General features: G+C 61.1%; 155 protein-coding genes, 1 other RNA gene and 6 pseudogenes. 76 read left to right on the forward strand and 86 right to left on the reverse strand.

Going from position 1 to position 161,649, the window contains the following annotated elements:
• Window positions 1-27: 27 nt before the first annotated feature.
• Window positions 28-1,197, reverse strand: a complete 1,170-nt coding sequence (locus BM300_RS14650; protein WP_092462707.1) for an IS4 family transposase — start codon at window positions 1,195-1,197, stop codon at window positions 28-30.
• A gap of 274 nt (window positions 1,198-1,471) precedes the next feature.
• Window positions 1,472-1,537: pseudogene (locus BM300_RS30305) on the reverse strand (transporter); the annotation flags it as partial.
• Window positions 1,538-1,949: 412 nt separating this feature from the next.
• Here BM300_RS30305 and BM300_RS14655 point away from each other — a divergent pair.
• The 3 genes from BM300_RS14655 (at window position 1,950) to BM300_RS14665 (ending at window position 3,968) form a co-directional block, all read left to right on the forward strand.
• Window positions 1,950-2,663 carry an MgtC/SapB family protein gene (locus tag BM300_RS14655; RefSeq protein WP_092149111.1) on the forward strand — a complete coding sequence of 238 codons (714 nt, stop codon included), beginning with the start codon at window positions 1,950-1,952 and terminating at the stop codon, window positions 2,661-2,663.
• A gap of 110 nt (window positions 2,664-2,773) precedes the next feature.
• Window positions 2,774-2,956, forward strand: coding sequence for a hypothetical protein (locus tag BM300_RS14660; protein WP_092149114.1), 183 nt, complete (start codon window positions 2,774-2,776; stop codon window positions 2,954-2,956).
• Between the two features lie 40 nt (window positions 2,957-2,996).
• The gene (locus BM300_RS14665) at window positions 2,997-3,968 is read left to right on the forward strand and encodes a CorA family divalent cation transporter (RefSeq protein ID WP_092345183.1); all 972 of its coding nucleotides are present in this window, start codon (window positions 2,997-2,999) and stop codon (window positions 3,966-3,968) included.
• A gap of 210 nt (window positions 3,969-4,178) precedes the next feature.
• Here BM300_RS14665 and BM300_RS14670 read toward each other — a convergent pair whose 3' ends face one another.
• The 9 genes from BM300_RS14670 to BM300_RS14710 all read right to left on the reverse strand — a co-directional run bounded on the left by BM300_RS14670 (window position 4,179) and on the right by BM300_RS14710 (window position 11,982).
• Window positions 4,179-4,394: a TOBE domain-containing protein gene (locus BM300_RS14670; RefSeq protein WP_003177394.1), complete on the reverse strand. Its 216-nt coding sequence runs from the start codon at window positions 4,392-4,394 to the stop codon at window positions 4,179-4,181.
• A gap of 25 nt (window positions 4,395-4,419) precedes the next feature.
• Window positions 4,420-5,226, reverse strand: a complete 807-nt coding sequence (gene ssuB, locus BM300_RS14675; RefSeq protein ID WP_092345181.1) for an aliphatic sulfonates ABC transporter ATP-binding protein — start codon at window positions 5,224-5,226, stop codon at window positions 4,420-4,422.
• Window positions 5,223-6,005 (reverse strand): aliphatic sulfonate ABC transporter permease SsuC, encoded by a 783-nt coding sequence (gene ssuC / locus BM300_RS14680; RefSeq protein WP_092149124.1) that lies wholly within the window; start codon window positions 6,003-6,005, stop codon window positions 5,223-5,225. The genes ssuB and ssuC overlap by 4 nt, the downstream gene beginning before the upstream one ends.
• A 7-nt stretch (window positions 6,006-6,012) precedes the next feature.
• Window positions 6,013-7,161 (reverse strand): FMNH2-dependent alkanesulfonate monooxygenase, encoded by a 1,149-nt coding sequence (ssuD, locus tag BM300_RS14685; protein ID WP_092149127.1) that lies wholly within the window; start codon window positions 7,159-7,161, stop codon window positions 6,013-6,015.
• A gap of 24 nt (window positions 7,162-7,185) precedes the next feature.
• Window positions 7,186-8,151 carry a sulfonate ABC transporter substrate-binding protein gene (locus BM300_RS14690; RefSeq protein ID WP_092149130.1) on the reverse strand — a complete coding sequence of 322 codons (966 nt, stop codon included), beginning with the start codon at window positions 8,149-8,151 and terminating at the stop codon, window positions 7,186-7,188.
• A gap of 90 nt (window positions 8,152-8,241) precedes the next feature.
• Complete coding sequence (ssuE, locus tag BM300_RS14695) at window positions 8,242-8,835, reverse strand: NADPH-dependent FMN reductase (protein ID WP_063323891.1); 594 nt, start codon at window positions 8,833-8,835, stop codon at window positions 8,242-8,244.
• Window positions 8,836-9,164: 329 nt separating this feature from the next.
• Complete coding sequence (locus tag BM300_RS14700; protein WP_024617266.1) at window positions 9,165-9,803, reverse strand: peroxiredoxin; 639 nt, start codon at window positions 9,801-9,803, stop codon at window positions 9,165-9,167.
• A 335-nt stretch (window positions 9,804-10,138) separates the two neighbouring features.
• Window positions 10,139-11,674, reverse strand: coding sequence for an MFS transporter (locus BM300_RS14705; RefSeq protein ID WP_092221336.1), 1,536 nt, complete (start codon window positions 11,672-11,674; stop codon window positions 10,139-10,141).
• Window positions 11,674-11,982, reverse strand: a complete 309-nt coding sequence (locus tag BM300_RS14710) for an FAD-dependent oxidoreductase (protein WP_256571625.1) — start codon at window positions 11,980-11,982, stop codon at window positions 11,674-11,676. The genes BM300_RS14705 and BM300_RS14710 overlap by 1 nt, the downstream gene beginning before the upstream one ends.
• A 697-nt stretch (window positions 11,983-12,679) precedes the next feature.
• Here BM300_RS14710 and BM300_RS14715 point away from each other — a divergent pair.
• Both BM300_RS14715 and BM300_RS14720 read left to right on the forward strand, forming a co-directional pair.
• Window positions 12,680-13,075 (forward strand): type VII toxin-antitoxin system MntA family adenylyltransferase antitoxin, encoded by a 396-nt coding sequence (locus BM300_RS14715; protein ID WP_092221333.1) that lies wholly within the window; start codon window positions 12,680-12,682, stop codon window positions 13,073-13,075.
• Complete coding sequence (locus BM300_RS14720) at window positions 13,065-13,493, forward strand: type VII toxin-antitoxin system HepT family RNase toxin (protein WP_092221331.1); 429 nt, start codon at window positions 13,065-13,067, stop codon at window positions 13,491-13,493. The genes BM300_RS14715 and BM300_RS14720 overlap by 11 nt, the downstream gene beginning before the upstream one ends.
• Before the next feature lie 97 nt (window positions 13,494-13,590).
• Here the strand turns inward: BM300_RS14720 and BM300_RS14725 are convergent, their stop codons facing one another.
• From BM300_RS14725 to argE, 3 genes are all read right to left on the reverse strand, one after another.
• Window positions 13,591-14,919, reverse strand: a complete 1,329-nt coding sequence (locus tag BM300_RS14725) for an OprD family outer membrane porin (protein WP_092221326.1) — start codon at window positions 14,917-14,919, stop codon at window positions 13,591-13,593.
• 473 nt (window positions 14,920-15,392) lie between these two features.
• Entirely contained in the window at window positions 15,393-16,691 is a 1,299-nt protein-coding gene (gene argA / locus BM300_RS14730; protein ID WP_063323887.1) for an amino-acid N-acetyltransferase, read from the reverse strand.
• Window positions 16,692-16,823: 132 nt separating this feature from the next.
• Complete coding sequence (gene argE, locus BM300_RS14735) at window positions 16,824-17,981, reverse strand: acetylornithine deacetylase (RefSeq protein WP_063323886.1); 1,158 nt, start codon at window positions 17,979-17,981, stop codon at window positions 16,824-16,826.
• A 158-nt stretch (window positions 17,982-18,139) separates the two neighbouring features.
• Between argE and BM300_RS14740 the strand changes: the two genes are divergently transcribed.
• Entirely contained in the window at window positions 18,140-19,507 is a 1,368-nt protein-coding gene (locus BM300_RS14740; RefSeq protein ID WP_063325205.1) for a CYTH domain-containing protein, read from the forward strand.
• Window positions 19,508-19,632: 125 nt separating this feature from the next.
• Here the strand turns inward: BM300_RS14740 and BM300_RS14745 are convergent, their stop codons facing one another.
• Window positions 19,633-20,103 (reverse strand): Lrp/AsnC family transcriptional regulator, encoded by a 471-nt coding sequence (locus BM300_RS14745; protein WP_063323885.1) that lies wholly within the window; start codon window positions 20,101-20,103, stop codon window positions 19,633-19,635.
• A gap of 126 nt (window positions 20,104-20,229) precedes the next feature.
• Here BM300_RS14745 and BM300_RS14750 point away from each other — a divergent pair, with 126 nt between their 5' ends.
• The 5 genes from BM300_RS14750 (at window position 20,230) to BM300_RS14770 (ending at window position 24,388) form a co-directional block, all read left to right on the forward strand.
• Window positions 20,230-20,568, forward strand: coding sequence for a hypothetical protein (locus tag BM300_RS14750; protein WP_092149141.1), 339 nt, complete (start codon window positions 20,230-20,232; stop codon window positions 20,566-20,568).
• 144 nt (window positions 20,569-20,712) lie between these two features.
• Complete coding sequence (locus BM300_RS14755) at window positions 20,713-22,497, forward strand: type IV pilus assembly ATPase TfpB (protein WP_092149144.1); 1,785 nt, start codon at window positions 20,713-20,715, stop codon at window positions 22,495-22,497.
• 125 nt (window positions 22,498-22,622) lie between these two features.
• Entirely contained in the window at window positions 22,623-23,543 is a 921-nt protein-coding gene (locus BM300_RS14760) for an SPFH domain-containing protein (protein ID WP_063323882.1), read from the forward strand.
• A gap of 9 nt (window positions 23,544-23,552) precedes the next feature.
• The gene (locus BM300_RS14765) at window positions 23,553-24,002 is read left to right on the forward strand and encodes an NfeD family protein (RefSeq protein ID WP_063323881.1); all 450 of its coding nucleotides are present in this window, start codon (window positions 23,553-23,555) and stop codon (window positions 24,000-24,002) included.
• Between the two features lie 65 nt (window positions 24,003-24,067).
• On the forward strand, window positions 24,068-24,388 hold the full coding sequence (locus BM300_RS14770) for a DUF2388 domain-containing protein (protein WP_170846005.1): 321 nt from the start codon (window positions 24,068-24,070) through the stop codon (window positions 24,386-24,388).
• A gap of 265 nt (window positions 24,389-24,653) precedes the next feature.
• Here the strand turns inward: BM300_RS14770 and gcvH are convergent, their stop codons facing one another.
• The 8 genes from gcvH to BM300_RS14810 all read right to left on the reverse strand — a co-directional run bounded on the left by gcvH (window position 24,654) and on the right by BM300_RS14810 (window position 33,785).
• Window positions 24,654-25,037, reverse strand: coding sequence for a glycine cleavage system protein GcvH (gene gcvH / locus BM300_RS14775; RefSeq protein WP_092345175.1), 384 nt, complete (start codon window positions 25,035-25,037; stop codon window positions 24,654-24,656).
• Between the two features lie 53 nt (window positions 25,038-25,090).
• Window positions 25,091-26,173: a glycine cleavage system aminomethyltransferase GcvT gene (gcvT, locus tag BM300_RS14780; RefSeq protein WP_063323878.1), complete on the reverse strand. Its 1,083-nt coding sequence runs from the start codon at window positions 26,171-26,173 to the stop codon at window positions 25,091-25,093.
• Between the two features lie 155 nt (window positions 26,174-26,328).
• The gene (locus BM300_RS14785) at window positions 26,329-27,945 is read right to left on the reverse strand and encodes an ABC transporter permease (RefSeq protein WP_063323877.1); all 1,617 of its coding nucleotides are present in this window, start codon (window positions 27,943-27,945) and stop codon (window positions 26,329-26,331) included.
• 224 nt (window positions 27,946-28,169) lie between these two features.
• On the reverse strand, window positions 28,170-29,174 hold the full coding sequence (locus BM300_RS14790; protein WP_063323876.1) for an extracellular solute-binding protein: 1,005 nt from the start codon (window positions 29,172-29,174) through the stop codon (window positions 28,170-28,172).
• 227 nt (window positions 29,175-29,401) lie between these two features.
• The gene (locus BM300_RS14795; RefSeq protein WP_170862060.1) at window positions 29,402-30,619 is read right to left on the reverse strand and encodes a 2-octaprenyl-3-methyl-6-methoxy-1,4-benzoquinol hydroxylase; all 1,218 of its coding nucleotides are present in this window, start codon (window positions 30,617-30,619) and stop codon (window positions 29,402-29,404) included.
• A 67-nt stretch (window positions 30,620-30,686) separates the two neighbouring features.
• Window positions 30,687-31,874, reverse strand: coding sequence for a 2-octaprenyl-6-methoxyphenyl hydroxylase (gene ubiH, locus BM300_RS14800; protein ID WP_063323874.1), 1,188 nt, complete (start codon window positions 31,872-31,874; stop codon window positions 30,687-30,689).
• Complete coding sequence (pepP, locus tag BM300_RS14805; protein WP_063323873.1) at window positions 31,871-33,205, reverse strand: Xaa-Pro aminopeptidase; 1,335 nt, start codon at window positions 33,203-33,205, stop codon at window positions 31,871-31,873. Before pepP ends, ubiH begins: the two co-directional genes overlap by 4 nt.
• Window positions 33,206-33,230: 25 nt before the next feature.
• Window positions 33,231-33,785, reverse strand: a complete 555-nt coding sequence (locus tag BM300_RS14810; protein ID WP_072342955.1) for a YecA/YgfB family protein — start codon at window positions 33,783-33,785, stop codon at window positions 33,231-33,233.
• A 129-nt stretch (window positions 33,786-33,914) separates the two neighbouring features.
• Here BM300_RS14810 and BM300_RS14815 point away from each other — a divergent pair, with 129 nt between their 5' ends.
• The 4 genes from BM300_RS14815 to BM300_RS14830 all read left to right on the forward strand — a co-directional run bounded on the left by BM300_RS14815 (window position 33,915) and on the right by BM300_RS14830 (window position 35,368).
• Complete coding sequence (locus BM300_RS14815) at window positions 33,915-34,124, forward strand: TIGR02449 family protein (RefSeq protein WP_003177365.1); 210 nt, start codon at window positions 33,915-33,917, stop codon at window positions 34,122-34,124.
• Window positions 34,121-34,438 carry a cell division protein ZapA gene (locus BM300_RS14820; protein WP_003177364.1) on the forward strand — a complete coding sequence of 106 codons (318 nt, stop codon included), beginning with the start codon at window positions 34,121-34,123 and terminating at the stop codon, window positions 34,436-34,438. Before BM300_RS14815 ends, BM300_RS14820 begins: the two co-directional genes overlap by 4 nt.
• A 30-nt stretch (window positions 34,439-34,468) precedes the next feature.
• Window positions 34,469-34,648: non-coding RNA, 6S RNA (gene ssrS, locus BM300_RS14825), on the forward strand.
• Between the two features lie 114 nt (window positions 34,649-34,762).
• Complete coding sequence (locus BM300_RS14830; RefSeq protein ID WP_063323871.1) at window positions 34,763-35,368, forward strand: 5-formyltetrahydrofolate cyclo-ligase; 606 nt, start codon at window positions 34,763-34,765, stop codon at window positions 35,366-35,368.
• A gap of 35 nt (window positions 35,369-35,403) precedes the next feature.
• Here the strand turns inward: BM300_RS14830 and BM300_RS31060 are convergent, their stop codons facing one another.
• Window positions 35,404-35,550: a hypothetical protein gene (locus BM300_RS31060; RefSeq protein ID WP_092149156.1), complete on the reverse strand. Its 147-nt coding sequence runs from the start codon at window positions 35,548-35,550 to the stop codon at window positions 35,404-35,406.
• A gap of 194 nt (window positions 35,551-35,744) precedes the next feature.
• Here BM300_RS31060 and BM300_RS14840 point away from each other — a divergent pair, with 194 nt between their 5' ends.
• The 4 genes from BM300_RS14840 (at window position 35,745) to BM300_RS14855 (ending at window position 41,079) form a co-directional block, all read left to right on the forward strand.
• Complete coding sequence (locus BM300_RS14840) at window positions 35,745-36,194, forward strand: EVE domain-containing protein (protein WP_092463220.1); 450 nt, start codon at window positions 35,745-35,747, stop codon at window positions 36,192-36,194.
• 81 nt (window positions 36,195-36,275) lie between these two features.
• Window positions 36,276-37,241, forward strand: coding sequence for an HlyD family secretion protein (locus BM300_RS14845; protein WP_092149160.1), 966 nt, complete (start codon window positions 36,276-36,278; stop codon window positions 37,239-37,241).
• Window positions 37,238-39,961 carry a ribosome-associated ATPase/putative transporter RbbA gene (rbbA, locus tag BM300_RS14850; RefSeq protein ID WP_092463222.1) on the forward strand — a complete coding sequence of 908 codons (2,724 nt, stop codon included), beginning with the start codon at window positions 37,238-37,240 and terminating at the stop codon, window positions 39,959-39,961. Before BM300_RS14845 ends, rbbA begins: the two co-directional genes overlap by 4 nt.
• Window positions 39,961-41,079, forward strand: coding sequence for an ABC transporter permease (locus BM300_RS14855; RefSeq protein ID WP_063323867.1), 1,119 nt, complete (start codon window positions 39,961-39,963; stop codon window positions 41,077-41,079). Before rbbA ends, BM300_RS14855 begins: the two co-directional genes overlap by 1 nt.
• 67 nt (window positions 41,080-41,146) lie before the next feature.
• On the opposite strand, the gene BM300_RS14860 is transcribed toward BM300_RS14855, so the two are convergent.
• The gene (locus tag BM300_RS14860) at window positions 41,147-41,563 is read right to left on the reverse strand and encodes a flagellar basal body-associated protein FliL (RefSeq protein WP_063325204.1); all 417 of its coding nucleotides are present in this window, start codon (window positions 41,561-41,563) and stop codon (window positions 41,147-41,149) included.
• Window positions 41,564-41,713: 150 nt separating this feature from the next.
• Between BM300_RS14860 and BM300_RS14865 the strand changes: the two genes are divergently transcribed.
• Window positions 41,714-42,691: an NADPH:quinone oxidoreductase family protein gene (locus BM300_RS14865; RefSeq protein ID WP_092463224.1), complete on the forward strand. Its 978-nt coding sequence runs from the start codon at window positions 41,714-41,716 to the stop codon at window positions 42,689-42,691.
• A gap of 50 nt (window positions 42,692-42,741) precedes the next feature.
• On the opposite strand, the gene BM300_RS14870 is transcribed toward BM300_RS14865, so the two are convergent.
• Window positions 42,742-43,329 (reverse strand): energy transducer TonB, encoded by a 588-nt coding sequence (locus tag BM300_RS14870; protein WP_256571680.1) that lies wholly within the window; start codon window positions 43,327-43,329, stop codon window positions 42,742-42,744.
• 339 nt (window positions 43,330-43,668) lie between these two features.
• Here BM300_RS14870 and glpT point away from each other — a divergent pair, with 339 nt between their 5' ends.
• The gene (gene glpT, locus BM300_RS14875; RefSeq protein WP_092463226.1) at window positions 43,669-45,006 is read left to right on the forward strand and encodes a glycerol-3-phosphate transporter; all 1,338 of its coding nucleotides are present in this window, start codon (window positions 43,669-43,671) and stop codon (window positions 45,004-45,006) included.
• Here the strand turns inward: glpT and BM300_RS14880 are convergent.
• The 7 genes from BM300_RS14880 to BM300_RS14910 form a co-directional block, all read right to left on the reverse strand.
• Window positions 45,003-45,662: a gamma-glutamylcyclotransferase gene (locus BM300_RS14880; protein ID WP_092463228.1), complete on the reverse strand. Its 660-nt coding sequence runs from the start codon at window positions 45,660-45,662 to the stop codon at window positions 45,003-45,005. The genes glpT and BM300_RS14880 overlap by 4 nt on opposite strands.
• A gap of 291 nt (window positions 45,663-45,953) precedes the next feature.
• Window positions 45,954-46,922, reverse strand: a complete 969-nt coding sequence (locus tag BM300_RS14885) for a CDP-6-deoxy-delta-3,4-glucoseen reductase (protein ID WP_092463230.1) — start codon at window positions 46,920-46,922, stop codon at window positions 45,954-45,956.
• Window positions 46,922-48,388 carry a 4-hydroxy-3-polyprenylbenzoate decarboxylase gene (gene ubiD / locus BM300_RS14890; protein ID WP_063325203.1) on the reverse strand — a complete coding sequence of 489 codons (1,467 nt, stop codon included), beginning with the start codon at window positions 48,386-48,388 and terminating at the stop codon, window positions 46,922-46,924. Before ubiD ends, BM300_RS14885 begins: the two co-directional genes overlap by 1 nt.
• A 79-nt stretch (window positions 48,389-48,467) precedes the next feature.
• Window positions 48,468-50,423 (reverse strand): acyltransferase family protein, encoded by a 1,956-nt coding sequence (locus BM300_RS14895; RefSeq protein ID WP_092463232.1) that lies wholly within the window; start codon window positions 50,421-50,423, stop codon window positions 48,468-48,470.
• A 137-nt stretch (window positions 50,424-50,560) separates the two neighbouring features.
• Window positions 50,561-51,820: a transcription termination factor Rho gene (gene rho, locus BM300_RS14900; protein WP_003206716.1), complete on the reverse strand. Its 1,260-nt coding sequence runs from the start codon at window positions 51,818-51,820 to the stop codon at window positions 50,561-50,563.
• Between the two features lie 241 nt (window positions 51,821-52,061).
• The gene (gene trxA / locus BM300_RS14905; protein ID WP_092221303.1) at window positions 52,062-52,391 is read right to left on the reverse strand and encodes a thioredoxin TrxA; all 330 of its coding nucleotides are present in this window, start codon (window positions 52,389-52,391) and stop codon (window positions 52,062-52,064) included.
• A gap of 121 nt (window positions 52,392-52,512) precedes the next feature.
• Window positions 52,513-53,220, reverse strand: coding sequence for a FadR/GntR family transcriptional regulator (locus BM300_RS14910; RefSeq protein ID WP_092149182.1), 708 nt, complete (start codon window positions 53,218-53,220; stop codon window positions 52,513-52,515).
• Between the two features lie 254 nt (window positions 53,221-53,474).
• On the opposite strand from BM300_RS14910, the gene BM300_RS14915 reads away from it, so the two are divergent.
• The 5 genes from BM300_RS14915 (at window position 53,475) to ppx (ending at window position 58,083) form a co-directional block, all read left to right on the forward strand.
• Window positions 53,475-54,260 carry a transporter substrate-binding domain-containing protein gene (locus BM300_RS14915; RefSeq protein WP_014340791.1) on the forward strand — a complete coding sequence of 262 codons (786 nt, stop codon included), beginning with the start codon at window positions 53,475-53,477 and terminating at the stop codon, window positions 54,258-54,260.
• A 21-nt stretch (window positions 54,261-54,281) separates the two neighbouring features.
• Entirely contained in the window at window positions 54,282-54,962 is a 681-nt protein-coding gene (locus BM300_RS14920) for an amino acid ABC transporter permease (RefSeq protein ID WP_003206733.1), read from the forward strand.
• Window positions 54,959-55,609, forward strand: a complete 651-nt coding sequence (locus BM300_RS14925; protein ID WP_003206735.1) for an amino acid ABC transporter permease — start codon at window positions 54,959-54,961, stop codon at window positions 55,607-55,609. Before BM300_RS14920 ends, BM300_RS14925 begins: the two co-directional genes overlap by 4 nt.
• Window positions 55,596-56,330, forward strand: a complete 735-nt coding sequence (locus BM300_RS14930) for an amino acid ABC transporter ATP-binding protein (protein ID WP_092221301.1) — start codon at window positions 55,596-55,598, stop codon at window positions 56,328-56,330. Before BM300_RS14925 ends, BM300_RS14930 begins: the two co-directional genes overlap by 14 nt.
• Before the next feature lie 250 nt (window positions 56,331-56,580).
• Window positions 56,581-58,083, forward strand: a complete 1,503-nt coding sequence (gene ppx, locus BM300_RS14935) for an exopolyphosphatase (RefSeq protein ID WP_092149189.1) — start codon at window positions 56,581-56,583, stop codon at window positions 58,081-58,083.
• Between the two features lie 193 nt (window positions 58,084-58,276).
• Here the strand turns inward: ppx and ppk1 are convergent, their stop codons facing one another.
• Window positions 58,277-60,493, reverse strand: coding sequence for a polyphosphate kinase 1 (ppk1, locus tag BM300_RS14940; RefSeq protein ID WP_063323856.1), 2,217 nt, complete (start codon window positions 60,491-60,493; stop codon window positions 58,277-58,279).
• 17 nt (window positions 60,494-60,510) lie between these two features.
• Window positions 60,511-61,524 carry a porphobilinogen synthase gene (hemB, locus tag BM300_RS14945; RefSeq protein WP_063323855.1) on the reverse strand — a complete coding sequence of 338 codons (1,014 nt, stop codon included), beginning with the start codon at window positions 61,522-61,524 and terminating at the stop codon, window positions 60,511-60,513.
• A gap of 205 nt (window positions 61,525-61,729) precedes the next feature.
• Between hemB and BM300_RS14950 the strand changes: the two genes are divergently transcribed.
• Window positions 61,730-62,353 carry a DedA family protein gene (locus tag BM300_RS14950; protein WP_003206742.1) on the forward strand — a complete coding sequence of 208 codons (624 nt, stop codon included), beginning with the start codon at window positions 61,730-61,732 and terminating at the stop codon, window positions 62,351-62,353.
• Here the strand turns inward: BM300_RS14950 and BM300_RS14955 are convergent.
• The gene (locus BM300_RS14955) at window positions 62,334-63,569 is read right to left on the reverse strand and encodes a sterol desaturase family protein (RefSeq protein WP_092463234.1); all 1,236 of its coding nucleotides are present in this window, start codon (window positions 63,567-63,569) and stop codon (window positions 62,334-62,336) included. The two genes, BM300_RS14950 and BM300_RS14955, sit on opposite strands and share 20 nt — an antisense overlap.
• Window positions 63,570-63,692: 123 nt before the next feature.
• Between BM300_RS14955 and elbB the strand changes: the two genes are divergently transcribed.
• On the forward strand, window positions 63,693-64,361 hold the full coding sequence (gene elbB / locus BM300_RS14960) for an isoprenoid biosynthesis glyoxalase ElbB (RefSeq protein ID WP_092149195.1): 669 nt from the start codon (window positions 63,693-63,695) through the stop codon (window positions 64,359-64,361).
• A 54-nt stretch (window positions 64,362-64,415) separates the two neighbouring features.
• Here elbB and BM300_RS14965 read toward each other — a convergent pair whose 3' ends face one another.
• Window positions 64,416-64,871 (reverse strand): YaiI/YqxD family protein, encoded by a 456-nt coding sequence (locus BM300_RS14965; protein ID WP_060740113.1) that lies wholly within the window; start codon window positions 64,869-64,871, stop codon window positions 64,416-64,418.
• A 109-nt stretch (window positions 64,872-64,980) separates the two neighbouring features.
• Window positions 64,981-66,879 carry a cytochrome c/FTR1 family iron permease gene (locus BM300_RS14970; protein ID WP_092149198.1) on the reverse strand — a complete coding sequence of 633 codons (1,899 nt, stop codon included), beginning with the start codon at window positions 66,877-66,879 and terminating at the stop codon, window positions 64,981-64,983.
• A 315-nt stretch (window positions 66,880-67,194) separates the two neighbouring features.
• On the opposite strand from BM300_RS14970, the gene BM300_RS14975 reads away from it, so the two are divergent.
• The 4 genes from BM300_RS14975 (at window position 67,195) to BM300_RS14990 (ending at window position 70,520) form a co-directional block, all read left to right on the forward strand.
• On the forward strand, window positions 67,195-68,589 hold the full coding sequence (locus tag BM300_RS14975; RefSeq protein ID WP_092149204.1) for a COG3014 family protein: 1,395 nt from the start codon (window positions 67,195-67,197) through the stop codon (window positions 68,587-68,589).
• An 18-nt stretch (window positions 68,590-68,607) separates the two neighbouring features.
• Window positions 68,608-68,979 carry a YcfL family putative periplasmic lipoprotein gene (locus tag BM300_RS14980; RefSeq protein WP_092463236.1) on the forward strand — a complete coding sequence of 124 codons (372 nt, stop codon included), beginning with the start codon at window positions 68,608-68,610 and terminating at the stop codon, window positions 68,977-68,979.
• 206 nt (window positions 68,980-69,185) lie between these two features.
• Entirely contained in the window at window positions 69,186-69,773 is a 588-nt protein-coding gene (lpoB, locus tag BM300_RS14985; RefSeq protein ID WP_072343012.1) for a penicillin-binding protein activator LpoB, read from the forward strand.
• Window positions 69,774-69,776: 3 nt separating this feature from the next.
• Window positions 69,777-70,520, forward strand: coding sequence for a penicillin-binding protein activator LpoB (locus BM300_RS14990; RefSeq protein ID WP_092151245.1), 744 nt, complete (start codon window positions 69,777-69,779; stop codon window positions 70,518-70,520).
• 79 nt (window positions 70,521-70,599) lie between these two features.
• On the opposite strand, the gene rhtB is transcribed toward BM300_RS14990, so the two are convergent.
• From rhtB to BM300_RS15005, 3 genes are all read right to left on the reverse strand, one after another.
• Window positions 70,600-71,232, reverse strand: a complete 633-nt coding sequence (rhtB, locus tag BM300_RS14995) for a homoserine/homoserine lactone efflux protein (RefSeq protein WP_092148211.1) — start codon at window positions 71,230-71,232, stop codon at window positions 70,600-70,602.
• Window positions 71,233-71,334: 102 nt separating this feature from the next.
• Window positions 71,335-71,916, reverse strand: coding sequence for a mechanosensitive ion channel family protein (locus tag BM300_RS15000; RefSeq protein WP_092148214.1), 582 nt, complete (start codon window positions 71,914-71,916; stop codon window positions 71,335-71,337).
• The gene (locus BM300_RS15005) at window positions 71,916-73,826 is read right to left on the reverse strand and encodes an ATP-binding cassette domain-containing protein (RefSeq protein ID WP_092148217.1); all 1,911 of its coding nucleotides are present in this window, start codon (window positions 73,824-73,826) and stop codon (window positions 71,916-71,918) included. Before BM300_RS15005 ends, BM300_RS15000 begins: the two co-directional genes overlap by 1 nt.
• Window positions 73,827-73,876: 50 nt before the next feature.
• On the opposite strand from BM300_RS15005, the gene BM300_RS15010 reads away from it, so the two are divergent.
• Window positions 73,877-74,341: a TIGR02444 family protein gene (locus BM300_RS15010; RefSeq protein ID WP_072343028.1), complete on the forward strand. Its 465-nt coding sequence runs from the start codon at window positions 73,877-73,879 to the stop codon at window positions 74,339-74,341.
• On the opposite strand, the gene BM300_RS15015 is transcribed toward BM300_RS15010, so the two are convergent.
• A complete protein-coding gene (locus BM300_RS15015; protein WP_092221285.1) occupies window positions 74,338-75,513 on the reverse strand; it encodes an AlgP family protein in 1,176 nt (391 codons plus the stop codon). The genes BM300_RS15010 and BM300_RS15015 overlap by 4 nt on opposite strands.
• A gap of 191 nt (window positions 75,514-75,704) precedes the next feature.
• Between BM300_RS15015 and BM300_RS15020 the strand changes: the two genes are divergently transcribed.
• Window positions 75,705-76,370 (forward strand): FKBP-type peptidyl-prolyl cis-trans isomerase, encoded by a 666-nt coding sequence (locus BM300_RS15020; protein WP_092148223.1) that lies wholly within the window; start codon window positions 75,705-75,707, stop codon window positions 76,368-76,370.
• A 59-nt stretch (window positions 76,371-76,429) separates the two neighbouring features.
• Here BM300_RS15020 and BM300_RS15025 read toward each other — a convergent pair whose 3' ends face one another.
• The 8 genes and pseudogenes from BM300_RS15025 to BM300_RS31795 form a co-directional block, all read right to left on the reverse strand.
• Window positions 76,430-76,888, reverse strand: a complete 459-nt coding sequence (locus tag BM300_RS15025) for an Rsd/AlgQ family anti-sigma factor (protein WP_003206770.1) — start codon at window positions 76,886-76,888, stop codon at window positions 76,430-76,432.
• A 174-nt stretch (window positions 76,889-77,062) separates the two neighbouring features.
• A complete protein-coding gene (locus BM300_RS15030) occupies window positions 77,063-77,605 on the reverse strand; it encodes a disulfide bond formation protein B (protein WP_092148226.1) in 543 nt (180 codons plus the stop codon).
• A 396-nt stretch (window positions 77,606-78,001) separates the two neighbouring features.
• The gene (locus BM300_RS15035) at window positions 78,002-79,249 is read right to left on the reverse strand and encodes a heme biosynthesis protein HemY (protein ID WP_072343040.1); all 1,248 of its coding nucleotides are present in this window, start codon (window positions 79,247-79,249) and stop codon (window positions 78,002-78,004) included.
• Window positions 79,246-80,379 (reverse strand): uroporphyrinogen-III C-methyltransferase, encoded by a 1,134-nt coding sequence (locus BM300_RS31410; RefSeq protein WP_256571678.1) that lies wholly within the window; start codon window positions 80,377-80,379, stop codon window positions 79,246-79,248. Before BM300_RS31410 ends, BM300_RS15035 begins: the two co-directional genes overlap by 4 nt.
• Before the next feature lie 36 nt (window positions 80,380-80,415).
• Window positions 80,416-81,162, reverse strand: a pseudogene (locus BM300_RS31415) (uroporphyrinogen-III synthase); the annotation flags it as partial.
• A complete protein-coding gene (gene hemC, locus BM300_RS15045; RefSeq protein ID WP_063323841.1) occupies window positions 81,159-82,100 on the reverse strand; it encodes a hydroxymethylbilane synthase in 942 nt (313 codons plus the stop codon). The pseudogene BM300_RS31415 and the gene hemC, both read right to left, overlap by 4 nt.
• A 137-nt stretch (window positions 82,101-82,237) precedes the next feature.
• On the reverse strand, window positions 82,238-82,984 hold the full coding sequence (locus BM300_RS15050; RefSeq protein ID WP_003206780.1) for a LytR/AlgR family response regulator transcription factor: 747 nt from the start codon (window positions 82,982-82,984) through the stop codon (window positions 82,238-82,240).
• Window positions 82,981-83,130, reverse strand: a pseudogene (locus BM300_RS31795) (sensor histidine kinase); the annotation flags it as partial. The gene BM300_RS15050 and the pseudogene BM300_RS31795, both read right to left, overlap by 4 nt.
• A gap of 316 nt (window positions 83,131-83,446) precedes the next feature.
• Between BM300_RS31795 and argH the strand changes: the two are divergent.
• The gene (gene argH / locus BM300_RS15060; RefSeq protein ID WP_063323839.1) at window positions 83,447-84,841 is read left to right on the forward strand and encodes an argininosuccinate lyase; all 1,395 of its coding nucleotides are present in this window, start codon (window positions 83,447-83,449) and stop codon (window positions 84,839-84,841) included.
• A gap of 132 nt (window positions 84,842-84,973) precedes the next feature.
• Here argH and BM300_RS15065 read toward each other — a convergent pair whose 3' ends face one another.
• Window positions 84,974-85,633, reverse strand: a complete 660-nt coding sequence (locus BM300_RS15065) for a glutathione S-transferase family protein (RefSeq protein ID WP_092148232.1) — start codon at window positions 85,631-85,633, stop codon at window positions 84,974-84,976.
• A gap of 124 nt (window positions 85,634-85,757) precedes the next feature.
• On the opposite strand from BM300_RS15065, the gene BM300_RS15070 reads away from it, so the two are divergent.
• The 3 genes from BM300_RS15070 (at window position 85,758) to BM300_RS15080 (ending at window position 89,525) form a co-directional block, all read left to right on the forward strand.
• Window positions 85,758-86,042 (forward strand): hypothetical protein, encoded by a 285-nt coding sequence (locus BM300_RS15070; RefSeq protein ID WP_092148235.1) that lies wholly within the window; start codon window positions 85,758-85,760, stop codon window positions 86,040-86,042.
• Between the two features lie 226 nt (window positions 86,043-86,268).
• A complete protein-coding gene (locus BM300_RS15075; RefSeq protein ID WP_003206789.1) occupies window positions 86,269-86,514 on the forward strand; it encodes a TIGR02647 family protein in 246 nt (81 codons plus the stop codon).
• 167 nt (window positions 86,515-86,681) lie between these two features.
• Window positions 86,682-89,525 carry a class I adenylate cyclase gene (locus BM300_RS15080; RefSeq protein WP_092221281.1) on the forward strand — a complete coding sequence of 948 codons (2,844 nt, stop codon included), beginning with the start codon at window positions 86,682-86,684 and terminating at the stop codon, window positions 89,523-89,525.
• A 7-nt stretch (window positions 89,526-89,532) separates the two neighbouring features.
• On the opposite strand, the gene rnk is transcribed toward BM300_RS15080, so the two are convergent.
• The 3 genes from rnk to cyaY form a co-directional block, all read right to left on the reverse strand.
• Window positions 89,533-89,943, reverse strand: coding sequence for a nucleoside diphosphate kinase regulator (gene rnk / locus BM300_RS15085; protein ID WP_014340819.1), 411 nt, complete (start codon window positions 89,941-89,943; stop codon window positions 89,533-89,535).
• A 300-nt stretch (window positions 89,944-90,243) separates the two neighbouring features.
• Window positions 90,244-90,462: a DUF1289 domain-containing protein gene (locus BM300_RS15090; RefSeq protein ID WP_092148241.1), complete on the reverse strand. Its 219-nt coding sequence runs from the start codon at window positions 90,460-90,462 to the stop codon at window positions 90,244-90,246.
• Between the two features lie 4 nt (window positions 90,463-90,466).
• Window positions 90,467-90,799, reverse strand: coding sequence for an iron donor protein CyaY (cyaY, locus tag BM300_RS15095; protein WP_092148244.1), 333 nt, complete (start codon window positions 90,797-90,799; stop codon window positions 90,467-90,469).
• Between the two features lie 185 nt (window positions 90,800-90,984).
• Here cyaY and BM300_RS15100 point away from each other — a divergent pair, with 185 nt between their 5' ends.
• The 6 genes from BM300_RS15100 to BM300_RS15125 are packed head-to-tail and all read left to right on the forward strand — an operon-like array spanning window position 90,985 to window position 95,586.
• Window positions 90,985-91,155: an LPS translocon maturation chaperone LptM gene (locus BM300_RS15100; RefSeq protein ID WP_092463238.1), complete on the forward strand. Its 171-nt coding sequence runs from the start codon at window positions 90,985-90,987 to the stop codon at window positions 91,153-91,155.
• Window positions 91,156-91,164: 9 nt separating this feature from the next.
• Complete coding sequence (lysA, locus tag BM300_RS15105) at window positions 91,165-92,412, forward strand: diaminopimelate decarboxylase (protein WP_092148247.1); 1,248 nt, start codon at window positions 91,165-91,167, stop codon at window positions 92,410-92,412.
• 4 nt (window positions 92,413-92,416) lie between these two features.
• Complete coding sequence (gene dapF, locus BM300_RS15110) at window positions 92,417-93,247, forward strand: diaminopimelate epimerase (RefSeq protein WP_003206804.1); 831 nt, start codon at window positions 92,417-92,419, stop codon at window positions 93,245-93,247.
• 13 nt (window positions 93,248-93,260) lie between these two features.
• A complete protein-coding gene (locus BM300_RS15115) occupies window positions 93,261-93,983 on the forward strand; it encodes a DUF484 family protein (RefSeq protein WP_063323833.1) in 723 nt (240 codons plus the stop codon).
• 2 nt (window positions 93,984-93,985) lie between these two features.
• Entirely contained in the window at window positions 93,986-94,885 is a 900-nt protein-coding gene (gene xerC / locus BM300_RS15120; RefSeq protein ID WP_092148250.1) for a tyrosine recombinase XerC, read from the forward strand.
• Entirely contained in the window at window positions 94,882-95,586 is a 705-nt protein-coding gene (locus tag BM300_RS15125; protein WP_063323831.1) for an HAD family hydrolase, read from the forward strand. The genes xerC and BM300_RS15125 overlap by 4 nt, the downstream gene beginning before the upstream one ends.
• Window positions 95,587-95,793: 207 nt before the next feature.
• Here the strand turns inward: BM300_RS15125 and sutA are convergent, their stop codons facing one another.
• From sutA to glnK, 4 genes are all read right to left on the reverse strand, one after another.
• Entirely contained in the window at window positions 95,794-96,117 is a 324-nt protein-coding gene (gene sutA, locus BM300_RS15130) for a transcriptional regulator SutA (RefSeq protein ID WP_003206813.1), read from the reverse strand.
• A gap of 102 nt (window positions 96,118-96,219) precedes the next feature.
• Window positions 96,220-96,645, reverse strand: coding sequence for a secondary thiamine-phosphate synthase enzyme YjbQ (locus tag BM300_RS15135; RefSeq protein ID WP_092148355.1), 426 nt, complete (start codon window positions 96,643-96,645; stop codon window positions 96,220-96,222).
• Window positions 96,646-96,863: 218 nt separating this feature from the next.
• Complete coding sequence (locus BM300_RS15140; protein WP_063323830.1) at window positions 96,864-98,198, reverse strand: ammonium transporter; 1,335 nt, start codon at window positions 98,196-98,198, stop codon at window positions 96,864-96,866.
• 33 nt (window positions 98,199-98,231) lie between these two features.
• Window positions 98,232-98,570: a P-II family nitrogen regulator gene (gene glnK, locus BM300_RS15145; protein WP_002555808.1), complete on the reverse strand. Its 339-nt coding sequence runs from the start codon at window positions 98,568-98,570 to the stop codon at window positions 98,232-98,234.
• Window positions 98,571-98,983: 413 nt separating this feature from the next.
• On the opposite strand from glnK, the gene BM300_RS15150 reads away from it, so the two are divergent.
• A complete protein-coding gene (locus BM300_RS15150; RefSeq protein ID WP_063323829.1) occupies window positions 98,984-99,244 on the forward strand; it encodes an accessory factor UbiK family protein in 261 nt (86 codons plus the stop codon).
• Between the two features lie 18 nt (window positions 99,245-99,262).
• On the opposite strand, the gene BM300_RS15155 is transcribed toward BM300_RS15150, so the two are convergent.
• Window positions 99,263-100,540 (reverse strand): sensor histidine kinase, encoded by a 1,278-nt coding sequence (locus BM300_RS15155; RefSeq protein ID WP_092148252.1) that lies wholly within the window; start codon window positions 100,538-100,540, stop codon window positions 99,263-99,265.
• 265 nt (window positions 100,541-100,805) lie between these two features.
• On the opposite strand from BM300_RS15155, the gene BM300_RS15160 reads away from it, so the two are divergent.
• The gene (locus BM300_RS15160) at window positions 100,806-102,299 is read left to right on the forward strand and encodes a YifB family Mg chelatase-like AAA ATPase (protein WP_092221279.1); all 1,494 of its coding nucleotides are present in this window, start codon (window positions 100,806-100,808) and stop codon (window positions 102,297-102,299) included.
• On the opposite strand, the gene BM300_RS15165 is transcribed toward BM300_RS15160, so the two are convergent.
• The 4 genes and pseudogenes from BM300_RS15165 to BM300_RS15175 form a co-directional block, all read right to left on the reverse strand.
• A complete protein-coding gene (locus BM300_RS15165; protein WP_092221277.1) occupies window positions 102,300-103,514 on the reverse strand; it encodes an aldose 1-epimerase family protein in 1,215 nt (404 codons plus the stop codon).
• A gap of 237 nt (window positions 103,515-103,751) precedes the next feature.
• Window positions 103,752-104,612 (reverse strand): methyl-accepting chemotaxis protein, encoded by an 861-nt coding sequence (locus BM300_RS31800; protein ID WP_371856973.1) that lies wholly within the window; start codon window positions 104,610-104,612, stop codon window positions 103,752-103,754.
• Window positions 104,613-104,654: 42 nt separating this feature from the next.
• Window positions 104,655-105,728 (reverse strand): annotated as a pseudogene (locus BM300_RS31805) (Cache 3/Cache 2 fusion domain-containing protein); the annotation flags it as partial.
• Window positions 105,729-105,915: 187 nt separating this feature from the next.
• Window positions 105,916-106,836 (reverse strand): LysR substrate-binding domain-containing protein, encoded by a 921-nt coding sequence (locus BM300_RS15175; protein ID WP_063323822.1) that lies wholly within the window; start codon window positions 106,834-106,836, stop codon window positions 105,916-105,918.
• Between the two features lie 158 nt (window positions 106,837-106,994).
• On the opposite strand from BM300_RS15175, the gene BM300_RS15180 reads away from it, so the two are divergent.
• Window positions 106,995-108,389 (forward strand): NorM family multidrug efflux MATE transporter, encoded by a 1,395-nt coding sequence (locus tag BM300_RS15180; protein ID WP_063325198.1) that lies wholly within the window; start codon window positions 106,995-106,997, stop codon window positions 108,387-108,389.
• A gap of 50 nt (window positions 108,390-108,439) precedes the next feature.
• On the opposite strand, the gene BM300_RS15185 is transcribed toward BM300_RS15180, so the two are convergent.
• Window positions 108,440-110,110, reverse strand: a complete 1,671-nt coding sequence (locus BM300_RS15185) for a putative bifunctional diguanylate cyclase/phosphodiesterase (RefSeq protein WP_063323821.1) — start codon at window positions 110,108-110,110, stop codon at window positions 108,440-108,442.
• A 273-nt stretch (window positions 110,111-110,383) separates the two neighbouring features.
• Here BM300_RS15185 and rep point away from each other — a divergent pair, with 273 nt between their 5' ends.
• Together rep and BM300_RS15195 are read left to right on the forward strand one after the other, a co-directional pair.
• Complete coding sequence (rep, locus tag BM300_RS15190; protein WP_092148264.1) at window positions 110,384-112,393, forward strand: DNA helicase Rep; 2,010 nt, start codon at window positions 110,384-110,386, stop codon at window positions 112,391-112,393.
• A gap of 57 nt (window positions 112,394-112,450) precedes the next feature.
• A complete protein-coding gene (locus tag BM300_RS15195) occupies window positions 112,451-113,023 on the forward strand; it encodes a xanthine phosphoribosyltransferase (protein ID WP_092148267.1) in 573 nt (190 codons plus the stop codon).
• Between the two features lie 54 nt (window positions 113,024-113,077).
• Here BM300_RS15195 and BM300_RS15200 read toward each other — a convergent pair whose 3' ends face one another.
• From BM300_RS15200 to dadA, 6 genes are all read right to left on the reverse strand, one after another.
• Window positions 113,078-115,000 (reverse strand): acetyl-CoA hydrolase/transferase C-terminal domain-containing protein, encoded by a 1,923-nt coding sequence (locus BM300_RS15200; protein ID WP_092221273.1) that lies wholly within the window; start codon window positions 114,998-115,000, stop codon window positions 113,078-113,080.
• 136 nt (window positions 115,001-115,136) lie between these two features.
• A complete protein-coding gene (locus BM300_RS15205; RefSeq protein WP_092463240.1) occupies window positions 115,137-115,550 on the reverse strand; it encodes a c-type cytochrome in 414 nt (137 codons plus the stop codon).
• A 182-nt stretch (window positions 115,551-115,732) separates the two neighbouring features.
• Entirely contained in the window at window positions 115,733-116,281 is a 549-nt protein-coding gene (locus BM300_RS15210) for a cupin domain-containing protein (protein ID WP_003206841.1), read from the reverse strand.
• A gap of 128 nt (window positions 116,282-116,409) precedes the next feature.
• Window positions 116,410-117,483: an alanine racemase gene (alr, locus tag BM300_RS15215; RefSeq protein WP_092148273.1), complete on the reverse strand. Its 1,074-nt coding sequence runs from the start codon at window positions 117,481-117,483 to the stop codon at window positions 116,410-116,412.
• Between the two features lie 97 nt (window positions 117,484-117,580).
• The gene (locus tag BM300_RS15220) at window positions 117,581-117,934 is read right to left on the reverse strand and encodes a RidA family protein (RefSeq protein WP_003206844.1); all 354 of its coding nucleotides are present in this window, start codon (window positions 117,932-117,934) and stop codon (window positions 117,581-117,583) included.
• Window positions 117,906-119,210: a D-amino acid dehydrogenase gene (gene dadA / locus BM300_RS15225; protein WP_092148276.1), complete on the reverse strand. Its 1,305-nt coding sequence runs from the start codon at window positions 119,208-119,210 to the stop codon at window positions 117,906-117,908. Before dadA ends, BM300_RS15220 begins: the two co-directional genes overlap by 29 nt.
• A 155-nt stretch (window positions 119,211-119,365) precedes the next feature.
• On the opposite strand from dadA, the gene BM300_RS15230 reads away from it, so the two are divergent.
• Entirely contained in the window at window positions 119,366-119,854 is a 489-nt protein-coding gene (locus BM300_RS15230; protein ID WP_003206849.1) for an Lrp/AsnC ligand binding domain-containing protein, read from the forward strand.
• 64 nt (window positions 119,855-119,918) lie between these two features.
• Here BM300_RS15230 and BM300_RS15235 read toward each other — a convergent pair whose 3' ends face one another.
• Entirely contained in the window at window positions 119,919-120,272 is a 354-nt protein-coding gene (locus tag BM300_RS15235) for a YkgJ family cysteine cluster protein (protein WP_063323814.1), read from the reverse strand.
• 145 nt (window positions 120,273-120,417) lie between these two features.
• On the opposite strand from BM300_RS15235, the gene BM300_RS15240 reads away from it, so the two are divergent.
• Window positions 120,418-121,731 (forward strand): NAD(P)/FAD-dependent oxidoreductase, encoded by a 1,314-nt coding sequence (locus BM300_RS15240; RefSeq protein WP_092463242.1) that lies wholly within the window; start codon window positions 120,418-120,420, stop codon window positions 121,729-121,731.
• A gap of 117 nt (window positions 121,732-121,848) precedes the next feature.
• Here the strand turns inward: BM300_RS15240 and BM300_RS15245 are convergent, their stop codons facing one another.
• On the reverse strand, window positions 121,849-122,094 hold the full coding sequence (locus tag BM300_RS15245; protein WP_092221266.1) for a DUF1127 domain-containing protein: 246 nt from the start codon (window positions 122,092-122,094) through the stop codon (window positions 121,849-121,851).
• Between the two features lie 180 nt (window positions 122,095-122,274).
• Here BM300_RS15245 and BM300_RS15250 point away from each other — a divergent pair, with 180 nt between their 5' ends.
• Both BM300_RS15250 and BM300_RS15255 read left to right on the forward strand, forming a co-directional pair.
• Complete coding sequence (locus BM300_RS15250; RefSeq protein ID WP_072343125.1) at window positions 122,275-123,708, forward strand: aminotransferase-like domain-containing protein; 1,434 nt, start codon at window positions 122,275-122,277, stop codon at window positions 123,706-123,708.
• A 61-nt stretch (window positions 123,709-123,769) separates the two neighbouring features.
• Window positions 123,770-125,335, forward strand: a complete 1,566-nt coding sequence (locus BM300_RS15255; RefSeq protein ID WP_092463244.1) for a phospholipase D family protein — start codon at window positions 123,770-123,772, stop codon at window positions 125,333-125,335.
• Window positions 125,336-125,455: 120 nt separating this feature from the next.
• On the opposite strand, the gene BM300_RS15265 is transcribed toward BM300_RS15255, so the two are convergent.
• Window positions 125,456-126,598 carry an MFS transporter gene (locus BM300_RS15265; RefSeq protein WP_092148288.1) on the reverse strand — a complete coding sequence of 381 codons (1,143 nt, stop codon included), beginning with the start codon at window positions 126,596-126,598 and terminating at the stop codon, window positions 125,456-125,458.
• 183 nt (window positions 126,599-126,781) lie between these two features.
• Complete coding sequence (locus tag BM300_RS15270) at window positions 126,782-128,275, reverse strand: aldehyde dehydrogenase (RefSeq protein WP_063323808.1); 1,494 nt, start codon at window positions 128,273-128,275, stop codon at window positions 126,782-126,784.
• Window positions 128,276-128,509: 234 nt separating this feature from the next.
• Here BM300_RS15270 and BM300_RS15275 point away from each other — a divergent pair, with 234 nt between their 5' ends.
• The gene (locus BM300_RS15275; RefSeq protein WP_072343141.1) at window positions 128,510-128,872 is read left to right on the forward strand and encodes a cupin domain-containing protein; all 363 of its coding nucleotides are present in this window, start codon (window positions 128,510-128,512) and stop codon (window positions 128,870-128,872) included.
• 165 nt (window positions 128,873-129,037) lie between these two features.
• A complete protein-coding gene (locus BM300_RS15280; RefSeq protein WP_063323806.1) occupies window positions 129,038-129,256 on the forward strand; it encodes a peptidase inhibitor in 219 nt (72 codons plus the stop codon).
• Between the two features lie 90 nt (window positions 129,257-129,346).
• Here BM300_RS15280 and rpmG read toward each other — a convergent pair whose 3' ends face one another.
• The gene (gene rpmG, locus BM300_RS15285) at window positions 129,347-129,502 is read right to left on the reverse strand and encodes a 50S ribosomal protein L33 (protein ID WP_003177274.1); all 156 of its coding nucleotides are present in this window, start codon (window positions 129,500-129,502) and stop codon (window positions 129,347-129,349) included.
• An 11-nt stretch (window positions 129,503-129,513) separates the two neighbouring features.
• A complete protein-coding gene (rpmB, locus tag BM300_RS15290; protein ID WP_003177273.1) occupies window positions 129,514-129,747 on the reverse strand; it encodes a 50S ribosomal protein L28 in 234 nt (77 codons plus the stop codon).
• Window positions 129,748-130,184: 437 nt separating this feature from the next.
• On the opposite strand from rpmB, the gene BM300_RS15295 reads away from it, so the two are divergent.
• Window positions 130,185-131,774 (forward strand): ABC transporter substrate-binding protein, encoded by a 1,590-nt coding sequence (locus BM300_RS15295; protein ID WP_092463246.1) that lies wholly within the window; start codon window positions 130,185-130,187, stop codon window positions 131,772-131,774.
• An 84-nt stretch (window positions 131,775-131,858) separates the two neighbouring features.
• Here the strand turns inward: BM300_RS15295 and radC are convergent, their stop codons facing one another.
• A complete protein-coding gene (gene radC, locus BM300_RS15300) occupies window positions 131,859-132,533 on the reverse strand; it encodes a RadC family protein (protein ID WP_092148294.1) in 675 nt (224 codons plus the stop codon).
• A gap of 144 nt (window positions 132,534-132,677) precedes the next feature.
• Between radC and coaBC the strand changes: the two genes are divergently transcribed.
• The 6 genes and pseudogenes from coaBC to BM300_RS15330 all read left to right on the forward strand — a co-directional run bounded on the left by coaBC (window position 132,678) and on the right by BM300_RS15330 (window position 139,090).
• Window positions 132,678-133,886 carry a bifunctional phosphopantothenoylcysteine decarboxylase/phosphopantothenate--cysteine ligase CoaBC gene (gene coaBC, locus BM300_RS15305; RefSeq protein ID WP_003206865.1) on the forward strand — a complete coding sequence of 403 codons (1,209 nt, stop codon included), beginning with the start codon at window positions 132,678-132,680 and terminating at the stop codon, window positions 133,884-133,886.
• A gap of 5 nt (window positions 133,887-133,891) precedes the next feature.
• Entirely contained in the window at window positions 133,892-134,347 is a 456-nt protein-coding gene (gene dut / locus BM300_RS15310) for a dUTP diphosphatase (protein ID WP_003206867.1), read from the forward strand.
• A 251-nt stretch (window positions 134,348-134,598) separates the two neighbouring features.
• Window positions 134,599-136,002 (forward strand): annotated as a pseudogene (locus tag BM300_RS15315) (phosphomannomutase/phosphoglucomutase); the annotation flags it as partial.
• Window positions 136,003-136,029: 27 nt separating this feature from the next.
• Window positions 136,030-136,935, forward strand: coding sequence for an acetylglutamate kinase (gene argB, locus BM300_RS15320; protein ID WP_003206871.1), 906 nt, complete (start codon window positions 136,030-136,032; stop codon window positions 136,933-136,935).
• A gap of 53 nt (window positions 136,936-136,988) precedes the next feature.
• Window positions 136,989-138,233 carry a type IV toxin-antitoxin system AbiEi family antitoxin gene (locus BM300_RS15325; RefSeq protein WP_256575835.1) on the forward strand — a complete coding sequence of 415 codons (1,245 nt, stop codon included), beginning with the start codon at window positions 136,989-136,991 and terminating at the stop codon, window positions 138,231-138,233.
• On the forward strand, window positions 138,221-139,090 hold the full coding sequence (locus BM300_RS15330; RefSeq protein ID WP_092221256.1) for a hypothetical protein: 870 nt from the start codon (window positions 138,221-138,223) through the stop codon (window positions 139,088-139,090). The genes BM300_RS15325 and BM300_RS15330 overlap by 13 nt, the downstream gene beginning before the upstream one ends.
• A 44-nt stretch (window positions 139,091-139,134) precedes the next feature.
• Here the strand turns inward: BM300_RS15330 and pyrE are convergent, their stop codons facing one another.
• The gene (gene pyrE, locus BM300_RS15335; protein WP_092148297.1) at window positions 139,135-139,779 is read right to left on the reverse strand and encodes an orotate phosphoribosyltransferase; all 645 of its coding nucleotides are present in this window, start codon (window positions 139,777-139,779) and stop codon (window positions 139,135-139,137) included.
• Between the two features lie 83 nt (window positions 139,780-139,862).
• On the opposite strand from pyrE, the gene BM300_RS15340 reads away from it, so the two are divergent.
• Window positions 139,863-140,642, forward strand: a complete 780-nt coding sequence (locus BM300_RS15340) for an exodeoxyribonuclease III (RefSeq protein ID WP_013694557.1) — start codon at window positions 139,863-139,865, stop codon at window positions 140,640-140,642.
• 93 nt (window positions 140,643-140,735) lie between these two features.
• On the opposite strand, the gene gltS is transcribed toward BM300_RS15340, so the two are convergent.
• The 3 genes from gltS to rph all read right to left on the reverse strand — a co-directional run bounded on the left by gltS (window position 140,736) and on the right by rph (window position 143,429).
• A complete protein-coding gene (gene gltS, locus BM300_RS15345; protein WP_092148300.1) occupies window positions 140,736-141,944 on the reverse strand; it encodes a sodium/glutamate symporter in 1,209 nt (402 codons plus the stop codon).
• Between the two features lie 362 nt (window positions 141,945-142,306).
• Complete coding sequence (locus tag BM300_RS15350) at window positions 142,307-142,675, reverse strand: DUF4870 domain-containing protein (protein ID WP_013694558.1); 369 nt, start codon at window positions 142,673-142,675, stop codon at window positions 142,307-142,309.
• 31 nt (window positions 142,676-142,706) lie between these two features.
• Window positions 142,707-143,429, reverse strand: a complete 723-nt coding sequence (gene rph, locus BM300_RS15355) for a ribonuclease PH (protein WP_003177262.1) — start codon at window positions 143,427-143,429, stop codon at window positions 142,707-142,709.
• 274 nt (window positions 143,430-143,703) lie between these two features.
• On the opposite strand from rph, the gene BM300_RS15360 reads away from it, so the two are divergent.
• From BM300_RS15360 to BM300_RS15385, 6 genes are all read left to right on the forward strand, one after another.
• Window positions 143,704-144,567, forward strand: a complete 864-nt coding sequence (locus BM300_RS15360) for a YicC/YloC family endoribonuclease (RefSeq protein WP_092463249.1) — start codon at window positions 143,704-143,706, stop codon at window positions 144,565-144,567.
• Window positions 144,568-144,577: 10 nt separating this feature from the next.
• A complete protein-coding gene (gene gmk / locus BM300_RS15365) occupies window positions 144,578-145,198 on the forward strand; it encodes a guanylate kinase (RefSeq protein WP_003206877.1) in 621 nt (206 codons plus the stop codon).
• Between the two features lie 167 nt (window positions 145,199-145,365).
• Window positions 145,366-145,629, forward strand: a complete 264-nt coding sequence (rpoZ, locus tag BM300_RS15370; protein ID WP_003177259.1) for a DNA-directed RNA polymerase subunit omega — start codon at window positions 145,366-145,368, stop codon at window positions 145,627-145,629.
• A 60-nt stretch (window positions 145,630-145,689) separates the two neighbouring features.
• The gene (gene spoT / locus BM300_RS15375; RefSeq protein WP_063323797.1) at window positions 145,690-147,795 is read left to right on the forward strand and encodes a bifunctional GTP diphosphokinase/guanosine-3',5'-bis pyrophosphate 3'-pyrophosphohydrolase; all 2,106 of its coding nucleotides are present in this window, start codon (window positions 145,690-145,692) and stop codon (window positions 147,793-147,795) included.
• 24 nt (window positions 147,796-147,819) lie between these two features.
• Entirely contained in the window at window positions 147,820-148,200 is a 381-nt protein-coding gene (locus tag BM300_RS15380) for a RidA family protein (RefSeq protein ID WP_003206880.1), read from the forward strand.
• Window positions 148,201-148,255: 55 nt separating this feature from the next.
• Complete coding sequence (locus BM300_RS15385; RefSeq protein ID WP_092148302.1) at window positions 148,256-148,996, forward strand: hypothetical protein; 741 nt, start codon at window positions 148,256-148,258, stop codon at window positions 148,994-148,996.
• A 51-nt stretch (window positions 148,997-149,047) separates the two neighbouring features.
• Here BM300_RS15385 and BM300_RS15390 read toward each other — a convergent pair whose 3' ends face one another.
• Together BM300_RS15390 and BM300_RS15395 are read right to left on the reverse strand one after the other, a co-directional pair.
• Window positions 149,048-149,947 (reverse strand): DMT family transporter, encoded by a 900-nt coding sequence (locus tag BM300_RS15390; protein ID WP_063323795.1) that lies wholly within the window; start codon window positions 149,945-149,947, stop codon window positions 149,048-149,050.
• Window positions 149,948-150,195: 248 nt separating this feature from the next.
• Window positions 150,196-151,053 (reverse strand): SDR family oxidoreductase, encoded by an 858-nt coding sequence (locus tag BM300_RS15395; RefSeq protein WP_092221252.1) that lies wholly within the window; start codon window positions 151,051-151,053, stop codon window positions 150,196-150,198.
• Window positions 151,054-151,241: 188 nt separating this feature from the next.
• Here BM300_RS15395 and exbB point away from each other — a divergent pair, with 188 nt between their 5' ends.
• The 6 genes from exbB to BM300_RS15425 all read left to right on the forward strand — a co-directional run bounded on the left by exbB (window position 151,242) and on the right by BM300_RS15425 (window position 158,186).
• Window positions 151,242-152,213 carry a tonB-system energizer ExbB gene (gene exbB / locus BM300_RS15400; protein ID WP_092148307.1) on the forward strand — a complete coding sequence of 324 codons (972 nt, stop codon included), beginning with the start codon at window positions 151,242-151,244 and terminating at the stop codon, window positions 152,211-152,213.
• Window positions 152,214-152,219: 6 nt separating this feature from the next.
• Complete coding sequence (gene exbD, locus BM300_RS15405) at window positions 152,220-152,648, forward strand: TonB system transport protein ExbD (RefSeq protein ID WP_063323792.1); 429 nt, start codon at window positions 152,220-152,222, stop codon at window positions 152,646-152,648.
• Window positions 152,645-153,400 (forward strand): energy transducer TonB, encoded by a 756-nt coding sequence (locus tag BM300_RS15410; RefSeq protein ID WP_063323791.1) that lies wholly within the window; start codon window positions 152,645-152,647, stop codon window positions 153,398-153,400. The genes exbD and BM300_RS15410 overlap by 4 nt, the downstream gene beginning before the upstream one ends.
• Before the next feature lie 303 nt (window positions 153,401-153,703).
• Window positions 153,704-154,624, forward strand: coding sequence for a hydrogen peroxide-inducible genes activator (locus BM300_RS15415; RefSeq protein WP_063323790.1), 921 nt, complete (start codon window positions 153,704-153,706; stop codon window positions 154,622-154,624).
• Window positions 154,625-154,633: 9 nt separating this feature from the next.
• Window positions 154,634-156,709, forward strand: coding sequence for an ATP-dependent DNA helicase RecG (gene recG / locus BM300_RS15420; protein ID WP_063323789.1), 2,076 nt, complete (start codon window positions 154,634-154,636; stop codon window positions 156,707-156,709).
• A 79-nt stretch (window positions 156,710-156,788) separates the two neighbouring features.
• Window positions 156,789-158,186: an aminoacyl-tRNA deacylase and HDOD domain-containing protein gene (locus tag BM300_RS15425; RefSeq protein ID WP_092345140.1), complete on the forward strand. Its 1,398-nt coding sequence runs from the start codon at window positions 156,789-156,791 to the stop codon at window positions 158,184-158,186.
• A gap of 241 nt (window positions 158,187-158,427) precedes the next feature.
• On the opposite strand, the gene BM300_RS15430 is transcribed toward BM300_RS15425, so the two are convergent.
• On the reverse strand, window positions 158,428-159,735 hold the full coding sequence (locus BM300_RS15430) for an NHL repeat-containing protein (protein ID WP_092345138.1): 1,308 nt from the start codon (window positions 159,733-159,735) through the stop codon (window positions 158,428-158,430).
• Window positions 159,736-159,877: 142 nt separating this feature from the next.
• Complete coding sequence (locus tag BM300_RS15435) at window positions 159,878-160,261, reverse strand: helicase (protein ID WP_092345136.1); 384 nt, start codon at window positions 160,259-160,261, stop codon at window positions 159,878-159,880.
• A 498-nt stretch (window positions 160,262-160,759) separates the two neighbouring features.
• Here BM300_RS15435 and BM300_RS15440 point away from each other — a divergent pair, with 498 nt between their 5' ends.
• Window positions 160,760-161,140 (forward strand): DUF6124 family protein, encoded by a 381-nt coding sequence (locus tag BM300_RS15440; protein WP_092345134.1) that lies wholly within the window; start codon window positions 160,760-160,762, stop codon window positions 161,138-161,140.
• Between the two features lie 403 nt (window positions 161,141-161,543).
• Here the strand turns inward: BM300_RS15440 and BM300_RS31425 are convergent.
• Window positions 161,544-161,649, reverse strand: a pseudogene (locus BM300_RS31425) (type VI secretion-associated lipoprotein TagQ); the annotation flags it as partial.

Below are 161,649 nucleotides of genomic sequence, written 5' to 3' on the forward strand. Positions count from 1 at the left end.
GCGTCACTAGTGTCCGGTAAAATCTTTTCAGAGCTGAAGGTTACCTTGGGTAGCCTTCAGCTCTGTTTGCTTCTGCCTTCGGTCTTCAAGGCGTTCGATGCTCAATGGGCGTTCGAACAAGCTGTGGGTCAGCCTAATAGCAAAGTCTGAAATAGGCCCCGAACATCCTGAGCGGTGCTGATAAAGGTGCAGCAAAAGGTAGGTAATCAAGGCGCTGTAGATCTGCAGACGAACGGCATTTTCGGAGAAGCCGAAATATCGTTTTAACTTGAGGTTTTGCTTGATCCACTTGAAAAACAACTCGATCTGCCAACGTTGTTTGTACAGATCAGCGACCTCCTCAGCTGAGCGAGAGAAGTCATTGGTAACCAGCACCAGTGGCGTTTCATGGTCGTCTCGACGAACCTGAATCCGGCGCACAGCCTGATCCTGATAGTGATTCGGACGTCGAGTGTTCAGGTATTTCTTACCGAACAGCACCGATTCGTCTGCCTCAATGAATTCCGGTGCATCGTCTTTTCTCAAGCTTTCTACCTGCTTCAGGTTGGCGTTTTTTTTCAGCCGTGTGACGAAGAAAGAGCCCAACTGATCGATCTGGTACCACCAGTTGTAGTCGCAGTAACCCTTATCGAAAACGTATGTCATACCCGCTTCAAGAGGCATGGTCAGGGCATCGCTCAGATCGTTGACGTTGGCGGCGGTGATGTTCACGTAAGTCGGGGCTGTTTGCCGTGGATCGATTGCCACATGCACCTTCAGGCCTTGAGTTATGCGGGTTTTCGTCGCGGTGGTCCATTCGTCAAAACCGGGTCCACGCAGGCTGATTGAGGTCGAATCGATCAAGGTGATCATCGCTTCGAGCGACTTGCGCTGTTTGCGACCAACACCTTGAAGCAGGTGCTCGCAGGCCAGGCGAAACGGTTCAGAGCTGCGCTTACTCAAGGCATCGCAAAGGGTTGAACGCACCATGTTCTTGGCGTTTAGGTGATAACGATGGGGTTCCAGCGACTGTGAAGCTGTCGCCAACGTGCGCAAGCTTTTAGCTTGGACAAGCTGACCGTAAATCAGCGTGATAAGTAGATCCCAGGAAGTGAACTGCTTAGCGTAACGATCAGCACCACAGCGTTTGACGGCTGCCTTGAAGAGCTGATGAGGAAGGGCCTGGAGCATTTGTGCAAATCGCGTGCTGCTGAACATGGGCGAAAATCGAGTCTGAAAAACCTGATTATTGCTTAAGACGCAGGCACAGCAAGGGGGAGCAAGCTCCCCCTTCAGTTTTTACCGGACACTAGTGACGCTCCGCGTGGGAATGCAGCCAGGGACGCTCCGCGTCCCCAAAGAGCCGAACGCGGAGCGTCCGTAGAGCCATTACCACGCAGAGCGTGGGAACGATCAACAATGCAGCCAGGGCCCAAAAAACAAAAAAGCCCCGAAGAGCTCACACCGTCCGGGGCTGCGGGTGAACCATCGCTCACAACTTGGCGATCGACACCTCGGTGGATTTGACGAAGGCAATCACTTCGTTGCCGATGGCCAATTACAGCTACTTGACCGAGCGGGTGGTGATAGCGACCGGGGGACAATGTCTGACGCGAACTGAAACAAATCCCCCCCGGCTGTTTCTTGATTTCTGCATCTAAAGAATTTACTTTCGCCCCCGCTTTTTAGTCCACACAGGAGTCCAGTCTTGGACAGTTACCCCAGTCGATCACGACAGGCTAAAACGGCAAGCTAGTCCAGCAGAACCCCTCTCTGCCACTGTCTTGCCGTCTTACGGCGGATAGTGGTATTTCGGTCCCGGCTCGGGATTCAAAGCCTCCTTCCCCATGAACTCGCCCAGTGCCAGCACGCAAGTGCTTAGCGCATCTGTGGGCCTTCGCTCAGCCTTCGCGATCCATTCCCAAAACTCTGTTCGCTCTGCGAACAAATCGTCGGTATGGAAGTGAATAATGGATTGGACAATCTTTTTTCTGCGCGTGACCGTCGCGCTCACTCTAGGCGCCCTGGTAGGTGCCGAACGTCAACTACGCCAGCGTCTGGCTGGATTGCGTACCAATGCCCTGGTTTCGACCGGCGCGGCCTTGTTCGTCATGGTTTCACTACTTACCGCCACCGGTGACAGCTCGGGAGCCGCGCGGATAGCCGCTCAAGTCGTTTCAGGCATTGGCTTTCTGGGTGCCGGCGTGATTATGCGCGAAGGCCTGAATGTGCGGGGTCTCAATACTGCCGCGACGCTTTGGTGCTCCGCTGCAATAGGCATTTTGTCAGGCATGGGACATATGCTGGAGGCCGCCATCGGAACGCTGGTGGTGCTCTGCGCCAACATCCTCCTACGCGAGGCCGCCCAGCGCATCAATCGCCAGGGCGCAGCCGCCGCCGTTGAAGTTGATCAGCGCTTTACTTTCAACATTGTCTGCCGGGCGGAGGATGAAGTGCATGTGCGCACCCTCGTCCTGCATGGCTTGAGCGGAAGCGCGCTGCGCTTGCAATCACTGCACAGTGAAGACTTGGCCAACCCGGACAAACTCGAAGTACGCGCTGAACTTATCGGCACGCCCGCAAGCCCGGCACAACTGGAACAGTTGGCCAGCCGGGTGAGCCTGGAAAAAGGGGTGAGTTCTGTACGTTGGCAACTGCTCAACAGCAATCTGCAAGACGAGTAAACACCCTGCCGATATACGCCGCACCGTCGGCGTCAGCACACACCGGAGACACCAGCAACTCGTCCTCCGGTTTTATTCCCCCTCCGTAAAGACGAACCCAGGAGCTTGCCATGAAAAAGAAGCCGCCAAACCGCACCAGCCTTGAGAACGAAGTGATCGTTGCGGTGATCGTGTTGTATCTGGTGCTCGCAATAGTCATGACGGCGGTGCACTACATGCAGCCACCGGACCAGGAAACCACGACATCATCAACCTCGCCTTCCCACAGCGAGCTCAATCCAACGTCCAAGTAGGGCATTGCTCATACAATGCCCCATCTACGAGTAATCAGACATGATCCGCAGCATTATCAACAATCACGCAACACTTTCCATCGCTCAGGGGTTACCTCAGCCGGAGCATGATCATGAGGTCGTTTGGCTTGAGGTAAACGCACCAACGGTCGAAGAAAGCGCGAATCTACAACAGCGTTTTGGCATCGAAACCGCCCCGAAAAACAGTAGCGTCATAGAGGATGGTCATTTTCTGTACATGCGCTCGAAACTGCTTGCATTGGATGCAAGCGGGACCCCGCATTTTGGAGGCGTGACCTTTGTCTTGGGTGAGCAGGTGGTAGCGATTCTCTGCGATGACGCGCACTTCCGCCCTTTTGATGTCGCCCTTCAGCGCTTGCGCCGAAAGCCGGCCAATACCCAAAGTCCGAAGGCAATACTTCGAGTGTTACTACAGATGGCCAACGACGGCGCTGACGCTGTCATCGACCGTATTGCCGACGAGTTGGAGAGGAGTACCGAGGATATCTCCGAAATCTCCGATGGCTACAACGCGAATGGTAAGGAGTTGGGCGTACCGGACCTGATCGAAACGATGCGCGCACTCAACGACAAGGAAGAGCTGATCTCTCTCTGTATTGAGGCACAACTCTCGCTTGCACGCACAGTGCGATACCTGAGCAGCGAGGTGGACAACACCACCGAAGCTGATTTGCAGGGCCTTGTGAATGAACTCACAGCCGACGTTGCGGGCGTCAAGGAGCATGCCTACTTCGAACACGAAAAAGTACGGTACCTGCAAAATGCCGTGACGAACATTCTCAACATAAAACAGAACCAAATCGTCAAGGTGTTCACCATCATCACCGCCGTTTTCCTGCCGCCCACCCTGGTTGGCACGTTCTACGGCATGAACTTCGCGGTAATGCCGGAGCTTTCGTGGGAGCACGGTTTCATCTATTCAATGGGGCTGACACTTTCGGCTGCGGTTCTCCCGCTTGTTTATATCAAGCGCAAGGGTTGGCTGCGCTAGTTGAAAGTGCTTACTGGCTCGTCGACGAACTTGATCTTTCTCGACGCGCCAGTTGCCTTGCTACTTACGGTTGGCGAACGAATACGCCTTATCGCGAATGGCACAACATTCCGCGTCTTATCTCGACGAAAAGGCTGGCTGAGCAAGAGTTGACTGCAAGTAAAAGCCCCGAAGAGCTCACGCCGTCCGGGGCTGCGGATGAACCATCGCTCACAACTTGGCGATCGACACCTCGGTGGATTTGACGAAGGCAATCACTTCGCTGCCAATCGCCAGCTCCAGCTCCTTGACCGAGCGGGTGGTGATGACCGATGTGACGATGCCCGACGCGGTCTGCACGTCGATTTCCGACAGCACGTCGCCTTCGACGATTTCCTTGATGGTGCCTTTGAACTGGTTGCGTACGTTGATGGCTTTGATAGTCATGGTGTCGATTCCTGTATGGATGAAGTTATTGCGCCCAACGCAACTGCGTGGGCAAGGGTGAAACAGGTTCGGGTTCCGGCGGTTGGCCAGGCAAGGACAGCACGCGGTTGAGGACTTCGGTTTCCAGGCTCGCCAGGCGATGAGAGCCGCGAACCCGTGGGCGCGGCAGGTCGATAGGCAAGTCGAGGCCGATCTGGCCGGCCTCGATCAGGATCACCCGATCGGCAATCGCTACCGCCTCGCTAACATCGTGGGTCACCAGCAACACCGTGAAGCCGTGCTGCTGCCAGAGATTTTCGATCAGTTGCTGCATCTCGATGCGGGTCAGTGCGTCCAGCGCCCCCAAGGGTTCATCGAGCAGCAACAGGCGTGGCTGATGAATCAGCGCGCGGGCCAGGGCCACTCGTTGTTTCTGCCCGCCGGACAGCGCCGCCGGCCACTCATGGGCACGGTCGGCCAAACCGACGGCTTCCAGTGCTTGCAGCGCCTGCGGGCGCCAGTTGCCTTTTAGTCCAAGGCCGACGTTGTCGATGACTTTTTTCCAAGGCAGCAAACGCGCTTCCTGGAACATCAACCGCGTGTCCTGTTGCGCGGCACTCAACGCTGCCGAGCCCGCCGACAGTTGGCCGTCGGTGGGTTGATCGAGACCGGCCAGCAACCGCAGCAAGGTACTTTTGCCACAGCCACTGCGACCGACCACGGCCACGAACTGTCCGGCCGGGATATGCAGGTCGATGTCACGCAACACCTGGCGTGTACCGAAGGTTTTTTGCAGCTTGCGCACTGCCAGCGGGATGCCACGCCGCAGGCGCGGAGGTTGTTGGGCGGTCATGCGGCACCTCCCTTGTCCACCTGGTAGGCCGGGTGCCAACGCAGCCAGACCCGCTCAAGCCCACGGGCGGCAAGGTCGGCCAATTTGCCCAGCACGGCGTAGAGAAGAATCGCCAACACCACCACATCGGTCTGCAGGAACTCCCGGGCATTCATAGCCAGATAGCCGATGCCGGCGCTGGCCGAGATGGTTTCCGCCACGATCAGCGTCAGCCACATGAAACCCAGGGCAAAGCGCACGCCCACCAGGATCGAAGGCAGGGCGCCAGGCAGGATCACTTGGCGAAACAGGCGCAAGCCAGACAAACCGTAGCTGCGGGACATTTCCACCAGTGCCGGGTCGACGTTGCGAATGCCGTGGTAGGTGTTGAGGTAGATCGGGAACAACGTCCCCAGCGCCACCAGGAAAATCTTCGCCGACTCATCAATGCCAAACCACAGGATCACCAACGGAATCAGCGCCAGGTGCGGGATGTTCCGGAGCATTTGCACGGAACTGTCCAGCAGACGCTCGCCCCATTTCGACAAACCAGTGATGAAGCCCAGGGCCAGGCCGATGCCGCCGCCGATCAGGAATCCGACTGCTGCCCGCCAGCCGCTGATCGCCAGGTGCGTCCAGATCTCGCCGCTGCGCACCAGATTGACCCCGGCCTCGATCACGGCCACGGGTGCCGGCAGGATCCGCGTGGATAACCAACCGGTCGACACCGACAGTTGCCATACCGCCAGCAATAGCAGCGGCACCGCCCAGGGCGCGAGGTTGTGGATGATTTTCTTCATGGCCGCCTCAGCTCTGGGACGCGGCTTTGGGAAGAATATCGTTGGCGACCATTTCACCGAACGGGCTCACATAACCTTGGCTTTTCGGCAGTTCCGGGCGCTCCACGTCCAGGTGGGGGAATAGCAGTTCCGCCACGCGATAGGACTCTTCCAGGTGCGGATAACCGGAGAAGATGAAGGTGTCGATGCCAAGCCCGGCGTATTCCTTGACCCGCGCCGCCACGGTCGGGCCATCGCCCACCAGCGCCGTACCCGCGCCGCCACGCACCAGGCCGACGCCGGCCCAGAGGTTGGGGCTGACTTCCAGCTTGTCGCGACGGCCACCGTGCAGGGCGGCCATGCGTTGCTGGCCCACTGAGTCGAAGCGCGCCAGGGAAGCCTGGGCCCGAGCGATGGTCTCGTCGTCCAGGTGGGAGATCAGCCGGTCGGCCGCTTGCCAGGCCTCGGCATTGGTCTCGCGCACGATCACATGCAAGCGGATGCCGAAGCGTACGGTGCGACCGAGCTTCGCGGCCTTGGCCCGCACCTGTTGGATTTTTTCCGCGACGGCTGCTGGCGGCTCGCCCCAGGTCAGCACCATCTCCACCTGCTCGGCTGCCAAGTCCTGGGCGGCTTCCGACGAGCCGCCGAAATACAGCGGCGGACGCGGTTGCTGGATCGGTGGGTAGAGCAGCTTGGCGCCCTTCACACTGATGTGCTCACCGTCGTAATCCACGGTTTCGCCTTCCAGCACCCGACGCCAGATACGAGTGAATTCCACCGACGCCTGGTAGCGTTGTTCGTGGTCAAGGAACAGGCCGTCGCCGGCCAACTCATCCGGGTCGCCGCCGGTCACCAGGTTGAACAGCGCCCGCCCGCCGGACAACCGGTCGAGGGTCGCAGCCTGACGCGCGGCCACCGTCGGGGAAATGATCCCGGGGCGCAGGGCGACGAGGAATTTCAGGCGCTGGGTCACGGGAATCAACGAAGCGGCCACCAGCCAGGAGTCCTCGCAGGAACGCCCGGTGGGGATCAGCACGCCACCGAAACCCAGTCGATCCGCTGCCTGGGCGATCTGTTGCAAGTAGCCGTGATCGACGGCGCGGGCGCCTTCGGCGGTGCCAAGGTAGTGGCCGTCACCGTGGGTAGGCAGGAACCAGAAAATATTGAGGCTCATGGAGTGGTCTCCTAAGGGATCGAATTACTGCGCTTTCGCAACGGCCGCCGGCGGCGTCCAGATCACGTCCTTGATGCTCAAGGGCTTGGGAATCAATTTGAGCTGATAGAAGCTGTCGGCGATTTTCTGCTGCGCCGCCACCACCTCCGGCGTAAGGAACAACGCCCCGTAGCCTTGGCGTTTCACCGACGTCAGGGTGATGTCGGCAGGCAGGCCCAGCAGCGGCGAGACCTGCTTGGTCACGTCGTCAGGATTGGCCTTGGACCACTCCCCCACTGCGCGCACCTCTTCCACCAGCGTCGTGATGACCTGAGGATTCTTTTGCGCATAGGGTTTGGTGGCGAGGTAGAACTGGTGGTTATCGACGATGCCCTTGCCGTCACGCAGGGTGCGTGCCTGCAATTGCTGTTCGGCGGCAGCCTGGTACGGGTCCCAGATCACCCAGGCGTCGACGCTGCCACGCTCGAAAGCGGCGCGGGCGTCGGCCGGAGGCAGGAACACGGTCTGGATGTCGGAATATTCCAGGCCGGCATCTTCCAGCGCCCGCACCAGCAGGTAGTGGACGTTGGAGCCTTTGTTCAGCGCGACTTTCTTGCCCTTCAGGTCTTGCACCGACTGGATGGCCGACCCCTTGGGCACGAGGATGGCTTCGCTGGTGGGTGCCGGTGGCTCATAAGCGACATAGAGCAGATCGGCGCCCGCGGCCTGGGCAAACACCGGCGGGGTTTCGCCGGTCACGCCAAAGTCGATGGAGCCGACGTTCAAGCCTTCCAGCAACTGCGGACCGCCGGGGAACTCGGTCCATTGCACGTCCACGCCTTGGGCGGCGAGACGTTTCTCCAACGAGCCCTTGGCCTTGAGCAGCACCAGGGTGCCGTATTTCTGGTAACCGATCCGCAAGGTCTCGGCTTGAGCTTGAGTAATGACGCCGAGGGACACAGCCGCAGCAAACAGAGCGACCAGCCCGCGACGCAAAATGACAGTGCGCATGGCGCCTCTCCTTTTTGCTGTGGGGTTTTGGCTGCACCTGCTGGGCCGTTGGCGGCTGAGTAAGGTGAGTTGAATCAGAGTGTCAGGGGTTCAAATGCTCCAGCGAGCACTCAACAAACGTTCGTTCAATACACTGGGGTCCAGCGGCCTGGGCCGGCGGGCCATGGCGCTGAAAAACTGTTCCAGCGCCTCGTCCAGGCGCTGCTGCAGGGCCGGCGCCAATTGCGCCTGGGCGCTGCCTTCGCCGTAAGCGATCTGGCTGTCTTCGGCAAAGATCCCATGGAGCATTTCCTGGGCCTTGAGCGCCGACAACACCGGCTTGAGGGCGTAATCCACCGCCAGCATATGGGCGATGCTGCCGCCGGTTGCCATCGGCAACACCACCTTATGGGCCAGGGCCCGTTCAGGCAGCAAGTCCAGTACGGTCTTCAGCGCACCGGAAAAAGACGCCTTGTACACCGGCGTGGCAATCAACAGGCCGTCGGCATTTTCGATCTGCTGGAGCAGGTCGACGACCTTAGGGCTGTCGAAACGGGCATGGAGCAGATCTTCGGCCGGGAAGTCGCGCACCTGATAGCTCACCACTTCCACACCTTGCTGCTGCAACCAGCGTTGCGACCGCTCCAGCAGCACCCCGGAGCGGGAGCGTTGACTGGGACTGCCACCGAGTGAGACGACCAACATGCCTACCCTTCCTTAACTGTCACGTGCGATTCGCGGTGGGCGATCTCGCTGTATGGGGCAAACCATAACAGGGGATTTATATATCCATAAATCATATTTATTCATTTGGTTATGCAATTTTGAGATATGCAATGTCTTTTCCTTGGCGCAATAAAAAAGGCCGTCGAAACGGCCAAAACCCTTGGTGCACAGGTACTGATCGTTCCCCACGCTCTGCGTGGGAATGCAGCCAGGGACGCTCTGCGTCCCAAAAGCCGAACGCGGAGCGTCCGTTGAGGCGTTCCCACGCAAGCGTGGGAACGATCATCAGATCAGGTTCAGGTGTTGCCTCAGCGATTGGGCTGTGGGGTCAGGCGCAGGTAAGGTTTCACGGCGCGGTAACCCTTGGGGAAGCGCTGCTTGAGTTCCTCTTCATCCTTGAGCGACGGCACGATCACCACTTCATCACCGTCCTGCCAGTTGGCCGGGGTGGCGACTTTGTAGTTGTCGGTCAATTGGAGCGAGTCGATCACCCGCAGGATCTCATTGAAATTGCGCCCGGTGCTGGCCGGGTAGGTAATGGTCAGGCGGATCTTCTTGTTCGGGTCGATCACGAACAAGGAACGCACAGTCAACGTGTCGCTGGCGTTGGGATGGATCAGGTCGTACAGGTCCGACACCTTGCGATCGGCATCGGCCAGGATCGGAAAATTGACCACGGCGTTCTGGGTCTCGTTGATGTCCTCGATCCATTTGTGGTGCGAGTCCACCGGGTCAACCGAGAGGGCAATGGCCTTGACCCCGCGCTGGGCGAATTCATCCTTGAGCTTGGCGGTCAGGCCCAACTCGGTGGTGCACACCGGGGTGAAATCCGCCGGGTGGGAAAACAGCACGCCCCAGCTGTCACCGAGCCATTCGTGGAAACGGATCTTGCCGGCGCTGGAATCCTGTTCGAAGTCGGGGGCGATGTCGCCGAGTCTGAGGCTCATGGTGGGGCTCCTGGATGGTTGTTGTGGGACCAACTGTGCACCGGTTTTCATTGCTTTAAAAAGAATGAATACCCATTTATTTAGATCATTAATGAATATAAAAAACTGTTCACTGGCGCCCTGGCGCATAGCGGCCCAAGATCATTTCCGAGGTTCGAGAAGGCCTCGAGTTGCTGAAAAGAGGAGAAGGTTCGGGGAAGGCTACAGGGGTGGGCCAGACCCGAAACGCAAGAGCCCCGCCCGGCGTGCTGCCGGGCGGGGCTTTTTTTGCCGAGGTATTACCCTAGGAAAGCAAGTTTGCTCGCGATGAGTGGCTTAGGCTCCATCGTCTGATTCTATGGGTGTCGATTTTCAACTGGATCCGGGGAGCTTCGCACTTGCAGATAACGGTATGTAACCAACGCAAACAGCACAATCAGACCAGCCATAAGAGCGCTTGTCATCATGACCCCCTCCCTGAACGCGCCATCGGCCATTTCCAGAATCCGCGTTGCCACAAGGGAAGACTGAGTTTGACTGACGGCGTGCGCCCCTCCCAGGGTTGCTGCTGCAGCCACTACTTCTTCGGCCACTCCCTCGGGTATCGCCAACGACAACCGATACAAAGCCGCTACGCCCCCACCAATCAATGTGGTACCCAACACCACGCCAACCTCATAAGCCGTCTCACTGACGGACGAGGCACTACCGGCGCGGTCGGCCGGAACCGCGCCTAACACAAGGTCATTGGACACTGTAGTGATTGCAGCAATGCTGACATTGAGCAACACGAAAGCCAGCCCTACCGTCAGAGCAGTGGCGGCAAACAGCGCCATCACCGAAAAGGCTGCCGCGGCAATTAGTAAACACCCGGTAATGACCTTGTTCGGTGCGATTTTTTGCGCCACAGGCACGATAGCGAGGCCGGCGATGATCGCCAGTATTTGCCCCGGCACCAGTATCAAGCTAGCCAGCAACGGGGAAAGTCCAAATACCAGTTGCAACAATTGAGTGGCAAAGAAAATGAACCCGATCAACAAGCCCAGGCTTACAAGGTTCGTCACAATGGAGACACTGAAGGCAGAAGAAGCGAATAGCTTAAGATCCAGCAGTGGCTGTTCCAACCGTAACTGGCGACGGACAAAAACCACGCCCAGAAAGACTCCAGAGAGCGCCCAGAATAACACCCGGCCATCGAAGCCAACCGTAGCCAGATGCTTGAGGCCCAGCATCACGCCCGTCATGGCTCCCAAGCTCAATACGATACTTAGGTAATCAGTCGATCTGCCGGACTGCCGTGGCGATTCGGTGATCATCGGCACCAAGAGCAGCACCGGCAGCAGGAACGGTAGAGCAACCAGGAAAACCGATTGCCAATCGAAATACTGCAACAGCACGCCGCCCAGCAACGGCCCCAATGCCGACCCGATGGTCAGGCAGGTTGCCCAGATAGCCACCGCCAAGCGTCGTTCTTCACGATCCTCGAATGCGGTGCGAATCAGCGCAAGGGTCGCTGGCAGAATCATTGCGCCGAAACACCCCAACAGCGCCCGTCCCGCAATCAAGTGCCAAGCTTGCTGTGAAAAAACTATACAAACCGACACTAAAGCGAACCCGGCACAGCCTAGGCAAAGCATGCGCCGATGACCAAAACGATCTCCAGAACTGCCCATGGTGACCAGTAACCCCGCTAGCACCAAAGAGTAGGCATCAATCATCCACAGCTGCTCGGCAGCAGACGGATTCAGTGCAGCAGCGATTTGAGGCAAGGCGAAATTGAGGATCGTGTTATCGATAGTCACCAACAGAACCGGAAGCATGATCACCAGCAAAGCTGCGCCCTTCGAGCGGTCCTTGATAATGAAGGCAAGAGAGGTTGCCGCTCCGTGCATCAGTTGTTTCTCCTTGGAGAGCTCAGTATGTTGAAGAGCCCCGAGGCCTGTGCAAGCCTCTGCGCCCATTGTGGCCACATACCTTTGGCCTGGATATCCATAGCCAGTTTCAAACGTCCGTGTCCACTAGCAAGCAGCCCGCTGGTGACTTCGCCGAAACAACCGTTCATCGCACCCGCTGCTTTGGATGCGGCATTAGTCCTATCCGTCTCACCAACCCTACAAACTTTTAATCCTCGACTCGCTAACTCAAAAGCAATCGAACCGCCTATAGCACCGCTACCGACTACAACAACGTCATAGATCATTTTCAACTCCAAACTTCATACCTAAGAACAGGAACATTCAAATTTACGAAACCGACAGAAGAAAAACCTAGGCTCAAGCGCAATTTCATGGAATAGACACGATGCAATAGGTGCATTTCTTTGCGACACACGCACGCATAGATTTTATAACTCGGATAACCTCACCTTGGTTCCGTTCAGGTTTGCCGGTATATTCGGCATCAGAGGAAATATCTGCCTTATCGGCCCTAACCGTTCACTTCGTCTGTCACAGCACGGGAGCCTTTTCGGCACTTCCTTAGAAAGCCATCCTTCTCAAGTCATTAATTTACCCAGTAGAACCTCATCGTCTACCACCAAAACTCGACTCTTCCAACGATAAAAAAACATCCTACGCTTGCAACATAATAGCCCGCAGGAAATTTCCCACGACCAACCACAGACCCACTGAGTAATATGCCTTGCGCGGCCCCACAACAAAAAAACCAATTAAACTCACAATTAAGTAAAACAGAAGCATCACAATCAACAAGCCTATGGCGTGAAAACTTCTGATCGTAGCTAGAAACTCCTTAAAGAGTCGATCTTTACAAGCTCGACTTCCCATTGAGGCGGCCACCCATACAGATCAGTCTTTATAGGCCGTTCTTTGTCGGGTTACTTGCATCCTAAGCCGTAAATTATTGATCCGATCTCAAGATAAGCCAGGATAGGCAGCATGAACACTCAAGCCTTGTTGATCCATCTGCAAAATCACTTGCCCGATTTACTCGCGGTATACCTGTTCGGTAGCCATGCACAGGGAACCGCCGGAGCTGACAGTGATGTCGATATGGCTGTGCTCTTGTCCGGCGAGGTTGACCCTGTGTCGTTATGGCAGCTTTCAGGGGATTTGGCAGATATCGCTGGCAGTCCGGTGGATCTGATTGACCTACGTGCGACAACCACCGTCATGCAATATCAGATCGTGACCCGAGGCCAGAGACTCTGGGCCCGCGACGTACAGGCGGGGTTGTTCGAGTGTTTTGTTCTCAGCGAAAAGACCGCTCTCGACGAGGCTCGGGCAGGCTTGCTCAAGGATATTCAGGAAGAAGGCAGCGTGTATGGCCGATGACGTACTGATCAACAAGGCAGCGAGTATCGAGCGTTGTATCGCCCGGGTGCGGGAGGAATACGAGAAGGATCCCGCTACATTTGCCACCGATTTCACTCGCCAGGATTCGGCTGTTCTGAATATCCAGCGTGCATGTAAAGCGGCGCTGGATATAGGGCAGCATTTGATTCGACGTGAGCGGTTGGGTGTCCCGCAAAGCTCCCGGGATGTGTTCGAGTTGCTTTTCCAAAGTGGCTGGGTGGAAGAAGGTTTGGTGAAAAACCTGAAGAACATGGTGGGCTTCAGGAACATCGCCGTGCATGACTATCAAGCTCTGCAACTGCCGATCATGGTTGCGATCATTACCCAGCACTTGGGGGATTTCCTGGCGTTCAGCGCGTTCATCCTGCGTAAGGACGCGTCGGAATCCACGCGATAACGGTGGGAGCACGGGGCGAAACCTGCTACGTGCCCCAAAAACGCAAAAGCCCCGCCCGGCGTACTGCCGGGCGGGGCTTTTTTTACTTCGCTACGTCTTACATGAAGTTGTAAGTGTAGTTGAAGATCAGGCGGGTCTGATCCCGGTCAGCGCCGGAACCACTACCGGTGCCGCGGTAAGAACCGTGACGCAGGGTGGTGCCGAAACCTTTCAGAGCACCTTGCTGGACGACGTAATCCAAGCGCATGTCGCGTTCCCACTCGGACGAATCGCTTCCACCGGTCGTGGACTTGATGTTTTCACCATGCAAGTAGGCGACAGCGGCTTTCAGGCCAGGAACGCCCAGACCGGTGAAGTCATAGGAGTATTGACCGAAGGTGGTGTTTTCACCGGCGCGGACGAATCCGTTGATCATGCTATCGGTGAACAGGTAGAAGCTCGAACCACCGGCACCTTCATTGTTGCCGTTGCCGTCAAGCACGCTGCCCTGGTTCAGGTAAACAAAACCACCGTCATCACCGACTTGCTGGTGCCCCAACATGAAGGCACTGCCACCCAGGGAGTAGGTGAACATGGCGCTCCAGGTTTTGTTATCGACCACACCCTGTTCTTTGGCATAGCCACCGTTGTTATCGAAATCATAACCCGCATCGCCGTTGCGGCCATCCGAGCTGCTGTCGAAGTAACGCAGGTCTGTCTTGAACGACTGGCCTTCGCTGATCGGGAAAACATGTACAGCACCCAGGAAGTGCTGCTTGTAGTAATCCTGCAGGTTGGCGTAGTAGTACTGCAGGGTCAGGTCTTTGGTGACCTTCCAATCAGCACCGGCGTAGCGGAATTGATTGCTTTCCTCGGTACCACCAGAGACTGCCAAGCCGGTACGGTTGCTCGATGCACGACCAACAGCATGTTCCAGTTGGCCGGCGTTGAACGTTACGTTGTCCAGGTCCTTGGAGGTGATGGTGCCACCTTCGAAGGTTTGCGGCAGCAGACGACCGTCGCTGGCGACCAGGATTGGCAGGTTAGGCGCCAGGGCACCACCCAGGTGGGCTTCGGTCTTGGAGAACAGCGCCTTGACGTTGCCCGACAGACGGCTCCAGTTGTGCACGGCGGAGCCATCGGTGTCGCTTGGGACGAAGGTATTGCTGTTGGGGTGTTGGCCTTTACCACCATCGAGATGGATCCCCACCAATGCCTGGGCATCAATACCAAAACCCACGACGCCTTGAGTGAAGCCGGACTTGTAGTCGAACTTCAGGCCAGTAGCGGTTTCACGCTGGTCGGCACCGCCTTCGCGGTTATCGTTATCAAAGTACAACGTACGGGAACTGACAGACGCCTTGCTGTCCTCGATAAAACCAGCGGCGCCTGCCTGCTGCGCCAGAACCCCAACGGCCACTGCCAGGGCCAAGGTGGACTTGTTCATGCTTCGCTCCTCTCGTTTTCTAATTCTTGTGTGTCTTTGGCTCCGGATCGAACGCCCGGATTCCGCGGATGCGCGATTAGCGCCAGACCGTGACTGACAAGTCAATCGTAAGCATTTATGACTACGACTATGGTCTAACCCCTCTACACCGGCCCGCAGGATAATGGATTTTTTATAATCCCAAAAAGAATTGTTTCAACAGTTTTCAGCTCGTTTGGAAATATAGCCGCCATCAAAGCTTCGTCAACCGTGACCCGGCGTATCGGCCAGCCTGCTGATTACTGAATGGTTTTCTGTCGGGACCTCCCAGAAAGGAAATCCCCGGCGTAGAGGCCTGCCCTAGATACTCATTGGCTACGCGCCGGGAACTGCGAAGGTTGCGATCTTGATCGCTATGCGTCTGACGATTCATTGTTTGAAATCAAAAAGACGCAACCTGCGACAGTCCCCCGCAGGTAGGAATGACCAGGGGGTTACAAGGCCTTTTCAAAGATTTTCGAATTACGCTGATAGTTGTAGAGCGACGCCCGCGCCGCCGGCAGGCGCTCGACGCTGCTGGGCTCGAAACCACGTTCGCGGAACCAGTGGGCGGTCCGGGTCGTCAGCACGAACAGCGTCTTGAGCCCCTGGGCGCGGGCCCGGGTTTCGATTCGCTCCAGCAGTTCATCGCCCCGGCCACCGTGGCGGTATTCCGGGTTCACCGCCAGGCAGGCCAGTTCCCCGGCATCCGAATCGGCGATCTGGTACAACGCCGCGCAGGCGATGATCATGCCTTCGCGCTCGACCACGCTGAATTGTTCGATCTCGCGTTCCAGCACTTCGCGGGAACGACGCACCAGGATTCCCTGCTCTTCCAGCGGGCTGATCAGGTCCAGCAGGCCGCCGACATCTTCGATGGCCGCTTCGCGCACCACCTCGAATTGCTCCTGGGCCACCAGCGTCCCGCTGCCATCGCGGGTGAACAGCTCGGCCAGCAGCGCACCGTTTTCGACGTAACTGACGATATGGCTACGGGCCACGCCGCCACGGCAGGCCTGGGCCGCCGCATCCAGCAGTTCGGCCTGGTAGTCACTGCCCAGGCGCTGTATATGAGCCGGCACCTGCTGCGGACGCAGCTCGCGCACCAACCTGCCATCTTCGCCGATCAACCCCTGCTCGCTGCCGAACAACAGCAGCTTGTCGGCCGCCAGGTCGATGGCGGCCCGTGTGGCAACGTCTTCACAGGCCAGGTTGAAGATCTCTCCGGTGGGGGAATAACCCAACGGCGACAGCAACACGATGGAGCGCTCGTCCAGCAGCCGATTGATGCCCTTGCGATCGACCCGGCGCACTTCACCGGTGTGGTGATAGTCCACGCCTTCGAGCACACCGATGGGACGCGCAGTGACCAGGTTGCCGCTGGCGACCCGCAGCCGCGAGCCCTGCATGGGCGAGGACGCCATGTCCATGGACAGGCGGGCCTCGATGGCGATGCGCAGCTGGCCGACCGCGTCGATCACGCACTCCAGGGTCGCGGCATCGGTGATGCGCATGCCGTGGTGATAATGCGGCGTGAGGCCCCGCGCAGCGAGGCGGGTTTCGATCTGCGGGCGCGAACCATGGACCAGCACCAGGCGCACGCCGAGGCTGTGCAACAACACCAGGTCATGGACGATGTTGCCGAAATTAGGGTGTTCCACCCCATCGCCGGGCAGCATGACGATGAAGGTGCAATCGCGGTGGGCGTTGATGTAGGGCGAAGCGTGACGAAGCCAATTGACGTATTCGGGCATGAACCTGGGCCTGTAATAAATAACAGCCGAAAAAAGACGAAACGGAACGCACAGCGGGCTGGTGGTTATCGTCGGAACAGGCTTGGCGACACGCGCGTTCTCCTCATGAATACGGGCCCGGATACGGGCAATTTAGCCGGCGGTGACCGGCGTCAGGCAGTAATGTCCGATCAACTGACGCAACAGCTGTACGGTAGGTTGCAAACGTGACATTTCAAGGTACTCACCCGGCTGGTGGGCACAGGCGATATCGCCAGGACCAAGCACCAGGGTTTCGCAGCCAAGGCGCTGAAGATAAGGCGCTTCGGTGCCGAACGCCACTGCTTCGGCACGATGGCCGGTGAGTCGCTCGGCCACCCGTACCAGTTCGCAGTCTTCGGCCTGCTCGAATGGTGGCACTTCGGGGAACAGCGGTGCGTAGTCGATCTTGACTTTATGGCGTTCGGCGATGGGGTCGAGCTTCTGTTGGATCGCCGCCCGCAGCACTTGCGGGTCCATGCCCGGCAGGGGGCGCAGGTCGAATTCCATGGAACATTGGCCGCAGATGCGGTTGGGATTGTCGCCGCCATGGATGCAGCCGAAGTTCAGGGTCGGTTGTGGCACGGTGAACTGCGGGTTACGGAACTCACGTTGCCATCGCAGGCGCAGCCCGCGCAGTTCGCCCATGGCATCGTGCATGGCTTCCAGCGCGCTGTGGCCCAGGCTCGGATCGGAGGAATGGCCGCTGCGCCCGAGAATGTCGATGCGCTCCATCATCACGCCTTTGTGCAAGCGAATCGGCCGCAGGCCGGTCGGCTCACCGATCACCGCCGCACGCCCCAGTGGTCGCCCGGCATCGGCCAGGGCCCGGGCGCCGGCCATGGAGCTTTCTTCGTCGCAGGTCGCGAGGATCAGCAGCGGTTGCTTGAACGGTTGGTCCAGCAGCGGCTTGACCGCTTCGATGACCAAGGCGAAAAAACCCTTCATGTCACAACTGCCCAGGCCCACCCAGCGGCCATCGACCTCGGTGAGCTTCAGCGGATCGGTCTGCCACAACGCGCCGTCGAACGGCACCGTGTCGCTGTGGCCAGCCAGTACCAGGCCGCCGGGGCCGCTGCCGAAACTGGCCAGCAGGTTGAATTTGCCGGGGCTGACCTGCTGGATGTCGCAGGAGAATCCAAGGTCGCCGAGCCAACCCGCCAGCAGCTCGATCACGGCACTGTTGGACTGGTCCAGCCCCGGCTGAGTACAACTGACCGAAGGGGCGGCGATCAGGGCAGCGAATTGATCTTTCATGGACGGCAAAGGCATCGCTGACTCCGGGCTTACAGATTGATGTCCATCATAGAACCATCTGGCGCAAGGAATAAACCGCCGCGGCGCGTAGGATGAGCGAGTCCTGTACACTGCACGACCTTGGCAGCCACACCTTCCCCCGGCTGCACACCCGATCCCTGGATTTTCCGGCCATGCAGAAAGAAACCGAAATCAAACTCCGCGTCAGCCGCGAGACCCTGGCAGCCCTGCGCGAGCACCCGCTGCTGAAAAAACGCAACAAGAGTGGCTGGGAACGCCACGAACTGATGAACCAGTATTTCGACACGCCGGAGCGTGACCTGGCCCGGGCCAAGGTCGCCCTGCGCCTGCGTCGCGATGGCGAAGAAGTGATCCAGACCCTCAAGACCCGCGGCCAAAGCGTCGCCGGCCTGTCCGAGCGCAACGAGTACGATTGGCACCTGCCCAAGGCCAAGCTCGACCTGAAGAAGCTCGACGGCGAATGCTGGCCAGAGGCCTTGGCCGAACTGGACAAGAAAACCCTCAAGGCCATCTTCACCACCGATTTCGTTCGCGAACGCGCTGAAATTGCCTGGGGCCGTGGCAAAAGCAAGGTGGTCATCGAAGCCGCCCTGGACCTGGGCCATGTGGTGGTCGGCAAGCAGAAGGAAGAAATCTGCGAACTGGAGCTGGAACTGCGCGAAGGCGAACCCGCCGCCCTGCTGGAACTGGCCGCCGAGCTGGCCGCGACCCTGCCCCTGATGCCCTGCGACATCAGCAAGGCCGAGCGTGGCTATCGCCTGTACGACGCGGGCAGCTACGCCCTGAGCCTGCCAGCGCCACAACTGACCGCCGAAACGCCGCTGGATGACGCCTTCGCCGCGCTGAGCTGGCATCTGCTCGGCAGCAGCCAGCGCCTGGCCGAACAATACCGTTTCAACGGCCATTGGCGCCTGCTGCAGGACTGGGTGGAAAACCTCGCCGAACTGCGTGCCCTGCTCAGCAGCCTCGGCCAGGCCGCGCCGCGCCAATCGACCCACGATTTGCGCCTGGCCCTGGACGCGTTGCTGGAAGACTGGCGCCCACTGGTCCAGGCCGGCCTGGATGACGAAGACGTGCGCAAAGCGGCACCGGAGCAGTTCCTTGAAGAGCTGCAAGACCCGCGTTGGGGCCTGTTTTCCCTCAACACTTCACGCTGGCTGCTGGCTCGCAGCTGGGCCGCCGAGCGCAACACCCGTGGCAATCGCCAGGGCGCGGCGCAACTGGGCAGCTGGCTGCCGCGCCTGCTCGGCGAAGAGTCGTCGTCCCTGCAACTGCAACGCTACCAGCAGCAGCCGGAAGACCTGGCCGAGCAACTGCCGCGCATCGAACGCATCCAGGCCTGGCTGCACCACGCCCGCCATGTGCTGGAGATCCCGGAAATGGATCGCCTCTATGGTGAACTGAACAAACTGGCGCAATTGGCCAACCAACCGATCACCGACGAAACGCTGGATGCGCGCAAGCAACAGGCGATTGCGGTGTACCAGAATCGGGCTTGGAAGACTTTGCTGCGCCTGTGACGCCGCCATCGCGAGCAAGCTCGCTCCCACAGGGGGTCAGCGTTGTAACCACATCTAGTGGCCGCTGATGATCAACTGTGGTAGCGAGCTTGCTCGCGATGGGGCCAGCACATCCGCCACAGAACTCAGCGCACCACCGGCAAACTCGTCGTCGACTTGATCTCCGACAGCGCCACGATCGAGTTCACTTCCTGGATCCCCGGCACCATCGACAGCTTTTCGAAAAAGAATCGCTCATACGCCTCGATGTCCGCCGTGACGATGCGCAACAGAAAATCCACCGACCCCATCAGCACGTAACACTCCAGTACTTCGGGGAAGCCGCGGATCGCCTCGGTGAACTCGGTGAAGTTCGAACGGCCGTGGGCGTTGAGTTTGATTTCGGCGAAGATTTGCGTGTTAAGGCCGATTTTCTTGCGATCCAGCAGGGTCACCTGGCCACGAATGATGCCCTCGTCCTTCATCCGCTGGATCCGCCGCCAGCATGGCGATTGAGACAAGCCGACCTGTTCGGCGATCTGCGCACTGGACAGCGAGGCATCCTCCTGCAGCAACGCCAGTATCCTGCGGTCGTAGCCATCCAATTCGCTGTGCATAATCAAACCCAAAATGACTGATTTAGAGAATCAAGCGATTCAAAATATCGCCAAAATCACTCATCTTAGATAAGAAATACCCCGACTCGCATGTAAATATTTCTCCCGCCATCAAGGAGACCGAACATGCCCCCACTCGAAGCCGTTGCCATAGCCCCGACCCGCGCCGACGTCTGGCACGCCGCCAATACCCATTGTCGGGTGCAGTACCGGATATTGGCCGAAGCCGAGCCGGATTTACTGTGTCGGGCGTTGAACCTGTTTGCCTTGCAGGGCCTGACGCCGCAGCAGGTTCATGTCGAACGCCCAGGCGATGTGCTATCGCTGGACATCGTCATGGACGGGCTGAGCTGGCACCGTGCCCAGGTCATCGCTGAAAAATTACGTAACCTGATCAGCGTCTGTTCGGTGGACCTGCAAGACGCTGATATTGCGCACGTTGGGCCGGCCCAAGCCGTCTGCTGAACGCCCACGGGCAAGAATTGGTAACGCATTGGTCGGGTAGTGGCCCAACGGTCTACGGGGTCGGGACTATTCTTTTGCAGACCGAGCGAGGACGCCGAAGCGTCTGTATCGCGGCTTTGCTGCAATTGTCCAATAGGAACCCGCATGTCCACCAAACACGCCACTCAGGACCGCTGGCTGGACCTCAACGATCTGCTGCGCCAACTGGTCACCCAGGGCCTCATCAGCCAGGATTCAGCCGAAACCGCGCTGAACGCCCGCCGACGCCACAGCGCCAATAGCCAGTTGCATCCGCTGGAGTTCATCGCCAACCAGCACCTGGACGACCTCAGCCGGCCCGGCAAGCGCCTGGACCTGGAGAACCTGACCTTGTGGTTGTCCCAGCAGGCCGACCAGCCCTACATGCGCATCGACCCGTTGAAAATCAACGTCGCGGCCGTGACCCCCTTGATGTCCTATGCCTTTGCCCAGCGTCACAAGATCCTTGCGGTGGCGGTCGATCGTGACGCCGTCACCGTCGCCAGCGCACAGCCCTACGTCAACAGTTGGGAAGCCGACCTGACCCACGTGCTCAAGCTACCGATCAAGCGGGTGGTCGCCAATCCTGTGGACATCCAGCGCTTGAGCGTGGAGTTCTATCGCCTGGCCAAATCGGTCAGCGGCGCCACCACGGTCGATCAGCAACCGAGCAACCTGAGCAATTTCGAACAGTTGCTCAACCTGGGCGCCAGCGACCAGGAACCGGACGCCAACGACGCTCACATCGTCAATATCGTCGACTGGCTGTTCCAATACGCCTTCCAACAGCGGGCCAGCGATATCCACATCGAACCGCGCCGCGAGCAGGGCACGGTACGGTTTCGCATCGACGGGGTGCTGCACACCGTCTATCAGTTCCCGCCGCAGGTCACGATGGCAATCGTCAGCCGTCTCAAGAGCCTGGGGCGGATGAACGTCGCGGAAAAACGCAAACCCCAGGACGGCCGGGTCAAGACCAAGACCCCGGATGGCGGCGAAGTGGAATTGCGTTTGTCGACCTTGCCCACGGCGTTCGGCGAAAAAATGGTCATGCGGATTTTCGACCCGGAAGTGTTGCTCAAGGATTTCGACCAACTCGGCTTCTCCGCCGACGACCTGCGTCGCTGGCAGGACATGACCCGCCAGCCCAACGGCATCATCCTGGTGACCGGGCCTACCGGTTCCGGCAAGACCACCACCCTCTACACCACGCTCAAGAAACTGGCGACGCCGGAAGTGAACCTCTGCACCATCGAGGACCCGATTGAAATGGTAGAGGCCTCCTTCAACCAGATGCAGGTCCAGCACAACATCGACCTGTCCTTCGCCGCCGGGGTGCGGGCACTGATGCGACAAGACCCGGACATCATCATGATCGGTGAGATCCGCGACCTGGAGACCGCCGAGATGGCGATCCAGGCGGCGCTCACCGGGCACCTTGTGCTGTCGACGCTGCACACCAACGACGCGCCGAGCGCCATCAGTCGCCTGCTGGAGCTGGGTGTGCCCCATTACCTGATCAAGGCCACCGTGCTCGGGGTCATGGCCCAGCGGCTGGTACGCACCCTGTGCCCTCAATGCAAGGCCCCCCTGACCCTGGATGAAGACGACTGGCAAACCCTGACGAGGCCCTGGCAGGCGCCGCTGCCGAGCAATGCCCAACAGGCCGTCGGTTGCCTGGAATGCCGTGACACCGGTTACCGCGGCCGCGCCGGCGTCTACGAAATCATGCAACTGACCGACAGCGTCAAGGCCTTGATCCACCCCGACACCGACCTGCTGGCGGTACGCCGCCAGGCATTCAAGGAAGGCATGCGCAGCCTGCGCCTGTCGGGGGCGCAAAAGGTGGCGGCGGGCTTGACCACGGTCGAGGAAGTGCTGCGGGTGACGCCGCAAAGCGAGCAGAAGTAGGAACTGTCTGGCTCAGGGGCAGAAAGATCCCACAAACAAAGCGGAACGGACCATAGCGAAGATACTGGCCGCGTGCCCTACACTCAGGGCTCGCAGGTCCATCTCAATTCGCACAGGGAACCGTCATGCAGATCGGTAGCGTACTTTTACTTTTCATCGGCCTCGTGGTCGCCATCCTGTTCATGGGGTTCAAGGTCGTGCCCCAAGGCTACCAATGGACCGTCGAGCGGTTCGGGCGCTACACCAACACGCTCAAGCCCGGCCTGAACATCATCATCCCGGTGATGGATCGCATCGGGCGCAAGATCAATGTCATGGAAAGCGTACTGGACATCCCGCCCCAGGAGGTCATTACCGCCGACAACGCCACGGTGCAGATCGACGCCGTGTGCTTCTTCCAAGTGGTCAATACGGCCCAGGCGGCCTACGAGGTGAACAACCTCGAGCACGCCATCCGCAACCTGCTGCAAACCAATATCCGTACCGTGCTGGGGTCCATGGAGCTGGACGCGATGCTGAGCCAGCGCGACGGTATCAATGAAAAACTGCTGCGCACCGTCGATGAAGCCACAGCGCCGTGGGGCATCAAGATCACCCGGATCGAGATCAAGGACATCAGCCCGCCGGCCGACCTGATGGCCGCCATGTCGGGGCAGATGAAAGCCGAACGTATCAAGCGTGCCCAGATCCTCGAAGCCGAGGGCCTGCGAGCGTCGGCGATTCTCACCGCCGAAGGCAAGAAGCAGGCGCAAATCCTCGAGGCCGAGGGCAGCCGTCAAGCCGCGTTCCTGGAGTCCGAAGCCCGCGAGCGCCAGGCGCAAGCCGAAGCGCTGGCCACCCAAGTGGTGTCCCAGGCGATTGCCGACGGCAACGTCCAGGCCGTGAACTACTTCGTCGCGCAGAAATACATCGATGCGCTGGGCAAACTGGCTTCGGCCAACAACAGCAAGGTGATCCTGATGCCACTGGAAGCCAGCCAGGTCATCGGTGCGGTCGGCGGCATTGGCGAGATCGTCAAGGCCACCTTCGATAGCAAGAAAACCTGAGGCACGCCTATGTGGATGTTCCTGCAACACCTGTCGTACTGGGACTGGCTGGCGCTGGGCGTCATCCTGCTGATCCTCGAAGTGTTCGGTGCCGGCGGCTACTTGCTGTGGATCGGCATGGCCGCCGCGGCAGTTGGCGTGCTCACGTTCATCCTGCCGCAGATGCCGTGGGAGCTGCAGTTCCTGTTGTTCGGCCTGTTCGCCATCGCAACGGCACTGTACTGGTGGCAGCGCCAGCGCAGCGCGGTGCGCCAAAGCGATCAACCGCACCTGAACCTGCGCGGGCAAGAGCTGATCGGCAAGGTCTTCCAGGTTCATGAAGCGATTGTCGATGGCCGTGGCAAGATCAAGGTGGCCGACAGCGTCTGGCTGGCCAAGGGGCCCGAGTCGTCCGTGGGCACGCGAGTCAGGGTGGTGGCGCAGGAAGGGGCGGTGCTGCAGGTGGAACGGGCTGACTGAGAAGTCATGGAACTGAATAGAGGCGCGGGTAATCCAACGTCATAGTTAACCCAGTGGAGTCACCTATCATGCGTCTCAAACTTGCTGTCGCTACCCTAGCCTTGCTGTCTCTTCCTGTTGGCTCGGCAATGGCCGACACGTTTTGGCGTAACGTCATCTCATCCGGTGCAACCACCGGTTCCACCTACCTGACTTTCAAGGATCACAAGCTGATCGTCGCCGCCCAGGATGATGCCGGCAGCTTCGTCGCCAGTGACGGCGGTATTCGTGGCCCTTACCTGGAAGCGGCGATGCAGAAAGTGCGTGCTGACAACCCAGGCCTGCAAGCCACCGACATGGAACTGGCCAACGCTATCCTGGCGAAAAACGCCGTCGCCCAGGACTGACTCCCGGCCAATAAAAAATGCCGCTCGATGAGCGGCATTTTTTTGCCCGGTGAAAATCCCAAGGCTGTCCCAACCCCCTGTGGGAGCGAGCTTGCTCGCGAAGGCGTCAGCCCAGACAACCCATGGATTGGCTTGAAGCTGATCGTCCCCACGCTGCCTGGGAATGCATCCCGTGACGCTCTGCGTCACCTTCCAGAAGCGGAACGCGGAACGATCGATCCACCGCTATCGCGAGCAAGCTCGCTCCCACAGGTGCAGTCGTCCCTTATTCGCCGATAACGGACTTGTAGCCTGCCGCATCAAGCAACTTGCCCACCTCGGCCTTGTCGCTTGGCTTGAGCTTGAAGATCCAGGCGCCGTACGGATCGGAGTTCAGCAGCTCAGGCGAGGCGCTCAACTCTTCGTTGATCGCGATCACTTCACCCGCAATCGGGGAATAGATGTCGGAAGCAGCCTTGACCGACTCAACCACACCGGCCTGGTCACCTGCGCCAAAGACCTTACCGACTTCAGTCAGCTCGACAAAGACCACATCGCCCAGGGCTTCCTGCGCATGATCGCTGATGCCCACGGTGACGGTACCGTCAGCTTCCAGGCGTGCCCACTCATGGCTTTCGGCAAAACGCAGTTCGGCAGGGATATCACTCATATTCTGTGTCCTCAATAGAAAGTGTCAGCGGCCAGCGGCCCGCCGCAAAAAGGTTAGATCAGGGTTTTGCCATGGCGGACGAAGGTCGGCTTGACCACCCGTACCGGGTACCACTTACCACGAATTTCTACCTCGGCACGGTCGGCGGTTGCCATCGGAACACGTGCCAGGGCGATCGACTTGCTAAGCGTAGGAGAAAAACTACCACTGGTGATCTCCCCTTCGCCAACATTGGCGATGCGAACCACCTGATGGGCGCGCAAAACACCCCGCTCTTCCAGCACCAGCCCGACCAGTTTGTGCTGTACACCGCTGGCAAGCTCGGCTTCCAGCGCACTGCGCCCGATGAACGGACGGCTCGCCGGTTCCCAGGCGATGCTCCAGGCCATGTTCGAGGCCAGGGGCGAAACGTCTTGATTGATGTCCTGGCCGTAGAGGTTCATGCCGGCCTCCAGGCGCAAGGTGTCGCGGGCGCCGAGGCCAATTGGCGAAATGCCGGCCCCTACCAGGTCGTTGAAGAAACTCGGGGCCTCCTGGGCAGGCAAGACGATTTCCAGGCCATCTTCGCCGGTGTAGCCGGTCCGGGCGATGAACCATTCGCCGTCGGCGCGCCCTTCGAAAGGCTTGAGTTGCTGGATGATTTGCCCACGCGGTTGCGTCACCAGTTCGGCAATCTTCTGCCGGGCCTGGGGGCCTTGGATCGCCAGCATCGCCAGTTCGGGGCGCTCATGCAGCTGCACGTCGTAGCCACCGAGCTGTGCCTGCATCCAGGCCAGATCCTGATCACGAGTCGAGGCGTTGAAGACCAATCGATAACCGTCCTCGACACGGTAGATAATCATGTCGTCGACGATGCCGCCGCGCTCATTGAGCATCGCGCTGTACAGGGCACTGCCTGTGTCCTGCAAGCGATCGACGTCATTGGCCAGCAAACGCTGCAGCCAAACCTTGGCCTGGGGGCCGTCGACATCGATCACGGTCATGTGGGATACATCGAACACTCCGCAGTCGCGACGCACCTGATGGTGTTCTTCGACTTGCGAGCCGTAATGCAAAGGCATATCCCAACCGCCAAAATCGACCATCTTCGCGCCGAGGGCGAGATGAAGGTCATACAGAGGCGTACGCTGTCCCATGGGTTTCTCCTTCCGGGCTTGGCGAAGGTGCGGACGGGCACTGCATAGCGCGAACATCTGAAAAAAGGAGTTTTCTGACGTTCTCAGTTGCCCGGTCCGACAGACGGACCGCACCGAATGCCGCGCATTGTAGCCGCATGAGGTGGGACTGGCACCTAGCTGTTTCGATGGGCCGAACGTCGTATCAATCCGATGACTGGCAACAACCCCACCAGTACCAACGTCAGCGCCGGCAGCGCGGCCCGGGCCCACTCCCCTTCGCTGGTCATCTCGAAGATCCGCACCGCCAGCGTGTCCCAGCCGAACGGACGCATCAGCAGCGTCGCGGGCATTTCCTTGAGCACGTCGACGAACACCAGCAACGCCGCGCTCAAAGTGCCGGGCAACAGCAAGGGCAGATACACTTTGAAAAACAGTCGTGGCCCACTGACCCCAAGGCTGCGTGCAGCCTCGGGCAAAGACGGACGAATGCGCGCCAGGCTGCTCTCCAACGGACCGTAGGCCACCGCCAAAAAGCGCACCAGATACGCCAGCAACAGCGCCGACAGGCTACCCAGCAACAACGGTTTGCCTGCCCCTCCGAGCCAGGTCGACAGCGGGATGACCAGCTCACGGTCCAGGTAGCTGAATGCAAGCATGATCGACACCGCGAGCACCGAACCGGGCAAGGCATAGCCCAGGTTCGCCAGGCCGACGCCGGCACGAATCGGACGGGTTGGCGCCAGCCGTCGGGCGAACGCCAGCAGCAAGGCCACGCAAACGGTGATCAGCGCGGCCAGGCCGCCCAGGTAGAGGGTGTGGACGATCAACCCGGCATAACGTTCGTCCAGGTCGAAACGACCGCGTTGCCAGAACCACACCACCAATTGCAGCACCGGAATGACAAAGGCACAGGCGAACACCAGGAAACACCAACTGCTGGCTGCCGCGGCCTTCAGACCGCGCAACGTATACAAAGCCTTGGCTCGGGGACGTTCGTTACTGGCTCGGTGGGCACCACGAGCCCGGCGTTCGCCGTAGACCACCAGCATCACCGCCAGCAACAGCAGGCTGGCCAGTTGGGCAGCACTGGAGAGGCTGAAGAAGCCATACCAGGTCTTGTAGATCGCGGTGGTAAAGGTGTCGAAGTTGAACACCGACACCGCGCCAAAATCCGCCAGGGTTTCCATCAGCGCCAACGCCACGCCCGCACCGATGGCCGGCCGGGCCATCGGCAGCGCCACGCGCCAGAAAGCCTGCCACGGCGACTGCCCGAGCACCCGCGCCGCTTCCATCAAGCCCTTGCCCTGGGCCAGGAATGCACTGCGCGCCAGCAGATAGACGTAAGGGTAAAAAACCAGCACCAGCACCAGGATCACCCCACCGGTGGAACGGACCCGGGGCAGGCGCAGGCCGCTGCCGAACCATTCGCGCATGAGCGTCTGTACGGGGCCGGCAAAGTCCAGCAGGCCAACGAAGACAAACGCCAACACGTAGGCCGGTATCGCAAACGGCAGCATCAACGCCCAGTCGAGCCAGCGTCGCCCGGGGAACTCACACAGGCTGGTGAGCCAGGCGAGACTGACACCCAGCAACGTCACCCCGACACCCACGCCAAGGATCAACGTGAGGGTGTTGCCCAACAAGCGCGGCATTTGCGTATCCCACAGGTGGGACCAGATCTGTTGGTCGATGCTCTGCCAGGACAACAGCAAGACGCTAAGGGGCAGCAGGACCAGCGCGGCGATGGCGAAGACCAGGGGATACCAGCGGCGTTGGACGGGGTGGGCCAAGGGGAGCTCTCGTTTAAATGATTGTGCCGCGCAATGTGTGCCCAAATATCATCGCTGACAAATTGCCCCTGTGGTGAGGGAGCTTGCTCCCGCTGGGCTACGAAGTAGCCCCAGGCCCTGGATCATGGCCCTTGAGATAGATCCCAGCAGATCTTCTGGGAGGGCTTCGCCCTCCAGCGGGAGCAAGCTCCCTCGCCACATACCATCAGGAGCACAAGCTCGTCTTAGTTCCAGCCAGCGCGATCCATCATGCGGATGGCTTCGGCCTGGCGTTTACCCGCCACTTCCACTGGCAGGGTATCGGCCTTGAACTTGCCCCAGGCCGCTACTTCCTTGGACGGCTCGACTTTCGGGTTGGCCGGGAATTCCTGGTTCACGTCGGCGAAGATGCTTTGCGCTTGCGGCGTGGTCATCCACTCCACCAGCTTCTTCGCGGCGTCCGGATGCGGTGCATGCTTGGTCAAGCCAATCCCCGAGAGGTTGATGTGCACCCCACGGTCGGCCTGGTTCGGCCAGAACAGCTTCACCTTCAGGTCCGGCTTCTGCTGGTGCAGGCGGCCATAGTAATAGGTATTGACGATGCCGACGTCGCATTGCCCGGCGTTGATTGCCTCAAGCAGCGCGGTGTCATCGGAGAATACGTCGGTGGACAGGTTCCGGACCCAGCCCTTGAGGATCTCCTCGGTTTTTTCCGCACCGTGGGTTTCGATCAGCGTGGCGGTCAGCGACTGGTTGTAGACCTTCTTCGAGGTCCGCAGGCACAGGCGGCCTTCCCACTCTTTGCCAGCCAGCGCTTCGTAGGTGGTCAATTCGCTGGGTTTGACCCGCTCGGTGGAGTAGACAATGGTTCGCGCCCGCAGGCTCAAGCCGGTCCAGGCGTGGGAAGAGGCGCGATATTGGGACGGGATGTTGGCGTCGATCACCGGCGACGTGAACGGCTGGAGAATGCCCATTTGCTCGGCCTGCCAGAGGTTGCCGGCATCGACGGTGAGCAGCAGGTCGGCAGTGGCGTTCTCGCCTTCGGCCTTGATCCGCTGCATCAGCGGCGCTTCCTTGTCGGTAATGAACTTCACCGACACGCCAGTTTCCTTGGTGTAGGTATCGAAGACCGGTTTGATCAGTTCGTCGATACGCGAGGAGTAGACCACCACCTCATCGGCGGCCTGTACGGCAGTGGAGCCGATCAGGGTCAAGGCGAGGGCGGACAGCAGGCGCTTGGTTGCCAACATGGTAGCGGTCTCTGGATTGTGAACGAAGCGCAAATGATAAGGACTCACATTTGGCAACTCAATCGAACAGTGGGTGGACACATTTCCAAATGTTGCAACTTTGAGATGCGCAGTGTTTTTGCGTCCGTCATCGCGGGCAAGCCTTGCTCCCACAAAGCTCGTCCCAAGTTGCACACCTGTGGGAGCAAGGCTTGCCCGCGACAGGGCCATGAGCCCCAACCCACATCTCAGGCCTTGGCCAGATCCGGCAAATCCCCAATCAACCCCAGCGCCTCGCGCACGAACAACGCCTTGGCCTCAGGCATGCGGTCTACCAGTTTCAGCCCGGTGTTACGCAACCAGCGCACTGGCAATGGATCGGCCTGGAACAACCGCTCGAAACCTTCCATCGCCGCCATCAACGCCAGGTTATGGGGCATGCGTCGCCGCTCGTAGCGGCTCAGCACCTTCACGTCCGCCAGTCGCTCGCCACGCCCGGCCGCCTGCAACAGCACTTCGGCCAGCACGGCGGCGTCGAGGAAGCCCAGGTTCACGCCCTGCCCGGCCAACGGATGAATGGTATGGGCTGCGTCGCCGATCAACGCCAGCCCTTCGGCCACATAGCGCTTGGCATGTCGTTGGCGCAGCGGCACGCACAGGCGTGGGTCGGCACTCAGTACCGTACCGAGCTGGCCTTCGAAGGCTCGTTCCAGTTCGCTGCAGAATTCAGTTTCATCGAGCGCCATCAAGCGCTGCGCTTCACCGGGGGTGGTGGACCAGACAATCGAGCACCAATCGTGCTGACCGTCACGCTCAAGTGGCAGGAACGCCAGCGGACCGTTGTCGGTGAAACGCTGCCAGGCCGTCATTCGATGCGACCGGGCGCTGCGCACGCTGGTGACGATGGCGTGGTGCAGGTAATCCCATTCGCGCGTGGCAACGCCAGTCAGGCGGCGCACAGCGGAATTCGCGCCGTCAGCCGCGATGACCAGGGGCGCGCGCAACGTGCGGCCATCGGCCAAGGTCAGCAGCCAGTCGTCACCGGAACGACGCATCTGCTCCAGCCGGGCATTGGCCAGCAGGCCCAGGTCGCAGTCATGCAGTCGATCCAGCAAGGCGTCCTGCACAACGCGGTTTTCAACGATGTGCCCAAGCGCCTCGGCGTGCAGGCTGGCGGCCGAGAAATGGATCTGCCCGGTGCCGCTGCCGTCCCAGACGTGCATGTCGGTATAGGGGCTGGCGCGTCGGGCGGTGATGCCGTCCCAGACGCCCAGGCGATCGAGGATCCGCTGGCTGGCCGTCGACAAGGCACTGACTCGGGGCTCGAACGCGGCCTGGGGATCGAAGGGTTTGACGCTCATCGGGCTGCCGTCGAGCAACAGCACTTGCAGGCCACTGTCCTGCAACGCCAGCGCCAGGGCGCTGCCGACCATACCGGCGCCGACAATCAGCAGATCTGCACGCAATTCCATGCTCTAAGCCTGTTTTGCTGGCGACATCGGTCGCCCTTGAAAAGAAATGACAGCCCCGGCCTCAAGCATCGGGACGCGTCCCCAGCCCCATGGCCTGACGGGCGAACCAACGCTTGGCCGGCGGCAGCAAGTCGAGACCCAACAGGCCGAGGTTACGGCCCAGGGACACCAACGGCAGGTTGCTGGCGAACAGCCGCGTGACTTGGTCGGAGAAGCCCACGGTAAGGACCTGATCCATTCGCTGGCGCTCGCGATAGGCTTGCAACACGGCAAAATCCCCTGGCTCGCTTTCACTGTCGAGCAGGGCATCGGCAAGGGCCTGGGCATCGCGCAGGGACAGGTTGAACCCCTGCCCGGCAATCGGGTGCAGGCTGTGGGCGGCGTTGCCCAGGATCGCCAGGTGCGGACGGACCTGTTCTTCGGCCTCCACCAGCGCCAGCGGGTACAGATGTCGCACGCCCACCTGTTTCAGGGTGCCCAGGCGATAGCCGAACACGCCCTGCAATTCGCTGAGGAAACTGCGCTCGTCGAGGGCCGCCAGCCGTTGTGCGTCCATGCCCTGGCGGGTCCAGACCAGCGCGCAACGATTCTCCGGCAGCGGCAACAAGGCCATCGGGCCGTCATCGGTGAAACGTTCGAAGGCCATGCCATTGTGGGCTTCGCTGGGGGTGATGTTGGCGATCAAGGCACTCTGGTCGTAGGGTCGGCTGCGCACGCCGATACCCAACTGTTCACGCAGGCCGGAGCGGCCGCCATCGGCCAGTACGGCAAGGTCGCATTCCAGGGTGGTTTCGTCGTCGAGGGTCAGGCGATAACCGCCGACCAGCGGTTCCATGCCGGTGACCTGCGCCGGGCAGCGCCAACTGACCACCTCAGGGTCCAGGCCTTGCCACAGGCACTGGCCGAGCCAGGCGTTTTCCACCACGTAGCCCAGCGCCGGCACGCCCTCCTCCATAGCCGACAGACGCGCGGTGGAAAACCGCCCGCGGTCGGATACATGGATCTGTTTGATTGGTTCGGCGCGGCGGGAAATCTCCTGCCAGACACCCAAGCGTTGATAAATCTGCCGGGCACCGTAGGACAATGCCGAGGACCGGGCGTCGTAGCTCGGTTGCCAGGCGTTGCCGGGAGCGAAGGGCTCGATCAGCATGATCTTCCAGCCCCGGGCCTTGGCACCGGCCTGCAGGGCCAGCGCCAGGCTCGCGCCGACCAGGCCGCCGCCGACGATCGCCAGATTGACCCGGCTCATGCCGCTTGCGTCCGGGCAGCGGCCATCAGGGCCTCGATGTCGGCGACCGTCTTCGGTACGCCGTGGCTCAGGATTTCACAACCGGTTCTGGTCACTACCACGTCATCCTCGATGCGCACGCCAATGCCGCGCCATTTTTTCGCTACGCTGCGGTTGTTCGGGCTGATGTAGATGCCCGGCTCCACCGTCAGCGTCATGCCGACCTCAAGCACCCGCCACTCGCCACCAACGCGGTATTCACCCACGTCATGCACGTCCATGCCCAGCCAGTGGCCAGCGCGATGCATGTAGAACGCCCGGTAGGCTTCGCTGGCGATCAACGCATCCACCTCACCCTCCAGCAGCCCAAGGCGCACCAGCCCCTCTGTAATCACCCGCACCGTCGCTTCGTGGGCCTGGTTCCAGTGTTTGTCCGGCGCGATCTGGGCAAACGCGGCTTCCTGGGCAGCCAGCACCACTTCGTAGATCGCCTTCTGCTCGGGTGAAAACTTGCCACTGACCGGCCAGGTACGGGTGATATCGCTGGCGTAGCAGTCGATTTCACAGCCGGCGTCGATCAGCACCAGGTCGCCGTCCTTGAGCAGCGCGTCGTTCTGCTGGTAGTGCAGGATGCAGCTGTTGCGCCCCGCCGCGACGATCGAGCCATAGGCCGGCATTTTTGCCCCGCCCTTGCGAAACTCATAGTCCAGCTCGGCTTCCAGGCTGAACTCATGCAGTCCCGGACGCGCCGCCTGCATCGCCCGAATGTGCGCCTGGGCGGAAATCCGCGCCGCTTCGCGCATCACTTTCACTTCTGCCGCCGATTTATACAGGCGCATGTCATGCAGCAAGTGATCCAGGGCAACGAATTCGTTCGGCGGCTGGGCGCCGAGGTGGGCCTTGGAGCGAATCACGTTGATCCACTCCATCAGGTGCCGGTCGAATTCCGGGTTGCTGCCCATGGCCGAATACACCCGGTCGCGCCCTTCGATCAGGCCCGGCAGGATGTCGTCGATATCGGTGATGGGAAACGCGTCGTCGGCACCGTAGTCACGGATCGCCCCTTCCTGGCCGGCGCGCAGGCCATCCCACAACTCACGTTCGGCGTTGCGCTCGCGGCAAAAGAGGATGTATTCGCCATGGGCGCGGCCCGGCATCAGCACCAGCACCGCTTGCGGCTCGGGAAAGCCGCTGAGGTACTGGAAGTCGCTGTCCTGGCGGTAGACGTGCTCGACGTCGCGGTTGCGGATCGCAACAGCGGCGGCGGGCAGGATTGCGATGCTGTTGGGTTCCATCTGCGCCATCAGGGCCTTGCGGCGACGGCTGTATTCCGATTTCGGGATATGAATCATGGGCAGACGGTGTTCCCTCTAAAAATTAATGCAAGGACGGCTTGGCGGCCGCTGCATCGGTTTTCTTGGTCTCGGTGAACAGCAGCAATGGCGCGACCCGCAGGTACTCCATCACTTCCATGTAGTCGCTTTCGCCGTCATCGGATTCTTCCAGGGCATCCTGGACCTGGGAGATCGCGGCCAAGTCCTGCAACACTTCCTTCGCCTCTTCGCTCAAGGCGTATTCGCGGCGGGTCAGGCCGAAGCCGGCGAGGAAGCCCTGGCACCACTGGCCCAGAGCAGCGGCGCGTTCAGCCAAGGGCGCGTCGTCAGTGGGCAGCAGCAGGACGACGGTCATGTCGTCACTGGTCAGCTCGCCCTTGACCATTTCCTGCAGGCCGATAAGCGCGTTGCGGACGTTGTCCGCCGGCTCGCCTTCCAGCAGTTCTGCGGCGTCGGCCAACCAGCCGTCGGCATCGAACCCGGCGCCGGCGCAACTGCGACCGAGCAGCAGGCCATGCAGTTCGGCAGGCGAGACAGGATGACCGCTGGTGCTCAGCAGGGTGGCGAATGCTTGATACGGGGAATTCTGAATGGGCATGGGCAGCTAGGCGCCAGACGGCGCTATGTCTAGAATGGAGGCCTTGTATCCTACATCGACAGACTCGCCAAGACTATCAGAGGCTGTGCGACTCATACCCTCCATCAGACACAATCTTCAGTGGACACAATGGAAGACACCGACCTGCAAGCGCTGATGGCCAGACTCGAACTGCTAATTGACCGGGTCGAGCAACTTAAGAGCCAAAACGGACTCCTATTAGCTCAGGAAAAAACCTGGCGCGAGGAACGCGCGCACCTCATTGAAAAAAACGAAATCGCCCGGCGTAAGGTCGAATCGATGATTTCGCGCCTCAAGGCCCTGGAGCAAGACTCATGAGTTCAAGCAATAGCGTTACCGTGCAGATCCTCGACAAAGAATATTCAATCATCTGCCCCCAGGAAGAGCGTAGCAACCTGGTGAGCGCCGCCCGTTACCTGGATGGCAAGATGCGCGAGATCCGCAGCAGCGGCAAAGTCATCGGCGCCGACCGCATCGCCGTAATGGCCGCCTTGAACATCACCCACGACCTGCTGCATCGCCAGGATACGCCGGACCTGCAGGTCAGCGGCTCGACCCGTGAACAGGTGCGCGACCTGCTCGACCGGGTGGATCTGGTGCTCGCCACCGATCCAGACGTCAGCAAGGGCTGATTCGCGAGGCTGCCTGGGGTATACTCGCCTCACTCCCTGGGGTGCTTGCCAGTTGGTGATGTCCCTGAGCCGATACGCACAACCACGGGGGTTGCACGTTGGGGCCGGTGTGCATGTCCGCTTGACGGAAAGCCTTAACGCCCCCTGCAACTTCCACCTTGAACTTTCGGGTTCAAGGGCTAAGCCGACAGCGGTTCATCCGGGGAGCCTGACTCCAGGCAATGCCAGTCCATATGGACTGGCATTGTCGTTTCTGGCGCAGGCATTTCTGAGCAGCCTGTTTTGCGGTTACGCTGTGGCATCGCCACTGCGTGAAGCATTGATATGACCGAACCTGCGCTGCTGCCCCGCCCGCAACTTCGACGCCTGCTGCGCCAGGCCCGTCGCGCCCTGACGCCCGCCCAGCAACGGCAAGCCGCCCACGGGCTGTTCAAGCAACTGGCCCAGCATCCGCTGTTTCGCCGTGCGCAGCACATCGCCCTCTACCTGCCCAACGACGGCGAGATCGATCCGCGCCTGCTGCTGCGCGAAGCCCAACGCCGGGGCAAGGCCACTTACCTGCCTGTGCTCAGCCCATGGCCGCAGACCAAGATGGTGTTCCAGCGCATCCACCCCGGCGAAAAAATGCAGCCCAACCGGTTTCGTATTCCTGAGCCGCGCAAGAACATCGCCCGGCAACGCAAGGTCTGGACGCTGGACCTGGTGTTGTTGCCATTGGTGGGGTTTGACGATGCGGGGGGTCGACTGGGCATGGGCGGCGGCTTTTATGACCGCAGCCTGGCGTATCTGGCGCGACGCAAGCAGTGGCGCAAGCCAACGCTGCTGGGGCTGGCCCATGAATGCCAGAAAGTCGAACGATTGGCGCAGGCAAGCTGGGACGTACCGCTGCAGGGAACGGTCAGCGACAGGCATTGGTATATCGCGGGGTAGACGCCGCGATCATCAGCGGCGCCAGGAAAGCGGGTTCAGCGTTTGAACGATGCCGCGGGTTGGGTGATTTCCACCGGCGCGTCGGTCTTGTTGGCCCACAGGCTTTGGGCGTAACCCGTGGTCACGACACCCAGACCGAACAGAATGACCAGGATCCACAACAAATCCGGTTTGCGTTTCATCGATTGCCCCCCTCAAGGCATATCACACACGATGACAGCAGCGGTTTTCTTATTGGCCGTGCAGCAGCGTCAAGCTTGGAAGGCCGGCATTTTGCGGCAACCGGCCCCGACACGCAAACTCTGGCGTCAACCGACTGTCGGTTTGTCATAAAATCGCTGAACTATTTTTTCAACACCGCCAAGGAGTAGCAATCATGGCCTATTGGCTGATGAAATCCGAGCCCGACGAATTATCCATCCAAGGTTTGGAAAAGCTCGGCCAGGCACGCTGGGACGGGGTTCGCAACTACCAGGCGCGTAACTTTCTGCGAACCATGGCGGTGGGCGACATGTTCTTTTTCTATCACTCCAGTTGCCCCGAGCCAGGCATTGCCGGGGTCGGCCGGATTGTCCGTGCGGCCTACCCTGACCCAACGGCGCTGGAGCCCGACAGCCATTACTACGACCCCAAGGCCGGCCCGGACAAAAACCCCTGGACCGCGATCGACGTGGCCCACGTCGAAACGTTTCCCCACGTGCTGAAGCTCGACTACCTCAAGCAACAGGCCGCCCTGGCTGAAATGCCACTGGTGCAAAGAGGCTCGCGACTGTCGGTGATGCCCGTCACACCCGAACAATGGGCAGCGGTCATGGCGCTGCGCTGATCGCCAATGAGTTGATGGATATCAAGCGGGGTCGTTCGCTGATCAGGCAGACTTCAATGCTATAGCCGCAGGATGCCGGACATGTCGACAAACCATCGTACTTCTCGCTTTTTTGCCCTCGCCTTGATGACTGTTTTGCTGGCCGCCGGCGGTTTCGGCTATTGGAAATCGCGCCACGATCGCCTGCCGGAAGGCTTGAGCATGGGCAACGGTCGCCTTGAGGCCACCGAGGTCCAGATCGCCAGCAAGACCCCCGGACGCCTGGCCGAAGTTCAGGTCGACGAAGGCGACAACGTCATCAAGGGCCAGGTGCTGGCACGCATGGACACCCGCACCCTGGAGGCCCAGCGCAACCAGGCCGAGGCCGAAGTCGCGCGGGCCCGGCAGAACCTTGCCGCCACCGAAGCCAACGTGCAGTTGCGCCAGAGCGAACAATTGCTCGCTCACCAGGAGCTGAAGCGGACCCAGGAACTGTTCAAGCGCGGTTACGCCAGCGGCCAGGTCATCGACCAGCAGCAAGCCCGCGTCGACACCGCCAACGCCGCGGTCAACGCCGCCCGGGCCCAGGTATCGGCGGCGAATGCGGCCATCGGCGCGACCCTGGCCCAAGTGGCCCAACTCACCAGTGAAATAGATGACAGCACGTTGCGGGCACCGCTCGACGGCGTGATCCAGTTGCGCCTGGCCGAGCCAGGTGAAGTGCTGGGCGCCGGCGGTCGAGTGTTGCTGATGATCGATCCGAACGACCAATACATGAACCTCTACCTGCCGGCGTCGGTGGCGGGGAAACTGGCGGTGGGCGATGAAGCGCGACTGTTGCTCGACGCCCTGCCCGAGCGACCTCTACCCGCCAAGGTCAGTTTCGTCGCGGCCAAATCCCAGTTCACCCCGAAAGAAGTCGAAACCCGTGATGAGCGCCAGAAACTGGTGTTCCGCGTCAAAGTACGCCTGACCCGCCCCGGCGAAGTGCCCCAGGCCAAACCCGGCATGCCAGGCGCCGGCTATGTACGCACCGCCCCCATCGACTGGCCGGCCAACTTGCAATGAGCGCCCCCGCCGGCGAGGCATTGCGCGCCTCGGGCCTGGAACACCGCTACGGCCAGCAGGTGGCGCTGAGCGATATCGCCTTCAGCCTGCCCGCCGGCACTCGCTGCGGCCTGATCGGCCCGGACGGTGCCGGCAAGTCGAGCCTGCTGGGGCTGATTGCCGGGGTGAAGAAACTCCAGCACGGCCAACTGGACGTACTCGGCGCCTCGATCGACGACCGACGCCATCGCAACACCCTCTACCGACGCATTGCCTTCATGCCCCAAGGGTTGGGGGGCAACCTTTACCCGGACCTGTCGATACGCGAGAACATTCGCTTCTTCGGCACGCTGTTCGGGTTATCCCGGACAGATTGCGAACAACGCATGGGCACTTTGCTGCTGGCCACCGATCTGCAGCGTTTTGCCGATCGCCCGGCGGGCAAACTGTCCGGCGGCATGAAACAGAAGCTCGGCCTGTGTTGCGCACTGATCCATGAACCGGACCTGCTGATTCTCGACGAACCCACCACCGGCGTGGACCCGCTGTCCCGGCGTCGCTTCTGGGAACTGATAGAAGACGTGCGTCGGCAACGCCCGCAACTGACCCTCCTGGTCGCCACCGCGTACATGGAAGAGGCCGAACAATTCGAGCATTGCCTGATGCTCGACAACGGTCGCTTGATCGCCAAGGGTTTGAGTGCCGAGCTGGCTACAGTCACGCCAGACGGCAAGCTCGACTCGGCCTTCACCCATTTCCAGGGCGACAGCGGCCGCGATGTCGAGCCGCTGGTGATCCCCCCCAGGAGCGCCAACACCGCCGACATTGCCATCGAAGCCCACGACCTCACCTTGCGCTTCGGTGATTTCACCGCCGTCGACAAGGTCAGTTTCGCGATTGGTCGCGGTGAGATCTTCGGGTTCCTGGGTTCCAACGGCTGCGGCAAGACCACCACCATGAAGGTGCTGACCGGGCTGATCCCCGCCAGCGAAGGCAGTGCCCGGCTCCTGGGCAACCCGGTCAACGCCAAGGATCTCGCCACCCGCAAGCGGGTGGGTTTCATGTCCCAGAGCTTTTCGCTGTACGGCGAACTGAGTGCGCGCCAGAACCTGGAACTGCACGCCAAACTCTTCGACCTGCCCACGACGGACAGTCGCCAGCGCATCGACGAACTGATTCAGCGCTTCAATCTCCAAGCGCTGGCGGACCAGCCTTCCGGCGCCCTGCCACTGGGCCTACGCCAGCGTTTGTCCCTGGCGGTGGCGGTGTTGCATCGCCCGGAAGTGCTGATCCTCGATGAACCGACCTCAGGTGTCGACCCGGCTGCGCGGGATGATTTCTGGCGACTGCTGATCGAGCTGTCTCGCGAACAGGACGTGACGATTTTTCTTTCCACGCACTTCATGAACGAGGCCCAGCGCTGCGATCGTATTTCGCTGATGCACGCCGGCAAGGTCCTGGCTTGTGACACGCCGGCAGCCTTGCAGGCGCAGTTCAACGGCCAGACGCTGGAAGCCGCGTTCGTCACCTGCCTGGAGAAAGCCCAAGGCGAGACGCAGCAAGACGCCGCCCCCGTGCCCCTCGACAGTGCCGACGCCCCCCGGGACCGGCGCGGCCTGAGCCTCGGTCGCCTGTGGGCCGTCGCCAGCCGGGAAGGCAAGGAGCTGCTGCGCGACAAGGTGCGAATGGCATTCGCCTTGCTGGGCGCCTTGTTCATGATGGTGGTCTTCGGCTTCGGTATTTCCCTCGATGTGGAGAAACTGGCCTTCGCCGCGTATGACCAGGATCAGAGCCCGCAAAGCCGTGCCTACCTGGAAGCGTTCCGTAGCTCGCGCTACTTCGAGGAGCAACCGATCATCAGCGACGCGAAGGAGCTGCATCGACGCTTGCAGCGCTCGGAGATCAAGCTGGCCCTGGAAATCCCCCCCGGTTTCGGGCGTGACCTTTACGCCGGCCGCCAACCAACGGTGGGCGCCTGGCTGGACGGCGGCATACCGTTTCGAGCCGAGACCAGTCGCAACTACGTCCAGGCCGTGCACCAGGCCAACCTTGAGCAACTGGCTGAACTCAGCAGCCGCGCGCCCAACCGGCAACCCGGTGCGACGCTGGAAACGCGCTTTCGTTACAACCAGGACGTGGTCAGCGTCAACGCCATCGGTCCTGGGGTCATGGCGCTGATCCTGGCGTTCATTCCGGCCATGTTGACGGCGCTGGGCATCGTGCGGGAGAAGGAGCTGGGCTCGATCACCAACTTCTACGCCACGCCGCTGACCCGACTGGAGTTCCTGCTCGGCAAACAAGTGCCCTACCTGGCGGTCAGCCTGATCAACCTCGCCCTACTGGCAGCGATGAACCGCTGGCTGTTCGGTGTGCCGTTCAAGGGCAGCGGCCTGACGCTAGCGATCGGCGGCCTGCTCTATGTACTGGCGACCACCAGCATGGGGCTGCTGATCTCGGCGTTCACCCGCACCCAGATCGCGGCGATCCTCGGCACCATGATTATCACCAGCCTGCCGACCATCCAGTTTTCGGGGTTGATCGTGCCGCGTTCGTCCCTGGAGGGCGCCGCTGCGGTGATGGGCCAGTTGTTTCCCGCCGGTTACTTCCTGGATATCGCCGTCGGCACCTTCACCAAGGCCCTGGATCTGCGCCAGCTATGGCCGCAATGCCTGGCGCTGGGCGGTTTTTTCCTGGGTTTCACCGGGCTCAGCCTGATCATGCTGAAAAAGCAGGAGGCCTGATGCACACGCTTTCACATATCTGGCGTCTGGGGCTCAAGGAACTGACCAGCCTGCGGTACGACTCCGTTCTGCTGCTGTTTTTGGGCTACGCCTTCACCGTGGCGATCTACATGCCGGCCGCAGGTTCGGTAATCGGCGTCCACAACGCCAGTGTGGCAATAGTGGACGAAGACCAGAGCCATCTTTCGCGCCAATTGGCCCAGCTCCTGCAACCGCCGGAGTTCCAGAACCCAGTGGCCTTGCCCTATGCCGAACTGGACAAGGTCATGGACAGTGGCCGCTACACCTTTGTCATCAACGTGCCCGCCAACTTCCAGGCCGACCTGCTCGCAGGGCGCGAACCGACGCTGCAACTCAACGTCGACGCCACGGCCATGAGCCAGGCGTTCATGGGCGCCGGCTACATCGGACGGATTTTCCAACAGGAACTGACCACCTACGCCGGCCAGGCACAAACGAGCGAAGCAACGCCCGTGAGGCTGACCACGCGTTCGCTGTTCAATACCAATCTGGAAGGTGGCTGGTTCCTGGCGGTGATCCAGATCGTCAACAACATCACGATCCTGGCCATCATCCTGACGGGGACCGCGCTGCTGCGCGAGCGCGAGCACGGCACCCTCGACCACTTGCTGGTGCTGCCGCTGACGGCACTGGAAATCATGCTGGCGAAAATCTGGAGCAACCTGCTGGTGGTGGTGCTGTGCACCTGGGCATCGCTGGAAATCATCGTCAAGTTCGCCTTGGGGGTTCCACTCGCCGGCTCCATGGTGCTCTTCCTGCTGGTGACCGCACTCTACCTGTTCGCCAGCACCTCACTGGGCATCTTCCTCGCCACCCTCGCCCGTTCGACGCCGCAATTCGGCCTGCTGGCGATCCCGGTTATCATTCCGATGCTGCTGTTGTCGGGCGGCAGTACACCGCTGGACAGCATGCCGCAATGGTTGCAATGGGTGATGCAAGGCTCGCCCTCGACGCATTACGTCAGCCTCAGCGCGGCGATCCTGTTCCGAGATGCCGGCCCTGGGGTGATCTGGCCGGACCTGCTGGCACTGGCGGCCATCGGACTTTTGTTCTTTGCAATCGCCCTGGCCCGGTTTCGGAAGAGCCTGGCGTCTTGACGAAAAAAAGCAGCCTTGGGCAGCGCCAGGAGATCCGGGCACTGCCAAAGGCTGCGATCGAGCCGGTTTACTGAATGATCAGGTTGTTGAACAACAGGTCATCGACCATCGGCTTGCCGGTTTCGTCGTTCATCACCTGCTGGGTCTGCTTCAACGCTTCCTGACGCAGCTTTTCCTTGGCCTCAAGGTTGTTCATGGTCTCGGTGGTCTGCTGGGCGAACAGCGCCACCAACTGGTTGCGAATCAACGGCTCATTGGCCTTGACCGCCGCTGCTGCGGCATCTCCTGTCACGCGCAGGGCCACATCGGCCTTGTAGACCCTCAACTTCGCCGAACCGTCGAGCCCATAGTTGCCGACAAAGGGCGGGCTGAGGGTGATGTAGCTGACCTTCGGCGCCTCACCCTCCTTCGCTTCCTTGCCCTCTTCGGCCATCGCTGCCACAGGCAACGACAGGGCCAGCATCAACATGATCCACGCTTTCACAATTGATTCCTCATCCGGTTTGCGGCCCAGCATACCGCCCCGCCGTTCAAGCACAAGCTTATGGCCGGCTATCAGGGCAGGGCATGCTCGTTGACCCGTTGTCTCTCACACCTACACTTATCGGCCATCACTCCCAAAGGAATAGCCCTGATGAAAGCCGTGCTGTGCAAAGAATTCGGCCCCGCCGAATCGCTGGTGCTGGAAGACGTCGCCAGCCCCATCGCCAAGAAGAACGAAGTGCTGCTGGACGTGCATGCCGCCGGGGTGAACTTCCCTGACACGCTGATCATCGAGGGCAAATACCAATTCAAGCCACCCTTCCCGTTCTCCCCCGGCGGCGAAGCGGCGGGCGTCGTCAGCGACGTGGGAGAGAAAGTCAGCCACTTGAAGGTCGGCGACCGGGTGATGGCGCTGACTGGCTGGGGCAGCTTTGCCGAACAGGTGGCGGTACCTGGCTACAACGTGTTGCCGATCCCTGCGTCCATGGACTTCAACACCGCGGCCGCCTTCAGCATGACGTATGGCACCTCAATGCATGCCCTCAAGCAACGGGCCAACCTGCAAGCCGGCGAAACCCTGCTGGTACTCGGCGCATCCGGTGGTGTCGGCCTGGCGGCGGTGGAGATCGGCAAGGCCATGGGCGCCCGGGTAATCGCGGCTGCCAGCAGCGCCGAAAAACTCGCCGTGGCGAAGGCGGCCGGCGCCGACGAATTGATCAACTACAACGAAACCAGCCTGAAGGATGAAATCAAGCGCCTCACCGACGACCAGGGCGCCGATGTGATCTACGATCCGGTGGGTGGCGACCTGTTCGACCAGGCCATCCGCGCCATCGCCTGGAACGGCCGGTTGCTGGTGGTGGGCTTTGCCAGCGGACGCATCCCCGAGTTACCGGTGAACCTGGCCCTGCTCAAGGGCGCCGCCGTGGTGGGCGTGTTCTGGGGCTCCTTCGCCCAGCGCCAGCCCCAGGACAACGCCGCCAACTTCCAGCAATTGTTCGGTTGGTTCGCCGAAGGCAAGCTCAAGCCGCTGGTGTCGCAGGTGTACCCGCTGAGCAATGCGGCGCAGGCGATCAATGACCTGGGGCAGCGCAAGGCGGTGGGGAAGGTGGTTGTGCAGGTGCGTTGAATGCGTCAAAGCGGTCAGGACCTCAAGCGCCGGACCGCTATTGAGCCGCACTAAAGCAACTCGCGAATCTCCTGCGGCAGCATCCGCACATACCGTGCCGCAGGAAAACTCCCGCAACGCTGCACGATCGTAGGCAGGAGCCTGTTGAACCGGGCGATCAAGGCCAAACGCTCCACATCCGGCAGCTGTTTCACAAAAAACACATTGGACAAGTAACTGCGGGTGTAACGGAACGGGAGTAAATCCTCTACCCACGGCTGTCCCCTGGCATGCGAATTGATGACCGAGCATTTCCAGGTCTTGATCCACTTGTTGGCATCCAGTGGCAAGCCATCCAGGCGGAACTCGAAGGGCGCTACGACGTGCGTCTGCGCCGGATGCTCGTGGTCCACCGTCCACGGCCTGAAGCGCCATTGCCTCACGGCCTTCCGTGCGGCCTCGGCGAAATCCGGATGATCGCTGCGCAGGATTGCGACTTCATCGACACGACCATCGGCATGCACCGTGAAGCCGACCCGGACCACACCCATGACGCCCTTCCGGTGCAGGGCCGTCGGGTAGTCCGGCTTGGGATTGTGCTCGGGCACCAACAACACATCCGTCGCCCCGCTCGTAGCGGACAAGCACAACAACAGCATCACGACACACCACCTCATGCCCTACCCCTCACCTGAATGCCAGACCTGGCAAAGACATAGAGGGTAGAGGGCGCGGCCCTGGGGCTAAATAGCGAGACTTCCCATTTGGGTGAAGGACCTTTCCCACTGTCCTGCCCCCTAGCCACCGATGCACCGCATGAAAAAAGCCTGTGGCGACATTTCCTACAACAGCTTTCGCCAATACCTGAGCGACATGTTCGTTTAAGAACATTCGATCAGAAAAATTTCGCTGTTTAAACGATAAGAACCAATGATATTTTCGGTAACGAAACTGTAACATTCGCATCCGCAGTCATAACAAGAACCTGGAGCCCTTGAATGTTTGCTTTCTTTCGCCCTGCCGCTCATCAGGCGTCCCTGCCTGAAGAAAAAATAGACAGCACCTACCGACGCCTGCGCTGGCAGATCTTCGCCGGGATCTTCATTGGCTACGCCGGCTATTACCTGTTGCGCAAGAACTTCTCCCTGGCCGTGCCGTACCTGATCGACGAAGGTTACACCCGTGGTCAGTTGGGCCTGGCCATGTCGGCCATCGCCATCGCCTATGGGCTGTCGAAGTTCCTGATGGGCCTGGTGTCCGACCGGTCCAACCCACGTTACTTCCTGCCCTTCGGCTTGCTGGTCTCGGCGGGGGTGATGTTCGTGTTCGGTTTCGCGCCTTGGGCAACGTCAAGCGTGACCATGATGTTCATCCTGCTGTTCATCAACGGCTGGGCCCAGGGCATGGGCTGGCCACCCAGCGGACGGACCATGGTGCATTGGTGGTCGCAGAAAGAACGCGGCGGCGTGGTGTCGGTGTGGAACGTGGCGCACAACGTCGGCGGCGGCCTGATCGGCCCGTTGTTCCTGCTGGGGATGGGCTGGTTCAATGACTGGCACGCGGCATTCTATGTGCCGGCTGCAGTAGCGCTTGCCGTTGCAGTGTTCGCCTTCGTGACCATGCGCGATACCCCACAATCGGTGGGCCTGCCGCCGATCGAGAAATACAAGAACGACTACCCGGAAGGCTACGACGCCAGTCACGAGAACGAATTCAGCGCCAAGGAAATCTTCGTCAAATACGTGCTGCGCAACAAAATGCTCTGGTACATCGCCATGGCCAACGTGTTTGTCTACCTGCTGCGCTACGGCGTGCTGGACTGGGCGCCGACCTACCTCAAGGAAGCCAAGGGCTTCACTGTGGACAAGAGCTCCTGGGCCTATTTCTTCTACGAGTGGGCGGGCATTCCCGGCACGCTGCTGTGCGGCTGGATGTCGGACAAGATCTTCCGTGGCAACCGTGGCCTGACCGGCATGGTGTTCATGGCCCTGGTGACCGTAGCGACGCTGGTGTACTGGCTGAACCCGGCCGGCAACCCGACCGTCGACATGATCGCCCTGGTTTCCATCGGTTTCCTGATCTACGGCCCGGTGATGCTGATCGGTTTGCAGGCACTGGAACTGGCCCCGAAAAAAGCCGCCGGTACCGCCGCAGGCTTCACCGGCTTGTTTGGTTACCTGGGTGGTTCTGTCGCGGCCAGTGCCGCCATGGGTTACACCGTGGACCATTTTGGCTGGGACGGCGGTTTTGTGTTGTTGATCGGTGCTTGCCTGCTGGCGATGGCCTTCCTCGCGCCAACCCTGTGGCACAAGCAAATCGCCAGTCAGAGCCGCTAAGCGGTCGCCTGATCCAGCGCTGATTTACAGCGCTTGAGCCGCGCCTCCAGGTTCCGGTCTGGCATGGCGTGGCTGCGCAGGGCGTGGATGGTCTGCTCGACATAATCGCGAGTGGTGCCATAACGCCCACAGGCGCTTTCAAATACCTGGCTCAGCACATGGTCCGGCAGGTTGCCGGCATAGCTGGGCAGGTGTCGCTCCAGTACAAACCCCAAGGCTTGCACCCGGCTGCCATCCTCGAGACGGCAACTGAGCCAATGCGGGCGATAGGACGGGACCGGCATCTCGCGTTGCCACAGGGCAAACAGCGAATCCTCGAGATTCTCCTCCGGCAATCGGTAGGCGAAACCGCTGCACGAGCCGCCGCGATCCAGCCCGAACACCAGCCCCGGCAACTCCGGTGTACCGCGATGCTCGTGGGACCACAGGTACAAACCGCGATGGTAACCATGGACCCGGCCGCGCATCCGCTCCACCGCCGTGCATTCGGGCCGCCAGATCAATGAACCGTATGCGAACAGCCAGACCGGACCGCCCTGGTGGAGACTCATGGTCAATTGCATCGAGGCGAGCAATTGCTCACGGGTCAGTTGCGGGCCCAGGTCGAGCCTTGGCGGGTACAAGGCACAGGTAATGGCGGATTCGATAGCGGTCATGGCCGGTAGCGTAGGGCTCCTCGCAATTCATCAAGCTGGATGGTGCGCCGTCATGACACTGACGCTTGGCAGAACCAAGGCAAATTGGATGCCATGAATGCTCGGGGCGCTGGCATATACCATAGCGGCATCTGGCTCATGAGCTAAATATCGAATAGGTATATCGGGCGATATATGACCCGTGGCGAGGGAGCTTGCTCCCGCTGGGCTGCGAAGCAGCCCTAAAAAACTTGCGGTCGCTGCGCAACCGAGCGGGAGCAAGCTCCCTCGCCACGGGATTCGGGTGAGTTTTTAAGTACGCGGCGCATAGGCGAAGACATCCGCGCGCATTTGATGGGCGTCCATTCCAGCTTCGACCAGTGCATCGAGCGTGGCGTAGATCATGGCCGGCGAGCCGCTGGCGTAGACGTGCACGCCGGATAGATCGCTGATGTCCTCGCATACCGCTTCATGGAGCATGCCGCAGCGCCCTTCCCAGCCGCACAAGTCGCTGACGACTTTGTGCAGGAACAGGTTCGGCAGTTTTTTCCATTCGTCCCAGTGCTCGATTTCATAGAAATCTTCCGGCCGCCGCACGCCCCAATACAGGTGCACCGGGTGCTTGAAACCCGCCGCCCGGCAATGCTCGATCAGGCTGTGCATCTGCGCCATGCCGGTTCCGGCGGCGATCAGTACCAACGGGCCATCGGGCAGTTCGGACAAATGCGTGTCGCCAAAAGGCATCTCGATACGCACGCCGGGGTTGCGCCGCAGTTGCTCCAGCAGGGCTTGTGCACTGCTTTCGCGCACCAACACGTGCAATTGCAGCTCGCGCCCCGAATGCGGCGCCGAGGCCAGGGAGAAGGCCGATTTTTCGCCGTTTTCCCGTTCGATCATCAGGTACTGCCCGGCGTGATAGCGCGGCGGCTTGCCGGCCGGCGCACGCAGGCGCACTCGCCAGACATCGCCCCCCACGTCGGCGCACTCGACCACCTGGCACGCCAGGTTGCGTACCGGTAGCTCACCCGGCGACAGCACGCCATCCCACAACACCACGCAGTCCTCCAGCGGCTCGGCGATGCAGGTGAAGATCTCACCGTGATCGCGCACCTCGCCCGCCTGTTCCACACGGCCCTCCACCAACAACGCGCCGCAGACGTGGCAGTTGCCGTTGCGGCAACTTTGCGGGCATTCATAGCCCAGGCGCCGCGCGCCATCGAGAATCCGCTCGGCGGGCCGGATCTCCAGCACCGCCCCGGAAGGCTGCAAGGTTACACGCATCAATCTATTCCTAACTGATTCCAGATGGCATCGATCCGTTGGGTAACGGCTTCATCCTTGACGATAACCCGGCCCCACTCACGAGTGGTTTCACCGGGCCATTTATGCGTGGCATCGAGCCCCATTTTCGACCCCAGGCCGGACACTGGCGAGGCGAAGTCGAGGTAGTCGATCGGCGTATTCTCGATCATCACCGTGTCGCGCTTGGGGTCCATGCGCGTGGTAATGGCCCAGATCACGTCGTTCCAGTCCCGTGCGTTGATATCGTCGTCGGTGACGATAACGAACTTGGTGTACATGAACTGTCGCAAAAACGACCAGACACCGAGCATCACCCGCTTGGCGTGCCCCGGATACGACTTCTTCATGGTCACCACGGCCATGCGATACGAACAGCCTTCCGGGGGCAAATAGAAATCGGTGATTTCCGGAAACTGCTTTTGCAGGATAGGCACGAACACTTCGTTCAGCGCCACGCCGAGAATGGCCGGCTCATCGGGCGGACGGCCGGTATAGGTGCTGTGGTAAATCGGCTTGATCCGATGGGTGATGCGCTCGACGGTAAACACCGGAAAGCTGTCGACTTCGTTGTAGTAACCGGTGTGGTCGCCGTACGGCCCTTCATCGGCCATTTCGCCAGGATGGATCACCCCTTCAAGGATGATCTCGGCGGTGGCCGGCACTTGCAGGTCGTTGCCGCGGCACTTCACCAGTTCGGTGCGGTTGCCGCGCAACAGGCCGGCGAACGCATATTCGGAAAGGCTGTCGGGCACGGGCGTGACCGCGCCGAGGATGGTCGCCGGGTCCGCGCCCAGGGCCACCGACACCGGGAATGGCTGGCCGGGGTGTTTTTCACACCACTCACGGTAGTCCAGTGCTCCGCCCCGATGGCTCAGCCAGCGCATGATGACCTTGTTGCGACCAATTACCTGCTGACGATAGATGCCCAGGTTCTGGCGATCCTTGTTCGGGCCCTTGGTGACGGTCAGGCCCCAGGTGATCAGTGGCCCTACATCGCCCGGCCAGCAGGTCTGCACAGGGAGCATGGCCAGGTCGACATCGTCGCCCTCGATCACCACTTCCTGACAGATAGCGTCCTTGACGACTTTCGGCGCCATGGAAATGATCTTGCGGAAAATCGGCAGCTTGGACCAAGCGTCCTTCAGGCCTTTCGGCGGCTCGGGTTCCTTGAGGAACGCCAGCAGCTTGCCGATTTCGCGCAGTTCGCTGACCGCTTCGGCGCCCATGCCCAGAGCCACGCGCTCCGGCGTGCCGAACAGGTTGCCCAGCACCGGAATGTCGTAGCCCGTGGGGTTTTCGAACAACAACGCCGGGCCTTTGGCCCGAAGCGTGCGGTCGCAGACCTCCGTCATCTCCAGCACTGGAGAGATGGGAATCTGGATGCGTTTCAACTCGCCGCGCTGCTCCAGTTGCTGCACGAAATCCCGAAGATCCTTGAATTTCATTGAGATGCCACCCCGAAAATAGGCGTACATCCTACCTGCTCTAACGCCCAAACAGCAGCCCGTGCGTGCGCAGCAGCGATCAATTGTCGGTTGTACCCACCAGCACCGGCGCAAACAATGGGCTCAGCCGGGCACTGCCGATGTCAGACAGATGATCCTCGTCCTTGTATTGCATATACCCACCAACCACGACGCTGCAGACTTGGCCCGCACACATCAGCGGGGTAGGGTCGATGACATGCACGCCGGGGTCGGCGGCGCTCATCGAGTCGAACAACCCACTCAGGAAACGCTGGCGGGACAAGTGCTCCTGAAGCGGGCGCCCCAAGCCCTCGGTCGAACGCCCGACCCGGGCCAGGCTCACCAACCGGCTGACAACGCCCTTGTGCTGCAACGGTACCTCCTTGAACAACCAGACTTGCGCGCCTGCTGCCCTTATCGCTGCCACTCGCGCCTTGAGCGCCGCGGCCAGACGTGTTTCGGCCTCGGCGGTATTGTCGCGAGGGTTGAGCAACAACTCTTTATCACCGTTCTCACGACCGTAGACGTAAAGACTCCAGTTGGACGCGAGCACCACGTCGCTGATCTGCAGGCGACGAACCTGATCCATGGTCCGTTCGTTAAAGTCCTTGCATCGCTGTCGGGGGGCGTCGCTCAGGATCGGCGGGCAACCGCTCAAGCTGTAGAGCCATACCGGGCGCCCTTCGGGGGCAGCACCGGTTTCAATCGCCGGCAACAATGCGGCGGCATGGCTGTCGCCCCAAAACAGTTGAGTCGCCGGCGCCTCTTTGTTCCTGCCGATCAAGCACGCCTTGTCCAGGTTCTTGTCCGAATTCGCTGACATGCATTTCATTTGCCCGGCCCGCCACTCTCGCGCCTGAGCATATTCCAGGGCCTTGCCCGTAAGGCGCTGGGGAAAACCATCGGCCGAGCGCACCACTGACCCCGTCACCGCCAGGGCAACCATCGCCAGCAAACCGGCGGCCAGCATCGGCTTGCGTGCGACCAGCACACGCTTTTCACGAAACGGAAGCTCGACGAAACGCCAGCTCAACCAGGCCAGGCCCAGCGCCAGCAGAATCCAGCCCGCCGCCTCCCAAGCCTGGATACCGTCGATCGAAATGGCATTGGCATAGACATAGACCGGCCAATGCCACAGATAAAAGGAATAGGACAGCAGGCCAACCCAGACGAGCACCCTGGCACTGAGTGCCTGAGCCACCCAGGTCGAACCCTGGGCACCGGACCAGATCAGCGCAGTGGTGCCAAGCACCGGCAGCAAGGCGGCCCAACCCGGAAATCGAGTGGCCTTGTCAAAAGTGAAAACCGCCACCAGGACAGCAGCCAGCCCGGCCACACCCGCGAGCTGACAGAGCCATGGTCTCACCGGTTGTTTCGATGCAGGCCACACCGCGAGCATTGCGCCGCATAACAATTCCCAGGCCCGAGTCGGCAGCGAAAAGAAGACGAAGTCAGGCTTGCGGTCGATAGAGGCGACATTCAGTCCGAAAGAAACCAGCAGCACGGCAAACAGCATCCAGCGCCAATGGCGAACGTGGCGCATCAACAACACCATCAACAGCGGAAAGAAGATGTAGTACTGCTCTTCAACCGCCAGGGACCAGGTGTGGAGCAAGGGCTTGAGGTCCGACGCGGGCTCGAAGTAACCGTCCTCACGCATGAACAAGATATTGGAAATGAACAGCGCCTGATAACGAACCGCCCTACCCAGCTCCGAAAAATCCTTGGCCGTCAGCAGCAACCAGCCCAGGGCCAGCGTTGCCACCAGCACCACGCTCAAGGCCGGAATGATGCGCCGGGCACGGCGCGCCCAAAAATCGACGAAGCTGAAACGCTGCGCACTGATCTCGCGAAACAGGATGCTGGTTATCAAGAAACCGGAAATGACGAAAAAAACGTCAACACCGACAAAGCCACCACTGAATGTGCTGAAGCCGAAGTGAAACAGCACCACAGGAATAACGGCCAGGGCCCTCAAACCGTCGATGTCACGGCGGCTGCCGAACGTGCGCATAACGATCCTTGTCGTTTTACAAGATGATGCAAGCACGGACACTACCGGCTTGGGAAAGTTGTCTTTTTTGATACAAAGCCACGAAAAAAAAAGGGCGCCCCTGTTCGGGGCGTCCTTTTTTTGAAACATGCTGGGTGTTACTTGCGTTTCATCGACAGGAAGAACTCGTCGTTGGTCTTGGTCGTCTTCAGCTTGTCGACCAGGAACTCGATGGCGGCGACTTCATCCATCGGATGCAGCAGCTTGCGCAGGATCCACATGCGCTGCAATTCGTCATCGGCGGTCAGCAACTCTTCGCGGCGTGTGCCGGAACGGTTGATGTTGATGGCCGGGAAGACACGTTTCTCGGCGATACGACGATCCAGAGGCAGCTCCATGTTGCCGGTGCCCTTGAATTCCTCGTAGATCACTTCGTCCATCTTCGAGCCGGTTTCAACCAGCGCGGTGGCGATGATGGTCAGCGAACCGCCTTCCTCGATGTTTCGCGCGGCGCCGAAGAAACGCTTCGGTTTTTCCAGCGCGTGGGCATCGACACCACCGGTCAGCACCTTGCCAGAGCTCGGGATGACGGTGTTGTAGGCACGGGCCAGACGAGTGATGGAGTCCAGCAGGATCACCACGTCCTTCTTGTGTTCGACCAGGCGCTTGGCCTTCTCGATCACCATTTCGGCAACCTGCACGTGGCGGGTCGGCGGCTCGTCGAACGTCGAGGCGACCACTTCGCCGCGCACGGTGCGCTGCATCTCGGTCACTTCTTCCGGACGCTCGTCGATCAGCAGCACGATCAGATGAACTTCAGGGTTGTTACGGGCGATGTTGGCCGCGATGTTCTGCAGCATGATCGTCTTGCCCGCTTTCGGCGGCGCCACGATCAAGCCACGCTGGCCTTTGCCGATGGGTGCGCACAGGTCGATGACACGACCGGTGAGGTCTTCGGTGGAACCGTTGCCGGCTTCCATCTTCATGCGCACGGTCGGGAATAGCGGGGTCAGGTTCTCGAAGAGAATCTTGTTCTTCGCGTTTTCCGGACGGTCGAAGTTGATCGTGTCGACCTTGAGCAGGGCGAAGTAACGCTCGCCTTCCTTCGGAGGGCGGATCTTGCCAACGATGGTGTCACCGGTGCGCAAGTTGAAGCGACGGATCTGGCTCGGCGAGACGTAGATATCGTCCGGGCCGGCAAGATAGGAAGCGTCTGCGGAGCGAAGGAAGCCGAAGCCGTCCTGGAGAATCTCCAGCACGCCATCACCGGAGATTTCCTCGCCGCTTTTCGCGTGCTTCTTGAGCAGGGAGAAAATCACGTCCTGCTTGCGCGAACGGGCCATATTTTCTATGCCCATCTGTTCGGCCAATTCGAGCAGTTCGGTAATCGGCTTTTGCTTGAGTTCAGTCAGATTCATATAGGAATGACGTAATCATTTATGGAGGGGGGAAATTAAGCTTTTGGCTTAATGAGGCCGCGCCGCGGAGAAGGCGACAGGATCGCGTACTTATTCGAAAGGAGAGCGTCGGCGACGGCTTGCAGGGGGCAATGGAGAAACCAGTGCGGGGCCGAATGTACCACCTGGGTTTGCAAGCGTCTAGCCCCGAATAACGAAAAAGCCCCGCGATTTGCGGGGCTTTTTCAGTGGCATTCGGCGCTTAGATGTTGGCGTCGAGGAAAGCAGCCAGTTGCGACTTCGACAGCGCACCCACTTTGGTGGCTTCGACGTTGCCGTTCTTGAACAGCATCAGGGTCGGGATACCGCGTACGCCGTGCTTGGCCGGAGTCTCCTGGTTTTCGTCGATGTTCAGCTTGGCAACGGTCAGCTTGCCTTCATAAGTGGTAGCGATTTCGTCCAGGACCGGGGCGATCATTTTGCACGGACCGCACCACTCTGCCCAATAGTCGACCAGTACCGGGCCTTCGGCCTTGAGTACTTCTTCGTCGAAGTTATCGTCGGTAACGTGTTTGATCAGATCGCTGCTCATGGAAATCTCCGGGGTTGTCAGCAAAAAAACGTGGCCCATGATAGCGGCCCTTCCGGGGTTCAGGAAGCCGCAGTTGATTGAGTCTCGCTATGACGAAAGACGTATTTGGGTATAGCTCAACTCACGAAGCGACGGGGGCGACGAAGGCAATCCCGGTACGCAACGCCGCGTTACGTACATGTTCCTGCATGGCTTTTTGCGCAGCGCCCGAAGCGCGGCGAGCCAAGGCGCGGAGGATCTTGCGATGCTCCTGCCACGTTTCCATCGCCCGCTCCGCCCTGATGAACGGTAGTTTCTGGCTTTCCAGGAAGATCTCGGCGCTGGCGGTGAGAATGCTCAGCATCGCCTGATTACCGCTGGCCAGCAGGATGCGCCGATGAAATTCGAAATCCAGCCGCGCGGCGGCGTCGAAATCGCCGATCTTCAATTCCCGTCGCATGGCTTCGACATTGTCTTGCAGCATGTCCAGCTCATCGGCGCTGAGCGTCACCGCCGCCAGCCCCGCCGCGAAACCCTCCAGGGCGTAGCGCAACTGGAAGATATCCACTGGCGAGGCCTGGGCCGCGAACGGCCAGCCCGGCGCCGATTCGCTGCGTGGAGCCTCTACCGGTGCCTGCACGAAGACCCCTTTACCCGGCTGCACGCTGATCATCCCCAAGGCGCTCAACGATGACAGCGCCTCGCGCAACGACGCCCGACTCACCCCCAGTTGCAGCGCCAGGTCCCGTTGCGACGGCAGCGCATCGCCCGGGCCGAAGCCTTCATCGACGATCAGTTTGCGAATGGCTTGCAGGGCCACTTCAGGAACGGCGCGAGCGATGGAATTCATGATTTTTTAGACGAACCGGGCCAGTGAGCGGCTAGTTGTAAAGCTATTCGCCGCGCCCGGCAAGTCGTGCCCCAGCAGGGTTCGGCGACAAATACCGACGCCCGATAACGGTGCGAAAAACGCCGCGACTGTTCAGACCAGTAAGACCGCCCTCCGCCAGCAAAACCGCGGCTTGGGCCGCTGAAAAGTCGCCTTGGCATGGCCTGTGCTCTGTCCGAACGCAGAAATCACATCACCGATTGCGGAGATTCGCCATGATTCAGCGTTGCAGCGCCCTGCTCACAGCTCTGTTTGCCAGCCTGATGCTCTGTCAGCTACCCGCCCACGCCGATGGCCTGGAAGACGTGGTCAAGCGTGGCACCCTCAAGGTCGCCGTGCCCCAGGACTTCCCGCCATTCGGTTCGGTAGGCCCGGACATGAAACCCCGCGGCCTGGACATCGACACCGCAAAACTGCTGGCCGACCAGCTCAAGGTCAAGCTTGAACTGACACCGGTCAACAGCACCAACCGTATCCCCTTCCTGACCACCGGCAAGGTCGACCTGGTGATTTCCAGCCTGGGCAAGAATCCGGAGCGGGAAAAGGTCATCGACTTCTCCAGCGCCTACGCGCCGTTCTACCTGGCCGTGTTCGGTCCGCCTGACGCCGCCATCAACAACCTGGACGACCTCAAGGGCAAGACCATCAGCGTCACCCGTGGCGCCATCGAAGACATCGAGCTGACCAAGGTCGCCCCCGAAGGCACCACCATCAAGCGCTTCGAAGACAACAACTCGACCATCGCCGCCTACCTGGCCGGTCAGGTGGACCTGATCGCCAGTGGCAACGTGGTGATGGTCGCCATCAGCGAACGCAACCCCAAGCGTGTTCCGGCCCTGAAGGTGAAACTCAAGGACTCGCCGGTGTACGTGGGCGTGAACAAGAACGAGCCGGCGCTGCTGGACAAGGTCAACCAGATCCTCGCGACCGCCAAGACCGATGGCAGCCTGGAGAAAAATTCCCAGACCTGGCTCAAGCAGCCGCTGCCGGCCGATCTCTGACCGTCGCTTGAGAGGCTGAGCATGGCTTATCAGTTCGATTTTCTGCCGGTGGTGCAAAACACCGAGCTGCTGTTGCGCGGCGCGCTGTTCACCCTGGAACTGACGGCCATCGGTACGTTGCTCGGGGTCAGCCTAGGCATCGTCGGGGCCGTGGTGCGGGCGTGGAACATTCGCCCGTTCGCGGCGATCTTCGGCGTCTACGTGGAGTTGATCCGCAACACGCCGTTCCTGGTGCAGCTGTTTTTCATCTTCTTCGGTTTGCCGTCCCTGGGCCTGCAGATTTCCGAATGGCAGGCGGCGGTGCTGGCGATGGTGATCAACCTCGGCGCCTATTCCACCGAGATCATCCGCGCCGGCATCCAGGCGATCCCGCGGGGGCAACTGGAAGCGGCCGCGGCCCTGGCGATGAGCCGCTTCGAGGCCTTCCGCCACGTTGTGCTGCTGCCGGCATTGGGCAAGGTCTGGCCGGCGTTGAGCAGCCAGATCATCATTGTGATGCTCGGCTCGGCGGTGTGTTCGCAGATCGCCACCGAAGAGTTGAGCTTTGCCGCCAACTTCATCCAGTCACGTAACTTCCGCGCCTTCGAAACCTATGCGCTGACCACGCTCATCTACTTGTGCATGGCGCTGTTGATCCGCCAGTTCCTCAACTGGGTGGGCCGCCGCTGCCTGTACAAGAGCAGCAACGGGAGCGGCCGATGAGCGATTTCACTTTCTGGGACGTGGTGCGCAACCTGCTCACCGGCCTGCAATGGACCCTGGCGTTGTCGCTGGTGGCGTTTATCGGTGGCGGCGTGATCGGTTTGCTGATCATGGTGTTGCGCATCTCCAAGAGCGCCCTGCCCCGCAACATCGCCCGGACCTACATTGAGCTGTTCCAAGGCACACCGCTGTTGATGCAGCTGTTCCTGGTGTTCTTCGGCGTGGCCCTGGCCGGGGTGGAGATTTCGCCGTGGATGGCGGCGGCGATTGCCTTGACGCTGTTTACCAGCGCCTACCTGGCGGAGATCTGGCGCGGTTGTGTCGACTCGATTTCCCACGGCCAGTGGGAAGCCTCGGCGAGCCTGGCCCTCAACCCGCTGGAGCAGTTGCGCTACGTCATCCTGCCCCAGGCCCTGCGCATCGCCGTGGCGCCGACCGTGGGCTTTTCGGTGCAAGTGGTCAAGGGCACGGCCGTGACGTCGATCATCGGCTTTACCGAACTGACCAAGACCGGCGGCATGCTCGCCAATGCCACGTTCGAGCCGTTCATGGTCTACGGCCTGGTCGCCCTCGGTTATTTCCTGCTCTGCTACCCCTTGTCCCTCAGTGCGCGCTACCTGGAAAGGAGACTGCATGCCTCTGCTTAGAATTACCGCCCTGCATAAATACTACGGCGATCACCACGTGCTCAAGGGCATCGACCTGAGTGTCGAGGAAGGCCAGGTGGTGGCGATCATCGGCCGCAGCGGCTCGGGCAAATCCACCTTGCTGCGCACTCTCAATGGCCTGGAATCGATCAATGATGGCGTGATCGAAGTCGACGGCGAATACCTCGATGCGGCCCGCGCCGACCTGCGCAGCCTGCGCCAGAAAGTCGGGATGGTGTTCCAGCAGTTCAACCTGTTCCCGCACCTGACGGTCGGCGAGAACGTCATGCTGGCGCCACAGGTAGTGCAAAAAGTGCCCAAGGCCAAGGCGGCCGTGCTGGCGCGGCAGATGCTGGAACGGGTCGGGCTTGGCGAGAAATTCGATGCCTTCCCCGACCGCTTGTCCGGTGGTCAGCAACAGCGGGTGGCGATCGCCCGGGCGCTGGCGATGTCGCCGAAAGTGCTGCTGTGCGACGAAATCACCTCGGCCCTGGACCCCGAGCTGGTCAATGAAGTGCTCAGCGTGGTGCGGCAGTTGGCCAAGGAAGGCATGACGCTGATCATGGTCACCCATGAAATGCGTTTTGCCCGGGAGGTCGGCGACAAACTGGTGTTCATGCACCAGGGCAAGGTGCATGAGGTGGGGGATCCCAAGATATTGTTTGCCAATCCGCAGACGGCGGAGCTGGCGAACTTTATCGGGACCGTCGAGCCGGCCTGATTTTCTCAGCCAAAAGGCTCTTGTGGCGAGGGAGCTTGCTCCCGCTCGGCTGCGCAGCAGTCGTAAAACCGGCCAGCCGAGTTTTCCTGATGGACCGCGTTGAATGGCTTTGGGGCCGCTTCGCAGCCCAGCGGGAGCAAGCTCCCTCGCCACAGGGAACTGCTCTGGCTCAAGGGTTTGGTTCAGGTGCGTTGGCGTAGGCGGTCGATCGTGGCAGGATGGTAAGGTTATCGACCGAGACTTTTTGACCATGCCGCCATCCCAAGCCAAGAATCTGTCCCTGATCGCCGCCATAGACCTGGGCTCCAACAGTTTCCACATGGTCGTCGCCAAGGCCCAGAACGGGGAAATCCGCATTCTTGAGCGGCTCGGCGAGAAAGTCCAACTGGCCGCCGGTATCGACGAAGAACGCCAGCTGAGCGAAGAATCCATCCAGCGCGGGCTTGACTGCCTCAAGCGGTTTGCCCAACTGATCAATGGTATGCCCTTGGGCGCGGTGCGGATCGTGGGCACCAACGCCCTGCGCGAGGCGCGCAACCGTGGCGAGTTCATCCGCCGTGCTGAAGAAATCCTCGGGCATCCGGTAGAAGTCATTTCCGGCCGTGAAGAGGCTCGCCTGATCTATCTGGGCGTTTCCCATACCTTGGCCGACACCCCAGGCAAGCGCCTGGTGGCGGACATCGGTGGCGGCAGTACCGAATTCATCATCGGCCAGCGCTTCGAACCGCTGCTGCGCGAAAGCCTGCAGATGGGCTGCGTGAGCTACACCCAGCGTTATTTCCGCGACGGCAAGATCACCCCGGCCCGCTATGCCCAGGCCTATACGGCGGCGCGCCTGGAGATCATGAGCATCGAGCACGCCCTGCACCGCCTGACGTGGGATGAAGCCATTGGCTCCTCGGGCACCATTCGCGCCATTGGCCTGGCCCTCAAGGCCGGCGGGCATGGCACCGGCGAGGTCAATGCCGAGGGCTTGGCCTGGCTCAAGCGACGGGTGTTCAAGCTCGGCGATGCCGACAAGATCGACTTCGAAGGCATCAAGCCCGACCGCCGGGCGATTTTCCCCGCGGGCCTGGCGATCCTCGAGGCGATTTTCGACGCCCTCGAACTGCACCGCATGGACCACTGTGAAGGCGCCCTGCGCGAAGGCGTGTTGTATGACCTACTGGGGCGTCATCATCACGAAGACGTGCGCGAGCGCACCCTGGGCTCGCTCATGGAGCGTTATCACGTCGACCTGGAGCAGGCCGCACGGGTCGAACGCAAGGCACTGCATGCCTTCGACCAGGTGGCCGACGATTGGGACCTTAACGACGGAGTCTGGCGCGAATTGCTGGGCTGGGCCGCCAAGGTCCATGAAGTGGGCCTGGACATCGCCCACTATCACTACCACAAGCATGGCGCCTACCTGATCGAGCATTCGGACCTGGCGGGGTTTTCCCGGGAAGACCAGCAAATGCTCGCGCTATTGGTGCGCGGCCACCGACGCAATATTCCCAAGGATAAGTTTGCCGAGTTCGGCGATGACGGCATCAAGCTGATTCGCCTGTGCGTGCTGCTGCGCTTCGCGATCCTGTTCCATCACATCCGTGGCACCCAGGAAATGCCCCAGGTCGCCCTGCATGCCGACGGCGATCAACTGGACGTGATGTTCCCCGACGGATGGCTGGAAGAAAACCAGCTGACCCAGGCCGACTTCGCCCAGGAAGCCGACTGGCTCACCCGGGTCGGGATTGTGCTGAACATTCACTAAGCCCCGCCACAACCCAGATCTATTGTGGTGAGGGGATTTATCCCCGTTGGGCCGCGAAGCGGCCCCAAAGAGTTGGAAGGTAATCAACCTGACACAACTGGCCCGCAGGTTTCAGGGCTGCTTCGCAGCCCAGCGGGGATAAATCCCCTCGCCACAGATATCCTTAAACCATCAGAACTGCATCACCCCAACCTTAACGAACCGCCAACACCGGGCTGCTCAAGCGCTCCAGCAACGTCGCCTGGGCGCTGCGCGGGTTCTGGTTGCCGGTCGGGGTGTTGCGGATGTAGCGACCATCCGACTGCAGGCTCCAGCTGTGGGTGTTGTCGGTGAGGTAGCTTTCCAGCTCCTTCTTGACCCGCAGGATCAGCTTCTTGCCTTCCACCGGGAAGCAGGTCTCGACCCGTTTGTCGAGGTTGCGCTCCATCCAGTCGGCACTGGACAGGAACATCTGCTCCTCACCGCCGTTGAGGAAGTAGAACACCCGCGTATGCTCCAGGAAGCGCCCGATGATCGAGCGTACATGGATGTTGTGGGACACCCCCGCAATGCCCGGCCGCAGGCAGCACATGCCACGCACCACCAGGTCGATGCGCACGCCCGACTGGCTGGCCTTGTACAACGCACGAATGATCTTCGGGTCGGTTAGCGAGTTGAACTTGGCAATGATGTGGGCCGGTTTGCCGTCCAAGGCGAACTGCGTTTCCCGGGCGATCATGTCGAGCATGCCCTTTTTCAGGGTGAACGGCGCATGCAGCAGTTTCTTCATGCGCAGGGTCTTGCCCATGCCGATCAACTGGCTGAACAGCTTGCCGACGTCTTCGCACAAGGCATCGTCAGAGGTCAGCAGGCTGTAGTCGGTGTACAGGCGGGCGTTGGCAGCGTGGTAGTTGCCGGTGCCCAAGTGGGCGTAACGCACGATCTCACCGGCTTCACGGCGCAGGATGAGCATCATCTTGGCGTGGGTCTTGAAGCCGACTACGCCATAGATCACCACCGCACCCGCCGCCTGCAGGCGGCTGGCCAGTTGCAGGTTGGATTCCTCGTCGAAGCGCGCGCGCAATTCGATCACTGCCGTGACTTCCTTGCCGTTTCGCGCCGCGTCCACCAGGGCATCGACGATTTCCGAGTTGGCGCCGCTGCGGTACAGGGTCTGGCGCACCGCCAGGACGTGGGGATCCTTGGCGGCCTGGCGCAGCAGGTCGACCACCGGTGTGAACGACTCGAACGGGTGCAGCAGCAGGATGTCCTGCTTGCTGATCACGCTGAAAATGTTCTCGCTGTTTTGCAGCAGTTTCGGGATCTGCGGCGTGAACGGCAGATATTGCAGCTCCGGATGGCTGTCCAGGCCGGTGATGCTGAACAGTCGGGTCAGGTTGACCGGGCCGTTGACCTGGTACAACTCGGTCTCATGCAGGTTGAACTGCTTGAGCAGGTAATCGGACAGGTGTTTCGGGCAGGTATCGGCCACCTCCAGGCGCACCGCATCACCGTAGCGACGGGAGAACAGCTCGCCGCGCAGGGCGCGGGCCAGGTCTTCGACGTCCTCGGTGTCCACCGACAGGTCGGCGTTACGCGTCAAGCGGAACTGGTAGCAACCTTTCACCTTCATGCCCTGGAACAAGTCATCGGCATGGGCGTGGATCATCGACGACAGGAACACATAATTGTCGCCAGGGCCACCGACGTCTTCCGGCACGCGGATGATCCGCGGCAGCAGGCGTGGCGCCGGAATGATCGCCAGGCCGGAATCGCGACCGAAGGCGTCGATGCCCTCCAGCTCGACGATGAAGTTCAGGCTCTTGTTGACCAGCAGCGGGAACGGGTGTGTCGGATCGAGACCGATCGGCGTGATGATCGGTGCGATCTCGTCGCGGAAATAGCGGCGCACCCAGGTCTTGATCTTGGTGTTCCAGTAGCGCCGGCGGATGAAGCGCACCTGGTGCTTTTCCAGCTCCGGCAACAGGATATCGTTGAGGATCGCGTATTGCCGGTCCACATGGCCGTGGACCAGCTCGCTGATGCGCGCCAGGGCCTGGTGCGGTTGCAGGCCGTCGGCACCGGCCTGTTCACGGGCGAAGGTGATCTGCTTCTTCAGCCCGGCGACGCGGATTTCGAAAAACTCATCCAGGTTGCTGGAAAAGATCAGCAGGAACTTCAACCGCTCCAGCAGCGGGTAGGACTCGTCCAGCGCCTGCTCCAGCACGCGGATGTTGAACTGCAGTTGCGACAGCTCCCGATGGATGTACAGGCTGCTGTCATCCAGGTTGGGAATCACAATCGCCGGGGCCGGTGCGGGCTCGACGACAGCTGGGGCAGCAGGCTCCAGCGTCGGCGGTGTCTCGGCAATCTGCTCGACCACGGGTTGAGCGTCTTTTACGGCAACTTCGGAGAGTCCTTCGGTATTCATCGCAAGTTCCTGGGAGGCTATTTCTGCTCTCGTAACAATTGGGCGGCGCGCACGGCAAAGTAAGTCAGGATGCCATCAGCCCCTGCGCGCTTGAAAGCGGTCAAGGACTCCAGGATCACCCCTTCGCCCAACCAGCCGTTCTGGATCGCGGCCATGTGCATCGCGTATTCGCCGCTGACCTGATAAACAAAGGTCGGCACTTTGAATTCGTCTTTGACCCGGCAAAGAATGTCGAGGTAGGGCATGCCAGGCTTGACCATGACCATGTCTGCCCCTTCTGACAAGTCAGCCGCCACTTCGTGCAAGGCTTCCTGACTGTTGGCCGGGTCCATCTGATAAGAAGCCTTGTTGGCCTTGCCCAGGTTCAGGGCCGAGCCGACCGCGTCGCGGAACGGACCGTAATAGGCGCTGGCGTACTTGGCCGAGTAGGCCATGATCCGCACGTTGACGTGACCGGCCACCTCGAGGGCTTCGCGGATCGCCTGGATGCGCCCGTCCATCATGTCCGACGGCGCCACGACCTGGGCGCCGGCCTCGGCGTGGGACAGGGCCTGCCTGACCAGTGCATCGACGGTAATGTCGTTCTGCACGTAGCCTTCTTCATCGAGGATACCGTCCTGCCCGTGGGTGGTGAACGGGTCCAGCGCCACGTCGGTGATCACCCCCAGCTCCGGGAAGCGCGCGCGCAAGGCGCGGGTCGCGCGCTGGGCGATGCCTTCCGGGTTCCAGGCTTCGGCGGCGTCCAGGGACTTGAGTGTCGGCGGCGTGACCGGGAACAGCGCCAGCGCCGGAATGCCCAGTTCGACCCAGTGGGCGGCCTCTTCGAGCAGCAGGTCGATGGTCAGGCGTTCCACCCCGGGCATCGACGCCACCGCTTCGCGACGGTTCTCACCGTCCAGCACGAATACCGGCAGGATCAGGTCATTGGTGGTCAGCACGTTTTCACGTACCAGCCGACGAGAGAACTCATCACGACGGTTGCGACGCAGGCGGGTAGCAGGGAACAGACGATTGGCGGGGGTAAAGCTCACGGCAGACTCCTGAGCCCGTGCTGACGGGCGAGCGTGACAGTTATAAGCGCCCATTATGACGAAGACATTACAGTTATGTGCACCTGCGTCCTGTCGTCGCAGTTATTGTCATTGTAGGAATTGTTCACGTCGAGACACATTTCGATACTTTCCTGAATGTGCCTGAAGGGTTAGGCTGCGCGTTCATTTCGCCAGCACCCAGACAATGCTCCAACAATTTCTGCATGACTTCGGCTACTTGGCCCTGTTTATCGGCACGTTCTTCGAAGGCGAAACTATCCTCGTGCTCGCAGGTTTCCTGGCGTTCCGTGGCTACATGGACATCAACCTGGTGGTCGTCGTGGCGTTCTGCGGCAGCTACGCGGGCGATCAGCTGTGGTATTTCCTGGGACGCAAGCACGGGCGCAAGCTGCTGGCCCGCAAGCCACGCTGGCAGTTGATGGGGGATCGGGCGCTGGAGCACATCCGCCGGCATCCGGACATCTGGGTCCTGAGCTTCCGTTTCGTCTATGGCCTGCGCACGGTGATGCCGGTGGCGATCGGTCTGTCAGGCTATCCGCCGGGTCGCTACCTGCTGCTCAACGGCATCGGTGCGGCGATCTGGGCCACGGCGTTGGCTGCGGCCGCGTACCACTTTGGCGCAGTGCTCGAAGGCATGCTGGGCAGCATCAAGAAGTATGAGTTGTGGGTACTCGGCGCACTGCTGGTGCTGGGCCTGGTCTTGTGGCTGCGCCGACGCATCAAGAATGCACGCCTGGCCAGGAAAGTCCTCGAAGCCGAGCGCCTGGAGCAAGCCAGGTCCGGCGAACCTACGACGCCAACCGAGTAAACCGGGTACGGCAGCAATATAGCCCGATGCCGCTGAGCAGGCTGTAGCTGAGCAGCCCGGCCCAGGCCACAGGGTTGGCCGGCCACAACCCGGCCAGTGGCGCCAGCCATACCAGCGGCAGGTTCGAGGCCAGCCGCAACAGCTCCAGCCGCAACGCCCACGGGCGATTCTCCAGGGCCACGCCCAACACGAACAGACCGAACGCCACCGCGCCCCAACCCAGCATCAGGGCGACGACCGGCAGGCTGGCTTCAAGGTTCATCAGATAACTGCCCAAGGCGATGTAGGCGCAGAACTGCAGCCCCACGTACCACTGCTGGCGAACATCCAACGGCACGTCGAATTTGCGGAACTGGCTCAAGTCCGACTTGTTCAGCGGGTACCTGGCCGCGACGTCCGCCGGACGCCAACCGGTGGGCATGAACCAGATCCGCAGCTTGTCCCACCAACGCCCGGCCCGCCTGGCATCGGCCCACAGCTGCGCATAAAACTGCAGGTTGGCCCACAACGGATTCCAGCTCTCCAGCGGCGTGGTCACGCCGAAAATCATCGGTTCGTTGACGTCTTCTTCCTGGAAGGTGCCAAACAGACGGTCCCAAATAATGAACACCCCGCCGTAGTTGCGATCCATGTAGAGAGGGTTCTGTGCATGGTGGGCACGATGATTGGACGGCGTCACGAAGCACCACTCCAGCCAGCCGAGCTTGGGAATGTGCTGGGTGTGGACCCAAAACTGGTACAGCAGATTCAACGCCGCAACGCTGACGAAGACCACCAGTGGCACACCCAGTACGGCGAGCGGGACGTAGAAGATCCAGCTCAACAGGAACCCGGTACTGGTCTGGCGCAACGCCGTGGAAAGGTTGTAGTCCTCGCTCTGGTGGTGCACCGAATGAGCGGCCCAGAGGATGTTGCGTTCATGGCCCATGCGGTGCAGCCAGTAGTAGCAGAAGTCGTAGAGCACAAAGGCAACCACCCAGGTCCAGGCCCGGTCGGCAGGCAGCTCGATGACAGCCAGGTGTTTCAACGCAAAGGCATAGGTCACCAGCCCCACGCCTTTGGTCAAAAGGCCCGTTGTGGTCGACAGCACGCCGGTGCTCAAGCTGTTGATCGCGTCGGCCACTCGGTAGTGGCTCACGCCCCGCCAGCGATCGGCCAGCAACTCGACGGCGATCAGCACGAAGAAGAACGGCACGGCATACAGGATGAAGTTCATGACGCAACCCGGGCATGCGAGGCAGGGAGATAGTCGGCAGATTAGGTGTAGCTGGCCGATCCCCCTATGGCAACGAGTGACAAATTAGTAGACATTTAACGCCATGAATCTGGAGAAAAGCCCATGAGCAAAAAAATTGCAGTGATCCTTTCCGGCTGTGGCGTCTATGACGGCGCCGAGATCCACGAAAGCGTGATCACCTTGCTGCGTCTTGATCAGCGTGGGGCTCACGTCCAGTGCTTCGCCCCCAACATTGCCCAGTTGCATGTGATCAATCACCTGACCGGCGAGGAAATGCCCGAGAGCCGCAACGTGTTGGTGGAATCGGCGCGGATCGCGCGGGGCAACGTGAAGGACTTGCGTGAAGCCAGGGCCGAGGATTTCGACGCCCTGATCGTACCTGGTGGTTTTGGCTCGGCGAAAAACCTCTCCAACTTTGCCGTCGAAGGCGCGGCTTGCACGGTCCAGCCAGAGGTCCTCGCGCTGACCGAGGCCTTTGCCGAGGCCGGCAAACCGGTCGGGCTGATCTGCATCTCCCCGGCCCTGGCGGCGAAAATCTACGGCCCGGGCGTGGTCTGCACCATCGGCAACGACGTCGACACTGCCGCCGCTGTGACCAAAATGGGGGGTACTCACGAAGAGTGCACCGTCACCGACATCGTTGAAGACCGAGCGCGCAAACTGGTCAGCACCCCGGCCTACATGCTGGCGCAGAACATCAGCGAAGCGGCTTCCGGCATCAACAAACTGGTGGATCGGGTGTTGGAATTGACGCACGAGAACGACGCCTGACCCCACCACCACTAACCCTGTGGGAGCTCGCTCCCACAGAGGTTTGGGCATGATTCAAGGCAATCGGGTCAGGCGCGTCAGGATCCGATCCAGGGCATTGGCAAACCCCTGCTTGTCTCGCTCGCTGTAGGCCGCCGGGCCGCCGCCCATATGGCCCTGTTCACGCAGATCAGTGAACAGGTTGCGCACCGCCAGCCGCTCGCCCATGTTTTGCGCATCGAACTCCTTGCCGCGCGGGTCCAGGGCCGCGACGCCCTTCTTCACCAACCGGTCGGCCAAGGGCACGTCGCTGCAGATCACCAACTCACCCGGCACGGCATGTTCCACCAGGTAATCGTCCGCCGCATCAGGGCCACTGGGTACCACGATCAGCTTCACACAAGCCAGGGCCGGCTTGATCTGCGGCTGACCGGCCACCAGCACCACCTCGAACCGGCGCTTCAGGGCGAACTTGACCACCAGTTCTTTCGCCGCCTTGGGACAGGCATCGGCGTCGATCCATACGCGCATTGGGGTTGCTCCTCTTTAAAATGCATCGCGAGCAAGCTCGCTCCCACAAGGACAGCCTACATCCTGTGGGAGCGAGCTTGCTCGCGATAATGAGCGCAGCGAACGCTTTTCAGGAAACCTGAACCCGACGCTTCTCCACCACCCAACTGCGCCCATACAGCACCATGATCGCCAGGATCGCCACCACTTGAGCGGCCAGCGAATAGGCATCGGCATGAATGCCCAGCCAGTCGAATTCGAAGAATGCCACCGGATGGGTGCCGAAGATCCCGGCTTCCTGCAACGCCTTCACGCCGTGACCGGCGAATACCACCGACAGCGCGCACAACAACCCGGCGTTGATACTGAAAAACAGCGCCAGGGGCAGTTTCGCCGAGCCGCGCAGGATCACCCAGGCCAACCCCACCAACAACACCAGCGCCGTCGCGCCGCCGGCCAGCACCGCGTTGTGCCCGGCGGGGCCCGCTTGCAACCACAGGGTTTCGTAGAACAGGATCACTTCGAACAGTTCGCGATAGACCGAGAAGAACGCCAGGATCGCAAAACCAAACCGACCACCGCCGCCCACCAGGCTGCTCTTGATGTAGTCCTGCCAGGCCGCTGCGTGGCGACGGTCATGCATCCACACACCCAGCCACAGCACCATCACACTGGCGAACAACGCCGTCGCGCCTTCAAGCAGCTCACGCTGGGCACCGCTGACGTCAATCACATACGCCGCCAGGCCCCAGGTCGCCAGGCCGGCCACCAGCGCCAGCCCCCAACCGACGTTGACACTGCGCACCGCCGACTGCTGGCCGGTGTTGCGCAGGAACGCCAGGATCGCCGCCAGCACCAGGATCGCTTCCAATCCTTCACGCAGCAGGATCAGCAACCCGGAGATATAGCTCAGCGACCAGCTCAAGCCATCGCCACCCAGCAGGCCGGCGGACTCCTTCAACTTGGCCTTGGCCGCGTCCAGACGCTGTACCGCCTGCTCCACCGGCAAACCGTCCTGCAACGACTGACGGTAGGCCATCAGGGACTTTTCGGTGTCCTTGCGCACGTTGGCATCGACGTTGTCCAGCGAGCTTTCCACCAGCTCGAAACCTTCCAGGTAAGCCGCTACCGACAAGTCATAGGCCTGGTCGTGATCACCGGCACGGTACGCCGCGATGCTTTTATCCAGGGTGGCCGCCGTGTAGTCGAGCAACTGCGCCGGGCCACGTTGCACTTGCGGCGGCTGGGCACGCTGGGCACGGAACGTCGCCGCCGCTGCCGGGCCTTGTGCGGCGAGGACTTCGGCCGGGGTCTGGCGCGCCAGGTCAGCGAGGTTGAAGACCTGTTCACTTTTGGCGGCGGCCGGGTCCGCGCTGAAGCTGGCGATGTAGGTCGCCAGGTCCCAGCGCTGACGGTCGTCGAGCTGATCGGCGAAGGCCGGCATATCCGTGCCTTCGATGCCCATGCCGACGGTGTTGTAGATCGCATAGAGACTCAGGCGATCCAGGCGCTGGGCGTCCCGCATGTTGGCGGGCGGCGGTTCCAAGCCGACACCGGCAGGACCGTCGCCGGCACCGTTGGCTCCGTGGCACACCGAGCAATTTTGCGCATACAGCGGCGCGCCGCGGGTGGGGTCGGGCGTGATGACCGGTGCCTGGCTGACCTCATATGCCACCGCCAGCTTGGCCCCCAGTTGCCGCGCCAGGCGCGCAACATCGCCGCCGTCCTGGCGCTGGGTGATCGCCGTGCGCAGGGTGCCGATGCCTTGGACCAGCTCAGTCTTTTCTGGCTTGGCCGGCCACCCGGCGACCAACCCTTCCAGCGCTTGGGTAAATTCCAGCTGCTCGCGGTACTCCGCCTCGTCGATGACCTTGCCCGCCTCGACCGTCGCCGGGTAATCCGCCCCGATGTAATCCAACAAATGCAGCGCCTGGGGGGCACTCTCGAGGGGGTCGGCCTGCAGCGCAGTGCTGCACAAAGCGAGCAATGGCAGTAGAAGCCAGGCCAGGAAACGGAACGGCACAGTCATGAATGACTCTCAGTTGGTAATAAGAAGTAACACATTGTTCACTTCCAATGGCTTCGGCTCAAGGGCGGATATGACTTGGGAGCCGATTTTCATCGGATTTTCATGCTTTGGAGGTGATGTCACAAAAACGGCATTTAGACACTGAAAAGCCATTACATAGCCAAGAGCCATGTTTATAATCCCGCCGCCTTCTTATCATTCGATGGCATAAAAGCTCCTCTTTTTATGAGGAACCGACAGCGTACCAACGCTTGTCCGTGGGATCGCCCCAGCCCGACCCGCACACCCCGGCTGTTTCTCAGGGAAGAAATGTTCATGGCATCCCGTGCCGTTTTTTCGATCGCCCTCGGTGCGATCACCTTGTTGTCCGGCTGTTCGGCCTTTCGCAACTACGACAGCGAATTGGCCCAGACCAACCAGCAACTGGCTTCCGGCAACGTCGACGCCGCATTGACGCTGCTGGAAAAGAACAACACCAGCCAGGACAAGGACCTGCTGTATTACTTCGAGAAAGGTGAGCTGCTGCGCGCCAAGGGCGACCTGTCCGGCAGCCAGACCGCCTGGAACAGCGCCGACCAACAAGTTGCCCAGTGGGAAGATGCGGTCAAGCTCGACACGGCCAAGTACCTGGCCCAGTTCGGCAGTTTCCTGGTCAACGATAAAGTCCGCCGCTACGAAGGCTACGACTACGAAAAGGTCATGCTGACCACGCAGATGGCCCTGAACCTGCTGGCGGTGAATGACTTCGACGGCGCACGGACCCAGATCAAGAAGACCCACGAACGCGAAGCGGTGATCGCCGACCTGCGGGACAAGGAATACCTCAAGCGCGAGGAAGAAGCCGAGAAACAAGGGGTCAAGACCGAATACAAGGACCTTCAGGGTTACCCGGTGGCCAGCCTCGATGCCCCGGAAGTGGTCAGCCTCAAGAACAGTTACCAGAGCGCGTTCAGCCATTACCTGGCCGGTTTCGTCTACGAAGCCCTGGGTGAAAAGGACCTGGCCGCACCGGGTTATCGCAAGGCCGCCGAACTGCGCCCCAACACACCGCTGCTGGAGCAGGCCCTGCGTGACCTCGACAAGCCCGCCGCCAAGAGCGACGACAGCGACATCCTGATCGTGGTGCAGAGTGGCCTGGCGCCGTCCCGGGACTCGATCCGCATTCCCTTGCCTTTGCCAATCAGCGGCAACCTGGTCATCACGCCGCTGTCGTTCCCGCTGATCAAGCCTGACACCTCCACGGCCACCTTCGGCCAGATCGGTGTCGACGGCCGCCAGCTGGACCTGACCCAACTCAACAGCACCACCGCCATGTCCCGTCGGGCCCTGCGCGACGACATGCCGGGCATCATCCTGCGCACCACCGTGCGCGCCGTCACCCGTGGCGTGGCGCAAAAGCAGATCAACGACACCAATCCGCTGGCCGGCCTGGCCGTCGGCCTCACCTCGGCCGTACTCGAAGGTGCCGATACCCGAACCTGGCGCACCCTGCCCGACTACACCCAGGTGGTGCGCCTGCGCCTGAAGAAAGGCGAGCACCAGGTCACCTTGCCAAGCGCGGTGGGCGGCTCGGTGGTCAAGGTCACCGTCGACCAGCGCTACCAGGTCATCAGCCTGCGTGCGGTGGGTAACCAGGTGTTCGCCGGTGGCCTGGCGGCCCAGGTGATGCCAAGCGCCAACCCGACCGCCATTGCCCTCAAGCAACCTTAAGAACGGAGTCTTGTTCACATGCGTTTAAAACTGATCGCCGTTGGCGCCCTGGCCTTGCTGGCCGGTTGCGCCACCCCGCCACCACCGGAGCCGGGCAGCGCCGCCAGCAAGGTCGTGGCGATGGGCAAGACCAAGAACATTGTGGTCGGCGCCATGCGCGTGGCCCGGGAAAACGGCTACATGACCGTCAATGTCCAGTTGAGCAATACCAGCTACAACAACAAGACGATGTATTACCGCTTTGCCTGGCTCGGGTCGGAAGGCTTTCCGATCGCCGAGGAAGAAACCTGGAAAAGCCTGACGCTGTATGGCGAACAGACCAGCTTCCTGCCGGCCATCGCACCGACCCCCAAGGCGGTGGATTTCCGTTTGGAAATCAATACTCCTTGAGCCTGATCCCGGTCGGTCAAGCCAACACCAGACCTGTGGCGAGGGAGCTTGCTCCCGCTCGGTTGCGCAGCGACCGCAAGATCTTGGGGCCGCTTCGCGACCCAGCGGGAGCAAGCTCCCTCGCCACGGGGATCGCCGGCACAAGTTCCTTTACTGATCGGCATCAAGCCTTAGCCCCATTTCATTCAGCTTTCGAGAGCATCCCCATGTTCGTACGCATTTCCTCCATCGCCCTCGCCGCCCTGCTGGTCAGCGGTTGCGCCAACAACTCGCCGGTCCTGGGCAACAAGAACATCAGCTACGGCGACACCAAGGCCGTGGAAACCGTGACCAACGAGTTCGGTTCCACCGACCTGCAAATGATCGCCGAGTCCATGACCCGCTCCCTGGCCCAGTCCGGCATCCTGCAGGGTCGCCCGGTGGTCCAGGTCTATGACGTGAAGAACAAGACCAGCGAATACATCGACACCCGTGAAATCACCACCAGCATCAAGACCCAGCTGATGAAGACCGGCGCTGCTCGCTTCGCCAGCGACAACACCGCCATGGACAGCCAGGTCGATCAGCTCAAGCTGCAGAACCAGAGTGGCCTGTACAAGAAAAGCACCGTGGCCAAGACCGGCAACATGATCGCTGCCAAGTACCGCCTCGAGGGCTCCATCAGCTCGATCGTCAAGCGCAGCAGCGACTACAAGGACGTCTTCTACAAATTCAGCCTGCAATTGATCGACGTCGAAAGCGGTCTGGCCGAGTGGATGGACGAAAAAGAAATCCGCAAGACCACGGAGCGTTAAGCCATGCGCACATGGATAGGCATCATGGCCCTGGCCTGCGCATTTGGCGCGCAGGCGGCCCCGAAAGTCGCAGTGACCGACCTTGCATACCAGGAGCGGGTGGAGGAATACATCCACACCGTCTCAGCGCAGAGCAACTTCCAGGCGAACCCTTACAGCGCCAGCGCTTCCTCGAGCTACGACGAGATGGAAGCCACCAGCAGCTATATCGAGCAGGGCGAACTGCGCAAGTTCACGGGCGACATCAAGGGCGAGATCCTGCGCAGCGGGATGTTCCAGCTGGTGCAGGGCACCCCGCACACCGCGTCGTCCAAGGGCGACGTCTATGACGTGATCAAGCGCATCAAGGCCGGGAACTTCAAGGGTGCCGACTATGTGCTGTTCGGCACGGTGTCGGACATCGACTTCACCCGCGACATCAACGAGCTGGCCAATACCGACAGCTATTCGGCCGTACTGGCGCTGACCTTGGTGGCAGACTTCAGCCTGATCAACACCAAGACCTACGAAATCACCTCGGCCTTTACGGCCATGGGCGAAGGCCAGGACACCAAGTTGTTGAACCACCGGGACGTGCGCATCAGCCTCAACCGGCCGCGGGTGGTGCGCGATGTGTCCAAGGCCCTGGGGGAAGACGTGGCGCGGCAACTGAGCGAACAGCTCGGCGGCCCGAGCTATCAACAGCCCGGCGAGCCGATGCAGCGCAATAACCTGCCACGGGATACGGCGCCGGTGATCTTGCGCTGAGCCACACCGCTGGATAGTAGAGACGCTTTTTGTGGCGAGGGAGCAAGCTCCCTCGCCACAGGTGTTGTGTATAAGCCGGTTACACCGCAGCCTTGCGAATCGTCGCGAGCAAGCCCGCCGCCCCGATGAACAGGCCAGCAAACGTGCGGTTCATCCGCCGTTGCTGCTTCGGTGTACGCAACAGCCGCAGGACTTTGGACGCCAACCCGGTGTACCCGGCCATGACGATGAGGTCGACGACGATCATGGTGACGCCCAGGATCAGGTATTGCTGGATCAATGGTGCATGGGGATTGATGAACTGTGGCAACACCGCCAGCATGAACACCAGCGCCTTGGGGTTGCTGATGTTGACCAGGAAGCCACGAAACACCAGCGCCAAAGGGTTACCGATGGGCCGCACGACGGAGTCATCGCTGATATCGCCAGGGATGGCTCGCCACTGTTTGATACCCAGGTAAACCAGATAGGCCACGCCGAACCACTTGATCGCATAGAACGCGGTGGCCGAGGCCGTGAGGATAGCGCCAACACCGGCGGCGACGATCACGATTTGCAGCGCCAGGCCCAGTTGCAGGCCCAGGGCATTCCAGTAACCGCGCCAAAACCCGTAGCGCAAGCCACTGGACATCGATGCAATGGCACCGGCGCCCGGGGAAAGACTGATCACCCAACAGGCGGCGAAAAACGCCAGCCATGTTTCCAGCACCATTGCACACCTCGGCTCGAATTCGTCGAAAACGACTAAGCTAATGCGCCGCTGAAGGATTGACCATCGCTTTTTTGCAAAAAAAAGCCAATCGGCGAAGCCGGATTATTCGACGAACCCACCCACCGGAAACGCTTCGCTGCCACGCCAGCGCCGTACCGAACGCTGGAAGAACAGGCTGTTGGGTACTTGCACCATGGCACTGCCGGTGCCGAGTTCCTCGGGTTCGATCAGCGTGGTGTACAGCAGATTGATCGCCACCACGCGTCCTTTGATGCCAGGCTTGTCGGTGGTGTCCACCAGCTCGACCACATCGCCCAGGCGAAACGGTCCGACGGTGTAGATCAACACGGCGCAGAACAGGTTGGACAGCACGCTCCAGATGGCGAAGAACGCCACCGCCGCCACCGCCACGAAACCCGAGATCGCCGTCCAGAGTACCGTGGCCGAGACACCCAGGCGCTCCAGCGCCACCAGTACGGCGCTGCCCATGATCAGCCAGCGCAGCACACCGCGCAGGATGATCACCAATTGCGTCGGCAGTGGGTAGCGCTCGCCGAGGCCCGTGAGCGCACGCGCAACGAACCGCTGGGCGACATATCCCACCAACAGGATCAGCAGGATTTGCACACCCAGCCAGATCGGCTCGATCCACATGACGGGTATAGGCAACGCCAACGCTTCCATCAGGACAACGCCTCCAGCTCCGCTTGCAGGTTTTCCAGCAGTTCCAGCGCTTGCATCCAAGCCTCCTCGAGTTCCGCTTCCCGAATTTTCAGCTTGGCCTGCTCGGCCAGCAGGTCGCGCAACTCATCTTTGCGCGCCGCCTCGTAGAGACCACTGTCGCCAAGGCTGGTTTCGATCTTTTGCAGTTTTTCATGCAGCTTGCCCAACTCGGCTTCGAGTTTGTCGGCCTCACGCTTGTGCGGCGCCAGTTGCTGGCGCAATGCGGCGGCGGCCTGGCGCTGGGCTTTCTTGTCGGTCTTGTCCGGGTTGACCGGCGTGCTGCTGACCGGCGCGTTGCGCTGGCGGTATTCCACCAGCCAACGGGCGTAGTCTTCCAGGTCGCCGTCGAACTCCTCGACCTTGCCGTCGGCCACCAGGAAGAAATTATCCGTAGTGCTCTTGAGCAAATGCCGATCGTGGGACACCACCAGCACCGCGCCACTGAATTCCTGCAAGGCCATGGTCAAGGCCAGGCGCATTTCCAGGTCCAGGTGGTTGGTCGGTTCGTCGAGCAGCAACAGGTTCGGCCGGCCCCAGGCGATCAGTGCCAACGCCAGGCGTGCCTTTTCGCCACCGGAGAAATTCAGCACCGGCTCGTCGATGCGCGCCCCGCGGAAATCGAAACCGCCGAGGAAATCCCGCAGGGTCTGCTCGCGCTCGGTCGGTGCCAGGCGTTGCAGGTGCAACAGCGGGCTGGCCTTGGAGTCCAGGGAATCGAGCTGATGCTGGGCGAAGTAGCCGACCACCGTGTTCTCGCCCCGGGTCAGGCGCCCGGCCAGAGGCTCGAGTTCGCCGGAAAGGTTCTTGATCAGGGTCGACTTACCGGCACCGTTGGGGCCCAGCAGACCAATCCGCGCACCCGGGGTCAGTTGCAGCTTGACCTTCTCCAGCACGGTCTTGTCGCCATACCCCAGGCGCGCGTCGGACAGGTCGATCAACGGGCTGGAAATCTTGGTCGATTCGCGGAAGACAAAATCGAACGGTGAATCGACGTGGGCCGCCGACAACTCTTCCATCCGCTCCAATGCCTTGATCCGGCTCTGGGCCTGGCGGGCCTTGGTGGCCTGGGCCTTGAAGCGGGCGATGTAGCTTTCCATGTGCGCACGTTGCGCCTGCTGCTTCTCGTAGGCCTGCTGTTGCTGGGCCAGGCGTTCGGCACGCGCGCGTTCGAAGGCGCTGTAGCCGCCACGGTACAAGGTGAGCTTGCGCTGATCGACATGGGCCACGTGATCCACCACCGCGTCGAGGAAATCACGGTCGTGGGAAATCAGCAGCAGCGTGCCCGGGTAACTCTTGAGCCAGTCTTCGAGCCAGATGATGGCGTCGAGGTCCAAGTGGTTGGTCGGCTCATCGAGCAACAGCAGATCCGAAGGACACATCAAGGCCTGGGCCAAGTTCAGGCGCATCCGCCAGCCACCGGAGAAGTCCCCGACCTGACGATCCATCTGCTCATTGGTAAAGCCCAGGCCGGCGAGCAATTTGCGCGCACGGGCATCGGCGGTGTAGCCGTCGGCACTGTCGAGTTCCGCGTGCAGACGGGCCTGTGCGGCACCGTCGTGGGCCGCTTCGGCCGCCGCCAGGTCGCGTTGCACCTGGCGTAGGCGCAGGTCGCCATCGAGCACGTAGTCCACCGCCAGACGCTCGAGGGTGTCGACCTCCTGGCGCATGTGGGCGATGCGCCAATCAGCCGGCAACAGGCAATCACCCGAGTCCGGGTGCAGCTCGCCTCGCAGCAAGGCGAACAGGCTCGATTTGCCGGCGCCGTTGGCACCGATGAGGCCGGCTTTGTGGCCGGCGTGCAGGGTCAGCTCGGCGTCTTCTAGCAGACGTTGCGGGCCACGCTGTAAAGTCAGGTTCTGAAGTCGGATCATAATGGCGGCGGAGTCTACCAGCTTCGCTCGCAACTGGCGCGAGTAGCACGATGTCCCCAGACCTGTGGAGCTTTTCCCTCGACCTCTATGCCAAGCCTGGCGTAGAGCCTGCGTGCCTGGCATCACAAGACGCCGGCGCCAACGTCTGCCTGCTGCTGTGTGGCCTGTGGCTGGCGCAGCGTGGCGTGGCCTGCAATGAACACAGGCTGCGGCAGCTTCGACTATTGGCCGAGCCCTGGGATGCCGAGGTGGTGCGGCCACTGCGCACGCTTCGCAGCCAATGGAAAACCAGCGCCCTCCAGGACACGGCACTCAATGGCCTGCGCGAGCAGGTCAAGCAGCTGGAGCTGGCGGCCGAACGGCAATTGCTGGAGCGATTGGAAGCGCTGGCCAAGGATTGGCCTGGGACACAACAGAACGATTCAGCGCAATGGCTGCAAGGGCTGGCGGCGAATGCCGGGCCAGCGAGCCGCGACGCGCTGCATCAGCTGCGCGTCGCGGTGTCCGGCACTTAGGAAGCGCTGGTTGGGGTGCTGCTGATGCTCGGCGCAACGGCGGCGGATGGGCTGGTCGCCGCGGCCGGAGTGCTGGCGGCTGGAGCCGGTGCCGTGGTCGGAGCCGGTGTCGCTGGCTTGGCGGCTGGCGCAGTCGCAGGTTTTGCAGCGGCTGGCTTTTTCACGGCCGGTTTCGCTGCCGGCTTGGCGGCTGGTTTGGCGGCAGCGGGCTTCGCGACGGCTGGTTTAGCAGCCGTTGGCTTCGCAGCAGCAGGCTTGGCCGCAGCCGGTTTGGCAGCGGGTTTAGCCGCCGCTTTGGCGGGGGCTTTGGCAGCGACAGGCTTGGCAGCCGTTTTCGCAGCGGGCTTGGCCGCAGCCGTTTTGGTTGCCGCAGGCTTCGCTGCTGGTTTGGCAGCAGGCTTAACGGCAGCAGGTTTTGCGGTGGCTTTTACCGCAGCTTTGGCAGCAGGTTTTGCGGCGGCGGTTTTAGCGGCAGGTTTGGCTGCAGCTTTTGCCGCAGGTTTAGCGGCCGGTTTAGCAGCAGCTTTTACAGCAGGCTTGGCGGCAGCAGGTTTTGCAACTGCCGTTTTTGTGGCGGGCTTGGCCGCAGCTTTGACAACTGGTTTTTTTGCCGCAGGTTTTGCAGCACTGGCAGCGACCGATTTGGCAGCTGGCTTGCTGGCAGCTTTGGCCGGTGCTTTCGCCGCAGGCTTGGCAGCGACTTTGGCCGGAGCTTTTGCCGCGACGGGTTTAGCCGCCGGCTTCTTGGCCGATACAGCGGCAGGCTTGGCAGCACGAAGCGTCAGCGCCTTGCCTGCGGCTTCTTGCACGCGACCGACACCCTGGGCCAGTTTCAGGCTTTCCTGGGCATCACGCTTGAGTTGCAGAATGTAGGCGCGGGTCTCGGACTGACGATCCTTCAAGGCATCAAGCAGGTCTTCGAGTTCTTTCACGACATCTTTGGCCTTGGCTTGCGCCTTGGCCTTGCCAGCGGTGGCTGCGTCTTGCAATTTGGTGCGCGACTTGTGCAGTTTTTCCTGCGCTTTGCCGCGTTGTTTTTCAAGTTTGGCGAGCAGTTTTTCAGCATCAGCCAGGGCTTGGGAGCAGGCATTTTCCAGATGTTCGAGCAGGCTGCCCGAGAGTTGTTGGAGCAAGTGCAACGGAGTGTTTACAGGCTTCTTGGTGGCCGACATGGTTTACCTCCTGACTGACGTGAGTGCGGCTCATACTAGACCTCTGCTTCAACCGCCGCTAGGGCATGTTGACAGTACACAAGACGTTGCGTTGCAAGGGACGAAAAATCTTCTGCGCCAGTGCCTTGGCAATCCACCTCTATAGATATCGGCACTGGCATAATTCCTCGATTCGAGGCCGGAGAGCACACATGTCGCGTCACCTGTTTTTATTCCTGTGCATGGTTTGCTCCACGGTCCAGGCCGTTGAAAAAACCAGCGCAAACGATGCCCACGATTTGGCTTACAGCCTGGGCGCAAGCCTCGGCGAACGCCTGCGCCAGGACGTGCCGGACCTGCAGATCAAAGCCTTGGTCGAAGGCTTGCAACAGGCCTACCTGGGCAAGCCGCTGGCCCTCAAGGATGAACGCATCGAACAGATCCTGGCCGAGCACCAGGCACGACTGAATTCGCAATCGACAACGCCACAGATCGAAGCCGCGTTGAAAACGGAGCAGAAATTTCTCAATGAAGAAAAGAACCGTCCAGGCGTCCAGCAACTCGCAGACGGCATCCTGCTGACCGAGATCAAGCCAGGCCACGGCGCGAAAGCCGGCCCTCACGGCAAGGTCCAGGTGCTGTATACCGGTCGATTGCCGGACGGCACCGTATTCGATTCCAACCACCAGGCACAATGGTTCAACCTCGACAGCGTGATTGACGGCTGGCGCAGTGCATTGCCGCAAATGCCGGTAGGCGCAAAATGGCGGTTGGTGATTCCGTCGACCCTGGCCTATGGCGCTGAAGGGGCGGGAGATGTGATCCCACCATTCACGCCACTGGTGTTTGAAATCGAATTGCTGGGCGCGACGACCTGACGCCGACTCAATAAAAAACGGTGCGCACTGCGCACCGTTTTTTCATGACCGCGAAACCCTCAGGCCTGGACCGCGGCTTCTTCCTTGTGAGCGTTGTGCAGCACTTCGATCAGGCAGTCTTCCAGTTCGAAACGTTCGTGCAGCAAGCCGCCCAGCTCCTTGAATTTTTCCGCTACGCACTTGCCTTCATCGCACAGGTCGTTGAACGCCAGCAGCTTTTCGGTGATGACGTCGATACGCGGGTAGATCTGCTCGGCCAGTTCCAGGCCGCGCTTGTCGTTGAAGGCCTTGGCCTCGCCCGTCAGTTGTTCGTATATCTCGAAATGACCGGCAGACACATAGTCGACCAGCACACCGCAGAACTCCTGCAAGGGTTTGCGGCTTTCGCTCAGCGCTTCAGGCTTATCGCCGAGGGCATCGTAGGCCCGAACCAGTTCGTGACGCTCCTGCAACCAGCGATCGATCAGCAGATGCACCCCACCCCAGCGTTCCTGAGCATTCTGACAACTTTCGAGCATGGTGATTTCTTCCCTTGTGGGTCATGCCACTCGCAGCCTGTGCACGCCTGATGATCAGGGACAAGCCAGACACAACATGATCGAGCGGCACAATTCCAATAACACGTGCGGGCCAGATTATGCCCGCACGACAATGGCTTCAAGGTACGCAGGAGATAAAGTTCATACAAGTGTTTAATCCACGGCCCGGAGCATCTGCGACGTATCGCCGCTGAGCGGTCGTACCAGAGCACTCCAGGCAAGGCGCAGCAGTAGATAGGCCATCGCGCTGGACACCGCGAGAAAGAACAACAGGCTCCATTCGGGGATACTCAGGTCGAACAGCGTCCAGGTGATATTCGCGCAATCGACTGCGCCGTCGAGGACGCGATGCAACGCGCACCACCACGAATCCATCAGCTTGGGCTGGGCAACACAATCAGGAAACGGCTCGAACGAATGGCTTTGCATCAAGACCTGACGCCATGCCAGGGTCATTCCCCCCGTCGCAAAAACCAACCCTGCCGCACCATAGAAGAGACTGCCTCTTTGGCCTGGACCGTGTACGCATGCCACAAGGCTGTTCACCAGGAACAGCGTCAGGCACAACCGCTGCAAGACACACAGGCTGCAAGGCGTCAGGCCGACCGAATACTCCAGATAAGTGGCAATGCCCAAAGCCAGGGCTGCGGCGATGGAAGCCATGAAAAACAAGAAGCGTGAGCTGGCCAAAGACATGGCGGTTCCGTAACAGAAGAGACAAGCAGTTACGGTAGAGGAAAGCCCTCGGGCCTTTCAAGGCAGGCCCGCGCAGACACTTCACCAGGGATGTAGGGAATTCCCGACAGGCCAAAGAGGATACAGCGCGATGGGCTGTAGGACTTTACTGACGGCATGACCAAAGCCCCAAAACCAGGGTGGTATTCGCAACCCTTCGCTCGTGGACGGCACTGAACCTGTGGCGAGGGGATTTATCCCCGCTGGGCTGCGAGGCAGCCCTAAAGCCTGGCGCCGTGCGTGCTGTATCAGATTTTCATCGAGCCCAAGCTTCAAAGGGCCGCTTCGCAGCCCAACGGGGATAAATCCCCTCGCCACAAGGGTTCATACCATTTTCAAGAATGAGTCATGCCCCTCTCAAGTGGACAACACCTGAGCCGGAACCGGCAACGGTGCGGCCAGCAGGCGCTCGTCCAGCAGCCCCAATCCCTCCTGGAACAACTGGTTGCTGCGCTCGGCATCGCCCAGTTGCGCCAGCAATCGCGCCAGTTCAGCACAGGCTTCGGGGTTGCGTTGGACGCGCAAGCTGCTTTCCAGATAGTCCCGCGCCTTGCCCCACAAACTGTTCTGCAGGCATAGGCGCCCCAGGGTCAGCAGCAGGCTTGGATCCGCCGGATGATCCTTGAGCCAGCCTTCGGCCGTTTGCAACTGGCGGATCGGATCATTGCCTCGAACCAACCCGTACAGGCGCGCCAGATGGCTGTCATAGTGACGCTTGAGCGCACTTCGCAGTACCTCTTCGGCCTCGACCTGGGCTCCCAACTGACGCAACTGCTCGGCATAGGCCAGCACCAGCGCGGACTCCTGGCGCTGCGCGGAGGTCAGTTGTTGCCAGGCGCGATTGAGCGACTGCAAACCGACGCTGCCGTCCTCCTCACGGTGGGCTGCCAGGGTGAGGTTTTCACCCCAGGCACGACGTTCCAGTTCCGCCAGTTCAGCGGGTGGCAGGACCTTGTCCTTGCGCAGCTCCGGCAACAGCCGGATCAATGCCGACCAGTCGCCGCGCTGCTGATGCAGTCGTTGCAGTTGGCGCAGGACCTGGACGTTATGGGGATGCCGCTCATGCATGGCCTGGAGCGTGGTCAACGCGCCGTCGGTGTCGCCTCGGTCCGTCTGCAGTTGCGCGTGCGTAAGGGCAATGGCCAGTTCCGCCTGGGGCTGACGCTCCAGGGCGCGCTCGAGCAAACTGTCGCTCTGTTCGTAGAGACCTTGTTCGTTGGCCGCACGGGCGGCACCAAGGTAATACAGCAGTGGCTGGCGCTCGGCTTCGGCAGCACGATGCAGGTGTCGTTGGGCACTGGCCCAGCGACCTTCGGCCAGGTCCAACTGGCCGTGCTCGATCGCCACTTGCACCCGCCGGCTGCGGTTGCGCCGCGACCACGGGTTGACCACGCCGCTCGACGTAGTCACCAGCCCGATCAGCGCCCTCAGGCCTCGCCACACCAGCCAGAGCACCGCCACCAGCGCCAGGGTGACCCAAAGGCCAGCTTCATAACGGAAGTTCTTGTACGCCACCAGCACGTAACCCGAATGCTCGGCAATCGCCACGCCCAGCAAGGCGGCGGCAGCGATGACCACGAACAGAATCACGTAGAGACGCTTCATGGCGTGGCCTCCTGCGCGCCAGGCGCGGGCAACGGCTTGACCGATTCCTGGGCATTGAGGTTGCGGCGCTCAAGGTAAGCCTGGACGCTGCTCAGCGTGCCCGTCAGGTCCGGGGTGACCACCGTCACCGGCTGCTTGGACAGCTCGACCACGCGCTCGAGCATGATCTTGCTTTGCGGGTTGTCCTGGTTGAAGTTGTTCTTCAACACGTCCCGAGCCTCGGTCAGCGCCTGGGTGTAGACCGGCGCCTGACCATTGAGGGCGGCCCATTGCGCCTGCTCCAGCGCCAGGCTCAAGGCCAGGCGCACTTGCACGAGGCTTTGCCCGGCCAGCAGCGGACGAACATTTTCATCGGCGTTGAAGTCGATACGGATATAGCGCGAGATCTGGTCCCACCACTGCGCCCAACGACTGGCGCCATCGCCGTCGGCGGTCAGGCCCAGCAAGGATTCACCGCGGTCCTTGTACTCGGGCGCCAGTTCGGTCAGTTCCAGGACCTGGTCACGCAAGGCGCCCAGTTGCAGGAACAGCCCGGTGCGATCCGGTTGCTCGGTGCTGCGCAACGCGGCGAGGGTCTTGGCCAGTTGCTCGCGGGCGGCGAACGAACCGGGGTCGTTCTGCTCGCGCAGGATTTCGTCAGCCCCCTGGACCAGCGCCTGGGCACTGTTGATGTCCTGCAGGGCGGAAAGACGCAGGCTGGCCAGGCGCAACAAGTGCTCGGCCTCCGCCAGGCGCCAATCCTTGCGGCTGGCACCGAGCACGGTTTCCAGGCGCTGGTTCAGGTGCTGCTGGTCACTTTGCAACTGGGCCACCAGGCGCCGCCGCCCCTCCAGCTCTTCGGCCGGAGGCAATTGCGCCAGGCGCTCGCTCAGGCGTTGCTCGTTGAGCTTGAGGCTCTGGGCCTGGTCATTCAGTGCCTGGACCTGGGCGGACTGCTGCTGGTTATTGGTTTGCAGGTGACGCACCTGCCACACGCCCCAACCGCCCACGGCCACGCCAGCGGCCCCGAGCAGCAATGCAACTATGGCCAACCCGTTGCCGCGACGCGGCGCCACCGGGGGCGGAGTTTCAACCGGCGCATCGATCGCTGGCTGGTCTAGATCTTCTTTTGGCAAGGCTGTTTCGCTCACGTATCCATCCTTTGCATTAGAAAACGGCACGGAGTGTTCCCGTAACGCCGCCAGCAAAGCCGCGGCATTGGCGCCACGACAATCCACAACTGTTCGGGCCCCGGCGGCACGCGCCATCTCGGCAACCCTTGGGCTTGGAACAAACAACGGTAACCGCGCCAAGGCCGGCCACGCATCGCCGGCCAGCCGCTGCAGATGCTCGAAGCCCTGCCCACTGCTGACCACCAGTGCGTTCAAGTGTTCCGCTTCGACTTTCGCCGGCAACGCCCCTTCGCCGTAATCGGGCAAGTGGCGGCGGTACAATTCCAGATAATCGACACTAGCACCTTGCTCGCGCAAACGCTCTGCCAGCAAGCCACGCCCGCCTTCACCGCGCACGATCAAAACCTTGGGGTCGGGCCGCGCAACAGCCTGGCGCAAGACCAGGTGTTCCAGCAAGGCTTCGCTGTCATCGCCGTTATCGGGATAAAACACCGTGAGGCCGGCATCGACGAGAATCTGTCCGGTGGCCGCCCCCACGCTGAACCATGGTTGGTCTGGAGGCTGGGGCCAGTATTGGCGCAGCAACTCGACGCACAGGCGTGCGGCCGGTTTGCTGACGACGATCACGGCAGAGTATTGGTCCAGCACCTGGAGTATCGCCCGCCCGGCATCGGACAGCGGGAGCGGCTCGATATCCAGCAAGGGCAGGCTGCTGCTGTAGACCCCCGCTTCGGCCAGGACAGCCGCCAGCGCCGACGACTCGTCCGCCGGCCGGGTGAGCAGCAGCCGCCAACCCGTCACGTGTGGCCGGCCTCGCCATAGACGGCCTTGAGGATGTCGGCGGCGCCCTGGCTCAACAGATCCTCGGCCACCCGCACGCCCAACGCCTCGGCATCGTGGCGCGGCGCCCGGGCGTCGGCGCTGAGCAGCCGGCCACCGTTGGGATCCCCCACCAGGCCACGCAACCAGACCTGTTCGCCTTCCAGCACGGCGTAACAGGCGATCGGCACTTGGCAACCGCCATTGAGGTGTTTGTTAAGGGCGCGCTCGGCGAATACCCGCGTAGCGGTGTCTTCATGGTGCAGCGGCGCCAGCAAGGCATGGATGTCGCTGTCGGCGCTACGGCACTCGATGCCCACCGCCCCTTGTCCACCGGCCGGCAGGCTGTCGTCGACGCTGATGGCCGAGGTGATGCGATCTTCAAAGCCCAGGCGGATCAGGCCGGCGGCGGCGAGAATGATCGCGTCGTACTCACCGGCATCGAGCTTGGCCAGGCGCGTATTGACGTTACCGCGCAGGAAACGGATTTGCAGGTCCGGGCGGCGAGTCAGCAACTGTGCCTGGCGACGCAGGCTGGAAGTACCCACCACGCTCCCGGCGGGCAGTGCGTCAAGACTGGAGAACGTGTTGGAGACGAACGCATCGCGGGGGTCTTCCCGCTCGCAGATGCAAAACAGGCCCAGGCCTTCGGGGAAGTCCATGGGCACGTCTTTCATCGAATGCACGGCGATGTCGGCTTCGTTGTCCAGCAACGCGGTTTCCAGTTCCTTGACGAACAGGCCCTTGCCGCCGATCTTCGACAGCGGCGAATCCAGCAGCTTGTCACCGCGACTGACCATGGGCACCAGGGTCACGATCAGGCCGGGATGGGCCGCTTCCAGGCGGGCTTTGACGTATTCGGCCTGCCAGAGGGCCAAGGCACTTTTACGGGTGGCGATGCGGATCTCGCGAGGGGACATGGATCAATCCGTACTTAAAAGATACGGCAGATAATAACAGCTCAGCCAAAACCGCTTTGATTTGAATCACGACCCTAAGGCCTCCCTGGCCGCCAAATCCTCGAATTGAAACGCATCGAACGCCTTGGACCGCCACATTAAAGCTGCTGCATCATCTTGCGCACGCCGGCCACGTGTCGCCGGCTGACAATCAGCGCGTCGCCATTGAGGCCCTTGAGGAACAGTTGGAAATGCCCAAGGGGGGTGCGTTGCAAACGCTCGATCCGCTCGCGAGCCACGAGGGCGTTGCGGTGGATGCGTACGAAACGTTCGCCGAACTCGTCTTCGAGGGCCTTGAGAGGCTCATCCAACAACACCTCGCCACTCTCATGGCGCAAGGTCACGTATTTGTGGTCGGCAATGAAATAGACCACCTGGTTCAACGGGATCAGCTCGATGCCTTTGCGGGTGCGCGCACTGATATGGCTGCGCGGGCCGCTGCCGCTTTCGGCGGCCGGACGGGTCAGCGCTGCCAGCTGCACGCGGTTGGGCCGCTCGGCCTTGCGCAAGGCTTCGAGCAACGCCTCGGCCGCCACGGGCTTGACCAGGTAGCCTACGGCGCCGGCCTGCAACACCTCGGGAGGGAAGTCGTCCCGGGTGGTACAGAACACCACGGCGGGCGGCGACTCTCGTTCGCACAGCTTCGCCGCGACCTGTAGACCGTCCAGGCCAGGCATGCGAATGTCGAGCAGCACGATATCCGGCTTGTGGCTGTCAATAAGGGCCAATGCCTCTTCGCCATTGGTGGCGCTCGGCTCCAGGACACTGTAACCCTCGAGCTCGCCAACCATTCGGCTCAGGCGCTCGCGGGCCAGTGGTTCGTCATCAACGATCAGGACATTCATATTGCGCTGGATTCCTGCGTGAGTCTCGCACAAGGATAGCGTAGACAGGGGAAGTGACATCCGTCACGGCGATCCACGCTAAGACTCGTTCGAGGGCCAAAAAGTGCCGCGAGGCGGTTGCCTATCTTTACCAGCGCTTGCCGACCGATGCCCGAGGCCCGTTGTCGCACGGCGTCGCCGTAGGGATTGTTAACTGTCGATCTGACCAATATGAGCCCCCCCTTCTTATCTATATCCGCTGCGCCATGGGTGGAAAAAGCAAAAGTCCTACAGTCCACTGTAGACGGTTGCCACGACGATATTGCTCAATCGAAAAATATCGTTGCGGGAAAACCCGGTTGGATCCCAGGCTTGCATCGAAAAAACCTGCCGACCAGTGCCAGCGCCAGTCCCGGCAACCCTGCTATCATCCGCCGCAGCCTTTAACCGCTACTTTCTCCACAGCCGATCACGAGCGAATTCATGAGCACTGACAAGACCAATCAGTCCTGGGGCGGCCGCTTCAGTGAACCCGTCGACGCCTTCGTCGCCCGCTTCACCGCCTCCGTCAACTTTGACCAGCGCCTGTATCGCCACGACATCATGGGCTCGATCGCCCACGCCACCATGCTGGCCAAGGTCGGCGTGCTGACCGATGCCGAGCGCGACAGCATCATCGACGGCCTGAAGACCATCCAGGCTGAAATCGAGGCCGGCCAGTTCGACTGGCGCGTCGACCTCGAAGACGTACACATGAACATCGAAGCGCGCCTGACCGACCGCATCGGCGTGACGGGCAAGAAACTGCACACCGGCCGCAGCCGCAACGACCAGGTCGCCACCGACATCCGCCTGTGGCTGCGCGATGAGATCGACCTGATCCTGGCCGAAATCACTCGCCTGCAAAAAGGCCTGCTGGAGCAAGCCGGGCGCGAAGCCGAGAGCATCATGCCGGGCTTCACGCACCTGCAAACCGCCCAACCTGTAACGTTTGGGCATCACATGCTGGCCTGGTTCGAAATGCTCAGCCGCGACTACGAGCGCCTGGTGGACTGCCGCAAGCGCACCAACCGCATGCCCCTGGGCAGCGCCGCGCTGGCCGGCACCACGTACCCGATCGACCGTGAATACACCGCGCAGTTGCTGGGCTTTGACGCCGTGGGCGGCAACTCGCTGGATAACGTCTCGGACCGTGATTTCGCCATCGAATTCTGCGCCGCCGCAAGCATCGCGATGATGCACCTGTCGCGCTTCTCCGAAGAGCTGGTGCTGTGGACCAGTGCGCAATTTCAGTTCATTGACCTGCCGGACCGCTTCTGCACCGGCAGCTCGATCATGCCGCAAAAGAAAAACCCTGACGTGCCGGAGCTGGTGCGGGGCAAGAGTGGCCGGGTGTTCGGCGCATTGATGGGTCTGCTGACCCTGATGAAAGGCCAGCCGCTGGCCTACAACAAGGACAACCAGGAAGACAAGGAACCGCTGTTCGACGCCGCCGATACCTTGCGCGACTCGCTGCGGGCCTTCGCCGACATGATCCCGGCCATCAAGCCCAAGCACGCGGTGATGCGCGAAGCGGCCCTGCGCGGCTTCTCCACCGCCACGGACCTGGCCGATTACCTGGTGCGCCGTGGCCTGCCGTTCCGTGACTGCCACGAAATCGTCGGTCACGCCGTGAAGTACGGCGTGGACAGCGGCAAGGACCTGGCGGAAATGAGCCTGGACGAACTGCGCCAGTTCAGCGACCAGATCGAACAGGACGTGTTTGCCGTGCTGACCCTCGAAGGCTCGGTCAATGCCCGTGACCACATCGGCGGCACCGCGCCGGCGCAGGTCAAGGCAGCTGTGGTACGTGGCCAGGCGTTGCTCGCCAGCCGCTAAAAGCTGAAAAGCTTCGCGAGCAAGCCCGCTCCCACATTGGATCCCTGTGTGTTCACAAGAATTGTGTTCGCTGGAGATCTACTGTGGGAGCGGGCTTGCTCGCGAAGGCGATCCAGAGATCACCACAACAATTTACTTCTTGGCAGCGATCATCGCCAAAAACGCCGGCATCGCCGCCTCTCTGTCCGCCGCAATCCGCTGCACATTTGGATTCTGTTCCAAGCGCTCCATCAGCGCCTTGGCCGCTGGCATGCCTGCCAGCAAGTCGATATCGAACAGCTTCCTGCCCACCTGCAAGGCCAGGGATAAGCTGTAGAAGAAATACAGATCGGCCAGGCTCATGCGCTCGCCCGCCACATAGGGCGAGAATTTGCCGTGCCTGCCAAGCGAGGCAAACCCCAGCAGCAATTCGGCCTTGGTCTTTTGCTTGATGGCATCGGGCACCGGCGTGCCGAAAAATGCCTCGCCATAACAGGCTCGCCCCGGCAGCTCGATGTACAACTCGATTTCCCTGCACAAGGCCAGCACCTGGGCACGCTCGAACGGGTCACCGGGCAGCAGGGCTTTCCCGGGCTGGGTTTGCTCGATGTACTCAAGGATCACGCTGGTCTCGTTGATAAACCCTTGTTCGGTCTTCAACACCGGGACCTTGCCGCGTGGGCTGACAGCGAGCGCTTCAGGGGTCTGGCTTGGGTAAAACGGCACTTCCTCGAAAGGCAGGCCCTTCTCCAGCAGCGCCAGCTTGACCATGTTGTAGTAGTTACTGACAGAAAAACCGTAAAGCTTGAGCATCACAAAGCCTCCAGGCCGTGCGGGGTTGGCAGCCAAGCGTTATAGACCGCCAGGGCATTTCTTGCCAGGCGCATCACGCCGCTGAATGCAGGTAAACTGGCGACCTTTCTCCCAGGAGCCTGCCATGAGCGAGCCAACCGACATCGACAACGACGAAGAAGAATTCGTCGAGAACACGCTGATCCAGGCCATCGAAAACCAGATCGAAAGTGACAATCCGCCTGCGGCCAAGGCCACTTTCAACAAGTTGACCCTGGTCGGTTATGAGCGCGAAGAAATCCTCAACCTGATGGCCCATGTGCTGGCGGTGGAAATCGACGCGATCCTGGAAGAGGACCGCGCGTTCGATACCCAATGGTACGAAGCGGCGCTGCGCGCCCTCCCCGAGTTGCCGCCGGAAAAGAACTGAACCGACAGGCAAAAGTTGCTTCTGTGGCGAGGGAGCTTGCTCCCACTGGGGCGCGAAGCGGCCCCAATAGCTTGACGACTGCTGCGCAGCCGAGCGGGAGCAAGCTCCCTCGCCACAAAGAATTGCTTTAAACAAAAAAACCATGACACTGAGACTGGACAGCTCGGCCGAGTGCGCTCACCTTAGTGACGCTGTCGACCAAATTCCTAGAAAGTCTGGAGTCCTTATGTCGCTTACCCCTGAGCTGGTTGCCGAACTGGAAATCCTTGCACTCTTCAACCTGGACAGTTCCCAGGAAGGCCTGAAAATTCATCAGACCGCTGCCCCTAAAGCGATTGCCGCTGCCCAACGCCTGTTCGAAAAAGAACTGATCACCCAGCCCGATGGTGGTTACCTGACAAGCCTGGGCCGAGATGCCGCCCAAAACGTACAAACCGTCCTGACAATACTCAGCGTGCAAGAAGCCGCCTGATCCCCCTGTCGCCCACGGAAATCTCCCTTACGGGATTTCCGCAGGCGCACGGGTGCCCTGCGTAAAAAACCGGCATCCGAATTCTGTTTTCAGCTTAAGTATTCCCAAGATCGGGCGCTAACCTGCCATCACCCCACGTTCGACGCCGCGAGCCGGTTTGAGCTGACATGACCCGCAATCACGAAATACGCCCTGATCTGGACGAGGGAATCGACCGCAAGGTCTTGAACCAGTTGCGCGCACGTTTTCTCAAGCTCAACACCGTGCGGATGGAGCGCGCCCTCGAAGGACTGTCGCCGCGCCAGCAAGGCGTGCTGACGTTGCTGCCGCTGTTCTTCCACGTCAACCATCCGCTGCTGCCCGGCTACGTTTCCGGCAGCACGCCTGCCGGGCTGTCGAACTACGAGCCTGACGCCAATATCCTTGCCGAAGCCCAGCGGCTGACCCGTTCGTTTTCCTACAAGCCCCGGCATGGCAGCAACCCGCCACGGCCGATCCTTGGCCTGTTCCTGATGGGCAGCCTCGGCACCCTGGCCCAGGCCGACCAGAGCGACATGGACGTGTGGGTGTGCCACGGGCCGGACCTGAGCGACGATGAACTGGCCGAGCTGCGCAAGAAATGCCAGTTGCTGGAGATCTGGGCGGCGACCCAGGGCGCCGAAGCCCACTTTTTCCTGATCGACCCAGCGCGTTTCGTAAGGGGTGACCGTGACAACCAGCTCAGTTCCGACGATTGCGGCACCACCCAGCATTACCTGCTGCTGGACGAGTTCTACCGCACCGCGATCTGGCTGGCCGGGCGCACGCCGATCTGGTGGCTGGTACCGGTCTATGAAGAAGAGAACTATGAGCAATACACCCATACGCTGATGTCCAAGCGTTTCATTCGCGCCGATGAAACCCTGGACCTGGGACACCTGGCCTACATTCCGCCAGGCGAATTCGTCGGTGCCGGGCTCTGGCAGCTGTTCAAGGGTATCGAATCGCCCTACAAATCCGTGCTCAAGCTGCTGCTGACCGAGGTCTATGCCAGTGAACACCCGAATGTTCGCTGCCTGAGCCTGCGCTTCAAACAGGCCGTATTTGCCAATCGCCTGGACCTCGAAGAGCTGGATCCGTACATGCTGGTCTATCGCCGCATCGAGGAATACCTCAATGCCCGCGGCGAATCCGAACGCCTGGAGTTGATCCGCCGCGCGCTGTACCTGAAGGTCAATCGCAAGCTCACCGGCCAGATGCGTAGCAACGGCTGGCAACGGGTGCTGCTCGAACGACTGGCTCGGGAATGGGGCTGGGACCAGCGTCAACTGGCGCTGCTGGACGCCCGCAGCCAATGGAAAGTCCGCCAGGTCAGCCACGAGCGACGGGCCCTGGTCAACGAACTCACCCACAGCTACCGCTTCCTGACCCAGTTCGCCCGCACCGAGAAAACCGTCAGCCTGATCAACAAGCGCGATCTCAACGTGCTTGGCCGGCGGCTGTATGCCGCCTTCGAACGCAAGGCCGACAAGGTCGAGTTCATCAACCCCGGCATTGCGCCGGACCTGGCCGAAGACACCCTGACGCTGGTCCAGTCACCCAACAAGAAAGAACCGGGGCAGAACCAGTGGGCGCTGTACAACGGCAGCCTCAACGCCCTGGAGTGGGAAAATTTCGCGCCGATCAAGCGCTGCCGCGAGCTACTGGAACTGCTGACCTGGTGCCATCGCAACGGCGTAATCGACAGCAGCACGCGCCTGGCGCTGCACCCAGGCGACAGCGACCTGAGCGAGTTCGAACTGTTCAACCTGCTGGGCAGCCTGCAACAGTCCATCGCCCTGCCCTTGACCACCGTGGATGAAGCACAGTTGCTGCGCGCCAGCGTGCCCAGCGAAGTGTTGATCCTGGTGAACGTCGGCGTCGACCCGCTCAAGCACCACCGCGACCTGAATATCCTGATGACCACCGAGCGCACCGACTCCCTGAGCTATGCCGGGGTCCGGGAGAACCTGGTGCTGACCCTCGACCAGGTCACGCTCAACAGCTGGAACGAGGTGCTGGTCAACCGTTTTGACGGCGAACACGCCCTGCTCGACTGCCTGCGCGATTACCTCAACGACCTGCCCGTCACCCAGCACCAGCCACGCTTGCAGGTGCGCTGCTTCTGCCACAACCGCGCCCAATTCATTGCGCGGCGCGTGGAAGAAGTCATCGACACGGCGCAGACCCTGCTGCTGAGCCGGCTCAATCACCGCTATCTGCTTCAGGTCCAACAGCACTATCACGTGTTGGAGCTGGTGCCCGGCCAGGTCAATCACGTGGCGCTGGGCAGCCTGTCGGCGCTGATGGATTACCTGGGCGAGGAACTGACAGCCTACAGCCCCTTGCACCTGGACCCGATGGCCCTGGACGACCATGACCTGGCGCTGATCCTGCCCATGGGCCAGCCCGAGTGCATCCAGGTGTTCTACCGCGTCGACGAAGACGAGGCCGATCTGTACGTGCTCGACGAGTTCAACGCACTGTGGCAACAACACGTGCCTTATCACGACGAACAAAGCCTGCTGGTGCCGCTGCAACGCTTTTTGCAGTCGGTGCTTTATCGTCGCGATGCCCTGCTGCCGCTGGATGCCGCCCAGCCGCTGACCCTGGAAACCCTGTACTACCAGTTATTGCCCTCAGGCAGTGGCCGGGCGCGACGGATCGAAGCGCGGCAAGCCCCGCAGACGCTGGTCAACAAGCCGTTCTATGACGTGCAGGCGATCATCGGCAAAGCGGCGCACGGGCAGGTGCACGTCACCCTGTACTGCGATCAGCAGGAGTTTTCCGAACTGGAACATGGCGACCAACTGTTCCGCGTGGTCGCCAGGGAGATCGTCGAACAGCGCCGCGAAGCCCAGCGCTATCGCTGCTACATCACCGACCTGGACCTCTCGGGCCTGGTGGGCGACGGCGCCTGTTCAAGCAATTTGTACCTGCGCTACAAGGCCGACCTGGAACGCGCCCTGAACGAGGCACTGAACCAGGTCTGAGACGGGTTCAGAACGCACAGTCGCCGCCGTTGACCGGCTGCGACTCGACCTCCAGCAACGTCAGCTTTAGCGTCTTGCCACCCGGGGCGGGCCAGTCGATGTGCTGGCCGACCTTCAGGCCCAGCAACGCACTGCCCACCGGCGCCAGGATCGAGATCCGGCCTTCGTCGGCGTTCGCGTCCTGCGGATAAACCAGCGTGAGGTGATAGTCCTTGCCGCTGCTTTCTTCGCGACAATGCACGCGCGAGTTCATGGTCACGACATCGGCAGGCACTTCTTCGTGGCCCACCACGTTCTCGGCGCGATCCAGTTCGGTTTGCAGCGCAATCACACCCGGCAGCGTTTCATCAAGGCTGTCGATCAGGCGTTCCAGACGCTGTACGTCCAGACGGGTAAGGGTGATGGAAGGTGCGGTCATGATCCTGGCAGACTCCTTTCTTCTGCACAAAAAAAGCAAAACCCCGCCACAAAAAGGCGGGGTTTTCACGGGCCTCGATGGATTGAGGCGTAACCGGACACTATCACAGCTCAATAAATAAACAAGTCAGGCGGGACCTGCCCTATCTATGGACAGTGAACCATGTCCCCGGACCAAACAAATCCCTGTGGCGAGGGAGCTTGCTCCCGCTGGGTTGCGAAGCGACCCCAAAATCCTGCGACTGCTGCGCAGCCGAGCGGGAGCAAGCTCCCTCGCCACAAAAACTTCCAAGGCCAATGGTTACCTCAGGGATTGGCGCTTAGCCGCCTCGGCGCAGATGACCCGGCGGCGCTCATCGTCGGCCGAGCGCCATTCGCGGATGTGCTCCACATGGCGGAAACAGCCGAGACAGACCTTCTGTTCATCCAGCTTGCACACGCTGGTGCAGGGCGACGGGACGGCGGGGCTGACGTTGCTGTAGAGCGGCTTGGGTGGCCGCGCCGGGGCTGTCTGGTTCACGCGGTTACAGCCCTTCGAAATCGAGTTCCACGCCCGCCTGCTGCTTGACGATGCGCTCGAGCATTTCGCCCAACTGCTCTTCGCTCTTGTCGCACATCCAGCGCTCGCTTTCTTCGTCGTAGTCGAAGTGAAAGCCACCGGAGACCGCCGCCAGCCACAATTGCCGCAACGGCTCCTGGCGACTGAAAATCAACTGACTGCCGTTTTCGAACTTGACGGTAAGTACACCGGCAGAGACTTCCAGGTCAATGTCCAGGTCACTGTCATCGAACACATCCTCCAGCGTTTGCTGGGTCGCATCGACCAGATCGTGGAAACGGGCTTCAGTCAAACTCATTGCGGCAACCTCGAAAATGTCTGCTCATGCTCAAGCGCCGCAAGATACGGACGCTTCCCGGCGATTGCAAAGGATATACCCACTGACGATCACCAGCGCCGCCAGACGGGCACCCCGTTGCATAGGCAAGCTGACGGGTGGCCGGTATACTCCGGCGCAATTAAAGCATTTTCAAGGATTTCGCCATGAAGCGCCTGATCTCTTCCCTTGCTGCGCTCGTCGCGGTTGCCTGCCTCGTGACAGCCTGTGGTCAAAAAGGTCCGCTGTACCTGCCTGATGACAGCAAGTCCCCTGAAGAACAGGCCAAGTCGTCGCAATCCAAGCCACACTCGCACGACACCCACACCACCTACTAAGGGAACGCCATGGACGCTTTTAACTACCGTGGCGGGGAGCTGTTCGCGGAAGGGGTTGCCCTGTCCGCGATCGCCGAACGTTTCGGCACGCCGACCTATGTCTATTCCCGCGCTCACATTGAAGCCCAGTACCGGACATTCGCCGATGCCCTCGTGGGCATGCCGCACCTGGTGTGTTTCGCTGTAAAAGCCAACTCCAACCTGGGTGTGCTCAATGTCCTGGCGCGCCTGGGGGCCGGTTTCGACATCGTCTCCGGTGGCGAGCTCGAACGTGTGCTGGCCGCTGGCGGCAGCGCCGACAAGATCGTCTTCTCCGGCGTCGGCAAGACCCGTGAAGACATGCGCCGCGCCCTGGAAGTTGGCGTGCACTGCTTCAACATCGAGTCCACCGACGAGCTGGAGCGCCTGCAGGTTGTCGCCGCCGAGCTGGGCGTTCGCGCACCGGTCTCCCTGCGCGTGAACCCGGACGTCGACGCCGGCACCCACCCGTACATTTCCACCGGTCTGAAGGAAAACAAGTTCGGCATCGCCATTGCCGACGCCGAAGACGTGTACGTACGCGCTGCCCAACTGCCGAACCTGGAAGTGCTGGGCGTCGACTGCCACATCGGCTCGCAACTGACCACCCTCGAACCGTTCATCGATGCCCTCGACCGCCTGCTGGCGCTGGTCGACCGCCTCGGCGACTGCGGCATCTACCTGCGCCACATCGACCTCGGTGGCGGTGTCGGCGTGCGCTATCGCGATGAAGAGCCGCCGCTGGTGGCCGACTACATCAAGGCCGTGCGTGAGCGCCTCGACGGGCGTGACCTGGCGCTGATGTTCGAACCGGGCCGCTACATCGTCGCCAACGCCGGCGTGCTGCTGACCCAGGTCGAGTACCTCAAGCACACTGAGCACAAGGATTTCGCCATCGTCGACGCGGCGATGAACGACCTGATCCGCCCGGCGCTGTACCAGGCCTGGATGGACGTCACCGCCGTGCGCCCTCGCGACACTGCGGCCCGCCCCTACGACATCGTCGGGCCGATCTGCGAAACCGGCGACTTCCTCGCCAAGGGTCGGGAGCTGGCGCTGGAAGAAGGCGATCTGCTGGCCGTGCATTCGGCTGGAGCCTACGGGTTTGTCATGAGTTCCAACTACAACACCCGCGGCCGTTGCGCCGAGGTGCTGGTGGACGGTGATCAGGCATTCGAAGTGCGTCGCCGCGAGACGGTAGCCGAGTTGTATGCCGGCGAAAGCCTGCTACCGGAGTAAAACCATGCTGCTGCGTTTTACCAAGATGCACGGCCTGGGCAATGACTTCATGGTCCTCGACCTGGTCAGCCAGCACGCGCACATCCTGCCCAAGCACGCCAAGCAATGGGGGGACCGGCACACCGGTATCGGTTTCGACCAGTTGTTGATCGTCGAGGCACCCAATAACCCGGACGTGGATTTCCGTTATCGGATCTTCAACGCCGACGGTTCGGAAGTGGAGCAATGCGGCAATGGCGCGCGCTGCTTCGCCCGCTTCGTGCTGGACAAGCGCCTGACCGCCAAGCGGCAGATCCGCGTCGAGACCAAAAGCGGCATCATCGAACTGGATGTGCGCAGCGACGGCCAGATCGGCGTCAACATGGGCGCTCCGCGCCTGGTACCGGCGGACATTCCATTCCAGGCGCCGGCCCAGGCCTTGAGCTATCAGGTGGACGTCGACGGCGCCACGGTGGAACTGGCAGCGGTTTCCATGGGCAACCCCCATGCCGTGCTGCGAGTGGCCGATATCAACAGTGCTCCGGTGCATGAGCTGGGGCCGAAAATCGAGCATCATCCGCGCTTCCCCGCGCGAGTGAACGTCGGTTTCCTGCAAGTCATCGACCGTCACCGCGCACAATTGCGCGTCTGGGAACGCGGTGCCGGGGAAACCCAGGCCTGCGGTACCGGCGCCTGTGCCGCTGCCGTCGCTGCGATCAGCCAGGGGTGGATGGATTCGCCATTGTTGATCGACCTGCCCGGCGGGCGCCTGTCCATCGAATGGGCAGGCCCTGGCCAACCGGTGATGATGACCGGCCCGGCAGTGCGCGTATACGAAGGACAAGTTCGTCTTTGAGTGAGCCAAACCCATGACCGACCAGCCACAGGTTCCAGCCCCACAGCCCGACGAATCCCCCAGTCTGCCAGAAACCGCGGCCGTAGCGGCTTATCTGGAGGCTAACCCGGACTTCTTCGTCGCGCATGAAGAACTGCTCGCGACGATGCGCATCCCCCACCGGCGCGGCGATACCGTGTCGCTGGTGGAGCACCAGATGAAAATCCTGCGCGAGCGCAACATCGAAATGCGCCATCGTCTTTCGCACCTGATGGATGTAGCCCGGGACAACGACCGACTGTTCGACAAGACCCGTCGGCTGATCCTCGCCCTGATGGACGCCAGCACCCTCGAAGACCTGGTCATGAGCGTCGAAGACAGCCTGCGCCAGGATTTCCAAGTGCCCTTTGTCAGCCTGATCCTGTTCGGCGACAACGCCATGCCGGTGGGCCGCTGGGTGACCCATGCCGAAGCGCAGACGGCCATCGGCGGCCTGCTGACGGAAAACAAAAGCGTCAGCGGCAGCCTGCGCGAGCATGAGCTGGACTTCCTGTTCGGCGAAGAACAACGCAAGCAGATCGGCTCCACCGCCGTCGTCGCCATCGCCCATCAGGGCGTGCACGGCGTGCTGGCCATCGCCAGCCGCGATCCGCAGCACTACAAAAGCTCGGTGGGCACGCTGTTTTTGAGCTACATCGCCGAAGTCACCGGCCGGGTGCTGCCGCGGGTCGCCGGTTCGCTGCGCTCGGTACGCTGAGGATGGAACGGCAACTGGACGCCTACTGCGAACACCTGCGCAGTGAGCGCCAGGTGTCGCCCCACACGTTGTCGGCCTATCGCCGCGACCTGGAAAAAGTGCTGGGCTGGTGCCAGAAGCAGAACATCGGCAGCTGGGCGGCCCTGGACATCCAGCGCTTGCGCAGCCTGATCGCTCGCCTGCATCAACAGGGGCAGTCCTCTCGCAGCCTGGCACGCCTGTTGTCAGCGGTACGCGGCCTGTATCACTACCTCAATCGCGAAGGCCTGTGCGACCACGACCCGGCCACCGGGCTGGCACCGCCCAAAGGCGAGCGCCGGCTGCCAAAGACCCTCGACACCGACCGCGCCCTGCAACTGCTCGAAGGTGCCGTCGAGGATGACTTCCTCGCCCGGCGCGACCAGGCGATTCTCGAGCTGTTCTATTCTTCCGGCCTGCGACTTTCAGAGCTGACAGGGCTTAACCTGGATCAACTGGACCTGGCCGATGGCATGGTCCAAGTGCTCGGCAAAGGCAGCAAGACCCGCCTGCTGCCCGTCGGCCGCAAGGCCCGTGAAGCCCTGGAGCAATGGCTGCCGCTGCGGGCGCTGACCAACCCCGCCGACGACGCGGTCTTCGTCAGCCAACAGGGACGGCGCCTTGGCCCGCGGGCCATTCAGTTGCGGGTCAAGGCTGCCGGCGAACGGGAGCTGGGACAGAACCTGCACCCGCACATGCTCCGGCACTCCTTCGCCAGCCATTTGCTGGAGTCCTCCCAGGACCTGCGCGCCGTTCAAGAGCTATTGGGGCACTCGGACATCAAGACCACCCAGATCTACACCCACCTGGATTTCCAGCACCTGGCGACGGTCTATGACAGTGCCCACCCCAGGGCCAAACGCACCAAGGGCGACGAATCATGACCATCGAACTCATCACTTTCGACCTGGACGACACCCTGTGGGACACCGCGCCGGTGATCGCCAGCGCCGAAGCCATACTCCGCCAATGGCTGACCGACAACGCGCCGAACCTGGGCGGCGTGCCGGTGGAGCATCTTTTTTCGATTCGCGAACAAGTGCTGCGCGAGGAGCCTGGGCTGAAGCACCGCATCAGCGCCCTGCGCCGACGGGTGCTGTTTCGCGCCCTGCAGGAAGCCGGCTACGACCAGTGGCAAGCCTCTGAGCTGGCAGACCAGGCCTTCGAGACGTTCTTGCACGCCCGTCATCAGTTGGAGATTTTCCCCGAGGTGCAGCCCACCCTGGAGATCCTGGCCAATCATTTCGCCCTCGGTGTGGTCACCAATGGCAACGCCGATGTGCGCCGCCTGGGGCTGGCGGACTATTTCAAGTTCGCCTTGTGTGCTGAAGACATCGGCATCGCCAAGCCGGACGCGCGGCTATTCCACGAGGCCTTGCTGCGCGGCGGCGCGACGGCGCAGACCGCCGTGCACATTGGCGATCACCCCGGCGATGACATCGCCGGCGCCCAGCAGGCCGGCCTGCGCGCGGTGTGGTTCAACCCGACGGGCAAGGCCTGGGAGGCCGACCATGCACCGGATGCGGAGATCCGCAGCCTGACCGAACTGCCAGGGTTATTGGCAGGGTGGCATCGCCAGCGCTGAACCCTGCTTCACAGCCGCCAAAGCCCTCTGTGGGAGCGAGCTTGCTCGCGATGACGGCAGCACATCCAACATCAATGCCAACAGACCCACCGCTATCGCGAGCAAGCTCGCTCCCACAGGGATTGTGCCTGGCCTGGGAATGGAATCGCGCCCATGAAAAAGCCCGCAGCGACGGCGGGCTTTTTCAGCAAGCAATGAAGCCGATACTCAGATAGGGCGGCTGCCGTACTTGTTGTCAGGCTTCTTGGGCGGATCAGCGACCACGTTGGCCTCCACTTCCTGCACCTTACCGCCCCTGGCCAGGAATTCCTCCATGGCCTTGGCGAGCGCATCACGCTCCTTGTTCTTGGCCTCTACGCTCGGCAACTCGTCGACCGAAACGGCCGCCTTGGCCTTGCCTTTGGCGGTAGGAACCGGAACATCGGCCCCATCGTCGTCGGCAACGTCTTCCGCCGCCGCTTCAAGGCCTTCTTCGGTCTCGTCTTCGTCACCTACTTCGAGGTCGTCGTTTTCCAGATCATCGTCGCTCATGTTCTACCTCATGACTTGCGAAAAGCAGATTAGTTATAGCCCAGCTTCGCCATCTGTTCGAAGGCTGCCAGAAAAAATTCAACATCCGCCGGCAATCAGCGGTTATGCCCCTTCACCGTACAAGGTGGCGAGGACTTTACGAGCACCGCCGTGATCACGGTGCTCGCCCAGATAAACACCTTGCCAGGTACCCAATGCCAGCCGCCCTGCCGTGACCGGCAGACTGAGTTGACAACCGAGCACACTGGCCTTGAAGTGCGCCGGGAGGTCGTCCAGGCCTTCGTCGTTGTGCTCATAATCGGCGGCTCCTTGTGGGATCAGCCGATTGAAAAATCGTTCGAAGTCTCGACGTACCGCCGGATCGGCGTTCTCGTTGATGGTCAACGAAGCCGAGGTATGCTGCAGCCACAGATGCAACAGACCGACACGACACGCCTGGAGTTCAGGCAGGCCGGCAAGCAACTCGTCCGTCACCAGATGAAAGCCCCGAGGCCTTGCCCGCAGGGTTATCAGCGTCTGTTGCCACATACAGATCTCCGCACGTTCGGCGCGCATTCTAGCGCGCTCTGGGAAAAAACAAAGGGCCTAATATTCTTGCTTCGGTGTAAGCCTTTGGCGGTATAAAAACCCATGTCGCATCCACAACAAAAGGCGTCGGAAAAACCGGGGCGCCCTCTGAGCAATGACAAATTCCAGACAAAAAAATGCCCGGCGAACCGGGCATTTTTTATTGCGTGTGCGTGTGCTTACAGATTGTAGCCACGTTCGTTGTGCTGGGCCAGGTCCAGGCCCACCGCTTCTTCTTCCTCGGTGACACGCAGACCCATGACGGCGTCCAGGACCTTGAGGATGATGAAGGTGACGATCGCGGTGTAGACCACCGTGAACCCCACACCCTTGAATTGAATCCACACTTGCGCACCGATATCGGTCACGGTGCCGAAGCCACCCAGGGCCGGTGCCGCGAACACACCGGTCAGGATCGCGCCGAGGATACCGCCGATGCCATGCACGCCGAAGGCGTCCAGGGAATCGTCGTAGCCGAGTTTACGCTTGAGGGTAGTGGCGCAGAAGAAGCACACCACGCCCGCTGCCAGGCCGATGACCAGGGCGCCCATCGGGCCCACGGTGCCGGCAGCCGGGGTGATGGCAACCAGGCCTGCCACGACGCCCGAGGCGATGCCCAGTGCGCTTGGCTTGCCGTGGGTGATCCACTCGGCAAACATCCAGCCCAGCGCCGCCGCAGCGGTCGCGATCTGGGTCACCAGCATCGCCATGCCGGCGGTGCCGTTGGCGGCGACAGCGGAACCGGCGTTGAAGCCGAACCAGCCGACCCACAGCATGGCCGCGCCCATCAAGGTGTAACCCAAGTTGTGCGGTGCCATTGGCGTGGTCGGGAAGCCTTTGCGCTTGCCCAACACCAGGCACGCCACCAGGCCTGCGATACCGGCGTTGATATGCACTACGGTGCCGCCAGCGAAGTCCAGTACGCCCCAGTCCCACAGCAGGCCGCCGTTACCGGACCAGACCATGTGGGCAATCGGTGCATACACCAGGGTGAACCACACGCCCATGAAGATCAGCATGGCGGAGAACTTCATCCGCTCGGCAAATGCGCCGACGATCAGGGCCGGGGTGATGATGGCGAAGGTCATCTGGAAGGTGATGAACACCGCTTCAGGGAACAGCGCCGCCGGGCCGGTCAGGCTGGCGGGTGTGACGCCCGCCAAGAAGGCTTTGCCGAAACCGCCGATGAAGGAGTTGAAGTTGACGACGCCCTGCTCCATGCCGGTGGTGTCGAACGCAATGCTGTAGCCGTAGATGACCCACAGGATGCTGATCAGACCGGTAATGGCAAAGCACTGCATCATCACGGAAAGAAGGTTTTTCGACCGAACCATGCCGCCGTAGAACAGCGCCAGGCCGGGAATGGTCATGAACAGTACAAGAATCGTGGCCGTGAGCATCCAGGCGGTGTCGCCGGAGTTCAGGACTGGGGCTGCCGCTTCTTCTGCCATGGCCAGGCCAGGCATTGCGAAGGACAACAGGGCTCCTAGCCCTGCGAATTTACGCAGAGTCATATTGTTTTCTCCTGGGGCGTTGGGTTTGGCGGCTTAGATGGCGTCGGTATCGGTTTCGCCGGTACGGATGCGGATAGCCTGTTCCAGATTGACCACAAAGATCTTCCCGTCACCGATCTTGCCGGTGTTGGCGGCCTTGGTGATTGCCTCGATCACCCGGTCCAGATCCTTGTCGTCAATGGCGACATCGATCTTCACCTTGGGCAGGAAATCGACCACGTACTCCGCGCCGCGATACAGCTCGGTGTGACCCTTCTGCCGACCGAAGCCTTTGACCTCAGTAACGGTAATGCCCTGCACGCCGATCTCGGACAACGACTCGCGCACGTCGTCCAACTTGAACGGCTTGATGATGGCAGTGACTAGCTTCATGAAACTTTCTCCCGAATTGGTGGACTTGCCCCAGGAAAACAAACCCGACTCAAGTCTAAGCGCAGTGCCTGGCTTTGTAACGCGTCGTCGGCCCAAGTTGCCCGACAGGTGCCAGTTAACCGATCCTGACGAAACTCCCCGTTTCGCCTGCTGCACTGCATTCGTCACAGCGACTGCATCAGTGCATGGGTCATCAGCCTCTAAGCAGAAACCTTGCCATCTGCATCAAACCCTCTGATTTCAGTCTCTTGGCCACCTGCTCGACGTGCGTTGCGCCATGAACCGCAGCGATACGCACAACAACAGTGCAACGATGCCCAGATCCATGCGCGAAAAGCGTGCATCCCTGGCTTGCGAATTGACTATAGACACTGCGTGATACACTGCCCGCCATTGTTTTCAGGACACCTGCCATGCTTGCGCCCAAAGACCTCCTCGACGCCCTGAGCGGCCACGCCTCCCGCCTCTTGAGTGGTGACACCCCCCTGCCAAAAAGCGAAATCGAAAGCCAGTTCAAAGCCCTGCTGCAAAGCGGCTTCAGCAAACTGGACCTGGTAAGCCGGGAAGAATTCGACAGCCAGATGGTCGTGCTGGCCCGGACCCGAGCGCGGCTCGAAAGCCTGGAGGCCAAGGTCGCAGAGCTGGAAGCGCGACTGGTTCCGGCCCAGGAATAAGCAGCCCCTGCGGGCCACTCAACCACTCGCAGCGTGTTGAAACGGCTCCGGGGTCAGTGCCAGCGGCAGCTCCAGGATAAAGAGCGCGCCCTGGCCCGGCCCCGCGCTCTGCGCCGTCAGATCGCCGCCCATCTCGTGCGCAGCCAGAATACAGCTGTGCAAACCAAAGCCGTGACCGTCGACACGCGTGGTGAAGCCGTGCTCGAACACCCGCGCAAGATTGTCCTGCGCAATCCCCTCGCCATTGTCCTGGACCTCGACCCACACGCGCCTATCGTCAACGACCTTCAGGCGCAGGATGATCTGCGGTGGCCGGTTCACACCGGCGTCCAGCGCCTGCTTGGCGTTGTTGATCAGATTCACCAGGATCTGCAGCACGCGGTGCTTGTCCAGTGGCATTTGCGGTATATCGCTGAACTCCTTGATCAGCGTGATGTGGTGGCGGGCCAGGGACACATCGCAAATGCGCACGACATCCTCGACCAGCTCACGCAACGAGCCCGGCTCCAGCACGCTGGCGTTGCCGGCGTAGGACTGCTGGGTGGCGACGATTTCCTTGATGTGGTCGATGCGGCGGGTCAACTGCGCCAACTCGGCGATCATGCCCTGCTGCTCGACGGCCAGCGCGTCGGCCAGCTTGTCGAGATAGTCCGGTAGCGCGCGACCTTTCGGGTCGCTGCTGATGAAGTCACCGAGGTCATCGGGATGCTCCTTCATCAGCTGGGCAACCTTGGCCACCCCTGGCCCCTTGGAGGTGTGCACCTTCTCGTACAGGACCTGGGCTGACACATTGACGCTGTTGAGCACATTGCCAACGTTGTGCAGCACATTGGTGGCGATCTCCGCCATGCCGGCGCGGCGGGCGGTGGTGACCAGTTCGGCCTGGGCCTCGCGCAACTCGTCGTTGACCTTGGCCAATTGCTGCGGGCTGGGGATCTTCAGGGCCGCCGGTACCAGCCGGACCAGCAGGATGGCGGTAATCACCGAGGCAATCGCAGTGATGACCTTGACCAGCGCCATCAACCAGTAATAAGGCTGCCAGATGGTCAGGATCTCCATCACATGGCTGGTCCCGCAGGCCAGGATGAACACGCCAAAGGCCGCGAGCATCCAGTCGAACGGCACGTCCTTGCGCTTGTGGATAAAGTACAGGAGCGTGAAGGGGATGGTGACGTAGGACAGGGCGATCAAGCTATCGGCGATCACATTCGTCCACAGCAGATCCGGACGCCACATGTAGCAATGCCCGTGGGGCATGAAGCGCTTGTCGGTTAACAGAGCCAGCAAATCGTTCATGGCCACTTCCTCGTTGTGCCGTTGATACCGCCAAGTGCCGACTGGGCAAATCGGAGTCTAGCAGAGGGCCCTTCCCAGGCATTTTGCGTGGACAGGTGAGACGGTGATATGCGCTACCGCACCGCACTTGTCGCCCTCGGCCGTCACTCGCTGTCGAAACATCCTGCCAAATTTTCCCCCTTCAATTGCCGCGCCCAAGCTCATCCCCACGACTAACCTTCCAGAGCCGCAGGACGCGGCGCCCTATTCACTCAAGGAATGATTCATGTCGCTTGCCATCGTCCACAGCCGCGCCCAAGTAGGGGTCGAGGCGCCTGCCGTTACCGTTGAAGTCCACCTGGCCAATGGCTTGCCGTCGCTGACGATGGTTGGCCTGCCGGAGGCGGCGGTGAAGGAAAGCAAGGACCGGGTGCGCAGCGCGATCATCAATTCGGGCCTGAGCTTCCCAGCGCGGCGCATCACCCTGAACCTGGCGCCGGCGGATCTGCCCAAGGACGGCGGGCGGTTCGACCTGGCGATTGCCCTGGGCATCCTGTCGGCCAGTGTGCAGGTGCCAACCCTGACGCTGGACGACGTCGAGTGTCTCGGTGAGTTGGCCTTGTCCGGCGCGGTGCGCCCGGTGCGCGGGGTACTGCCAGCGGCGCTGGCGGCTCGCAAGGCCGGACGCATGCTGGTGGTGCCACGGGCCAACGCCGAGGAAGCCTGCCTCGCGTCGGGCCTGAAGGTGATCGCCGTGGATCATCTGCTCGAAGCAGTGGCCCACTTCAATGGGCACACACCGGTCGAGCCTTTCGTTTCCAATGGGCTGCTCTCGGCCAGCAAGCCCTACCCCGACCTGAATGAAGTACAAGGCCAGGCCGGGGCCAAGCGTGCCCTGCTGATCGCTGCCGCGGGGGCCCATAACCTGTTGTTCAGCGGACCACCAGGCACTGGCAAGACCTTGCTGGCGAGCCGTCTGCCCGGGCTGCTGCCGCCCCTGGCCGAGAGCGAGGCCCTTGAGGTCGCGGCGATTCAGTCGGTTGCCAGTTGCGTGCCGCTGAGCCATTGGCCGCAGCGGCCGTTTCGCCAGCCCCATCACTCGGCTTCCGGCCCAGCGCTGGTGGGTGGCGGGTCGAAACCGCAACCCGGGGAAATAACCCTCGCCCACCATGGCGTGCTGTTTCTCGACGAGCTGCCGGAGTTCGACCGCAAGGTGCTGGAAGTCTTGAGAGAACCGCTGGAGTCAGGGCACATCGTGGTGTCCCGCGCCCGTGATCGAGTACGGTTCCCGGCACGCTTCCAACTGGTGGCGGCGATGAACCCCTGCCCCTGTGGATATCTTGGCGAACCCAGCGGTCGTTGCTCCTGCACACCGGACATGGTGCAGCGCTACCGCAACAAGTTGTCCGGTCCGTTGCTGGACCGTATCGACCTGCACTTGACCGTGGCCCGGGAAGCCACCGCACTTAACCCGAAGAGCACAACGGGCGAGGACACGGCCACTGTCGCCGAACGAGTGGCCGAGGCCCGGGAACGCCAACAGCGACGCCAGGGCTGCGCCAATGCCTTCCTGGATCTGCCGGGCCTGCGTCGGCATTGCAAGTTATCCACAGCCGACGAAACCTGGCTGGAAACCGCCTGCGAGCGGCTGACCTTGTCGCTGCGTGCCGCCCACCGCCTGCTCAAGGTCGCCCGGACATTGGCCGACCTGGAACAAGCGGCAAGCATCCGCCGCGAGCATCTGGCCGAAGCGTTGCAGTATCGGCCTGCTACACCCTGATCACGGCTTGGTCAGGTCCACCAGCGGCGTATCGCGCACTTCGGTCTTTTGACCGTTCTGGATCGCATCGATGCGCTTGAGCGCCTTATCCACAGCGCCCTTGTCCGCCAACAGGCTGTAGTGGATCTGGAACTGCTTGTGCTCTTTCGGCCCGATCGTGGGCACCAGGCCCAGTGGCCGCTGATACCGGCGGTTATAGGAAAAACTGGTGCCCGGTTCCAACCCGGTCACGTAGCCCTGGCCTTGGGTATCGGTATTTTTCCACAGGGAGAACACGGGCAGCGTACCGGTGTTGAAGCCTACCGACACACCGAGGCTGCCGGCCTTGTTGTGCAGCACGGTGAGGGTGTCGCCCTTGGCGTCAGCGTAGGGCACGACGTTATAGACGGTTTCGTCATAATCCTTGGTCGGGGCTCGGTAGGTTTGCCAATCCGGCAAATCGCCCTTGGCCTTGTCGTTGAACGGCGAGACCTGCTTGACCGGTGCCGCGAAACGAGCGCCCTGCTCCAGGAAAGGCGTGCTGAAATTGCTGTGGTAGAGCGCTTGGTATTCCTTCGGGTAATCGCCGTTGTTGGTCAGTGTGTCGCTGAGCGCGAACGTCACGCTGCCGGGTTCGGTGACCAGTTCGGTCTGTACCGAAAAGTCGACCTTCTTGAACGCCTGCTCCTTCAACTCGCCCCGCAGGGTGATGGCGTAAGGCGGTTTTTCATCAATGTGCAACGTGACTTTGTTGGCAGGAATATTAGCGGCGCGACCATGCAGGGTCAGCAGCTCACCATTGTCCATGCCGGGATGGCCGACCCACTCGTAGCCGCAACGGGTGACCAACTCGTTGAATCCTTCGAGCCAGCCCAGCCCGCCTCGACCGTTGAGTTCGATGAACGCCGGGTTGACCACTTCCTTGACGGGCGAATCCCAACCCATGCGCACATTCCCGACCGAAGCCTGCAGCACGTTCATGCCACGGGTCGGGACGACTGAAAGCTTCAGGGTGCCATTGTCGATGTCGACGATGCTGACGCCTTCCTGCCGGCCGCCGTGCAGGGTGCGCATCGTCACGGAAAAGGGCTTGCCGGTTTTCACACCGAGTTGCTGGCTGGTGATTTGCCAGGGTTGAGCGGCTTTATCCGTATCCAGCAGGACGTAGTCCCAAGCCATCGCATGGGAGGCAGCGCCCAAGGCGCCAAGGGTGATGAGGAGTTTGAGCGGAGTCATGGTCACGACCTTTTATTGGAGTTGTGCGGTTTTTATAGACTTGAAGAAACGTTTCAGCAAGCTTAAAAACAGCAATATTCCTAAAAAAGGCACGACCACCAGATGGCAGCTTTTGTGGGAGCGAGCCTGCTCGCGAAGGCGCTGGGTCAGATTGAGATGATGTTGGCCGGACAGCCGTCATCGCGAGCAAGCTCGCTCCCACAGGGATATGGGTGAGCTTGCTCATGACGGGAGGCTTCAGCGGAACCGATCAACCTCTTGGCGCAGGTCCTGGGCCAGTTTCTCCAGTTCCTTGGCGGTGAGTGCCAGGTTCGAGACCACTTCGCGCTGTTCGCTGTTGGCCATGGCGATGCTTTGCAGGTTACTGCTGAGCAGGGTCGCAGTGCTGCTTTGTTCCTGGGTGGCGGTGGTGATCGCCGCAAACTGCTGGCCCGCCGAACGGCTCTGCTCATCGATTCGGGCCAGGGCCGTGGCCACGTTGGCGTTGCGCGACAGGCCTTCCTGCATCAACAGGTTGCCCTGCTCCATCGTGCTGATGGCATTGCCGGTTTCCTGCTGGATGCTATTGATCATGCTGGAAATTTCGTCAGTAGCCTGGCGAGTACGGGAAGCCAGGCTGCGGACTTCATCGGCCACCACGGCGAAACCACGGCCCTGCTCGCCTGCGCGGGCGGCTTCGATGGCGGCGTTCAAGGCCAGCAGGTTGGTCTGCTCGGCGATCGAGGTGATCACACCCACGATGCCGCCGATTTCCTGGGAACGCTGGCCCAAGGTATTGATGACCGTGGCCGTGCTGTTCAGCGCACCGGCAATTTGCTCCAGGGACGACGACGCTTCGTCCATCGAGGTTCGGCCAATGCGGGTTTGCTGGGCGTTTTCCTGGGCCAGGCGCTCGGTGTTGCCCATGTTGTCGGCAATGTTCAATGAGGTCGCACTGAACTCTTCCACCGCGCCGGCCATGCTGGTGATTTCGCCGGATTGCTGCTCCATGCCTTCATACGCCCCGCTGGACAACCCGGACAGCGCCTGGGCACGGCTGTTGACCTCCTGGGAGGCCTTGCGGATGTGCTCGACCATGGTCGACAAGGCCTGGCTCATCTGGTTGAAGGCACGGGCCAACTGCCCGATCTCATCATGGCTCGACACGTTCAGGCGCACGCTCAGGTCACCGGCGCCCAAGGCTTCGGCCTGGCGCACCAGGTCCCCCAGCGGCGCCAGTTTGCTGCGCAGCAACCACATCGCCGAGCCGACCGCCAGCAACATCGCCAGCAGGCTGCCAATGGCCAGTTGCGTACCGACGCTCCAGGTCACGGCACGAATCTCGGTTTTGGGCATGCTCGCCACCACCGCCCACGGCCCACCTTCGAACGGTACGGCAACGCTGTAGAAATCTTCGGCGGTATCGGTCCAGAACGCGCCTTTGCCCGGCTTTTTGATCAGGCCCGTGATGATTGCGGTAGCGTTGTCCAGCGCCTGCACGCCGGCCGGCGGTACCAGCCATTTGTTTTGTTCGTCCAGCAGCGCCAGGGAACCGGTCTGGCCGATACGGAAGCGCTTGAGGTTCTCGAACTGCGCGTTCTGCGCATCGGTGTAGTCGAAACCTACGTACAACACGGCAATGATCTTGCCGCTGCTGTCGCGTACCGGCGTGTACTGCGACATGTAGAAGCGCCCGAAAAGCAGGGCCCGACCAATGTAGCTCTGCCCGCTGATCACCGGGCCGTAGGCGGGACCGGCGCGGTCGAGCACAGTGCCGATGGCCCGCGTACCGTCCTGTTTGCTGACGGAAGTACTGACGCGGATGAAATCGTCGCCGCTGCGCACGAATACCGTGGCGACCCCGGCTGTCATCGCTTTGAAGTCGTCCACTTCCTTGAAGTTGTTGTTCAACACTTCGCTACCCAGGTTCAAGCCTGGGGTTTGCACGCCCGCCACTGTCACCGGCTGGTCTGGATGCACGCTCAGGCCCGCGCTGAAGCGCTTTTCGAACAGGCCGGCCAAGCGCTGGGTACTCTCGCGCAAGGTACCGTGGAACGTATTGAGCTGATCGGCCATCAGGCGCGCTTCGCTGGCCAGGTGTTCTTCACGGGTGGCGAGGTTGGCAGCGTCCAGCGAACGCAGGGCAAAGACGGTACTGCCGGAGATCACGACCGCCAATATCACAGCGAGGGCAAGGCCTAGCTGTGAGGCGATCCGGGCACGGGGTTGAGACATGACGGCTCCTGGCCGAGAGACCGGATCATCCTGATCACGCTCGCACGCTCGGCATTTTATTCGGGGTGAGGTGTAAGTTGGCCTTTCTGAACGAAGGTTCCATCTTCACGGATTCGGCGGCAAAGCCAAATACTTGAGCGGCTTGGAAGGATTAATATCAAGTGGCTAGCACGCCAACTGCAACGTTTCAGCCCAGACGCTGCACATCAGGTAATTGCATGGCCTTCACCTCACCTTGGAGGAAGTCGCTGAGCCGGCGCAAACGTTCACCTCCCGGCCGGGTTTTCGGCCAGACCAGGTAATAGTGTTCACCGCTGGCGACAGCCGTCGGCCATGGCAGGCTCAGGCGCCCCTGGGCGACGTCTTCAGCCACCATCAGCAGATCGCCCATGGAGACCCCATAGCCGCGTGCTGCCGCGATCATGCCCAGCTCCAGGGTATCGAACACCTGCCCCCCTTTGAGCGAGACCTTGTCGGACAGCCCCATGCGTTGCAGCCAATTGCGCCAGTCCCGGCGATCCGGCGTGGGGTGCAGCAATTCAGCGCTGGCCAACCGAGCCACATCCCAGGGCTGGTCGTTCAACAGGTTCGGCGCGCCCACCGGGATCAATTCCTCGGGAAACAGCAAACTGGCCTCCCAGTCTGCCGGAAAATGCCCGTTGCCCAGTAGTACGGCGCAATCGAAGGGCTCGACGTTGAAGTCCACCGAGTCGACGTCCATCCAGGCACTGGTCAGTTGCACCTCGTTGCCGGGCTGCAAATGCCGGAAGCGACTCAAGCGCGCCAACAACCAGCGCATGGTCAGCGTGGAAGGCGCCTTCATGCGCAGGATGCCATCCTCACCATGCAAGGTATGGCAAGCCCGCTCCAGCGCCATGAAACCCTCACGTACGCCCGGCAACAGTAACCGTGCGGCCTCGGTCAATTGCAGGTTACGGCCGCTGCGCAGGAACAGCCGACAGGCAAAGTGATCTTCCAGCGTGCGAATGTGCCGGCTGACGGCGCTCTGGGTGATCGACAGCTCTTCAGCGGCGCGAGTGAACGAGCTGTAGCGCGCCGCGGCTTCGAATGCCCGCAGCGCATAAAGAGGAGGAAGACGACGAGACATCGCAAAAGCTCCATGGCGTTGTTTGCAAACCCTACCAGAAACGCGTCCAGCATGAGTTTTAATCATGCCAGCGATCTTTTTTATCCCTTTGTGCAATCCGCCGAGAGCGCCGAGAATCGTTGCTTTACTGCCTTGTTTGAACATGGAGCGTGATAATCATGCGGCATCCGGTGCGTACCGAACTCTGGGCCCTCCTGCGGCTGGCGGGGCCGTTGATTGCCTCGCAGTTGGCGCACATGCTGATGGTGCTCACCGACACCGTGATGATGGCGCGCCTGAGCCCCGAAGCCTTGGCCGGCGGTGGGCTTGGGGCGGCCACCTATTCGTTCGTGTCGATCTTCTGCATCGGCGTGATCGCTGCGGTGGGCACGCTGGTCGCGATCCGCCAGGGCGCAGGCGATGTCGAAGGCGCCACCCGGTTGACCCAGGCCGGGTTATGGCTGGCCTGGCTGATGGCGCTGATGGCCGGGTTGCTGTTGTGGAATCTCAAGCCAGTGCTGCTGATGTTCGGCCAGACCGAAACCAACGTGCTGTCCGCCGGACAGTTCCTGCTGGCGCTGCCGTTCGCCCTGCCCGGCTACTTGAGCTTCATGGCCCTGCGCGGTTTCACCAGCGCCATTGGCCGGGCCACACCGGTCATGGTGATCAGCCTCGGCGGCACCGTGGCCAACTTCCTGCTCAACTACGCGCTCATCACCGGAATGTTCGGCCTGCCGAAACTCGGCCTGATGGGGATCGGCCTGGTCACGGCCATCGTTGCCAACTGCATGGCCCTGGCGCTGGCCTGGCATATCCATCGGCACCCGGCCTACCGCGCCTATCCGTTGCTCGAAGGCCTGTCGCGGCCCAATCGCCAGTACCTCAAGGAACTGTGGCGCCTGGGCCTGCCGATTGGCGGCACCTATGCGGTGGAGGTCGGGCTGTTTGCGTTCGCCGCGCTGTGCATGGGCACCATGGGCAGCACGTCGTTGGCAGCCCACCAGATCGCGCTGCAAATCGTCTCGGTGGCGTTCATGGTGCCGGCCGGGATGTCCTACGCCATCACCATGCGCATCGGCCAGCACTACGGTGCCGGGCAACTGCTGATGGCACGCCTGGCCGGTCGGGTCGGAATTGGCTTTGGCGCGGCCGCCATGCTGGCGTTCGCCATGGTGTTCTGGCTGCTGCCCCATCAATTGGTCGGCTTGTTCCTGGACCACGACGACCCGGCGTTCCGCGATGTGATCAACCTGGCTGTGAGCCTGCTGGCGGTGGCGGCGTGGTTCGAGCTGTTCGATGGCACGCAAACCATCGCCATGGGCTGCATTCGCGGGCTCAAGGACGCCAAGACCACCTTCCTGGTGGGCCTGGGTTGCTATTGGCTGATCGGCGCGCCGGCGGCGTGGTGGATGGCGTTCCACCTGAACTGGGGGCCGACTGGCGTCTGGTGGGGCCTGGCCCTGGGGCTGGCCTGCGCGGCCGTGAGCCTGACAGCGGCGTTTGAATGGAAGATGAAGCGGATGATTCGCAGTGAGCCCGGACGGCAGCGTTTCGAGGCCATCCAGGCCAAGTGAAATCCATCCCTTTGTGGGAGCGAGCAAGCCCGCACACACATGGGTTTGTGTCAGCTGATTTCCAGCATCGACTGCTGATCACCCTCGAACATCAAGTACTCAACCAACTCCGGCAACGGCAACGGCTTGCTGATCAGGAAACCCTGCACCTGGTCGCAACCGAAGCCGCGTAGCAGGTCCAGTTGTTCCTGGGTTTCCACCCCTTCGGCCACCACTTCCAGATTGAGGTTGTGCGCCAGGTTGATCATCGCGTGCACCAGTTTGCGGTTCTCTTCGCGCTGCTCCATGCCACCGACGAAGCTCTTGTCGATCTTGAGCAAGGCGATCGGCAGGCTGTTGAGGTGCACGAACGAGGAGAAGCCGGTGCCGAAGTCGTCCAGGGAGAAGCGCACCCCCAGGCGGCCCAGGGCATCCATGGTCTGCTTGACCAGTTCGCTGCGGCGCATGACGGCGGTTTCGGTGAGTTCGAACTCCAGCCATTGCGCCTCGACACCCCGCTCGGCAATCAGCCGGCTCAGGGTCGGCAGCAACTGGCTGTCCTGGAACTGTCGGAACGACAGGTTGACCGCCATGTGCAACGGCGCCAGCCCACGCTCGCGCAGGGCCTGCATGTCCCGCAGCGCCCGGGAAATCACCCAGTAGCCCAGCGGCACGATCAGGCCGCTCTGTTCGGCCAGCGGCACGAACTCACTCGGTGGCAGCAAGCCACGTTCGCCGTGACGCCAGCGTACCAACGCTTCGAGGCCGACAATGTGGCCGCCATCGAGGTTCAGCCGTGGCTGGTAATGCAGTTCCAACTCGTCACGGCGCAGTGCCCGGCGCAGTTCGCTTTCCAGGTCGGCGAGGCTGCGGGCGTTGCGATTGATGCGCTCGTTGAAGATATGAAAGGTGCAGCCCTGGGTGCTCTTGGCCTGCTGCATGGCGATGTGGGCGTGCCACATCAGCGGATCGGCGCCGGCCTGGGCGCGAGCATGGGCAACGCCCAGGCTGCAGCCGATCAGCAGGCTTTCACCGTCCACCCAATAGGGTTCGGCCAAGGCTTCGGTAATACGCTCGGCCATCCACTCGGCCCGCTGTGGTGCGCGGCGGGTGTCGATCAGCAGGGCAAATTCATCACTGCCCAACCGCGCCAATTGATCGCCGGCCTCGAGCGAGCTCTTGAGCCGCGACACCACTTGCAGGATCAAGCGGTCACCGGCCTGGTGACCGAGGGCGTCGTTGGCGTGACGAAAGTTGTCCAGGTCCAGGTGACCGAGCGCCAGGCCACGGCCGTCGTTTTCCGCCAGGCGCGCCGCCAGCAGCGTCTGGAAACCCTGGCGATTGGCGATGCCCGTCAATGGGTCCTGTTCGGCGAGGCGCTGCAAGGTGTTTTCCAGCACGCCGCGTTCGCGCACATGGCGCAGGCAACGACGCAGGGTCGCGCTGTCGAGGACATCACGCACCAACCAGTCGCTGACACCGTCGGGGGCAACCGCCGGCTCGTGCTCAAGCAACAGGATCGTCGGCAGGCTGCAACGGCCCGGCGCCGGCTGCAACGCCGTAACGGTCAACAACACCGCGTTGCGATTATCTTCGAACAGGCTGCTGACCGATTCCCAGCTCGGGGCGCTGATCAACACGACCGAGGGTCCCAAGGGCGCCAGGCACTCGCGCAATATTGCTGACCACGCAGGCTCTTGGGCCAATAACAGCAAACGCAAGGGTTCGACAGGCGTTGACAAGCTGACTCCCTAGACTCTGCAAGGTGGTAGGCGCCGGGCATTATGACGCGCCGATGGGCAATGACCAATGCCAATGGTTCTCAAACACGCGGTTTTGGTGGTTTTTTTCCACTCAAAACCCTGCGCTGGACGCAATTGGCCCCACATCCTGCGTGAAAGTAGCAGAAGCGGCAAATGACAATGCGCTATGCGTCACAAGTCGGACAGAGCAGCACAATTCGCTGAGCCTGTTAAAATGCCGGCCCATTTCGCAAACGACTCCCTGACTCTGTCATGTCCCGACTCAATCCCCGGCAGCAAGAAGCCGTGAACTATGTCGGCGGCCCTCTTTTGGTGCTCGCCGGTGCAGGCTCCGGCAAGACCAGCGTAATCACCCGCAAGATCGCGCACCTGATCCAGAATTGTGGCATCCGCGCCCAGTACATCGTCGCCATGACCTTCACCAACAAGGCCGCCCGGGAAATGAAGGAACGGGTCGGCGGCCTGCTGCGCGCCGGCGAAGGCCGCGGCCTGACGGTCTGCACCTTTCACAACCTGGGCCTGAACATCATCCGCAAGGAACACGCGCGGCTGGGCTACAAGCCGGGCTTCTCGATTTTCGACGAGACCGACGTCAAGGCCCTGATGACCGACATCATGCAGAAGGAATACTCGGGCGACGACGGCGTGGACGAAATCAAGAACATGATCGGCTCGTGGAAAAACGACCTGATCCTGCCGCCACAAGCCCTGGAAAACGCCCGTAATCCCAAGGAACAGACCGCCGCCATCGTCTACACCCACTACCAACGCACCCTCAAGGCGTTCAATGCGGTGGACTTCGACGACCTGATCCTGCTGCCGGTCAAGCTGTTTCAGGACCACGCCGACATCCTCGAAAAATGGCAGAACAAGGTCCGCTACCTGCTGGTGGACGAATACCAGGACACCAACGCCAGCCAATATCTGCTTGTGAAGCTGCTGATCGGCAAACGCAACCAGTTCACCGTGGTGGGCGACGACGACCAGTCGATCTATGCCTGGCGCGGCGCGCGGCCGGAAAACCTGATGCTGCTCAAGGATGACTATCCGTCGCTCAAAGTGGTGATGCTGGAGCAGAACTACCGCTCCACCAGCCGCATCCTGCGCTGTGCCAACGTGCTGATTTCCAACAACCCCCACGAGTTCGAAAAACAACTGTGGAGCGAGATGGGCCACGGCGACGAGATCCGTGTGATCCGTTGCCGCAACGAAGACGCCGAAGCCGAGCGCGTGGCCATGGAAATCCTCAGCCTGCACCTGCGCACCGACCGGCCGTACAGCGACTTCGCGATCCTGTACCGCGGCAACTACCAGGCCAAGCTGATCGAGCTGAAACTGCAGCACCACCAGATTCCTTATCGCCTGTCGGGGGGCAACAGCTTTTTCGGACGCCAGGAAGTGAAGGACCTGATGGCCTACTTCCGCCTGATCGTGAACCCGGACGACGACAACGCCTTCCTGCGGGTGATCAACGTCCCGCGCCGGGAAATCGGTTCGACCACCTTGGAAAAACTCGGTAACTACGCCACCGAGCGCAAGATCTCGATGTACGCCGCCACGGACGAAATCGGCCTGGGCGAGCATCTGGACAGCCGCTTCACCGACCGCCTGGCGCGCTTCAAGCGCTTCATGGACAAGGTTCGCGAACAGTGCGCCGGGGAAGATCCGATTTCAGCACTGCGCAGCATGGTCATGGACATCGACTACGAAAACTGGCTGCGTACCAACAGCTCCAGCGACAAGGCTGCCGACTACCGCATGAGCAACGTCTGGTTCCTGATCGAGGCGTTGAAGAACACCTTGGAAAAAGACGAAGACGGCGACATGACCGTCGAGGACGCCATCGGCAAACTCGTGCTGCGGGACATGCTGGAACGCCAGCAGGAAGAGGAAGACGGCGCCGAAGGTGTGCAGATGATGACGCTGCACGCCTCCAAGGGCTTGGAATTTCCTTACGTGTTCATCATGGGCATGGAAGAAGAAATCCTGCCGCACCGCTCCAGCATCGAGGCCGACACCATCGAGGAAGAACGGCGCCTGGCCTATGTCGGGATTACCCGGGCCCGCCAGACGCTGGCCTTCACCTTTGCCGCCAAGCGCAAGCAATACGGCGAAGTGATCGACTGCGCCCCCAGCCGCTTTCTCGATGAGCTGCCGCCGGACGACCTGGCCTGGGAAGGCAACGACGACACGCCGACGGAAGTCAAAGTCGTTCGCGGCAACAGCGCCCTGGCGGATATACGCGCGATGCTAAAGCGCTAGAATCGACTACTTTTTTCAACGACTTCAGGCGCTCAAGGCGTCATCAGAGGAGGCTTCATGGAAGCCCTGCAGCAGAAAATTCGTGAACAAGGCATCGTGCTTTCCGATCAGGTCCTGAAAGTCGACGCGTTCCTGAACCATCAGATCGACCCACAGTTGATGAAGCTGATCGGCGACGAATTTGCCGCGTTGTTCAAGGACTCGGGCATCACCAAGATCGTCACCATCGAAGCCTCGGGCATTGCCCCGGCGATCATGACCGGGCTGAACCTGGGCGTACCGGTGATCTTCGCCCGCAAGCAACAGTCCCTGACCCTGACGGAAAACCTGCTGTCGGCCACCGTGTATTCGTTCACCAAGAAAACCGAAAGCACCGTCGCCATCAGCCCACGTCACCTGACGAGCAGCGACCGGGTGCTGATCATTGATGACTTCCTGGCCAACGGCAAAGCGTCCCAGGCGCTGATCTCCATCATCAAGCAGGCTGGCGCGACCGTCGCCGGGCTGGGGATCGTGATCGAGAAGTCGTTCCAGGGCGGCCGTGCGGAATTGGATGCCCAGGGCTATCGGGTTGAATCGTTGGCGCGGGTGAAGTCGTTGGCCGGTGGGGTTGTGACCTTCATCGAATAACCCTGTGCCTCCTGTGGGAGCAAGCTCGCTCCCACAAGGGTCTTAGGTGGGTCGCTAAGGCGCAGTAGCCTTGAGCCCCGCCAGCAACAACCGCTGGAACAACTCCTCCTTCAGCCCTTCGGGGCTGGTCAGCTGCATCCGCCCCAAATGCCCGGCAAACTCCCAGGGCTCCGGCGCATCGAGGGCGGCCTTGCCCAGCTCCAGGATCTCGGTGAGCTTGAACTTGCTCTTGAGCCAGTTCAGCGCCCGCAACAGGTCTCGCTCTACGTCGTCAAAATCGCAGCCCAGCGGATACTCCGGAAACAGGTTTGGATGCCGCGCCTGGATCGCCTGCAAACGCTCCGAAGTGTTGTCGGCGAATCGCGGATCGAGACGAAAATCCTTCGGCAACTTACCGGCTTTTTGCGCCTGCTCGATCAGCCCCGGCTGGAAGCGTGAGTCGCTGATGTTCAGCAACGCCTCGATCACCGCGGCGTCGGTCTTGCCGCGCAGGTCGGCGATGCCGTATTCGGTCACCACGATGTCGCGCAAGTGCCGGGGAATCGTGCAATGTCCGTAGTCCCAGACGATATTCGAGCTGATCTCGCCCCCGGCCTCACGCCAACTGCGCAGCAGCAGGATCGAACGCCCACCCTCCAGCGCATGGCCCTGGGCAACGAAGTTGTACTGCCCGCCCACGCCGCTGAGTACCCGCCCGTCCTCCAGCTGATCGGCCACCCCGGCACCCATCAGGGTCATGATGAAGACCGTGTTGATGAAGCGGGCGTCGAGGCGCTGCAGGCGCTTGAGCTGTTCCTGGCCGAACAGCTCGTTGATGTAACTGATGCGCGTCATGTTGAATTCGAGCAGACGGCTTTTCGGCAACTCGCGCAGGCGCTCATAAAAACTGCGCGGCCCGAGGAAAAATCCGCCGTGTATGCAAATGCCGTCAGGTTGCGCCGCCTCATCGAGGGTGCCGGCGTTGGCCCGTTCCTGGGTCGGAACATCGGGATAGACCTTGCGCCGGACGATTCCGGCCTCGGCCAGCACCAGCAAACCGTTGACGAACATTTCACTGCAGCCATAAAGCCCTTTGGCAAACGGCTCGACCCCACCCTCGCGCTCGATCAGTTGCGCCCACTGGCTAAGGTTCAGGTCCGCCAGCAACGCCTGGTAACCGGCGTTATCGGCCTGGCGCGCCAACAGCGCCGCCGTCAATGCATCGCCCATGGCGCCGATGCCGATCTGCAGCGTCCCGCCGTCGCGCACCAAAGTACTGGCGTGCAGGCCGATCAGATGGTCCTGGAAGCCCACCGGCATGTTCGGCGTGGAAAACAACGTGTGGCTGTCCTTCTCGTCGATCAACAGGTCGAAGGCGTCGATGCCGACTTCCGCGTCGCCCGGCATGTAGGGCAAATCGTTGTGCACCTGGCCGACCAGGAGGATGGTCTCCCCGGCCGCCCGCCGCTTGGCGATCATCGGCAGCAGGTCGAGGGTGATGTCCGGATTGCAGCTCAGGCTCAGGCGATCCGGATGCTCAGGGTCGCTCGCCACCAACTGCGCCACCAGATTCAAGCCGGCAGCGTTGATGTCCCGGGCAGCATGGCTGTAGTTGCTGCTGACGTAGCTCTGCTGGGCCGAGGCGCTGTGCAGCAGGCTGCCCGGCTGCATGAAGAACTGCTCGACTCGTATGTTGGGTGGCAGGCTGTCCTGATGCAGGTCGGCCAGGTAATCCAGTTCGGGATAGTCGCCGAAGACCCGTTCGACAAAGGGCTCGAGGAAGCGCTTCTGCAGACCATCGCCCAATTTCGGTCGGCCCAGGCTCAGGGCCGTATAGATGGTCAACTGCCGCTCGGGCAGTTGTGCAATGCGCCGGTACAGCGCGTTGGCGAACAGGTTGGGTTTGCCTAGCCCCAGGGGCATGCCGAGATGAATATGCGCGGGCAGGCGCTCGAGCACGTCATCCACCGCCTGTTCGATTGAACACAACTGCACCATCGGACCCTCCTGGACACTCCATGAATGTGGGTTGGACCGAGCTTGCCGGGTCTTGGTTGCGATGAACAGCCCTGGAAAACCCCGGGGCACAAAAAAGCCGCTCGTAAGCGGCTTTTTTGCGCAAGATATCGGCGTATTACAGGCCGGACATCTCTTTGATGGCGCCCTTGAGGTCGTCATCCGAGCAATCGGCGCAGGTGCCCTTAGGCGGCATGGCATTGACGCCGGTAATGGCCTTGGCCAGGATGCCGTCGAGGCCGCCCTGGTGATCGGCGCGCTCTTTCCAGGCCGCCTTGTCACCGATTTTCGGCGCGCCCAGCAGGCCTGTGCCGTGGCAAGCGTTGCAATGCTTTGCAATCACGTCAGCCGGCTTCTTGGCACCACCCGCGCCGCCAGCGGCAGCGGCAACTTCCATGCCTTTGCATTCTTTCCCCTGGACGCAGACCTGGCCAACCGGTTCGAGGCGCTTGGCGATTTCGTCGGTGGTCGCCGCTTGGGCACTGACTGCCCATAGGGCCAATACGGTTGCTGGTGCAGCCAGCATTTTCATAATTAGGTTCACGCGTACACCCTCAATGGTGGCTAGTCACGCCTGCGGCCACGGTTTGCAGGCGGGCGCAAGTATAGCGGTAAGGCCGTCACACTGAAACAACCCCAAAGTCGCAAGGGTCTTGTTTGCAATGACGGTTACTTCCCTGGGCGCCTTTGCCGCAGGGGCCGGCGCCGCTTTTTCTAGAAATTGGCCGGCGTGGCTGCGCTGATCAGTCGCGCCGGCACGTCGAACGGATTACGAAAACGGTGGGGCTTGGTGCTTTCGAAATAGTAGCTGTCGCCCGCTTCAAGCACGAAGGTTTCGACACCAACCACCAGTTCCAGCCGCCCCTCCACCAGGATCCCGGTTTCCTCGCCCTCATGGGTGAGCATTTCTTCACCGGTGTCGGCGCCAGGCGGATAGATTTCGTTGAGGAAGGCGATCGCCCGGCTTGGGTGTGCCCTGCCCACCAGCTTCATGGTCACGGCGCCGTCGGAGATGTCGATCAGTTCGTTGGCTTTATAAACGATCTGAGTCGGTTTCTCCTGAAGGATTTCTTCGGAGAAAAACTCGACCATGGACATGGGAATCCCGCCAAGGACCTTACGCAGCGAGCTGATCGAGGGGCTGACGCTGTTCTTCTCGATCATTGAAATAGTGCTGTTGGTGACGCCCGCACGCTTGGCGAGCTCACGCTGGGAAAGGCCTTTGAGTTTACGAATGGATTGCAGTCGTTCACCGACGTCCAATGCTGGAGCCTCCAGGGAATCAGGTTGTGAGGAAAGTGAGCGTTATCATGGCGACAGCGTTCAGTATTTACAACACTTGGACCCGAATCCTGTGCGGTGAAGCGACTTTCGGTAGCCGACGCCGTACGTCAATGCCCGGAATAGAGCCGTGGCACCCGCCGCAGGTTGCAGAAAATCTGATAGGGGATCGTGTCGGCGGCCTTGGCAACGTCGCTGGCAAGGATGTTCTTGCCCCACAACTCCACGGTCGAGCCGAGCCCGGCCTGGGGGACATCGGTCAAGTCGACACACAGCATGTCCATCGACACCCGCCCGACCAGTTGGCTGCGCTGCCCATCCACCAGCACCGGCGTACCGTTCGGCGCCTGGCGCGGGTAGCCGTCGGCATACCCCATGGCGACCACCCCGACCCGGGTCGGTTGCGTGGTTACAAAACGGGCACCGTAGCCCACCGGTTCGCCAGCGGGCAATTCGCGCACGCAGATGATCTTCGACTCCAGCGTCATCACCGGTTGCAGGCGCGAGGCGACGGCGTTGGGCTCGTCGAAGGGCGTGGCCCCGTAGAGCATGATGCCCGGGCGCACCCAGTCGCTGGGTACCTGCGGCCAGCCCAGCACGGCCGGTGAGTTGCGCAGGCTGATCTGCGCCACCAGGCCCTGGCGGGCTTTGTCGAATATCGCCAGTTGCTCAGTGCTGCTGGGATCGTGCAGTTCATCGGCACGGGCGAAGTGACTCATCAAGACAATCTTCGCCACCTTGCCGCTGGCGAGCAGGCGACGGTAGGCCGCTTGGTAATCCGCCGGATGCAGGCCGACCCGGTGCATACCGGAATCGAGCTTGAGCCAGACCGTGATCGGCTGGCTCAGCGCGGCTTTTTCAATCGCTTCGAGCTGCCACAACGAATGCACCACGCACCAGAAATCGTGCTCGACGATCAACGGCAGCTCACTGGCCTCGAAAAAACCCTCCAGCAGCAGGATCGGTCCGCGGATCCCACCGGCCCGCAGTTCCAGGGCTTCTTCGATGCAGGCCACGGCAAACCCGTCTGCCGTGTCCTGCAGCGCCTCGGCGCAACGCACCGCGCCGTGCCCGTAGGCGTCGGCCTTGATCACCGCAAGGGCCTTGGCCCCCGTGACTTCGCGGGCCAATTGGTAATTGTGACGCAGGGCTTGGAGATCGATCAGGGCACGGGCAGGACGCATGGCGGCAGGCTTCTAGGCGGTCATGAATAAAAAACCGGTGCTGGCTGACAGCATGAACCACCAACAGCACCGGGAGAGGGATCGTTTGGGCCGGTATTTAAGGCAACGCGGCCACGACGGACAGCTCTACCAGGATCTCCGGTTCGCACAGCTTGGCTTCCACCGTGGCGCGGGCCGGGGCGACGCCCTTGGGCAACCATTTGTCCCAAACCGCGTTCATGCCTTCGAAGTGAGCCTCGATGTCCTTCAAGTAGATCGTCACCGATAGCAAACGATTCTTGTCGGTTCCGGCCAGGTCCAGCAAGCGCTCGATATTGGCCAGGCTTTCGCGGGTCTGCTGTTCAATACCGGCGTTCATGTCGTCGCCGACCTGTCCGGCCAGGTAAACGGTGCCGTTGTGCACGACAACCTGGCTCATGCGGTCATTGGTGAGCTGGCGCTGGATTGACATGTTTTGCAGACTCCTGGTGTTTGCTGCCATAACGGGAAATATCGAGGCCTTCGGCGCTGATCTGCGGCTTTTTCTTCGCCATCAGGTCGGCCAACAGGCGACCGGAACCACAGGCCATGGTCCATCCAAGGGTGCCATGGCCGGTGTTCAGGAACAGATTCTTGAAGGGCGTGGCGCCCACGATTGGCGTTCCGTCCGGAGTGGTCGGGCGCAAGCCGGTCCAGAAACTCGCCTCGGCCAGATTGCCGCCCTGAGGATAAAGGTCGTTGACGATCATCTCCAGGGTTTCGCGCCGACGTGGGTTGAGAGACAGGTCAAAACCGGCGATTTCCGCCATGCCGCCCACCCGAATACGGTTGTCGAAGCGGGTGATCGCGACCTTATAGGTTTCGTCGAGAATGGTCGAAGTCGGCGCCATCGCCGGGTTGGTGATCGGCACGGTCAGGGAGTAGCCCTTGAGCGGATACACCGGTGCACGGATCCCGAGAGGCTTGAGCAGTTGCGGCGAGTAGCTGCCCAGGGCGAGGACGTAGCGGTCGGCGGTTTCCAGCTTGCCGTCGATCCAGACACCGTTGATGCGGTCACCGGCGAAGTCCAGGCGCTGGATATCCTGGCCGAAGCGGAATTGCACTCCGAGCTTCTCGGCCATTTCCGCCAAGCGCGTGGTAAACATCTGGCAGTCGCCGGTCTGGTCGTTGGGCAGGCGCAAGGCACCGGCCAGAATGTCGGTGACATTGGCCAGGGCCGGCTCGACCCGGGCGATGCCTTCGCGGTCGAGTACTTCGAACGGCACACCCGACTCTTTCAGCACGGCGATGTCTTTTGCCGCGCCGTCGAGCTGGGCCTGGGTGCGGAACAGCTGGGTGGTCCCCAGGCTACGGCCCTCGTAGGCAATGCCGGTTTCGGCGCGCAGCTCGTCGAGGCAGTCACGGCTGTACTCGGACAGGCGCACCATGCGCTCCTTGTTGATCGCATAGCGGCTGGCGGTGCAGTTGCGCAGCATCTGTGCCATCCACAGGTATTGGTCAATATCGGCCGTGGCCTTGATCGCCAGCGGCGCGTGGCGCTGCAGCAGCCACTTGATGGCCTTGAGCGGTACACCCGGTGCGGCCCACGGCGAGGCATAACCCGGCGACACCTGGCCGGCGTTGGCGAAACTGGTTTCCATGGCAGGCGCCGGCTGACGGTCGACCACCACCACTTCAAACCCGGCACGGGCCAGATAATAAGCACTGACGGTACCGATGACGCCGCTACCCAAGACCAGAACGCGCATGTTGATGCCCTCATCGCGGATAACCGCTGACGTTTGTTGTACATAGCTTTGATGGTCGCAGTGTAAAAAAGATCAGCCAGTGCTTTTCACTATATAAACGCCTATATTTGGCGAGAATTCTCGGCAAAAACCCTTTTCACGGAGGCGCATCACCTGTGCGTACCAACACCCAGACCAAACGTGAGCTGGACAAGATCGACCGCAATATCCTGCGCATTCTCCAGGCGGACGGGCGCATCTCCTTCACCGAGCTGGGGGAAAAGGTCGGCCTCTCCACCACGCCCTGCACCGAGCGGGTACGGCGCCTGGAGCGTGAGGGCATCATCATGGGCTACAACGCCCGGCTCAATCCGCAGCACTTGAAGGGTAGCCTGCTGGTGTTTGTCGAGATCAGCCTCGACTACAAATCCGGCGACACGTTCGAAGAGTTCCGACGCGCCGTGCTGAAACTGCCTCACGTGTTGGAATGTCACTTGGTGTCAGGGGATTTCGACTATCTGGTGAAAGCACGGATTTCCGAGATGGCTTCGTACCGCAAGCTGCTGGGGGACATCCTGCTCAAGCTGCCCCATGTGCGTGAATCCAAGAGCTACATCGTGATGGAAGAGGTGAAGGAGAGCTTGAACCTGCCGATTCCGGATTGAGCCTGGCTCCGGACCGCTTTCGCGAGCGGGCAGCATTCCCACGCGAAACATGGGAACGATCTCACTAGACTAGAACCTGCCGATTAGCAGCCATGTATTCATGAATCTGCTTCTCGACCCGCGGATGAATCAATTCCACCGGCCGCCGTCCATTGGGACACGGCAAGGTCGCCGTGGTGCCGAACAGCCGGCAGATCAGCGGGCGCTCGTCGTAGACGGTGCAACCGTCAGGCCCCAAGTGCACGCAGTCGAGTGCGTCCATGGCCGCGTCCTGTTCGGCCCGGGTCTTGCGGGGCAAGCGGGCCATTTCCTCGGGCGAGGTGGTCACCGGACCACAGCAGTCATGGCAGCCCGGTACGCACTCGAACGAGGGAATCTGCTGGCGTAGCGTGCGGATTTTTTGACTGTTGCAGCTCATCGAGGCGGTTACCGAAGGAGACGGTCCAGGATTCTGCCTTAAAAGCCGCGCACCAGACAGCGCCAGCCGACCGGTGTTGCCCAGTAAGGAATCGCCAGCTTATGCTCCGTAAAATTTCTCAAACACAAAAATCAGGATTACGCACATGAACGCCCGTGTTCAGCAACCTGTCCCGAGCCACGCGCACGCCGCCTCTTATTACGCCGCCAGCAGCCTGCCGCAACCGGACCATCCGCTGCTGCAGGGTGAACGGCTGGCGGATGTCTGCGTGGTCGGCGGCGGGTTCTCCGGGTTGAACACGGCCATCGAACTGGCCGAGCGCGGCATGAGCGTGGTGCTGCTGGAAGCGCACCGGATCGGCTGGGGCGCCAGCGGGCGCAACGGCGGCCAATTGATTCGTGGCGTCGGCCATGGCCTCGATCAGTTTGCGCCGATCATCGGCGCCGACGGCGTGCGCCAGATGAAGCTCATGGGCCTTGAGGCCGTGGAAATCGTCCGACAGCGCGTCGAGCGTTTCCAGATCCCGTGCGACCTCACCTGGGGTTACTGCGACCTCGCCAACAAGCCCAGCGACCTGGAGGGCTTCGCCGAAGACGCCGAAGAACTGCGCAGCCTGGGTTATCGCCATCCGACCCGACTGCTGCAAGCCAACGAAATGCACAGCGTCGTGGGTTCGGATCGCTACGTCGGTGGGTTGATCGACATGGGCTCGGGGCATCTGCATCCACTGAACCTGGCCCTGGGCGAAGCCGCCGCCGCGCAACAGCTGGGGGTCAGGCTGTTCGAGCAATCGGCGGTCACACACATCGACTACGGTCCTGAAGTGAAGGTGCACACCCAACAGGGCTCGGTCCGCGCCAAAACGCTGGTGCTGGGCTGCAACGCTTACCTCAATGGACTCAATCCGCAACTGGGCGGCAAGGTGCTGCCCGCTGGCAGCTACATCATCGCCACCGAACCCTTGAGCCAGGCCCAGGCGCAGGCGTTGTTGCCACAGAACATGGCGGTCTGCGATCAACGCGTGGCCCTGGATTACTATCGGCTTTCGGCGGATCGCCGCTTGCTGTTCGGCGGGGCCTGTCACTATTCCGGTCGCGACCCGCAGGATATTGGCGCCTACATGCGTCCGAAGATGCTCAAGGTGTTCCCGCAATTGGCGGATGTGAAAATCGATTATCAATGGGGCGGGATGATTGGTATCGGCGCCAACCGTTTGCCACAGATCGGTCGGCTCAAGGACCAACCCAATGTGTATTACGCCCAGGCCTATTCCGGCCATGGGGTGAATGCCACGCACCTGGCTGGCAAATTGTTGGCCGAAGCCATCAGCGGGCAACACAGCAGCGGTTTCGATCTGTTCGCCCAGGTCCCGCACATGACCTTCCCGGGAGGCAAGCATTTGCGCTCACCGCTGTTGGCGCTGGGGATGTTGTGGCATCGGTTGAAAGAGCTGGTTTAGTCCCGGATCCGGTGGCGAGGGAGCTTGCTCCCGCTCGGTTGCGCAGCAACCGCAAAAAGAAGGTCTGCTACGCAGCCCAGCGGGAGCAAGCTCCCTCGCCACCGGGTTCCTATTGCTTCAAAGCCGCCAGAACGGTTTGAGCCCCTCCTCCCGTGCCTGCTCCCGACTCAGCCCGATGTCACGCAACTGTTCGGGTGTAAGTTCCAACAAGGCCTTGCGTGTATGCAGACGATGCCAGAACAGGGCCCAGCGGTTCAGGCCGGACGGCGCATTGCGCAATGTCGCGCTGCGCAGCCCTTTCTCTCGCCCTGCCGCCAATTCCTGACTGTGTAACGTCAGCCGCACATCGCTCAAGCCGTTCATTTTGATCGCTCCTGTTTACTTGGGTAGCCAGAGGTTTCATGATGCGCGGACGGCTTGAAGCGATACAGATTCAACTGATTTCTTTTATAAGCATACAGATTCAGCATTAACGGCACTGAATTGCCATTTTCCACCCCAACTGTATTGGTTGCAGTTACCTCATCTCATCGGGAGCGCACCATGACCCTCTACGTGAACCTCGCCGAATTGCTCGGTACCCGCATCGAACAGGGCTTCTACCGCCCCGGCGACCGGCTGCCATCAGTGCGGGCATTGAGCACGGAACATGGGGTCAGCTTGAGTACGGTGCAGCAGGCCTATCGCGTGCTGGAAGACAGCGGGCTGGCGATGCCGAGGCCCAAGTCCGGCTATTTCGTACCCGTGGGCCGCGAACTGCCGGACCTGCCGGTGGTAGGCCGTCCGGCCCAGCGCCCAGTGGATATTTCCCAGTGGGACCAGGTGCTGGAACTGATCCGCGCCGTACCGCGCCCGGACGTGGTGCAACTGGGACGCGGCATGCCGGATATCCATTCGCCGACCATGAAACCGCTGCTGCGCAGCCTGGCGCAGATCAGCCGCCGACAAGACATGCCCGGCCTGTATTACGACAACATCTACGGCAACCTCGCGCTACGTGAACAGATCGCCCGGCTGTCGCTGGACTCCGGCTGCCAGCTGGGGCCCAACGACTTGATCGTCACCACTGGCTGTCATGAGGCCCTGTCGGTCAGCATCCGTGCCACCTGCGAACAAGGCGATATCGTCGCAGTGGATTCACCCAGCTTTCACGGGGCCATGCAAACCCTCAAGGGCCTGGGCATGAAGGCTTTGGAAATCCCCACCGACCCGCTCACCGGCATCAGCCTCGATGCCCTGGAACTGGCGTTGGAGCAATGGCCGATCAAGGCCATACAGTTGACTCCCAGCTGCAATAACCCGCTGGGCTACATCATGCCCGACGCTAATAAACGCGCGCTGCTGACCCTGGCACAGCGCTTCGACGTGGCGATCATCGAAGATGATGTGTATGGCGAGCTGGCCTACACCTACCCTCGCCCGCGCACCATCAAGTCCTTCGATGAAGACGGCCGCGTCCTGCTCTGCAGTTCTTTTTCCAAGACCCTGGCGCCAGGACTGCGCATTGGCTGGGTCGCGCCGGGCCGGTATCTGGAGCGGGTACTGCACATGAAATACATCAGCACCGGCTCCACCGCGCCACAACCGCAGATCGCCATTGCCGAATTTCTCAAGGGTGGGCATTTCGAACCCCATTTACGCCGGATGCGTACGCAATACCAGCGCAATCGCGACGTGATGATCGATTGGGTCAGCCGCTATTTCCCACCGGGCACCCGGGCCAGTCGCCCGCGGGGCAGCTTCATGCTGTGGGTCGAATTGCCGGAAGGCTTCGACACGCTGAAGCTCAATCGGGTCCTGCTCGACCAAGGCGTGCAGGTCGCTGTCGGCAGCATCTTTTCGGCATCGGGCAAGTACCGCAACTGCCTGCGGATGAACTACGCTGCCAAGCCAACGGCCCAGATCGAAGAGGCCGTACGCAAGGTAGGAACCGCCGCTATCGCGTTGTTGAACGAAACCCAGCGCGACGTCGTCTGAACTTTACCCAGGGAAGCAGCACCCAACAGCCGATCAACGTGAACAAGCGGAACGATCCTACGTGAGATCCAGACCGATCCTGCCTGCGCTGCTGTTAGTCGCCTCACTGCTGAGCGGCTGCGCCGGTCTTGATGTCACCCGCGAGCCCTCCCAGGCCTTACCGGCCGCCGAATCTTCGTTCGGCCGCTCGGTCCAGGCCCAGGCTGCCGCCCATGAAGGACGCTCGGGCTTTCGGCTGCTATCGGACAGCACCGACGCGTTCATTGCCCGGGCCGAGTTGATTCGCCACGCCCAAGGCAGCCTGGATTTGCAGTACTACATCGTCCATGACGGCATCAGCACGCGGATGCTGGTAGATGAATTGCTCAAGGCCGCCGACCGGGGCGTGCGCATACGGATATTGCTGGACGACACCACCAGCGATGGCCAGGATCAGATCATCGCCACCCTCGCCGCTCATCCGCAGATCCAGATCCGCCTGTTCAACCCGCTGCACCTGGGACGTGCCACCGGCGTGACTCGCAGCCTCGGCCGCCTGCTCAACCTTTCGCAGCAACACCGCCGGATGCACAACAAGCTGTGGCTGGCGGATAACAGCATGGCCATCGTCGGCGGTCGCAACCTGGGCGATGAGTATTTCGACGCCGAACCCAACCTGAACTTCACCGACATCGACCTGCTCAGTGTCGGCCCGGTGGCCGAACAACTGGGTCACAGCTTCGACCAGTACTGGAACAGCGCCCTGAGCAAACCCATCGAGCAGTTCCTGTCCCATCGCCCCACGCCCAAGGACCTGGCCAACAGCCGCCTGCACCTGCAAGAATCCATGGAGCAGACCCAAAAGGAAAATCACGCGCTCTACCAACAGCTGACCGCCTACAAAACCCAACCGCGCCTGGACACTTGGCGCGATCAGCTGATCTGGGCCTGGAACCAGGCACTGTGGGACGCGCCCAGCAAAGTGCTGGCCAAGGACGAACCGGACCCTCAACTGTTGTTGACCACCCAACTGGCCCCCGAGCTGACGGGTGTCAGCAAAGAACTGATCATGATTTCCGCCTACTTCGTCCCCGGCCAGCCAGGCTTGGTGTACCTGACCAGTCGCGCCGATGCCGGCGTGTCGGTGAGCCTGCTGACCAACTCCCTGGAAGCCACCGACGTGCCCGCCGTGCACGGCGGCTATGCACCGTACCGCAAGGCCCTGTTGCAACATGGCGTACGCCTGTTCGAACTGCGACGACAACCGGGCGACACCGGCAGCAGCCCGCACCTGTTCTACAGCAAATCCTACGGCGAATCGGACTCCAGCCTGCACAGCAAGGCGATCATCTTCGACCAGCAGAAATCGTTCATCGGCTCGTTCAATTTCGACCCGCGCTCGGTGCTGTGGAACACCGAAGTCGGCGTGCTGGTGGACAGCCCTGAACTCGCCAGCCAAGTGCGCGAACTGGCCTTGCAGGGCATGGCGCCAGCCCTGAGCTATCAGGCCAGGCTGGAGGATGGAACGCTCGTCTGGACCACCGAAGACAATGGCCAGACGCACGACCTGAACCGCGAACCGGGCAGTTGGTGGCGCCGATTCAATGCCTGGTTCAGCACGACGATCGGGTTGGAGCGGATGCTGTAGGGGCACCCCGCTGTTGTGGCGAGGGAGCTTGCTCCCGCTGGACTGCGAAGCAGTCCCGGCTTTTGCGGTTGCTGCGCAACCGAGCGGGAGCAAGCTCCCTCGCCACGGGGTTTGGTGTGCTCAGGCCGCTTGGGTCGCCCCGAACGCCCCCTGGCGCAACAGCAGGATCACCAGGCCAAACGCCCCTGCGGCCATGAACAAGGGCAGCGCATGCCCGCTGATCCACTGACTGCCCGCTCCCGCCACCAGTGGCCCGATCAGGCAACCAAGGCCCCACAGTTGCGCGACGTGGGCGTTGGCCCGCACCAGCGCATCGTCACGGTAACGCTCGCCGATCAGGATCAGCGACAACGTGAACAAACCGCCGGCACTGGCGCCGAACAGTACCCACAGCGGCCAGATCAACAGGGTATCGATCAACAGCGGAACCGCCAGGCTCGATAACGTCAGCGCCACTGCACAGCCCGTCAACAGCGCCCGACGAGACACGCGATCGGCCAGGGCACCAATGGGCAACTGCAACAGGGCATCACCGACCACCACGGTGCTGACCATGGCCAGCGCTACGTCGGCGGTGAAGCCCTGGCGCAGGCAATACACCGGCAGCAACGTGAGGATCATGGCCTCGAACGCAGCGAACAACGAGACCGCCCAGGCAATCGCCGGCAAGCCCCGGCAAAACGTCCACAAGTCGCCAAACGTAACGCTGCCGGCCTCGCTGCTCGGCGCACCGCTACGGCCCAGCAACAGTAAGGGTGCGATCAGCAGCAAACCGACACCCACCCAGAACCCGTAGTCATGAGCGGTCCCCAGCGCGCCCAGCAGCAGTGGGCCGGACAACTGGCTCAAGGCGTAGCTGCTGCCGTACAGCGCCACCAGTCGCCCACGCCATTTCTCAATGACCAGTTGGTTGATCCAACTCTCACCCAGAATGAACACCAAGGTCAGGACCACGCCAATCAACAGGCGCAGCAGCAGCCAGACCGGATAGCTGGGCAGCAGCGCCAGCAACCCGATGGACACCGCGCCGCCCCACAGGCACAGACGCATCAACGCTGCCGTGCCAAACCGCGCCGCCAGCCGGCTGGACACCTTGGCCCCGAGCAACACCCCCACGGCCGGCATGGCGGCCATCACGCCAATGGCGAACGAGCCATAGCCCCAGCCCTCCAGGCGCAGCGACACCAGCGGCATGCTCACGCCCAAGGCCAGGCCGACACTCAGGACAGACGCCAACACGGCGAAATAGGTCGCCCAACGCATTTCCACGCTCCTGTGGACAGTTATCAATCCCAAGCGCCACCCAAAACATTGTGGGAGCGAGCTTGCTCGCGATAGCGGCGCAACATTCAACAAAGTCGTCGACTGTCATACCGCGATCGCGAGCAAGCGCGCTCCCACAGGGGATGTGTGTCTACCGCAAATCTTCCGCTCCCACAAAAGGGATCAGAGTTTGATCCAGGTCGACTTCAGCTCGGTGTACTTGTCGAACGCATGCAGCGACTTGTCGCGACCATTACCCGATTGCTTGAAACCACCGAACGGCGCGGTCATGTCGCCGCCGTCGTACTGGTTGACCCAGACGCTGCCGGCACGCAGGGCCTTGGCGGTCAGGTGGGCCTTGGAGATGTCCTTGGTCCATACCGCCGCGGCCAGGCCGTACGGCGTGTCGTTGGCGATCTCGATGGCCTGCTCGGCGGTGTCGAAGGCAATGACCGACAAGACCGGGCCGAAAATCTCTTCCTGGGCGATTTTCATGGCGTTGCTCACGCCGTCGAAAATCGTCGGCTCGACGTACGTACCGCCCGTTTCCTCAAGGATGCGCTTGCCGCCGGCCACCAGTTTGGCGCCGTCGCTGTGACCGGCCTCGATGTAGGACAGCACGGTGTTCATCTGCTGGGTATCGACCAGGGCGCCGACATTGGTGGCCGGGTCCAGAGGGTTACCAGGCTTCCAGCCCTTGAGGGCTTCGATCACCAGTGGCAGGAACGTGTCCTTGATGGAACGCTCCACCAACAGCCGCGAGCCGGCAGTGCAAACTTCGCCCTGGTTGAAGGCGATGGCGCTGGCGGCGGATTCGGCGGCGGCTTGCAGGTCCGGGGCATCGGCGAACACGATGTTCGGGCTCTTGCCGCCGGCTTCCAGCCAGATACGTTTCATGTTGGATTCGCCGGAGTAGATCATCAGTTGCTTGGCGATCTTGGTAGAGCCGGTGAACACCAGCGTATCGACGTCCATATGCAGGGCCAGGGCCTTGCCGACGGTGTGGCCATAGCCTGGCAGCACGTTCAGCACGCCCTTCGGAATGCCGGCCTCGATCGCCAGTGCGGCGATGCGGAGAGCGGTCAGCGGGGATTTTTCCGACGGTTTGAGCACCACCGAGTTACCGGTGGACAGCGCCGGGCCGAGCTTCCAGCAGGCCATCATCAACGGGAAGTTCCAGGGCACGATAGCCCCCACGACACCCACCGGCTCACGGGTTACCAGGCCCAACTGATCGTGCGGCGTAGCCGCCACTTCGTCGTAGAGCTTGTCGATGGCTTCACCGCTCCAGCTCAAGGCTTGCGCCGCGCCGGGAACGTCGATGTTCAGGGAATCACTGATCGGCTTGCCCATGTCCAGGGTTTCGAGCAGGGCCAGTTCTTCGGCATGCTGCTTGAGCAGGCCGGCAAAACGAATCATGGTGGCTTTGCGCTTGCTGGGTGCCAGGCGCGACCAGACGCCGGAACTGAATGTGGCGCGGGCGTTTTCGACCGCACGCTGGGCGTCGGCGACGTCACAGCTGGCGATCTTGCCCAGCAGGCGGCCATCGACCGGGCTGAGGCAATCGAAGGTTTCGCCGGACACCGCATCAGTGTACTCGCCGTTGATGAAGGCGCGGCCCTCGATCTTCAGGTCGCGGGCGCGTTGTTCCCAGTCGGCACGAGTCAGGGTGGTCATGCGTGTGTCCTCCTCTTATTGAGTACGAACGCCGCGCGGTGCGCAGCGCTCAAAAGTATTCTGCCCAACCAGCCTGGTTTCGGCGCCGTTTTCGGCATAGGGCACCCGCCACCCTAAACCAGCGGCTGGTCATGTTTCAATATATTTGACACAACGCGGGCAAACGACCTTGCGATGTTCGTTTTAATAAACATAGACTCGAAGCCTTCCAAGCGATCACTGGGGATCACCCGCATGAGCATTCAGGACATCGTCGATTTCAGCCAGGCCAATACCACCGCCGAACGTTATCGCCCGGACCCGGCCAAGGTGTTCAAGGGCGACCCCGAGCAAACCGTGTTCAACCATTACAGCAGCCCCTGCGGGCAGATGAACGCGGGCGTATGGGAAGGCGCCGTCGGCCAGTGGACGGTCAATTACACCGAGCATGAGTATTGCGAGATCGTCCAGGGTGTTTCCGTGCTGCGGGACGACAATGGCAATGCCAAGACCCTGCGGGCTGGCGACCGCTTTGTGATCCCAGCGGGTTTCCAGGGCACTTGGGAAGTGCTGGAGCCGTGCCGCAAGATTTACGTGGTGTTCGAGCAGAAGGCTTGAGCCCCGCCGAAAAAGAAGCTGACACTCTATCGCTGGTAAAGACCAGCGCAGCAGATAAGACTGCTCACGGGCATCACGTATTTTATCGTCGCAACGGCACGCACAGGACGTGCGGCCAACCGACAGGTGAGCGCCCTGACCCTATCACTATTGCAAGGAGGCAATATGCCCGTCGTACCCGATCAATGCGATCTCGCCATCGCCCAATACACCATCGGCCAAAAATGCACCCCTCAATTGCTTGAAGAGGTTCGCGCCTTGGCCAATGGAGCCCCCGTCCGCGCCACAGGCCCGAAATATCCGTCGAGCTGGGACCTGCGTCCGCGCCGGATCAACCTGCACACCGACGCCGACAGGATCATTGTCAGCATCAACTGCGGCTGACCCCCTCGTCGCTGACCACACAATCCAAGCGCAACAAAAAAGGCCCGTATCTCGCGATACGGGCCTTTTTCGTAAGAAGGGAAAAATCAATTACTTGATTTTGCCTTCCTTGTAGATCACGTGCTTGCGAACAACCGGATCATATTTCTTGATCTCGATTTTGTCCGGGGTAGTACGCTTGTTCTTGTCGGTAGTGTAGAAGTGACCAGTACCGGCGCTCGAGATCAAACGAATCAATTCACGCATGATTAGCTCCCTTAAACCTTGCCATCGCGACGAAGTTCGGCCAGCACGACACTGATGCCACGCTTGTCGATGATACGCATGCCCTTGGCAGATACGCGCAGACGCACAAAACGTTTCTCTTCTTCAACCCAGAAGCGGTGATGCTGCAGGTTCGGCAGGAAACGACGACGGGTTTTGTTGTTTGCGTGGGAAATGTTATTCCCAGTCACCGGACCCTTACCGGTAACTTGACAGACTCTCGACATGCCTCAGCCCTCTAAAACCACATGCCCAACCCGGCATGGGTTGGCCGCTTAATCTCTCAGTCATTTGGCGCCAGGCGCCGCGTTTCTTTAAGGGTCTTACCGGCTACACCTACAGTGAAGGAACCGGGCCCCTAGAAAAGAGCGCTGCTTTATACCAGAAAGACCACAGCGCAACAACAGCCGATGTGATTTGTCTTCATGGCGAATCATCGACCAACCGCCCCGGGCGGCGGGGGCAGAGGCTGGCACAGCACCTTACCGCTCGTCGCTGCATGCAGGTTTTTTTCACCTGTGGCGATTTTTAGTCCATCCACGCGTTGGCGCAGAGTGCCGGAAAATGCAAAAAGGGGATAGTCATTTAGCGGCGAGCCCACTAGGGTAGGCCTTTTCCAGACTGCACTCGCAGATGGGCCTTCGACTTGCACAGGAAACCGACCATGCGCCTCGCTGCCCTACCATTGTTGCTCGCCCCTCTGCTGATCACCCCACAGGCCTTGGCCGCCGCCCTGAGCGTCTGTACCGAAGCCAGCCCGGAAGGGTTCGATGTCGTCCAGTACAACTCCCTGACGACCACCAACGCCTCCGCCGACGTGCTGATGAACCGCCTGGTGGACTTCGATACCGCCGGCGGCAAAGTGGTCCCCAGCCTGGCCGAGCGCTGGGAAGTCTCCACCGATGGCCTGACCTACGTGTTCAAGCTGCGGCCACAGGTCAAGTTCCACCACACCGACTACTTCACGCCGCGCCGCGACCTGACCGCCGAGGACGTGAAGTTCAGCTTCGAGCGCATGCTCGACCCGGCGAACCCCTGGCACAAGGTGGCGCAAAGCGGTTTCCCCCACGCCCAGTCCATGCAACTGCCAGCGCTGATCAAGAAAGTCGATGCGCTGGACCCGTTGACCGTGCGCTTCACCCTCGATCACGCCGACTCGACCTTCCTGGCGACGTTGAGCATGGGTTTTGCCTCCATTTACTCGGCCGAATACGCCGATCAGTTGATGAAGGCCGGTACGCCGGAAAAGCTCAATAGCCTGCCGATCGGCACCGGCCCGTTCATTTTCAGCCGGTTCCAGAAGGACGCCTCGATTCGCTACAAGGCCAACGACGCCTATTTCGGCGGCAAGCCCCAAGTGGACCCGCTGGTCTTCGCCATCACGCCGGATGCCAATGTGCGCCTGCAGAAACTGCGTCGCAACGAATGCCAGATCGCCCTGTCGCCCAAGCCGCTGGACGTACAAGCCGCCAAGCAAGAACCTACGCTGAAGGTCGAGCAGACCGACGCCTTCATGACCGCGTTCGTGGCCATCAACAGCCAGCATCCGCCGCTGGACAAGCCTGAGGTGCGCCAAGCCATCAACCTGGCCTTCGACAAGGCCAGCTACCTGAAGAGCGTCTTCGAAGGCACCGCCGAAGCCGCCAATGGCCCCTACCCGCCCAACACCTGGAGCTACGCCAAAAGCCTGCCCGGCTACGCCCATGATCTGGCCAAGGCCCGCGACCTGTTGGCCAAGGCCGGCTTGAAGGAAGGCTTCCAGACCACCATCTGGACCCGCCCTTCCGGCAGCCTGCTCAACCCCAACCCCAGCGTCGGCGCGCAACTGCTGCAGTCCGACCTGGCGCAGATCGGCATCCAGGCCGAGATCCGGGTGATCGAATGGGGCGAACTGATCCGTCGCGCCAAGGCCGGCGAACATGATTTGCTGTTCATGGGTTGGGCCGGCGACAACGGCGACCCGGACAACTTCCTCACGCCACAGTTTTCCTGCGCGGCGGTCAAGTCCGGCACCAACTTCGCCCGCTACTGCAATCCCGACCTGGACAAACTGATCAGCGCCGGCAAGACCACCGGCGAACAAGGCGTGCGGGCCAAGCTCTACGAGCAGGCCCAGGCCCAGATCCAGCAACAGGCCCTGTGGCTGCCCCTGGCGCACCCGACCGCGTTCGCCCTGGCCCGCAAGGATGTGCAGGGTTACTCGGTCAGCCCGTTTGGGCGGCAGGATTACTCGAAGGTCAGGCTCAAGCCGTAAGCTGCAAGCTGCAAGCTGCAAGCTCAAGAGCAGATCACACCCGGCTCTGAACTTGCGGCTTGAAGCTGACAGCTTGCCGCTGCCTCACATCCACCCATGCTCCGCCATCGACAGCGGCTCCCCATCGCCAACAATGAAGTGGTCGAGCACCCGCACATCGATCAGTTCCAACGCCTCCTGAAGCCGCTCAGTGAGCACCCGGTCGGCCTGGCTGGGCTCGGTGTTGCCGGAGGGGTGGTTGTGGCACAGGATCAACGCGGCGGCGTTGTGGGCCAGGGCGCGCTTGACGACCTGCCGGGGATGGACACTGGCGCTGTCGATAGAGCCGCGGAACAGTGCCTCGAAGGTCAGCACCTGGTGCTTGGCATTGAGAAACAGGCACCCGAACACCTCGTGGGGTTCGTGACGCAACATCGATTTCAGGTACTCACGCACCGCGAACGGGCTTTCCAGCGTGGTCTTTTCCCGTGCCCGTTCAGCCAAATGCCGACGACTCATTTCCTGAGCCGCTTGCAGTTGGGCAAACTTCGCCGGTCCGAGCCCCATATGATTACTGAATGTGATCTGATCGGCTTCAAGCAGCGCGCGCAGACTGCCAAATTGAATCAATAGTTGTCGCGCCAGATCCACCGCGCTTTTGCCCGACACGCCGGTGCGCAAAAAAATCGCCAGCAGCTCGGCGTCCGATAGACTCCCCGCCCCTAGCGCCAATAACCGCTCCCGTGGCCGCTCGGCCACGGGCCAATCGCGAATACTCATGGCATCTCCCTGATTGTGGGCGCCGCTGTTCCATAGCGGTCGCTGTGATATCGTAGCCCATCTTTTTTGCAGGCGATTTGCACCCTGGCAGCTGCTGCCAAGGGGTTCGTCTTGCACTGACCACTGAAATCGAAAGGCAGGCCTATGCAGCGGCTGTATCGGAAACGCATCGTTCTGGGCGTCGGCGGCGGCATTGCCGCCTACAAGAGCGCCGAGCTGGTTCGCAGGCTTATCGACCAGGGCGCGGAAGTACGGGTCGTCATGACCCGCGGTGGCAGCGAGTTCATTACCCCGCTGACCATGCAAGCCCTATCCGGGCACCCGGTCCACCTGGATCTGCTCGACCCGGCGGCCGAAGCCGCCATGGGTCACATCGAACTGGCCAAGTGGGCCGACCTGGTGCTGATCGCCCCGGCCACGGCCGACCTGATCGCCCGTTTGGCCCAGGGCATCGCCGACGACCTGCTGACCACCCTGGTGCTCGCCACCGACGCGGTGGTCGCCGTGGCGCCGGCCATGAACCAGGCCATGTGGCGCGACCCGGCCACCCAGGCCAACCTGCAATTGCTCGAAAGCCGCGCCCTGAAAGTCTTCGGCCCGGCCTCCGGCAGCCAGGCCTGCGGCGATGTCGGCATGGGCCGCATGCTTGAAGCCACCGACCTGGCCCAGTGCGCCGCCGACTGCTTCCAGCGCCAGGCCCTGACCGGCAAGCACGTGCTGATCACCGCCGGACCGACCCAGGAAAACATCGACCCGGTGCGCTACATCACCAACCACAGCTCCGGGAAAATGGGCTTCGCCCTGGCCGAAGCCGCGGTAGAAGCCGGCGCCCGGGTAACACTGATCACCGGCCCCGTGCACCTGCCGACTCCGGACCGGGTCACGCGCATCGATGTGGTCAGCGCCCGGGACATGCTCGCAGCCTGCGAGGCCGCCATCCCCTGCGACCTGTTCATCGCCTCGGCGGCGGTGGCGGACTACCGCCCCGAAGTCGTCGCCCCGCAAAAATTGAAGAAAGACCCTACAAGCGGCGACGGCCTGCTCCTGCAAATGGTGCGCAACCCGGACATCCTGGCCAGCATCGCCACCCGCCCCGACCGCCCGTTCAGTGTCGGCTTTGCCGCCGAGACCGAACACCTGCTCGATTACGCCGCACGCAAGCTCAAGGACAAGAATCTCGACTTGATCGTCGCCAACGACGTGGCCAACCCGAGCATCGGCTTCAACAGCGAAGAAAACGCCTGCAGCGTGATCGACCGCCAGTTGCACGCCACACTTTTCGCCCAGACCAGCAAGAGCAAGATTGCCCGCCAGCTGATCACTTTCATCGCCGAACGTCTGAACCAGGTTTAAATGTCATGCACGCCCTACAAGCCAAGATCCTCGACCCACGCATCGGCAACGAATTCCCGCTGCCGCAATACGCCACACCGGGCTCCGCCGGCCTCGACCTGCGGGCGATGCTCAAGCAGGACACGATCCTGGAGCCGGGCCAGACCCTGCTGATTCCTACCGGCCTGTCGGTGTACATCGGCGATCCTGGCCTGGCCGCGCTGATCCTGCCGCGCTCGGGCCTGGGCCATAAGCACGGCATCGTGCTGGGCAACCTGGTGGGCCTGATCGACTCCGACTATCAAGGCGAACTGATGGTGTCGTGCTGGAACCGCGGCCAAACAGCCTTCAACATTGCCGTGGGCGAACGCATCGCGCAGCTGGTGCTGGTGCCGGTGGTCCAGGCCCACTTCGAACTGGTCGAAGAATTCGACGAAAGCCAGCGTGGCGCGGGTGGTTTTGGGCATTCCGGCAGCCATTGACCGGTGTTTTCAAGCCGGGCGTCCTGCCCGGCCCGTTTGTGAAGCTTGTGTTTCAGGACAAAAAATGCGCAGTGGCTTTCTGCTAGGTTTCCCATCCGGAATCAACGTATTAGGCGAGCGAGGCCGGGATAACGCTGTCTCATGGCATTTTCCCACCACGAACTCTCTGTCAAAAACGCCGTCATACCCTTCAGCTTGAGCCTGCCGACGCGACCCGTCGGCCTGTCCAGTCACTTTCCTGATAGAGCGCCCCGCCCATGAACACCCCAGCCGCAATCGCCCCGATCTTCCCTGACAGCATCTTCCGCGCCTACGACATCCGTGGCGTGGTACCGGACACCCTTACCGCCGAAACCGCCTACTGGATCGGCCGGGCCATTGGCTCCCAGAGCCTGGCCCAGGGCGAACCGAACGTGTGTGTCGGCCGTGATGGCCGCTTGTCGGGGCCTGAGCTGGTCGAACAACTGATAAAAGGCGTCGCCGACAGTGGCTGCCACGTCAGCGACGTGGGCCTGGTGCCGACCCCGGCGCTGTACTACGCCGCCAACGTGCTGGCCGGCAAATCCGGAGTGATGCTCACCGGCAGCCACAACCCATCGAACTACAACGGTTTCAAGATCGTCATCGCTGGCGACACCCTTGCCAACGAGCAGATCCAGGCCCTGCACACCCGCCTCAAGACCAACGACCTGAGCAGCGGCCAGGGCAGCATCACCAAGGTCGATATCCTCGAACGCTACAACGACGAAATCGTCAAGGACGTGAAGCTCGCTCGTCGCCTGAAAGTGGTGGTCGACTGCGGCAACGGCGCGGCTGGCGTGATCGCCCCGCAACTGATCGAAGCCCTGAACTGCGAAGTCATCCCGCTGTTCTGCGACGTGGATGGCAACTTCCCTAACCACCACCCGGATCCGGGCAAGCTGGAAAACCTTGAAGACCTGATCGCCAAGGTCAAGGAAACGAACGCCGACCTGGGCCTGGCCTTCGACGGCGACGGCGACCGCGTGGGCGTGGTGACCAATACCGGCAGCGTGGTGTTCCCCGACCGCCTGCTGATGCTGTTTGCCAAGGACGTGGTAGCGCGCAATCCGAACGCCGAAATCATCTTCGACGTTAAATGCACCCGTCGCCTGGTGCCGTTGATCAAGGAATACGGCGGTCGTCCACTGATGTGGAAAACCGGCCATTCGCTGATCAAGAAGAAAATGAAACAAAGCGGCGCCCTGCTGGCCGGCGAAATGAGCGGCCACATCTTCTTCAAGGAGCGCTGGTTCGGTTTTGACGACGGCATCTACAGCGCCGCGCGCCTGCTGGAAATCCTCAGCAAGGAGAAATCCAGCGCCGAAGAGCTGTTCGCAACCTTCCCGAACGATATTTCTACGCCAGAAATCAATATCCATGTGACCGAAGAGAGCAAATTCAGCATCATTGATGCACTGCACGACGCTCAATGGGGCGAAGGCGCCGAACTGACCACCATCGATGGTGTGCGGGTCGACTATCCCCACGGCTGGGGCCTGGTTCGCGCATCCAACACCACACCGGTGCTGGTACTGCGTTTCGAGGCCGACAACGAGGCCGAACTGCAGCGCATCAAGGATGTGTTCCACACCCAACTCAAACGTGTTGCACCTGATCTCCAACTACCGTTTTGATTTTTTGAAGCACTACCGGAGCCCTGAATGACCCTCGAACGCGAAGCCGCCGCCAACACCGCCAAGGTCCTGTCCGAAGCGTTGCCTTATATCCGACGCTACGTCGGCAAGACCCTGGTGATCAAATACGGCGGCAACGCGATGGAAAGCGAGGAGCTCAAGACCGGCTTCGCCCGCGACATCGTGCTGATGAAGGCCGTGGGCATCAACCCGGTGGTGGTCCACGGCGGCGGCCCGCAAATCGGCGACCTGCTCAAGCGCCTGTCGATCGAAAGCCACTTCATCGATGGCATGCGCGTGACCGACGCGCAGACCATGGATGTGGTGGAAATGGTCCTGGGCGGCCAGGTCAACAAGGACATCGTCAACCTGATCAACCGTCATGGCGGCAGCGCCATCGGCCTGACAGGCAAGGACGCCGAGCTGATCCGGGCGAAGAAACTCACCGTAACCCGCCAGACACCGGAGATGACCCAGCCGGAAATCATCGACATCGGTCATGTGGGCGAAGTGGTCGGTATCAACACCGATCTGCTGAACCTGCTGGTCAAGGGCGACTTCATCCCGGTGATCGCACCCATCGGCGTGGGCGCCAACGGCGAGTCGTACAACATCAACGCCGACCTGGTGGCGGGCAAGGTGGCCGAGGCACTGAAAGCTGAAAAGCTGATGCTGCTGACCAACATCGCCGGCCTGATGGACAAGTCGGGCAAAGTCCTGACCGGACTGTCGACCCAGCAGGTCGATGACCTGATCGCCGACGGCACCATCTACGGCGGCATGCTGCCGAAGATTCGTTGCGCGCTGGAAGCGGTGCAGGGCGGCGTCGGCAGCTCGCTGATCATCGACGGCCGGGTGCCGAATGCGATTCTGCTGGAGATCTTCACCGATACTGGCGTGGGTACGTTGATCAGCAATCGCAAGCGGCCTTAATACCGGAAACGCAACAGATCGCGACCTTTACAGCTCCAATTGGATTTTCGAGTTTGCGAAAATCCGTTAGGGCTGGCGAGGCTCGCGATTTTTTTTGCGCTCGAGAATGTCGAGAGAAGCTGGATTTTCATCAAATACGCGCCTTTCAACAAACGCTGAAACTGCCATATTTATTGAAAATACTGGAAGAATTTCACCAGTTGACCTATTTTCAACATTCGTTGAAAAGGGCTCCATCAATGAAAGATTTCGAAAAAAGCTCAAAAGAGGCGTTGTGCGATCTCCTGCGCAAAGTGCCAATCATCGAAATAAAAAGCCTGGAAGCCGCGCCGCAGACAAAATACTGGGCCCCCGATTTCATCGTTGAAATAGCCACATCGGGTAAATCTCGCTCTCTGGTCTGCGAGGTTAAAGCCAGTGGGCAGCCCAGATTTGTAAACGCAGCCATCCTTCAGCTTCGTGACTACGTAACTGCGTGGGACATTGAAGTCACAGCTATCGTAATCGCCCCCTATCTCTCGCCCGCTGCCAGGCAGGCATGTCGGGAAAAAGGTGTCGGCTACTTGGACCTTGAGGGTAATGCCTGGATTTCATTCGATGGCGTATTCATCGACCGTCAAGTTGCGGATAAGCCGCCAGCAGAACATAGAGAGCTGAAGTCACTCTTCAAGCCGAAGTCAGCACAGATCCTTCGTGCAATGCTGCGCGAACCGGCCCATGCATGGCGGGTAATTGAGCTCTCCGAAGCGGCCAGCACAAGCTTGGGTCAAGTCAGCAATGTGCGTACCGCCCTGCTTGATCGGGAATGGGGGCAGGTAACAAGCAATGGATTCTTCCTATGCGATCCTCAGGCCCTGCTGGATGCATGGGTCGAGGCCTACGAACCTCCATCGGGGGAGCGTAAAAAGTTCTATACCACCTTACATGGCAGCGCCCTGGAAAATGCAGCGCGGAGCGTTATTGGCGAACAGAGCTGCGGGCGCACGCTTTTCTCCTCGTTTTCCGCCGCGCAATGGCTCGCGCCCTATGCCCGTGTGGGCACGCATTACTTTTATGCCGACAGTGAAGGGTTGGATAAACTGATCGAAGCTCTACAGCTTGTCCCTGCGGCCAAGGGCGAAAATGTGGTGATCACCGTTCCCAGGGACGAAGGACTTTTACTGGACACCGTCGAAGCAGCACCCGGCGTGCTGTGCACCAGCCCGGTTCAGACCTATCTGGATTTGACGGTGGCCGGAGAACGCGCAAAAGAAGCTGCTGAGTATTTACGCCAGGAAAAATTGACATGGCCCCGTTAGTGCCGCAAGAGCCTCAATCTGCCTCGGATTATGAGGATAGGACTACGGCCGCAGTGAAGGCCGTGCTCGTCGAAATGGGCCAGATTCTGGGAAGTTTCAAAGGCAAGTTCGCAGTGATCGGAGGAGCGGTGCCATGGCTGCTCCTTGCCCATAATGACATGCCGCATGTGGGTACGCTCGACGTCGACTTGAGCCTAGATGCAGAAGCACTTGGCGATGGCGAGTACGCAACACTGGTCGAGGCCCTGATGGGCAATGGGTATGAGCAAAGAGGAGAGCTACGACGCTTCCAGCTCGTTCGCCAGGTTCCCGTGAACGATGGGGGCGCCCCGATAGATGTGATCGTGGATTTCTTGATGCCTCGCGATGCCGAGATCATCCAGAATAAACCGCCTATCCTGAATGACTTTGCGGTTCAACGTGCCGATGGCGCCGATTTGGCAATGCGGTTCTATCAGATGGTCGCGATTGAAGGCCCCATGCCAACTGGCGGCAAAAATCGCGTCGAGGTTGCCGTTTGCTCTATCCCGGCACTGCTCGCGATGAAGGGCTATGCCCTTAATGGGCGACATAAGCAAAAAGACGCCTACGACATCTACTATTGCGTCCGTAATTATCCAGGTGGCATAGCGGCACTCGCTGAAGAATGCCGCCCCGTCATTGAAACCGGAAGTGGCGAACAAGGCTTCCTGCACATCTGCCAAAAATTTGATGTAGCCGACGGCTATGGCCCGACCTCTGTAAGGCGTTTCGTCGAAGACAGCCAAATCCTTGAGGATCGGACCCCGGACCAGTGGCAACAGGACGCGTTTGGACAAGTGGATGCTTTACTGCGCGCCCTTTGCCTTCGCAAGTGAGCGCCACTGAATAAAAGGCCCTGTCTCACAGGGCCTTTGGTTTTTCAGACACCAAACTGCGCCCGATAAGCCTCAACCGCCGGCAAATGCTGCTTGAGCTGCGGATCGTCGGCCAAAAACTCCAGCACCTGGTTCAGCGACACAATGCTGATCACCGGAATGCCGAAGTCACGCTCCACTTCCTGGATCGCCGACAGCTCACCGTTGCCGCGCTCCTGGCGGTTCAGGGCGATCAGCACGCCAGCGGCCTTGGCGCCTTCCTGGGCAGCGATGATCTGCATCACTTCGCGAATGGCAGTGCCGGCAGTGATGACGTCGTCGATGATCAACACGTCGCCGGTCAGCGGGGCACCCACCAGGCTGCCGCCTTCGCCATGGGCCTTGGCTTCCTTGCGGTTGAAGCACCAAGGCAAGTCGCGGTCGTGATGTTCAGCCAGGGCGACGGCAGTGGTGGCGGCCAGCGGGATGCCTTTGTAGGCTGGGCCGAACAGCACGTCGAACGGGATGCCGCTCTCGACGATGGCCGCCGCATAGAAACGACCCAGTTGCGCCAAGGCAGAACCGCTGTTGAACAGGCCGGCATTGAAGAAGTACGGGCTGGTGCGCCCGGACTTGAGGGTGAACTCACCGAAGCGCAAAACGCCGCGATCGATGGCAAAGCGAATGAAATCGCGCTGATACGCCTGCATGAAAAAAAGCCTCAAATACCGCGGATTTAGCTAAATAGGTACACGGCGTGTATCATACACGCACGTGATTTTTGGGGCCATTTATGCGGATCATCAGTGTGAACGTCAATGGTATTCAGGCTGCAGTCGAGCGTGGTTTGCTCAGTTGGCTGCAAGCACAGAATGCCGACGTCATCTGCCTGCAGGACACCCGCGCCTCCGCCTTTGAACTGGACGATGCAGCCTTCCAACTGGATGGTTACTTCCTTTATGCCTGCGATGCCGAAGTCCCCGCCCAGGGTGGCGTGGCTTTGTACTCGCGGCTGCAACCGAAGGCTGTCATCAACGGTCTCGGTTTCGAGACGGCGGACCGCTACGGGCGCTACCTGCAAGCCGATTTCGACAAGGTCAGCATCGCGACCTTACTGCTCCCTTCGGGGCAGAACGGCGATGAAGATTTGAATCAGAAATTCAAGTTGATGGACGACTTCGCCCGTTATCTGGATAAACAGCGGCGCAAACGTCGCGAGTACATCTATTGTGGCTCGCTGTACGTGGCGCAACAGAAGCTGGATATCAAGAACTGGCGCGACAGCCAGCAATCTCCTGGTTTCCTGGCGCCGGAACGGGCCTGGATGGACGAGATCATTGGCAACATGGGTTATGTCGACGCCCTGCGCGAAGTCAGCCGTGAAGGCGACCAGTACAGCTGGTGGCCGGACAACGAACAGGCCGAGATGCTCAACCTTGGCTGGCGCTTCGACTACCAGTTGCTGACGCCTGGCCTGCGCCGCTTCGTACGCAGCGCCCGCCTGCCGCGCCAGCCACGGTTCTCGCAGCATGCGCCGCTGATCGTGGATTACGACTGGACGCTGACCATCTAGCGTACCGGCGACATTCCCAGGTCGACTGAAAAAGAAAATGCCCGTATCGCAAGATACGGGCATTTTTTATGGCGAACGCTACCGCGCAGAACCTCAAGCCACGGCAAACAACGGCAGGGCAAGGTACAACTTGATGACGATGACGTTAATGATATCGATGAAGAACGCTCCCACCATCGGTACCACCAGAAACGCTATCTGTGAAGGCCCGTAGCGCTGAGTCACTGCCTGCATGTTGGCGATGGCCGTCGGCGTGGCGCCCAACCCAAAACCGCAATGCCCTGCCGCCAAGACGGCTGCATCGTAATGACTGCCCATGATTCTGAACGTCACGAAAATCGCAAACAGCGCCATGACCAATGTCTGGGCCGCCAGGATAATGAATATCGGCAATGCCAGTGACGCCAGGTCCCACAACTTGAGTGACATCAAGGCGATAGCCAGAAACAGTGACAGGCTGACATTGCCAAGTACGGATACTTCTCGCTCAAAGACCTGATACAAGCCAAGTGCCGAAAGTCCATTGCGCAAGACCACCCCCACGAACAAGACACAAACGAACGTCGGCAACTCGAATGCGGTGTCGTGGAGCTGCCCATTCAAGAGCGTACCGGCCAGAAGGCTGACTGCAATCAGGGCGAGCGTCTCAATAAACGAAAACGGCGTAATCGAGCGCTCTTTGTTCGGCTGTTCGAAACCCTTGGGTATCCGGGGCTTTTCTGATTCAAGACCGCCGGGTGACTGAACACGCTTGATGAGCAGGCGCGCAACCGGCCCACCGATCAAGCCACCTAACACCAAGCCAAACGTCGCAGAAGCCATCGCAAGTTCGGAGGCAGAAGCCAGGCCGAACTTCTCGCTGAACACCGTCCCCCACGCCGCGCCAGTACCGTGACCGCCCGCCAAGGTGATCGAGCCAGTCAGCAACCCCATCAACGGATCGAGCTCCAGCACTGTTGCGAGCCCGATGCCCATGGCGTTCTGGACCACCAACAGGCCGACGACCGCCAGCAGGAAAATCCCAACCACGCGCCCGCCTTTCTTCAGGCTCGCGAAGTCCGCGCTCAGGCCAATCGTGGCAAAAAATGCCAGCATCAACGGTGTCTGCAATGAAGTATCAAATCGAACTTCAACTTCAAGCCCCCGCAAAGCCAGGAGCACCAGGGCAACTACCAGCCCGCCCGCTACAGGCTCAGGGATATTGTAGGCGCGAAGGAAACCAACACGCGTAACAAGTCCGCGCCCCAGCAAAAGCACCAGAGAGGCGGCGACAAGTGTTCCATAGAAATCGAGCTGAAACATGAGTGTTTATTCTTTGAACATATATTCAGGGGCGAACTTTTTACCTGGACACGCCTCTTGAACAGGTTGATTGCCTCAACACTGATTGGCTTTGAATTCAAGGACCTTCAATGGTCTGAATATATCGAAATATTTCTGAAGGAATATAACTTGGCGCAACTCTATCAATCGAAGCGTCTTATTGCCAAGCATAGAGACCGCACTAAAGCCGTGCAGTTGTGACTAGAAGTGTAAGAGCGGAATATGCGCACAATAACTCGCTACGCAATGGGAAACTGCACATAAAAAGAAACATTTATGACTTCAAAAAAGACAATGCCCCGATAGGCCGGGGCATTGTCCTTGGATCGCAGGGCTGATCGTTATTTGACCAGGCGCCAGGTAAACGGATACCGATACGGCTGCCCTTCATTGGCCTTCACGCCACCAATGATCGTCAGCACAAGCGCACCGATGGCCACCAGGCCGAACAGGAAGAAGCCGATCACCACGACCATCAGCAGCAGGCTGATCGCCGAGGCAATCGCCACGGTGATCTGGAAGTTCAGCGCTTCCTTGCCCTGGGCATCGATGAACGGGTCGGACTCACGCTTGAGCTGCCAGAGCACCAGCGGCCCGATCAGCGTGCCGAACGGAATCCAGATCCCCAACAAGGCGGACAGGTGACAAAACATTGCCCATTGACGCGCCTCTTTGCTCGGCTGGGGCAGTAGGATTTGCTCATCACTCATGACACTCTCCTTGTCTTGAAGCGGGAATCGATCAGTCAGCCAAGGCGGCCTTTTGCAGTTCGAAGATCTCGTTCATGCCTTTCTTCGCCAATTCCAGCATAGCGTTCAATTCTTCTGGCTGGAACGGCGCGCCCTCGGCAGTGCCCTGGACTTCGATGAAACCGCCGGCACTGGTCATGACCACGTTCAGGTCAGTCTCGGCAGCGGAGTCTTCCAGGTAATCCAGGTCCAGCACCGGCTCGCCCTGGTACATGCCCACGGACACAGCGGCAATCATTTGCTTGAGCGGGTCGCCGCCCTTGAGGCCGCCGCGCTTCTTGATCACTTTCAAGGCATCGACCAGGGCGACCATGGCCCCGGTGATGGAGGCAGTACGGGTACCGCCATCGGCCTGGATCACGTCGCAATCGACATACAGCGTCACGTCGCCCAACTTGGACATGTCCAGAGCGGCACGCAGCGAACGGCCGATCAAGCGTTGGATTTCCAGGGTACGACCGCCCTGCTTGCCACGGCTGGCCTCACGCTGGTTCCGCTCACCCGTGGCGCGCGGCAGCATGCCGTATTCGGCCGTCAGCCAGCCCTGGCCCTGCCCCTTGAGGAAGCGTGGCACGCCGTTTTCGACACTGACAGTGCAGATGACTTTGGTATCACCGAATTCGACCAGTACAGATCCCTCGGCGTGTTTGGTGTAGTTGCGGGTAATGCGGATCGAGCGAAGCTGATCGGCAGCGCGACCACTTGGACGTTTCATAGGGAATACCTGTACGGAGGACGGAAAACTGCCGAGCATTATAGAGCCGTGAATCGTCATAGGGCAGTCAAACGTCACTCGGCTCCAAAAAGCCGGCGCGAGCGAAGCCGCGCAAAGGCCTGCCCGACGGGTTGCAGCGCTTTGTCACATGCGCGTTTGGGGCATGCGCTTCACTGCGCTACAATCCTGCGCCTTTGCTGCCCTTCGGCTTTTATTCACAGATTCCAGGCCCCACCACCACCCGTTGTGGCCGCCTGCATTGCGAGGACCCTCCATGGTGCACAGCATGACCGCTTTCGCCCGCGTCGAAAAAGCCGGGGCCCAAGGCACGCTGAGCTGGGAACTGCGTTCGGTCAACAGCCGCTACCTGGAGCCACACCTGCGCCTGCCCGAGTCTTTCCGCGACCTCGAAGGCGGCGTGCGCGAGGCGCTGCGCCAGTGCCTGTCCCGGGGCAAGCTGGAATGCACCCTGCGCTTCACCGAAGAAAGCACTGGCAAAGCCTTGCAGGTGGACCGTGAGCGCGCCGCGCAACTGGTCGCCGCGGCCGAAACCGTCGCCAGCCTGATCAAGCATCCTGCCGCCTTGAACCCACTGGAAGTCCTGGCCTGGCCCGGCGTGCTGGTGGGCGATGCGAGCGACCCCCAAGCGCTGAACGCCGAGGCGATGACGCTGTTCAATGAAGGTCTCAAGGAACTCAAGGCCGGCCGCGAGCGCGAAGGCGCGGAGCTGGCCCGACTGATCAACGAGCGCCTAACCTCCATCGAAGAAGACGTCAGCACCCTGCGCGAACTGGTCCCGCAGATGCTCGCCACCCAGCGCCAGAAAGTCCTCGACCGCTTCACCGACATGAAGGCCGAGCTGGACCCGCAACGCCTGGAACAGGAAATGGTCATGCTCGCGCAAAAGAGCGACGTGGCCGAAGAACTGGATCGCCTGAGCACCCACATCATCGAAGTTCGCCGGGTGCTCAAGTCCGGCGGCGCGGCCGGTCGCCGCCTCGACTTCCTGATGCAGGAGCTCAACCGCGAAGCCAATACACTGGGCTCCAAAGCCTTCGACCCGCGCAGCACCCAGGCGGCGGTCAACCTCAAGGTGTTGATCGAACAAATGCGCGAACAAGTGCAGAACATTGAGTAAGGCTAACGACATGACCCACAGCACCGGCACCCTCTACATCATTTCCGCGCCCTCGGGCGCCGGCAAGACCAGCCTGGTCAAGGCACTGATCGATGCCGAACCGCAGATCCGCGTCTCGGTCTCGCACACTACCCGCGCCATGCGTCCGGGCGAAGTGAATGGTGTGAACTATCACTTCGTCGACCGCGAAGAGTTCGTGAAGATGGCCGAACACGGCGACTTCCTGGAGCGCGCCGAAGTTTTCGGCAACCTTTATGGTACTTCGCAAAGTTACTTGCAGCAGACCCTGGACGAAGGTCACGACCTGATCCTGGAAATCGACTGGCAAGGCGCCGAGCAGGTGCGCAAGCTGATGCCCCAGGCTCGTTCGATCTTTATCCTGCCGCCAAGCCAGCAAGCCTTGCGCCAGCGCCTGACCAACCGTGGCCAGGACAGCGACGACATCATCGAGGGCCGGATGCGCGAAGCGGTCAGCGAGATGAGTCACTACGTCGACTATGATTACCTGATCATCAACGACGATTTCGCCCACGCGCTGGACGACCTGAAGGCGATTTTCCGCGCCAGCCAGCTGCAGCAGAAACGCCAACAGCAACGTTTCGGCAAATTATTGGCCGAATTGTTGGGCTGAACAGCCCTTCCCAAAACCGCTGCGACGGCTTTACATTGGTAGTCGCAGCGCGCCGAGGGGTTTGGTTAAAAAATCAGCGCTTCCCTAAACGCTGGTGTTTTTTTAAACTGTCGAGTCCGCTCGCCCAACCGGGCAGCGCGCATATTGCATTCGCTCCGAGGAATACCATGGCCCGCGTAACCGTTGAAGACTGCCTAGAACACGTGGAAAACCGCTTTGAGCTGGTCATGCTCTCTACCAAGCGTGCCCGTCAACTGGCCACCGGCGGCAAAGAGCCATTGGTCCAGTGGGAAAACGACAAGCCTACAGTAGTAGCGCTGCGTGAAATCGCCGAGGGCCTGATGAGCTACGAGTTCATCGCCAACGCTGAAATCGTCGAAGACGAACCGCTGTTCGCAGCGTTCGAGGACGAGTCCAACGAGGCGGTCTAAGCCTATGCCTGGTCGACGTAGCACGGCGCGGGGTCACAGCAGACGGCAGGAGTCATCATCATGCCGAGCATAGACGCCCTCGCCGATCGCTTATCGGCCTATCTCGGCACGGACCAGGTCAACCTGGTCCGCCGAGCCTATTTCTACGCTGAACAAGCCCACGACGGCCAACGCCGCCGCAGTGGCGAGGCGTACGTCACGCATCCTCTTGCGGTGGCGAATATTCTTGCCGACATGCACATGGACCATCAGAGCCTGATGGCGGCGATGCTGCATGACGTGATCGAAGACACCGGCATTGCCAAGGAAGCGCTGCAAGCGCAGTTCGGCGAAACCGTGGCCGAACTGGTCGACGGGGTCAGCAAGCTGACCCAGATGAACTTCGAGACCAAGGCCGAGGCCCAGGCCGAGAACTTCCAGAAAATGGCCATGGCCATGGCACGCGACATTCGCGTGATCCTGGTCAAGCTCGCCGACCGCCTGCACAACATGCGCACCCTGGAAGTGCTGTCCGGCGAAAAACGCCGGCGCATCGCCAAGGAAACCCTGGAAATCTACGCACCCATCGCCAATCGCCTGGGCATGCACGCGATCCGCATCGAGTTCGAAGACCTCGGCTTCAAGGCCATGCACCCGATGCGTTCGGCGCGGATCAACCAGGCCGTCAAGCGCGCCCGGGGCAACCGCAAGGAAATCGTCAACAAGATCGAAGAATCCCTGAGCCACTGCCTGGCCATCGACGGCATCGAAGGCGAAGTCAGCGGGCGGCAGAAACACCTCTACGGCATCTACAAGAAAATGCGCGGCAAGCGTCGGGCCTTCAACGAGATCATGGACGTCTACGCGTTCCGGATCATCGTCGACAAGGTCGACACCTGCTATCGCGTGCTGGGAGCTGTACATAATTTGTACAAACCGTTGCCGGGGCGCTTCAAGGATTACATCGCGATTCCCAAGGCCAACGGCTATCAGTCGCTGCACACCACGCTGTTCGGCATGCACGGCGTACCCATCGAAATCCAGATCCGCACCCGCGAAATGGAAGAGATGGCCAACAACGGCATCGCCGCCCATTGGCTGTACAAATCCAGCGGCGACGAACAACCCAAGAGCACCCATGCCCGCGCCCGGCAGTGGGTCAAGGGTGTGCTGGAAATGCAGCAGCGCGCCGGCAACTCCCTGGAGTTCATCGAGAGCGTGAAGATCGACCTGTTCCCGGACGAGGTCTACGTCTTTACGCCCAAGGGCCGGATCATGGAGCTGCCCAAAGGCTCCACGGCCGTGGACTTTGCCTATGCGGTACACACCGACGTCGGCAACAGTTGCATCGCGTGCCGGATCAACCGCCGCCTGGCACCGTTGTCCGAACCGCTGCAAAGCGGCTCCACGGTGGAAATTGTCAGCGCCCCGGGCGCACGACCCAACCCGGCATGGCTCAATTTCGTGGTCACCGGCAAGGCCCGCACCCATATCCGTCATGCCCTGAAACTGCAACGCCGCTCCGAATCCATCAGCCTCGGTGAACGCCTGCTGAACAAGGTATTGAACGGTTTCGACAGCTCCCTGGACAAGATCCCGGCCGAGCGTGTGCAACTGATGCTCAATGAATACCGCCTCGAACTGATCGAAGACCTGCTCGAAGACATCGGCCTGGGCAATCGCATGGCCTACGTCGTTGCCCGTCGGCTGCTCGGTGAAGGCGAACAGTTGCCAAGCCCCGAAGGTCCGCTGGCGATTCGCGGCACCGAGGGCCTGGTGCTCAGTTATGCCAAGTGCTGTACACCGATCCCGGGCGACCCGATTGTCGGCCATTTGTCCGCCGGCAAAGGGATGGTGGTGCACCTGGACAACTGCCGCAACATCAGCGAAATCCGTCATAACCCGGAAAAATGCATCCAGCTCTCCTGGGCCAAGGATGTCACCGGCGAATTCAACGTCGAGCTGCGGGTCGAGCTGGAGCACCAGCGCGGCCTGATCGCGCTGCTGGCCAGCAGCGTCAATGCCGCCGACGGCAATATCGAAAAAATCAGCATGGACGAACGCGATGGCCGCATCAGCGTCGTTCAATTGGTAGTCAGCGTACACGACCGTGTGCACCTGGCCCGCGTGATCAAGAAACTGCGCGCCCTGACCGGCGTTATCCGCATCACCCGGATGCGCGCGTAGCCCATTCGTTATCAGGAGTCATTCATGACCAAGACTGTTATCACCAGCGACAAGGCCCCGGCCGCCATCGGTACTTATTCCCAGGCGATCAAGGCCGGCAACACCGTGTACATGTCGGGCCAGATTCCACTGGACCCCAAGACCATGGAGCTGGTGGAAGGCTTCGAAGCCCAGACCGTGCAGGTGTTCGAAAACCTCAAGGCCGTGGCTGAGGCCGCAGGTGGTTCGTTCAAGGACATCGTCAAGCTGAACATCTTCCTCACCGACCTGAGCCACTTCGCCAAGGTCAACGAGGTGATGGGCAAGTACTTCGACCAGCCTTACCCTGCCCGCGCCGCCATCGGCGTGGCCGCCCTGCCCAAGGGCGCTCAGGTTGAGATGGATGCCATCCTGGTCATCGAGTAATAAGGCCGGCGCAGCCTCCCCTGCTGCGCCGTTTTCGTTCTGAAAGGATTCCACCATGCGCAAAGCGCTTGCTCTCTCGCTGGCTGCCCTGCTTCTGGGCGGTTGCGCCAGCGACCCTGCCGACCGTGACATCAGCGGCACCTGGATCAACCAAGCAGCCATCGACGCTGCCGCCAAGGGCGGCCCGCTTCGCGAAGCGCTGCAGGGCTACGGCCCGAACCTGGAATGGGACGTCAACACCCGGGCCGGTCAGGCGCGCTACACCAACGGCTTTGAAAACGTCGAAGGCAAGTTGCTGGGCGAAGAAGACGGCGCCTGGAAAGTCGATTTCTACGGCAGCTCCGCCAGCGAACTCAAGCGCGATGGCGACCAGTTAAGCCAGGCCGCCACCGAGAACGAACCGCAGCAGGTGTTCGACCGGGCGTCAGTCCAGGTACCCGCAGGTGCGCCGATCGGCGCCAGTTTCGAGCGAGCGCTGTATACCGCCTACCTGGGTGGCACCTGGAGCATCGTCAACGGCCCCGGCCAGGGCGCCAGCGTGCAATTCCAGCCCGACGGCCAGGTCAGCGGGCTGCCGGGCGCCGATCGTTACGCCTTGTGCCTGGCCGGCGATTGCGCCTCCATGAGCGGTGGCAACGACAACATCTGGTTGCAGCAGAACGGCCAGGGCAACACCTGGATCTTTGCCCGCGACGGCAAGCGGCTGGAGATTTTCCAGACCGTCAACGCCGCGCTGGCCGATGAAATGCCGTCGTTCACGCCGGGGACTCGGCAATGGGTGCTGGAAAAGCAGTAAGGGATAGGGCGCCTCGAAATAAATGTACGGGCGCCCCACGCCGGTAAAGGTTCACACGCGAGAGGGGACAGGCTTTCTTCTGCCCAGGCGGATCAGCTCATTGGAGAAACACAGCCCAATGATGATCAGCAGTGCGCCCGGGTACAGGCTTTCGCGTGGCACCTCATTGAGCACAACAAATGCCAGCAGTGCGGCGAACAGCGGCTCGGTCAGCTCCAAGGCTTGCACCTGGGATGGCTTGAGGTACTCGATTGCCTTGGTGGTGCAAAAAAAGCCGAGGATGGTCGGCAGCGCGGCCAGCGCCAGCAGTGCGGCAATCGCCCAGGGCGACAGCTCACCGATCACGAAGCCGTCGGCCGAAGCCGGCATCAGCAAGTACAGGCTGCCGAAGAACAGCAACTGACGAGTGAAGTGCAGCCCACCGGACACGCCCATCCGTTTCATGGCTACCGAAAACGCCCCATAGCCGCAGCCCGCCATGGACGCGAGCGCAACGCCTTGGAGCGTGAAGCCCTGCCGCAGATCGGCGCCAAAGATCACCGCGATTCCGGCGATCGCCAAGGCGGCGCCCACAGTGGCGTTCGCGGTGATCGCATCCTTGAGGATTATGCGTCCGAGCACAATCGAGGAAATGGAAGCACTGGCCATCAGCATCACGACTACACCCGCCGCAGCGTAATGCCGATAGGCAGCCGTTTCGAAGTGGAACAGCACAAAGATACCGAGAAACGCGCAGATCGCCGCCTGGGTCCATTTGGCCGTCGTCGCCGGACGCTTGATAAACAGCAGCAAGGCCGAGAGCAGTAGACAACCCAGGACGGTCTTTATGACGGCGACACTGCTGGCGGTGAAGCCATTGCTCATGAGCACTTTGCTGAGCACGCCTATCGTGGCGTTAAGTGCGGCGGCGGAGAGTGCAAAGATAACGCCTTTGCTGAAACTGGCTTGCATTGATGACGGTCCTTGTCGCGGTTAGATCGTTCGATCGGATGTTGGCCCACATCGACGACGCAAAAGATGATTGAAACGGTTGCGAGTGGCCTTCGGATCACTCCTGGTTTCGGCAAGCAACGGATAATGCTCGGCGAGCTTGATGAACCAAGTCAAGACGTGGAAGGTACTCAGGACGGTAAGAGCCCATAGAGATCTAGCCCTTGGCGCCGAACAATATCATCGAGCACACGCCGAGCAAGCCCGTGTCAGCTGCGCCCTTCCAGAATCGCCGCATACCCCTGGCGAAAACTCGGATACCGCGGCGTCCAGCCCAAGGCCTTCGCCCGGGCATTGCTGCAGCGCTTGCTGCCGGCACGACGCACGCTGGCGTCTTCGGCCCACTGGGTGACGCCCATGTATTCACGCAACCAGCCCACCACCTCGGCCAGCGGCGCAGGGGCGTCGTCGACGCCGATGTAGCAATCGTCCAGCATCTGGCCCTGGCGATCGGCCTCCAGCAGGAACGCCAGCAAGCCGGCCGCATCGTCGGCGTGGATGCGATTGGCGTACAGCGGCGGGTCGATCACGACGCGATACCCTTGGCGCACCTGGCTCAGCAACCATTCCCGACCCGGCCCATAGATGCCGGTCAGGCGCACGCGGCTGGCCGGGATGCCACTGCCCAAGGCCACTTGCTCGGCTTCGAGCATCAGGCGACCGGAATAGCCGCTGGCCACGGTTGGCGAGGTTTCATCCACCCATTCGCCCAGCTGTTGCCCATAAACACTGCTGCTGGACACAAACAGCAGACGCTTGGGCTGCTGCCCATGCTGCTTCAACCAGCCCAACACATGCTGCAACCCTTCGACATAAGCCGAGCGATAGCCCGCTTCGTCATGGTCGGTGGCCGCGGCGCTGTACACCAGGTAATCCAACGAACCGGTGGGCCAATCGGCCGGGCATTGCTCGCTGAACAAATCCCCCGCCACGCCGATGACGCCGGCCGGCAGGCTCGAAACCGTACGCCGCAGGCCATGGACTTGCCAATGTGCGGCCAATAACTGACGGGCCAGGCGGCCACCGATATCACCGCAGCCGGCGATCAAAACAGAAGGCGCGGACATCAAGAATTCCTCTGGCAAAGCCGCAGACTAGCCTCCGAGGGGGACGGGCGGCTAGCCATCGCACAAAAAAAGTAACTGTATTACTTTTGTTAACAAGAATTACTTGCAATAATGCCCGCCAGTTTTGTTCTCGGCCCCCGAGGCCTGGAAGAACATCAACCTTCTTTTTTCTCTCAGGTCCGGCCAGCATGAAACGCTCTCTATCCCCCGCTTCGCCAACCAATCGACCTCGTGCCTGGGGCACGGTAGCCGCCCTGCTATTCAGCCTGCTGCTGGCACCTGCCGCCGCGTTCGCCGATGCACAGGCGCCCGCCACGACCCCGGCCACCGCACCGGCTGCTGCCCAGGCACCGGCCGACCCGGCCGCTCCCGTTGCAACGCCGGTCGCCACCGACCCGGCCCAAGCCGTCGAAGCCGACGCACCTCAAGTGCTCGAAGCCGACAACTCCCTGGGCATGGCCCACGACCTGTCGCCATGGGGCATGTACAAGAACGCCGACATCATCGTGAAAATCGTGATGATCGGCCTGGCCATCGCCTCGATCATCACCTGGACTATCTGGATTGCCAAAGGCTTCGAGCTGCTGGGTGCCAAGCGTCGCTTGCGTGGTGAAATCGCCGCCCTGAAAAAAGCCACCACCCTCAAGGAAGCCAGCGCCACCGCCGCGAAGGCAGGCACTCTTGCCAACCTGCTCGTGCATGACGCACTCGAAGAGATGCGCCTGTCGGCCAACAGCCGCGAGAAAGAAGGCATCAAGGAACGCGTGAGCTTCCGCCTCGAACGCCTGGTCGCCGCCTGCGGTCGCAACATGAGCAGCGGCACCGGCGTGCTTGCCACCATCGGCTCTACCGCGCCATTCGTCGGTCTGTTCGGCACCGTGTGGGGCATCATGAACAGCTTCATCGGCATCGCCAAGACCCAGACCACCAACCTCGCCGTCGTCGCACCCGGCATCGCCGAAGCCTTGCTGGCAACGGCCTTGGGCCTGGTCGCAGCGATCCCGGCCGTCGTGATCTACAACGTCTTCGCCCGCTCCATTGCCGGCTACAAGGCCCAGGTCTCCGACGCCTCGGCTGAAGTCCTGTTGCTGGTCAGCCGCGACCTCGACCACCTGCCGCCCGAGCGCAGCTCGCAACCGCACATGGTGAAAGTGGGGTAATCGGCCATGGGCCTGCATTTGAAAGAAGGCGCAGACGACGATCTGGCCGAGAACCACGAAATCAACGTCACGCCGTTCATCGACGTGATGCTGGTGCTGTTGATCATCTTCATGGTGGCCGCCCCGCTTGCCACCGTGGACATCAAGGTTGACCTGCCGGCGTCGACGGCCAAGCCTTCGCCACGGCCGGAAAAACCGGTGTTCCTCAGCGTCAAGGCCGACCAGCGCCTGTTCCTGGGCGAAGAAGAGGTCAAGGCCGAAACCCTTGGCGCGACCCTCGACGCCAAGACCCAAGGCAAGAAAGACACGACGATCTTCTTCCAGGCCGACAAAGGCGTGGACTACGGCGACCTGATGAGCGTGATGGACGCGCTGCGGGGCGCTGGCTACCTGAAGGTCGGCCTGGTCGGACTCGAGACGGCGCGGCAGAAATGATCACGACGCGCCAAAAGCTGACGCGTTACAGCGGTAGCCTGGCAGTGGTGCTGGGCGTGCATGCGCTCGCCATCGCCCTGGCGTTGAACTGGACATCGCGCCCGCCCATCGAATTGCCTCCCCAGGCGATGATGGTCGAGCTGGCGCCGGTACCAGCCCCGCCGCCGCCGGCACCGCCAAAAGTCGTCACACCGCCGCAACCTCCCGAGCCGGTCGAAGAATTGCCTCTGCCCAAGCTTGCCGAAGCGCCGAAGCCGGAGATTTCCGTGCCCAAGCCGGTCAAGCCCAAGCCAAAGCCGCAACCGCCCAAACCCAAACCGGTGGAGAAAAAGCCCGAGCCGCCGAAGGAACAGCCGTCGGAGCAGAAGCCCAGCGACACCCCGCCAACCCAGTCAGTGGCCGAGAAGTCCGCGCAACCGGCTCCTGGCCCGTCACCTGCACAATCGGCTGCCAAGGCCAACTGGCAGGGCACGCTGCTGGCGCACCTGGGCAAGTACAAGAAGTACCCGCCCAGGGCCCAGCAGATGAACAAGGAAGGCATGAACCGCCTGCGCTTCGTGGTGGATGCCGAAGGTAACGTGCTGTCATTCGAACTGGTGGGCAGCTCCGGCACGGACTCCTTGGACCGGGCCACCCTGGAAATGATCCGCCGCGCCCAACCGCTGCCCAAGCCGCCGGCGGAGCTGCTGACCAATGGCACCATCGAACTGACGGCACCGTTTGTGTACTCCATCGACAAGCGCCGGCGCTGACCTCAAATAAGAAGCCCCTGTAACAGGGGCTGCTTATTTGTAGGGATTTATCCGGGTGGGGGATTTATCTGTGGCGAGGGGATTTATCCCCGCTGGGGCGCGTAGCGGCCCTAAAAGAGATGGCCTCATCTTTCTGACTTCGCGCCGACAGTCCTGTTTTTGGTGGCTGCTGCGCAGCCCAACGGGGATAAATCCCCTCGCCACACAGACATTGGACAGTGTCACACCGCCCCCCCAGTCTGATAACGTGCGTCTATCGATTGCAGCCGGTATGCTTGGCTCGCAACTTCACGGACGCTCGCCATGACCCTCACAGAATTACGCTACATCGTGACCCTCGCCCAAGAGCAGCATTTCGGCCATGCGGCCGAGCGTTGCCACGTCAGCCAGCCGACGCTGTCGGTGGGCGTGAAAAAGCTTGAAGACGAACTCGGTGTGCTGATTTTCGAGCGCAGCAAAAGCGCCGTGCGCCTGACTCCAGTGGGCGAAGGCATCGTGGCCCAGGCGCAAAAGGTCCTGGAGCAGGCCCAGGGTATTCGCGAACTGGCCCAGGCCGGCAAGAACCAACTGACCGCCCCGCTGAAAGTCGGCGCGATCTACACCGTCGGCCCGTACCTGTTCCCGCACCTGATTCCGCAACTGCACCGGGTCGCCCCGCAGATGCCGTTGTACATCGAAGAAAACTTCACCCATGTGCTGCGCGACAAGCTGCGCAACGGCGAGCTGGACGCGATCATCATCGCCCTGCCATTCAACGAAGCCGACGTCCTGACCCTGCCGCTCTACGACGAACCGTTCTACGTCCTGATGCCGGCCCAGCACCCCTGGACCCAGAAAAAGACCATCGACGCCGCCCAGCTCAACGACAAGAGCCTGCTGTTGCTTGGCGAAGGCCACTGCTTCCGCGACCAGGTGCTCGAAGCCTGCCCGACCCTGACCAAGGGCAACGAAGGCGCCAAGCACACCACGGTGGAGTCCAGCTCCCTGGAAACCATCCGCCACATGGTCGCGTCGGGCCTGGGTATTTCGATCCTGCCGCTGTCGGCGGTGGACAGCCATCATTACTCCCCGGGCGTGATCGAAGTCCGCCCGCTGACGCCGCCCGTGCCGTTCCGCACCGTGGCCATCGCCTGGCGCGCCAGTTTCCCGCGGCCCAAGGCCATCGAGATCCTCGCTGACTCGATCCGCCTGTGCTCCGTGGCCAAGCCGCCCGCTGGCAAGTAAGCCACGCCCATGACGGAGCTGTCGAAAGTGCCGGTCACCACACTCAAGGGTGTCGGTGAAGCCATGGCCGAGAAACTGGCCAAGGTCGGCCTGGAAACCCTCCAGGACCTGCTGTTCCACCTGCCGCTGCGTTACCAGGACCGCACCCGCGTGGTGCCCATCGGCCATCTGCGCCCGGGACAGGATGCGGTGATCGAAGGCACCGTCAGCGGCGCCGACGTGGTCATGGGTCGCCGTCGCAGCCTGGTGGTGCGCTTGCAGGATGGCACCGGCGGGCTCAGCCTGCGCTTCTATCATTTCAGCAATGCGCAAAAGGAGGGCCTCAAGCGCGGCACCCGTGTGCGCTGCTACGGCGAGGCGCGGCCCGGGGCTTCGGGGCTGGAGATCTATCACCCGGAATACCGCGCCATCACCGGTGACGAACCGCCGCCGGTGGACGAAACCCTGACCCCGGTCTACCCCCTCACCGAAGGCCTGACCCAACAACGCCTGCGCCAGCTCTGCCAGCAAACCCTGACCCTGCTCGGCCCCAGCAGCCTGCCCGACTGGCTGCCCACGGAACTGGCCCGGGATTACCACTTGGCCCCCCTGGCCGATGCGATCCGCTACTTGCACCATCCGCCCGCCGATGCCGACGTGGACGAACTCGCCGTCGGCCATCACTGGGCCCAGCATCGTCTGGCGTTCGAAGAGCTGCTGACCCATCAACTGTCCCAACAACGCCTGCGCGAAAGCCTGCGTTCCCTGCGCGCCCCAGCCATGCCCAAGGCCAGGGATCTGCCGGCCCGCTACCTGGCCAACCTCGGGTTCACCCCCACAGGCGCCCAGCAACGGGTCGGCAACGAAATCGCCTATGACCTGAGCCAGCCCGAGCCGATGCTGCGGTTGATCCAGGGCGATGTCGGCGCCGGCAAGACCGTGGTCGCCGCCCTCGCCGCGCTCCAGGCCCTGGAAGCGGGGTATCAAGTGGCGCTGATGGCGCCCACCGAGATCCTCGCCGAACAACACTTCATCACCTTCCAGCGCTGGCTCGAACCGTTGGGCATCGAAGTCGCCTGGCTGGCCGGCAAGCTCAAGGGCAAGAACCGCGCCGCCGCCCTGGCGCAGATCGCCGAAGGGGCACCGATGGTGGTCGGCACCCACGCGTTGTTCCAGGACGAAGTGCAATTCAAGAACCTGGCCCTGGTGATCATCGATGAACAGCACCGCTTCGGCGTGCAGCAGCGCCTGGCCCTGCGGCAGAAAGGCGTGGGCGGGCGGATGTGCCCTCATCAACTGATCATGACCGCCACGCCGATCCCACGAACCCTGGCGATGAGCGCCTACGCCGACCTCGACACCTCGATCCTCGACGAACTGCCGCCCGGCCGTACGCCGGTCAACACCGTGCTGGTGACCGATACCCGACGAGTGGAGGTGATCGAGCGCGTGCGCAGCGCCTGCGCCGAAGGGCGGCAGGCTTATTGGGTGTGCACGTTGATCGAAGAGTCGGAAGAACTGACCTGCCAGGCGGCCGAGACCACCTTTGAGGACCTCACCGCCGCCCTCGGCGAGTTGAAGGTCGGGCTGATCCACGGACGCATGAAGCCCGCCGAGAAAGCCGCCGTCATGGCTGAGTTCAAGGCCGGCGCCCTGCAACTTTTGGTTGCCACCACGGTGATCGAGGTGGGCGTCGACGTGCCCAACGCCAGCTTGATGATCATCGAAAACCCCGAGCGCCTGGGCCTGGCACAGTTGCACCAGTTGCGCGGACGCGTGGGTCGAGGCAGCGCCGCCAGCCATTGCGTCCTGCTGTATCACCCGCCACTGTCGCAGATCGGTCGCCAGCGGCTGGGGATCATGCGCGAAACCAACGACGGTTTCGTCATCGCCGAAAAAGACCTCGAATTGCGCGGCCCCGGTGAAATGCTCGGCACGCGCCAGACCGGTCTGCTTCAATTCAAGGTAGCCGACCTGATGCGCGACGCCGACCTGCTCCCCGCCGTACGCGATGCCGCCCAGGCGCTGCTGGAACGCTGGCCCGACCACGTCAGCCCGCTGCTGGATCGCTGGCTGCGTCACGGGCAGCAATACGGCCAAGTGTGAGCACGCGCTCAGTTTTCCGGACGCGCGTACCGGACAAGCTGGTTATACTGACCAACTTGTAGGAAAACGGATACAGACCATGACAGAAGCTGCCCTCGTTCCCGAATCCCCGCACGCTCCGTCTGTTATTCGGCTGTTGCTCGAGAAATTGGGCATCGGCTTTGACGAAGTGCTCGAACGCCCCGGCCTGAACCCAGCCCGCAAAGTACAGGCAGTGTTGCTGCACGATGCCGTTGGCGCGCTGATGGTGCTGTTTCCGCAAAGCCAACTGCTGGACCTCAACCGCCTGGCCGAACTCACCGGCCGCAAACTCACGGCAGTGCCTACCGACCGCCTGGAGCGCATGCTCGGTAAACACAGCCTGAGCCTGCTGCCCGGTCTGCCGGCGCTGACCAGCTCACCCTGCCTGTACGAAGAAAGCCTGCTGCGTGAGCCAAAGCTGCTGATCAACTCGGGCGAGCCGGGACTGCTGCTGGAAGTCACCAGCGAAGCGTTCAAGACCATGCTCACCAAGGCCAGCGCCGCGACGTTCGGCGAAGCCGTGAGCAACATCACCCCAAACCTGGACCGCCCACACGACGACCGTGCGGAAATCACCCAGGCCGTACAGGCGTTCACCGCCCGGCGTATCCAGCAACGGCTGGAAGAAACCATCGAGATCCCGCCGCTGGCCGAAACCGCTCAGAAAATCATCAAGCTGCGGGTCGACCCAGACGCGACCATCGATGACATCACCGGCGTCGTCGAAACCGACCCGGCCCTGGCCGCGCAAGTGGTGAGTTGGGCCGCATCGCCCTACTACGCCTCGCCGGGCAAGATTCGTTCAGTGGAAGACGCCATCGTCCGGGTCCTGGGCTTCGACCTGGTGATCAACCTGGCACTGGGCCTGGCCTTGGGCAAGACCCTGAGCCTGCCCAAGGACCACCCGCAACACACCACGCCCTACTGGCACCAGTCGATCTACACCGCCGCCGTCATCGAAGGCCTGACCCGCGCCATGCCCCGTGCCCAGCGACCCGAAGGCGGCCTGACCTACCTATCGGGCCTGCTGCATAACTTCGGCTACCTGTTGCTGGCCCACGTGTTCCCGCCGCACTTCTCGCTGATCTGCCGGCACCTGGAGGTCAACCCGCACCTGTGCCACAGCTACGTGGAACAGCACCTGCTGGGCATCAGTCGCGAGCAGATCGGCGCCTGGCTGATGCGCTACTGGGACATGCCCGACGAACTGGCCACCGCCCTGCGCTTCCAGCACGACCCGCACTACGACGGCGAATACGCCGCCTACCCGAACCTGGTGTGCCTGGCCGTACGCCTGCTGCGCTCGCGAGGGATCGGCTCCGGCCCGGACGAGGAAATTCCCGATGCTTTGCTCGAGCGTGTAGGACTGTCTCGAGACAAGGTCAATGACGTGGTCAGCAAGGTGCTTGAAGCCGAAGTGCTGCTGCGCGAACTGGCTTCGCAGTTCAGCCACTGACCACCGGCTGATCGATGAGCTTGTGGTGAGGGAGCCACCGCCACGTCTTCGACGCTGCGCTGTCGCGCAGGGAACTAGAACGACGTCCACGAGATATCTGTTTTTGATCGTTCCCACGCTCCGCGTCACGTTTCAGAAGCGGAACGCTCCTGTTCCCCTAGCGGCATGCAGGGGAACAGGAGCGATAAGGATGTCATTCAAACCCGTCTTTCTGACGGGGCATAGCCCGCGTCGCGTATAACTAACCCAGATAGCGAAGGACCCAATTGTTATTTCTGTCAAAGCCCGAACCGCTTACAACGATCCGTCTATCATCCATGTCTGCCATATCTGACGGGGGTCTAGCCCGGTCAGGCCCAGCATAAACAACAAAGCCTTGCCCGTCGTTGAATTCCGAATCTAAAGTGCCATCATCACGATAACAAGCGGTCAGCGTACCACCGTCATGCAACTCATTGCTCCCAAATCCGACAGCGATTATTGAACCATCATTACGCGCATTGCAGTTGGACCACCAAAAACTCCCGTAAGAAAACTTAGAATACAGCGGTTGTCCTTCGTTAAATAGCGGATCGTAATACCCATCACCGTCGAGCACCACCATAAAGCCGCTGTAATTCCCGCCACCAGCAACATAGCCTGCCAGTACTATTCTTTCAGTCCCATCTTGCCTCATATTCACTGCAACAGAGCCGAGCCTGGAGTCGGCATTTGTGGGAATTACTACTGGCGCACCATTGTTGAATGCCGCATCCGGACGACCTGAATTATCAAAACGTACTATAAACGCCCCCCGATACGTATCATCGCCATATACGCCAGTTGCCACCACGCGTCCATCCGACTGAACGGCGAATCCTCCGCGCAAAAGCCACTGATATTCGACGCCAGGAAGTTCGACAATTGCTCTGCCCCCATTAAAATTTTCATCAAAAGAACCATCGGACTTCAGGCGATTCACCACAACCCTGGCTCGCCCAAAGAAATCAATCTCGTCGATTAAAACTATGTTGCCGACTGGATCTTCTAACGCAGAGTACCGCCTTCCTCCCTGCGCTCTTCCTAATGGTTCATCATTTACTTGCAGGCTTCCAGCCCCTTCGCTTTGTTGCGAACGATTCGAGCCTAAAATCCTGACCACACCGTTATTTCCGAAGGTGGTATTGAAAGTACCGTCCGAGCGCAACTTTATTATTATGCTATATATATTCCCATTTTCCGGGTATCTAAAGCGAACCAGCGCGCCTCCATCCGCAAGGGCATTAATACCACTCAAAGCCTCACCTGACATAAAAGGCAGCTCAGTGTAACCGGCTCCCGAATCACCGAAATTGGTATCGAGTGTCCCGTCTTCATTTAAACGCACAACCACCACCGGCGCCCTTACTCCTAATAACGGCATGATAGCAAGCAGCTTATTGTCCGGAAGAGCGCAAAGCGCCGACACGTTGTTTGCGCTGATTTCCGGTATCGGAACGAGGAGTACTCCATCGGTGCCAAAAGATGGATCAAGGGTGCCTGGCTTTAAATTTTTACTTGGAGTAATCATGGCATTGCTTCCACTAAAAATGATGCCCACATTGACATCAAACCAAATGAAAACCTAAACCAAGCACTTACACACCTGTCAGAGTTAACAGTTCGATTTCTTTAATCGGAATAAAAATTCATTTAATGAGCGTAATTCCTCATTAAGGCTTTGGCTTGGCCTTCCTCGGCTTCAAATACTTGGTCAGCCCCTGGAACCAGATCACCAGCGCCGGGTTGCCTTTGATCTGGATCGACTTGTCCTGAATCCCCGTCATGAATGCCAGTTGCTTGTTCTTGGCCTGCATCGTGGCGAAGCCATAGGCGGCGTCCTTGAAGGCGATGGCGAAGGCCGGGGTCGGATAAACGCCGGACTGGCTGGTGATGCGCTGGTTCTTCACGGTGAAATGCCGGGCGACCTTGCCGTCCAGGGTTTGCAATTGGAACACCAATTCCTTATCGCCCAACTGCTGTTGGAACGCCGGATTGGTCCGGCTGGCCTTGCCCATCAACCACCCCAGCATCCACAGCAGAAAACGAAATTTCATGGGCACCGCCTCGTGAAGAAAGATGAATGGCGGGCAGTTTAGCGATTCTTCAGCGGAACGCCATCATCGGATCGCTTTGTCGGAAGATAAGCTTGTTTTCGCGAAAGATGACTGCCAAGTCACAAAACCAAAAGTCAAAAGATCGCAGCCTTCGGCAGCTCCTACACCCATTTCCGTAGGAGTTGCCGAAGGCTGCGATCTTTTGACCTTTTTGCTCTCTTGCTCCTCGGATATTTCCTTCAAAACGCCGAGCTGTTCGTGAACTAGGCAGGGCCCTGGGGCACCGCTAACCTTTGTTCGTCATCGCAAAAAACGGTGACACGGACGTGCAAGTCCGGTACATATCGGCGCGCAACTGCTATGGCGGCTGTGCGTGGGAGACTTTCGAGTCTGCCGGGGTCCGATATGCCCGGTCTTGCACACCTACGCACGGCTGCCACCTTAATTCGGTGCAACGAACGGTGGCTGTTTTCTTCAAATACATATCGGGATACATCTATGTTCAAGGTCACTCCTAATCCGCCGCAAAACGGTCACAAATCCCGCGTCGAAGCTCAAGAAGAAAAAAGGCTCGAAGACGCCGCCACCCGCGCCCTCGACTACTACCTCAACCCCCAACCCTCCCCGCCCGAACCCGACAAAAACCAACTCTTCATCGTCTCCCCCCGCATCGACACCGAAACCCTGCTGGCCAACGCCTCCGAAGACCTGCTCTCCATCAGCACCATCGCCGCCGACTTGGCCGACGACGTCGACGACTCACGCCGCTGCATAGCCCTGGCGATAAGCCGCATGGCCGATGGGGTGCAGTTGTTGGTCGAGCGGGCGTTGGATGATCTGGAAAACAAGGGGATGGCGGCGCCTGACGCCAAGGGGTAGCGCTGGCATTGATGCAAGCTGAACCGACGCCATCGCGAGCAAGCTCGCTCCCACAATTGGATCGGAGTACGACAGAGAGAGCCAGGCCGGCTATCAGGCCGCCTCGCGGTGGACGTTGATCTCGGCGCCCCGTTAACCACGATGGCCGAACGTAGGTATTGCGCAGTGGGCATCCCGGCATGGATGCCGGGATAGCCGCGCTGGGCCATGGATGGCCCTTCGCGGCGGCCCACGGAGCAATGCCTACGTTCGGGCATGCCGAGCCCTAGCGAGGCACCGAGTGGTGGGGCACAAGCGCTTTGGTTACTTTCGCGCTTTTCGAAAGTGACCCGCTGTAAGAGCGGAACCCTAAGCAGCCGTTACCGCAGCAACGGATATGTACCCCCCCACAAAACAACCTCAATCAAACATTCGGGCAAGGAACCGGTGCCCAGTCACCCAGGTCCGGGTTCTTGCACATGCTATTGACCTGAGTGGTACCCGCGCTGGCGACCTGCTTGCTCTCATCC

Origin of the sequence: Pseudomonas sp. NFACC46-3, from assembly GCF_900114515.1 — a bacterium.
Classification (GTDB): Bacteria; Pseudomonadota; Gammaproteobacteria; order Pseudomonadales; family Pseudomonadaceae; genus Aquipseudomonas; species Aquipseudomonas fluorescens_Q.

Bases quoted from the DNA above. Each gene is read 5' to 3' on its own strand.
- BM300_RS15250 (WP_072343125.1), top strand. From the start codon at position 122,275: ATGACCCTCTACGTGAACCTCGCCGAATTGCTCGGTACCCGCATCGAA.
- BM300_RS15000 (WP_092148214.1), bottom strand. From the start codon at position 71,916: ATGGAAGCGTTGGCGTTGCCTATACCCGTCATGTGGATCGAGCCGATC.
- BM300_RS15005 (WP_092148217.1), bottom strand. From the start codon at position 73,826: ATGATCCGACTTCAGAACCTGACTTTACAGCGTGGCCCGCAACGTCTG.
- BM300_RS14765 (WP_063323881.1), top strand. From the start codon at position 23,553: ATGTGGATGTTCCTGCAACACCTGTCGTACTGGGACTGGCTGGCGCTG.
- BM300_RS15175 (WP_063323822.1), bottom strand. From the start codon at position 106,836: ATGTCTCGTCGTCTTCCTCCTCTTTATGCGCTGCGGGCATTCGAAGCC.
- BM300_RS14990 (WP_092151245.1), top strand. From the start codon at position 69,777: ATGCGCACATGGATAGGCATCATGGCCCTGGCCTGCGCATTTGGCGCG.
- glpT (WP_092463226.1), top strand. From the start codon at position 43,669: ATGTTTGCTTTCTTTCGCCCTGCCGCTCATCAGGCGTCCCTGCCTGAA.
- ssuB (WP_092345181.1), bottom strand. From the start codon at position 5,226: ATGACCGCCCAACAACCTCCGCGCCTGCGGCGTGGCATCCCGCTGGCA.
- radC (WP_092148294.1), bottom strand. From the start codon at position 132,533: ATGAGTATTCGCGATTGGCCCGTGGCCGAGCGGCCACGGGAGCGGTTA.
- BM300_RS15070 (WP_092148235.1), top strand. From the start codon at position 85,758: ATGAGCGAGCCAACCGACATCGACAACGACGAAGAAGAATTCGTCGAG.
- BM300_RS15350 (WP_013694558.1), bottom strand. From the start codon at position 142,675: ATGAGTGATGAGCAAATCCTACTGCCCCAGCCGAGCAAAGAGGCGCGT.
- BM300_RS15440 (WP_092345134.1), top strand. From the start codon at position 160,760: ATGTTCAAGGTCACTCCTAATCCGCCGCAAAACGGTCACAAATCCCGC.
- BM300_RS15025 (WP_003206770.1), bottom strand. From the start codon at position 76,888: ATGCTCGAAAGTTGTCAGAATGCTCAGGAACGCTGGGGTGGGGTGCAT.
- BM300_RS14975 (WP_092149204.1), top strand. From the start codon at position 67,195: ATGGCATCCCGTGCCGTTTTTTCGATCGCCCTCGGTGCGATCACCTTG.
- BM300_RS15015 (WP_092221285.1), bottom strand. From the start codon at position 75,513: ATGTCGGCCACCAAGAAGCCTGTAAACACTCCGTTGCACTTGCTCCAA.
- BM300_RS15430 (WP_092345138.1), bottom strand. From the start codon at position 159,735: ATGATTACTCCAAGTAAAAATTTAAAGCCAGGCACCCTTGATCCATCT.
- ssuE (WP_063323891.1), bottom strand. From the start codon at position 8,835: ATGTTGGTCGTCTCACTCGGTGGCAGTCCCAGTCAACGCTCCCGCTCC.
- BM300_RS14865 (WP_092463224.1), top strand. From the start codon at position 41,714: ATGAAAGCCGTGCTGTGCAAAGAATTCGGCCCCGCCGAATCGCTGGTG.
- BM300_RS14980 (WP_092463236.1), top strand. From the start codon at position 68,608: ATGCGTTTAAAACTGATCGCCGTTGGCGCCCTGGCCTTGCTGGCCGGT.
- lysA (WP_092148247.1), top strand. From the start codon at position 91,165: ATGGACGCTTTTAACTACCGTGGCGGGGAGCTGTTCGCGGAAGGGGTT.
- BM300_RS15435 (WP_092345136.1), bottom strand. From the start codon at position 160,261: ATGAAATTTCGTTTTCTGCTGTGGATGCTGGGGTGGTTGATGGGCAAG.
- BM300_RS15150 (WP_063323829.1), top strand. From the start codon at position 98,984: ATGCTTGCGCCCAAAGACCTCCTCGACGCCCTGAGCGGCCACGCCTCC.
- BM300_RS14665 (WP_092345183.1), top strand. From the start codon at position 2,997: ATGATCCGCAGCATTATCAACAATCACGCAACACTTTCCATCGCTCAG.
- BM300_RS15160 (WP_092221279.1), top strand. From the start codon at position 100,806: ATGTCGCTTGCCATCGTCCACAGCCGCGCCCAAGTAGGGGTCGAGGCG.
- BM300_RS14690 (WP_092149130.1), bottom strand. From the start codon at position 8,151: ATGCGCACTGTCATTTTGCGTCGCGGGCTGGTCGCTCTGTTTGCTGCG.
- BM300_RS15035 (WP_072343040.1), bottom strand. From the start codon at position 79,249: ATGAAGCGTCTCTACGTGATTCTGTTCGTGGTCATCGCTGCCGCCGCC.
- recG (WP_063323789.1), top strand. From the start codon at position 154,634: ATGACGGAGCTGTCGAAAGTGCCGGTCACCACACTCAAGGGTGTCGGT.
- rep (WP_092148264.1), top strand. From the start codon at position 110,384: ATGTCCCGACTCAATCCCCGGCAGCAAGAAGCCGTGAACTATGTCGGC.
- BM300_RS14925 (WP_003206735.1), top strand. From the start codon at position 54,959: ATGAGCGATTTCACTTTCTGGGACGTGGTGCGCAACCTGCTCACCGGC.
- dut (WP_003206867.1), top strand. From the start codon at position 133,892: ATGCACGCCCTACAAGCCAAGATCCTCGACCCACGCATCGGCAACGAA.
- BM300_RS15155 (WP_092148252.1), bottom strand. From the start codon at position 100,540: ATGAACGATTTGCTGGCTCTGTTAACCGACAAGCGCTTCATGCCCCAC.
- gmk (WP_003206877.1), top strand. From the start codon at position 144,578: ATGACCCACAGCACCGGCACCCTCTACATCATTTCCGCGCCCTCGGGC.
- argE (WP_063323886.1), bottom strand. From the start codon at position 17,981: ATGCCTTTGCCGTCCATGAAAGATCAATTCGCTGCCCTGATCGCCGCC.
- BM300_RS14930 (WP_092221301.1), top strand. From the start codon at position 55,596: ATGCCTCTGCTTAGAATTACCGCCCTGCATAAATACTACGGCGATCAC.
- BM300_RS14880 (WP_092463228.1), bottom strand. From the start codon at position 45,662: ATGACCGCTATCGAATCCGCCATTACCTGTGCCTTGTACCCGCCAAGG.
- BM300_RS15200 (WP_092221273.1), bottom strand. From the start codon at position 115,000: ATGGTGCAGTTGTGTTCAATCGAACAGGCGGTGGATGACGTGCTCGAG.
- argB (WP_003206871.1), top strand. From the start codon at position 136,030: ATGACCCTCGAACGCGAAGCCGCCGCCAACACCGCCAAGGTCCTGTCC.
- rpmB (WP_003177273.1), bottom strand. From the start codon at position 129,747: ATGTCGAGAGTCTGTCAAGTTACCGGTAAGGGTCCGGTGACTGGGAAT.
- BM300_RS14810 (WP_072342955.1), bottom strand. From the start codon at position 33,785: ATGCCCATTCAGAATTCCCCGTATCAAGCATTCGCCACCCTGCTGAGC.
- BM300_RS15030 (WP_092148226.1), bottom strand. From the start codon at position 77,605: ATGTCTTTGGCCAGCTCACGCTTCTTGTTTTTCATGGCTTCCATCGCC.
- rpmG (WP_003177274.1), bottom strand. From the start codon at position 129,502: ATGCGTGAATTGATTCGTTTGATCTCGAGCGCCGGTACTGGTCACTTC.
- BM300_RS14830 (WP_063323871.1), top strand. From the start codon at position 34,763: ATGACCGAACCTGCGCTGCTGCCCCGCCCGCAACTTCGACGCCTGCTG.
- ppx (WP_092149189.1), top strand. From the start codon at position 56,581: ATGCCGCCATCCCAAGCCAAGAATCTGTCCCTGATCGCCGCCATAGAC.
- elbB (WP_092149195.1), top strand. From the start codon at position 63,693: ATGAGCAAAAAAATTGCAGTGATCCTTTCCGGCTGTGGCGTCTATGAC.
- alr (WP_092148273.1), bottom strand. From the start codon at position 117,483: ATGCGTCCTGCCCGTGCCCTGATCGATCTCCAAGCCCTGCGTCACAAT.
- BM300_RS15125 (WP_063323831.1), top strand. From the start codon at position 94,882: ATGACCATCGAACTCATCACTTTCGACCTGGACGACACCCTGTGGGAC.
- BM300_RS15195 (WP_092148267.1), top strand. From the start codon at position 112,451: ATGGAAGCCCTGCAGCAGAAAATTCGTGAACAAGGCATCGTGCTTTCC.
- BM300_RS14720 (WP_092221331.1), top strand. From the start codon at position 13,065: ATGGCCGATGACGTACTGATCAACAAGGCAGCGAGTATCGAGCGTTGT.
- pepP (WP_063323873.1), bottom strand. From the start codon at position 33,205: ATGATTCATATCCCGAAATCGGAATACAGCCGTCGCCGCAAGGCCCTG.
- BM300_RS14670 (WP_003177394.1), bottom strand. From the start codon at position 4,394: ATGACTATCAAAGCCATCAACGTACGCAACCAGTTCAAAGGCACCATC.
- BM300_RS14745 (WP_063323885.1), bottom strand. From the start codon at position 20,103: ATGCACAGCGAATTGGATGGCTACGACCGCAGGATACTGGCGTTGCTG.
- BM300_RS15360 (WP_092463249.1), top strand. From the start codon at position 143,704: ATGGTGCACAGCATGACCGCTTTCGCCCGCGTCGAAAAAGCCGGGGCC.
- ssuC (WP_092149124.1), bottom strand. From the start codon at position 6,005: ATGAAGAAAATCATCCACAACCTCGCGCCCTGGGCGGTGCCGCTGCTA.
- argA (WP_063323887.1), bottom strand. From the start codon at position 16,691: ATGCCCGAATACGTCAATTGGCTTCGTCACGCTTCGCCCTACATCAAC.
- BM300_RS15385 (WP_092148302.1), top strand. From the start codon at position 148,256: ATGCGCAAAGCGCTTGCTCTCTCGCTGGCTGCCCTGCTTCTGGGCGGT.
- BM300_RS15010 (WP_072343028.1), top strand. From the start codon at position 73,877: ATGTCCCCAGACCTGTGGAGCTTTTCCCTCGACCTCTATGCCAAGCCT.
- BM300_RS15165 (WP_092221277.1), bottom strand. From the start codon at position 103,514: ATGACTCCGCTCAAACTCCTCATCACCCTTGGCGCCTTGGGCGCTGCC.
- BM300_RS14840 (WP_092463220.1), top strand. From the start codon at position 35,745: ATGGCCTATTGGCTGATGAAATCCGAGCCCGACGAATTATCCATCCAA.
- dapF (WP_003206804.1), top strand. From the start codon at position 92,417: ATGCTGCTGCGTTTTACCAAGATGCACGGCCTGGGCAATGACTTCATG.
- BM300_RS15395 (WP_092221252.1), bottom strand. From the start codon at position 151,053: ATGTCCGCGCCTTCTGTTTTGATCGCCGGCTGCGGTGATATCGGTGGC.
- BM300_RS15080 (WP_092221281.1), top strand. From the start codon at position 86,682: ATGACCCGCAATCACGAAATACGCCCTGATCTGGACGAGGGAATCGAC.
- rnk (WP_014340819.1), bottom strand. From the start codon at position 89,943: ATGACCGCACCTTCCATCACCCTTACCCGTCTGGACGTACAGCGTCTG.
- spoT (WP_063323797.1), top strand. From the start codon at position 145,690: ATGCCGAGCATAGACGCCCTCGCCGATCGCTTATCGGCCTATCTCGGC.
- rph (WP_003177262.1), bottom strand. From the start codon at position 143,429: ATGAAACGTCCAAGTGGTCGCGCTGCCGATCAGCTTCGCTCGATCCGC.
- BM300_RS14920 (WP_003206733.1), top strand. From the start codon at position 54,282: ATGGCTTATCAGTTCGATTTTCTGCCGGTGGTGCAAAACACCGAGCTG.
- BM300_RS14760 (WP_063323882.1), top strand. From the start codon at position 22,623: ATGCAGATCGGTAGCGTACTTTTACTTTTCATCGGCCTCGTGGTCGCC.
- glnK (WP_002555808.1), bottom strand. From the start codon at position 98,570: ATGAAGCTAGTCACTGCCATCATCAAGCCGTTCAAGTTGGACGACGTG.
- BM300_RS15330 (WP_092221256.1), top strand. From the start codon at position 138,221: ATGGCCCCGTTAGTGCCGCAAGAGCCTCAATCTGCCTCGGATTATGAG.
- BM300_RS31800 (WP_371856973.1), bottom strand. From the start codon at position 104,612: ATGAGCCAGGCCTTGTCGACCATGGTCGAGCACATCCGCAAGGCCTCC.
- BM300_RS15140 (WP_063323830.1), bottom strand. From the start codon at position 98,198: ATGACTCTGCGTAAATTCGCAGGGCTAGGAGCCCTGTTGTCCTTCGCA.
- BM300_RS14790 (WP_063323876.1), bottom strand. From the start codon at position 29,174: ATGTTGGCAACCAAGCGCCTGCTGTCCGCCCTCGCCTTGACCCTGATC.
- rbbA (WP_092463222.1), top strand. From the start codon at position 37,238: ATGAGCGCCCCCGCCGGCGAGGCATTGCGCGCCTCGGGCCTGGAACAC.
- BM300_RS14650 (WP_092462707.1), bottom strand. From the start codon at position 1,197: ATGTTCAGCAGCACGCGATTTGCACAAATGCTCCAGGCCCTTCCTCAT.
- BM300_RS15235 (WP_063323814.1), bottom strand. From the start codon at position 120,272: ATGAGCTGCAACAGTCAAAAAATCCGCACGCTACGCCAGCAGATTCCC.
- BM300_RS14755 (WP_092149144.1), top strand. From the start codon at position 20,713: ATGTCCACCAAACACGCCACTCAGGACCGCTGGCTGGACCTCAACGAT.
- dadA (WP_092148276.1), bottom strand. From the start codon at position 119,210: ATGCGCGTTCTGGTCTTGGGTAGCGGCGTCATCGGTACCGTCAGTGCT.
- exbD (WP_063323792.1), top strand. From the start codon at position 152,220: ATGGGCCTGCATTTGAAAGAAGGCGCAGACGACGATCTGGCCGAGAAC.
- BM300_RS15265 (WP_092148288.1), bottom strand. From the start codon at position 126,598: ATGCGTTGGGCGACCTATTTCGCCGTGTTGGCGTCTGTCCTGAGTGTC.
- BM300_RS15390 (WP_063323795.1), bottom strand. From the start codon at position 149,947: ATGCAAGCCAGTTTCAGCAAAGGCGTTATCTTTGCACTCTCCGCCGCC.
- BM300_RS15415 (WP_063323790.1), top strand. From the start codon at position 153,704: ATGACCCTCACAGAATTACGCTACATCGTGACCCTCGCCCAAGAGCAG.
- BM300_RS14710 (WP_256571625.1), bottom strand. From the start codon at position 11,982: ATGATCTATGACGTTGTTGTAGTCGGTAGCGGTGCTATAGGCGGTTCG.
- rho (WP_003206716.1), bottom strand. From the start codon at position 51,820: ATGAATCTGACTGAACTCAAGCAAAAGCCGATTACCGAACTGCTCGAA.
- BM300_RS31060 (WP_092149156.1), bottom strand. From the start codon at position 35,550: ATGAAACGCAAACCGGATTTGTTGTGGATCCTGGTCATTCTGTTCGGT.
- BM300_RS15340 (WP_013694557.1), top strand. From the start codon at position 139,863: ATGCGGATCATCAGTGTGAACGTCAATGGTATTCAGGCTGCAGTCGAG.
- BM300_RS14820 (WP_003177364.1), top strand. From the start codon at position 34,121: ATGAGTTCAAGCAATAGCGTTACCGTGCAGATCCTCGACAAAGAATAT.
- hemC (WP_063323841.1), bottom strand. From the start codon at position 82,100: ATGTCCCCTCGCGAGATCCGCATCGCCACCCGTAAAAGTGCCTTGGCC.
- BM300_RS15425 (WP_092345140.1), top strand. From the start codon at position 156,789: ATGACAGAAGCTGCCCTCGTTCCCGAATCCCCGCACGCTCCGTCTGTT.
- BM300_RS14705 (WP_092221336.1), bottom strand. From the start codon at position 11,674: ATGCACGGAGCGGCAACCTCTCTTGCCTTCATTATCAAGGACCGCTCG.
- ppk1 (WP_063323856.1), bottom strand. From the start codon at position 60,493: ATGAATACCGAAGGACTCTCCGAAGTTGCCGTAAAAGACGCTCAACCC.
- xerC (WP_092148250.1), top strand. From the start codon at position 93,986: ATGGAACGGCAACTGGACGCCTACTGCGAACACCTGCGCAGTGAGCGC.
- BM300_RS15245 (WP_092221266.1), bottom strand. From the start codon at position 122,094: ATGAACGGCTTGAGCGATGTGCGGCTGACGTTACACAGTCAGGAATTG.
- BM300_RS15205 (WP_092463240.1), bottom strand. From the start codon at position 115,550: ATGAAAATGCTGGCTGCACCAGCAACCGTATTGGCCCTATGGGCAGTC.
- BM300_RS14715 (WP_092221333.1), top strand. From the start codon at position 12,680: ATGAACACTCAAGCCTTGTTGATCCATCTGCAAAATCACTTGCCCGAT.
- BM300_RS14855 (WP_063323867.1), top strand. From the start codon at position 39,961: ATGCACACGCTTTCACATATCTGGCGTCTGGGGCTCAAGGAACTGACC.
- gcvT (WP_063323878.1), bottom strand. From the start codon at position 26,173: ATGGGACAGCGTACGCCTCTGTATGACCTTCATCTCGCCCTCGGCGCG.
- BM300_RS15050 (WP_003206780.1), bottom strand. From the start codon at position 82,984: ATGAATGTCCTGATCGTTGATGACGAACCACTGGCCCGCGAGCGCCTG.
- BM300_RS14815 (WP_003177365.1), top strand. From the start codon at position 33,915: ATGGAAGACACCGACCTGCAAGCGCTGATGGCCAGACTCGAACTGCTA.
- BM300_RS15075 (WP_003206789.1), top strand. From the start codon at position 86,269: ATGTCGCTTACCCCTGAGCTGGTTGCCGAACTGGAAATCCTTGCACTC.
- BM300_RS15295 (WP_092463246.1), top strand. From the start codon at position 130,185: ATGCGCCTCGCTGCCCTACCATTGTTGCTCGCCCCTCTGCTGATCACC.
- coaBC (WP_003206865.1), top strand. From the start codon at position 132,678: ATGCAGCGGCTGTATCGGAAACGCATCGTTCTGGGCGTCGGCGGCGGC.
- BM300_RS14725 (WP_092221326.1), bottom strand. From the start codon at position 14,919: ATGAACAAGTCCACCTTGGCCCTGGCAGTGGCCGTTGGGGTTCTGGCG.
- BM300_RS14955 (WP_092463234.1), bottom strand. From the start codon at position 63,569: ATGAACTTCATCCTGTATGCCGTGCCGTTCTTCTTCGTGCTGATCGCC.
- cyaY (WP_092148244.1), bottom strand. From the start codon at position 90,799: ATGAGTTTGACTGAAGCCCGTTTCCACGATCTGGTCGATGCGACCCAG.
- BM300_RS15380 (WP_003206880.1), top strand. From the start codon at position 147,820: ATGACCAAGACTGTTATCACCAGCGACAAGGCCCCGGCCGCCATCGGT.
- BM300_RS14870 (WP_256571680.1), bottom strand. From the start codon at position 43,329: ATGCTGTTGTTGTGCTTGTCCGCTACGAGCGGGGCGACGGATGTGTTG.
- BM300_RS14970 (WP_092149198.1), bottom strand. From the start codon at position 66,879: ATGACTGTGCCGTTCCGTTTCCTGGCCTGGCTTCTACTGCCATTGCTC.
- BM300_RS15115 (WP_063323833.1), top strand. From the start codon at position 93,261: ATGACCGACCAGCCACAGGTTCCAGCCCCACAGCCCGACGAATCCCCC.
- BM300_RS15275 (WP_072343141.1), top strand. From the start codon at position 128,510: ATGAGCATTCAGGACATCGTCGATTTCAGCCAGGCCAATACCACCGCC.
- BM300_RS14895 (WP_092463232.1), bottom strand. From the start codon at position 50,423: ATGCGCACGTTCGGCAGCCGCCGTGACATCGACGGTTTGAGGGCCCTG.
- BM300_RS14740 (WP_063325205.1), top strand. From the start codon at position 18,140: ATGCAGAAAGAAACCGAAATCAAACTCCGCGTCAGCCGCGAGACCCTG.
- ubiH (WP_063323874.1), bottom strand. From the start codon at position 31,874: ATGAGCCGGGTCAATCTGGCGATCGTCGGCGGCGGCCTGGTCGGCGCG.
- BM300_RS15065 (WP_092148232.1), bottom strand. From the start codon at position 85,633: ATGCTCAAGCTTTACGGTTTTTCTGTCAGTAACTACTACAACATGGTC.
- argH (WP_063323839.1), top strand. From the start codon at position 83,447: ATGAGCACTGACAAGACCAATCAGTCCTGGGGCGGCCGCTTCAGTGAA.
- BM300_RS15270 (WP_063323808.1), bottom strand. From the start codon at position 128,275: ATGACCACCCTGACTCGTGCCGACTGGGAACAACGCGCCCGCGACCTG.
- gltS (WP_092148300.1), bottom strand. From the start codon at position 141,944: ATGTTTCAGCTCGATTTCTATGGAACACTTGTCGCCGCCTCTCTGGTG.
- BM300_RS14700 (WP_024617266.1), bottom strand. From the start codon at position 9,803: ATGAGCCTCAGACTCGGCGACATCGCCCCCGACTTCGAACAGGATTCC.
- BM300_RS14965 (WP_060740113.1), bottom strand. From the start codon at position 64,871: ATGCGCGTATGGATCGACGCCGATGCCTGTCCCAAGGCGGCGAAAGAA.
- BM300_RS15410 (WP_063323791.1), top strand. From the start codon at position 152,645: ATGATCACGACGCGCCAAAAGCTGACGCGTTACAGCGGTAGCCTGGCA.
- sutA (WP_003206813.1), bottom strand. From the start codon at position 96,117: ATGAGCGACGATGATCTGGAAAACGACGACCTCGAAGTAGGTGACGAA.
- lpoB (WP_072343012.1), top strand. From the start codon at position 69,186: ATGTTCGTACGCATTTCCTCCATCGCCCTCGCCGCCCTGCTGGTCAGC.
- BM300_RS15180 (WP_063325198.1), top strand. From the start codon at position 106,995: ATGCGGCATCCGGTGCGTACCGAACTCTGGGCCCTCCTGCGGCTGGCG.
- rhtB (WP_092148211.1), bottom strand. From the start codon at position 71,232: ATGGTGCTGGAAACATGGCTGGCGTTTTTCGCCGCCTGTTGGGTGATC.
- rpoZ (WP_003177259.1), top strand. From the start codon at position 145,366: ATGGCCCGCGTAACCGTTGAAGACTGCCTAGAACACGTGGAAAACCGC.
- BM300_RS14885 (WP_092463230.1), bottom strand. From the start codon at position 46,922: ATGCGTGTAACCTTGCAGCCTTCCGGGGCGGTGCTGGAGATCCGGCCC.
- exbB (WP_092148307.1), top strand. From the start codon at position 151,242: ATGAAACGCTCTCTATCCCCCGCTTCGCCAACCAATCGACCTCGTGCC.
- BM300_RS14655 (WP_092149111.1), top strand. From the start codon at position 1,950: ATGGATTGGACAATCTTTTTTCTGCGCGTGACCGTCGCGCTCACTCTA.
- BM300_RS15020 (WP_092148223.1), top strand. From the start codon at position 75,705: ATGTCGCGTCACCTGTTTTTATTCCTGTGCATGGTTTGCTCCACGGTC.
- BM300_RS14950 (WP_003206742.1), top strand. From the start codon at position 61,730: ATGCTCCAACAATTTCTGCATGACTTCGGCTACTTGGCCCTGTTTATC.
- ssuD (WP_092149127.1), bottom strand. From the start codon at position 7,161: ATGAGCCTCAATATTTTCTGGTTCCTGCCTACCCACGGTGACGGCCAC.
- BM300_RS14660 (WP_092149114.1), top strand. From the start codon at position 2,774: ATGAAAAAGAAGCCGCCAAACCGCACCAGCCTTGAGAACGAAGTGATC.
- gcvH (WP_092345175.1), bottom strand. From the start codon at position 25,037: ATGAGTGATATCCCTGCCGAACTGCGTTTTGCCGAAAGCCATGAGTGG.
- trxA (WP_092221303.1), bottom strand. From the start codon at position 52,391: ATGAGCAGCGATCTGATCAAACACGTTACCGACGATAACTTCGACGAA.
- BM300_RS15280 (WP_063323806.1), top strand. From the start codon at position 129,038: ATGCCCGTCGTACCCGATCAATGCGATCTCGCCATCGCCCAATACACC.
- ubiD (WP_063325203.1), bottom strand. From the start codon at position 48,388: ATGAAATTCAAGGATCTTCGGGATTTCGTGCAGCAACTGGAGCAGCGC.
- BM300_RS15220 (WP_003206844.1), bottom strand. From the start codon at position 117,934: ATGTCAATCCAGCGCCAGCTCACCAATGACCGCATGAGCCAGGTTGTC.
- BM300_RS14845 (WP_092149160.1), top strand. From the start codon at position 36,276: ATGTCGACAAACCATCGTACTTCTCGCTTTTTTGCCCTCGCCTTGATG.
- BM300_RS15135 (WP_092148355.1), bottom strand. From the start codon at position 96,645: ATGTGGCAACAGACGCTGATAACCCTGCGGGCAAGGCCTCGGGGCTTT.
- BM300_RS14915 (WP_014340791.1), top strand. From the start codon at position 53,475: ATGATTCAGCGTTGCAGCGCCCTGCTCACAGCTCTGTTTGCCAGCCTG.
- BM300_RS15100 (WP_092463238.1), top strand. From the start codon at position 90,985: ATGAAGCGCCTGATCTCTTCCCTTGCTGCGCTCGTCGCGGTTGCCTGC.
- BM300_RS14750 (WP_092149141.1), top strand. From the start codon at position 20,230: ATGCCCCCACTCGAAGCCGTTGCCATAGCCCCGACCCGCGCCGACGTC.
- BM300_RS15240 (WP_092463242.1), top strand. From the start codon at position 120,418: ATGAACGCCCGTGTTCAGCAACCTGTCCCGAGCCACGCGCACGCCGCC.
- BM300_RS14910 (WP_092149182.1), bottom strand. From the start codon at position 53,220: ATGAATTCCATCGCTCGCGCCGTTCCTGAAGTGGCCCTGCAAGCCATT.
- pyrE (WP_092148297.1), bottom strand. From the start codon at position 139,779: ATGCAGGCGTATCAGCGCGATTTCATTCGCTTTGCCATCGATCGCGGC.